We start from the raw sequence: 225,207 nt of genomic DNA, 5'->3' as shown, positions 1-225,207 counted from the left end.
GGAGGACACGTGCTTCGGCGCGGACGCGCTGCCCGGCTCGTTCGTGCACGAGCTCGACGGCGTCGTGGCCGCCCGGCACGAGGAGATGCCGGAGGGGTCCTACACCTCCAGCCTGTTCAGCGGCGGGCTGCGCCGGATCGCCCAGAAGGTCGGCGAGGAGGGCGTCGAGACCGCCCTCGCCGCGGTGGTCCAGGACGACGAGGAGCTGCTGGGGGAGTCCGCCGACCTCGTCTACCACCTGCTCGTGCTCCTGCGCTCGCGCGGCCTGGGCCTGGCAGACCTGGAGGGGGTGCTCAGGCAGCGGCACGCCTGAGAGCGCCGGGGCCCGGTCGCGCGGAGCGGACCAGGTCCTGGTCCGCTGCTGAGGCGGACGTCGAGCGGTCGGGTGGACAGCGGCGTCCCCCGGTGCGACGGTGGGCGGCATGGTGATTCGGGAGCGGGACGACCAGGAGACCGGCTTCTTCGGCCAGCCCCGCGGGCTGGCCAACCTCTTCAGCGTGGAGCTGTGGGAGCGCTTCTCCTTCTACGGCATGCAGGGCATCGTCCTGCTCTACATGTACTTCGAGGTCGCCGACGGCGGCCTGGGCATCGACCAGACCGCGGCGGCCGGGATCGTCGGCGCCTACGGCGGGTCGGTCTACCTCTTCTCGATCCTGGGCGGATGGGTCGCCGACCGGATCTTCGGCTCCGAGCGGACGATGTTCGGCAGCGCGGTGCTCATCATGGTCGGGCACCTCTCCCTGGCCCTCATCCCCGCGGTCGCCGGTCTCGCGACCGGGCTGATCTGCATCGCGCTCGGCTCCGGCGGGCTGAAGGCCACGATCACCAACCTCGTCGGCGCGCTCTACGGGGAAGGGGACAACCGGCGGGACGCCGGCTTCTCGATCTTCTACATGGGCATCAACATCGGCGGCCTCATCGGGCCGCTGCTGACCGGCCTCACCCAGCAGCGGTGGGGCTTCCACCTGGGCTTCGGGCTCGCGGCGGTCGGGATGGCCTTCGGCCTGCTGCAGTACACCCTCGCCCGCCGCACCCTGCCCGAGTCGGTCCACCACGTTCCCGACCCTCTCCCGCGCAGCCAGTACGCGCGCTACGCCCTCATCGCCGTCGGCGTGGTCGTCGTGGTCGTCCTCGCCGTCGTCGCGGGCTGGCTGAACGCCCACAACCTCGCCAACGTCGTCGTCGGCGCCATCGTCGTCGCCGCCCTCGTGCTCTTCACCGTGCTGCTCACCAGCAAGGACGTGCAGGGCGACGAGCGCTCCAGGGTGGTCGCCTTCATCCCGATGTTCGTCGGGTCGGTCGCCTTCTGGGCGCTCTTCCAGCAGCAGTTCACCGTCATCACCATCTACTCCGACAACCGCCTGGACCGCGACTTCACCGGCCTGCCGCTCCTCGGCGACTGGACGATGCCGATCCCGTGGGTGCAGTCCTTCAACCCGTTCTTCATCATCGTCCTGGCGCCGCTCTTCGCCGCCCTGTGGACCAAGATGGGCGACCGGCAGCCGGTGACCCCCGTGAAGTTCGCCGGCGGCATCGCGTTCATGGGGGCCGCCTTCCTGATCTTCCTGCCCATGGCGGGCACCGCGGCCGTGCCCGTGCTGTGGGTGGCGCTCATCATGCTCGTCGCCACGATGGGCGAGCTGATGCTCTCACCGGTAGGGCTGTCGTTGTCGACCAAGCTGGCGCCGAAGGCCTACCCGGTGCTCATGGTGGCGCTGTTCTATCTGTCCCTCGCCCTGGGCACCGCCCTGTCCGGCACGCTGGCCGGCTTCTACAGCGAGGAGAACGAGGTCGTCTACTTCGGCTCGCTCGGCGCCGTGACGATCGGCATCGGCCTGGTGCTCCTCGCGCTCTCGCCGTGGATCACCCGCAGGATGCGGGGTGTGCGGTGACCGTGCGCGCCGACGGCCCCTGGGAGCCGGCGGCGCTGCGCGACCGGCTCACGTCGGCAGCGCGGCGCGCGGCCTCCGCGGGCCTCGACGCGCTCCTGGTCACCCCGGGCGCGGACCTGCGCTACCTGACCGGGTATGCCGCGCTACCCCTCGAGCGGCTCACCTGCCTGGTCCTGCCCTCCTCGGGCGACCCGGTCCTCGTGGTCCCCGCCCTGGAGGAGGCGGCCGCCGCAGCCTCACCGGTCGGCGTGACCGGGATGGAGATCCGCACCTGGCAGGAGACCGACGACCCGTTCGCGCTGGTCGCCTCGACCCTGCCCGGCGCGGGGCGCGTCGCGCTGGACGACCAGATGTGGGCCGAGAAGGTCCTGCGCCTGCGCGCCGCCATGCCAGGTCGCGAGCAGACGCTGGCCGGGGACGTGCTGCGCGAGCTGCGGATGCGCAAGTCGGCGGCGGAGGTGGCGGCGCTGCGCGAGGCGGGCGCGGCGATCGACCGGGTGCACGAGCAGGTGGGTGAGTGGCTCCGTCCCGGGCGGACCGAGCGCGAGGTCGGTGCCGACATCGCCGGGGCGATCCGGGAGGCCGGGCACGAGACCGTCGACTTCGTCATCGTCGGCTCCGGGCCCAACGGCGCAAGCCCGCACCACGAGCTCTCGGACCGGGTGGTGCAGGCCGGCGACCCGGTCGTCGTGGACATCGGCGGCACGACGCCGGCGGGCTACTGCTCGGACTCGACCCGCACCTACGTCGTGGGGGATCCGCCGGCGGACTTCCTCGCCTCCTACGAGGTGCTGCTGCGCGCCCAGGCGGAGGCGGTCGCGCACGTGCGTCCGGGGGTGACGTGCTCGTCCGTGGACGCCACCGCGCGGCGGGTCATCACCGACGCCGGCTACGGCGAGCGGTTCATCCACCGCACGGGTCACGGCATCGGCCTGCAGACGCACGAGGAGCCCTACATCGTCGAGGGCAACGACCTCGTCCTCGAGCCGGGGATGGCCTTCTCCGTCGAGCCGGGCATCTACCTGCCCGCGCGCCACGGTGCCCGCATCGAGGACATCGTGGTCTGCACCGCCGGCGGCGTCGAGGCGCTCAACCGGACGAGCCGCGAGCTGGTGCTGCTCCCTGGCTGACGCGCGAGGCGAGCCCGACCTCCGCCAGCTCGAGGTCGGCGAGCCTGCGCAGGGTCGCCTGGTCACCGGAGCGGAACGCCGCCACCGGGTCGTCGAAGAGCGCCTGCAGCCGCCGCGGGTGCTGGCGCACCAGCGCCCGGAGAGCCAGGAGCTCGACCGACCCCGGGTCGCAGACCTGGCCCCCCAGCCGCGCCGCCCGGCGGGCCCACGAGAGGCGCGCGGCACCCCATACCAGCAGGACCAGCAGGACGGGGGTGCTCACCGACAGCACCGAGACCACCCAGGCGACCGTCCGCACCGAGGCCTCGAGCCGGTCGCCGGCCGCGACGAGGTCGGTGCCGACCCCTGCGGCCCCCGTGAACGGCCCGTCGAGCCGGTCGCCGACGAGCGGGAGGTCGGTGACCCGGCCGGCGAGCTCCTCCATCCGGTCGTGCAGCGAGGTGCCGGCGTCCCGCAGCGGCGCCGCGGGGGCGGCGAGGGTCATGACGAGGCCGAAGACCCAACGTCCGACGAGGATCCACAGGAGGACCCACACCAGCACGACCAGGTCGGCGACGACCTGGCGGGTGCGGCGGGCGGGGTGCGAGGCGTAGAGGCGCATGCGTGCAGTGTCGTCCCCGACGGACCTCGCGCGGAGCGCAACACCCCGGCCTCGGGCGACATACTGCTGGCATGGACGCCACGCCTGCCCCGCTCGCGCCGCTGCGCACGGTCGTCTGGGGGATCCTGGTCGTGGCCCTCGACCTCAACCTGGGCACCTTCGACGTCCGGGTGGACCCGGTCGGGTATGCCTGGTCCTGGCCGTGTGGTTCCTGCTCGTGCTGTGGCGGGCCTCCCGCGAGCCTGTCACCGCCCACGGGCACCGCCGCTGCGATGATCGGCGGGTGAGCCAGGACCCGCCCGCCAGGATTCCGCCGCGCAGCCAGCTGCGACGGGCCCGAGACGGCTGGCTGGACCATCTGCGGGTGGAGCGCGGCCGTTCCGAGCACACCCTGGGGGCCTACCGCCGCGACACCGACCGCTACCTGGACTTCCTGGCAGGCGCCGGCGTCACCGAGCCGGGGAAGGTCCGCGAGCAGCACGTCACCGACTTCCTGGCCCACCTGCGCCGCGGCGACGACGAGCACCGGCCGCTGGCGGCGACGTCCGCGGCGCGGGCGGTCGTGTCCGTGCGCGGGCTGCACCGCTTCCTGACGCTGGAGGGCGAGGTGCGCACCGACCCCTCGCAGGAGGTCGCCCCGCCCACGCCGCCGCGACGGCTGCCCAGGGCGCTGTCGGTGCACGAGGTCGAGCGGCTGCTGCAGGCCGCCTCGGTCGGCGACACGCCGGCGGCGCTGCGCGACCGCGCGCTGCTGGAGGTGCTCTACGGCTGCGGCGCACGCGTCTCGGAGGCGATCGCGCTGGACCTGGACGACCTCGAGCTCGGCCGCCCGGACGCCGTGGACATGGCCGCCGGCGGGGGTGTGGTGCGCCTCTTCGGCAAGGGCAGCAAGGAGCGGATCGTGCCGATGGGGCGCTACGCCCGCGACGCCCTCGACACCTGGATCGTGCGCGGCCGGCCCGGCATGGCGACCCGCGGGCGCGGCACGCCGGCCGTCTTCGTCAACGCCCGGGGCGGCCGGCTGTCGCGCCAGTCGGCGTGGAACGCCATCAAGGCCGCCGCCGGGCGGGCCGGCCTCGGCGGCGACGTCTCGCCGCACACCCTCCGGCACTCCTTCGCCACCCACCTGCTCGACGGAGGCGCGGACGTGCGCGTGGTCCAGGAGCTGCTCGGGCACGCCTCGGTGACCACGACGCAGATCTACACCCACGTCTCGACCCAGCACCTGCGCGAGGTCTACGCCCAGGCCCACCCCCGCGCCCGGGGCTGAGGCGTGGCGGGCATCATGGGGGACATGAGCGAGGACGCTGCCCGGATGCCGGACCTGTTCGCGGGGGAGCAGGTCATCACCTGCCACGACGAGGAGGTCGGGCTCCGTGCGGTGATCGCGGTCGACGACACCACCCTCGGGCCGGGCTTCGGCGGGGTGCGATGGCGCCCCTACCCCTCGCAGGCGGCGGCCGTGGCCGAGGCGCAGCGGCTGGCGCAGGCGATGACGCTCAAGCACGCGCTGGCCGAGCTGCCCTACGGCGGCGCCAAGTCGGTCATCCTCGCCGACGGGCCGCTGCCGGCCGAGGGCTCGCAGGAGCGGGTCGCGCTCCTGACCAGCTACGGCGAGTTCGTCGCCCGCACCGCCGGCACCTACGTCCCCGGCGTCGACATGGGCACCACGCCTGGCGACATGCAGGCGATCCGGGGTGCGGGGGCCAGGGCCTTCTGCGCGGACGTCGACCCCGGCCCCTACACCGCCACCGGCGTCTACGCGGCGATGCGCGCCGGGGTGCGCCACGCGCTCGGGTCCGGCATGGGGGGTGTGCGGGTCCTCGTCCAGGGCGCCGGGCACGTGGGCGCCAACGTGGCGAGGTATGCCGCCCGCGACGGCGCCCAGGTCGTCGTCGCCGACGTGGACGCGTCCCGCGCGCAGACGGTCGCCGACGAGGTCGGTGGCACCGTGGGCGACCCGCTGAGCGCCGCCACCGACGAGTGCGACGTCTTCGCCCCGTGCGCCGTCGCCCGAGTCATCACCGCCGCAAACGCCGGGCAGGTCCGGGCCCGGGTCGTGGCCGGGGCCGCCAACGACACCCTCGACGCCCCCGGGGTGGCCGACCTGCTGCGCCGGCGGGGGATCACCTACGTCCCCGACTTCATCGCCAACGCCGGCGGCGTCCTGCAGGTGCACGGCGGCGAGGTCGGCTGGTCGGAGGAGGAGCTGACCGGACGGCTGGAGCGGATCGGCGACCGGGTGGGCGCCGTGCTGCAGGAGGCCGACGACCAGGGCGTCAGCTCGGTCACTGCCGCCCTGGCACGGGCGGCCCGGCGGCTCGAGGAGGCGCGCCGATGACCGACCTGCTGGCCAGGACGCGGCACTACTACGAGCGCGTCGACGCCGACGACGTCCAGGGGGTCCTGGACTGGTTCGCCGCGGACGCCGTCTACCACCGACCGGGCTACGCCCCGATGCGCGGGCGCGCCGCGCTCGCCGCCTTCTACGGCGGCGAGCGGGTGATCGCCTCGGGCGCGCACACCCTGGACGACGTGCTCGTCGACGGAGACCGCGTCGCGGTCCGCGGCCGGTTCGAGGGGACCCTGCGGGACGGCTCGAGCGCCAGCGTGGGCTTCGCCGACTTCATCACCTACGACCGGGACGGCCGGGCCCTCGAGCGGCGCAGCCTCTTCGAGGTGCCCTCGGTCTGAGTGGTCCGCGCCCGTCCCCTGGCGGGCCTGGACCTAGAGTGCACGGTGTGACGTCCCCGCCCGCAGACCCGACCACCGGCCCGGACCCGCGGCGGTGGCGCATCCTGGGGGTGCTGAGCGCGGCGCTGTTCATGTCGCTGATCAGCGTGAGCATCGTCAACGTCGCGCTGCCCTCGATCCAGGAGGGGCTCGGCGCCACCCAGTCGGACCTGCAGTGGATCCTGACCGGCTACGCCCTGACGTTCGGCGTCGGACTGGTCACCGCCGGTCGCGCCGGAGACCTGTACGGGCGCGGCGGCTTCTTCATCATCGGGGTGGCCATCTTCACCGCGGCCTCGGTGTGGTCGGCGCTCGCCCCGGACCCGCTGTGGCTCAACTTCTCCAGGGCCGTCGCCGGGGTCGGGTCGGGCCTGATCGGCCCGCAGACGGTCGGCATGATCCAGCAGTACTTCCGCGGGGCCGAGCGCGGGCGGGCGTTCGGGATCTTCGGCAGCGTCGTGGGGGTCTCGGTCGCCATCGGCCCGGTGCTGGGCGGCGTCCTCATCCAGGCCGGCGGCCCCGTGGACGGGTGGCGGTGGGTGTTCTTCGTCAACGTGCCGGTCGGGGTCCTCGCGATCCTCCTGGCCCTCGCCTGGATGCCCAGGCCGCTGCTGAGCCGCCCCGGGGCGGCCCCGGCGGTCCAGGGAGCGGACGGCGCGCCCGCCGGGCGCCGCCGCACCGACCTCGACCCGGTCGGGGCCCTGCTGCTGGGGCTCGCGCTGCTCGCCATCCTGCTGCCCTTCCTGCAGCCGGCGCCGCCGCCGCTGCTCTGGCTCGCGCTGCCGGGCGGCCTGGCCCTCGTCGGCCTCTGGTTGTGGTGGGAACGGCGCTACGAGGCGCGCGGTCGCTCGCCGATGGTGGAGCTGGGCATCTTCCGCGTGCCCAGCTTCGCCAACGGCACCCTCCTGATGGGGCTGTACTTCCTCGGCATGACCAGCATCTTCGTGCTCGTCGCGCTGTACTTCCAGCAGGGCGCCGGGCACACCGCCCTGGCGACCGGCCTGGTCGGGCTGCCCAGCGCCGTGCTCTCGACCGTCTCCGCGCTGTGGGCCGGCCGCGCGGTGGCCGTCCACGGGCGCAAGGTGGTGGTCGGCGGCCTGGTCGTGGCCCTGGTCGGGGTGGCGCTGTCCATGCTGGTGGTCTGGCTGCACGCACGCGGCACCGCCAGCGAGTGGTGGCTGCTGCTGTCGCTGTCCTTCGTCGGGATCGCCCAGGGCTCGGTGATCAGCCCGAACCAGGCGCTGACCCTGGCCGAGGTGCCGCTGGAGTATGCCGGCAGCTCGGGCGGCGTGATGCAGACCGTCCAGCGCGTCGGGACCTCGATGGGCATCGCCGTCATCACCGCGATCACCTTCGCGGTGCTCCGCGCCAGCGACTGGTCGACGGCGTTCGTGGTCGGCTTCGCCTCGATCGGGGTGGTCATCGCGATGGCCCTGGTGGTCGGGGTGGTCGACCTGCGTCAGCGCGACGGCCGGGTGGGGCTGTAGCAGCGGTAGGCCCGACCCGGCCCGCCCGCACCTCGACCTCAGGTCGAGGTTCACCCGTCGGGCGTCCGGCCGGTCGGAACCGTTAGTGTCTCTCCATGATCGGCGGGAGGCCGACCACGACGCGAGCGAGGTTGGAGAAACTACGTGAACCGCGAGGCACACGCCACCTACGACCGCCTGCCCGGCACCGAGGACTCGGGCGTGGGCCAGGACGGCCCGACCGGGCGGCCGCTGCCCGACTTCCCGGTGCCGGCCCCGCTGGGCAGCCACGGGCCGGCCCGCATCATCGCGATGTGCAACCAGAAGGGCGGGGTCGGCAAGACGACGTCCACCATCAACCTGGGGGCCGCCCTCGCGGAGTACGGCCGCAAGGTCCTGATGGTCGACTTCGACCCGCAGGGCGCGCTCTCCGTGGGGCTGGGCGTGCCCACCCACGACCTGGACGTCACCGTCTACAACCTGCTCGTCGAGCGCGGCCACGACGTCCACGACGTCCACGACGTCATCCAGCCCACCCGGGTCCCCGGCATCGACATCCTGCCCGCCAACATCGACCTGTCGGCCGCCGAGGTGCAGCTGGTGGGCGAGGTCGCCCGCGAGCAGATCCTCTCCCGCGTCCTGCGTCCGGTGCTCGACGACTACGACGTCGTCCTCATCGACTGCCAGCCCTCGCTCGGCCTGCTCACCGTCAACGCGCTCACCGCCTCGCACGGGGTGGTGATCCCGCTGGAGACCGAGTTCTTCGCGATGCGCGGGGTCGCCCTGCTCATCGAGACCATCGAGAAGATCACCGACCGGCTCAACCCGCGGCTGCAGATCGACGGCATCCTGGCCACCATGTACGACGGCCGCACCCTGCACTCCCGGGAGGTGGTGCGCAGCGTCGTCGACCACTTCCAGGACCAGGTGTTCCACACGGTGATCAGCCGCACGGTCAAGTTCCCCGACGCCACGCTTGCGGCCGAGCCGATCACGTCCTACGCCAGCACCCACGCCGGCGCAGAGGCCTACCGCCAGCTGGCGCGCGAGCTGATCGCGCGCGGCGGCGCGCCCTGAGCGTGGTCAGCGCCCCGCCCGCGGAGGCCCCGCCGGACGCCCCGCCCACCACGACCACCGCGACAGCGACACCGGGTGGCGTCCTCACCCGCACGCACGCCGGCTTCGAGGTCCACCTCGACGTCTTCTCCGGCCCCTTCGAGCTGCTCCTCGGGCTCATCGCCAAGCACCGCCTCGACGTCACCGAGATCGCCCTGGCCCGGGTCACCGACGAGTTCGTCGCCTACCTGCGCGCAGCCCGCGAGGCGCACGAGGACTGGGACCTGTCCCAGGCCAGCGAGTTCGTCCTGATCGCCGCGACGCTGCTGGACCTCAAGGCCGCGCGGCTGCTGCCCAGCGCCCGCGAGGACGAGGAGGAGGACCTGGCCCTCATCGAGGCGCGCGACCTGCTCTTCGCCAGGCTGCTGCAGTACCGCGCCTTCAAGCAGGTCGCCGACGAGCTGCGGCTGCGGATGGAGGGCGCTGGCCGCATCTTCGCCCGCGACGTGGGCGTCGAGGACCGGTTCGCCGCGCTGCTGCCCGAGGTGGTGCTGGGCATCACGCCCGAGCAGCTCGCGATGATCGCCGGCCGGGCGATGATCCCCAAGCCGCCGCCCACCGTGGGCGTCTCCCACCTGCATGCCCCGCAGGTCTCGGTGCGCGAGCAGGCATCCCTGCTCGCGGCCCGCCTGCGCGGGCGCGGGTCCGCCTCGTTCCGCGACCTGGTCGCCGACGCCGACAGCACCCTGGTCATCGTCGCGCGCTTCCTCGCGCTGCTCGAGCTCTTCCGCGACACGGTCGTGGCACTGGACCAGCGCGAGCCCCTCGGCGAGCTGACGGTGCGCTGGACCGGTCCGGACTCCGGGCGGATCGACGTCGGCCACGAGTTCGACGAGGACGAGCCGGTGCCCGTGCCCGCGACGGGGGCCGACGGCGGACCCGCGTCGACCGGTGCGCACCAGGAGGCCGACCGTGACTGACCGGGCGGCGCCGGACCACGTGCGCGGGCAGGAGCAGACGGAGGGGACGACCGAGGAGCACCAGGTCGCCTTCGACATCAACGACTTCCCCGGCGGTGCGCGGTCGGCCGTGGAGGCCGTGCTCATGGTGGTCGACGAACCGGTCACCGAGGAGGACCTCGCCGCCGCGCTCGAGCTGCCGCTGGAGGACGTGGGCCGGGTGCTCGACGACCTCGCCCAGGACTACGCCGGCGGCGAGCGCGGCTTCATGCTGCGGCGCCTCGGCGGCGGCTGGAGGATCTACACCCGGCCCGAGTACGCCCCGGTGGTCGAGAAGTTTCTCCTCGGCGGACGCCAGGCGCGGCTGACCCAGGCCGCGCTGGAGACCCTCGCGGTCATCGCCTACCGGCAACCGATCAGCCGGGCCCGCATCGGCGCGATCCGCGGGGTCAACGTCGACGGCGTGGTCCGCACGCTCCTGGCCCGCGGGATGGTGACCGAGGTGGGCCAGGACCCGACGGCCGGTGCGGTGCTCTACGGCACCACCGACCTCTTCCTCCAGCGCCTCGGGCTGGACTCACTCGACGACCTGCCGGCGCTCGCGCCCTACCTGCCCTCGGCCGAGGTGCTGGAGGAGCTCGCCGCGGAAGGACTGGCATGAACGACAGACAGCGCAGCGGCTCCGGCGGAACCGGACGGGGCGGCTCCGGCGGCGGATCCGGACGCGGCAGGGGCGGCGGCAAGGGCTCGCCGCCCGGCGGCGGCCGCGGGCGGCCCCGACGGTCCCCGCAGGACGGCGGAGGCGCCGGTCCCCGGCGGGCCGGCAAGGGCTCGCCGCCCCGTCGGCGTCCCCGGACCCCGGCGCCGACCACGCCGGTCGACGTGCACGACCCCGAGGGCGTGCGGCTCCAGAAGCTCCTGGCCGGCGCCGGCTTCGGCAGCCGCCGGGCGTGCGAGAAGCTCATCGAGCAGGGCCGCGTCGAGGTGGACGGCACCGTCGTCACCGAGATGGGCGTGCGGGTCGACCCCGCGCGCCAGGTGGTGCGCGTCGACGGCGACCGGGTCGTGGTCGACACGGACAAGGTCTACCTGGCGTTCAACAAGCCGGCCGGGGTGGTCTCGACGATGCAGGACGACGAGGGACGCCCCTCCCTCGCCGACTACGTCGGGCACCTGTCGACCCGGCTGTTCCACGTGGGCCGGCTCGACTTCGACACCGAGGGGCTGCTGCTGCTGACCAACGACGGGGAGCTGTCCCACCGGCTGCAGCACCCCGCCTACGGCGTCCCCAAGACCTACGTGGCGCAGGTGCACGGTGTCGTCGGCAAGGACGTGGGCAAGCGTCTGCGCGCGGGCGTCGAGCTCGAGGACGGGCTGGCCAAGGTGGACTCGTTCAAGCTCGTGGACTCGCTGCCGGGCCACTCGATCGTCGAGGTGGTGCTGCACGAGGGCCGCAAGCACATCGTGCGACGGATGCTCGACGACGTCGGCTACCCGGTGGAGCTGCTCTCGCGCACCCAGGTCGGGCCGGTGCACCTCGGCGAGCTGCGTCCTGGACGCTACCGGGCGCTGGCCGCCGAGGAGGTCGCCCAGCTCTACCGGGCCGCGGGCCTCTGACGGCGAACCTTCGCCCGCGCCCGGGGGTCGGGCGGTGCTCAGAGAGCCGCGCCGACGCCCTCGGTGTGCGTGTCGTCCTCGTGGACCTTGTCCTTGATGAGGTACCAGGCCACGCCGAGGATGACGAACCACAGGGGCGTGCCCAGCAGTGCCACCAGGGTGTCCTGCTCCCGGGTGAGGACGTAGATGATGAAGACGAAGAAGGCCAGCACGACGTAGCACATGGGCACGCCGCCGGGCATCTTGTAGATGCTCGTCGCGTGCGCCTCGGGGTAGCGGCGCCGGTAGACGATGTAGCTGCACAGGATCATGCCCCAGACGAACATGAACAGCACCGCGGAGATCGTCGTCACGACGGTGAAGGCGCCCATGACCGTGTCGGAGAGGAGCAGGAGCAGGGAGCTGGAGACGATGATGACCGAGATCACCAGGCCCACGGCCGGCACCATCCGGCTGGAGAGCCTGCCCGTCGGGGCGGGGGCCATGTTCTTGTGGGCGAGGCCGTAGAGCATCCGGGAGGTCGAGAAGAGACCGGAGTTGGCGGCGGAGGCTGCCGACGTCAGCACGACGAAGTTCATCAGCGAGGCGGCCGCAGCAACACCGACCAGGGTGAACAGGTTCACGAACGGCGACAGCTCGGGGCTGACCAGGTCCCAGGGCGTGACCGACATGATCACGACCAGGGAGAAGACGTAGAAGAAGAGGACCCTGATCGGGATCTGGTTGATCGCCCTCGGCAGCGTCTTGGTCGGGTTGGCGGTCTCCGCCGCGGTGGCTCCCACCAGCTCGATCCCCACGAACGCGAAGGTCGCGATCTGGAACCCGGCGAAGAAGCCGTCCGCCCCGTGCGGGAAGACCCCGCCCGGCCGGTTCCAGAGGTTGGCCAGGGAGGCCTGGGTCCCGTCCGGGGCGGTGAACCCGCGGATGATCATCCAGGCACCCATGATGATGAGCGCGAGGATCGCCACCACCTTGATGATGGCGAACCAGAACTCCAGCTCGCCGAACAGCCCGACGGTGAGCATGTTCAGCCCCAGCAGCCCCAGCAGCACGACCAGCCCCAGGAGCAGCGCGGTCGCGCGGATCTCGGTGGGATCGTCCGGGTTCAGCCAGTAGTTGAAGTAGCTGGCCACCGCGATGATGTCGGCCATCCCGGTGACGATCCAGCACAGCCAGTAGGTCCAGCCGCAGAAGAAGCCGGCCCAGCCGCCCAGCATGTCGGCTGCGAAGTCCTGGAAGGACTTGTAGTCGAGGTTGAAGAGCAGCAGCTCGCCCATCGCCCTCATGACGAAGAAGAGCATCGTGCCGATGATCAGGTAGACGATGAGCACCGACGGACCGGCAGCCGCGATCGTCTTGCCCGACCCCATGAACAGGCCGGTGCCGATGGCGCCGCCGATGGCGATCAGCTGGATGTGCCTGTTCTGCAGACCCCGGTGCAGCCGTTCCTCCGGGTGAGTGGACGTCTGCGGGTGCACGGGCATACTCATGAGCTCCCTTCGGAGCGGGCCCAGCGGCGGGTCGCGACCTAGGACGTGAGAAGTCTAGGGCCGCGGCACCGCCTGCGTCATGAAACGGAGCGTGGCCCCCGCAGCGCGGCCGTCGGGCCGCACGGGCCGACCGTTAGGCTGGTGGGGTGCCCAACTCCCCGATCACGATCGCCGTCGACGGACCCAGCGGGTCCGGCAAGTCGTCGGTCTCCCGGGCCGTCGCGCGGCGGCTGGGGCTGGCCTACCTCGACACCGGCGCCATGTACCGCGCCCTCACCTGGTGGTGCCTGGAGCGGGGCCTGGACCTCGCCGACCAGACCACGGTGGCCGCGGCCGCCAAGGACCTGGACCTGAGGCTGTCGACCGACCCCGACGCCCCCGAGGTGCGGGTCGCCGGCACCGACGTGAGCCAGGAGATCCGCACGACGCGCATCTCGGGCCAGGTCTCGCAGGTCGCGACCAACCTCGGTGTGCGCGCCGAGCTGCGCCGCCGCCAGCGTGCCCTGGTCGAGGAGCTGCGCGCCGCGCGCGGGGGAGTGGTGGTCGAGGGCCGCGACATCACCACCGTCGTCGCTCCGGACGCCGAGCACCGGATCCTGCTCACCGCCTCCGAGGAGGCGCGCCTGACCCGCCGCACCACCGAGCTGCACGGCACCAGCACCCAGGAGCAGCTGGCCGCCACCCGGGACCAGGTGGTGCGCCGCGACCGGGACGACGCGAGCGTCAGCGCCTTCTTCGAGCCCGCGGACGGGGTCCACGGCCTCGACACCTCCCACCTGTCCTTCGAGGAGTCCGTGCGCGCGGTCCTCGACCTGGTCGCGCACGGCGCGACGCACCCCATAGCCGCATCCACCCCCGACCTGCAGGAGCACCGATGACCCTGTCCCCCGACACCGACGAGAAGCTCGCGACCTACGCCCACCCCGAGCGTCTGGTGACGACGACCTGGCTGTCCGAGCACCTGGGCGAGGAGGGCCTGGTCGTGCTGGAGTCCGACGAGGACGTCCTGCTCTACGACACCGGCCACGTCCCCGGCGCCCTCAAGATCGACTGGCACACCGACCTCAACGACCCCCTGACCCGTGACTACGTCGACGGGGCACGCTTCGCCGAGGTCATGGGTGAGCGCGGCATCACGCGCGGGACGACCGTGGTCATCTACGGCGACAAGTCGAACTGGTGGGCCTCCTACGCGCTGTGGGTGATGACCCTCTTCGGCCACCAGGACGTGCGCCTGCTCGACGGCGGCCGCGCCGCCTGGGTGGCCGAGGGCCGGGAGATGACCACCGAGGTGCCGCAGGTGACCCCAGCGACCTACCCCGTCGTCGAGCGGGACGACAGCAAGGTCCGGGCGTTCCGGGACGACGTGCTGGCCCACCTGGGCAGCCCGATGATCGACGTGCGCAGCCCGGGGGAGTTCTCCGGCGAGCTGCTGCACATGCCCGACTACCCGCAGGAGGGCGCGATGCGCGGCGGGCACGTCCCTGGCGCGCGCAACGTGCCCTGGGCGCGGGCGGCCAACGAGGACGGGACCTTCAAGTCGCGCCAGGAGCTGGAGAGCATCTACCTGGAGGAGCAGGGGCTGACCCCCTCCGACGACGTCGTCGCCTACTGCCGCATCGGCGAGCGGTCGAGCCACACCTGGTTCGTGCTGACCCACCTGCTGGGCTTCGACAAGGTCCGCAACTACGACGGCAGCTGGACCGAGTGGGGCAACTCGGTCGGCGTGCCGGTGGAGCGCTGATGACCGCCGACCTGCGCGCCGGCCTGCCGGAGCAGATGGCCGAGCTGGCCGCCGACTTCCACGCCGTCGGCGAGAAGGACCGGCTCCAGCTGCTGCTCGAGCTGAGCCAGGAGCTGCCGGCGCTGCCCGAGCGCTACGCCGGAAAGATGGACCAGATGGAGCGCGTGGACGAGTGCCAGTCCCCGCTCTTCCTCGCCGTCGAGGTGGAGGACGACGCGGACCGCACGGTGCACCTCTTCTTCGACGCCCCTCCGGAGGCGCCCACGACGCGCGGCTTCGCCGGCATCCTGCACGAGAGCCTCGACGGGCTGCCCGCCGAGGACGTGCTCGCGGTGCCCGACGACGCGCCCTACCGCTTCGCCCTGGCCGAGGCGGTCTCGCCGCTGCGGATGCGCGGGATGGTCGCGATGCTCAGCCGGATCAAGCGGCAGGTGCGGCTGCGCCGCCAGGCGGCGGACACGGCGGCCGGCTCGTGAGCGAGACGGACGGGGAGCAGCTCGAGGACCTGGACGGGCCCGACGAGGTCGTGGAGGTCGAGTGGACCGGCGGCGCCGACCCCGACCTGGACGACGAGCTTGCCGACGGCGACGACGGTCACCTGGCGCGGGCGCTGCGGGCGGGCCTGGACGAGTTCGAGCTGTCCGAGGAGGACCGTGAACTTGTCGAGAGCGGCCAGCTGCCGCACGGCGAGGACGACGAGGCCGAGCACCGCCCGGTCGTGGCGGTCGTGGGCCGGCCCAACGTCGGCAAGTCCAGCCTGGTCAACCGGATCCTGGGTCGCCGCGAGGCGGTCGTGCAGGACGTGCCCGGCGTCACCCGCGACCGGGTCGCCTACGACGCCGAGTGGTCCGGCCGGCGGTTCACCGTCGTCGACACCGGCGGTTGGGACGTGGACGCGACCGGGATCCACCTGCGGGTCGCCGAGCAGGCCGAGGTCGCCGTCGAGCTGGCCGACGCCGTCATCTTCGTCGTCGACGCCGTCGTCGGCGCCACCGACACCGACGAGCAGGTCGTCCGGCTGCTGCGCCGCTCGGGCAAGCCGGTCGTGCTCGCGGCCAACAAGGTCGACGACCAGCGGATGGAGGCCGAGTCCGCCGTGCTCTGGTCGCTGGGGCTGGGCCAGCCCTGGCCCGTCTCCGCCCTGCACGGCCGGGGCTCCGGCGACATCCTCGACGCGCTGCTCGAGGTGCTACCCGAGCGGACCACGGTGCCCGGCGCCTACCCGCGCGGCGGACCGCGACGGGTCGCCCTCGTCGGTCGCCCCAACGTCGGCAAGTCCTCCCTGCTCAACCGGCTGGCCGGCGCGGAGCGGGTCGTCGTGGACGACGTCGCCGGCACCACCCGGGACCCCGTCGACGAACTCGTGGAGCTGGGGGGCAGGGTATGGCGCTTCGTCGACACCGCGGGCATCCGCCGACGGGTGCACCAGACCCGGGGCGCCGACTTCTACGCCTCGCTGCGCACCCAGACGGCGCTGGAGAAGGCCGAGGTCGCGGTCGTGCTCGTCGACGTCTCCGAGCCGCTCACCGAGCAGGACGTCCGCGTGGTCCAGCAGGTGGTCGACGCCGGCCGCGCGCTGGTCCTGGCGTTCAACAAGTGGGACACCCTCGACGAGGAGCGCCAGCACTTCCTGGAACGCGAGATCGAGCGCGACCTGGCGCAGGTGGCCTGGGCCCCGCGGGTCAACATCTCCGCGACCACCGGCCGGCACGTCGCCAAGCTGGTCCCCGCCCTGGAGACCTCCCTGGCCTCCTGGGACCGCCGGGTGCCCACCTCGCGCCTGAACGCCTTCCTCGGCGAGGTGGCCGCCGCACACCCGCACCCGGTGCGCGGGGGCAAGCAGCCCCGCATCCTCTTCGCCACCCAGGCCGACACCCGCCCGCCGAAGTTCGTCATCTTCGCCTCCGGCTTCATCGAGGCCGGCTACCGCCGGTTCCTCGAGCGCCGGCTGCGCGAGGAGTTCGGCTTCGAGGGCTCCCCGGTGGAGATCTCGGTGCGGGTGCGGGAGCGTCGTTCCCGCCGCTGATCCGCGGTCGCGGAGGGCCGCCGCGGGCATCGGCCCGGGCGATTCGGTACCGCGGGTCACCGTGCGTTAAGGTGATCCTCGCCCTTACGGGCCTCGGGCTGTGGCGCAGCTTGGTAGCGCACTTGACTGGGGGTCAAGGGGTCGCAGGTTCAAATCCTGTCAGCCCGACCGAGGAAGGCCCCGGACCGCACACGCGGACCGGGGCCTTCGTCATACCCCGTCCGCGCGGTGGGAACCCGTCGCTGCGGGCGCCTCCTACACTTGGCGGTATGTCGATGGGCACGGGGGAGGCTCCGCAGGCCAGCCGGGACCGCACGGTCCGGCCGGTCGGCAGCCGCCTGCTCACCGTCCCCAACGTGCTCAGCGTCGTCCGGCTGCTGGGGCTGCCGGTCTACCTCTGGCTGCTCGTCGACGGCGAGCTGGCGTGGGCGGGCCTGCTCCTCGTCCTCTCCGGGCTCACCGACTGGCTCGACGGCACGATCGCCCGTCGCTTCGGCCAGGTGAGCAGGCTCGGCGAGCTGCTCGACCCGATCGCCGACCGCCTCTACATCGCCACCACCCTGCTCAGCCTGGCCTGGTTCGGCTTCGTGCCGTGGTGGCTGGTCGGGGTCCTCGTCGCCCGTGACGCGTTCATCCTGGCGATGGCGCCGCTGGTGCGCCACCACCGGCTGCCCATCCCGCCGGTGCACTTCGTGGGCAAGGCTGCCACCTTCAACCTGCTCGGGGCCTTCCCGCTGCTGCTCTTCGGACACATCGAAGGCCCGTGGCAGACCCTTGCCCTCGCCACCGGGTGGGCGCTGGCCTGGTGGGGGACGGTCCTGTACTGGATCACCGGGTTCATCTACGCCTGGCAGGTGCGGGCGATGGTGCGTCGGCGCCGGGAGCTGCAGGTATGAGGTTCCTGCGCCTCGGGCAGGCCAGCCGGGACCCCGATCCGGCAGCCTCGATGGCGCTGCTGGGGGAGGTGCTGGACCCGCCCATCGGTCCCGGCTACCACTCGGCCGCCAGGGCCCGGGTCGAGGCGGGGCTGCCCGCCTCCTCCGGCTCCCGCACCTGGCTGCTGTTCGTCACGGCGGTCGTCCTGGGCATGCTCGTGACGGTCGCCGCGGTCACCCTGCGTGCCCCGGACCCGGTCGCCGCCGAGACGCGCAAGCAGCTCATCACCAGGATCGAGGCGGCGCAGGAGGCGGGCGACGCCTCGGGGGCGCGGGTGGAGGAGCTGCGGGCCGAGATCCTGTCCATCGAGCAGGAACGGGCCCGGCTCGAGGAGGGTCCGGCGGCCGAGCGCGCCATCACCTCGGCCGGGGAGCAGGCCGGTGCCCGGGCCGTCTCGGGGCCGGGAGTGGTCATCGTCCTGGAGGACGCCTCGTCCGGGGGCGAGGGCGCACCGGGCCTGGACGGCCCGGGGGAGCGCGTCAACGCCCGGGACGTCCAGCTGGTCGTCAACGGGCTGTGGAGCGCCGGGGCCGAGGCGGTCTCGGTCAACGGCCACCGGCTCACCAGCACGTCCGCGATACGATTCGCGGGCGAGGCGATCATCGTCGACTTCCGCAGCCTGGCACCGCCCTACGAGATCCGCGCGATCGGGGACCCCGAGCGGCTGGCCGCGGAGACGTCCTCGGGCGTCACCGGCGCCTACCTGGACCAGCTGCGCGGCCAGCTGGGGATCGCCTCGCGGGTGAGCGTGCAGGAGGACGTCACGATCGCCTCGGCCGAGCGGCTGACCACCCGCTACGGGCACGTGCTGGACCGGACCGCGCAGGACGACACCACGGAGGAAGACCGACGATGATCCCCGTCCTTGGCCTGGTGCTCGGGGTCGTGATCGGGCTGTTCGTCAGCCCCGAGGTGCCGTTGTGGCTGCAGCCCTACCTGCCGATCGCCGTCATCGCGGCGCTCGACGCGGTCTTCGGCGCCACCCGGGCCGCCCTCGAGGGGATCTTCAACGACCGCGTGTTCGTCATCTCCTTCCTGTCCAACGTCGTGGTGGCCGCGCTCATCGTCTTCCTCGGCAACCAGCTCGGGGTGGGCGCCCAGCTGTCCACCGGCGTGGTCGTGGTCCTCGGGCTGCGGATCTTCTCCAACGTGGCCGCGATCCGGCGCCACCTGCTGGGGGCCTGAATGACGGGCCCAGCCCGCAGGACCTGGCGGCCCTCGCGCGGCGGTGGCCGGCCGCCCGGGCCGCAGCCGACGACCGCGCAGGCGCGCCGGCGCCTGCGCGCCCTCCTGGTCCGGCTGCGGCCCGCGCGCGGGCAGGTCGTGGCCGCCGTGCTGCTGGCCCTCCTGGGCGTGGCGCTCGTCGCACAGGTGCGCAGCGCCGACGAGGTGGGGCTGGCCCAGCTGCGCCAGTCCGAGCTGGTCGCGCTCCTCGACGACGTCTCCGAGCGGGTGGACGCGCTGCAGGGCGAGGTGCGCCAGCTCGAGGACGACAAGGAGCAGCTGCAGGGGCAGGAGGGGGACGAGGCCGCCGCCCGCGCCGCCCAGGAGCGCCTCAACTCCTACTCGATCCTGGCCGGCACGGTGCCGGTCGAGGGTCCGGGCATCTCGGTCTACGTCAGCGACCCGGCCCGCGTCATGACCCAGACGATGCTGCTGGACGCGATCCAGGAGCTGCGCGACGCCGGGGCCGAGGCCATCCAGATCGGCGCGCAGAGGGTCGTCGCCTCCAGCTACGTCGGCGTGGACGCAGAGGGGCACGTCACCCTCGACGGGACCACGCTCACCCCGCCCTACCGCATCATCGCCATCGGCGGCTCCCACACGCTCGCCGGGGCGATGGCCATCCCGGGCGGGTTCTCCGACAGTCTGCGCGGCGCCGGAGGCGCGGTCCAGGTGGTGGAGTCGGAGTCGCTGGTGGTCGATGCGTTGCACGAGGCCACCGAGCCTCGTTACGCTCGACCCGTCCCCCCGACGACGGAACCGTGAGGAGCCGACTAGGGTAAGGCGGACCCGACCATGGCCGGTCGCCCTCCAGGGCACCGGCCCTTCCTTCCCCGGAGAGCAGGAGAGCGATGAGCAGCCTCGAGTACCCCGACGACCTGCGCTACACCTCGGACCACGAATGGGTGCGCGACCAGGGCGCCTCCGTGCTCCGCGTCGGCATCACGTCATACGCCCAGGACGCGCTGGGCGACGTCGTCTACGTCTCGCTTCCCACCGTCGGCGACACCGTCGCCGTGGGTGACCCCGTCGGCGAGGTGGAGTCCACCAAGTCGGTCAGCGACATCTACGCGCCCGTCGCCGGCGAGATCACGGCCGTCAACGACAACCTGGACGCCACCCCCGAGCTCATCAACACCGACAACTACGTCGAGGGCTGGATGTACGAGATCCGGGTCGAGGACACCGGTGTGCTCGACGACCTCCTGGACGCGGAGGCCTACCAGGCCCAGCTCGACTGAGACGGACGCTCCACTAGAGTGGGGGACCGGCGGCCGCGGCACGCGGCCCCGGTCCCTTCCGTCCCACCGGACGCCCTGCACCACCCCGAGGAAGGTCACCCCGTGAGCGACCGCGACCGCGAGCACCACGACTTCGGCACCGATCCGACCACCGCCCGGATCCCGCACGGCACGGACCTGCCCGCCGCCGAGTACACCTTCGACGAAGAGGTGCCGCGGCTCTCCCCGGAGGACCAGCGCACCGTCGACGCGCTGCGCCCCGGCACCGCGCTGCTCATCGTGCTCCGCGGCCCCAACAGCGGTGCCCGCTTCCTGCTCGACGCCGACGAGGTCAGCTCCGGGCGGCACCCCAGCAGCGACATCTTCCTCGACGACGTGACCGTCTCGCGCCGGCACGCCGTCTTCGCCCGGGCGGGCGAGGGCTACCTGGTCCGCGACGTGGGCTCGCTGAACGGCACCTACGTCAACCGCGAACGGATCGAGGAGACCCAGCTGCACCAGGGCGACGAGGTGCAGATCGGCAAGTTCCGGCTCGTCTACTACCTCGGCCGCCCGTGACGTCGGCAGCACGCGCCGAGCCGGGGGGCGTCGACGGCATCTCGATCGGTGCCGTGCTCCGCCAGCTGCAGCCCGACTTCCCCGACCTGACCATCTCCAAGATCCGCTACCTGGAGACGGAGGGGCTCATCACGCCCGAGCGCAGGTCCTCGGGCTACCGGCGCTTCGCCGAGTCCGACATCGCCCGCCTGCGCTTCGTCCTGACCGCCCAGCGGGACCGCTTCTGGCCGCTGAAGGTCATCAAGGAAGCGCTCGACCGGCTCGACCGGGGCCTGGACGTCCCCGGTCTGGAGACGACCGGACCGGACCCGTCCGGCGCGGACGAGACCACCGGCGCGGCCGGTGCCGTCGTCACCGACCTCAGCGCGGCGGCGCTGCGTCGGCGCCGCGCGATCCGGCTCGCGCCCGCCGAGCTGCGCGAGCGCACCGGTCTGGACCGGGCCGCCTACAGCCAGCTCAAGGCCTTCGGCCTGCTGCGCACGGACGCCTCGGGGCGCCACCACGCCGACGACCTCGACGTGGCGACCGCGGCGGCCTCGCTGGCCCGGCACGGCCTGGAGGCGCGGCACCTGCGCTCCTTCCGGATCGGCGCCGACCGCGAGCTGGGCCTGGCGCAGCAGATCCTGGAGCCGCTGCGCCGGCGCAGCGTGCGGGGGGCGGGCGGGGCCGAGCCGGACGAGGTCGAGTCCGAGCTGCTGTCCACCATGCTGGCCCTGCACGTCGCCCTCGTGCGTTCGGGCCTCTCCCGCGCCCGCTGAGCCGGCTGCCACGGCCTGCACCCGACGGGCCGTCGGCGGGCGAGGTACCGTGGAGGAGTGAGAGAGCTCGACGTCCTCGGCGTCCGGGTCGAGATGCCCACCAACAGCCCGATCGTGCTCCTGCGGGAGCGCGAGGGGCAGCGCTACGTCCCGATCTGGATCGGGGCGCCCGAGGCCACGGCCATCGCCTACGCCCAGCAAGGGGTGGAGGCACCCCGCCCGCTCACCCACGACCTCATGGTCACCCTGGTCCGCGAGCTCGGCCACCGGCTGACGGCGGTCCACCTCACCGAGCTGCGCGACAACACCTTCTACGCCGAGCTGCACATCGACGAGGGGACCGTCATCTCGGCCAGGCCCAGCGACGCCATCGCGCTGGCGCTGCGCGCCGCGACCCCGATCTTCGCCACCGAGGCGCTCCTGGACGAGGTGGGCATCACGATGGCGGTGGAGGAGGAGGACGAGGTGGAGCGGTTCCGCGAGTTCCTCGACACGGTCTCCGCCGAGGACTTCGAGGGCCCGGGCGAGGCGCCCGGACCGGGTGCAGGAGGATGAGGGTGGGTGCCCCCGGCGCGTCGGTCGTTGACCCCGGTGAGCCTGCGGCATACCGTCAGAGCGTGCACACGGTGCACATCAGTCACACCAGCCACGTCCGTGAGGAGGACCGGTGAGCGCAGGCGTTGACACACCCGGCACGCAGGCAGGACCCGAGCGGGACGCCCGCCCGTCGCAGGGGGTGCTCTTCACGCAGGACACGCCGGCGATGGACGAGACCATCGGCTACCGCGGCCCGACCGCGTGCGGCGCGGCCGGGGTCACCTACCGGCAGCTCGACTACTGGGCCCGCACCGGGCTGCTGGAGCCCTCGGTGCGCAACCCGAGCGGGTCGGGCACCCAGCGCCTCTACTCCTTCCGCGACATCCTCGTGCTCAAGATCATCAAGCGGCTGCTGGACACCGGCGTCTCGCTGCAGCAGATCCGGGTCGCCGTCGGCGCGCTGCGCGAGCGCGGGGTCCAGGACCTCGCCGACATCACGCTCATGAGCGACGGAGCCAGCGTCTACGAGTGCACCAGCGACGACGAGGTCATCGACCTCGTGCGTGGCGGGCAGGGCGTCTTCGGGATCGCCGTCGGCAGCGTGTGGCGCGAGGTGGAGGGAACCCTCGCCCAGCTCCCCAGCGAGCGCGCGGACGACGTGGCGCCCGACCACCCCGGCGACGAGCTCTCCGCCCGTCGACGCGCCCGACGCACCTCCTGAGCAGCTGCGGCCGCCGGCTCTGCCTTCGGGGCGGGTGCCCCACCTCACGGTGCCGGACCTGATAGATTGGGGTCGCCGACGAGGCCGTGTGGGAGAGACCTCACCGGACCTGGTGAGGCGCCGAAGGGGCAAACTCCCCGACAAGCTCTCAGGCGCCAGGGACCGCGCGGATCAGGCAACTCTGGAAGGGCGCCCAGACACGGCCCGGCAGAGGGGGAGGGCACAACGCCCCCGCCCCCCAAGGAGCCAGATGAGCACCTCTCCCGCCTCCCACCCCTCCCAGTCGGACTTCACCGCGCGCCACATCGGTCCGCGCGAGTCCGACGTCGACCGCATGCTCGAGACGGTCGGCTACGACAGCCTCGAGGCCCTGCTCGACGCCGCGGTCCCGGCCGACATCCGCACCGACCGGCCGCTGGACATCGAGGCCGCGCCGAGCGAGCAGGCGGTCATCGCCGAGCTGCGCGAGCTCGCCTCCCGCAACCAGGTCCTGACCTCGATGATCGGTCTAGGCTACTACGGCACCCAGGTGCCGCCGGTCGTCAAGCGCAACATCCTGGAGAACCCGGCCTGGTACACCGCCTACACCCCGTACCAGCCGGAGATCTCCCAGGGCCGCCTCGAGGCGCTCCTCAACTTCCAGACGATGGTCGCCGACCTCACCGGCCTGGACATCGCCAACGCCTCGCTGCTGGACGAGAGCACCGCGGCCGCGGAGGCGATGGCCCTCATGCGCCGCAACAGCAAGGTGTCCCAGGACGCCGTCATCGTCGTCGACGAGCACCTGCTCCCCCAGACCCTCGGGGTGGTCACCACCCGCGCGACCCCGCTGGACATCGAGGTCGTCTCCGCCGACCTGGAGCAGGTCACCGACGCCGCCGGCCTGCGCGCGGTGGCCGGCGACCGCGAGGTCTTCGGCGTGCTGGTCCAGTACCCCGGCGCCGACGGACAGATCCGGGACTGGAAGGCCCTGGCCGACGCCGCCCACGAGGCGGGCGCGCTGCTGACCGTGGCGGCCGACCTCCTCGCCCTGACGCTCATCGCGCCCCCCGGCGCGTGGGGCGCGGACGTCGCGGTGGGCACCACCCAGCGCTTCGGCGTGCCGACGGGCTTCGGTGGCCCGCACGCCGGCTACATCAGCATCCGCAAGGGCCTGGAGCGCACCCTGCCCGGCCGTCTGGTCGGCGTCAGCAAGGACGAGGACGGCGCACCGGCCTACCGGCTGGCGCTGCAGACCCGTGAGCAGCACATCCGTCGCGAGAAGGCGACCTCCAACATCACCACCGCCCAGGTGCTCCTCGCCGTCATGGCCGGCATGTATGCCGTGTGGCACGGGCCCGAAGGTCTGCGCCGCATCGCGCTGGAGGTCCACGCCAAGGCGCGCGCCCTCGCCGACGCCCTCACCGGCGGCGGTCTCGAGCTCGCCGGCGAGCACTGGTTCGACACGCTGCAGGTCAAGACCCCCGGGCGGGCCGCCGAGGTCGTCGCGGCCGCGCTGGAGCGGGGCATCAACCTGTGGCAGGCCGACGCGGACACCGTGCTGCTGTCCACCGACGAGCTGACAACCCTGGCCGACCTGCAGGCCGTCGCCGAGGCGTTCGGCGTGCCGGCCCCCTCGGAGGTCCCGACGGTGGAGTCGCCGGACTTCGGCGGCCTGGGCCGCACCGAGGACCAGCCCTACCTGACCCACCCGGTGTTCAACACCTACCGCAGCGAGACCGCGATGCTGCGCTACATCCGCACCCTGTCCGACAAGGACTTCGCGCTGGACCGGGGCATGATCCCGCTGGGCTCCTGCACCATGAAGCTCAACTCCACCACGGAGATGGAGTCCATCACCTGGCCGGAGTTCTCCACCCTGCACCCGTTCGCGCCCCGGGACCAGACGGAGGGGTCGCGGGCGCTCATCGAGCAGCTGGCCGGGTGGCTGTGCGAGATCACCGGCTACGACGAGGTCTCCCTGCAGCCCAACTCCGGCGCGAACGGCGAGTTCGCCGGCCTTCTGGCGATCCGTCGTTACCACGAGGCCAACGGTCACGGTGAGCGCAACATCTGCCTCATCCCGGCCAGCGCCCACGGCACCAACGCCGCCAGCGCCGTCATGGCCGGGCTGAAGGTGGTCGTCGTCAGGAGCACCTCCAACGGTGAGATCGACCTGGACGACCTGGCCGCCAAGGTCGAGCAGCACGGCGAGAACCTCGCCGCGATCATGGTGACCTACCCCTCGACCCACGGTGTCTACGAGGCGCAGATCACCCGTCTGTGCGAGATGGTGCACGACGCCGGCGGTCAGGTCTACCTGGACGGCGCCAACCTCAACGCGCTGATGGGCATCGCCAAGCCCGGCAAGTTCGGCAGCGACGTGTCGCACCTGAACCTGCACAAGACCTTCACCATCCCGCACGGTGGCGGGGGTCCGGGCGTCGGCCCGATCGGCGTGCGCTCGCACCTGGCGCCGTACCTGCCCGGCCACCCGGTCGTCACCGACGCCGGCCCGGAGACCAGCCCCGGCCCGGTGGCCGGCGCGCCGTTCGGCTCGGCGAGCATCCTGCCGATCCCGTGGGCCTACATCCGGCTGGTGGGCGGGGAGGGTCTGACCCGCTCCTCGCAGGTCGCCGTGCTCAGCGCCAACTACATCGCCAGGCGGCTGGACGAGCACTTCCCGGTGCTCTACACCGGTGCCAACAACCTGGTCGCGCACGAGTGCATCCTGGACCTGCGCGGCCTGACCAAGGACACCGGCGTGACCGTCGACGACGTCGCCAAGCGGCTCGTCGACTACGGCTTCCACGCCCCGACGATGTCCTTCCCGGTGGCGGGCACCCTGATGGTGGAGCCCACCGAGAGCGAGGACCTCGGCGAGCTGGACCGCTTCATCGACGCGATGATCGCGATCCGCGCGGAGATGGACGAGGCCTCCGGCGCCGTCGACGGAAGCGTGCTGCGCAACGCGCCGCACACGGCCCTGTCGATCGCGGGGGAGTGGAACCACCCCTACGACCGGATGCAGGCCGTCTACCCGCCCGGCGTCGACCCGGCCCGCAAGTACTGGGCACCGGTGCGCCGCATCGACGGCGTCTACGGTGACCGCAACCTGGTCACCACCTGCCCGCCGGTGGAGCCCGCCGAGGGCTGATCCGCCCGCCCTCGCCGCGGCCCCCGCGGACCGGTCCAGGAGGCTCTGGACGGTCCGTCGGGGGCCTTCGGCGCCCCACCTCTCGCCACAACCGCCCCGGGTGTGTTTGGATCGGTCCATGGGCCAAGAGGTCAGCCACAGTGAATTCACCAGGGAGCACCGTCTCGCGTTCCGGCAGAAGGTGCTCGAGGACCTCGACGTGTTCGAACGCATGCTCGAAGGGAGCCGCTTCGACTTCACCCGACCACAGATGGGTCTGGAGATCGAGCTGAACCTCGTCGACCTGCAGACCCTCGGTCCGGCGATGGTCAACGGCGAGGTGCTCGCCGCGATCGAGGAGGACGACTTCCAGAACGAGGTCGGGCAGTACAACATCGAGCTCAACGTCCCGCCCCGCCCGATGGCCGGCGACCAGGCCGTGCGCGTGGAGCGGTGGCTCTCCTCCTCCTTGCGCCGGGCCGGCGACGCAGCGCGCGCGCACGGCGCACGGGTCGCCTCGATCGGCATCATGCCGACGCTGCAGCCGGAGCTGTTCGAGAAGCCCTGGTTGTCCGACGGCGTGCGCTACCAGGCGTTGGAGGACGCCCTCCTGCGCGAGCGCGGCGAGGGTTTCGAGCTCGACATCGAAGGACCCACGGGGGAGCGGGTGAACAGCTACCACGACGGCATCGGCCCGCTGTCCGGATGCACCTCGGTCCAGCTCCACCAGCAGGTCACCCCGCAGGACTTCCCGGTCTACTGGAACGCCGCTTCGATCATCTCCAGCCTCCAGGTGGCGATGGGGGCCAACTCGCCCTACCTCTTCGGCCGGCGGCTGTGGGCCGAGACCCGCATCCCGTTGTTCGCGCAGATGGTGGACACCCGCTCGGTCGAGCTGAAGCACCAGGGGGTGCGTCCGCGCGCCTACTTCGGCCGGCACTGGATCACCTCGATCTTCGACCTGTTCGAGGAGAACGTCCGCTCCTTCCCGGCCCTGCTGCCGGAGGTGTCGGAGGAGGACGCCGTCGCGCTGCTCGACTCCGGGGCCGTCCCACGCCTGTCCAACCTGAAGCTGCACAACGGCACGGTGTGGCGGTGGAACCGGCCGATCTACGACACCAGCCAGGGCGTGCCGCACCTGCGCGTGGAGAACCGCGTGCTGCCGGCGGGGCCGACCGTGGTCGACATGGTCGCCAACGCCTGCTTCTACTACGGGTTGCTGGAGGCGGCCGCCTCCAGCGGGCGACCGATCTGGACCAAGATGCCGTTCAGCACCGCCGAGGAGAACTTCGACGACGCGGCCCGGCACGGCATCGCCAGCGTGCACAGCTGGCCGGGCCTGGGCCGGATCCCGGTGGTCGACCTCGTCGCCGACCACCTGCTCGACGTGGCCGACGACGGCCTCGCGGCCCTCGGGCTGCGCCGAGAGGTGCGCACGCACTTCCTGTCGGTCATCGAGGGCCGGTGCCGCACCCGTACCAACGGCGCCAGCTGGCAGGTGGCCGCGACCGAAGCCTTCGAGGGGGCGGGCCACTCCCGTCCGGACGCCCTGCGCGAGATGTTCCGGCTCTACCTGGACCACTCCGAGGACAACCAGCCGGTCCACACCTGGGAGGTGCCGCAGGTGGCCCCGCTCGAGGGCGGGGACGACGAGGAGGCCGGCCGGCGGACCGACGCGCAGGTGGACGCCTGAGGACAGGCGCCCGACCGGGGAGATGTGGTCGCACGGGACCGGAAGGTCAGCGCCGTCGGTTCCATGCCTCGACCACCGGGTCCTCGTGGTGGTGGCCGAGCACCCCCACCGACCCGACCGCGAAGGTGAGGTGCCGTGCGAAGCGGGGCGCCTGGCGCAGGTAGACCGCCGTCAGGATGCGGAGTGCGTGCCCGTGGCCCACGAGGCACACGTTGCCCTCGAAGAGGAGCGGCCTCACGCGCTGCAGCACCCGACTGCCTCGTGCGGCAACCTCCTCCACCGTCTCGCCGGGCGTCGCGCCGGGAATCACCCCATGCTCGAAGACCGTCCAGTGGTATCCCAGCTCGGCCCGGATGTTGGCCGTCGACCTGCCCTCGTAGCCGCCGTAGTCCCACTCGACCAGGTCCGGGTCCAGCTCATCGACGTGCAGCCCCGCCAGCTCCGCGGTCCGCCGGGCGCGCTCCAGGGGAGAGCAGCGCACGTGGACGAACTCCATACCCTCCAGGGCACGGACGATGTCACCGGCGGCCGACTCTCCCTCGGGCAGCAGCGGCAGGTCGGTCAGCCCGGTGTGCCGACCGGTGCGGGACCACTCGGTCTCGCCGTGGCGTACCAGCACCAGGCGCCCCTCCGGGACGGCCGGTCCGGACAGCGGCGGACGGCGCGCGGCCTCGGCAGCATCGGTGTCGGTCATGACTGGCACACTACGGCCATGGCTAAGGACGAGACCAGATCGGTGAGCATCGAGCGCACCGGGCAGACCCGGTACGTGGCGACCAACGCCCGCGGCGGCACGCTGCCCTTCGGCTCCGGGCAGTCGCAGGAGTTCACCCCGGTGGAGCTGCTGCTGGCGGCCGTGGCCGGGTGCTCGGCGATCGACGTCGACGTGCTCACCTCCCGGCTGGCCGAGCCGGAGCGCTTCACGATGACGGCCGCCGCCGAGAAGGTGCGGGACGAGCAGGGCAACCACCTGGGTCCGGTCACGGTGACCGTTTCCGTGACCTTCCCGGAGGGGCAGGACGGCGACGCCGCGCGCGAGCGGCTGCCCGGTGCGGTGGCGATGTCCAGGGACCGGCTGTGCACCGTCTCGCGCACCGTGGCGCTGCCCACGCCCGTCTCCTACGAGGTGCCCTGAGCCTCGCCGCTGTCAGGGGCCTCCGGCGTCGGCACCCGGCCGCTGCCGCCGCTGGGACCGCCGTGCTCGTCCGCGCTCAGCGGGGCGGTGCGCAGCTCGCCGGCCTCCCTCAGCTGTTCCAGGACGGTGTGGGCGCCCCGGACCCCGGTCAGCGCGCTGGGATGGATCGGCTGACCGGTGCGCAGCACCGAGATCCTGCCCCTGGGCTCCAGCACCGCGAGAGCGACCTGGGAGGGGTGGCTCACGCCCGCCTGGCGCAGCGCGCTCCACAGCACCGGCATGGTGAGGCCGTAGGTGCGCATGGTGTCGGCCCGGACCTTTCCGCCGACCGCGAGCACGACACCGCGCGCCGAGGGGGTCTGCGGCCGCCGCAGCTTGGGGATGGGCAGGCGTCGCAGGAACCGGAAGAACAGTTCCAGGGCGGCCAGGGTCCCCAGCGCGATCAGCCCTCCGGCCAGCGTCGGTATGTGGCCGATGGTGGAACGCCCGACGATGGCCCCCAGCACGGTGGCGACCGCGAGGTCCACGCTGCGCGGGCTGGAGTAGAGCCGCTGGCCCCACAGCCGCAGCAGCCCGCCGAAGGCGAAGTAGAGGACGACGGTGCTGATCACAACGGCGACCGCGCCTCCCCGCGTGATGCCGAGGTAGTAGCTGAGGTCCAGGTCCATGGCGCACCATGATGGCACCGTCCCCGGGACGCGCCAGCGATAACCGGTGGCGGGCAGGCTGCGACCGGCAGCAGACTTGGGTCATGACGCAGCAGACGACGGACGAGACCTCCGCGACGCCCCGGGGCACGGTCTACAGGTGGACCCCCCTGACCGAGGCGGACGTGCCCGCCTGGGCGAACCTGGTCAACCACCTCGCGGAGGTGGACGGGACCGAGGAGTTCTACCGGGAGGACGACCTGCGCGAGGAACTCACCTTCGCCGGCTTCGACCCGGCGCGCGACTCGCTGACCGCCAGGGACGAGGGGCAGATCGTCGGCTTCGCGCAGGTGACCGTGCCGACCACCCCGGACAACGAGGGGAACGGGCGCGGCTACGTCTCCGGAGGGGTGCGCGCGGACCATCGAGGGCGGGGCATCGGCCGCGAGCTGATGGACCGGATGGAGCCGCGCGCCGAGCAGCTGGTGCGCGAGCGGCACCCCGGCAGGGACGCCTACCTGCGGGCCGGGGGCGGGCTGGAAGGGTCGTCCGCCTCGCGGATGCTCCGCGCCCGCGGCTACCGGGTGGTGCGCTACTACGACGAGCTGGCCCGCCCGCTCCGCGGCGGCATCCAGGTGCCCGAGCCGCCGGGGGTGGAGCTCCTCTCGCCCACGGCCCAGCACGAGCAGGCAGCGCGGACGGCGCACAACGACGCCTTCCGGGACCACTGGGGCTCCGGTCCCCAGTCGGCAGAGACGTGGCACGACCACTGGACGGCCCGATCCGGGCGCCCGGAGGTCTCGACCCTGGCGGTGACACCGCAGGGCGAGGTGCTCTCCTACGTGCTGTGCACGGAGTGGGTCGACCGTCAGCTCTACGTCGACCTCGTGGGCACGGTGCGCGCAGCCCGCGGCCGGGGCCTGGCCCGTGCCGCGCTGCTGCGCACCGTCGACCTGGCCGGCCGCTCGGGCGCCTACGACGTCATCGAGCTGGGCGTGGACTCCGAGAACCCGTCCGGGGCGACGCGTCTGTACGAGGGGGTCGGCTTCGTGCCCAAGCTGCGGACCACCGCGATGCAGCGGGACCTGAGGTCCTCGAAGGACGCGGGGGACGGGGCCCTCTAGGCTCGGGGCGTGACACCTGACGTCAGCCGCCCGGACCGGACCCTGCACAGCACGCTGGTCGGCGACCACGGACCTGTCGTGGTCTTCCTGCACGGGCTGTTCGGCCGCGGCCGCAACTTCGGCGCCACCGTGCGGGCCATGCAGCCGCACCTGCGCGCCCTGCTCGTCGACCTGCCCAACCACGGAGCCTCGCCGTGGACGGACCCCGTGGACTACGGCCAGATGGCGCACGCCGTCGCCGAGCACCTGCGTGCGGGCGTCGCCGCAGAGGGACCCGTCCACCTCGTCGGGCACTCGATGGGCGGCAAGACGGCCATGGCGCTCGCCCTGGCGGAGCCCGACCTGGTCGACCACCTCGTCGTGGTGGACGTCAGCCCGGCCGGCTCTGGCGGGGGAGAGGAGTTCGAGCACCTGCTGGGCGCGCTCTCGCGGATCGACCTGGCCACCCTCGCCAGCCTCGGGGACGCCGACCGGCAGCTCTCGCGCGAGGTGCCCCAGCCCTCGCTGCGCGGCTTCCTCCTGCAGAACCTGCGGCGGGACGGCTCCGGCCGGCTGGCGTGGCAGGCCAACCTCGACGTGCTGCGCCGGGACCTGGCGGTCGTCACCGGCGACGTCCCGCACGCCGACGGCGCACGCTTCGACGGGCCGGTCCTGTGGGTGGCCGGCAGCGAGTCCGACTACATCACCGACGAGGACGAGCCGCTGATGCGCAGGCTCTTCCCCAGGACCCGGCGGGTCACGGTCAAGGACGCCAACCACTGGGTCCACTCCCGGCAGCCGCAGGTCTTCGCCGACGTGGTGCTGCGGTTCCTCGACGCCCCCTGAGATCGCGGGCGCACCGCGGGGCCCGCGGCATACAGTGTCGTCCATGGCGCGCTTCGTGGACATCCACCCGCACGACCCGCAGCCGCGGCTGGTCGACCAGGTCGTCCGGTCGCTGCGCGAGGGCGGGGTGGTCGCCTTCCCCACGGACGCCTGCTACACGCTGGGGGCGCAGCTGGGGGACCCGCACGCCAAGCAGCGCATCCACGACATCCGGCACCTGGACGAGCGCCACCACTTCACGCTGATGTGCGCTGACTTCGCCCAGCTCGGCCAGCTGGTGCAGATGGACAACCGCGTCTTCCGCGCCGTGCGCGCCGCGACGCCGGGGCGCTACACCTTCATCCTCCCCGCGACCAAGGAGGTGCCGCGCCGCGTGCTCCACCCCCGCAAGCGCACGATCGGGGTGCGGATCCCGGACCACCGGGTGGCCCACGCGATCGTCGAGGCGATGGGGGAGCCGCTGCTGACCAGCACCCTGCTGCTGCCTGGGCACGACGAGCCGCTCGCGCTGGGGTGGGAGGTCAAGGAGGCTCTCGACCACCTCGTGGACATCGTGGTGGAGGGCGACCAGAGCGGGCAGGAGCCCACGACGGTCGTGGACCTGTCCGAGGGCTACGCCGAAGTGCTCCGCGTCGGCTCGGGCGACCCCGAGCCGTTCAGCTGAGCGGGCGGGTCAGCCGCCGGCCTGCCAGTCGAGCCGGCCGGCCTCCTCGCCCAGCTCCCCGGCCGTCAGCTCGCCGACCTTGCCCTGGATGTAGTCGCGGCGCTCGACGGTCGGCGCGGTCACCACGAGGCGCAGACCCTCGCCGCCCTGCTCGTCCCCGCCCTCGACGACACGGATGCGCACCGAGCCGCCCTCGCGGAAGGGGATGGTGTAGCCGTCCTGCTCGCGCAGCGAGCCGCGGTGCAGGTTGGCCTGCTCCATCAGCCGCTCGAGCACGCCCTGCGGGTCGGGGACCTCCAACGACGCGTTGCTGAGCTCCTGCGCACCCTCGGGGACGCTGGGAAAGATGTTGCCCATCGATCAACTTCCTTGTCGTGGTGGTCGGGACCGGCTCCATCATGTCAGAGCGGCCCGGCCCTGTCGGCCTCGGCCCACGCCGGCTCAGCGGCGGACGAGCTCGACCAGCACCTCGTGGTGGTGGGTCTGGGGGAACATGTCGAAGAGCCGGGCCCGTCGCACCCGCAGGGACGGCATCGCGGCCAGGTCCGTGGCGAGGGTGCGCGCGTTGCACGAGGAGTAGAGGACGCGTCGCACCCCTGAGCTCTCCAGCCGGCCGGCGAGCGGTCCGACGCCCCGGCGGGGCGGGTTGACCACGACCAGGTCCGGGGTCGGACCCTCCTGCAGGTATGCCGTCGCGTCCCCGACCTCGAAGCGCACCACCGCGGGGTCCAGAGCCAGCTCCTGGGCGCTGGTCCGCGCGCTGCTCACCGCCTCCGGCGCGCTCTCGACCCCGAGCACGTCGCGGTCCGGCCCGGCCAGGTGCAGGGCGAAGCCGCCGACGCCGCAGTAGAGGTCGAGGACCGACCCCGGGCCGCCCCCGGCACGCTCGTCCTGGGCGGCCCAGTCGCGAGCCTGAGCGTAGAGACCGGCCGCGACGTGGGTGTTGGTCTGGAAGAAGCTCTGCGGTCGCAGGTGCAGCCGGATGTCGTTGACGCGCATCGGCAGGCTGTCCGCCTGCGTCAGGACGGTCTCCTCGGGGCCCTCGAGCACCGCCTTGTGCTCGGGCTGGAGGTTGACCGAGACGACACGCGTCGTGGGCAGAGCGGCCCGCACCTGCGGCAGCAGCTCGCGGACCCGGCGCAGCTGACCCGGGGAACGCAGGACGAACCGGACCATGAGCTCACCGTCGGGGGAGAGGGTGAGCAGGAGATGCTTGAGCTCACCCTGTCGGGCGGGCACGTCGTAGGGGGTGAGGCCGGACGTCGCGAGCAGGTCGGCCAGGGAGAGCACCGCGGCGTGCAGACCGGGCTCGTAGAGCCCGCACCGGCGCAGGTCCACGCCGCGGCCCCCCGCGTCGAGGATCCCGACGGTGGGCGACCCCTTGGAGCCACCGACGACGAGCTTGGCCTTGTTGCGGAAGGCCACCTCGGGACCGTGGTACGGCTCGGACCACGCCGTCGCCGGGACCCGCGCGCCGAGCAGACCGGCGACGGTCGCCTGCTTGCCGGCCAGCTGCTGCTCGGGCGGGACGCCCATGAGCGCGCAGGAACGGCATACCCCCGCGTCGAAGTAGTCGCACCGCACCGCTGGGACCTCCCTGCGTTCAGGGCCGACCGGCGGTGCGCATCGCGTCGAGGGACCAACGGCCCGCGCCGGTGAAGACGAGCGGCAGGCTCAGCCCGACGTGGAGCAGGAGCGCCTCGCCGGTGAGGGCGCCCTGGGGCGTCAACGGCGAGTAGCCCAGGCTCAGCGGCACCGTGAGCAGCCACAGAACGGCCGTCATCGCGGCGGTGAAGAAGGCGGCCGGGCGGGTGAACAGGCCGACGGCGAGCAGGACCGGCAGGGCGACCTGGGCGAGCATGAGGATCCAGGCGAAGAACTCGGGGCTCTGCGCGCCGAGCGGATGGTCGCCGACCCGCCGGATCAGCCCGGGCATGTCCGCAGCCCCGTGCAGGCCGTGCGCGACCAGCGGGAGCGACCCCAGGCGCAGGAGCAGCAGGCCGAAGTCCAGACCGTGGCTGTGCGCCTCCAGCTCGCCCGGGTCAGGGTCGCCCCACTCGTCGTAGACGTCCCGGTGGTAGTCCGTGCGCGGCTCGTCCTCGCGCCCGTCCACCTCGCTCATCCGGACGCGAGCGCCGCGCGGAGCAGCTCGGCGTCGGCGGCGAGGTCCTCGGGGGAGCGGTCGGTGGTCCTCGTCATGTCGAAGTCCTCGGGACCGCTGACGGGGAAGACGTGCACGTGGGCGTGCGGGACCTCGAACCCCTGGATGATCAGCCCGGCCCGGACGCCGGCGAAGACCTCCACCTGGGCGCGGCCGATCACGGCGGCCACGTTCATCAGGTGCGCCAGGGTCGAGGGGTCCAGGTCGGTCCACAGGTCGACCTCGGCACGCGTCACCACCAGCGCGTGGCCGCGGGTCAGCGGCGCGATGTCGAGGAAGGCCGCGCAGACCTCGTCGGACCACACCACCTCGCCGGGGATCTCGCCCTCGATGATCTTGGTGAACAGCGTCGCCATGGGGGCAGCCTACGGCGGCGACCGGCTCCGCGCGGGCAGGTCCGCCCGCGAGCCGGTCGGGTCGGACCGGCACACTGGTGGCAGGCAGGACCCGAGGGAGAGGAGCGCGGCGTGCGTGGAGAGTACAAGGTGCGCGGAGGCAAGCTGGTCTCCGTCGACGTCGAGACCGACGGCGAGGTCATCACCTCCGCCCGTGTGTTCGGGGACTTCTTCCTCGAGCCCGACGACGCCCTGGAGGACATCGACGCCGCCCTCGTGGGGCAGGCGGTGGGCACCAGCGCCGCCGACCTGGCCGCGGCGGTCACCCGGCGGCTGGAGGGACGGACGGTCCCGGTGCGCCTCATCGGCTTCGACGCCCGGGCGGTCGCCGTCGCCGTGCGCCGCGCCCTGGGTCGGGCGACCAGCTGGGACGACCTGACCTTCGACGTCATACCGCCGGTCGTGCTGCCGCCCGTGATGCACGTGGCGCTGGACGAGGTGCTCCCGCACGAGGTGGCCTCCGGCGCCCGGCGCCCCCTGCTGCGGATCTGGGACTGGGACTCCCCGCTGGTGGTCATCGGCTCCTTCCAGTCGGTGCGCAACGAGATCGACCCCGAGGGCGCCGCCCGGCACGGCATCGGCGTGGTGCGCCGGATCACCGGCGGCGGAGCGATGTTCATGGAGGCCGGCAACTGCATCACCTACTCGTTGGTGGTGCCCAGCTCGCTGGTCGAGGGGCTCTCCTTCGAGGACGCCTACGCCTACCTCGACGACTGGGTGATGGGCGCGCTGGCCGAGATCGGGGTGCGCGCACGCTACGTGCCGCTCAACGACATCGCCTCCGAGGAGGGCAAGATCGGCGGGGCCGCCCAGCGCCGCTTCGCCGACGGCGTGGTGCTGCACCACGTCACGATGGCCTACGACATCGACGCGGAGAAGATGGGGGAGGTGCTGCGCATCGGCAAGGAGAAGCTCTCCGACAAGGGCACCCGCAGCGCCGCCAAGCGCGTGGACCCGATGCGCTCGCAGACCGGGATGAGCCGCGGGGCGATCATCGAGGTCTTCCTCGACCACTTCCGCGGGCGCTACGCCACGGTGGACTCGACCTACACCGACGCCGAGCTCGCCGCGGCCCGGGAGCTCGTGGCGACGAAGTTCGGCACGCCGGAGTGGACCGGGCGCGTGCCCTGAGCAGGCGCCCGGTCCACCGGGGGGCTCAGCCGCAGTCGACGCTCGAGGCAGCCTGGATGTAGGTGCCCACCATCTGGAACGGGAGCTCGGAGCCGGCGCCGAAGTACTCCAGACCCTTGCCGTTGGCACCGTTCGGGTTCATCCGACCGGTGCCCTTGGGGTCCCCGATCGTCATCTTCTCGAAGATCTTGAGGCCGACCGGCAGGCCCTCCGCCCGCAGCGCCGCGTAGCCGGCCTCGCGCGCGGCGTCGCATCCGGTGACGTACCCGGCCTCCAGCGTGGCACCGTCCTCGGCCGAGACGACGAACCAGTTGGGTGAAGCGGGTGCGTTGAGGTTGTACATCGGGATGAAGCAGTGGTGGGCGAGCGCGGGGCCGGCGCCCATCGCGAGGGCGGCGAGCGCTGCGGTGCCGGCCAGCGCCGCGCGGCGCACCAAGGTGGGTCGGGTCATGACGTCCTCCTGCTGATGGTCCCCGAGCGGGTCCGGGACCGGACCTCTGGGTGCCAGCCAACCGGGTCATCGGCGTCCCTGTCGTCCGCCCTGCGGGTGAGGCAGGTCATCCTCGAGACGGATCCGGGTGGTGACGACCCTCTGCTGAGTGGGCCGAAGCACTGCCGGTACGGTGCCCGGAGGCGAGGGTCACGGTGATCAGGAGGCGCGGTGGAGCAGGAAGCGGCGCACGTCATACCTGCCCCGATCCCGTATGACGCGCACCTGCGGGAGCGGGTGCGGACGCACCTGGCACGGCACGAGCGCCGGGTGGTGGCTCCCGGGGACGACCGGCGGGCGGCGGTGGCCCTCGTCCTGGTCGACTCCACGCAGGAGGATGCCGAGCTGGTGGCCACCTACCCGGACGGGACGGAGGTCGAGCGGCCCTTCGGGCTCAACGAGGGGCTGCGGACGGCGGCGGGGGGAGCGGCGGTGCTCGTGTGCCGAAGACCGCTGCACCTGCCGCGGCACGCCGGGCAGTACTCGCTGCCCGGGGGCCGGCTGGAGCCCGGTGAGGACGTGGTGGCCGCGGCGCTCCGGGAGACCCGCGAGGAGGTCGGGATCGACCTGGGGCAGGACCGGGTCCTGGGGCTGCTGGACGACTACGTGACGAGGTCGGGCTTCGTCATGACGCCGGTCGTGGTGTGGGGCGGGCCGGTCACCCTGCGCCCGGATCCCGGTGAGGTGATGATCGTCTACCGGGTGGGGCTGCACCAGCTGGACCGGCCGGGGTCGCCGTGGTTCACCACCATCCCCGAGAGCGACCGTCCGGTGGTCGCGCTGCCGCTGGGCAGCACGGTCGTGCACGCCCCGACGGCGGCGGTGCTCGTGCAGCTGGGTTGGCTGGGCCTGCACGGCCGCGACGACCCGGTGGCGCACTTCGAGCAGCCGGTCTTCGCCTGGCGCTAGCCGGGCGTGCCGCGGCTCTCGAAGACGGTGCCGGGGTTGAGCAGGCCGTGCGGGTCGAGGGCCGCCTTGATGCGGTGGTTGAGCTCCATCGCCTCCGGGCCCAGCTGGGAGGCCAGCCAGGGCTTCTTGAGGCGCCCCACGCCGTGCTCGCCGGTGATCGTGCCCCCGAGGCTGATCGCCAGCTCCATCACCTGGCCGTATGCCGTACGGGCCCGGGCGGTCTGGTCCGCGTCCGCGGGGTCGAAGACCAGCAGCGGGTGGGTGTTGCCGTCGCCGGCGTGCGCGACGACGGCGATCAGGACGCCGTTGTCCTCGGCGATGCCGGCGACGCCCTCCACGAGGGCGCCCAGCTGGGGGACGGGCACGCCGACGTCCTCGAGGAGCAGGGAGCCCTTGCGCTCGACGGCCGGGATCGCCAGGCGTCGGGCCGCGACGAAGGCCTCGCCCTCGTCCGGGTCGTCGGTGTGCATGATCTCTGTGGCACCGTGGCGCTCGCAGACCGCGGCGACCGCCTCGAGCTCCTCGCGGGCGTGGGAGGAGGGCTCGTCGGACTGGACGACCAGCAGGGCGCCGGCGTCGCGGTCCAGACCCATCCGGGTCATGTCCTCCACGGCGTTGATCGTGGCGCCGTCCATGAGCTCCAGCATGGAGGGCCGCATCGTGCGCGTGATCTCCACCACGGACGCGGTCGCGCCCACCACCGTGGGGAAGGTGGCCACCAGGGTCGTGGCCGGCCGCGGCTGGGGGAGCAGGCGCAGCACGATCTCGGTGACGATCCCCAGGGTGCCCTCGCTGCCCACGAAGAGCTTGGTCAGGGACAGGCCCGCGACGTCCTTGACCCTCGGGCCGCCGAGCGTGACCGCGGTGCCGTCGACCAGGACGACGGTCATCCCGAGGACGTAGTCCATGGTGACCCCGTACTTCACGCAGCACAGCCCGCCGGCGTTGGTGGCGACGTTGCCGCCGATCGAGCAGATCTCGAAGGAGGAGGGGTCGGGCGGGTACCAGAGGCCCTCGGCCGCCGCGGCCGCCTTGACCTCGGAGTTGAGCAGGCCCGGCTGCACGGTGCAGGTCCGCGTGGCCGGGTCGACCTCGATGCGCCGCATCCGCTCGGTCGAGACCACCAGGCAGCCGTCCAGCGCGGAGGATCCGCCGGACAGACCGGTGCCGGCGCCGCGGGTGATGATCGGGACGCGGTGCTCGGCGGCCCACCGGACCGCGGTCTGCACGTGCTGGGTGCTCTCGGCCCGCACGACCGCAAGCGGGACGCCGGCGTCCGGGTCCTGCGACCGGTCGAAGCGGTAGCCGCCCATCCGGTCCGGGTCGGTCACCACGACGTCGGCCGGCAGGTCGGCGACGAGCCGGTCCAGGGCTGGGGGAGTGGGCATGGGGCCATGATCGCACCCGCGTCGGCGCGACCGCTCCGGGGGAGCCGCTGGCTAGGGTTGCTCCGGTGGAGAGTCGACGGGCAGGAGCGCGCCTGCGGTTCCGGCGGGCCGACGGCGCTGACACCGCGGCCGCGCAGGCCGCCTACCGCACGATCCTCGAGCACCTGGCGGCGACGGTCGACTATCCGCACTGGCACAGCGAGAACCACCCGACCCCGGCCGAGGTGCAGGCCTGGGTGCAGGGCGGGCAGCTGTACCTCGCGGTGGACGACGCCGACGCCGGCGCCGTCGCCGGGGTCGTGGTGCTGAACCACGACGCCCCGGACGCCTACCTGGAGGCCCCCTGGACCATCGACGCACGGCCCCTGGAGGCGCTCATGGTCCACGCGCTGGGGGTCACCCCGGGCTTCCTGCGCCAAGGTGTCGCGAGGTTCCTGGTCGACGCGTCGCTGGACGTCGCCAGGCAGGCGGGGTGCCGGGCCGTCCGGCTGGACACCTACGTGGGGAACACGCCGGCCCGCCAGCTCTACACCGGTTACGGCTTCACCGACCTGGGCGTCCACACCCTGCACTACGAGGGCACGGAGCTGGACCGGTTCCACCTCTTCGAGTACGTGCTCTGAGGCGGGCGGGGAGGCGGACGCGCCCTGCTGACCAACCGCGCTTTACATAATGTGACTTATCGGCGTTAGTCCGGGACGGGGCGTCACAGCGCCCACCACACGTGCGCCGAGGTCACCCCAGGAGCGCCAGGACGGCGTCCAGGTCCTCGACGTGCGCGTTGTGCCCCAGGCCCCTGAGGGTCACGGGCACGTCCACCAGGGCCGCCAGCTCCTCGTGCGAGACGAGCCGGTCGTGCTCACCTCGCGCGAGGACCACCCGACAGGCCGCCGCCCCCAGCAGCTGCGGCATGTCGAACGCCCCCACGCCGAACGTCCGAGGGTCCTGCGCCAGCGTCCAGCTCCCGTCGCCGCGGGACGCGGTCCCCGCATCGACCACCGGGTCGTCGGCCGCCACCAGCCCTGTGAGCCCGGCGACCTTGAGGAACCGCTCGGCCGCCTCGTCCCGGGTGGCGAACGTCCGCGGCGGCTTCTGGGCCAGGGCTGCCACGTGGGCCAGCTCCTCCGGCGACCACCTGACCTTGATCCCGAGACCGACGACGCTGCGCACGCGTCCGGGAGCCAGCGCGGCCAGGACCAGGGCGACGACCCCGCCCATCGAGTGGCCCACGACGTCGACCGGCCCGTCCGGCAGGTCCTCCAGGACCGCCCGGGCATGACCCTCGTAGCTGTAGGACGGTTCCCACGCCGCCCGACCGTGGCCCGGGAGGTCCGGCGCCGACGCGACCCCGCGCCATACCCCTCCCACCGCTCCGAGGCCGTGCAGGAGCACCATGGCCATGACGACGTCCTTCCGGTCGAGTGGCATCCGTCCCACCACCGAACCTACCGTCCTGGCGACTCCCCCACCGGCCGGCCCGGGAAGGCTCTCTCGTGATGACGCTAGACACAACCCGACACCGGCCGCCATATAGGGCGTTTGCCCGATGCGCGCACCCGCAGAGGTCCACTAGCGTCGGAAGGTCCGCGCCACGGACGCGTCTCCCGACACCCGGCCGAGAGGCGCACCTTCACCGAAGGAGCGTCATGCCATCCTCGTCCTTCTCGCCACCCGGATCGCGCCGGACACCCCGCCCTCGCAGGGCCGGGGCGGCGGTCGCGGTCCTGGGCAGCCTGGCCCTCGCCCTCGCCCCCAGCGTCGTCAGCGCCGCGCCCCAGCAGCACCCCACCGGCCCGGCCCCGACGGCGAGCCCGGGCGGCGTCGACCTGCCGCTCGACGGCGCGCCCACGTCACCCTCGCAGCTGCGTGACGAGCCCCGGCAGGTGTTCGTGCAGCTCGCCGGCGAGGGAGCCGCCGACGCCGCCCAGCACGCGCGCGGTCGCTCCGCCAAGGTCCGCGCGGCCCAGGCCGCCAGGCACGCGGCCAGGAACAAGGGTCAGCAGGTGCTCTCCCGGGCCAAGGGGCTGGACGCGCAGGCGCAGGAGCTGTGGTCGGTCGGCAACGCGGTGCCCGGCATCGCGATCAGCGCCGACAGCGACGCGCTGCGTGCCGTCGCGCAGATGGACCAGGTGGTCAAGGTCAGTGCCCTCATCCCCAAGCGCCCCGTCAACTCCAACGGCGCCGAGCTGACCAACGTCCTGAAGACCTGGCAGGACACCGGGACCTACGGCGACGGCGTCACGATCGGGATCATCGACACCGGCACCGACTACACCCACGCCGACCTTGGCGGCCAGGGCACCACGCAGGCGTGGCACGACGCCCGGGCCGCAGCAGCCAGCGCCGACTGGCGCGACAGCCTCACCGCACTGGCCGCGGCCAAGGTGGTCGGCGGCTACGACCTCTCCGGCGACGACTACAACGCCGACCCCCAGGCCCCCGACTACCAGCCGACTCCCCACCCCGACGAGAACCCGATCGACTGCTACGGGCACGGCTCGCACGTCGCCGGGATCGCCGCCGGCTACGGCGAGGACGCCGACGGCTCCACCTTCACCGGCACCTACGGGGACCTGACGTCCAGCGACCTGGGATCGATGCGGATGAGCCCCGGGATGGCCCCGGCGGCGCAGATCTACTCGCTGAAGGTCTTCGGCTGCACCGGTTCGACCGACCTGGTCATCCCGGCCCTGGACCGGGCGCTCGACCCGGACGGCGACGGGGACCTCGGCGACCACCTCGACATCGTCAACCTCTCGCTCGGGTCCGACTACGCCACCGTCGACGACCCCGAGAACGACGTCGTCGACAGCCTCGCCGAGCACGGGGTGCTGCCCGTCATCGCGATGGGCAACGCCGGTGACCTCACCGACGTCGGGGGCTCCCCGGGCAACGCCGTGCGCTCGCTGGCCGTGGCCAGCAGCGTCGACGACTTCCAGATGCTCGACGGGCTCCGCGTGGACGCGCCCGCCGACGTCGCGGGCATCGTCCCGGGGCAGAACTCCGTGGCCTACGACTGGGCGACCGAACCTCCGGTCACCGGGGACGTCGTGGCGCTGAGCGGGGCGAACAGCGACGGGTGCGGCCCGCTCGGCCCCGCCGACGCCGCCGCCGTGGCCGGCAAGGTGGCCTGGCTGACCTGGGACTCCGACGACGGCACCCGCCGGTGCGGCTCGGCGGGCCGGTCGGCCAACGTGAAGGCCGCCGGGGCGATCGGCGCCGTGTTCACCGGGGACGTGTCCCCGTTCACCGCAGGGATCACCGGAGACGCCGACATCCCGGTCTTCCAGCTGACCAAGGCCTCCACCGAGACGCTCCAGCCCGCGGTGGAGGCCGGCACCCTGGTGGTCACCTTCGACGGCGCTCTGGCGCTGACCGTGAGCGACGTCGACCCCTCGATCACCGACCTCGTCAGCTCGTTCAGCTCCCGGGGCACCCACGGCTCCATCGGCGTGGTCAAGCCGGACGTGGCTGCACCGGGTGACTCGATCGTCTCGATCGGTGTCGGTTCCGGCGACGGCGCCCTGAGCGAGTCCGGCACCTCGATGGCGACCCCGCACGCCGCCGGCATCGCGGCGCTGGTCAAGGAGACCCACCCCGGGTGGACCGTCGAGCAGCTCAAGGCGGACCTGATGAACACCGCCGCCCACGACGTCTGGAGCGAGCCGAACCAGAGCGGTCACGCCTACGGTCCCGCCCGCGTGGGCGCCGGCCGGGTGGACGCGGCGGCCGCCGTCGGCAACACCGTGGTCGCCTACTCCACCGACGTCCCGGGCGGCGTCAGCGCCTCCTTCGGCGTGGTCGCCGTGCCCATCACCCAGGCCACCGCGACCAGGACCCGCACCGTGACGGTGGCGAACACCGGCGGCTCCCCCGCCACGGTCACGCCGTCCTACGACGCCGCGGTCGAGCAGCCTGGCGTGAGCTACTCGGTCAGCCCGGGCACCCTCACCGTCGGCGCCGGCCAGACCGGCAGGGTGGTCGTCACGATGAGCATCACCACCGCCGAGCTGCGCCACTCGATCGACCCGACCATGGCGCCCGAGCAGAGCAGTGTCCCGCGTCAGTACGTCTCGGACGCCTCCGGTCGCCTGGTGCTGACCACTGCAGCGGGTCAGCACCTGCGCGTCCCGGTCTACGGGGCGGTCAAGCCCACCTCACAGACCTCCGCGTCGGTCGTCACCACCGGCCACGGCAAGAAGGCCACGAGCCGCATCGACTACTCGGGCCACGGCTTCACGCTGGGCTCGGGCAGCGAGTCCTTCACGTCGTTGACCTCGGTGTCCACCCTCGGCGCGACGAGCCCGCAGCTCCCGGCGTGCGGCGGGTCGACGACCACCGGCTGCACGGTCAACCAGACGGCGGTCGCCGGCGACCTGCAGTACGTGGGCGCCGGGTCCTCCCCCACCCCGACCGGGTATGCCGACGGCTGGCTGTGGTTCTCCATCGCCACCTACGGCGACTGGGCCACCGTCGGCAACAGCACGATCCCCTACGTCGACCTCGACACGACCGGGGACGGCCAGGCCGACTACGAGGTCTATGTGCAGAACCTCACGGGGACCGACGTGCTGGCCGCCTGGCTGGTCGATCTCGCGTCCGGCCAGACGATCGACGCGGAGCCGGTGAACTTCACGTTCGAGGAGTCCAACGTCTTCGACACGAACGTCCTCACCATCCCGGTGTGGCCGGCGATGGTCGGGGTCACCGACACGGCCAGGTCCTACCCGATCACCTACCAGGTCGGCACGTTCAGCTACTACACCAACAACCCCACGGGCGACATCGACACCGCCGGCCCGGTGTCCTACGACGTCGTCAGGCCGAACATCGCGCCGCCCGAGCCCCTGTACTACGACCAGGCCGGCACCTCGGTCGAGCTCGGGCACGTCGGTCTGAACAAGTCGGGCGCCCCGCACTGCAAGGGCCACTGCCCCGACAAGCGGTTCAAGACGCTGGTGCTGCACCTCCACGGCGCCACCGGCGAGCGGGCGGAGGTGCTGTACCTGCCCTGACCCCGCCTTGTCCACTCCCAGGCGTCCTGCCGGTCCTCGTCCACAGGTCCGGCAGGACGGCTGGCGCGCGCCCGGACCTCCCGCCCACGATCGTAGGCATGAGCACCACACGAGGGAGGCAGAGCGGGGAGCCGTTCGAGGAGCCGGTGAACGAGGTCCACCTGGTCGGCCGGGTCAGCGGTGAGCCGACGGTCCGGGAGCTGCCCAGCGGGGACGAGCTGGTCCAGTTCCGGCTGGTCGTGCCGCGGGACCCCCGGCGTGGCCGCGCCGGGACCGCCGGGTCGAGGCAAGCCGTGGACACGATCGACGTCGCCTGCTGGGGCAGCCGGGTGCGCCGCTCCGCCGCCCGCCTGCCGGACGGACAGGCCGTGGAGGTGCGCGGGAGCCTGCACCGGCGGTTCTTCGCCGCGGCGGCCGGACGGGCCTCCCGTTACGAGGTGGAGGCGCGCACGCTGCGCAGGGTCGAGCTGGCGTGAGCCCACCGTCAGAGGACCGCGCGGACCACCGGCACGCGGCGCAGGCCGAGCACGAGCAGCGTGGTGACGACGGCGACCACGGCTGCACGCAACAGCAGCACCGGCCACGGGGCGACCGGCTCCCCCAGCACGCCGGTGTCGATCCCGACGAGCAGGACCAGGTAGTGCAGCCCGAAGATCCCGAGGGTGGCGCTGCCCACCGGCCCCGCGACCCGCATCACCGCCGGCCCGGCCACGTGTGCGAGCGCTCCCCCGTCGCGCACCGTGGTCTGGGCGAGCAGCAGCACGAGGACCGACAGCACTGCGACCGAGGGGCTGTAGTAATGAGCGCCGGACCACTCCTCCAGCCAGGCCGGCGCAGCCGGGTTGCGCCACTGCCAGCTCAGCAGCCCGCACAGCCCGACCACGGCCAGCGCGGACACCGGCACCCAGCGCCGGGGCAGCAGGACCCCGCGCAGGGCACGTCCCATCAGGTACGGACCCACGTAGGGCAGCCACCAGGTCCAGGCGACGTGGCTCAGAGCGACCCGCCCGTCGTCGGTGCCCAGCGGCCAGGTCGACAGCACCGGGACCGCGTAGGCGACAAGGGCAGCCACGAACAGCTCCCGGCGCGAGGCCCGCGCGACCCACGGCACCAGCACCGGGGTGAGGACCGAAAGACCCAGGACGATCCAGAAGAAGTAGAGGTGCGGTGCCACCCGGCCCTGCAGCACCAGGGCGAGCGCCGCCCGCGGTCCCTGCCACCAGCCGTCCCTGGTCAGCGCCATGTAGACCACGAAGACGACGTTCCACACCACCACCGCCGGCACGAGCCGCCAGGCGCGCTTGCGCAGGTAGGGCCCGCTCCCCCGGAACCGCGAGGGGTCCAGGGACAGCGCGCCGGACAGCATGACGAAGACCGGCACGGCCCAGAGGAAGGACAGGTCCAGCACGCGCGCGACCCACCCGTCTACGGTCGTGGTCGATCCCGGTCCCGCCGCGGTCGACCCCACGGTGTGGATGAGGACGACGCCGAGGATCGCCACGACGCGCAGCCACGTCACCCAGGCGAGCTGGTCCGCGACCCGAGGCTCCGGCATGGCCGCCACTGTGCCACGCGCCGCCTACGCTGGGCGCATGAGCATCCTGACGCCGCGCACGCACGCGGCCGGACGGTCCCGGCTGGTGGCCTTCGACCACGGTGCCCACCTGGCCGCCTGGTCGGTCGACGGCATCTCCCGCGTCTGGCTGTCCGAGCACGCCGTCCTCGACGGCTCGGCGGCGATCCGGGGAGGCGTGCCGATCTGCTTCCCCTGGTTCGGCGGCGGCCCGCAGGGCGGGCTGCAGCCCTCGCACGGGCTGGCGCGCACCGCCACCTGGCGCCCCACGGACGTGGTCGACAGCGAGGTCTGGGCCTGGGCGCTGTCCTCCGACGACGTCGCCGGTGACCCCGGGACGGAGCACCTGCCCGGCCCGTTCCTGCTCCGCTACGCCGTATCCCTCGACGTGCCGGCCGAGGTGCTGACGCTGGCCCTGCGGGTGACGAACACCGGTGAGCAGGACTATTGGGCAGAGGTGGCGCTGCACACCTATCTCGGTGTGGACGACGTGCGCGACGTGCAGATCCTGGGGCTGGAGGGCGCGGAGTACCTGGACAAGACCACCGGGCGCCGGGAGCAGCAGGACGGACCGCTGGTGCTGGTCGGCGAGACCGACCGCGTCTACGACCGTAGCGGGCCGATGCTGGTCGAGGACCGCGCCGCGCTGCTGCACCACGACGTGCGCCCCTCGGGCGCGACACAGACGGTGGTGTGGAACCCGTGGGCGGAGAAGACTGCGGGCATGAGGGACCTCGGCGACGACGAGTGGTTGCGCTTCGTCTGCGTGGAGACCGCGGCCACCGGCGACGGCGCGCTCCAGGTCCCGGCCGGTGGCACCGTGGAGGTCTCCTGCGGACTCAGCCAGCACCCCTCCCCCACGTCGTGACAGGCTTGGCCTCGTGACCGACACCATGTCCGGCGGGACGGACCCCGCCGACCTCGACGGCGACGACCGCCCCCCAGGCCGTCCTGAGCCGCGGCCCGACCCCGACGCGCCGGAGGGGGTGGTGGACCGCGGACCGCTCATCCTTCAGGGGCTTCGAGGCGCGGCCTCCTGGGCCTGGCGCTTCCTGCTCATCGCGGCGGCGCTGGCCGTGCTCTTCTACGTCGTCGGCAAGCTGTGGGTGGGGGTGCTGCCCCTGATCCTCGCCCTCATCGTCTCCACGGTGCTCTGGCCTCCCGTCCGGTGGCTGCGCCGCCACCGGTGGCCGGCGGGTGTGGGTGCGGCCACCGTGCTCCTCCTGGCGCTCGGTATCTTCGTCGGCAGCCTCGCCGCCATCGCTCCGAGCGTGGTCAACCAGGGGCAGCTCATCGTGCGTCAGGCCAGCCAGGGTCTTCAGATCGTGCACGACTGGCTCTCCGGTCCGCCCCTCAACCTGGAGAGCGCGCAGGTCAACGAGTACGTCGACCGCGCCACGCAGTGGTTGCAGGAGCAGTCCAGCAACATCGCCTCCGGCGTGCTCAGCGGCGTCTCGACCGCAGGCTCGGTCCTCGTGACGCTGGCGCTGGTGCTCGTGCTGACCTTCTTCTTCCTCAAGGACGGGGACCGGTTCCTGCCCTGGCTGCGTCGGTCCGTCGGTGCCTCGGCCGGCATCCACCTGACCGAGGCGCTGGCCCGGATGTGGACGACTCTCGGCGGCTTCATCCGGGCCCAGGCCCTGGTGTCGCTCGTCGACGCGGTGTTCATCGGGCTGGGCCTGCTGCTCCTGGGTGTGCCCATGGCGTTCGCGCTGGCGCTCATCACCTTCTTCGCCGGCTTCATCCCGATCGTGGGTGCGGTGACCGCCGGTGCGCTGGCAGTGCTCGTCGCGCTGGTCTCCTCCGGCTTCATGACCGCCGTGTGGGTGCTCGTCATCGTGCTGGCCGTCCAGCAGCTGGAGGGCAACGTCCTGACCCCGCTGCTGCAGAGCCGCAGCATGGACCTGCACCCGGGGATCATCCTGCTCGCGGTCGCCGCGGGCGGCACCCGGTGGGGCATCGTCGGCGCCTTCCTCGCCGTGCCCGTCACCGCGACCGCTGTGAGCCTGCTGCGTTACGCCAGCGAGCAGCTGGACCTGCGCACCGGCAGACGGCGCGCCGACGAGGTGCATCCCCTCACCGACCAGGGCCGCCGCGCGGCGCTCCTCGCCGAGGAGCAGGCACCCGTCGTCCAGATGCGCGCGCGGGAGGCCCACGACCGGGTCGAGCAGGAGCGGGGCGCGGCGCACGCGGCGGAGGGTACGGATCACCACGCGGCCCGCCGGACGGCGTCCCTGCGCGGGCGCGTGGTCGGGCCGATGGGTCTGATGGTCCAGCGCCGCCGGCACCGGGACACGGAGGACGGTCAGCCCCAGGACGGGCAGCCGCAGGACGCGGACACGACCAGGACCTGACCGGCCCGGACGAGCAGGACCGGCCGACGGGATGCACCCACCGACCGGCCCTCCTCGTTGTCGCGAGCCCGCGGCTCAGCCGTCGGTCGCGTCCTTCCAGGCGTCCTTGGCCTTCTCGCCGGCCTGCTTGACGTTGGCCTCGGCCTGGTCGCCGAGGCCCTCCGCCTGCAGGCGCTCGTTGTCCGTCGCGTCGCCGACGCCCTCCTTGACCTTGCCCTTGGCCTCTTCTGCGGCGTTCTGGATCTTGTCGCCCATTCCCATGGCTGGCTCCTTCTCGTCGGGGGTGCTGACCTGTCTACTCTTGACCAGGCTCGGCCGGGTCGCAACCGCTGGCGACCCCGCCCATGTGTCACGCTTCGGCCATGACCACGACGAGCGGCCAGCTCCGGGCCGATCCCGCCCTCGAGCGCACGAAGGGCCACCAACGGGCATGGGGCTGGTACGACTGGGCCAACTCCGCCTACGTGACCACCACGGGCACGGTCCTGATCAGCCCTTACCTGACCTCGCTGGCGCGCAACGACGCGTGCCCCGACCTGGCTTCCGGCGAGGTCTGCGACGCCACGCTGCGGGTGCTGGGCGTCCCGGTGGCGGTGGGGTCGGTGGCGCCCTACACGATCACCGTGGCCACGGTGCTCTCCGCGCTGGTCCTGCTCTTCGTCGGGGCCATCGCCGACCGGCACCCGCGCCCCACCTGGCTGCTGGGCGGGCTGGCCTGGGCCGGGGCGACCGCGGCGTCCCTGATGTTCTTCCTCCAGGGCACCAACTGGCAGCTCGGCGTGCTGCTGATCGTGATCGCCACGATGTGCCTGGGCGCCTCGCAGGTCGTCTACGACGCGCTGCTCAACCGCATCGCCCACCCCGACGACCGGGACAAGGTCTCCTCCAGGGCCTGGGCGCTGGGCTACCTGGGCGGCGGCCTGCTCCTCGTCCTCAACCTCGTCGTGCTGCAGACCTACGAGGGTCTCGGCCTGACCTACGGCATGGCGATCCGGCTCTCGCTGCTCTCGGCCGGTCTGTGGTGGGCCGTCTTCACGATCATCCCGGTCGTGGGCCTGCGCAGGATCCGGGGCACCACCGCGACCCCGGTGGAGCGCTCCGAGGGTGTGGTCGGCGGCACGTTCGCCCAGCTGCGGTCGACCTTCGGCGAGCTGCGCAACTACCCGCAGACCCTGACCTTCCTGCTCGCCTACCTGTTCTTCAACGACGGCATCCAGACGGTCATCGCCTCGGCCAGCCTCTACGGCACGGAGGCGCTCGGCTTCGACACCGCGCAGATGACCATCACGATCCTCGTGGTGCAGTTCGTCGCCTTCTTCGGAGCGCTCGGGTTCGGGATCGTCGCCGGGAGGCTCGGGGCGAAACGAACGGTGCTCGGCGGCATCGTCATGTGGACGCTGGTCGTGGCCTTCGCCTACTTCGTGCCCAGCGGCGCCTTCGGCGTCTGGATGATCTGCGCGGTCCTCATCGGCACCGTGATGGGCGGGACCCAGGCGCTGTCCCGCTCGCTGTACTCCCAGCTCGTGCCACGGGGCCGCGAGTCGGAGTTCTTCAGCTTCTACCAGGCCATGGAGCGCGGGACCAGCTGGTTCGGCACGCTGGCGTTCGGCCTGATCTACCAGCTCAGCGGTTCCTACCGGCCGGCGATCCTGGTCACGATCGTCTTCTTCGTCGTCGGCGGCCTGATCCTGACCCGGGTCCGGATGCGCGAGGGGATCGAGGCGGCCGGCAACGAGCAGCCGAAGGTCGTCTAGCTGCTCGGCCAGCGCAGGACGGCCCCGGACCGTGGTGGTCCGGGGCCGTCAGGCGAGGTGTGCGGTGCTCAGGCGGTGCGCTTGCGGCTCGACTTCTGCCCGCGCTGGATGCGCAGCAGGTCGAGGCGCTCCTCGAGCAGCTCCTCCAGCTCGGGGATGGAGCGGCGCTCGAGCAGCATGTCCCAGTGGGTCCGCTGGTGCTTGGTCGGCTTGAGCTCGGGCTCGGGCCCGTCGACGAGCTTGGCGTCCAGGCCGCAGCGGCACTCCCACAGTGGCGGGATCTCGGCCTCGACCGAGAAGGGCAGCTCGCTGATGTGCCCGTCGGGGCAGATGTAGCGGGTGATGCGACGCTCGCTGAACGTCACGCCCTCGTCGCTCTCGAAAGACAGCCAGCTCAGGTTCGTTCCGCGGAGGGACCTCTCAGCCATGTGCACTCCAATCGTGTCGGTGACACGGAGAATTTCGTCGGTCGGTCATGTGCATCGTGTGACTCACGTTTCAACGCGGCCGGGAGCCACGGTGTTCCCTCCCGGCACGCAGGCGTCACGGCGTCCCGTCGGAGGACGGCGCAGCACGGGGAAGTCTTTCAATGGTAGCGACAACGGCCCGACAGGGCCAGTCGGACAGGTCTGCGCAGCTCAGGGTCCCAGGCGGGTGGGTCCCTGCCAGGTCCCCGGCGCGGGCTCCTCGGAGACGACCTCGCCCTCGATCACGTCGCCGCGTCCGGGCGCGGAGGCTCGGCGAGGACCGGTGGGCATCCCGGCCACGACGCGCAGGCGCAGGGCCTGCTGGGCGACCACCAGCTGGAGCAGCCGGCGAGCCAGCGGGCGGGTGAACGGCAGGATGAGCACGAGCCCGACGACGTCGCTGAGGAAGCCGGGCAGGATGAGCAGGAAGGCGCCCAGGCCGACCAGCATCGCGTCGGTGGCCTCGTCGGTGGGCATCCTGCCGGAGTCCACGGCTCGCCGCAGCGCCCCGAAGGTGCGCCCGGTCTCCCTGCGGGCCAGCCAGGTGCCCACGACCGCCATCCCGATGAGCAGCAGGATGGTCCAGCCGAGCCCGATCGAGCGGCCGACCGCGATGAGGACGACGATCTCGAGCAGGGGCAGCAGGACGAGCGCCACGAGCAGCCAGCGCACCCAGCTGCGGCGGCGCGGTCGGGCTCCGGGACCGGCGGTCATGCTCATCGAGCTCCTCCTACAGGTGGTGCCAGGTGGAACGTCGCACGCGGCCCAGACGTTCCCGCAGCTGGCGCGCGCGCCGCTGCACGCCCCATACCCCGACCCGCACGGCGGCCTCGCGCACGATGGAGTCGTCCATCTTGGAGGTGCCCACCTCCCGCTCGACGAAGGCGACCGGGACCTCCACGACGGTCAGTCCCCGGTCCACCGCCCGCAGGGTGAGGTCGACCTGGAAGCAGTAGCCCTGTGAGGCCACGTCGTGGGTGTCCATGGCGCGCAGCGCGGAGAGGCGGTAGACCCGGAAGCCCGCGGTGGCGTCGCGCACGTCGATCCCGAGGGCCAGGCGAGCGTAGGTGTTGGCGCCGACGGACAGTGCCCGGCGGTGCAGCGGCCAGTTGTGCACCGAGCCGCCGGGCACCCACCGCGAGCCGACGACGACGTCCGCGTCGGCGGCCGCGGCCAGCAGCGAGGGCAGCTGCTCGGGCTGGTGGGACCCGTCGGCGTCGATCTCGACCACGGCGTCGTAGCCGCGCTCGTCCGCCCACCGGAAGCCGGCCAGGTAGGCCGGCCCGAGCCCCTGCTTGCCGGGGCGGTGCAGGACGTGGACCTGCGGGTCCGCGGCGGCCAGCCGGTCGGCCAGCTCGCCGGTCCCGTCCGGGCTGTTGTCGTCGAGCACCAGGACGTCGGCGCGCGGGACCGCGGTGCGGATCCGGCGGACGATCATCTCCAGGTTGTCGACCTCGTCGTAGGTCGGCACGCACACACAGAGCCGCTCGATCGGCGCGCGGGGGGTCTGGGTCACCGGGGCAGCCTACGGGCTCGCAGCAGCCCGGCCAGCACCACCACGAGGGCGGCCGGGGCGACCCACGGCCCAGTGGTCAGGGCCAGGGTGCGGGCACTGCGCAGCGGCAGCTCACCCACCAGGACGGCCTCGGTGAACAGCCCGGTGCGCTCGTGGACGACGCCGTCGGGGGTGATGAGCCCGGAGACGCCGACGTTGCTGATGTGGACCACCGAGCGGCCGTACTCGACCGCGCGGACCCGGGAGGCGGCGATGTGCTGCACCGACTGGTCACCCTCGCCGAACCAGGCGTTGCTGGTCGGCACGACGAGCAGGTCGGCGCCGCCGAGGACGACGTCGCGCACGGCGGGGTCGACGACGACCTCGAAGCAGATGGCCAGCCCGAGGTCGACCTGCCCCCCGTCGCGCAACGGGACCGGCATCACGCCGGGACGGTCCCCGGCGGCGAAGTCGGCGATCCGGTCCACCCACGGGCTCAGGTGCCGCATCAGCGGTCGCAGCGGCATGAACTCCCCGAACGGCGCCAGGTAGACCTTGCTGTAGGTCCGGTCCAGGCCCTCCCCCGGCAGGTAGCTGAAGACCATGTTCCAGGGAGGGCCGTCCGGATCCCCCCGGCGCGAGGTGCCGCCGAGGACGACGGGGGCGTCGACGTCCTCGACCGCCGCCATGATCCGCTCGGTGGCGAGCGCCCCGGTGCGCGCCCCGAGCGGGTCGAGGTCGGTCGCTCCCTCGGGCCACAGCACGAGGTCGGGGTATGGGGTGGTGCCGGCGCGCACGGAGGCCGCCAGGTCGTGGGTCCGGTCGGTGTAGCGCTGCAGCATGGTGCCGGGGTCGGCGGTCAGGGTGCGGGTGAAGCCGGGCGGGATGTCGCCCTGGACGGCGGCGACGGTGATCTGCTGGCCGGCGGTGGGGCGCGGGACGAGGAGGGGGGCCAGCACGAGGACGAGAGCTGCACCGAGGGCCGCGAGGGCCCGGACCCGGTCGGGTCGGCGGCGGTCCAGGAGCCGCTGCGCCGCCACGGCGAGGAGGCCGCCGACCAGTGCCACGAGGAGACCCAGTCCCGGCACCGCGACGAGGCTGACCGCGCCCAGCAGCGGGGAGTCCGCCTGGCTGAAGCTCAGTCGCGCCCAGGGGAAGCCGCCGAAGGGGGTGACCGAGCGGGCGTGCTCCATCAGCACCCAGGCCGCGGCTCCGACGAGGGGACGCACCGCTCCCCCGCGCTGGAGCAGCGCCAGGAGGGCCCCCAGCGCGCCCGGGTAGAGGGCGGAGGCGGCGCTCATCGCCAGCCACGGCATCGGACCGGCGTAGGTGCTGGCCCAGGCGAACATCGGCGTGAACCAGGTCAGGCCGAGCAGGACTCCGCACAGCGCGCCGGTGGTCCAGCGGGCACCGGCCGTCGCCAGCGCCAGGGCGCCGCAGCCGACCGGGGCGAGCCACCACACGTCGTACCCGGGGAAGGCCAGCAGGATCGCGACCCCGCCCAGGACCGCGAGCAGGAGTCGGTGGGGCAGCACGCGGGCCAGCCTAATGGGAGTGCAGCCACCTACTCCGAGGCAGTCTCGGGTGGGAGGCTGGGGCCGAGCCGTCGGCCGGTGAACACCGCTCTCAGCCTGAGGTCGCATGTGAACCTCTATACGTAGATCGTGTCCCGGCCCGCGGGTAGGTCGCCCGTTGAGTGCTACTGGGATGTCGTGCCCCTCTCGGTTCGTGGGTGAGCACTGATCCATTAGGTCGCTACCGGGGCGGTCTCGGCTCACCAGAGAAGGACATACCGACGAGTGCAGGAGGTGGTGGCAGTGATCTTCGTCGGCAACGACTGGGCAGAGGATCACCACGACGTCTACGTGATGGACGAGGCGGGCAAGAAGCTCGCGGCCAAGAGGTTCGGGGAGGGCATCGAGGGCGTCACGGCCCTGCACGCCCTCCTCGGTGCGCACGCCGAGGACCCCGCGCAGGTGCGCGTCGGGATCGAGACCGATCGGGGACTGTGGGTCAACGCGCTGGTCGCAGCGGGGTACCAGGTCCACGCGATCAACCCCAGGGCCGCCGCGCGGTACCGGGACCGGCACCATGTCAGCGGTGCCAAGTCCGACGCCGGCGACGCCAAGATGCTGGCCGACCTGGTCCGCACCGATGCGCACAACCACCGGCTCGTCGCCGGGGACAGTGCGCAGGTGGAGGGCGTCAAGGTCATCGCCCGGGCGCACCAGAACCTCGTCTGGTCCCGTTCCCGGGAGACCAACCGGCTGCGCAGCGCGCTGCGCGAGTACTATCCCGCCGCCCTCGTCGCGTTCGAGGACCTGGACCACCGCGACGCCCTGGCCGTCCTCGGCCGAGCACCCGACCCGCTCACCGGGGCGAAGTTGACCCTGTCCCAGATCAAGGCCGCGCTGCGCGCCGGCGGGCGTCGCCGCTACCTGGACGCCACCGCCGAACGGATCCAGGAAGGGCTACGAACCGAGCAGCTGGCCGCTCCGGCCCCGGTCGTCGAGGCCTACGCCGCGAGCACCAAGGCCCTCGTCGGGCTGCTGGTCGCGTTCAACACCCAGATCGCCGACCTCGAGACCCAGCTGGAACAGTCTTTTGAGCAGCACCCGGACGCCGACATCTACCTCTCGCTGCCAGGCCTGAGTGACGTCCTCGGCGCCCGGGTGCTCGGCGAGCTCGGGGACGACCCCGAACGCTTCGCTGACGCCAAGTCTCGCAGGAACTACGCCGGCACCTCACCCATCACCAAGGCCTCGGGCAAGAAGAAGATCGTGCTGGCCCGGTACGTGCGCAACAAGCGCCTCTACGACGCGGTCGACCAGTGGGCCTTCTGCTCCCTGACCGGCAGCCCCGGCGCCCGCGCCTACTACGACGAACGCCGCGCCGCCGACTACGAGCACCACGAAGCCCTACGCGCCCTGGGCAACCGATGGATCGGGATCCTGCACGGCTGCCTCAAACACGGCACGCCCTACGACGAGCACACCGCCTGGGCACACCGTCACCACGCCGCCGCTTGACAAGTTAGACCCCTGGGATATCTACGTGCCGCTGCCCCGAGGTACGGCCGGGCCCCGGCCACCTTTGGGGCCGAGACCGTGGCGGCTGGCGACCGGCACGGCCCCGTTGTCTACTCGGTGGGCGGGGCCCTGGCTCCCCCTGACGTCGTTGACGTTTGTCACGGGGACCCCACGAAACTATGCGGCCGGCGCGCGGGTGTCAACAGCAGGCTGACCTGCGACGATGCGGATCCCTGCAGGTCAGTGGGTGTGCTGCCGGCGACGTGCTGCGGCCCCCAGGAGACGTTCAGCGGCGTGTCTCCCGCGACACGCCGGACCCGTTGCGACGTAGGTGCGGGCTCAGCCGGCGGGCGGCACGACGACCGTGCCGCGGGCCCGGGTGGCGACCACCGCGGGCTCGAGCACGTCGGCGGCCGAGGCACCGCGACCGGTCGCGCCGCGCGCGGTGACGCGCACCTCGAAGTCCATCTCCCGGCTGCGCGAGCCGACCCGCACGAGCGTGGCGCTGACCTCCAGGCAGTCCCCGGCGCGGACCGGGGCGAGGAACTGCACCTCGCTGTAGGAGGCGAACAGCCCCTCGTCCCCGTCGGTGCGGATGCACAGCTCGGTGGCGACGTCGCCGAACAGGGCCAGGCTGTAGGCCCCGTCGACGAGGTTGCCGGCGTAGTGGGCGTGCGAGTAGGGCACGTAGCGGGCGTGCGTGACGCCCATGCCGACGGCGGCGGGCCTGGACGCGGGCTCGTGGGTGCTCATGCTGAGGTCCTCTCGGTGGTCTTCGGTGTCAGGGCGGCGTGGACGAGGTAGGAGGCGACCTCCGCGGGCGTGGTGCCCTTGCCGAAGATCCGGTCCACGCCGAGCCGCTGAGCCGAACCCTCCTCGAAGCGGGGGCCGCCGACCACCAGGAGCGGGACCCGACCGGCCGGGTAGGCCTCGCGGAAGGCCGCCGACATCTGGGTGGTGTTGTGGATGTGCGCGTCGCGCTGGGTGACGACCTGGGAGACGAGCACGGCGTCGGCCTGCTCCTCGCGGGCCCGCTCGACGAGCTCGGGGACCAGCACCTGGGCGCCGAGGTTGACCACCTGGATCTCGGAGTAGTACTCCAGCCCCTTCTCGCCTGCGAAGCCCTTGATGTTGAGGATCGCGTCGATGCCGACGGTGTGGGCGTCGGTGCCGATGCAGGCACCCACGACGACCAGGGGGCGGCGCAGCTCCTTCTTGATCACCGCGTTGACGTCCTTGGGGCTCAGCAGCGGGAAGTCGCGCTCGACCACGTGCACCGCGGAGAGGTCCACCAGGTGGCTGACGCTGCCGTAGACGACGAAGAAGGTGTGCGCCGGGCCGACCGCCTTGGCGTGGACGAGCAGGGCCGGTGACAGACCCATCTTGGCGGCCAGCTGCAGGGCGGCGCCCTCGGCCCGCTTGTCGTGCGGGACCGGCAGCGTGAACGACGTCTGCACCATGCCGTCGCCGGTGGTGTCGCCGTAGGGACGGATCACGGTGGGCTGCTCGGCCTTCTCGGTCATCGGGTGCCCTCCTCGAGCAGGGTGATGGCGGGGTTGTCGTAGTCGTCGGCGCGGCGGGCGACGCCGTCCAGGCCCTTGCCGCCGTCCTTGGGCCGCTTCATCAGGCCGAAGGTGCCGTCGCCGATCGCCTCGAGCAGCGGCGCCGAACCCTTCGGAGCCTTCTCGGAAGTGATCCGGTCCAGCAGGTCGACCGCCTCGGCGAGGACCTGGCGGGCGCGCGTCTGGACGAACCCGTCGCGGGGCGGGTGGAAGTCCTCGGTGAGGCCGCCGGCGGCGCGCTGCACGTAGCGCACGTTCTGCAGGGCCAGGTCGCGGTCGGACAGCCAGGGCGTGACGACAGCCTCGGTCATCATCCCCACCAGCAGGATCGACTGGCCGGTCATCGCGCCCGCCAGGTTGAAGAAGCCGTCGAGCAGGTAGCCCATGAAGACGTCGCCGGTCATGTGCTTGGTCGGCGGCATCCACTTCAGCGGCGCGTCCGGGAAGAGCTGGCGGGCCAGCAGCGCGTGCGCCAGCTCGAGCCGGAAGGACTCGTCCACCTCGGGGTTGATCTCGAAGGCGTGGCCCAGGCCCAGCTGCCAGTCCTCCAGGCCTGCCTCCTTGCCGAAGTACTCGTTCATCAGCTGGGAGACGGTGACCGTGTGCGCGGCCTCGACGGCGTCGGCGGTGGTCAGGTAGTTGTCCTCGCCGGTGTTGATGATGATGCCGGCGCGGGCGTGCACCTGCCGGGAGAAGCGCTGGTCGACGAAGGTGCGCACCGGGTTGATGTCCCGGAACAGGATGCCGTACATCGAGTCGTTGAGCATCATGTCCAGCCGCTCCATGCCGGCCAGGGCGGCGATCTCGGGCATGCACAGCCCGGAGGCGTAGTTGGTCAGCCGCACGTAGCGGCCCAGCTCCCTGCTCACCTCGTCCAGCGCGGCGCGCATGAGCCGGAAGTTCTCCTGGGTGGCGTAGGTGCCGGCGAAGCCCTCCCGGGTGGCGCCCTCGGGCACGTAGTCGAGCAGCGACTGCCCCGTGGAGCGGATCACCGCGATGACGTCGGCGCCGGCGCGTGCGGCGGCCTGGGCCTGCGGGATGTCCTCGTAGATGTCGCCGGTGGCCACGATGAGGTAGACCCAGGGTCGGTGCGGCGGGTCGCCGAGCCGGCCGACGAGCCGGTCGCGGGCGCGGCGCTGCTGGTCGATCCGGCGGATCCCGGGCCGGACGGCGCCGCGGGCGGCGCGCCGGGCGGCGGTCAGCTCGCCCTTCCTCTCCGGTGTGCGGAAGCTCACCGACCCCGTGGAGGCCTTTTGGGCGAGGGTGAGCAGGTCGGGCGCCTCCTCACGGCGCAGCGCGTCCCACACCGGGGTGGTCACGCCGTGCTCGAGGCCGACCTGGTCGCGGACGGCGTCGACGAGGTGGTTGACCCACGGCACCCGCTCGTGGTCGGCGCCCGCCAGGCCCGCCAGGCGCAGCGTCGCGCGCTCGACCGAGACGGTCGTGTGGCTGCGGGCGATGTCGACGACCGGCCGGCCCAGCCGTCCGGCCAGGGCGCGGGCCTTGCGGACGACCTTGGGGTCGAGCTCGAGCCGCGGGGGCGGGGCGACGGTGGTGGGGCTCACTCAGGCTCCTTCTCGCTGGTATGCGGTCACTCCGGCGACGACGGTGCGCCGCGCGACGGGGAGGGCACGGTCTGGCCCGTCGAGGACGGGCAGGCCGGTGGTCGGGTCGGTCTCCACCGCCCCCCCGGCACCGTCGTCCCAGACCACGTACGTGGCGGGGCCGCCGACGCGCAGCCGGCCCCCCTCGCGGCCGGCCAGCTCGTAGCCGCCGCGGGTGTGGGCGGCGAACGCCTCGGCCACCGTGAGCCGTTGCGCCGGGTTGTGGTGCCGGACGGCGGCGCGCACGGCCGCCCACGGGCCGAGCGGCGTGATCGGGCTGTCCGAGCCGAGCGCGATCCGCACACCGGCGTCGAGCATGTCGCGCAGCGGCACGGCCGCGAGGGCACGGTCCACGCCGAGGCGGGCGGCGTACATGCCGTCGGCCCCGCCCCAGAGTCCGTCGAACATGGGCTGGACGCTCGCCCAGATGCCGAGGTCGGCCATCGCGGCCAGCACGTCGGCGTCGGGCAGCTCGACGTGCTCCCACCGGTGACGGGCGGCACGTACGGCGTCGGGTCCCACGACCTGCGCGGCGAGCCGGACGCCCTCGGCCATGGTGCGCAGCGCGGCGTCGCCGATGACGTGACCGCCGGCCTGGACACCGGCCCGGGTGCAGGCGACGACGTGGTCACGGACCTCCTCGACCGTGAGGTAGGCCCAGCCGTGCTCCTCCGTGCCGGTGTACGGCTCGCTCAGGTGGGCGGTGAACGACCCGAAGGAGCCGTCGGCGCACAGGTCCCCGGCCAGCCCCAGGACGCCGAGATAGCCGGTCAGCTCGGCGACCGCCGCGGCGTCGTCGCCGATCTCGCCCCAGTAGGTGACGACGTCGGGCACGTCGGGCGCCTGCCCGGCCTCCAGGACCGAGCGGAGGTCGTCGTGGCTCGTCAGGTGCGGGGCGCCGGTCTCGTGCAGCAGGGTGATCCCGTGGCGTGCGGCGCTGGCCAGGGCGAGGCCGACGTGGCGTTCGCGGTCGGTCTGCGTGAGCGAGGAGGTGAAGGCGTTGGTGACCGCGGCGAAGGCCTCCCGGGTGGCGACGCCGGTCCCGTCCCAGCCGTCGAGGTCGGTGACGCGCGCGATCGTCGCCATCGCGGTCGAGACGCACGCGGAGTGGGCGTCCACCCGCGGCATGTAGACCACGCCGCCGTAGGAGGCGCGGTCCAGCTCCGCGGAGGTGACGGGCCGCTGCTCGCCCCAGCGGGTCTCGTCCCAGGAGTGGGCGTAGATCGGCCGGCCCCGCACGGAGCGGGCGGCCTGCTCCACCAGCGCCAGAGCCTGGGTCACCGACGTGGTGCCGGACAGGTCGACGCCGTCGAGGCCCTGACCGGTCATGGTCAGGTGCACGTGGGCGTCGCAGAAGCCGGGCAGGACGAGCGCGCCGCCGAGGTCGAGGACCTCGTCGGCGTCGGGGGCGTCGGCGGCGTCGCCGATCCAGGCGACGGTCGACCCGTCGACGAGCAGGGCGCTCGCCGGCGGCGCGCCGTCCGGCAGGTGGACGGGACCGCCGCGAAGAAAAAGGGTGCTCACGCCTGCCCAGTGTGCCCGGCGGTGCTCTCGGCGGCGAGGCGGGACTCGAAGAGTGCGCGCACGGCGCGGTTCCCCCGCAGCAGGGACAGGGCGTAGTCGGCGTGGCCCGGCGTGTAGCCGTTGCCCACCAGCATCGTCACGTCGGCGGCCAGGCCCTCGGCCCCGAGCGCGGCGGCGGAGAAGCTGGTCGCCATCGAGAAGTAGACGACCGTGCCTCCCTGGGCGGTGATCATGATCGCCGGCTGCTCGGCCCCCGGCACGTCGACGCAGACGACGGTGACGTCGACCGGTCCGCCTGCTCCGCGCACGGCCTCCTCGAGCGCCAGCGGGGCGCGCGCGTCGGCGAGGACGACCTCGTCGGCCAGGCCGGTGCCGCGCAGCATCGCGGCCTCGGCCTCGAAGGGCACGACCGCCACCACGCGACCGGCGCCCGCGTCGCGGGCGGCGGCCAGCGACAGCGAGCCGGACTTGCCGGCACCACCCAGGACGGCGACGGACGGGGCACGGCCGGAGACCGCATACCCCTGGACCACCCGGCGCACGAGGGCGGGCGCGCCGCAGACGTCCATCACCATGAGCGACAGCTCGGGGTCGATGTCCTCGGGCAGGACCGCGGCGATCGAGCGGCCGAAGAGGATCGCGTGCCCGGAGGCGGGCACCCGCTCCCCCGTCCCGTCCCAGCGCTCCAGGCCGTCGCTGATCGCCAGCGGGGTGAGCGAGAGCGAGACCAGGGTGGCGACGCGGTCGCCGACCCGCAGCCCGAGCGGGCTCTGCGGCCCCACCTCGGCGACGGTGCCGATGAGCATGCCGCCGGACCCGGTGACCGGGTTCTGCATCTTGCCGCGCTCGGCGACGATGCTCAGCACCTCGGCGCGTACCGCCTCGCCGTCGACGGTGCCGTCGGGGGCGGAGTTCTTCTCGCGCAGCTGGCGGTAGGAGGCGGCGTCCAGGTTGAGGACCTCCACGTCGATGCGCACCTCGTCCGGCGCCAGCCGGGGCGAGGCGTCGAGGCGACGGGCGGTCTGCGGCAGCGTCACGGCGGCCAGGTCTGCAGCGGGGTCGAGCACGCGGTGCACCCCGAACGGCGAGGAGAGCGGCATACCAGTCATCGTCCTTCCGCGACACGCTGAGACAGCAGATCGTCCTGCGTGTTGTCGCTTTCGCAGGACGTTGTCCTTATCATGGCACGCATGAGCGTCGAGATCGAGCAGCCCTACGTCTACCAGCACCGTGAGCTCGTGGAGCCGGACTGGACCCGCTTCCCGGGGTGGCGGGAGATCACCGCCGAGCAGTGGGAGGACGTCCAGTGGCAGCGGGTGAGCTGCGTGAAGAACCTGCGCCAGCTGCGCACCCTCATGGGCGACCTGCTCACCGAGGAGTTCTACGAGGACCTGGAGAAGGACCAGCAGCTGCGCGCGACGATGTCGATGCTCGTGCCGCCGCAGATGATGAACACGATGGTCAGCGAGATGACCTGGCCGGACGGACGGATGCCGGCCCCCGGCGAGGAGTTCACCAGGGCGTTCTACGCCGACCCGGTCCGCCGCTACATGCTGCCGGTCCTCTCCGACCGCCGCACCGACTGGTCCTCCCACCCCTACGCCACGCGCGACTCGCTGCACGAGCACGACATGTGGGTCGCCGAGGGGCTCACGCACCGCTACCCGACCAAGGTGCTGGCCGAGATGCTGCCGACCTGCCCGCAGTACTGCGGGCACTGCACCCGCATGGACCTCGTCGGCAACTCCACGCCGCAGGTCACCAAGCTCAAGCTGGCCGGCAAACCGGTCGACCGGCACACCGCGATCCTCGACTACCTGCGCGCGACCCCGGGCGTGCGCGACGTGGTCGTCTCCGGCGGCGACGTGGCCAACATGCCGTGGAAGAACCTCGAGGCGTGGCTGGACCAGCTGCTGGAGATCGAGTCGATCCGCGACGTGCGGCTGGCCACCAAGGCGCTGATGGGTATGCCGCAGCACTGGCTGGCGCCGGAGACCGTCGAGGGCGTGGAGCGGGTGGCGAGGAAGGCCCGTGCGCGCGGCGTCGGCCTGGCGATCCACACCCACGTCAACTCCGCGCAGTCGGTCACGCCGCTGGTGGCCAGGGCCTCCCGCACGATGCTCGAGGCCGGTCTGCGCGACGTGCGCAACCAGGGGGTGCTCATGCGGGGCGTCAACGACAGCTCCCAGCAGCTGCTCGACCTGTGCTTCGCGCTGGCCGACGACGCGATGATCACGCCCTACTACTTCTACATGTGCGACATGATCCCGTTCAGCGAGCACTGGCGCGTCTCGCTGGCGCAGGCCCAGCACCTGCAGCACTCGCTGCTCGGCTACCTGCCCGGCTTCTCCACGCCGCGGATCGTCTGCGACGTGCCGTTCGTCGGCAAGCGCTGGGTGCACCAGGTGGACACCTACGACACCGAGCGTGGCATCTCCTACTGGAGCAAGAACTACCGCACCTCGATCGAGGGCGAGGACGTCGACGTGACCAGCGCGGAGTACGTCTACTACGACCCGATCGACACCCTCCCCGCCTCCGGCCAGGAGTGGTGGCGCCAGCACACCGTGGGGACGGCCGAGGCCGACGAGGCCGCGGCGACCACGCAGGCGGCCGCCTCGCGCCAGGCGTCGGTGGACCAGCTGGCCTGAACCCGCACGCGTCCGCCGCACGGGGCGTGTAGATTCACGCCCCGTGACGAGCTCCAGGCACCCCGCAGACGGCCACGATCTCATCCGCGTGCAGGGCGCGCGGGAGAACAACCTGCGCGACGTCAGCGTCGAGCTGCCCAAGCGGCGGCTGAGCGTGTTCACCGGCGTCTCCGGCTCCGGCAAGAGCTCGCTGGTGTTCGCCACGATCGCCGCCGAGTCGCAGCGGATGATCAACGAGACCTACTCGACCTTCGTCCAGGGCTTCATGCCCACGCTCGGGCGGCCGGACGTCGACCTGCTCGAGGGGTTGACCACGGCGATCATCGTCGACCAGGAGCGGATGGGCGCCAACGTGCGCTCGACCGTGGGCACCGCCACCGACGTCAACGCGATGCTGCGGATCCTCTTCAGCCGGCTGGGCGAGCCGCACATCGGCACCGCCAAGGCGTTCTCGTTCAACGTCGCCTCGATCTCCGGGGCGGGGGCGGTGACGATCGAGAAGGCCGGCGAGAAGGTCAAGGAACGACGCGAGTTCAGCATCGCCGGCGGCATGTGCCCGCGGTGCGAGGGCACGGGCAGGGTCACCGACTTCGACCGCAGCGCCCTGTACGACGAGGAGAAGTCCCTCAACGAGGGCGCGCTGACGATCCCCGGCTACAGCATGGAGGGGTGGTACGGGCGGATCTACCGAGCCAGCGGCTTCTTCGACCCGGACAAGCCGATCAAGATGTTCACCAAGCGCGAGCTGACCACCCTGCTGTTCAAGGAGCCCACCCGGATCAAGGTGGAGGGCATCAACGTCACGTTCGAGGGCCTCATACCCAAGATCAGCAAGAGCTTCCTGGCCAAGGACCGGGAGGCGATGCAGCCGCACATCCGCGCGTTCGTGGACCGGGCGGTGACCTTCGCGACCTGCCCTGAGTGCAACGGCACCCGGCTCAACGAGGCCGCGCGGTCCTCGAGGGTGAGGGGCATCTCGATCGCCGACGCGTGCGCGATGCAGATCAGCGACCTGGCCGCATGGGTGCACGAGCTGGACGAGCCGTCGGTGGCACCGCTGCTGCAGGGGCTGCGCGAGACGCTGGACTCCTTCGTGGGGATCGGGCTGGGCTACCTCTCGCTGGACCGGCCCGCGGGCACGCTGTCCGGCGGCGAGGCGCAGCGGACCAAGATGATCCGGCACCTCGGGTCGTCGCTGACCGACGTGACCTACGTCTTCGACGAACCGTCGATCGGGCTGCACCCGCACGACATCCAGCGGATGAACGCCCTGCTGGAGCAGCTGCGGGACAAGGGCAACACGGTGCTGGTCGTGGAGCACAAGCCCGAGATGATCGTGATCGCCGACCACGTCGTGGACCTGGGTCCGGGCGCCGGGACCGGTGGCGGCCAGGTCGTCTACCAGGGCAGTGTGGAGGGCCTGCGGGCCAGCGGGACGCTCACCGGCCAGCACCTGGACGACCGGGCGCGGCTCAAGGACGAGGTGCGCGCCCGGACCGGCGTGCTCGAGATCCGCGGCGCCGACCGGAACAACCTGCAGGACGTCGACGTGGACGTGCCGACCGGCGTGCTGACCGTGGTGACCGGCGTGGCCGGCAGCGGCAAGAGCTCGCTCATCCACGGCTCGCTGGCCAAGGAGGACGGGGTCGTCGTCATCGACCAGGCCGCGATCAAGGGCTCACGCCGGTCCAACCCGGCGACGTACACCGGGCTGCTGGAGCCGATCCGCAAGGCCTTCGCCAAGGCCAACGGCGTCAAGCCGGCGCTCTTCAGCCCCAACTCCGACGGCGCCTGCCCGACCTGCAAGGGCGCGGGCGTGGTCTACACCGACCTGGCGATGATGGCCGGGGTCGCCACGACCTGCGACGAGTGCGAGGGCCGGCGCTTCCAGGCGGCGGTGCTGGAGTTCACCCTCGGCGGCAAGGACATCAGCCAGGTGCTCGCGATGCCGGTCGCCGAGGCGGAGGCCTTCTTCGGCGGGGGCGAGGCGCGGCTCCCGGCGGCGCACAAGATCCTCTCGCGGCTGGAGGACGTGGGCCTGGGCTACGTCACGCTGGGCCAGCCGCTGACGACCCTGTCGGGCGGGGAGCGGCAGCGTCTCAAGCTCGCGGCGCAGATGGGCGAGAAGGGCGAGGTCTACATCCTCGACGAGCCGACGACCGGGCTGCACCTGGCCGACGTGGAGAACCTGCTCGCGCTGCTCGACCGGCTCGTCGACGCCGGCCGCACGGTCATCGTCATCGAGCACCACCAGGCCGTGATGGCCCACGCCGACTGGGTCATCGACCTCGGCCCCGGCGCCGGCCACGAGGGAGGCCGGGTCGTCTTCGAGGGGACGCCGGCCGAGCTGGTCGCCGGCCGCACGACGCTCACCGGGCGGCACCTGGCGGAGTACGTGGGGGCGCAGGCCCCCTAGCTGCTCCGCGCGATCGGGGCGCTGCTCCCCCGCACCACCGTCAGCAGGTCCGAGGGCGCGAGCTCGAGGTCGAGCCCGCGCCTGCCGCCGCTGACCAGGATCGTGGCGTGCTGCCCGGCGGAGGCGTCGAGCACGGTCGGCAGCGCCTTCTTCTGCCCCACCGGGCTGATGCCGCCGACGACGTAGCCGGTGACCCGCTCGGCGACGGCGGGGTCGGCCATCGTGGCCTTCTTGGCGCCGAGCGCGGCCGCCACCGCCTTCAGGTCGAGCAGGTGGTCGACGGGGACGATGCCCACGCCCAGCCCCTTGTCGGTGTCCACCAGCAACGTCTTGAACACGCGGGCGGGCTCGACGCCGAGCGCCTCTGCCGCCTCCAGCCCGAAGCTCACCGAGGCGGGGTCGTGCACGTAGGAACGCACGTCATACCTGATCCCCGCGCGCTCCAGCGCAACCGTCGCAGGGGTGCCGCCCGCCACCTTCTTCTTCGCCACGACCCGCCCCGCGTCAGACCGTGTAGTCCTCGGCGGGCAGGGCCCCGAGCCGGTCCTCCCAGGGGGTGGACAGGACGATGGTGGTCACGGTCGAGCACTCCCCCCGCTGGCGGATCCGCGCCAGCAGCTCCTCGAGGTCCTGCGGGCGGCCGACCCGGATGAGAAGGACGTAGTACTCGTCACCGGCGACCGACCAGCAGGCGACGATCTCCTCGATGTCGGAGAGACGCTCGGGGATGTCGTCCTCGGCGGAGGGGTCGAACGGGGTGACGGACATGAGGGCGGTCATCGGCAGCCCGACGGACGGGTAGTCCACGACCGCGCGGTAGCCCTTGATGATGCCCTTCTCCTCCAGCCGCTTGACCCGCTGGTGGACGGCCGAGGTGGACAGGCCGACCTGGCGTCCGAGGTCGGCGAACGAGGCGCGTCCGTCGTGCGCCAGGACCTGGACGATGTGGCGGTCGAGTGCCTCCATGCAGGACAGCGTAGTTCGCCGCGCCGCCGGCGCTGCGACGACCGGCCGTCGAGGGGCGCGAGGCGCGTGGTAGAAATAGCCTAAATGCGACCGGGCGGACCGGTCGCACGCATCCGCTGGAGGCATCGATGAGCGCCGAGGACGAGCTGCGGGCGACCGTGGCCGCGACGACCGGCATCCTGGTCAAGACGCTGCGTGCCCTCGGCCAGAACGGTCAGCCGCAGGCGGCCAACCGGCTCGCCGCCAAGGCGTACTGGGCGCTGCGGACGACCTCTCCGGACGAGGCCGAGCGGATCAACGGCGCCATGCACTACCTGGCGCGGCTGGAGAGCACCACCCCACCCACCCACGAGGAGGAAGCATGACCGACGGAAGCACTACGGAGGACCAGATCCTTGACGTCCGCGAGGAGATCCCGCGGCGCCGCCACGAGCTGATCGAGCAGACGTATCACGACCTCGCGCCCGGCACCGGTTTCGTGCTGGTCAACGACCACGACCCCAAGCCGCTGCGCTACCAGTTCGAGGCGGAGTGGCCCGGCCAGTTCACCTGGGACTACCTGGAGAGCGGCCCGGAGGTCTGGCGCGTGCGCATCGGTCGTCCCGAGAAGCAGGCGTAGGCGAGGGGCGGCGTCACGCGTCCTCGTCCCCGAGCAGGTCGTCGATGGTGGGCTGGTCGGGGCGGGGGCCGGGGCGGGTCTGCCCGGTGTCGGGGTCGGTGTGCTCCGTCGTGAGCCCGTCGCCGCGGCGCCTGCCCTGGATCCCGGCCCGGTCGGCCAGGGCGGCCTGCAGGAGCTGACCGGCCAGGTCCCGGCGATCCTCCAGGTCATCGGGATGGACCTGCCTGAGGTAGGTGCGGTAGTCGTGCACCCGGGTCCTGACCACCTGGCCCAGCAGGGTCGTGAACGTCAGGTCCCGCCGGGCGCCGATCTCCACCTGCCAGGTCCCCTCGGTCTTGTACCGGTGGGGCCGCTTGGCCAGCAGCGCCAGGTTGACCTCGCTCGTCGGACCACCGGCCCAGCCGTAGGGGGTGACGTGGTCCAGCTCCCCGGTCCGGGCCCTGGCCCCCGGGGCCCGGGAGTAGACGTCCGCGGCGACCACCTGCCGGCGCATGTCGGCGTCGGGCCGGTAGCCCTTGATCGTCCGCTCCACGAGCCGACCATCACGCGGGTCCACCACCAGCCGGTGCAGGGTGGTGCCCGGCATCAGCGCCAGCTCCCGGGCGTGGCCCTCGGAGACGAAGAACGGGTTCGGACCCAGCACCTCACCCACCCGGCCACGCCCGGACCGCCCCGGCGGCCCGCGACGGGCAGAGTCCTGCCCCGCCCCGGGTGGCCGGTTGTGGACAGCCTCCTGCTGGCCGGTGTCCCGGGGTTCTGGTGCGTCCAGGGGGCCGCTGCAGCGCCCGCAGATCGGGAACCCGCCGGCCATCGTCGAATACGGCAGGACCACCTGCAGGGCGACCGGCGGCAGCCCGTTGACCACCCGGGCCAGCAGCTCCATGTCCTGCGGGGCGATGACCTCGTCGAACAGGACGCCGCCAGCGGACTCCCCGCCGGACACGGCGTCGTCGGACACGGCGTCGTCGGACACGGGGTGCCCGGACACGGCGTCGGTGGCCGCGGGGTCGGGCTGCTTGTCCGGGCACCCGTGCAGGGCGACGGTGGCGTAGGTCAGCAGTCCCAGACCCACGTCGACACCCAGCTGGCCCAGGGTGCGGGGGTCACCGGCGGCCCTCACGCCCCTGGCACCACGCTCCAGCCGCTGGCCCGCAGCCAGCACCGAGGCCACCGGTCCCCGGATCGAGAGCGTCGCCATCCCGTCCTCGTGCACCCTGGTCCACGTCCGGCGCGCCGCGTAGGCCCGCGCCCGGGCCGCCCGCTCGGCCGCCACGTCGCTGCCCCGGCACGCCGTGACCTCAGCATCCAGCGCGGCCCGGAACGAGGGCACCGACCACGCCCGACCGTGCAGGTCACCGTCCGGGCCCAGCCGGTCCCCCGCCGCCAGGCCAGGATCGTCGCCGAACAGGGCCGCGGCGACCAGCAGCCGCCGGTCATCCTCCAAGGAGGCCGTCTTCTCGTAGAACCAGCGCACCTGCACCCACGTCGTCTCCCCCGCACGCAGCGCCGCGTCCACCATCCCCGCCAGCGGCTCCGCGGCCGTGGCCGCCCGCACCAGCAGACCCGCCTCCCACGCCGAGAACCCCAGCGCCACCTCGATCTCACCGATCGCGGCCAGCCGCACCCCCCGCGACAGCGCCCGCGACCCGCCGGTCAGCGGCCCGCCACGCCCGGCACGCCGCTCCCGCTCGCGTTCCTGCACCCGCTCCACCACGCCCCGCACCGCCACGACCAGGTCCGCCTCAGCACGCGAGCGCCGCACACCCGCACCACGCAGGTCCACCACCACCGGGTCGACGGCACGCCCACCCGGATCCTCCGCGCCCACGACCGGGATCCCTCCCACTCCCCACACCTCCCCTGCACCCTCCAGCAGCCACCGATCTCGACCACGACCAACACCCTAGCAACCGACTCAGACACCTGTTCGAATATCCACAACGTGCCGCATGCCTGCCCACCGAGGCGCAGGGGGTGTGGACAGCCCCGGCTCAGCCCCAGCCGCGCTGCCCAGCCGCGCTGCTCAGGCGACGAAGCTCGACCCACGACCCGACGAGTCGCCCGCCCGCCACAGCGACACCGCATACCCCGCGGCGGTCAGCACCAGCCCGGGCAGGAACCACGCAGGCAGCGGCGCGGGAGCCGTGAGCACGGCGTACCCCATGACCAGGAGCGGGACAGCACCGGCGACCCTCCACCGGCCCGTGCACAGCGCCACCGCGAAGGCGGCCAGCACCACGACCGTCGGCAGCGCCAGCCGCAGCACCGCACCGATGTCGATGCCGGGGGCACGCTCGAGCGGGTTCTCCCCGACCGCGGTCGTCCACAGCGGCCCGAAGAGCAGCACGACCGCCGCGGCCAGCGTCACGAGGGCACCGAGCCAGGTCAGGCGGTCCAGGACCCGGTCGCGCAGCACGGCGTCACGCTAGCAGGGCCTACCCTTGGGCCTCATGAGCCACCCCGCGGACACCGGTGCCCAACGGCTTCTCCTCCTCGACAGCGCGAGCCTCTACTTCCGCGCGTTCTTCGGGGTCAAGGACCTGCGCGAGGCCCCGGACGGCACGCCCACCAACGCGGTCCGCGGCCTGCTGGACATGGTCGGCACGCTCGTCACCCGCTTCTCCCCCACGCACCTCGTGGCGTGCTGGGACAACGACTGGCGGCCCGAGTTCCGGGTGCGCGCGATCCCGTCCTACAAGGCGCACCGGCTCGTGCCGGGGACGCAGGACAAGGAGGAGGCGCCGCCGGGGCTCGAGGCGCAGGTGCCGATCATCCGCCGCGCCCTTGAGTCCTTCGGCATCCCCGTGCTCGGCTCGGACGGCTACGAGGCCGACGACGTCATCGGCACCCTGACCCACCGGCACCGCGGGCGCGGCCCGGTCGCGGTCGTGACCGGCGACCGCGACCTCTTCCAGCTCGTGGACGACGCGGCGGACGTCACCGTGGTCTACACCGCGCGGGCCGGCGTCCGGGACGCCGAGGAGATCCGTCAGGCCGACCTCCAGGCCCGGTACGGGGTCTCCACTGGCCTCCAGTACGCCGACATGGCCACGCTCCGGGGCGACACCAGCGACGGACTGCCCGGGGTCAAGGGCATCGGTGACAAGACTGCGGCGCAGCTCATCACCACCTACGGCTCGCTCGCCGGCCTGCGTGCAGCCGTCGCCGCCGGTGACCCGGCCATCAAGGGCGCCCGCCGGACCAACCTGGAGGCGGCCTCGGACTACCTCGACGTCGCCCCCGAGGTCGTCCTCGTCGCCAAGGACGCTCCGCTGCCAGACGTGCCGCTGACGGTCCCGCGCGAGCTCGCCGACCCCGAGACCCTCCAGCAGCTCGTCGAGGCCTACGACCTCGGCAGCCCCGTGGGACGCCTGATGAAGGCCCTCGACCTGCGGCCCGAGTGAGCCACCCTCAGCGTCGCTGCGGCTCGGTCGGCGGCCACTCCCCGTCGTCGGAGCCGTCGTCGTAGCGGTAGAGCAGGCCCTGCAGGTCGACCAGCACCCGCTCGACGCGGGGGACGTCGTGCAGGACCATGCCGGCCTTCTCGGTCGCGTCGGAGACCACCAGCGTGCCGCAGCCCAGCATCCGGTCCAGCACGCCCTTCTCCAGCGCGATGTCGTTGACGCGGTGCAGCGGGATGTCGCGCCCGGTGCGGGTCAGGATCCCGGCCCGGTGCGCGATCCGGCGCGTCGTGACGACGTAGGCCTCGCTGCGCCACCTCAGCACCGGCACCACCACCCACAGCACCGCCGCAGCGGCGGCCAGCACGCCGACGACCACCCCGGCGAGGGTCGACCACGACTCGCCGCGCACGAACACCCAGACCAGGAGCACCGCCGCGACCAGCAGCACGAGCACGGTCCCCGGGCGGACCAGCGCCTTCCAGTGGGTGCGCAGCGTCATGACGACCTCCTCGCCGTCGGTCAGCTGGTCGGCGCGCAGACCCATCTCAGACCACTCTCTCGAAGACGGCCGCCAGCCCCTGCCCGCCGCCGATGCACATCGTCTCCAGGGCGTAGCGTCCCTCGCGCCGCCTCAGCTCGTGGGCGAGGGTGGCCAGGATCCGCCCGCCGGTCGCCCCGACCGGGTGCCCCAGCGAGATGCCCGACCCGTTGGGGTTGAGCCGCTCCCAGGTCGACGGGTCGCGCATCCCCCACTCGGTGAGCACGGCCAGCGCCTGGGCGGCGAAGGCCTCGTTGAGCTCGATCAGGTCCAGGTCCTTCATGGTCAGCCCGGCGCGCTCCAGCGCCTTGGCCGAGGCCGGCACCGGACCGATCCCCATCGTCTCCGGCGGCACCGCCGCGACGGCCCACGAGCGCAGCGCGACCAGCGGCTCCAACCCGCGGGCCTCCGCCGTCTCCCGGGTCGTCACCACGCACAGCGCCGCCGCGTCGTTCTGCCCGCTGGCGTTGCCCGCGGTCACCGTCGCCTCCGGGTCCTGCCGCCCCAGGATCGGGCGCAGCCCCGCCAGGACCTCCGTGGTCGTCCCGGGCCGGACGTGCTCGTCGGTGTCCACGACCACGTCTCCCCTGCGCGAGGTGACGGTCACCGGGACCAGCTCCTCGGCATACCGGCCTTCAGCCTGGGCGGCGGCGGCCCTCTGGTGGGACCGGACGGCGAGGGCGTCCTGCTCCTCGCGCGAGACGGAGTAGTCACGGCGCAGGTTCTCGGCCGTCTCGATCATCCCCCCGGGTATGGGGTGCCGCTCACCGCCCGCGGTCGCCCGCGCCCGGCCCAGCCGGTCGGCGAGGTGGACGTCGGCGCGCACGCCCTGGCGCAGCAGCGCGTAGTGCTCCACCTGGCTCATCGACTCCGCACCCCCGGCGACGACGAGCCCGGCGCCGCCGCTGGCGATCTGCGAGGCGGCGGCCAGCACCGCCTGGAGCCCGGACCCGCACCGGCGGTCCAGCTGCATGCCCGGCGCCTGGTCCAGGCCGGTGTTGAGCGCGAGGATCCGGCCGAGCGCGGGGATCTCGCCGCTGGGGTTGGCGTTGCCGACGATCACGTCGTCGACGTCGCCGTCCTGCAGCCCGGTGCGCTCGAGCAGCACCGCCAGCAGCTGGGTGCCCAGGTCCGCCGCGGTCAGCGTCTGCAGGCTCCCGAGGAAGCCTCCGACCGGCGTGCGGAGGGGCGAGCAGATGACGATGTCAGACATGTCGGCAGCCTAGTCCTGGCCGCCGACGGCTCAGTCCAGGCGGTCGGCCGCCACCACGCCGCGCAGGATCGCCTCGGTAGCACGCCGGGCCGCCCGCGCGACCGGCGGGTCGGCCGCCTGTGCGACCTGGCCGAGCAGGTCGACCACCTGCTTGCACCGGCGCACGAAGTCACCGGCGGACATGCCGCCCTCGCGCAGCACCTCGGTCAGGCCGCGGCCGGAGGCCCACCGGTGCACCATCCAGGCGATCCCCGCGTCCAGCTCGCGGTCACCCTCGAGGTCGTGCGCGCTCTTGCGGGTGGTCACCTCGCGCCAGATCGCACCCATCTCGCCGAGCGCCTCCTCGACCTCGACGGTCGGGATCCGCGGGTCGGACAGGTCGTCCCCGCGCGCCTCGTGCACCAGCGCGGAGACCACGGCGGCCAGGTCGGCCGGGGCCAGCCTGGTCCAGGTGCCGCGCCGCAGCGCCTCGGCGACGACCAGGTCGAGCTCGGTGTAGATCCGCCGCAGCCGCTGCCCCTCGGCGGTCACCTCCTGCCCGTCCGGCGTCAGGTAGCCCAGCTCCACGAGGAGGTCGCAGATCCGCTCGAAGGTCTTGGCCACCGTGTTGGTCCGCTCCGAGACCCGCCGCTGCAGGTCGTCGGTCTCCTTGCGCAGCGCCCACCAACGCTCCGACCAGCGCGCGTGCTCCTCCCGGTCGGGGCAGGCGTGGCACGGGTGGGCCCGCAGCTGGGCGCGCAGCTCGTCGACGCGCCCCTCCCCCTCCTGCGGGTATGCCGTGCGCTGCGCCGACCTGCCGCGTCCCGGCGCCGGCGGGTGCACCTTGGTCCGCATGGTCGCGGCGAGGTCCTTGCGCGCCCTGGGGCTGCGCGGGTTGAAGTTGCCCGGCACCCGCAGCGTCCCGAGCACGGCCGGCACGTCCTTGAAGCCGGCGACGGTGAGCTGCTGCAGGCTGCCGTTGGAGGTCAGGACGGTGCGCTCGGAGGCGTCCCGGCTGCCGCGCGTGGGCAGCACGACGCCCATCGTGCCCTTGCGGCCGGCGTCCAGCCGGACGACGTCGCCCACCGACAGGTCCTCCAGCGCCTGACCGATGTCGGCCCGCCGCTGGGACTGCCGTCGCCTGGCCTGCTTCTTCTCCAGGGTGACCAGCTCGTGGCGCAGCCGGCCGTACTCCCGGAAGTCGCCCCGGTCGCAGGTCATCGCCTCGGCGTAGCCGTCGAGGGCGACCTTGTTCTCCCGGACGCGGGTGGTCATCCCGACGACCGAGCGGTCGGCCTGGAACTGGGCGAAGCTGCTCTGCAGGAGCTCGTGGGCGCGGTCCCGGCCGTACTGGGCCACCAGGTTGACGGCCATGTTGGAGCTGGGCCGGAAGGAGCTGCGCAGCGGGTAGGTGCGGGTCGAGGCCAGCCCGGCCACCTCGAGCGGGTCCACGCCGCGGCGCCACAGCACCACCGCGTGCCCCTCGACGTCGATGCCGCGCCGACCGGCGCGGCCGGTGAGCTGGGTGTACTCCGCCGGGGTGATCGGGGCATGGGTCTCCCCGTTGAATTTCACCAGCCGCTCCAGGACGACGGTGCGCGCCGGCATGTTGATGCCGAGCGCCAGCGTCTCGGTGGCGAAGACCGCCTTGACCCGCCCGGCGGTGAAGAGCTCCTCGACGATCTCGCGGAAGAGCGGCAGCATGCCGGCGTGGTGGGCGGCGAACCCCCGGGAGAGGCCTTCGACGAAGTCGTGGTAGCCCAGCACGCCGAGGTCGGCCGCGTCCACGTCGGCCGCGCGCACCTGGACCAGGTCGCGGATCCGGCGGCTCTCGTCCTCGGGCACCAGCCGGGTGCCGCGCGAGAGCAGCTGCTGGACCGCCGCCTCGCAGCCGGCCCTGCTGAAGATGAAGGTGATGGCCGGCAGCAGACCCTGCTGGTCCAGCCGGTCGATGACCTGGGAGCGGCTCGCCCCGCCACCGGGCAGGGCCCCGCGCTGGGCCAGCGGCACCGCGTCCTCGGTCCGGGGCGAGCGGCCCTGGTACTTCCCCCTGGGCTGCCCGCGGCGTCCCCGCGGCGCCCCTGCGTCCTCCCGCGACCAGCCGGTGCTGGACCGCTCGGCCTGGGCGATGCGCTGCAGCAGCTCGGGGTTGACCTTGGTGGTGCCCTCGCGCCCGAAGTCGGTGACGAACAGGTCGAACAGGCCCGCACCGACCATCATGTGCTGCCACAGCGGCACCGGCCGGTGCTCGGCGACGATGACCTCGGTCCCCTCGCCGCCCCGGACGGAGCGCAGCCAGTCGCCGAACTCCTCGGCGTTGCTCACCGTCGCCGACAAGGAGATGACCTGCACGGACTGCGGCAGGTGGATGATGACCTCCTCCCACACCGCCCCGCGGAACCGGTCGGCCAGGTAGTGCACCTCGTCCATCACCACGAAGCCGAGCCCGCGCAGGGTGGGCGAGGCGGCATACATCATGTTGCGCAGCACCTCGGTGGTCATCACCACCACCGGGGCCTCGCCGTTGATGGAGGAGTCGCCGGTGAGCAGCCCGACCTTCGAGGCGCCGTGCCGGGTGACGAGGTCGTGGTACTTCTGGTTGGACAGCGCCTTGATCGGGGTGGTGTAGAACGCCTTGCGCCCGGTCTCCAGGGCCAGCGCCACCGCGAACTCGCCCACGACGGTCTTGCCGGCGCCGGTGGGCGCGGCGACGAGCACCCCGGCTCCGTCCTGGACGGCCTGGATCGCCTCGAGCTGGAAGCCGTCGAGCTCGAAGTCCAGCGAGGCGGTGAACCGGCCGGCGGGGCTGGCCTCCCGGGCGGACCGCTCTCGGGACAGGGCGTAGCGCTCGGCGGGGGTGGACATGCCCTCAGGCTATGTCAGCGCGGGACGACCACCTGCACGGACGCCGGGCGCACCTCGACGGTGAGAGGCAGCGGGCCGAGGGCCTCCCCGTCGCCGTGGGCGACGACGTCCGCGGGTCCCTCGATGCGGACCCGGGTCGCGCGGCGCACCTCCACCTCCGGCATCGAGGTATGCCGTCCCGCCCGGACCGCGTGCAGCAGCGCGAGGGCGCGCGAGGGGGAGAGCGGCCTGACCACGACCAGGTCGAGCAGCCCGTCGGCCGGGTCGCTGCCGGGCGACAGGTGCAGGCCTCCGCCCAGATAGGGCAGGTTGGCGGGGACGACCACGAGCGCGTCCAGCTCCTGGGTGTCCTCGCCGTGCGGCCCGGTGAGGGTGAGGCGGTAGTGCAGCGGCGGGGTCCACCGCAGTCGGGCGATCTCGACCAGGGCCGCGACCGTGTAGCTGGCGGCCCCCAGCGGGCGCGGCAGCAGCGTGGCCCGGTGCGCGATCCGCGCGTCCAGGGCGGCGTTGACCGAGCCGAGCACGTGCCGGTCGAGCTCGGCGACGTGGAGGGTGTCGAGGATGCGCAGGTCTCCCTCCACGAGGGTCGCCAGCGCACCCTCGGGGTCGCGCGGGATGCCCAGCGAGCGGGCGTTGTCGTTACCGGTGCCGGCCGGGAGTATCCCGACGGCCGTGTCCGTCCCGGCGCACAGCTGGGTGGCCAGGCTCACCAGGCCGTCGCCGCCGGCCACCGTCAGAACGTCCACCCCGTCCGCCACCGCCGCCCCGCAGCGGGCCCGGGCCTCCTCGTAGGAGCCGGCCTCGATCTCGGTGACCCGGTGACCGGCCGCGCGCAGCCGGGCGACCGCCTCGGCGCCCAGGGCGGCGGCGCCGCCGCGCCCGGACCGCCGTCCGTGCGCGACGGCATACCTCATGGCAGCGGGGTCGCCTCGTCCGGTGCGAGGTCGTCGTGGCGGTCCGCGCGCCGGCGCTTGCGCCGCTCGAGGGCGAAGGACAGCGCGACCGCGCACCAGTAGAGGACGAAGATCGGCATCGCCATCACGATCATCGCGAAGCCGGAGGGGTCGGGCGTCATGAACGCCGAGAAGACCAGGCAGAGGAAGAGGGTGATCCGCCAGCCCTTGAGCATCGTGCGCGCCGGCAGGATCCCGATCTGGTTGAGCGCGACGAGGAGGACCGGGAGCAGGAAGGCCAGGCCGAAGGCGAGGACAAAGAACATCGCCGTGGACAGGTAGTCGTTGGCGTTCTGGATGTTGGTGAAGTTGTCCGGCGCGAACTCGAGCAGGATCCGGTAGAGGCGGGGGAAGCTGAAGCCCGCCAGTGCGGCGCCCAGCAGGAAGAGGGGGATCGCGGCGAAGAAGTAGGACAGCGCGACCCGCTTCTCCTTGGGCGTCAGGCCCGGCAGGAGGAATCCCCACCCCTGCCAGATCCACACCGGGCTGGCCAGCAGGATGCCGGCGAAGACCGAGACCTTCATCTGCATCGCGAAGGCCCCGGTGAGCGTGTCGAAGTTGAGGGTGACGATGCGCCCGCCCTCGGCGTTGCGCACGGCCGTCACGGGTGCGGAGATGAAGTCGACGATCGGGTCGTAGAAGTACCAGCCGACGACGGCGCCGGCGGCCACGACGAGGGAGGAGATCAGCAGCCGGTTGCGCAGCTCACGGAAGTGCTCCCCCAGGGACATCCGTCCCTCGGGGTTCTTCGTCCGCGCGGCGTGCGCCATCGGCCTGGGTCCTCCCGGTCAGGGGTATGCGGCGGGCGGGGTCAGGCGCGCGGGGTGGTCTCGTCGCCGCGCCCCTCGTCGAGGCGGCGGTACTCCTCCTGGGCGGTGTCCTCGGGCTCGCCCTTGTCCTTGTCCTTGCGGGCGGCGCTGTCGTCCTTCATCTGGTCGACCTCGGACTTGAAGACGCGCATCGACTCACCCAGGCTCCGGGCGGCGCTGGGCAGGTTCTTCCACCCGAAGAGCACCACGAAGGCGATGATCAGGACGATGATGTGCCACAGCTTGATACCTCCCATGCGGAGGTCACCTCTCTTCTGTCGGGCGCACCCCGTCGGGAGGGCGCACTCTGCGCGCGTCAGTCTAGCTGCGCCGGCTGGGTGCTCAGCCCTCTTCCATCCCGTAGCCCTCCAGCGCGGCCCGCGCCCGGGCCGCGACCTCCTCCACCAGGGGGCCAGGTGCGAGCACGCGCACTCCCCCGCCCTGGCGGCGCACGAGCCGGTGCAGCCAGCGCGGGTCGCCGACCCGCATCGTCACCTCCAGCCGCCCGTCGCCGAGCTCGGTGACCGATTCCACGGGGAAGCTCTCGGCCACCCAGGCCGACCCAGGCTCCAGGTGGAGCGTCACCACGAGGTCCTCCGGCGAGCCGCGGAACGCGCCACCGGACAGGTCGCGCTCGGGCAGGCCGGCCGGCGGCGTCGCCGGCTGGTCGAGGACCTGGGCGTCCTCGACCCGGTCCAGGCGGAAGAGCCGCACGCCCTGGGCGCGGTGGCACCAGCCCTCCAGGTACCACCGGCCGTCGACCGAGACGACCCGCAACGGGTCGACGTCGCGCTCGGTGGTCTCGTCCCGGCTGGCGACCCGGTAGCGCAGGTGCATGCGGCGCGACTCCGTCAGCGCGGTGCGCACGGCCCCGACCATGTCGGCGGGCAGCTCGGGCTCGAGGTCGACGCTCACCTTGCCCGCGGCCTGTGCGACGTCGCCGGCGGCCTGCTCCAGCTTGGCCAGCGCCCGGTCGACGGCGTCGCTGTGCGCGAGCCCCGGCGTGTCCGCCAGTGCGCGCAGGGCGACGATCAGGGCGAGGGCCTCGTCCCGCCCGAGCCGCAGGGGTCGGGCGATCGAGTCGGCGTTGGAGACGTAGACGCGCCCGTCCTCCCACTGTGCGTCGATGAGGTCGTCCGGGTAGTGCCCGGGCGTGCCGCAGACGAAGAGGACCTGGAGGTCGTCGACGACCTGGGACTCGCTCACGCCGAGCTCGGCGGCGGCGCTGGCCAGGTCGATGCCCTGCCGGTTGAGCAGCCAGGGCACCATCGCCAGCAGCCGGCCCAGGCGCGAGGTGGCGCTCTCGTAGGTGCTCATGCTGCGCCTGCCCCGTGCGCGTCCAGGACGGCCTGCAGGATCGAGCGGACCTGCTCGGCGAGCTCGGGCGGCTCTGCGACGCGCACGTCGGCGCCGGCGGCCGCCACCTCCTCGGCCAGGGCGCGCAGGTCGCCGACAGCCAGCTCCAGCGTGTCCCACCCCTCGGGCGCGGACCGGTCGGTCACGACCGTGCCGCGCCGCCGCAGCGAGGACGCCGCCCGGTCGCGCACGCGCAGCCGCGCCACCACGCTCGTGCCGGGCGCGTCGCCCGAGGAGGCACGGATCATCGTGAGCGGGTCGTGGTCGGCGGGCACGTCATACCCTCCCGGGCGGCCGGCGCGGGCGGGCCGCCCGCTGATCCGGTCCAGCCGGAAGACGCGCGGTGCGTCGCGGTCGAGGTCGTGGCCGGTGACGTACCAGCGGCCGTGCCAGCTGGTCAGCGACCACGGCTGCACGTGCCGCTGGGCGAGGTCGCCGCTGCCGCCGCGGTAGTCGAAGGTCAGCGGTGTGCGGGTCAGCACGGCGTCGCGCACCGGCTCGAAGGCCGGCTCGCTGGTGCGCAGCAGCGGCTCGATGCCGGCTACCGAGGCCTCGTCCCGCACGACCCCGGCGGCCTCGAGCTTGCGCATGGCCTGCGCGGCCGGGCCGGCCAGGCTCGCGTGGCTCCAGGCGCGGCTGGCCAGCCCGATGACCGCCAGCTCGTCGGGCTCGAAGGACAGCTCGGGCAGGGCGTACTCGCGCTGGTCGATGCGGTAGCCGGGCTCGTCGTCGAAGAACGGGTCGATCGGCTCGGTCCGCAGCGGGATCCCGAGCGCGCGCAGCTCGTCCTTGTCGCGCTCGAACATCCGCTCGAACGCCTCGTCGTTGTCGCTGTAGTCCGGCACCGCCTCGCGGATGCGTGCCTTGGACAGCGGCTGGCGCGTCGAGAGCAGCGCGATGACGAGGTTGAGCAGCCGCTCGGTCTTGGCCGCCGCGGGCGACGGACCCTTCGTGGCCTTGGGCATGAGGAGCAGGCTACTAGTCTCCTGGTGTGATCCAGTGGCGAGAGGGCATCGTGACCGGCGAGCGGCCAGGGTGGGAAGGCGTGGTCGTCCTCGACGTGGCCGTCGAGGCCCGGGGGACCGTCCGCGCGCTGGCCTACCGCGACGTCGTCGGCACTCCGGTGGCCGGCGACCGGGTGCTGCTCAACACCACCGCCCTGGAGCGCGACCTGGGCACGGGTGGGTATGCCGTGGTCGTCGCCGTCCCCGACCGGCCGGGAGCCTGGCCCTCCCCCGACCCCGACGCGCCGGGGCACCTGGTCAAGGCGCGCTACACCCCGCTGCAGACGATGGTGCTGGGCGCCGACGATCCGGAGGGCGAGCACCACGTCCTGCTCGAGGACGCCGACGACCTCGACGGGATGCCGGTCGTGGCGGCCGACCTGCACTCCGCGCTCCCCGCGGTGCTGGCCGGCGTCCGGACGGTCCGGCCCGAGGCACGGGTCGCCTACGTCATGACCGACGGCGGCGCGCTGCCCGCGGCGTTCTCGCGCACCTGCGCCGACCTGCGCGCGGCCGGCTGGCTCGCGGCGACGGTCACCGCCGGGCAGGCCTACGGCGGCGACCTCGAGGCGGTCACCGTGCACAGCGCGCTGCTGGCCGCCCACCACCTCCTCGGTGCCGACCTGGTCGTCGTCGTCCAGGGCCCGGGCAACCTCGGGACCGGCACCCGGTGGGGCTTCTCCGGCGTGCATGCCGGCGAGGCGCTCAACGCCGCGGCCGTGCTCGGCGGGCGGGCCGTCGCCTCGCTCCGCGTCTCGCAGTCCGACCCCAGACCGAGGCACCGCGGCCTGTCGCACCACAGCGCGACGGCATACGCACGCGTGCTGGCGCACCCGGCCGAGATCGTGGTGCCGGTCGGCACCACCGGCCTGCCGGACACCGACCGTTGCCTGACCCAGGTCCGGGCGCAGGTGGACGACCTTGTCGGCGGCGCCCCCCACCTGTCGATGGTCGAGGTCGTGGTGGACGGCCTCCTCGACGCGCTGCGCGAGGTGCCCGTGCGCCTGTCCACCATGGGACGCGGTCTCGAGCAGGACACCGCCTCGTTCCTGGCGGCAGCCGCTGCGGGCGCGCACGCCGCCCGACGCGCCGGCGCCTAGGGTGACGCCATGCCCACCCAGGACGTCACCGCATACCTGAGCGAGCTCCTCGAGAGCGTCCGCGACCTGGACCGCGGCGCCCCGCACGACCTGCCGGTGCACGCCGAGGCCGACCCCGACCTGCTCGCCGTCGCGATCGTCGACGTCGACGGGCAGGTGTGGAGCGCCGGCGACACCGAACAGCTGTTCCCGATCCAGTCGATGAGCAAGCCGGCGGTCTACGGGCAGGCGATCGAGGACGTGGGGCTGGCCGAGGTGCTGCGGCACGTCGACGTCGAGCCGTCGGGCGACGCGTTCAACCGGATCAGCCTCGACGAGGAGTCCAACCGGCCGGACAACCCGATGATCAACGCCGGCGCCCTGGTGGCCCACTCCCTGGTGCGCGGGCCCCACGCGGACGACCGCTTCGAGCGGATCCGCCAGCTGCACTCGCGGATGGCCGGCCGGGACCTGGCGATGGACCAGGACTGCTACGCCCAGGAGATGGAGCGCGGCGACCGCAACCTCGGCATCGCCCACATGGTCAGGGCCCTGTCGGTGCTGCCCGACGACCCCCACGACGTGGTGGACGGCTACTCTCGGCAGTGCGCGCTGGAGGTGAGCACGGTCGAGCTGGCGCGGATCGGCGCCACCCTCGCCACCGGTGGACTCGTCCCGGGCAGCGACGAGCGCGCCCTCCACCTCAAGGCGACCCAGCAGGTGCTGTCGGTGATGCTCACCTGCGGCATGTACGACTCCGCGGGCGACTGGGTCTCCACCGTCGGCATCCCGGCCAAGAGCGGCATCAGCGGCGGCATCTTCGGCGCCGTGCCGGGTCGGTGCGGCATCGCGACCTACTCCCCCAGGCTCGACGGCCACGGCACCTCGGTGCGCGGCGAGCTCGCCTTCCGGCAGCTCTCGGCCGACCTGGGGCTGCACGTGCTGCGCCCCCGCCAGCCGCAGGGCTGACGGGGGCGCGCGGGCGCACCGGGGTCAGCGCACGTCGACCAGGTCGACGACGAAGATCAGCGTCTCGCCGCCCTTGATGGCGGCGCCCGCACCGCGGTCGCCGTAGCCCAGGTGCGGCGGGATGGTGATCTTGCGGCGGCCGCCGACCTTCATGCCGAGCAGGCCCTGGTCCCAGCCCGCGATGACCTGGCCCACCCCGACGGTGAAGTCGAGCGGCTGGCCGCGGTTCCAGGAGGCGTCGAACTCCTCGGCGGTGGACCAGGCGACGCCGACGTAGTGCGCCGAGATCTGCTTTCCGGCGGTCGCCTCCTCGCCCTTGCCGACCTCGATGTCCTCGATCTCCAGCTCGGTGGGCGGGGTGTCGCCGGGGAAGTCGATCTCGGGCTTGGCCTTCCTGACCTCGCCGAACGGTGACTGGCTCATGTGCTGTTCCTTTAGATTCGCCGTATGCCAGGCGGGCACGGCTTGAGGCTCGGTCAGTAGCAGAGATAACTACGACGATACTGGCGTGGCACATGGGCCGAGGATCCGCGATTGGTCCGGCAAAGGCAGTGCGGACGCCATGAGAAGGGCTGGTTCGGGTTCACTTGCGGAATGAAACGCGACCGGATTTCTCAAAGCCTTGGCCAATCTCATTAGGAGCTTTTTGAGTGATACCAAGAGACTCTATTCGAAGACGTGGCCGACACGCTGGCACCGCCCACTTCTGGGTACGCCAACACGTTGCCCCAATGAATTCGATAACTTCCAGGATTGTAGGTACCCCCGTATTGCCACGCCGCATACGGCCCAGGGTAAAGATACCCCTTCACCTTCATGCTCACATTTGGCCCCAAGACCCCGTAGCTCCAACGATAAGTGATGTAATACCCATCGTGACCCCAAAGTGCGCAATTTGACCGGCTATAAACGTAATTCCCGGCCCAGCCGGCATTGAAGCCATTGCCGCACGTACTGGCCGCGACTTGGGCCTCTTCTCCATTCTGCCCGGGCACCAAATCGCCGTTAGCGTCGACGATTACCGTATCCTCAGTGATATCTGGCGATATGTATACATCGGGATCATCTCTTATCATATCGGGTAGGCTTTCCATCACCTGCGCCGAAATGTGTGGATTATTTGCGACGGCAGCATATTCCGGACGCGATTCGTCTGCTGAATCGGTCGCCGCTGCGGCCGTTGTCCCTCCGATCAGCGCCAAGCCCAGCACGCCGCTGCATACATAGTGAAGACTGCGGACGTTCATGCTCTATCCCTCTTCCTTGAGTTCCTGAACCGAGCGTGCTCGAATATACCAGTCAACCGGCCGGGCCGCGAGTTCGACTTGAACCAGCCCGGCGGGGGGGGTGCGAAGACCACCTCGTCGAAGCGGTTGGGCATGGGTCCCGGTCCTCGGCCGACGTCGCCGGCGGTCGACGACGTTGTGTGCGCCGGTGGGAGTCCGTACCCATCATCACAGTGGCTGCGGATCTAAAGCCTCCGCCCCGATCCCCACGTCCCGTACCCCGAGCATCCGCCAACGGTGACTCCATGCGGTCTCGTGCACTGCCTTCTCAATAGGCACCAAGGATGTCAACGACGAAGACGAGTGTCTCCTCCTTCAATTCATGGTCCGGCTGGTCGGCGTAGGCGTCCTTGGGCGGCACCACGAGGAGGACCCGCGAGCCGACGGTCTGTCCGACAAGGCCCTCGTCCCAGCCCTTGATGACCTTGCCGAGGCCGATCGGGAACTCGGCCGGCTCGCCCCGCTGGTAGGAGTCGTCGAAGCCCTCGCCGTCGGACCACTTCACGCCGGTGTAGTTGACCTTGATGGTCTGGCCCGCCTTGACCTCCGGGCCCTCGCCCTTGATCAGGACCTGGCTGACGAGCTTGGTCGGGGCGTCGACGCCCTCGGGGATGGTGATCGTGGCGGCGCTCTCGCCGTCGGCCTCGACCTTGGGCAGGTCCTTGTCCTTGGGGGTGACGGCCTTGCCCTCGGCCTTGGTCAGCGGCGCGTGCGCGTCGACGACCTCCACGTAGAACACCAGGGTGTCCTGGGGGCCCACCCCGAGCTGCTCGTTGCCGTTGGTGCCGAACGCGTCGGCCGCCGGGATCCCCATGAGGAGGCTCTCGCCGACCTTGCCGCCGGGCAGCTCGTCGAGGAACGCCGGGAAGAGCAGCTCGTTGGACAGGTCGAGGGTGACCGTCTCGTCCGCGTCGAAGGTCGACAGGAGCTGCTCGCCGGTCGTGCCGTTGACGGCCAGGTAGCGCACCTCGACCTCGTCGCCGGCGGCGATCTCCTCGCCGTCGCCCTTCTTGACCGTCTCGGTCTCAGTGGAGGCCACCGAGAACGGCAGGTCGCCGTCGGCCATCGGCTTGCCGTCCCACAGGATCGTGGGAGTCTTGCCGGAGTCGTCGACGGAGAGCTCGGAGACGCTGCCGTTGGGCGCGATCGAGGTCGCCGCGGCGTCGTCGGCACCCGTGCTCTGGGAGGCGTTGTCCGTCCCCGCGCCGTCCCCGCTGCACGCGGAGAGGAGCAGGAGCGGGGCGGCCGCCAGGGCGGCCAGCCGCAGTCGGTGAGAGCGCACGCGCGATCCTTACTTCTCGTCAGTTCGTGGTCTGCTGCCGGGACGGCGTCACCGGCAACCGTCCCAGCCTAACGACCCGAACCTGGGGAACCGGTGGGAGCCCCGGCGCTCACCGGCCGGCGCGGATGTGTGCCAGGAGCTCCTCGACCCGCTGGTCGACGCTGGCGAACGGGTCCTTGCACACCACGGTGCGCTGGGCCTCGTCGTTGAGCTTGAGGTGGACCCAGTCGACGGAGAAGTCGCGCCGGTGCTCCTGGGCGGCCCGCACGAAGTCGCCCCGCAGCTTGGCCCGGGTCGCCGGCGGCTCCTCCATCGCCCGCCGCACCCGCTGCTCGTCGACGAGCGTGCGGGCTGCGCCGGAGCGCTGCAGGATCGGCATCAGGCCGCGGGTCGGGTGCACGTCGTGCCAGGCCAGGTCGAGCTGCTGCAGGCGCTCGTCGTGGGGTGCCAGGCCGTGCTTGGCGGCGTAGCCGTCGAGCAGCTTCTTCTTCATCACCCACTCGATCTCGGTGTCGACCAGGGACAGGTCGCCCGTCTCCACCGCCTGCAGGGTGCGTTCCCACAGCTCCAGCACCTCGCGGTGCGGCGAGACGTCCGCGAGCCCGGCCCCCTGCGCGTGGCGGGCCGCGAGGTCGAGGAGCGTGTGCTGCATACCGAGCGCGGTGATGGTGCGCCCCGAGGCGAGCGGGATGGACAGACGCCCCGTCTGGTCGCGGCTGACGTCCCGGATGGCCTGCACCGGGTTGGCCAGGGCGAGGTCTGGCACGCGGGTGCCGGCCTCGAGCACGCGCAGCACGAGGTCGGTGGTGCCCATCCGCATGAGCGTGGTGGTCTGGCTCATCGTGGAGTCGCCGACGATGACGTGCAGGCGCCGGTAGCGCCCGGGGTCGGCGTGCGGCTCGTCGCGGGTGTTGATGATCGGGCGCGAGCGGGTGGTCGCCGAGGACAGGCCCTCCCACATGTGGTCGGCGCGCTGGGAGACGAGGTATGTCGCCCGCTCCCCCACGACGTGCAGCCGGCCGGCGCCGGTCATCAGCTGGCGGGTGACGAGGAAGGGCACGAGGGTGTCGGTGACCCGCTCCAGCCGCGGGGTGCGGGCGATGAGGTAGTTCTCGTGGGAGCCGTAGGAGTTGCCGCGGGAGTCCACGTTGTTCTTCAGCACGTAGATCGTCGCGTCGAAGCCCTCCTCGGCCAGGCGCGCCTCGGCATCGTCGGCGAGGTCCTGGACGATGAGCTCGCCGGCCTTGTCGTGGGCGACCAGGTCGAGCAGGTCGGTGCACTCGGCGGTGGCGTACTCCGGGTGGGAGCCGACGTCGAGGTAGAGCCGCGAGCCGTTGACCAGGAAGACGTTGCTGGAGCGGCCCCAGGCCACGACCTTGCGGAACAGATGGCGCGCGACCTCCTCCGGGGAGAGCCGCGAGGTGCCGCGGAAGGTGGCGTTGACGCCGAACTCGGTCTCGATCCCGAAGATGCGCGCGGTGATCATCGGCGGCTCACTGCCCGCCCTTCTGTACGAAGCCGTGCACGAACTCGGTGGCGTTGGACTCCAGCACGCCGTCGATCTCGTCGAGCAGCGAGTCGAGCGCCTCGTCCCGCTCCGCGCTCTGCGCCTGCGGCGCCGCGGGCGGGGGCGTCGGGGCCTGCGGCTCCGGCGCCCCGTCGTCCCGGCGGCGGATGTGCTCCTGCGATGAACCTGCCATGACCCGATCCTCTCAGACGTCCTCGCTGGCCAGCTCGGTCAGGAGGGAGGCGGTGGTGGTATGCCGTGCGAGCAGCTCCCCGACCCGCTCCCGCGAGGCGGCGGTCGGCTCGGGCACCTGGACCCGGCGCGGCCTGCCGCGCTCGTCGACGAGGGTGACCGAGTCCCACGAGGCCGCCCTGACGTCGGCGCCGTACCTGCGGACGCACTCGCCGCGGAACCAGGCGCGGGTGTCCTGCGGAGGCTCCGTCACGGCCCTCTCGACGGCGTCGTCGGGCACGAGCCGCTCGAGACGGCCGGCGACGCGCAGCTTCTGCGCGAGGCCACGGGCGGGGTCGAGGTCGTGCCACTGGATGTCCATCGCGACCAGGCGGGCGTCGTCCCAGGCGGCGCCGTTGCGGTCGCGGTAGCGCTGGAGGAGCTGGTGCTTGGCGACCCACTCGACCTGCTGCGCGCACTCCGCCGGGTCCCGGCGCAGGGCGTCGAGGACCTGGCGCCACCGGGTGAGCACCTCGTCGGTGTCCTCGTCCGGCTCCCACGCCTCGTGCCCGGAGGCCGCGGCGCGCTCAACGGCCTCGAGGTAGGCCTCGAGGAGGTCGGGGCCGGTGAGCCGGCGGCCGTCGGCGGTGAGGACCGTGGCGCGCAGCGTCGGGTCGTGCGAGACGACCTTGACCGCCTCGACGGGGTCCGCGAGGTCGAGGGCAGGGACGGCGTCGGGGTGCGTCTCGATGAGGCGCAGCACCGCGCTCAGCGACCCGACCGCCAGGAGCGTGGTGAAGTCGGCCATCGTCGCGTCGCCGACGATGACGTGCAGGCGCCGGTGGAGGTGCGGCGTGGCGTGCGGCTCGTCGCGGGTGTTGACGATGGGGCGGCGCAGCGTGGTCTCCAGACCGATCTCCGCCTCGAGGTAGTCGGCGCGCTGGCTCAGCTGGAAGCCGGGACGCTCGCTGGCCTGCCCCAGGCCGACGCGGCCGGCGCCGGCGACGACCGGACGGGCGACGAGGAAAGGGATGAGCTGGCGGGCGAGCCGGTCGAAGGGGACGGTGCGTGGGACGAGGTAGTTCTCGTGGGTGCCGTAGGAGGCGCCCTTGCCGTCGACGTTGTTCTTGTAGAGGCGAACCTCCCGGCCCTCCTTCGCCAAGTGCTCGACGGCGCGGCGGGCGACCAGCTCCCCCGCCCGGTCGTAGCGCACCGCCTCGCGCGGGGAGGTCACCTCGGGCGAGGAGTACTCCGGGTGGGCGTGGTCGACGTAGAGCCGGGCCCCGTTGGACAGGACCGTGTTGGCGATCGTCGGGTCCTCGACGTCGGTGAGCTGGGTGACGTGCGCCAGCTCCCGCGCGATCTCGTAGCCGCGGGCGTCCCGCAGCGGGGTCTCGTCGGCGTAGTCCCAGCCGGACCCGACCGGCAGCGAGGCTCCCTCGCCGGCCGCCGTGGCGTAGGCGCGCACCACCTGCCCGGAGAGCCACTGCGGCGCCAGCGGCCGGCCCTGCGTGTCGACCTGGGTGCTGGTGATCCCCAGCTCGGTCTCGATCCCCATCACGCGCCGCACGCTCATGTCGGCAGCCTACGTGCGGGGTCCGCGAGCTCTCCTACGGCTCGCGCATCTCCGCCGGCATCTGCTGCGGGCACTGCTCGTCCACGGACCTGAAGTCGTCGCCGCGGGCACGGGCCTGCTCCCCCACCTGCGCATTGGGGATCCACGACGCCCCCTGCGAGGCGAGGAAGCTCTCCAACGACGGCGGCTCGGAGATGTCGTAGCCCAGCGCCTCGACGCACGGCACGTACGTCTCCAGGAGGTAGGCGTACCAGCGGGCCAGATGCTCCTCCGGCGACAGGCTGCGGTACCTCTCCGCCACCGGGTAGGACGCGTTGCAGACGTACTGGTCGCGCGCCAGGTCCTGCTGCTGCTCCTCCCGCACGCCGTCGATGAGCAGCCCGTCGCCGTCGATCCTCGCCGGCCACCCCTTGCCCGCCAGGCACTCGGCCACCAGCCGCAGCCCGTCGTCGTCCTGCGCAATCTCCTGGACGATCTCGACGGGCGGCGGGTCCTCGATCCCGTGGATCTCGGCCAGCTCGGTGAGGTACTCCTCACGCGTCGCCGGCCCGTCCCACTCCCCGGGCGTCACGGCCGGGTCGCTCGGCGCGGCCGGCGGTTCTGTCCCGCTGCACCCGGTCACCAGCAGCGCCACCACGACCGTCAGGTATGCCGTGCGCCTCGCCACGTCCCGTGCGCCTGCGCCCCTCATGGGGTCCTGAGCACCCTGACGGGGTCGCGGGTGGCGGCGTAGAGGGCGGGCAGGACGGCGGCGACGACCGCGGCGAGCAGGGCCAGGACGGCGGTGCCGGTGGTGAAGTCCCAGGGCGGGACGGCGCCGAGGCGGCCGGTGATCGCCATACCCGCGGCGACACCGACCGCCGCACCGAGCAGGGCGGGGATGAGGGTGCGCAGGACGACGAGGGCGACGATGGTGGCACGGGTGGCGCCCAGCGCGCGGCGCCGGCCGAGGTCGGCGCGGCGCACGAGGACGTCGGCCAGGGTCACGATCGCCACCAGCAGCGCCCCGGCACCGAGCACGCCGAGCAGCAGGGTGCGCCCGAAACTGGCCAGGTCACCAGTCACCTGCTCCTGCAGCTGCGCCAGCGACACCGGCGAGGTGATCGTCACCGAGTCCGGGGCCGGGGGGTCGATGAGCCGCAGCACCTGCGCCTGAGCGACCTGGGCGACGTCGGCCTGCGTGAGCACGACGTGCACCGCATCGAGGGCGCGGCCCTCCGGCGCGACGTAGAGCACCCCGGAGGCGTAGTCGCCGAACGGGTCCCTCGGCTCGAAGCTCCCGACGACCGACCAGTCGTCGACCACCGTGGTGGAGGCCTGCGCGACCCACCCGACCGGGTCGTCCAGCCCCAGCCGGGCCATCGCCTCGGTCGTGACGATCGCCTCCCCCGGACCCGGCCAACGCCCCGCGGTCAGCGTCGCGACCGCGGACAGGTCGCCGTGCACGCCCCACGCCGGCACCCGGGTCGCGCCCTGCCCGACGACCCCGTTGACCACGTCCACCGGGATCAGCGTGCCGACCGCACGCTCGGAGGTCGACAGGCCCGCGACCTGGTCCACGACCGTCGCCGAGATCAGGTCGTCCCCGCGCGCGTCGGCCACCACCAGCACCCGGGACCCGGCGGAGTCCAGCCGCTCCAGCAGCTGCGCCTCGGCCGCCGCCGTGCGCCCCACCGTCGCGATCGTCGCCGCGCACATCGTCGCCACCAGCAGAAGCACCAGGCTCGAGGGCACCTTCGCCGCCCAGGCCGTGGCCACCGCCTCGCGCAGCAACAACCACGGCCTCACAGCGCCAGCACCTCATCGGCGTGCTCGAGCACGAACGGGTCGTGCGTGGCCACCACCACCGTGCGCGGCATCCCGTCGCCCTCCCCGTGGGTGCCGTGGCCGCCCGCCGCCGCGGACAGCGCCCGAAGCACCCCCTGGGCGTTGTCGCGGTCCAGGTTGCCCGTCGGTTCGTCGGCCAGCACCACGACCGGGTCGGTCACCAGCGCCCGGCACACCGCGACCCGCTGCGCCTGCCCGCCGGACACCTCGCCGGGCCGGTGGTCCGCCCGGGCACCGACGCCCATCTGCTCCAGCAGCACCCGGCCCCGCTCCCGCGCCCGGCCCAGCCGCCACCCGGCATAAAGGGCCGGCTCGACCACCGAGTCGAGCACGGTGCGGGTCGGGTCCAGCGCCGCGTCCTGGAAGACGAACCCGATCCGGTGCGCCCGCACCCGCGAACGCACCGCGTCAGCCGCCGAGGACACCTCCTGCCCCGAGAGCAGCACCTGCCCCCGGGTCGGGGTGAGCATCAGACCCAGCACGTACAGCAGCGTCGACTTGCCCCGCCCCGACGGACCCGTCACCGCCGTCACCGCACCCGGGACGAACTCGTGGGACAGCCCGCCGAACAGCTCCTCCCCGCCCCGGGAGTAGGCGAAGCTCAGGTCCGCCACCGCCAGCACCACTCACCCCTCCTGCGTCGAGGCGGAGTCGTCACCCTGCCCGGGCTCCGGCTCCGGCTGAGCCGGGGCGGGCTGCACCCCCTGGGTGCCACCGAGGACCTGCACCCTCGTGCCCGGCTCGACCCCGTCGACCACGGCCACGCCCTGCCCGGACCCGCGCACGCCCACCGCGACCTCCCCGTCCTCGGTCACCAGGTATGCGGTGCCGTCGGGCCTCGTGCGCACCGCCGCCGCGGGCACCGTCGTGCCCTCCACCTTCGGCACGATCACCACGTCCGAGCGCAACGTCACCTGCGCGTCGTTGGGCAGCACCCCGCACTCCTCCCCGCACACCTCGCCGCCGCCGGGGGCGGTGAGGGTGAACGTGGTCGACCCGAACTCGTCCAGCTCCGACCCCGCGATCACCGCGGTCCACCTGTGGTCCTCGAAGGTGATCTCCACCGTCGTCTCGGCCGGGATCAGCCGCGCCTGCTCCTGGGTCACCACCAGCACGAACTCGCGCTCACCCGTCGGGGCCAGGACCGAGTCCTCACCGCCGCCCAGGCTCTTGCCCACCACGATGCCCTCGCCCAGCTGCACCACCGCCGGCAGGTCAGCGACCGCGACCAGCTCACCCAGGGCCACGACCCCCGACTGCGGCAGGTCTTGGTCCTTCTGCCACGCCCTGAGCGCCTGCTGCGTGTTCCACCCGAAGTCACCGTCCGGCTCCCCGCCCAGGTACCCCTCCTCGACCAGCAGCCGCTGCAGCGGCTCCACGTCCTCACCCTTCACTCCACGGGCCAGGTCCCGCCAGAACGGCGCGTCCGCCTCCACCACCCGCACCGGTGTCTCCCCCACGACATACACCACGTCCCCCTCCCCCACCTCACCGGGCGAGACGCTCGTCACCACCCCGGCCAGCGCGTTCTGCGCCACCGGCAGCGCCGGCTGACGCAACGTCGTCGACAACGGCAACGACCGCCCCACCGACCCGCTGCTCGCCTCCGCCCACACCACCTCCGGCGCGGTAGCCGCTTCGGCGCCCTTGGGCACCTGCGAGGTCAACGTCGCCCTCGAGGCCCACCACCCCGCACCCGCAGCAGCAGCCACCAGCAGCAGCACCAGCACGACCCCCAACGCCGTGCGCGCCGCCGAGCCCTTCACGGCATCCGCCATGCCCCACACCTCTCGTCATCGAACGGTGCTCGCACCCTAACAACGCTCACGCCGACTAGGTTGACCCGCTCAGCCCTGATAACGCTCGACGAGGTCGACCTGAGGACATGCCCGTTCCGCCTCTCCGCTGATGTCTGCCGGGTAGGGGTGCCACGGCGCCGGCCCGCCGGAAAGACTGGCCCGGTAGGTCTCCACGAACACCTCCTCGCTAGGCGCCTCGACGACCGCGAAGCCGTGGTCACGCAGGCAGGCGGCAACCTGGACGTTCTCCGCATACAGCCATCGCAGCTCCTCGTCCGTCGGCGGCGGAGGTGGATCGGGGAACTGTCCGACCTGCTGCTCGCAAGTGGTCCTGGCGAACGCGTAGGACTCCCGGTCGGAGTCGCTGTCACCGGTGTCCACGAAGATCCCGTCCCCGGTCTCCAGCAACTGGCTGGGAAGCCCCTGCCCCGTCAGACACTCCGCGAACTCCTGGTAATAAGCCCGCACAGCCGTGACATGAGCGAGCCGTTCCTCCGCAAGTCGTTCACCGGAGGCGTCCCCTCCGCCGGCGCAGCCAGCGAGATTCAGCGCACCAAGAAACACTAAACTCAATATCCCTGAGGTCGCTGAAGGCGCCATCCTGATCACAGGCTGCGGCACGTCCCATAGGTTCTGGAAGTCTCAAGAACGGCCGTCTGCGAGTTAGCTCCAACAAACCACTTCCCGCCTGGCCCGTAATAGCCTCGCTGCTTCCAGTTCGCGTTGTAGTAGAGATAGTCCCCACCGCCAGGGGCGCGAGTCATCATTTCACCCAGAGAATATGATGTAGCATAGGGTTGAGTAAGCGACGTGCAACTACTGGCCTTTACAGTTCCCTCTTCATACATGGAGTAACCTGCGTGTGCAGGTGCAGCCAGAAACGCGAGAGCGGCCACTGCCCACGCACAGATGTGGCCGCGGATACTGAGGAATCGAGTCACGGGAGCAGGTTACTTGGCTCGGAAACACACGTCAAGGGGCCGACAAGACTCACCTAGAGTGCGCGAACGCGGTCGGGTGCCCCAACTAGAGCCATCGCAGCTCCTCGATGAACGCATTCCGTCGCTCTGTCCCTCCCCACGGCGGTCCTCTCTCGATGATCAAATGGCGCGGTGCGCAACCGTGGTATGTTCCCCTCATCGCGACGGGGCGGTACGACTCAAGGAGGAGACATGAGGACAATCCTGAGGAGCGCTGGGGCTAGTCTCGCGGGGATGGCCATGGTTGGAGCCTTGGCCCTTCCAGCGGCAGCACTCACCGAATCCGGGACGATCACCTGCACCAGCGGTGCAACGGTGGGTGTTCGTGGGGAGCAACAGCGATTCGCAGACCGGTTGACGTTGTACGCCGCAGGGCAGAAGGTCTACCAGTCCTACAACGTCTACGTCGCAGGAGGCGACTCGGGCATCGGAGGCACCCGTTCCTGGAGCGGTTCCTCGGTCTCCCTCCTGCTGTCTGGAAGCTACGGACGTTGCATCCCTCCGAATGTGTGATGCGGTCTCGACCCGACAGGCCTGACGGCTCATTAGCCGCCACAAGCGTCTGGCTCTCCGCTGTGCAGAGGACAAGGCCTGGGACGGTCCTGTGGGTGACGGTTGCCTTCCTCGCTGCATCAAGCTGCACGTCGAGCACTGTCGATCCGGGGACAGTTGCGACGTCGGCGACTACACCGTCCGCATCTGCCGATGCCCACTCGGCATCTTCAGACAGCGACTCCCAGCGCGACTGGGACCCATCGGCGTGGGTTCCGACCGTGCAGGTCACACCGAAGCACTTCTCGGACGCCGACCTGGAGGCCTACTACACCGAGCTGCTGTCCAGCCGGGCGGCCGACGCCGGGCTGGCCGCGCCTCCGCAGGTGAGTCGGGTCGGGTGGGCCACGAGCCTGTCGGAGTACGGCGACCAGATGGCCCGGTGCCTGCAGGACGCCGGGTTCCCGGCGGTGAGCGACGGGGCGGGCGGCACCGCTTTCAAGCCCGGGGTGCCACCGTCGCAGGAGGCTGCCCTGGACGAGGCCACCTACGTCTGCGACGCGCGCTACCCCCTGCACCCCGCGATCGCCGAGGGCTGGAGCGAGGAGCAGGTGGGCCTGGTCTACGACTACTGGGACCAGTACTACATACCGTGCATGGAGGCCCACGGGCATCCGGTCTCGCGGGCCGACCAGCCCAGCCGGGAGGCCTACGTGGGTGCCTTCGACAGTTCCCAGCGCATCTCCTGGTGGCCCAACTCCGCCTCGATCGACCTGCCCGTCGACGAGCGCAGGGCGCTGTCCACCGTCTGTCCGGAGTACCCGCCGGCCGACGTCATGTACGGTTTCTGAAGGGCCTTACCGACGAGGCAGCCGGTCGATGAGCCGCTGGACCAGCGCGCCGTACTCGGCCACGACCCGGTCCGCGTCACTGGTCGCCGGGTCGAGCAGCCGGAAGGAGCGCACGCCCGCGGCCAGCCCCGGCATCAGGCAGGCGATCTCGTCGGCGAGCCTGCGCCCCTCCCCCTCGTCGGGGAAGCGGTCGAGGAAGCGCTCGCGGAAGTCCCGCCGGGCGGCGTCGAGGTCGGGCGCGTCGTGCAGGAGGTACACCGCCCGGCCGAGCCGGCGCCGCTGCTGCCGGACACGCCGCTGGAGGGGGGCGTCGCCAGCGCCCAGAGCTGCTCCTTGCTGCCGGCGACCTTCATCACCAGCGCGGGCGAGACGCCGGCCTGGGCGGCCACCTCGCGGATGGTCACCGCGGCCTACCCGCGCTCCCCGAACAGGCGCCGGGCGACCTGGAGGATCTGGGTGCGCGACTCCATACCCCTCGAGGACATCACGCGGGGTCCGCGGTGGTGACGGTCGTCCGCTCGGGCGGACGGGGGATGCCGGTCTCGAGGTCGACGTCGAGGGTGGTCGAGGTGGACAGGACGGTGAGCGCGCGGGAGCGGGTCCGGCCGGTGGGGTGGTCCACGGCGGTGAGGACGTAGCGGCCGGGCGGCGGCAGCCCGATCTCGTAGTGGCCCTCGGCGTCGGCGTGGGTGGTGCCGACGTACTCGCCCGAGTGCTTGATGAGGGAGACGAGGACCTCGCCCGCGGGTCGGCCGTCGTCGGTGACCAGCCCGGAGAGCAGGAGGCGGCGGGTCATCGTCACGACCCGGGTCTCCTCGGCGTCCAGCTCGACGAGGCCGGACTGCGGCGCCCACCCGTCGGCCGAGACGACCACGAGGTAGCGCCCGGCCTCGGGCAGCGCGAGGGCGAGGCGACCCTCGTTGTCGGTGCGGCCCCAGTCGACGTGCCGTCCGTCGGGGTGGAGCACGGTGGCGACCGCCTGGCGCAGGGGACGGCCGTCGGGCGCGCGGACGACCCCGCGGACGAGGAGCTCGGGCAGCTCGCCCTCCGCCTTGACGTGGGTGCGCTCCCCCGTCGGTGCCGGTGCGGCGGCGGGGTCGGCCACGACCTCGCGCACCAGCGCGGGTCGGCGGATGAAGGTGGCGATCAGGGCCCCGCCCAGGGCTGCCGCAGCTCCTGCCCAGAAGACGGTCTGGTATGCCGTGAGGGTGGGCGCCCCCGCCGCGGCACCGGTGGTGATCACCGAGGCGGCGAAGACCGCAGCGACCACGGCCGAGGCGGACGAGGTGCCGATCGAGCGCAGCAGCGTGTTGAGCCCGTTGGCCGAGGCGGTCTCGGTGATCGGCACGGCGCGCATGATCAGCGTCGGCATCGCGGCGAACGCCATGGCGGTGCCGACCGAGGCGATCCCCGAGGTGGCCATGACCTGGAGCACCGAGCCGTGCAGGAGCGAACGGCTGATGAAGCCCACCGCCATCAGGACCGCGCCGCCGATGAGCACCGAGCGGGGGCCCGTGCGCCGGATCAGCGCCGCCGACACGGGCGACATGAGGACCATCGCGATGCCGCTGGGCAGCATCCACAGGCCGGTGGCGACCACGGACAGGCCGAAGCCGTAGCCGGTCGCGACCGGCATCTGCACCTGCTGGACGGCGGTGAGGAAGTTGGCGAACATCGCGAAGCCGACGAGCACCGACGCGGCGTTGGTCAGCAGCACGGTCCGGCGCATCGAGGTGCGGATGTCGACGAGCGGCTGACCGGTGCGCAGCTCCCACGGCACCCAGGCGGCGAGCACGAGGGCCGCGACCGCGAGCAGGGCGAGGGTCAGCGGCGCCGTCCAGCCCCACGAGCCGGCCTTGCTCACCGCGAGCAGGAAGCAGGTCAGCGCGACCGAGAGAAGGCCGGCGCCGACGTAGTCGAAGCGGCCGCGCGTCTTGACCGTCGACTCCGGGACGACGCGCAGGACGGCCAGGAGCATGACCACCGCGAAGCCGCCGGAGACGTAGAACAGCGAGTGCCAGTCCCAGGCCTGGTAGATGACACCGGCCAGCGGGATGCCAACCGCTCCTCCGATGCCGAGGGTCGCCGACATCAGCGCCACGCCCGAGCCGACCCGCTCGGCCGGCAGGTGGTCGCGCATGATGCTGATGCCGACGGGGACGAGGCAGGCTCCCAGGCCGGCCAGGCCGCGGCCGAGGATGACCACGCCCAGGGTCGAGCTGAGGGCCGAGATGAGCGAGCCGAGGATGACCGCCCACATGCAGACGACGAGCATCAGGCGCTTGCCCCACATGTCCGCGAGCCGGGAGATGATCGGGGTGCCGACCGCGGCGGCGAGCAGGGTGACCGTCACCAACCAGGAGGCGTTGTCGCTGGTCGTGCCCAGGATCTGAGGGAAGTCCGGCAGCAGCGGCAGCACCAGTGTCTGCTGGAGGGAGACCAGGGTGCCGCACAGCGCGAGGACCGCGATGACCAGGCCGGTCGAAGCGGCTGGGCGGGCCGCGACCGGCTCGGGTGGAGGCATGGTCATCATGCTAGGGCGTGGCAGGATGCGCCCATGACCAGACGCACCTACGTGCTCGACCTGCTCGTCGTGCTGCTCTTCGCCCTCGCCGGGCGGGCCAGCCACGACCGCGGCGTCGACCCGCTCGGCGTCCTGGAGACCGGGTGGCCCTTCCTCGTCGGCACGGCGGTGGGCTGGATCGCCGCGGCGTTCGTCCCGCGGCCGATGCGGAGCTGGTGGCTCGAGGGGATCGTCGTGGCTGTCAGCGCGCTCGTCGTCGGGATGCTGCTGCGGTGGAGCATGGGCGAGGGCACGGCCCTGCCGTTCGTGCTGGTGGCGACCGGTGTCCTGGTGGTGGGCCTCGTCGGGTGGCGCGCGGTCGAGGCGGCCCTGGCCCGGCGGGCCTAACCCACTCACGTGAGTGGGTCGTGCACGCCATACCCCCAGATCGCGTGCACGACCCACTCACGTGAGTGGCTCGTGCACGCCATACCCCCGGATCGCGTGCACAAGTCACTCACCTGAGTGGCCCTGGCCGCCGACCTGTGGACAGCTCCGGCAGCAGCCGACCGGTCCGGGGCAGGGTGGGCGGGTGGGGAAGATCAACCTCGACGAGCCGTTCCGGGTGCGCGAGGCCGTCGCAGCCGGCCACTCGCGAAGGTTCCTGGGCTCCGACGCGTTCGTGCGGCTGCTGCCGGGCGTCGCCGTCCGCGCGAGCGCACCCCAGGACGCGCGCACGACCGCGCAGGCCGTGCTCCTGGTCGCGGGCAGGGACGCGTTCGTCTCCCACCACCAGGCGGCCAGGCTGTGGGGAGCCGTCGTCCCGGACTGTGACGTCCTGCACGCGAGCGTCCCCGGCAACCGGCACCGGTCCCGCCGGCCGGAGGTGCGCGTCCACAGGTCCTCCCGGACGCCCGTGCGTTTCCGGGGGATCCCGCTGACGAGAGCGGAGGACACCTTCGTGGACCTGGCCGGTCACCTCTCGCTGGTCGACCTCGTCGTGCTGGGCGACTCGCTGGTGAGGCGCCGGCGCACCAGGCCCGAGCAGCTGGTCACCGCGGCCGGCACGGCTCCGCCACGCCTGCGCCGACGGTCCGTGCGCGCGGCAGGGTTCGTGCGCACGGACGTCGACTCCCCCATGGAGAGCCGGTCCAGGATGCTGATGGTCCTGGCGGGCCTGCCCGAGCCGGCGGTGGACATCCGCTTCCACGACGGCGACGGCACGCTGCTGCGCCGGCTCGACATGGGCTACAGGGAGCACCGCCTGGCCATCGAGTACGACGGGCGCCAGCACGCGGAGTCGCAGGAGCAGTGGGAGTCGGACGTGGGTCGGCGCGAGGAGTTCGACGAGGCCGACTGGCGGATCGTCACCCTCCTCGCCACGGACGTCTACCGGACGCCGGGCGCCACGCTGGACCGTGTCGTGCGGGCGATGCGCAGCCGGGGCATGCAGGTGGCCGTCACCAGCGACGAGTGGCGCCGGCACTTCCCGGGGCACGCGTCACTCATCTGAGTGACTTCTGTCCGCGATCCCAGGGTATGGCGTGCGCAACCCACTCACGTGAGTGGCGCAGGCTCGGCACACCGGCTGGGAGCGTGCACGACCCACTCACGTGAGTGGCTCGGTCCCTGGACGCGACCGGCCCTCACAAGTAGTGCCCGGGCGTCCCCTGCTCCACCGCACGGCCGGGCTGGGTGCCGGTGGCGTCGCCGACGAGGGTGCGGATGTAGACGATCCGCTCCCCCTTCTTGCCCGAGATCCGGGCCCAGTCGTCGGGGTTGGTGGTGTTGGGCAGGTCCTCGTTCTCCTTGAACTCGTCCAGGTAGGCCTGCTCCAGGTGCGCCATCCGCAGCCCCTCCTCGCCGCGCGTGAGCAGGTCCTTGATCGCCAGCTTCTTGGCGCGGTCGACGATGTTGGCCACCATCGCCCCGGAGGCGAAGTCCTTGAAGTAGAGGACCTCGTGGTCCCCGCCGGCGTAGGTCACCTCGAGGAAGGCGTTCTCGGGCACCACGGCATACATCCGGGCGACGACCGCGTCGATGAGCGCGTCGACGGTCGCCTGCCGGTCACCGCCGTGCGCGGCGACCTCCTCGCGGTGGAGCGGCACCTCGGTGGTGAGGTACTTGGTGAAGATGTCCCGCGCACCACCGGCGTCCGGGCGCTCGATCTTGATCTTCACGTCCAGCCGGCCCGGCCGCAGGATCGCCGGGTCGATCATGTCCTCTCGGTTGGAGGCGCCGATGACGATGACGTTGTCGAGCCGCTCCACTCCGTCGATCTCGGCCAGCAGCTGCGGCACGATCGTCGTCTCGACGTCGGAGGAGACGCCCGACCCGCGGGTGCGGAAGAGCGACTCCATCTCGTCGAAGAAGACCACGACCGGCCTGCCGTCGGCCGACTTCTCCCGGGCCCGCTGGAAGATGGAGCGGATGTGGCGCTCGGTCTCGCCGACGTACTTGTTGAGCAGCTCCGGGCCCTTGACGTTGAGGAAGTAGCTCTTGCCGGTCTCCTCCCCGTCCGCCGGCGCAGTCTGCCGGGCGAGCGAGGCGGCGACCGCCTTGGCGATGAGCGTCTTGCCGCACCCGGGCGGACCGTAGAGCAGCACGCCCTTGGGCGCGCGCAGCTGGTGGCTGGCGTAGAGGTCGGCGTGCAGGAAGGGCAGCTCGACCGCGTCGCGGATCGTCTCGATCTGGCCGGCGAGCCCCCCGATGTCGTCGTAGGAGATGTCCGGCACCTCCTCGAGCACCAGCTCGGCCACCTCCGGCCGTGGGATCCGTTCGGTGACGAACCCGCTGCGGGCGTCCATGAGGAGCCCGTCCCCCAGGCGCACCTCCTCGCCGCGCAGCGAGCCGGCGAGCCGGCACACCCGCTCGTCCTCGCCGCGCACGACGACGACCACCCGGTCGTTGCCGAGCACCTCCTTGCAGGTCACGACCTCCCCCGACCGCTCGTAGCCGGCGAGCCCGACGACGGCCTGGGCCTCGTTGAGCAGCACCTCGCGGCCCGGGCGCAGCTCGTCGGTGTCGACCTCGGAGGAGATGTGCGTGCGCACGCGCCGGCCGGAGACCGACAGGTCCACGGTGCCGTCGCCGACGAGCCGCAGCACCTGCCCGAAGGTCAGCGGCGGGCTGGCCATGGCGTCCAGGTCCTCGCGCAGACCCACGATCTGGGTGCGCGCGGTGCGCAGGGTGTCGGCGAGCTGGTCGTTCTGGGCCTTCATCTCGCCCAGCCGGCTGCTCAGCGTGGAGACCTGTTGCTGCAGGTGCCGCTCGCGGGTGGGCTGCTCGGTCATGCGCCGCTCACTCCTTCTCGTCGGGGGTCGTTCTCGGGTATGGCGTCGCGCGCCTCCGCCGCCGCCCGCGCGTCGCGCACGGTGCGCCGCAGGCGCTTCTCGGTGCGGGTGCGCTCGCCGAGGTCCTCGGCGCTCCACTCCTCCTCGACGACCGGGGTGTAGTCCTCGCCGTAGGCGCCGGGGGCCGGGCGCTTCGTGCGCCGGTGCTCCTCGACGCCGGGCGCCAGGCGGCGCAGGGTCAGCAGGAAGCCGGTGTGGCCGTGCATCCGGTGCTCCGGGCGGACCGCCAGACCCTCCAGGTGCCAGCCGCGGACCAGGGACTCCCAGGCCACCGGCTCGGTCCAGCCGCCGGCTCGCCGGGCGGTCTCGGCCACCCGGGACAGCTGGGTGGTGGTGGCGACGTAGCAGATCAGGACGCCACCGGGCACGAGCGCCTCACCGACGACGTCCAGGCAGTCCCAGGGAGCCAGCATGTCCAGGACGACCCGGTCGACGGTGCCCGGCCCGACGGCGCGTGGCAGCGCCTCGACGAGGTCGCCGACGGTGACCGACCAGGCGGGGTGCTCCCGGCCGAAGAACGTGCGGGCGTTGGCCCTGGCGATCTCGGCGAAGTCCTCGCGCCGCTCGAAGCTGAGGAGCCGGCCGGTGTCCCCCACCGCGCGCAGCAGCGACAGCGAGAGCGCGCCGGAGCCCACGCCCGCCTCGACCACGGTCGCGCCGGGAAAGATGTCGGCGTAGGTGACGATCTGGCCGGCGTCCTTGGGATAGACCACCTGCGCGCCGCGCGGCATCGAGAGCACGAAGTCCGAGAGCAGCGGACGCAGCGCCAGGTAGTCGGTCCCGGCGGTGTGCTCCACGACCGTCCCGTCCGGGGCGCCGATGAGGTCGTCGTGGCGGACGTGCCCGCGGTGGGTGTGGAAGGTCTTGCCCGGCTCCAGGGTGATCGTGTGCAGCCGCCCCTTGGGGTCGGTCAGCTGGACACGGTCCCCCGGGCGGAACGGGCCCCGGCGCAGGTCGGCACCGGTCGCGGGATCAGTCACCCGGTCAGTCTACGAGCGGGCCGCCGGCCGGCCGCCACGGCTCAGGTCGTCGACGAGGACGGCTCCCCAGGGCCGGTCCTGCTCGTCGAGCAGGCACACCACGCCGGCACCGGTGGCCCGCATGACGTCCAGCGCCTTGTCCGAGGTCTGCCCGCGCTCCATCCGCACCGCCCATCCCTCGGGCATCCGCACCGCCACCGCCGAGACCGGCGCCACGGCCCGCTCCTGCTCCGGGACGGTGCCCAGGGATCCGGCGTGGACCAGCCCGACCGGCGGGGCGCCCGGTGCCTGGACCACCCACAGCGGCGCCTGCGACCACGGCGTGTCCGCGACCAGCGCGGTGGGCTCCACCACCCCCACGGAGCGCGCGACGTCGCCCACGAGGACCCGAGCCGCCGTCCGCCCGCGAAGGCCGGCGGCGATGGCCTGGGTCGCGCCCTGCCACAGGAACCACGCGATCACCAGCACCCACAGCATGCGGGTCAGGCTCGGCGTCCCGCCCTGCGCGACCGGCAGCAGGCCCCACAGGACGACGAGCAGCGCCACCACCCGCCCGGCCCAGCCGGCCACCCAGGTGCCGGTGCTGCGCTCGCCGGCCAGACGCCATACCAGCGCCTCGAGGAGGAAACCGCCGTCCAGGGGCAGCCCGGGGACCATGTTGAAGAGCGCGACGAAGCCGTTGGCCCAGGTGAAGGCGAGCACGAGCAGCCGGGCCACGTCGCCGTCGAGTACCCCCAGGAGCAGCCAGCCCAGCAGGGCGAGCACCCCGTTGGCCAGCGGCCCGACCACCGCGACCGCCGCGCTGCGCCCCGGGGTCGCCCCGCCCGCGTCGTGCGCGGTGTGGCCGCCCCAGAAGTCAGCCACGACCCGGGAGACCCGGAAGCCGACGCGCTGGGCCACGAGCGCGTGCGCGGCCTCGTGCGCGAGCACCGAGACCAGGAGCAGCAGGGCGAAGACGAGGGCGACGACGTAGGAGAGCGCCCCGAGCCCGAGGATCGCCTGCACCGTCGGGCCGAAGAGCGCCATGATCACGACGGCGACGAGGACCCAGCTGCGGCCGAGGTAGACCGGCACGCCGGAGAGGGTGCCGATGCGCCAGCCGGGTGTCTTCATGGGGCCCCAGCGTAGGCGGTGGCCGCCGGACCACGCTGTCGGACCGCGTCCGTAGAGTGGCCGGCATGGAGCCAGCCCTGTCCCCCTCGCGGGCCGCCGACTTCATGCAGTGCCCGATGCTCTACCGGTTCAGGGTGGTCGACCGGCTGCCGGAGCCGCCCAGCGCGGCCGCGGCGCGCGGCACCCTGGTGCACGCCGTGCTGGAGCGCCTCTTCGACCTGCCGGCCATCGAGCGGACCACCTCGGCGGCGACCGCGCTCCTGCCGCTGGAGTGGGAGCGGATGGTGGCCCAGGAGCCCGAGCTGGCCACGCTCCTCGCGCACGAGGACGGCGGCAGCGTGGCCGTGGAGGACTGGTTCGACCAGGCGACGGCGTTCGTGGAGCGCTGGTTCACGCTCGAGGACCCGACCCTGCTGGAGCCCGCGGAGCGCGAGCTCTACGTCGAGGCCCGGCTCGGGGAGCTGACCGTGCGCGGCTACGTCGACCGGCTCGACGAGGCACCTGACGGCCGGCTGCGGGTCGTCGACTACAAGACCGGCCGGGCGCCGTCGGAGTCCTTCGAGGCGCGGGCGCTGTTCCAGCTGAAGTTTTACGGCCTGGTGCTGTGGCGCAGTCGCGGCGTGCTTCCTTCGCGGCTCCAGCTGGTCTACCTGCGCGACGGTCAGGTGCTGTGGATCGACCCGACTGAGTCCGACCTGCTCGCCACGGAGCGCAAGATCCGCGCGCTGTGGGCGGCGGTCGACCTGGCTGCGCGCACCGGCGACTGGCGACCGCGGCCGGGACGGCACTGCTCCTGGTGCGTCCACCAGGCCGTCTGCCCGGCTTTCGGCGGCACCCCGCCGCCGCTGCCCGCCGACGCCTACCAGCGTTCGGTGGACCCCCGCTCCACCGGCCGCACCGACAGGCGCAGCGCGGACGCCGAGGTGGTCTGAGCGCCGCGGCCCTCCCGCACCCGTGACACGCCGGTACGCAGGCGAACCACCGTGACACGGATGCAGCCCAGACCCGCCGGTCCCGGACCTCTTCGGGTGCTCAGCCCGGCAGCCGCCTCAGCCGCGGGCGCCGCCGTCGTCCCGGCGGCGCAGGTAGCGCTCGAACTCGCGGGCGATGGCGTCCCCGGAGGCCTCCGGCAGCTCGGCGGTGTCCTGGGCCTCCTCGAGCTGACGAACGTAGTCGGCGACCTCCTCGTCGGTGGCGGCCAGCTCGTCGACCCCGCGTTCCCAGGCGCGGGCCTCCTCGGTCAGCGCGGTGTCGTCGATGACGCAGTCGAGCAGCTCCTCGACCCGGCCGAGAAGGGCCAGCGAGGCCTTCGGCGAGGGCGCTCCCCCGGCGTAGTGCGGCACCGCCGCCCAGCAGGAGAGGACGGGCACGTCCAGCTCCTGGGCCTCGTCCGCGAGCACGCCGACGATCCCGGTCGGCCCCTCGTAGGTGCTGGCCTCCAGGTCCTCCATGCTGGCCAGCAGGTCGGGGTCCTCCGTGGTCATGCTCACCGGGATGGGCCGGGTGTGCGGCACGTCGGCCAGCAGCGCCCCCAGCAGCACCATCATCTGGGCACCCTGGTGCACGGCGTAGGCCAGCACGTCGGTGGTGAACGACCGCCACCGCACGGACGGCTCGATGCCGTGGATGAGGATCACGTCCCGGCCGATCGGAGCGTCGCGCGCCAGCATGATGCGGGTCGTGGGCCAGCGGATCGTGCGCCCGCCGTCGATGCGGAGGGTCTGGGGCCGGTTGACCTGGAAGTCGTAGTAGTCCTCCGGGTCCACCGCAGCCACGACCTGGGCGTCCCACACCATGGCCAGGTGCTCGATCACGGCCGAGGCGCTCTCCCCCGCGTCGTTCCAGCCCTCGAAGGCGGCGATCACGACGGGGTCGCGCAGCTCGCCGGTCTCCCGCAGCTCGATCATCCATCACCTCTCGTTGCTCTGCCCAGGGGGCTGGGCAGGACTCGTGCCCAACCCTACGTCCCACCGGGCTACGGTGGGGCCGTGCGAGCACCAGCCGACCCCCGCGCCCTCCCCGCAGCCGTGCTGTGGGACATGGACGGCACGCTCGTGGACAGCGAGCCCTACTGGATCGCCGAGGAGGAGGCGCTCGTCTCCCGGGCCGGCGGCGTCTGGCGGACCGAGGACGCGCTGGAGCTGGTCGGCAACGACCTCATGGTCTCGGCCACGATCATCCTGGAGCGCACGCCGGTCACCGGCACCCCCGAGTCGGTCGTCCAGCGCCTGCTCGACGGCGTGGTCGCGCGGATGACGGCCTCCATGCCCTGGCGACCCGGCGCGCTGGAGCTGCTCTCCGCGTTCGTCGGGCAGGGCGTCCCGTGCGCCCTGGTGACGATGTCGTGGGCCCCGCTGGCCGACGTGCTGCTCGATCGCCTGCCGCCGAGCACCTTCGCCGCCGTCGTCACCGGCGACCAGGTCGCGCGGGGCAAGCCCCACCCCGAGCCCTACCTCGAGGCGGTCCGCCGCCTCAGCGTGGCGCCTGCGGACTGCGTGGCGGTGGAGGACTCCCCCACCGGCGCCGCCTCCTCGACGGCCGCAGGTGTGCCGACCGTGGTCGTGCCGCACGTCGTGGACGTCCCGGAGATGCCCGGCGCGGTCCAGCTGGCCACCCTGACCGGCCTGGACCCACGGGGCCTGACGGCGGCCGCGCGGTCGGTCCGGGCCTGACTCAGAGCTTGACGCCGAGCAGCGCGTCGACGGCGTCGGGCACCAGCGGGGAGGCCGGCTCGCCCTCCAGCACCGCCTGCGCCCACGCGTCCACCTCCGCGAGGGCGCGCGGGCTGGCGAGGTCGTCGGACAGCGCGGCCCGCATCCGGCCCACCGTCTGCGCACCCAGCTCGGTGGGGTAGCCCGCCGAGCAAGCCTCGGCGGCGGCACGCCATACCCTCAGCCGCTCCTGGGCGGTCTGGAGGAGCGCGGGCGTCCAGTCCCACTCCGTGCGGTAGTGCTGGGCGAGCAGGACCAGGCGCACCGCCATCGGGTCCACGCCCTCCTCGAGAAGCCGCGAGACGAGGACCAGGTTGCCCTTGGACTTGCTCATCTTCTCGCCGTCGAGGCCGACCATCGCCTGGTGCACGTAGGCCTGCGCGAAGGGCACTCCCCCGCCCTGCAGGGCGCTGGCCTGGACGGCGCTCATCTCGTGGTGGGGGAAGATCAGGTCGGTGCCGCCGCCCTGCACGTCGAAGCCCATACCGAGGTAGCGCTGGGCGATGGTCGAGCACTCGATGTGCCAGCCGGGTCGGCCGCGCCCGAGCGAGGCGCCCTCCCAGTGCGGCTCGCCCTGGCGGCCGGCGCGCCACAGCAGCGGGTCCAGCTCGTCGCGCTTGCCGGCGCGGCCCGGGTCGCCTCCGCGCTCGGCGAAGACCTCCGACATCTGCGCGCGCGTCCACCCCGAGACCGAGCCGAAACTGGGCTGCTGAGCCAGGTCCAGGTAGTGGTCGGCCCGCCCCGCCCCCTCGACCGTCGCCTCGTCCTGCGGCACCGGGACGGGGTATGCCGTGCCGTCGGCCAGCAGCTGCTCGACCGCCACCACGTCGTCGGGGATGCCGTCGACGGCGCTGACGTAGTGGTCCGGGGGGATGACGCGCAGCGCCTCCATGTCGGCGAAGAAAAGGGCGATCTGGTCGGCGGCGAGCTCCTGCCAGCCGACGCCGTCCCGCTCGGCACGCTCCAGCAGCGGCTCGTCCACGTCGGTGACGTTCTGCACGTAGAGCACGTCCAGGCCGCTGTCCCGCCATACCCGCTGGAGCAGGTCGAAGGTGACGTAGGTCGCCGCGTGCCCGATGTGGGTGGCGTCGTAGGGGGTGATCCCGCAGACGTAGAGCCGGGCGGTGCCCTCGAACGGGCGGGTGCGCACCCGCGAGCCGGTGGCGGTGTCGTGCACGGTGAGCGGCCCCCCGCGCTGCGCGAGGGACAGGGTGGGCACGTCGACCGGGGACCAGGACTTCACGAGGCCCAAGCCTACGTGCCGCCGGTCACCACAACGGCCAGGGCAGGGGGTAGCGGCCCCCCGGCGGCAGCGGCATGGCCCCCGCAGCCAGGAGCTGCCCGGTCCGGGAGGCGAGCGCGTCGAGCTCCTCCGCCGAGAGCAGCCCCGCCAGCACGGCGTGCGTCGGCGGGCGGCCGAGCGCCTCCTGGAGGGAGCGCAGAGCCGCGCGGTCCGGGTCGCGCAGGGGCGCCCCCGCCCACCCCCACAGGACGGTGCGCAGCTTGTCCTGCGCGTGCAGGCACAACCCGTGGTCGAAGCCGCGCAGCCGGCCGGTGACGTCCCGGGTCAGGTGGGACGCCTTGCGGTCGGCGTTGGTCAGGACGGCGTCGAGCACCGCCATCGAGCGCAGGTCGGGGTCGTCGGCGTGCGCGACGACCACGTCCTCACCATCGGCTCCCGTCCCGGAGACGACGGCCAGCCAGCCCGGTCCGAGCTGGTCGGGGGTGAGCACCTCGACCAGACCCTCGGACGGGTCTGCCAGCCGCTCCTCCGTCTGCCGGACCCACCACTGCACCGAGCCGGGTCCCATCGGGCCGTCGCGCAGCACGGTGGGCGGCACCAGGTCCCAGCCGGCCGCCGCGGAGACCAGGTATGCGGCCACCTCCCTGGCAGCGAGGGTGCCGGCCGGGAAGTCGGCCAGGGGACGCTCCCCGCGGACCGGCTTGTAGACCGCCCGGTGACCCGTGGGCCTGCCGTCGCCGTCGACGAGGTCGACGAGCAGGGTGAGGTTGGAGGCCTCGGTGAGCACCCCGACCGGGGCGAGGTCGTGGCGGCCGAGCAGCTCGAGCGCCGCCTCGTCGGTCAGCAACGGACCGTCGCTCACCGCCGGTAGCCGTTGGACCGCGGGCACACGTGGCCCGCAGGGTCCAGCGGCTGCCCGCAGAACGGGCAGGAGGGCCGCCCGCCCCCGAGCGAGGCGGTGCAGCGCTGCGCGAAGGCCCTGGCCCGGGCCGGCTCCAGGACCACGGTGAGCGTCTGCGGCGGCAGTCCGCTCCAGGGATGGTCGGCGTCCGGGTCGAGCTCGAGCAGGTCCTCCTCGTCGGGCCGGTCGTGCGCCTCGAGGACCACGCGCTGCCGGTCGGGCAGCCAGGCCACCGAGAGCCGCTGCACGCGGAAGTCGTCGTCGAAGGGGCTGTCCAGAGCGCCGGTGTCGACGAACGCGGCGGCCGCCTCCTCCGAGCCCTCGACCGGGGCGACCTGGTCCAGCAGCTCCACCAGCGAGGTCCCCAGCAGGCGCACCTGCTCCTTCTCCAGCGACACGGTGGTGCGCCGGTCGCCGTCGGTGGCCTGGAGGAAGAAGGTGCGCTGCCCCGGGGGGCCGACGCTCCCGGCGACGCAGCGCTCCGGGGGGTCGTAGAGCGAGAGCGGCATGGGTCCTACCCTACGGCTGTCCCGCGACCGTGCCGGCGCCACCGGCCCCGCCGCCGACGTCGGCGTCACCGCTGCCGCCGTCCTCCGAGACGAGCCTGGCGACGAGGGCGGACAGGTCCACGGGCTCGCTGCCGGTGTCGTTGGTGCGCAGCACGAAGGGCCGTCGCTCGGTCCGGTGCACGATGCTGACCGAGGCGGGGTCGACCACGATGCGCTGGAACTCGTCCAGAGGGGTCGCCAGCGCGTCGGCGAGCACCGCCTTGATGACGTCGCCGTGGCTGACCGCCACCCATACCGCGCCCGGCCCGTGCCGTTCCTCGACGCGACGGTCCCAGTCGCGGACCGCGGCGACCGCGCGGGCCTGCATCTGCGCCATACCCTCGTGCTCGTGGTCGGGGTGGGCCGGGAAGACGACGGCCGAGGGCGCGTCCTGGACCTGGCGCCACAGCGGCTCCTTCGCCAGCTCCTTCAGCGGGCGGCCGGTCCATGCCCCGTAACGGGCCTCGCCGAGGTCCTGCTCGACCTCCTGCGCGGGTGGGGCGCCGTCGGTGCCGGCGAGGGCGGCGAGGACCTCGGCGGCGGTCTGCAGGCAGCGCTGCAGCGGGCTGGAGACCACGGCGACGACGCCGGTGCTCCGCAGCCGGGAGCCGACGCGCCGCGCCTGCTCGATACCCGTCTCGTCCAGGGCAGTGCCGGGGGTCCACCCGGCGAGCACACCGTCAGCGTTGGCGCTGGTCCGGCCGTGCCTGAGGAGCAGGCAGATCGCCATCAGGCTCCGTCCGTGAGGCGCCGGTGCGCCTCCACCGCCATCTCGAGGGCCTCCATCCGGGAGGCCTCGTCCTTGCCCCAGGGCGCGACGTTCAGGGTGGTGATCCCGGCGTCGGCGTAGCGGCGCATCCGCTCGGTGACCCGGTCCAGGTCGCCGAGCAGGGAGGTGTCGTCGACGAACTGCGGCGGGAGCGCTGCCGCTGCCTCGGCGTACCTGCGGTCCAGGTAGAGCTCCTGGACGCGCGCGGCCTCCTTCTCGTAGCCCATCCGGCAGGCGAGCTGGTTGTAGAAGTTCTGCTCGCGGCTGCCCATGCCGCCGACGTAGAGCGCCGGGTAGGGGCTGACCACGCGGGCGCAGGCCTCCAGGTCGTCCCCGACGGCGGTGGCGACGGTGGCGCTGGTGTCGAACACTGCCGGGGCGGTGCCCTCCGGGCGACGCGCCAGGCCGGCCTCGATGCGCTCGCGCTGCTCGCCGAAGTAGTCCGGGGCGACGAACACGCCGAGCCAGCCCTCCGCGACCTCGCCGGCCAGCTCGAGGTTCTTCGGGCCGACCGCCGCGAGGTAGATGGGGATGTGCCGCCGGTGGGAGCTGGTCAGCCGCAGCGCCTTGCCCGGACCGTCGGGCAGCGGCAGGGTGAAGTGCTCGCCCTCGTAGACGACCGGCTGGTGCGCCAGCGCCGTGCGCACGATGTCGACGTACTCGCGGGTGCGGCCCAGCGGCCTGGCGAAGCGCACCCCGTGCCAGCCCTCGGACACCTGGGGACCGCTGACGCCCAGCCCGAGGCGGAACCGACCGCCGGAGAGGCTGTCCAGGCCGGCCGCGGCCATGGCGGTCGCCGCGGGCGTGCGGGCCGGGATCTGCATGACCCCCGCCCCCAGGCCGATCCGCTGGGTCCGCGCGCCGATCCAGGAAAGGACGCTGATGCAGTCGGGGCCGTAGGCCTCGGCGGCCCAGACCACGTCCACCCCCAGCTCGTCCGCCCGCAGGGCGAGGGCGAGGTTCTCCTCGTCCCGGCCCTGCCCCCAGAAGCCGCAGTAGAGCCCGAGCCTCACCGCTCAGCCCCGGGGACGGTCGTCGAGGTCGAACTGCTCGTCGTCCAGGCCGAGGTACCGCGAGCCGGAGTCGTCGTCGTCCTCGTCGAGGTCCCCACCCCCGTCGTCGTCGTCCTCGTCGCCATCGTCGTCGTCGTCGTCGTCGTCGTCGTCCTCGTCGTCGTCGTCATCGTCGTCGTCATCGTCGTAGTCGTACTCGTCGTCGTCCACGAGGTCCTCGTCGTAGACCTCCAGCGGAGTGACCTCGCCGTAGGCGTCCATGAGGGCGTCGTCGTAGGCGGTGAAGGCCTCGGCCACGCGTTCGTAGGCCTCGATCACCGAGGGGTCGTCCTCTCCACGGCTGACCGCTGCGGTCTCCAGGTGGGTCTCGAGTGCGGCGACGAGGGCGGACAGGGCGGCGCGCGGATCAGCGGTCATGGTGCTGACGGTAGCGCGAATCGACGACCCGCGGTGCACGTCGTGCACAGGCGCTTCCGGTCTCTGCCTATGCTGTCGGTCACGATGGTCGAGTACGAGTTCCGCGAGATGCGCTTCCCCCGAGACACCAGCAGGTCGGCGGTGCGGCAGGCGCTCACCGAGGCCGCCGAGTACGAGCACTGGGAGCTGGTCAGGGTCACGCTGTTCTGGGGCGGTCTGCGCCGGGTCACGCTGCGGCGCAAGATCATCCGGGTCCGCCGCACCGCCTGACCTCAGCCGACGACGCGCACCACGAGGCGGCGCCAGAAACCGGTCGTCCGGTCCAGCTTCTCCCGCCGCTGACGCGCGGCCTGCGCCTCGCCGCTGAAGGCCCCGGCGTAGTTGCGGGTCCCCAGCCCGGTGACCACGGCGTCCCTCACCCCGCCGCCGGAGGACAGCGACACTCCGGCTCCGGTCAGCGCGGCCAGGTCGCGGTAGCAGCCCCGGCACAGGCGCCGGCCGGACACGGTCGAGCCGCCCCGACGGTGCAGACGTCCGCACTGCGCGCAACGAGTCATGCGAGCACCCTAGCGTGGTCCAGCCCCGGTGGGGCCGGTCCGGTCTCCCGGTCGACGGGTTGCGCCGGTGGCCATGGGCCCGGCCTAGCAGTCGGCGACAAGCTGGCCCAGGACGCGGGTGCCGAACCGGACCGCCTCGACGGGCACGCGCTCGTCGACGCCGTGGAACATGCCGGTGAAGTCGAGGTCGTCGGGCAGCTGCAGCGGAGCGAAGCCGTAACCGGTGATACCCAGGCGCGAGAGGTGCTTGTTGTCGGTGCCGCCGGACAGGCAGTAGGGCAGGACGTGGGCGCCGGGGTCCTCCTTGAGCAGGGCCCGCTTCATCGACTCCACCAGCTCGCCGGAGGAGGGCGCCTCCAGGGCGATGTCCCGGTGGACCACCTCGACCTCCACGTGCTCGCCGGCCAGCTCGCGGATCGTGGACATCAGCTCCTCCTCGTGGCCGGGAAGGAATCGGCAGTCCAGGGAGGCCGTCGCCGACTGGGGGACGACGTTGTGCTTGTAGCCGGAGTCCAGCATGGAGAAGTTGGAGGTGTCCTGCAGGGTGCCTTCCACGAAGCGCCGTGCCCCGCCGAGCCGGCCGAGCATGTCCTCGATGCGCTCCTCGGACCAGCTTCCGCCCACGATCCGTGCGACGCCGTCGAAGAGCTCGCGCACCGAGGCGATGTAGGTGCGCGGCCACGTGTGCGCATCGATCCTGGCGATCGCCTCCGCCAGGCGGACGATCGCGTTCTGGTCGTTGGGCACCGACCCGTGGCCGGCGCGGCCACGGGCGCGCAGACGCAGCCAGGCGATGCCCTTCTCCGCGGTCTGGAGAAGGTAGGCCCGGGTGGGGGCGCCGGTCGCGGCGTCAGGCAGGGTGATGGAGAAGCCTCCGACCTCGCTGATCGCCTCCGTGCAGCCCTCGAACCACTCCGGGTGCTCGGCGACGACGTGGCCCGCCCCCTTGGTGCCGCCGGCCTCCTCGTCGGCGAAGAAGGCCCAGACGATGTCGCGCGGGGGCTTCTCCCCCGAGCGGGCGAGCTGGCGCAGGTTGGCCAGGAGCATGGCGTCCATGTCCTTCATGTCCACCGCGCCGCGGCCCCAGATCAGTCCGTCCCTCTCCTCGGCGGCGAACGGGTCCACCGACCAGTCGGAGGCCTCCGCAGGAACGACGTCGAGGTGTCCGTGCAGGACCAGCCCGCCGCGCGAGCTGTCCCGGCCCTCGGTGCGCACGACCACGCTGGCCCGGCCGGGGTCGGACTCGGTCAGCTGCGGGTCGAGGCCGACCTCCTGCAGCAGGCCCATGACGTAGTCGGCCGCCTCCCGCTCCCCCGGCCCGCTCCCGTCACCGTAGTTGGAGGTGTCGATCCGGATCAGCTCCTTGCAGATCCGGACGGCCTCGTCCTCGACTGTCGTGGTCATGCGGTCCGGGTCCTGGGAGGTCGTCATGTCGCCACTCTAGGACGTCGGGGCGAGGCGCGGACCGGGCCTCTGGCGGGGCGTCGGTCCGGGCGCCGTCTCACTCGTTGGGCTCGGCGAAGAGCTCCAGGTGGTTGCACTCCCGGCAGCGGAACGCGCGCACGAGCAGGCGCTGGTTGCCCATGGTGGAGAACCCGCCGAAGGCGCTGGTGTCCCGCGCGCCCCGGACCCAGCGCACGTAGCCCCTGGCGCCCTGGCCGGTGTCCTCCAGGTAGCCCTCGTCGAGCAGGCCCTCCGCGCCGCAGGTCGTGCAGCGCGAACGGGCCCGCTGCCAGCCCGCGCCGGCTCCGCCGAGGCTCACCTCAGGCTCCGCCACCGACGCCGAGCTTGGACTCCACGCACTCGACGAACTTGCCGAGCAGCCTGTCCGAGACGGTCTGCATGACGCCGCGGCCGAACTGTGCCGGCTTGCCGGTGATGGACAGCTCGGTACCGACGTCGACGCGCGTGCCGGTGCCGTCGGGCGCCAGCTGCATGGTGACGGTGGCCCCGGCGTTGCCCAGGCCGCGCAGGCCCTTGCCCGTACCCTCGATCACCGCCCGGTGGGCCGCGTCGTCGCGCTCGAGGAACTTGCCGGTGCCCTGGTAGGTCACCGCGATGGGTCCCAGCTTGACCTTGACGTTGCCGGCGAAGGTCTCCTCGTCGGCCTCGGTCACCGTGGCCCCGGGGAAGCATCCGCCGACGGTCTCCAGGTCGGTGAGCAGGGCCCAGGTGCGGTCCGGCGGCGCAGGGACGGTGAAGCTGTGCTCCAGCTGCATCGCCATCCGTCAGCCTCCCGCCGCCGCGAGCACGGCCCGTCGGGTCAGGACCCCGGCCAGGTGGCGCCGGTAGTCGGCCTGCCCGTTGAGGTCGGAGGGCGGGTCGGTGCCCTCGCCGGCCCGGGAGCAGACCTCGGCGAGGGCCTCCTGCGTGGCGGCCAGCCCGACGAGCGCCTGCTCCACGGCGGTCGCGCGCAGCGGCACCGAACCCATGTTGGTCAGGCCGACCTTGGCCTCGGCGATCGTGCCGCCCTCGGCGCGCACGCAGGCGGCGACGCCGATGATGGCCCACTGGTGGGAGACCCGGACGAACTTCTCGTAGTGGCTGCCCCAGCCGGTGTGCTTGGGGATCGTGACCGCGGTCAGCAGCTCGCCGTCGCCGATCGCGGTCTCGAAGAGGTCGACGAAGAAGTCGGCGGCGGGCACCTGGCGCGGCCCGACCACGCCGCGGCTCTGCACCTCCATGGTGGCGTCCAGCGCCAGCACCGGGGCACCGACGTCGCCGGCGGGGTCGCTGTGCGCGAGCGCCCCGCAGACCGTGCCGCGGTGGCGGATCTGGGGGTCGGCGACCTCGGCGACGGCCTTGTGCAGCAGGCCCAGGTGCTCCTGGACCAGCGGGGAGGCGAGGATGTCGGCGTAGGTGGCGCCCGCGCCGATGCGGATCGCCTCGCCCTGATCCGTGATCTCCTTGAGCTCCTCGATGCCGGAGATGTCCACCACGATGCCCGGCGCGTTCAGCCGCATCCGCAGGACGGGGAGCAGCGACTGGCCCCCGGCCAGGACCTTGGCCTCGTCCCCGTGCTCGGAGAGCAGGGCCAGAGCCTCCTGGACGGTGGCGGGCGCGGCGTAGTCGAACTGTGCGGGGATCATGCCTGGCCGCCTTCGGTCTCGGGGGTGTCCTGGTTGGGCTCGTCGGCCTCGAAGTGGGGCTGCGCCCCCTCCGCCGGTGGCGCGGTGCCGCCCGCGCCACCCTCCTGGATCGCCCGCCACACCCGCTCGGGCGTCATCGGCATCCGGATGTCGCTCACGCCGTACTGGCGCAGCGCGTCCAGGACCGCGTTGACCACGGCCGGGGTCGAGGCGATCGTGCCGGCCTCCCCGACACCCTTGGCACCGAGGTCGTTGGTGGTCGACGGGGTGACGGTGCGGTCGGTCACGAAGCTGATCGTGTCGGCCGACGTGGGCAGGGTGTAGTCGACGAACGAGCCGGTCACCAGGGTGCCCTGGTCGTCGTGGACCGCGCCCTCCCACAGCGCCTGCGCGATGCCCTGGACCAGGCCGCCGTGGACCTGGCCGTCGACCAGCAGCGGGTTGACGACGTTGCCGACGTCGTCGACGCAGACGTAGGACCGCATCGTCGACTCGCCGGTCTCGGTGTCGATCTCCATCGCGCACAGGTGGGTGCCGTGCGGGTAGGAGAAGTTGACCGGGTCGTAGGTCGCGTCGGCGTCCAGGCTGGGCTCCATGCCGTCGGGCAGGTCGTGCGCCGCGAAGACCCTCAGCGCGAGGTCGGTCAGAGCCACGCCCTCCTGGCCCTCGCCCGCACCGCGGACGGTGAACCGGCCCTCGCCGTACTCGAGGTCGTCGACGTTGGCCTCCAGCACGTGCGCCGCGAGCGGCCTCGCCTTCTCGACCACCTTGCGCGCCGCCTTGACCACGGCCTGGCCGCCGACCACCAGGGAGCGGGAGCCGTAGGTGTCCAGGCCCTTGTGGCTGATCTGGGTGTCGCCGTGCAGCACCTCCACGTCCTCGAAGGGAACGCCCAGCTCGTCGGCGACGATCTGGCTCCAGGACGTGACGTGACCCTGGCCGTGCGGGGACACCCCGGTGATGACCTCGACCTTGCCCGAGGGCAGCATCCGCACCGCGGCGTGCTCCCAGCCGCCGGCGCCGTAGGACAGCGAGCCCAGCACCCGGCTGGGCGCCAGCCCGCACATCTCGGTGAAGGTGGACACGCCGATCCCCAGCTGGACCCGGTCCCCGCTCTCGCGGCGACGCGCCTGCTCGGCCCGCAGCTCCTCATACCCGAACAGCTCGACCGCCCGCGCGGTGGCGGCCTCGTAGTTGCCGGTGTCGTACTCCAGGCCGGCGACCGTGGTGAACGGGAACTCCTCGTGCTTGATCCAGTTCTGCTCGCGGATCTCCAGAGGGTCGCGCCCGAGCTCGGTGGCCAGCTCGTCCATCATCCGTTCGATCGCGAACGTCGCCTCCGGCCGGCCGGCGCCGCGGTAGGCGTCGGTCCAGGTGAGGTTGGTGAAGACGTTCTGGCACTCGAACCGGTAGGCCGGGAACTTGTAGATCGCGTTGTACATGAACGCGCCCAGGATCGGCACGCCGGAGGTGACCAGGCCCAGGTAGGCGCCCATGTTGGCGGTCAGGTGCACCTTCAGGCCGGTGACCGTGCCGTCCTTCCTGGCGGCGAGCGTGAGCTTCTGCCACTGGTCGCGGCCGTGGTGGCTCGAGAGCAGGGACTCGCTGCGGGTCTCGGTCCACTTGCACGGCTTGCCGGTGGCGCGGGCCGCGAGGAAGGTGATGACCTCCTCGGGGGTGACCTGCAGCTTGCCGCCGAAGCCGCCGCCCACGTCCGGGGCGATGACCCGGATCTTGGACTCGGGCATATCGAGGGTCAGGGCCAGCATCAGCCGCAGGATGTGCGGGATCTGGGTGGCCGACCACATGGTGAACTGCTCGCCGGTGGGGTCGACGACGACGCTGCGCGGCTCCATGTAGGCGGGGATGAGGCGCTGCTGGCGGAACTCGCGCTCGACGAGCACCTCGGCGTCGCGGATCGCGTCCTCGACGTCGCTGCCGGTGCCGGCCTCGGCGGAGTCGAAGATCCACAGCGCGGACTGGTTCGTCCCCAGGTCGGGGTGCGCGAGCCGCTCGTCGGCGGCGGCCGCCTTGAGGTCGACGACGGGCTCGAGCTCCTCGTAGTCCACGTCGACCAGCTCGGCGGCGTCCCTGGCCGCCGCGGGCGTGCGGGCCACGACGACGGCGACGACCTCGCCGGAGAAGGCCACCCGGTCCACCGCGATCGCGGGGTGCGGCGGGGCCTTCTGCTCGGGGGTGACGGGCCAGGCGTTGGGCAGCGAGCCCTGCTGGTCCTTGACGTCCTCGCCGGTGAGGACCAGGACCACGCCCGCGGACTCCCGGGCCGCGCTGGTGTCGATCCCGGTGATGCGGGCGTGGGCGTAGGGGCTGCGCACCGTCGCCACGTGCAGCATGCCCGGCAGGACGATGTTGTCGGTGAACCTGCTGCGTCCGGTCACCAGGTGCCGGTCCTCCTTGCGCCTGCGGTCCCGGCCGACCTCGCGGCCGTGCTGCTGCTCGGCGACCACCTCGGTGCTGGTGCTCATGCCTGCTCACCCACCGAGCTGGTCCCGGCGGCCTGCAGGACCGCGCGGACGATGTTGTGGTAGCCGGTGCACCGGCACAGGTTGCCCTCCATGCCGACGCGCACCTCATCCTCGGTCGGGTCGGGGTTCTCCCGGAGCAGGTCGGTGGCCTGCATGATCATGCCCGGCGTGCAGAAGCCGCACTGGAGCGCGTGGCACTGCCCGAAGGCCTCCTGCACCGGTGAGAGCGCCCCGCCCGCGGGGTTCGACAGGCCTTCGATGGTCGTCACCTCGTGGCCGTCGGCCTGGACCGCCAGGACGTTGCAGGACTTCACGCTGCGGCCGTCCAGGTGGACGGTGCAGGCACCGCAGTTGCTGGTGTCGCAGCCCACGAGCGTGCCCGTCTTGCCCAGCTGTTCTCGCAGGTAGTGCACGAGCAGCGTGCGGGGCTCGACCTCGTCGTCGTACGTCACGCCGTCGACCTTCACGGAGATGCGCGTCATCGTCTTCCTCCACGGGAAAAGGGGACATCCTTGTCCCTCGGCATCTTTGCCTGTCCTGGGCGCGACCGCAAGGGCCCTTCGCGGGGGCCCTCGTGCTCAGTCGGTCCGACCGGTGTCCGGGTCGACGGACCGGTTGTGCCGGTAGAGCTTCACCCCGCCCCACAGCGCAAGGACCACGCCCAGGCTGCCGACGAGGACACCGATGAACAGACCGAGGTAGATGGGGCTGAGCGCCTGCTCGTCCTGGCCGGGCCCGAGGGCCCCGCCCCAGAGGAAGCCGAGCAGGGGTGCGAGCGCGGCCAGCGCCACGCCGAGCAGCAGCGGCCAGAAGCCCGGCGGGGTGGGGACCAGCACCACCGGTCGTCCCGGCTCCAGGGGCGAGTCCGCCTCGGGAGGCGGGGCAGCTGGGCCGGCGGGGTCGGCGGCGGGCCGGTCGACGTCAGAGTTCGGGGTCATCGTGGACCACCCTTCGTGAGGAGGATGAGCGGTGTCCGTCGTGGGAGGCCGCCACCGTGTCCAGGAACGGCCGGACGATGTCCATCGGCAGCGGGAAGACGACCGTGGAGTTCTGGTCCGCACCCAGCTCCAGCAGCGTCTGCAGGTAGCGCAGCTGGAGCGAGGCCGGGCTCTCGCTGAGCGTGATGGCGGCGTCCCTCAGCTCGGCTGAGGCCTGCAGCTCGCCGCGCGCGCTGATGACCTTGGCCCGGCGCTCCCGCTCGGCCTCGGCCTCCCTGGCCATGGCCCGCTGCATCATCTCGGGGATCTCCACGTCCTTGAGCTCGACGACCTCGACCTGCACGCCCCACGGCTCGGTCTGCCGTGCGATCGAGGCGGCCAGGTCCTCGTTGAGGTCGTCCCGGTGGGCGAGCAGGGTGTCCAGGTCGGCGCGGCCGACCACGGAGCGCAGGGTGGTCTGCGCGATCTGCGAGGTCGCCACCGCGTGGTTCTCCACGCTCATCACCGAGCGCACGGGGTCCAGCACCCTGAACAGCACGACGGCGTTGACCCTCGCGGTGACGTTGTCGCGGGTGATCACCTCCTGGGGAGGGATCGTCAGGGTGACCACGCGCAGGTCGACCCGCACCAGCTTGTCCACCCACGGGAGGATCACGACGATCCCGGGGCCGAGCGGCCCGCGCAGCCGGCCGAGCCGGAAGGCCACGCCACGCTCGTACTCCTTGAGGATCCGCAGCGAGGTGCCGACGAGGAGCACCAGGAGGACGAGGACGAAGGCGAGCACCACCCAGGTCTTGGGGCTCATCGGCCGGCCTCCCGTCCGCGGTCGGGCACCCGGCGGTCGGAGGCGTATGTGGTGCGCCGTCGCGTGTGGGTCTGTGCCGCCTGGCTGCGCTCCAGGACGTTCTCGTCCAGGGTGCGCACCGGGACGAAGGCGCCGGCGGGGTCGGCGGGGCTGCGCCGCAGGTGCGACCACAGCGGCAGCGAGCCCGCGGCGACGAGCAGGGCCACCCCGAGCAGCAGCGCGGTCTCGACCCAGTCCGCCCGGGTGAGCGCGGTCGCGACCGGCCAGCTCACCGCCAGCACCGTGACCGCGCAGGCGATCCCGCGGTGGAAGCGCGCGGTCTCCGAGGCCGGCCAGCTGTCCACCTGGCGGCGCACCTCCCGCCCGTCGCTGGAGCTGGTGCAGGTGTCCTTCACCGGGCAGGAGTTGCAGATGCTCGGGCTGCCCCGGTAGCGCATCACCCGGTTCTCCGGGTCGAAGGACTGCGGCCAGAGCCACTGGTCCTCCGGGCACAGCCAGGCGTCGTGGTCCTCGTGGTAGACGAAGCCGCCGGCCGCGGTCTCCTCGACCTTGCGCGAGGCGCGCCTGGCCATGACGTCGATGCCGTAGGCCACCAGCAGCAGGACCAGCGAGTAGCCGGCCGCGAGCCACGCCATCACCCCGACGGTGCCGGTCACGGCCGCCCGCCCCCCGGTCCGTCCTGCGGCCCGGGCTGCGCACTGCGGCGGTCGGAGGCGTAGCGGCTGGGGACGACGACCTCGCCGGGGTCGACGCCCAGGCCGGTGCGGTCGTGCCGGGCCTCCTCGGTCTCGATGACGAAGAGCGTCTCGGGCTCCATCGTGTGGGTCGTGGCCGGCAGGGCGTACCGCACCCCGATCCACGCGATCCACAAAAAGGCCAGCGCCCCGAGGATGAGGACGACGTCGCCGGGCATCCGCATCCACTCCAGCACCGCGTTGCCCGGCTGGGAGATGTAGCCCAGCGTGCGGGCCTCGTAGTAGCCGTCGTTGACCGAGGACCACAGCTGCACGACGCCGAGCGGCAGCAGGGTGGCGAAGACCATCCAGGCGAGCCCGATGTTGAGTGCCCAGAAGGAGAACCTGGCCCACCTCTCCGGCCAGCGGCCGGGCGGGATGATGTAGCGCAGCGCGAACAGCGCCAGGCCGACGGCGAGCATGCCGTATACGCCCATCATCGAGCCGTGCGCGTGGTTGGCCGTCAGCGCCGTGCCGATCTGGAAGTAGGAGACGATCGGCAGGTTGATGAGGAAGCCGAAGATGCCCGCGCCCACGAAGTTCCAGAACCCGACGGCCACCAGGAACATGACGGCCCACCGGTGCGGGAACGGGGCGCTGCTGCGCGACTCCTGACGGGCCCCCAGCTGCAGGAAGGTCCAGGCCTCGACGGTGAGGAAGGTCAGCGGGATGACCTCGAGCGCGGAGAAGAACGCACCGAGGGCCATGTGCTCCACCGGCGTGCCGGAGAAGTACAGGTGGTGCATCGTGCCCAGCACGCCGCCGACGGAGTAGAGGATCACGTCGAGGAAGATGATCTGGATCGCGATCTTGCGCCGGACCACGCCGAGCATGACGAAGATGTAGGCGACCTGGACGGTGGTGAACAGCTCCAGGAAGTCCTCGACCCACAGGTGGACGACCCAGAACCGCCAGAACTCGGCGACCGTCAGGTGCGTCTCGGTGCCGGCCAGCAGGCCCACTGCGTAGAAGGCGGGGATCGCCAGGCCGGCGTAGAAGAACAGCCACGGCATGTTGAGCTTGCTCTCGGTCCGCAGCCGGGACCGGATCGCCCGGAAGATGATGACGAACCACAGGACCAGTCCGATGACGAGCAGGATCTGCCAGAAGCGGGGCAGGTCGAGGTACTCCCACTGCTGGTCGGCGAAGATCGAGCCCTTGGCCCACGAGACGCCGAAGGTGCTCAGCGCGGTGCCCACCATGGTGCCGCCGACCACGATCGCCAGGGCCACCAGCAGCGCGACGGCGAGCCAGGACTGCCTCCTGGGCTCGCGCCCGGAGATGATCGGCGCCAGGAAGATGCCGGCGGCCAGCAGCGACCCGACGGTCCAGAGCAGGGAGAGCTGGACGTGCCAGGTGCGGGCCAGGTTGAAGGGCAGGATCCGCGCCAGGTCGAACCCGAAGAAGCTGGCCAGGTCGGCGCGGTAGTGCTCGACGGCGCCCCCGAGCATGGCCTGGACGACGAAGAGCACGGCGACGACGAGGAAGAACCAGGCGGTCACCCGCTGGGAGGGGGTGATCTCCACGTCGCCCGGCTGCCGGAAGGCCAGCGACGGCATCTCCGACCCGTGCCAGCCGATCTTGCGGCTCCACCGCCCGTAGAGGGCGAAGAGCGCGCCCAGGCCGGCGAGGAGGGCGACCAGCGACATCGCCGACCAGACGAGGATGTCCGCGGTCGGGGCGTTGGCGACACGGGTCTCGGGGGGCCAGTTGTTCGTGTAGGAGTAGTCGTGCCCGGGGCGCTCGGCCGCCGCCGCCCACGCCGTCCACCCGAAGAAGGCGGTGATGTCGTGGATCTCCTGCGGGTCGGTGATCATCCGCGGGATGAACCCGTACTTGGTGGAGTCCTCCCCGAGGTAGGCCGCGTAGTGCGCCGTGATGTCCTCGAAGGCGACGACCTGCTCCGGCGTCAGCACCAGCGTGCCGGTCGCGGCGTCGTAGCGGTTGGTCCGCATCATCTCCACGGTGGCGGCCGTCGGGTCCTGGACGCCGGCATCGGTCAGCTGCTGGGCGACGTTGTCGCTGGACAGGCGCAGGTACTCGGCCGTGAAGTCCGGCCCGAGGTAGCCGCCGTGCCCCATCACCGAGCCGTACTGCTGCAGGCCCCGCCGCAGGAAGATCTGCTGGCCCGAGGTGATGTCCTCGGAGGTGTAGACGGTCTCCCCCGAGGAGCTGACCACGGTCTGCGGCTGCGGCATCGAGTCGGTGTAGGTGCGGGCGGCGAGGATGCCCATCACCGTGAACCCGAACACGAAGACCAGGGCGATGCCCTGGACCCATCCCTTGGAGATCGGGAGCTCTGCTCGGCCGCCCTCCTGGACCTCCTGACGCTCGTCGACGACCGCCATGCTCGTCCCCGTTCTCGTGTGCGGGCCGGACCCGCCTGGATGAAGGCTGGAAGCACCATAGCGCAGCCGGAAGACCCTCGCTACCCGATGTTCGTACTCCTTTTAAAGCAGGTCAGGGACCCTTCAAATGCTCGGCGCGGCCTCCACCCAGCCGTGCCGGTGGATCGGGCCCCGGGTCGTGGTCAGCGGTTCGCCGCCGCCGCCCCAGCGGTCCTGGATGATCTCCGCCGCGATGCTCACGGCCGTCTCCTCCGGGGTGCGCGCGCCGAGGTCGAGCCCGATGGGGCTGCGCAGCCGGGCCAGGTGGTCCTCGCTCAGTCCCGCCTCGCGCAGCCGGGCCAGCCGGTCCTCGTGGGTGCGCCGGGATCCCATCGCACCGATGTAGGCCAGGTCCGGCGCGTCCTCGCCGAGCAGGATCTCCAGCAGGGGCACGTCGAACTTCGGGTCGTGGGTCAGGACGCAGGCGACGGTGCGGGAGTCGAGCCGCCCTGCCGCCAGCTCCTCGGCGACGTAGCGGTGCGGCCACGTGACCACGACCTCGTCGGCCTGCGGGAAGCGGGTGCGGGTCGCGAAGACGGGTCGTGCGTCGCACACGGTGACGTGGTAGCCCAGGAAGCTGCCGACCCGAGCCACGGCCGCCGCGAAGTCGATGGCGCCGAAGACGAGCATCCGTGGCTTGGGCGCGTAGGAGGCGACGAAGACGCGCATCCCCTCGCCGCGCCTCTCGCCCTCGGGGCCGTACTCGATCGTCCCGGTCCGCCCCTGCGCGAGCATCCCCCGCGCGTCGTCGACGACCGAGTGGTCGATCCGCTCGCTGCCCAGCGTCCCGGCCGGCTCCTCCCCCTCCGGACGGATCACCAGGTGCCGCCCGAGGTATGCGGCGTCGGGGTGCGCCACGACCGTCGCCACCGCGACCGGCCGGCCCGCGTCGATGTCCTCGGCGATCTCGCCCAGCTCGGGGAAGTCCTGCGGGGAGACGCGCTCCACGAAGACGTCCAGGATCCCGCCGCAGGTCAGGCCCACGCCCATCGCCTCGTCGTCGGAGACGCCGTAGCGCTGCAGCACCGGCGCGCCCGAGCCGATGACCTGCTCGCCCAGCTCGTAGACCGCGCCCTCCACGCACCCTCCGGAGACCGAGCCCACCGCCTCTCCCCCGACGCCCACGACCATGGCGGCGCCCGGCTGCCGCGGCGCCGAGGACCAGGTGCCGACCACGGTCCCCAGCGCCACCTGCTCCCCGGCCCGCCACCAGGCGAGGAGCTCATCAAGAACGTCACGCATGCCTCAGCATCCCACGGCGGGTCAAGGCCCTCCAGGACGTTGAGCCCCGGCGACGACGTCCAGGACCTCCTCGAAGGCGGCCAGGGAATGACCGGCGACGAACGCGTCGACGTGCGGCAGGCAGGCCACGATCCCGGCCTGCACCGGCAGGTAGCCGGTCTTGCCCCGGTGGGGGTTCACCCAGACCACCCTGTGGGCCAGGGTCCGCAGCCGCCGCACCTGCTCGCCGAGGAGCTCGGGTCGCTCCCGCTCCCAGCCGTCGCTGAAGATCACCACGACCGCGCCGCGCGCCATGCCGCGCCGGCCGAAGCGGCGCAGGAAGACCCCGACGGACTCCCCCAGCCGGGTGCCGCCCGACCAGTCGGGCACGGCCTCGCCGGCGGCCAGCAGCGCCCGGTCCGGGTCCCGCTCGCGCAGGGCCCTCGTGACGTGCGTCAGCCGGGTGCCGACGGTGAAGACCTCCGTGGTGCGCGGCGCGGCCTGGACCATGACGTGCGCCAGCCGCAGCAGCGCGTCGGCGTAGGCGCTCATCGACCCGCTGACGTCCACGAGCAGCACCACCTTCCGCGCGCGCCGTCCCCGGCGGCGGTAGCGGATCCGCGCCGGCTCCCCCAGGTGGCGCAGGTGCAGGCGGGCGGTGGCGCGACCGTCCACGGTGCCGTGGTGGGCGGGCACGTGGCGGCGCGCCGGGCGGGTCGGCGGGCGCGGGCGCAGCGTGGCGAACTGCCGGCGCAGCGCGGCCCGGTCGGCGGGGGACAGGCCGGCGACGTCCCGGTGGCGCAGGACCTCCTCGGTGGAGGCGGCGGCACGCACCACGTCCTCGGAGCCGCCGTCCTTCCCGTCACCCGGGGCCGACTCCTCCAGCGCGGCCTGCACGGTGGTGGAGCGGGCCACCTCGTGCTGGCTGACGGCGTGCATCGGCCGGCCCCCGAACCACCCGGTGAACACCCGGTCGTAGGGCTCCACGTCGGCCGGCGAGGCGGTGAGGGTGGCCCGTCCGGCCCAGTAGACGTCGTCGCGCCGGGCCAGGCCCAGCGCCGCGCAGGCGGACAGGAAGGTGCGCTCGCGGTCCGCGGTCACCGGCATCCCCGCCGCCCGGCAGGCTCGCGCGAAGCCGCCCAGGGTCTGGGCGGCGTCCCAGCCGTCGACCTGGTGCGGCTGCTGCACGGGCGAGCTCACGGCATACCGGTCAGGGGGTGAGCATCCGGTCGAGCGCGACGCGGACGCGCTCGGCGTCCTCGCGGTACTTCACGGCCGCGCCCAGGGTGCTGGCCGCCACCTCGGGGTCGAGCCGGCTGACGCCGAGCGCCTGCAGCGCCCGCGCCCAGTCGAGGGTCTCGGCGACGCCGGGCGTCTTGACGAGGTCCTCCTCGGCGCGCAGCCGCTGGACCACCTCGACGACCTGGGCCGCCAGCGCCTGGTCGACCCCGGGCAGCCGCGAGCGCACGATCGCCAGCTCGCGCTCCAGCCCCGGGTGGTCGATCCAGTGGTAGAGGCAGCGGCGCTTGAGCGCGTCGTGCAGCTCGCGGGTCCGGTTGGAGGTGAGCACGGTGAAGGGCGGCTCGGCCGCCGCGACCGTGCCGAGCTCGGGGATGGTCACCGACCAGGTGGAGAGCACCTCGAGCAGGAATGCCTCGAACTCGTCGTCGGCACGGTCGACCTCGTCGATGAGCAGCACGCACGGCTCCCGGAGGGCGCGCAGGATGGGACGCGGCAGCAGGAAGCGGTCGGTGAACAGCTCGGCCTCCACGTCGCGTCCGTCACCCGCGCCAGCCGCCTCGACCGCGCGCAGGTGCAGGATCTGGCGGGGAAAGTCCCAGTCGTAGAGGGCCTGGCTGGCCTCGATCCCCTCGTAGCACTGCAGCCGCACCACCGGCACGTCCAGCAGCTCGGCGACCCCTTCGGCCAGCGCGGTCTTGCCGGTGCCCGGCTCCCCCTCGAGCAGGATCGGGCGGCCCAGCCTGCGGCCGAGCCAGGCCACGGTGGCCAGGCCGTCGTCGGCCAGGTAGCCGGTGCCCCCGAGGGCGTCGGCGAGCGACCGGGGGCTGGCGAAGACGTCGGCGGCCTGCATGGGGCGAGTATGGCGCACGCTCGCCGCGTTCTCCGGCCGGCGGTCACTCCCTGGTGTCGACGTCCCGTCCGGTGGACAGGTCGCCGCACTCGACGAGGTATGGCGTGGCCCGCCTCAGGTAGGTGCGCGCGCCCGCGTCCCCGCTGGCGTCAGCCAGGGCGCGCTGCCAGTGGTCCCGGCCCAGCAGGACCGGGTGCCCGGGGCGCCCGTCGTAGGCCGCGCGGGCCAGGTCGTCGGTGCCGCCTCCCCGGGACGCGAGGACGCGGGCGACGACGTCGGCGCCGACGTCCGGCAGGTCCACCAGGTGGACGAGGACACGGAGCGGCACCGCGCGGCCCCGGGTGGCCAGGGCGGTGAGGCCGGCGCGCAGCGACTCGCCCATGCCTTCCTCCCAGGTGCCGCACCGGGTGGTGGCGACCCTGCTGCCCTCGTGGGTGGCGAGCAGCTCCTCGACCTGGTCGGCGTCCGCCCCGGTGACCACGAGGACGTCGGCGCAGCCGCCGTCGAGCAGGGCACGGGCGGTGCGCACCACCCACGGCTCGCCGTCCTCGACCACGAGCGCCTTGGGCCCGCCGTAGCGGCGGCCGGCCCCTGCGGCGAGGAGCAGACCGGTGGTGCGCGGGTCGGGGGTGGCAGGCATGTCCCCCAGTGTGCCGGGCATGATGGGGCCATGAGCATCCCGGTGGACCTGACGGCGCTCGGCGAGGCGCTCGGACGCCACGACACCGCATACCTGCTGACGGCCGGCGAGCCACGCCCTCACGTGGCCGAGGTCTTCCCCGAGCTCGTGGAGGGCGTCGTCGTCCTCGAAGAGCCCGGGAGGACCGCGCGGCGGACGGTGGGCGACCGGCCCGCGGTGACGGTGCTGATGCCGCCGCGGGAGCGCGGCGGCTACACCCTCATCGTGGACGGCGAGGGCGTGCTGGACGAGGCCGGCGCGCTGCGGATCACGCCGAGCACCGCGGTGCTCCACCGCGCATCGTCGTGGTCGGGCCACGAGGACCACGACAGCGAGTGCGGCAACGACTGCCGCCCCATCGGCTGACCGGGGCCCCATGACGATGATCGAGCTGCCCATGGCCGCGCAGGACGACCTGTGCGTGGCCCGCGTGCCGCTCTTCCAGGGTCTGACCCACGAGGAGCAGGTCGAGGTGGCCCAGGTGGCGAGGCCGACGCGGGTCGACAAGGACGACCAGGTCTACGCCCCCGGCTCGGACGTCTCCCAGCTGATGGTGGTGCACACCGGTCGGGTCAAGATCTCCCGGGTGAGCCCGGACGGCCACGAGCAGATCGTGCGGGTGCTGGGTCCCGGGGACTTCGCCGGCGAGTCGGCGTTCATCAGCGGGGCGCGCCCCGACCACTTCGCCACGGCGATGGAGACCGGCAGCATGTGCGTCTTCCGGCACGCCGACCTCGACCGGCTGCTCCGCGAGCACCCCAGCGTCGGGCTGCGGCTGCTGCAGGGCGTGAGCCGGCGGCTGGATGAGACCGAGGCCCGGCTGGCGTCCGTCATCAGCGGCGACGTCTCCTCGCGGCTGGCCGCCTACCTCGTCTCGCTGCCCGCACGGCACACCGGCGACGGCCCCACGGTGACCCTTCCCCTGGCCAAGAAGGACATCGCCTCGCTGCTCGACACCACGCCGGAGTCGCTCAGCCGGCAGCTGCGCCGGCTGACCGACACCGGCGTCATCGCCCAGCGCCCGGGTGGACGCGTCACGATCACCGACCTGGACGCGTTGCTGGAGCTCGCCGGGGAGGACTGAGCGGGCATGCGCAACGACAGCACGTAGTAATATGGCCCCATGCGTGCACCTCTGACGATCTCCGCGCTCGGCCTCGCCCTCGCGCTCGCCCTGACCGGCTGCTCCCAGCCCGCGACCGAGGCGGACGGTGCCGCAGGTGCAGCCCCCCTGGCCAGCGCCAGCTCGGCGGACGTGGAGGCGCTGCTCGCGCCGTTCGGCCTGGCGGGTGCCGACGGGCGTGAGGTCGTGGACCGGCTGGAGTCCGACCCCGGCACCAGGCCGCTGACGGTGCAGGCCTCGGTCCGTGAGGACCACCTCGTGGTGGGCGACGGGAGCACCGAGACCGCGCTGCCCCTCCCCGACGACCTCTTCTACGTCTCGGTGGCGCCCTACGTGCGCACCACCCACGACTGCTTCTACCACGCGCTCGGGGGCTGCCAGGGCGAGCTGCCCGGCGAGGACGTCGAGGTGCGCATCACCGACGGCACCGGTGAGGTGCTCGTGGAGCAGACCGTGACCACGGGCGCCAACGGCTTCGCCGGGTTCTGGCTGCCCCGGGGCGTCCAGGGCGGCACGGTCGAGATGTCCGCCGGCGGGGGCACCGGCAGCGTGCCGCTGAGCACCACGCCGGGCAGCCCCACCTGCCTGACGACGCTGCAGCTGGCGCCGGCGCGCTGAGGGTCGCGGGCTGAGGGCTCAGGCCGCCCGCTCGAGGGCGTCCGCGCGCTCCAGCACGCTCACCGTCCACACCCCGCTGCGGGTGCGCACCACCGGGCGCAGGCCGGCCTGCTCCAGCACCTCGTGCATCATGCCGGGCGGGTGCGCGAAGGCCCGGTAGTCCCGGCCCTTGAACCGCTGCCACCCGTTGACCACCGCCAGCCCGACGCGGACGACGGCGTTGCGGGGCGGGTAGGAGAAGGCGAGCGTCCGCCCGGCGCGCGAGCCTGCGGCGGCGAGCAGAGAGACGACGTCCGGGTAGCAGCAGACCACCCGGTTGAGCACCACGACGTCCGCCTCCCCGGCGAGTCCGGGGTCCTGGACCAGGTCGCCGACGGCCCTCGTCACGCGGCCCTCCAGCTGGTGGTCACGCAGCAGGCGCCGGGCCTCGGCCCCCCAGGACGAGGTGAGCTCGACGCTGCTGGCCCGCGCGGCCCCGCGCCGCAGGAGCTCGACGTGCAGCTCACCGACTCCCCCGCCGATCTCGAGCACGGTGGCCCCGTCCAGACCGCGGGCCGCGACGAGGTCGACCATGGTGCGGCCGGGTTCGCCGAGCCCGCGCTTCTCGTAGCGTCGCCGCAGCCAGCGGGCCTGCCGCTCGGTGAAGACCTCGTCGTAGCCGCTGCCACAGCAGTCCATGCCCCGAGACTAGACCGGCGGACGCGACGACCTCAGGTGCGGTCGGACCAGGTGGGCTGGCGCTTCTCCAGGAACGCACACATGCCCTCCTGGGCGTCGGGCGCGAGCGCGTTCATGGTCATCACCGTCTTGGTGTACTCATAGGCCGACCGCTGGTCGCGGGAGATCTGGGCGTAGAAGGCCTCCTTGCCGATCCCGGTCACGACCGAGCTGGCGGCGGCGATCTGCAGGGCCAGCTCGCGGGTTCGCCCCTCGAGCCGGTCGGCGGGGACGACCTCGTTGACCAGGCCCCAGTCTGCGGCGGTCGCGGCGTCGATCGGGACGCCGGTGAGGAGCAGCTGCATCGCACGCTTCTGGCCGACGACCCGGCTGACCGCGACCATCGGGGTGGAGCAGAACAGGCCGATCTTCACCCCGGGCGTCCCGAAGCGGGCCGCCTCCTCGGCGACCACCAGGTCGCAGGTGGCGGCGAGCTGGCAACCCGCAGCGGTGGCGATGCCCTGGACCCGGGCGATGACGGGCTGCGGGATCGACTGCACCGTCTCCATCAGCTCGCAGCACCGGTCGAAGATCTCGCGGTACTCCTCCATGCTGCGGCCGGTCATCTCGCCGAGGTCGTGGCCGGCGCTGAACGCCGGGCCGGCGCCGGCGAGGATCACCACGGAGACGTCCTTGCGCGCCCCGATCTCGCGCAGCACCTCCACGACCTCGGTCATCAGCGCGAGGGAGAGCGCGTTGCGCTTCTCCGGGCGGTTGAGGGTGACCGTCGCGACGCGCTCCTCCACATCGATCTCGGTCAGGACGGTGGGGTGGGTGACGACGGTGGTCATCGGAGCGGTCCTCTCGACGGGCCTGGCGGTGACCGCCAGCCTACGCATCGTCCAGACTCGGCGTCAGGCGCCCGATCTCCTTCGCCGCCCCCGGTCTTGGGTGCTAGTGCGGGAGCACCCGGCCGGCGACGTCCTGCACGGTGTCGACCGCCCTGGCGAGCAGCGGCTGCCCGGTGCCGCCGGCAGCCCAGGACGGGTCCTGGGGCATGGGGCCCATCGGGTCCGCCGTGCGGGAGTCTGCAGGAGTCTGCGTACCGCGGTCCGCCAACGACCGGCGGATCGACTCCTCCAGACCCATCAGCGGGTAGTCGTCGGGCAGCAGGTCACGGACGAAGTCCTCCTCGGCACACCCGCCATGACGGCATACCTATCGAGCAGGTCCCCGTAGGGCAGCCTGTCGGGCCCGCCGATGTCGTAGCTTCGGCTTCCTACTTCCGCGGTCAGGGCACCCACGAGCGCGGTGACCGCGTCGACGACGGCGATCGGCTGGACGTCGGAATTCATCCAGGTCGGCACGGTCTGGACGGGCATGCGCTCGCTCACCTGGCGGATGATCTCGAATGAGGTGGAGCCGCTGCCCATCAGCACCGCGGCGCGCAGCGTGAGCACCGTCGCCGGCGTCGTGCTGAGGATCTTCTCGACCTCGAGGCGGGACGTGATGTGCTCGCTGGGCTCCCCGTGCTCCACGGGGGGGACGATGCCCGAGAGGTAGACGGCCCGACCGGTGCCGTGCGCGACGAGGGCGTCGGCCACGTTCTGCGCGGCCATCCGGTCCTTCTCGGCGAAGCCGCTCCCCCGGCGCATGCCGTGGACGAGGTAGTGGACCGCATCTGTGCCCTCGACGGGGATTGGAAGGCTGACCGAGAACTGTTCGATGACACCGTTCGCCCATCCCCGCCGTCCTGGCCATCAGCGCTGCCACCCTGGCCGAGCTGCACTTCGGGGTCCTGGTTGCCAGGTCCGCTGAGGTACGCGCCGAACGCCTGCGGCGACTGAGCATTCGTCAACGGCGATTCGATGCTCTCCCCTGGACGAGGTAGTGCGTGTCAGGCGCTCTCTTGGTCAAGCCGCTCGAGGATCCAGGAACGCACCAGGGTCGACGCAGGTAGGTGCGTGGCCCCGGCCACGCTCTGGACCCTGGCCTGCTCATCTGCGCTCAGCCGTACCCGAGTACACCTGGGACCGGTTCGGGCGCTTGCCCTGGGTTCCCGCAGGGTAGCGGTCGTCCCAGGTGCGCTCGGACTCCTTGCGCAACCCGGAGATCACCTGCACACACGGCTGCAGGTTGTCACTGGACGACGATGTAGTACAGGGTCCCGAGCATGGCGCCCGCCGGCTCGGCGCGACGGTAGCCGAATCAGGTGGTCTGCTCGTACTTCGTGAGCGCCATCACGTAGGTGTCCCGGTCGAACTGCAGCTCCAGCCAGTCGTACTCGATGTCAGGTCCCCGCCCAAAGTGCGACCACGTCACGGTTTCGGGCTCAACGTCTATAAGAACCAGAAGTGGGCCGCAGTTGATGTCCGAGCACGTACATCCCAGAAGCGCTGCGCGCCCGGACGCGTCCACAGGACCTCGGCCAAGCAGAAGCTCCGTCATGTTGGTCCCGAAACGATGACCGAGGTACTCGGGCGGGTCAAGCCCGGGTGGTGCGTACGGGCGAAGCCACTCCACCAAGTTCTTACCGTCCAGGATGAGGTCGACCGTGTCGTAAGAAACCGACTCATCCCAAGGAAGGGTGCCCTCCCTGATCCTGAGCTCCAGATTCCGTACCGTGATGAACGGCCTCGCCATGCGTCCACAATATGGGACTCGGGCCGCGCGGAAGCCGATGCCGAGCGCAACCGACCTGGCAAACTGGCGTGACATGACGTCCGAACCGCAGACCGTCGAGCAGCAACCAGACCACTACGACGCGTTCGCTGATGCGTACGCGCGAGCCAACGAGAACGGCCTGTTCAACCGGTGGTACGCCCGGCCAGCGGTATTGGAGCTGCTCGGTGATGTCGCGGGGCGCAGGATCTTGGACGCGGGCTGCGGCTCCGGACCGCTCCTGGCCGACCTGAAGGAGCGGGGCGCGGCCGTGACTGCGTTCGACGCCAGCCCCGCAATGATCCGGCTCGCCCGGCAGCGGCTCGGAGACGAGGCTGACCTGGAGGTGGCTGACCTGACCCAGCCACTTCCGTACGAGACCGAAGCCTTCGACGACGCGCTGGTGGTGCTCGTTCTTCACTACGTCGAGGACTGGTCGCTGCCGCTGGCCGAGCTGCACCGGGTGCTGAAGCCTGGCGGTCGACTCGTCGTGGTGGTCAACCACCCACTCATCCCACCGCTGATGTACCCAGAGGTCAACTACTTCGCGACCGTGCCGAACCAAGAGGAGTACGACTTCGACGGCGTCTCCGCGACACTGACGATTTGGTACCGCTCGCTGAGCGCGATGGCGGAGTCGTTCACCGCCGCGGGCTTCAGAATCACGGCAATAAGCGAGCCGCCCGTCTCGCCCGAAACGCCGCCCCATCTGCTACCGCCAAGCAAGTCAGACCCCACCCGTTTCATCGGATTCATCTTTTTTGCCCTCGAGGCCGCCTTCTCGTGACTCTCACCCACTGAGGGCATGGGCCCGGAGCCACGGCAACGTGCTCCTCATCGGCACACGCCTAAATTCCCGCTGGTCGACAGGCGGTGGAAGGACGCACGTCGAGGCCCGCGACAGACGGCAATAGCGTGCGACCACGCTCCTGGTGCCAATACAGGATTGGCAGCTCAGGATGCGTCGCCGAGTTTGCGGACGACGTACTGGTTGAGGCTGAGGTGTTCTTCGGCTGCCTTGATGGCGAGCTCGCGGTGGAGTCGTTCGCCGACGCGCAGGTTGAACTTGCCCGAATAGGCCCGTGAGGACAATGGCTCGGGGATGGGCTCGTTGCTGCGGTGTAGGTCTTCAACGACGTGGTGCACCAGGTCGCGGAGGCCGTGCAAGGCCTCGTCCTGGGTGGGGGCAAGCCAGGACAGGGAGGGCAGCTCAAGGCAGGTGGCGACGAACTCCTCGTCCTCGGGAGACCAACTGACGCGGTAGGTGTAGTGCGAGACGTCGGGCATCGTGGTGCTCACTGGGCTGCCTCCTTCTTCTCGATCGCCGCCAGGACCTGTCGGACCTGGTACGGCTTGGCCTTGCCATGGTCGTTCTGGACACTCGCGGGTCGCCCGGCCACGGTGTCTTGAACACGGCGTGCGAGCCGCCGCTGGTCCTGGGTGGGCCGAAATTGTGCTCGCACACCTTGGCGAGATCCTCGTACCTGATGTTGCGCGGGTTGGCTCGCATCTGAGCCAGGATCTTGGCAACGGACGGCACGCCTCAACGGTACTACCCGCAGTACCACGACGCAACGGTCTCCGGTTCATCACCCCAATCCTCGTTGCGGCAGCTCCCCTCGCGTCCCTCAGGTGCCGGAGGCCATGTAGGCGGCCAGGATGTAGTTGGGGTGACGGTCGAGGTTCTTGCGTGCTCGGTCGTAGCGCATCTTAGTGCGAGGGTCGGCATGGCGGGTCGCAGCGTGACGGTCCATCCGCACTCCGGGCGGGTGGAGGGCATGCGCGAACTCGTGACAGAGCACAGGGAAGTGAAGCGCCAGCGCTCCACTCCTCCGAATCGCCCGTGTAGGCAGCGAATGCGTGGGGGTCATGACGGTCGGACTCCCGCTGACCGCGTTTCCGCAGGTCAGCCCGCCTGGTGTCCGGAGGGGGACTTGAACCCCCACGCCCGTTAAGGGCACTAGCACCTCAAGCTAGCGCGTCTGCCATTCCGCCACCCGGACAGGTGGTGCCGCCTCGCTCGTGGGGAGCGGGGCAACGACGGACAAGACTAGCACGCTCAGACAGGGGTCCCCCGCCAGTCCGGAGGGTCCGCCTCGAGCAGCGCGGGGTCGTCCGCCCGGAAGGAACGCACCGGCCCCGGGCCGGTGAGCGGCCCCTCGAAACGGACGGTGACAAGGCCCCGCCCGCTGCCCCACACCCAGCCGGCACCGTGCTCGTCGTGGAGCACGTCCTGGCCCGTGCTCCACCCCCCCGTCGACCGGGCCAGCAGCCCGCCACGCTCCCGGGTGGGCTCCGCTCCCTCCTCGGGCTCGGCCTCGGCCAGCACGTCCGGCAGCTCGGCCGGGACCGCGACCGGGTAGGCCGCCTCCAGCGCCAGCTCCTCCTGGGCGTGCCCGGTCAGGCCGGCGACCCCGAGCCCGAGCAGCCGGAGCCCGGTGCTGACGTCAAGCGTGCCGAGCAGCCTTCGCCCCTCGCGCAGGATGACCGTCTCGTCGCCGGTCGCGAAGGGCAGCGTGCCGGAGCGCGTGTGCGTGGTGAAGTCGTGCTCCCGCGCCTTGACCGTCGTGGTCCGGGCGAAGACCTGGGCCGCGGACAGCCGCGCCGCCAGCCGCTGAGCCATCTGGGCCAGCTCCGCCTCCAGCACCGTCCGGTCGGTGATGTCGGTGGCGAAGGTCTCCTCGACCGAGATCGACTTGGCCTCCCGCTCGGCGACGACGGGCCGCTCGTCGTCGGCGACGGCCAGGCGGTGCAGCGCGGCCCCCTGGGCCGTCCCGAAGATCGCCATCAGGTCGGCCTCGGACACCCGCGCGAGGTCGGCGACCGTCTCCACCCCGAAACCGCGCAGCCGGGCCCCCGTCGCCGGTCCGATGCCGGGGATCGCACGCACGCTGAGCGGGTGGAGTGCCGCGAGCTCCTCCCCCGGCCGGATGACGGTGACGCCCGCCGGCTTGTCCATCTCGCTGGCCAGCTTGGCCATCATCTTCGAGGTGGCGACCCCGATCGAGGCGGTCAGTCCGCCGGTGCTCCCGCGGATCTCCTCCAGCAGGCCGGCGCACCACGCCTCGGGCGCCCCCTCGCCCCAGCCGGGCGGGTCCAGCGCGGCCGACAGGTCGACGTAGGCCTCGTCCACCGAGACCTGCTCGACGAGCGGGGAGCGGCTGCGGAGGATCTCCATGACCACCCTCGAGCTGGCCCGGTAGGCGTCGAAGCGTCCGGACAGGAAGGCGGTTCCCGACGGGCAGCGGCGGCGTGCCTCGATCATCGGCATCGCCGACCGCGCGCCGAAGACGCGCGCCTCGTAGGACGCGGTCGACACCACTCCCCGTCCCCCGAGCCCGCCCACGACGACGGGCCGCCCGCGCAGCGAGGGCTTGTCGCGCTGCTCGACCGCGGCGAAGAAGGCGTCCAGGTCCAGGTGCATGACGCAGCGCCTCGGGTCGGACGACATGGCTCTACTCTGACATGGGTGTGCGGTCGTCCCGGACGCTCACTATGGTCGGAGCATGGACCTGAAGCGCACCCCTCCCCCGCACCCCCTCGACCACCTGCCCGCCGCACCAACCGAGCTCACCGTCACCAGCGAGGACTTCGCCGACGGCCAACCGCTGCCGCAGTCGGCCGGATTCGGCTTCGGCAACACCTCGCCGCAGCTGTCGTGGAGCGGCGCGCCGGAGGGCACGCAGTCCTACCTGCTGCTCTGCCACGACCCCGACGCCCCTGTCGTCGGCGGCTTCAACCACTGGGCCGTCGCCGGCATCCCGGCCGACGTGACCTCCCTGGCGCCGGGGGCGGGGGACTTCGGCCAGCCGATCGGCGAGGGCAGGGCGGTGACCCTCGCCAACGACTACGGCACCCGCGACTTCGGCGGCGCCGCCCCGCCCGAGGGCGACGGGCCGCACCGCTACGTCTTCACCGTGTGGGCGCTCGACAGCGACACCAGCGGGCTGGACGCCGCCACCTCCGTCGCCAAGGCGCAGTTCAGCACCCTGGGCAACGTCCTGGCCCGCGGATCGGTCACCGGCACCTACCAGCTGTGAGGCTTGACTGGGTCCCCGCGCCGGACCGTCCCGACCTGCTCGCGCCCCCGGTGCTCGCCGCACTGCAGGGTATGCAGCAGCTCGTCGGCTCCGACGCCCCCGGCGTCGAGGTGGTCGAGATCGACCCGGACCTGGCGGACACGGTCGTGCTCGTCGAGGCCAGCGGCATGGACATGGCGGACATGGCGAACTGCATCGTCGTCGCCGGCCGGCGCGCGGGCGAGGAGCGGGTGTGCGCCGCGCTCGTGCTCGGCACCACGCGGGCCGACGTCAACACCACCGTGCGCAAGCGTCTCGACGTGCGCAAGTGCTCCTTCATGCCGATGGACGACGCGGTGGAGCGCACCGGCATGGAGTACGGCGGGATCACCCCCGTCGGGCTGCCCGCAGGCTGGCCGGTCCTGGTCGACAGCCGGGTCGTGGCACGGGACGCGATCGTGATCGGGTCGGGAGTGCGCCGATCCAAGCTGCGCCTCCCCGGCGCGCTGGCAGCCCTCCTGCCCGGTGCAGAGGTCGTGGACGGGCTAGCGGTGCCGCTCTGAGCTAGCGCGGACGGAGCGCCCAGAAGGCCACCGCCGAGGCGGCGGCCACGTTGAGCGAGTCCACGCCGCCGCCCATCGGGATGCGCACGACGAGGTCGGCGGAGCCTACGGTCCGCGCGGACAGGCCGTCGCCCTCGGTCCCGAGCACCAGGGCCAGCCGCTCCGGCGGGTGCTGCTCGAGCTGGTCGAGGCAGACGGCGTCCTCGGACAGCGCGAGAGCCGCCACGGTCAGTCCCAGTCCCCTGAGCACCTCGACACCGTCGGGCCACGGATCGATGCGCGTCCACGGCACCTGGAAGACGGTGCCCATCGACACCCGCACGCTGCGCCGGTAGAGCGGGTCGGCGCACCGAGGCGTGACGAGCACGGCGTCGACGCCCAGCGCCGCCGCCGAGCGGAAGACCGCGCCGACGTTGGTGTGGTCGACGACGTCCTCGAGCACCACGACCCGGCGCGCGCCCTCGAGCACCCGCTCCAGCCGCGGCAGCACCGGCCGGTGCATCGCGGCGATCACCCCGCGGTGCAGGTGGAAGCCGGTCAGCGCCTCGGCGACCCCCGGCGCGGCGACGAAGACGGGTGCGCCCTGCTCCTGGGCGGTGCGCAGCAGGTCGGGCCACTCCTGCACCCAGCGCGGCGTCATCAGCAGCGACCGGAGCCGGTGCCCGGCGCCCAGGGCACGGCGCAGCACCTTCTCCGACTCGGCCATGTAGAGCCCGCGCTCGGGCTCCAGGAGGCGCCGCAGCGCGACGTCGGTGAGGGAGAAGTAGTCGCGCACCCGCTCGTCGCGAGGGTCCTCCACCCAGGTGCACCCGTCCGGGAGGTCGGGCGGCACGGCATACCCCGGGTTCACGTGACCAGCAGGTAGACGATCGCGACGACGCCGATGACCACGATCACGGTGCGCAGCAGCCACGGGGCCAGGGCGCGCCCCACGCGGGCGCCGACCACGCCGCCGAACAGGGAGCCCACGGCGATGATGAGCACGACCCACCAGTCGATCCTCGCGGGGTCCACGACGAGGAAGACCGCGGCGGCGACGAAGTTGACCACGAGTCCCAGCACGTTCTTGATGCCGTTGATGGACTGCACGTTGAGCGGCAGCAGGACGCTCATCAGGCCGACGAGGATGACGCCCTGGGCGGCGCCGAAGTAGCCGCCGTACATGCCGGCGACGAAGATGCCGAGGAGCAGCGCGAGCCAGCGCCCGGGCGTGATCAGGTGGGTGTCCTGCCCCCGGGCCCAGGCGTTGATCCGGGGGCCCAGGACCACGAGCACCACGCCGAGCAGGATCAGCGCCGGGACGATCGCCTCGAAGGCTGCGGGAGGCAGCACCAGGAGCAGCAGCGCACCGACCACCGAGCCCAGGAGGGAGGCCGGCACCAGCTTGGCCACGGTGCTGCCCAGCCCCCGCAGCTCGTGCCGGTAGCCCCAGGCCCCCGAGACGCCGCCGGCGACCAGGCCGAGGCTGTTGGAGATGTTCGCCGAGACCGCGGGGTGGCCGAAGAAGAGCAGCGTCGGGAAGGTCACCAGCGTTCCCGACCCCACGATGGTGTTGATCATGCCGGCCCAGAAGCCGGCCAGCGCGATCGCGCCAACCTCCCAGAGGCTCACGCGGGGGAGTAGATGTCGGAACCGCCGACGGCAGCGTCCGCCGCGGGCTCCGGCTGCGCGGCGCGGGCGGACCAGCGCGGCCCGTGCCGGTCGACGACGAGAGGTATGCCGAAGGTCGAGCTGAGGTTGTCGGCGGTGAGGGTGACCTCGATGGGCCCGGCCGCCACGACCTCGCCGTCACGCAGCATGAGGATGTCGGTGAAGCCCGGCGGGATCTCCTCGACGTGGTGGGTCACCAGCACCATCGCCGGGGCGTCGAGGTCCTCGGCCAGCAGGCTGAGCCGGCCGACGAGGTCCTCCCGGCCGCGCAGGTCCAGGCCGGCGGCCGGCTCGTCCAGGAGCATCAGCTCGGGGTCGGTCATCAGGGCCCGGGCGATCTGGACGCGCTTGCGCTCCCCCTCGGACAGCGTGCCGAAGCGGCGCTGCGCGAGGTGGGAGACCCCCAGGGCCTCCAGCAGCTCGGTCGCGCGCTGCTCGTCGGAGGCGTCGTACTCCTCCCGCCACCGGCCCAGCACCCCGTAGGCCGCCGTGACCACGACGTCGCTGACGCGCTCCTCGTCGGGGATCCGGTCGGCGACCGCCGAGCTGGCGACCCCGATCCGGGGCCGCAGGTCGAAGACGTCCACGGCACCGAGGACCTCCCCGAGCACCCCTGCCACGCCGGTCGTCGGGTGCATGCGCGCGGCGGCCAGCTGCAGCAGGGTGGTCTTGCCCGCGCCGTTGGGTCCGATCACGACCCAGCGCTCCCCCTCCTCCACCGACCAGGTGATGTCGCGCAGGAGCTCGGCGGTGCCGCGGCGCACGCCGACGCCGGCGAATTCGAGGACATCGCTCATGATGGGTCACTCTAACCATCGGCCGCCTAGGATCTGCGACATGCCCGACCACGAGCTGCCGGCGTCGGTGCGGGCCGCGCTCTGGGGCACCGAGGTGCTGCGCGGCCGGCTGCCCGCCCGCGACCTGCCGCGCCGTGCCCTGCCGGACGTGGACGCCACCTTCGGCCTCGTCGAGCAGGTCCGGCTATGGCGCGACCTCGGCGAGCGCACCCTCCTGGTCGCGCTGCCCCGCCCCGGCGACCTCGCGGGTATGCCGCAGGGCTCGCCCGACCTGCTCGCCGCCGCCACCCGCGCCGAGGAGTGCCTCTTCGTGCCCGCCCTGGGCGGCGCCCTGGTGCCCGAGCTGGAGACCTTCGGACCGGCGGGCGACCGGGGCTGGCGGGCGACGTGGACCGCGCACCCGGCCGCGCCGGTGCCCACCCACCGGGTCGAGGCCCTGGACCTCGGGCAGACCGAGCTGAGGCTGCGCCAGGACCTGGCCGCGCTCACCGAGGAGCTGGTGTCGGCCGGCGCTCCGCCGTTCGGGGCTGTCGCGGACCGCAGTGGCGCCAGGGCCCGCGAGGCCGGGCGCGGGACGGCGGTCTGGGGGCTGCCCGACAGGGTCCCTCCGCGTACACTGCGCGTCGTCCAGCTGGCGGGGACCGTGCTGGCGATGGCCGACGCCGGGCTGGAGTCGGCGCCGCACTCGGTCGACACGGTCTCGGTGGTGCGCCGCGACGAGGTGCTGCGGCGGCTGCGCTCCCTGGCGTCCCGGGCGCTGGCCGAGGCGACCAACGCCGCCGCGCTGCACCTGGGCTACCGGGCCTGAGGCAGGGCGGGCCGGGTGCTGCGGAGTCGGTGCCGGGCCGCCGCCCTCAGCCGGAACCATCGTGCACTTCTGCCGTGACACGCCGGTGCGCAGGCGTACCACCGTGACACACCTGCGAGGCGCGGCGGCCCGTGGGGCAGGAGCGCGGCCGGCGAGGGAGCGGCGCCACCTGCCGCCACCGCGCTCAGGCCTTGTCGTAGGCGGTGACGTGCTGCGGCTGGTAGAGCAGCATGTCGTCGGCGCCCGGCACGTGCATCTCGACCCCGGTGCCGAAGCCCATGTCCCGGGGCTCGTCGACGAAGGTGGCGCCCCGCCCCGCGAGCTCGGCCACGGTGGCGGCCACGTCCTCGACCATCAGCGCGATCTGGTGGTGGGTCGGCGACCCGCCGGGCCTGCCGCCCTCCTCCCAGGAGGTCGGGTGCACGCCGAGCTCGCTGGGCCCGGTGCCGAAGATCAGCCAGTCGGCCGGGTCGGTGCCCCCGGTGTCCACGACGACACCCTCGCCGCCGCGCGCCCCCTCGGAGACGAACGGCCAGCGCAGCACGTCCTTGAAGAAGGCCCGCGTCGCTGGCGGGTCGTCGGAGTAGACCAGGGTGTGGACGGCGATGATCATCTCGTCACGCTACTGCCGGGGCAGCTCCTTGACCACCGCTTCCACGGCGTCCTTGGCGTCGCCGAAGAGCATCCGGGTGTTGGGCCGGAAGAACAGCGGGTTGGCCACGCCCGCGTAGCCGCTGGCCATCGACCTCTTGAGGACCACCACCTGCCGTGCCCTCCAGACCTCGAGCACCGGCATGCCCGCGATCGGCGAGCCGGGCTCGTCGACGGCGGCCGGGTTGACGGTGTCGTTGGCGCCGATGACCAGGACGACGTCGGTGTCCGCCAGCAGCTCGTTGGTCTCCTCGAGGTCCAGGACGATGTCGTAGGGCACCCTGGCCTCGGCGAGCAGCACGTTCATGTGTCCCGGGAGCCGTCCGGCCACGGGGTGTATGCCGAAGCGCACGTCGGTGCCCGCGGCGCGCAGCCGGGCGCTGAGCTCGGCGACCGCGTGCTGCGCCCTGGCCACCGCCATGCCGTAGCCCGGTGTGACCACCACGGTCCTGGCCTCCCGCAGGAGCCCGGCGACCTCGGCCGCCGTGGTCTCCCGGTGCTCGCCCTGCTCGACGTCGCTGCGCACGACGACGCCCTCGGTCCCGAAGCCCCCGGCGATGACCGAGATGAAGGAGCGGTTCATCCCCTTGCACATCAGATAGCTCAGGATCGCGCCGGAGGCGCCCACCAGCGCGCCGGTGATGATGAGCAGGTCGTTGCCGAGCATGAACCCGGCGGCCGCCGCGGCCCACCCGGAGTAGCTGTTGAGCATCGAGACGACGATGGGCATGTCGCCGCCGCCGATCGAGGCGACCAGGTGCCACCCCAGCAGGAGGGCCATCACGGTCATGACGACCAGGGGCACCAGGCCGCCGCCGGTCAGGAACCAGACCATCAGGGCCGCCGACACCAGGAGCATGAGCAGGTTGAGCAGGTGGCGGTGCGGCAGCACGAGCGGGTTGGTCGACATCCGGGCGCTGAGCTTGAGGGCGGCCACCACCGAGCCGGTGAAGGTCACCGCGCCGATGAGCACGCCGAGGAAGACCTCCACGAGGTGGACGGTCCGCTCGGCGCCGGTCAGGGCCCCCGCGGTGAGGTAGGCGTTGTAGCCGATGAGCACGGCCGCGACGCCGACCAGGCTGTGGAAGGTGGCGATGAGCTGCGGCATACCCGTCATCTCCACGACGCGGGCGCGCCACAGCCCTACGGTGCCGCCGACCGCCATCGCTGCCACCACGAGGACCAGCGTGGTGACCGGGTGTGCCGCGTCCTCGACCGCGAGCCAGAGGGTGGCCGCCAGCGCGACCACCATGCCGACGATCCCCAGGGTGTTGCCGCGCCGTGCGCTCTCGTGGCGGGAGAGACCGCCGAGGGCGAGCACGAAGAGCACCGCGGAGACCAGGTAGGTGCCCTGCACGACGTGGCTCACGAGGCGCCCTCCCGGCGGAACATCCGCAGCATGCGGCCGGTGACGGCGAAGCCGCCGACCACGTTGATGCTCGCCACGGCCACCGCGGCGACCGCCACGGCGCGGACCACCGGGTCCTGCGAGCCCACCTGCAGGATCGCGCCGACGAGGATGATCGCGCTGATCGCGTTGGTCTCGGCCAGCAGCGGGGTGTGCAGGGCATGGCTGACGTCGGTGATGACGTAGAACCCGACGATGACGGCCAGCACGAAGACGGTGAGGTGGCCGAGCAGCGCCGGCGGGGAGACGCTGGCCAGCAGCACGAGCAGCACCGCGCCGAGCGCGATCCCGAACACGCCCCGGCGGCCGGCGAGCGCGGGCTGCGGGGCCGCCTTCCTGACCGCGGGGGCGGCCGGCTCCGGGGCGGGGGACGGCGGGGGCGCCGCGGACACGCTCACCGGCGGGGGCGGCCACAGCACCTCCCCGTCGTGGGTCACGGTCATCGCCCGCTGGACCTCGTCCTCGAGGTCGAGCACCAGTTCGCCGTCCTTGCCGGGCGTGAGCAGGGCGACGAGGTTGGCCACGTTGGTGCCGTAGAGCTGGGAGGCCTGGATCGGCAGCCGCGCTGGCAGGTCGGTGTAGCCGACGACCTTGACGCCGCCGGGTGTGGTCACCACCTGGCCCGGCTCGGTGAGCTCGCAGTTGCCGCCGTTGCGTGCGGCCATGTCGACCACGACGCTGCCGGGCCGCATCGCGCTCACCGTCTGCGCGGTGACCAGCCGCGGCGCGGGCCGCCCGGGGATGAGCGCGGTGGTGATGACGATGTCGGCCTCGGCGCACTCGCGCGCGTAGACCTCCATGGCCCGGGCCTGCAGGTCGGCGTCCATCTCGCGCGCGTAGCCGTCCGCGCCGCCCGCGCCCTCGGGCAGCGCGATCCGGACGAACTGGCCGCCCATCGACTCCACCTGCTCGGCCGTCTCGGGCCGGACGTCGAAGGCTCTGACCACCGCGCCGAGGCTGGCGGCCGTCCCGATCGCGGCCAGCCCGGCCACGCCCGCCCCGATGACGAACACCCTCGCAGGAGGCACGCTGCCGGCCGCGGTGACCTGCCCGGTGAAGACCGAGCCGTACTCGTGGGCCGCCTCCACCACCGCCCGGTAGCCGCCGAGGTTGGTCATCGAGGAGAGCACGTCGAGGGACTGCGCCCGGGAGATCCTCGGGACCGCGTCCATGGCCAGGGCGGTGACGCCGCGCTCGGCCAGGTCGGCCAGCAGGTGCGGCCGCTGGGCCGGGCTGAGCTGGGTCGCCAGGACGGCTCCTCTGCGCAGCAGCGGCACCTCCTCGACCAGCGGGGCCTCGACCTTGACCACGAGGTCGGCGGCCCAGGCGTCCTGCGCCGGACCGACCCGGGCCCCGGCGTCGACGTAGTGCTCGTCGGGGAAGCTGGCCCGCTGCCCCGCACCCGTCTCGACGAGGACCTCGTGCCCGAGCGCGACCAGCCGCGCCACGCTCCGCGGGGTCGCCGCCACCCGCGTCTCGCCGGGGACGGTCTCCGCAGGGACTCCGATCAGCATCGTGGCTCCTTCGCCATGACCTGGTGGGCGCTGGTCCTCACAGTGCGGGTGCGCGTCCCTCCAGCACGGCCCGGTAGACCTCGAGCGTGCGCTCGGCGATCGAGGACCAGGAGAAGGACTCCACCGCCCGTCTGCGGCCCGCCTCGCCGCGGCGGCGCGCCTCCGCGGGGTCGGCGAGCGCCTCGACCAGCGCGGCGCCCAGGTCGTCGACGAACTTCTCCTCGTCGACCGGTGTGCCGGTGCCGTCGGTCACCTGCTCGATCGGGACCAGCCACCCGGTCTGGCCGTCGACGACCACCTCGGGGATGCCGCCGGTCGCGGTCGCGACCACCGGCAGCCCGCAGGCCATCGCCTCGAGGTTGACGATCCCGAGCGGTTCGTAGACCGAGGGGCACATGAAGATCGTCGAGTGCGACAGGACCGCGATCACCTGGTCGCGGGGAAGCATCTCCCCGATCCACACCACCGGCGCGGCTCCCCCGCCCCGCTCGGCGCGCAGCCCGTCGACCAGACCGACGACCTCCTGCTCGATCTCCGGGGTGTCGGGCGCACCGGCCAGCAGCACGACCTGCACCTCCGGGCCCAGCCGCCGCAGTGCGCGCAGCAGGTAGGGCAGCCCCTTCTGCCGGGTGATCCGCCCCAGGAACACCACCGTCGGCGCGTCCGGGTCCAGCCCCCGGGCGCGCACGACCTCGCGCGCCGCATCGGAGGTGTCCGGCTCCCACCGCGCCGAGTCGATGCCGTTGTGCACCACGTGCACCCTGGCCGGGTCCACCGAGGGGTATGCGGCCAGGATGTCCTTGCGCATCCCCGCAGACACCGCGACGACCCCCGCGGCGCCCTCGTAGGAGACCTTCTCGGCCATCGAGGAGATGCCGTAGCCGCCGCCGAGCTGCTCGGCCTTCCACGGCCGCATCGGCTCCAGGGAGTGCGCGCTGATCACGTGCGGCACGCCGGCCAGCAGCCCTCCCAGGTGGCCGCCGAGGTTGGCGTACCAGGTGTGCGAGTGGACCAGGTCAGCTCCGCCCTCGGCGACGTCGCGCGCCATGAGCAGGTCCACCCCGAGGGTGCGCAGCGCCCCGTTGGCCTTCTCGAGGCCGGGCGGCACGGCATACCCGTCCGTCCCGTCCTCCTCGACGGGGTCGTCGAAGGCCCGGACGTGCACCTGCACGCCGTCGAGCGCGCGCAGGGCGCGGGTGAGCTCGGCGACGTGCACACCCGCACCTCCGTAGACGTTCGGTGGGTACTCGCGGGTCAGGATGTCGATGCGCACGTTCCCGACCCTAGCCCGCGGGCGGGCGTCCGTGGGGAAGTGCGGCGCGGACGGTGGGAAAGTCCGCCACCCCCTCGCGGACCAGCGCGTTTGGCCCTAGGTTGGGGTCATGTCCCCGCGTAGTTCTCGTCTCAAGGTCCTGGCCATCGTCCTCGCCGGCGGCGAGGGCAAGCGGCTCATGCCGCTCACCGCCGACCGCGCGAAGCCGGCCGTCCCGTTCGGCGGGATCTACCGCCTGATCGACTTCGCGCTGTCCAACATCGTCAACTCCGGCTATCTCAAGGTCGTGGTGCTGACCCAGTACAAGTCGCACTCGCTGGACGCGCACATCACCAAGACCTGGCGGATGTCGACCCTCCTGGGCAACTACGTCGCCTCGGTGCCGGCGCAGCAGCGGGTCGGCAAGGAGTGGTTCGCCGGGTCCGCCGACGCGATCTTCCAGAGCCTCAACCTCGTGCACGACGAGCGCCCCGACGTGGTCGTCGTGGTGGGTGCCGACCACGTCTACCGGATGGACTTCGCCCAGATGGTGGATCAGCACGTCGAGACGGGTGCCGGGTGCACGGTGGCGGCGATCCGCCAGCCGATCGGCCTGGCCGACCAGTTCGGCGTCATCGACGTGAACCCGCAGGACCCGCGCCGGATCCGGGAGTTCCTCGAGAAGCCGAAGGACCCGCAGGGCCTGCCGGACAGCCCCGAGGAGGTGCTGGCCTCGATGGGCAACTACGTCTTCAGCGCCGAGGCGCTGGAGGATGCGGTGCGCGCCGACTCCGACCGCGAGGGCTCCAAGCACGACATGGGCGGCGACATCGTGCCCGCTTTCGTGCGGGACGGCGACGGCTGGGTCTACGACTTCAAGGACAACGACATCCCCGGTTCGACCGACCGGGACCGCGGCTACTGGCGGGACGTCGGGACGATCGACTCCTACTACGACGCACACCAGGACCTCATCTCGGTGCACCCGATCTTCAACCTCTACAACGAGGCCTGGCCGATCTACACCAACTACGGGCCGCACCCGCCGGCCAAGTTCGTCCACGGCTCCGGCGACCGGGTCGGCCACGCCCTCAACTCGGCCGTCTCCCCCGGCTGCGTGATCTCCGGCGCGACGGTGAGCGACTCGGTGCTCTCCCCCCGGGTGAAGGTGCACAGCTTCAGCCACGTCACCAAGTCGGTCCTGATGGACCGGGTGGAGGTCGGCCGCTCCTGCCAGATCCACCGGACGATCATCGACAAGGGCGTGTTCGTGCCTGCGGGCGTGCACATCGGCGTCGACCACGAGATGGACCGCGCCCGCGGCTTCACCGTCACCGACTCCGGCCTCACCGTCGTCGGCAAGGGGACGATCATCGAGGGGTGATCAGAACCCCATCGCGTGGTAGCCGCCGTCGACGTGGACGATCTCGCCCGTCGTCGCGGGGAACCAGTCGGACATCAGCGCGACGCAGGCCTGCGCGGCCGGCACCGGGTCCTTGACGTCCCAGCCCAGCGGGGCGTGCTCGCCCCAGGTGGAGAACTTCTCGAACCCGGGGATGGACTTGGCCGCGGTCGTGGCGATCGGGCCTGCCGAGACCAGGTTGGCCCGGATGCCCTTGGGCCCCAGGTCGCGGGCCAGGTAGCGGCTGGTCGACTCGAAGGCGGCCTTGGCCACGCCCATCCAATCGTACATCGGCCAGGCGTAGGACGCGTCCAGGGTCAGGCCGACGACGCTACCGCCCTCGCTCATCCGGGGCAGCGCGGCGGCGGCGAGCGCCTTGAGAGAGAAGGCGCTCACCTGCAGCGCCGTCGCGACGTCCTCCCACGGTGCGTTCATGAAGTCGAAGGCGCCCTTGGGGGCGAAGCCGATCGAGTGCAGCACCCCGTCCAGGTGGTCGACGTGCTCGCCGAGCCGGTCGGCCAGGGTGTCCAGGTGCTCGGTGTCCTGGACGTCGAGCTCGATGACCGGCGCCGGCTGCGGCAGCCGCCGGGAGATCGCCTCGGTGATCTTGAAGGTGCGCCCGAAGGAGGTCAGCACCACCTGCGCCCCCTGCTCCTGAGCCAGGCGCGCCACGTGGAAGGCGATGGAAGAGTCCATCAGGACCCCGGTGATCAGCAGCTTCTTGCCGTCCATGAGCATGGGCAGACTCTATTCCTTCGGGGAGGCGGTTTCGTGGAGCCTCGCGGTCCGCCGGTCAGTGTCCCATGCCCAGACCGCCGTCGACCGGGATCACCGCGCCGCTGACGTAGGCCGCCTCCGGCGAGGCGAGCCAGCGCACGACGCCGGCCACCTCCTCGGTCGTGGCGAACCGGCCGGCGGGGATGCTGGCGAGGTACTTGGTGCGCAGGTCCTCGGGCAGCTGGTCGGTCATCTCGGTCTCGATGAAGCCGGGCGCGACGACGTTGGCGGTGATGCCCCGCCCGCCCAGCTCGCGGGTGATCGAGCGGGCCAGGCCGACCAGGCCGGCCTTGGAGGCGGCGTAGTTGGTCTGCCCGGCCCCGCCCAGCAGTCCCACGACCGAGGAGACCAGCACGACGCGGCCGTGCCGCGCCCGGATCATGCCCTTGACCGCGCGCCGGGCGCAGCGGAAGGCACCGGCGAGGTTGGTGTCCACGACGGCGTCGAAGTCCTCGTCGCTCATCCGCATGAGCAGCCCGTCCTTGGTGATGCCCGCGTTGGCGACCAGGACCTGGACGGGACGGCCGAGCAGCTCCTCGGCCTGCGTGAAGGCACGGTCCACGCTCTCGCTGTCGGTCACGTCGCAGACGACGCCGCGCAGCCCCTCCGGCGGCTGGCCGCTGCGGTGGGTGATGACGACGTCGTGCCCGGCGTCGGCGAAGCTGCGGGCGATGGCCAGGCCGATTCCCCGGTTGCCCCCGGTGACCAGGACAGCCTGGGGCTGGTGGTTGCTGCTGGTCGAGTCAGTCACGCTCACACCGTAGTCGTATCGTGGAGCGGTGCCCACCAACCCCTCGCGTCCAGGTCCGGGCCGCCGTCCGGTCCAGGCGGTGACCACGGCCAGGGTGTCGGTGGAGAAGGACCGCGCCAAGCGGATGTGGGAGTACCTCGCCGCCATGGGGTTCCGCCTCGTCGCCTTCCCCGTCTCGGTGTGGATGCTGATGAACGGCATCGTGGTGGCGGGGATCATCCTGGCCGCGGTCGCCGTGATCGTCCCCTCGGTCGCGGTCGTGCTGGCCAACAACGTCGACCGGCGCGGCACCGCCAGCCGCCCGGAGCGCGTCACCCGGCCCGAGCCGCGGCTCGACCCGGGCACGACGGCCGCCCCGCGGGGCCCGACCGGGCACGATGTGGAGGGGACGGTCGTGTCCAGCCACGACACCCCCTACCCCGGCGCCCACCGCCCCGAGGACCCGACCGACGAGGACCCTCGGAGGGAGGCGTCGTGATCCTCGGAGCGACCCCGCGCCGCGAGGCCGACGGGCTGGTGTGCAGCTCGAAGGGCTGCCGGGCGCAGGCCCGGCACGCGGTCGTCTGGAACAACCCCAGGCTGCACGTGCCCGACCGGCGCAAGGTGTGGCTGGCCTGCGAGGAGCACCGCGACCACCTGCGCGACTTCGTCCAGCTGCGCGGGTTCCTGATCGACGTCCTGCCCGTCGAGGAGCTCACCGAGGCGGACGGCTGACGTGCTGGCAGTCCTGCGGCGACCCCGGTGGATCGCCTATCTCGTGCTGGGTGTGCTGTTCGGCGTCCTCACCTTCAACCTGGGGCAGTGGCAGTGGCACCGCTACCAGGACAAGGCGGAGCGCCGCGACCTCATCACGGCCAACTACGACGCGGCTCCGGTCCCGCTGGGCGAGGTGCTCCCCGACGCCTCCGCGCCGCTCCCGCACGACGACCAGTGGCGCCGCGTGACCGCGACCGGCACCTATCTCGACCACGACCAGCACCTCGCGCGCAACCGGCCCCACGGCGGCGTCTTCGGGTATGAGGTGCTCGTCCCGCTCCTCCTCGCCGACGGGAGCGCGGTGACGGTCGACCGCGGGTGGGTGCCCAACGCCAAGACGGCCTCCACCCTGCCCGAGGTGCCCGCTCCACCACCGGGGGAGGTCACCGTGACCGGGTGGTTGCGGCCCTCGGAGCCGGACCTGGGCCACGACCTGCCGGCCGGGCAGCTGAGCTCGATCCACCTGCCCTCGCTCGCCGCGGCGACCGGCCTGGACCTGGTGCAGGCCTACGTCGTGCTGGAGTCGGAGGACCCGCCGGCGGGCCGGCCCGAGGCGCTCGAGCGCCCGGACGTGCGGGTCGGCTCGCACCTGGCCTACTCGCTGCAGTGGTGGCTCACCGTCCCGCTCGGCGTCGTCCTCGTGCTGGTGATGGCCCACCAGACGGCGCGGGACGAGTCCGGCGCCCCGGTCCGGGCGAGGAAGCCGAAGAAGGTCCGGATCTGGGACGAGGAGGACGAGTAGGCCGGGACCCTCGCGCCTGACAGGATGGCCGGATGGACCTCGGACTCGCCGGACGCGCCTACCTGCTCACCGGAGCCTCCCGCGGACTGGGTCTCGCGACCGCCGAGCACCTGGTGCGCGACGGGGCCGACGTGCTCGTCTCCTCCCGCTCCGAGGAGCACGTCCTGGCCGCGGCCCGGCAGCTGAGCGACTCCGGCCCGGGCACCGCCGAGGGCCTGACCGCCGACCTGGCCGACCCCGACGCCGCCGACCGGCTGCTCGACGCGGCCGACGAGCACTTCGGCCGGCTGGACGGCGTCGTGATCAGCGTCGGGGGCCCGCCGGGCGGGAGCACCAACACGGTCACCGACGAGCAGTGGCGCGACGCCTTCGAGTCCGTCTTCCTCGGGGCGGTCCGGCTGGCGCGCACCGCCCTGGAGCAGGCCCGCGCACCGATCGCGGTCACCTTCGTGCTGTCCACGTCGGTCCGGGCACCGATCGCCGGGCTGGCGATCTCCAACGGGCTGCGGCCGGGGCTGGCGATGGTCGCCAAGACGATGGCCGACGAGCACGGACCGCACGGGCACCGGGTCAACGCGGTGCTGCCCGGCCGGTTCGAGACCGACCGCGTCCGCGAGCTCGAGTCCGCCGCCGAGGACCCGGTGGCCCTGCGCGAGCGGATCGTCGCCGGGATCCCGCTGCGCCGCTACGGGCAGCCCGAGGAGTTCGGCGCCGTCGCCGCCTTCGTCACCTCGCCGATGGCCTCCTACCTCACCGGCAGCGTCGTGACCGTGGACGGCGGCTCGACCCGCGCACCATGACCCCCGTCACCGCACCCCGTTGGCCCACAGGTCCCGCAGCAGCGCGACCTCGGCGAGGTGGTGGATCGTCTCGCGGTTGAGGTGCAGGACGAGGACGATCATCGGATCTTCGGCGAACGGCCCCTCGGCCGGTCCCACCGGCAGTGCGAGCTGGTCGGTCGTGAGCGAGCGCACTCCGGCCGACCAGGCTCCGTAGGCCGCGTCGAGCTGGTCGAGCGCCTCCTGTGCCGTCCCCGCGTAGGGGAACTCGTCGTAGTCGGCCGGCGGCCCGTCGAAGTGGGAGTGCGCGCGGGCACCGAGCACGCCGACCACCACGTGCGCGATCCGCCAGGCGATGGAGGTCACCGGTGCGGGCTCGGGCTCAGGGAAGGCGAAGTCGAGCAGCCACTGCGCCGAGCCGGCGCGCGTCGTCACCGTCCCCGGCGGGCCGTCCCCCCGGCGACGCACGTTCCAGGTGCCGGGGGCGGGCTCCCAGAGGTACTCGTCGTCGGTGAGCCCGTCCAGGCGAGGTCGGGCCTGCGCGTGCCAGTGGAAGTCGAGCTGCTCGTGGAGCCGCGCCACCAGGTCGAAGCCAGTCATGGACGCACTGCATCACGTCCTGCGGACCGATGGTGTCCGCGACGACGAGCCGGGCCCCCGTCAGTCGCGGAACTGCGTGTCGTGCAGGGAGCGGTAGAGCCCACCCGCCGCCAGCAGCTCGGCATGCGTCCCGCGCTGCACGATGCGACCCCGCTCCATGACCAGGATGAGGTCGGCGTCGCGCACCGTGGACAGGCGGTGCGCGATGACGACCGAGGTCCGCCCGGACAACGCCTCGTCCAGCGCCCGCTGCACGGCGACCTCGGACTCGCTGTCCAGGTGGGCGGTGGCCTCGTCGAGGACGACGACCGCCGGCGACTTCAGGAGCAGGCGCGCCAGGGCCAGACGCTGCTTCTCCCCGCCGGAGAGCCGGTGCCCGCGGTCGCCGACGACCGTGTCCAGCCCGTCCGGCAGCCGGGCGACCAGGCCGTCGATGCGGGCGGCGCGCAGCGCCGACCAGATCTCGTCGTCGGGGACGCCCGGGCGCGCGTAGCGCAGGTTCGCCCGCACCGTGTCGTTGAACATGTGTGCCTCCTGGGTCACCACGCCCACGGTCCGGCGCAGCGAGTCCATCGACGCCTCGCGCAGGTCCACGCCGCCGATCTGCACGCTGCCCGTCGTCGGGTCGTAGAGCCTGGCGATCAACGAGGTCAGCGTCGTCTTGCCCGCCCCGGAGGGGCCGACGAGGGCGACCATGGCCCCGGCCGGGACGTCCACGTCGATGCCCTGTAGGACCGGGCTGTCGTCCTCGGTCTCGGCCTCCGGACGCTGCTCGAGAGAGGCGAGCGACACCTCGTCGGCCGGCGGGTAGGTGAAGGACACGTCCCGCAGGCGGATCCCGACCGGGCCCTGCGGGATCTCCTGCGGGTGCTCGGCCTCCCGGACCAGCGGGCGCAGGTCGAGCACCTCGAAGATCCGCTCGAAGGCCACCAGCGCGGTCATGATGTCGACGCGCACGTTGGACAGCGCGGTCAGCGGTGCGTAGAGCCGGGACAGCAGCGCGGCCATCGCGACCAGGGTGCCGACGGTGAGCTGGCCGGCCACCGCCATCAGCCCGCCCATCCCGTAGACGAGCGCGGTAGCCAGCGAGGCCACCAGACCCAGACCCGCCATGAACACGACGCGGTTGACCGAGATGGCCACCCCGGCGTCGCGCACGCCGCGGGCGCGGACCTCATACTCCTCGTCCTCCTCGCCCGGGCGGCCGAAGAGGCGCACCAGGAGCGCGCCGGCGACGTTGAAGCGCTCGGTCGTCCGGGTGTACATGTCGGCGTTGAGGGTCATCTGCCGGCGGGTCAGCGCCGAGAGCCGGGCGCCCATCACGCGCGCGGGCACGAGGAAGAGCGGCAGCAGGCACAGCGCGAGCAGGGTGATCTGCCAGCTCATCGAGAACAGGGCCGCCAGGATCAGGACCATCTGGACCACGTTGCTGACCAGGCCGGACAGGATCGAGGTGAAGGCGGTCTGCGCCCCGATGACGTCGCTGTTGAGCCGGCTGACCAGGGCGCCCGTCTGCGCGCGGGTGAAGAACGCGATCGGCTGGCGCAGCACGTGCGCGAACACCTCGGTGCGCAGGTCGAGGATCAGGCCCTCGCCGATCCGCGACCCGAGCCAGCGGGTGACGACGGTCACCACGGACTCCACGACGGCCAGTGCCGCCACGACGATCCCGAGGCGGATCACCACCTCGCGCACCTGCGGGACCACGCCGTCGTCGATGATCCGCTGCAGCAGCAGCGGGACCGCGGTGACCAGCACCCCGGCCAGGATGGTCAGGACCAGGTATGCCGCGATGTCCCGGGCGAACGGGCGTCCGTAGCGGGCGACGCGCCGGGCGGTGCCGGCCTCGAGCCGGTGGTCGCGGACCGAGGGGTCCTTGGCGAAGCTGCGGACGGACGCCCCGCGCATGCCGGTGCCGATCGTCATCCGGTGCTCCTTCCCGGCGTGGCCGGGTCAGGCCAGCGCCACCAGGTCCTCGTAGTCACGGCCCCACAGGTCCTCGACCCCGTCAGGCAGGAGGAGGACCCGCTCGGGCTCCAGTGCGGTCACCGCTCCCTCGTCGTGGCTGACCAGGACGACCGCTCCCTCGTAGGAGCGCAGCGCGGCCAGAACTTCTTCCCGCGAGGCCGGGTCCAGGTTGTTGGTGGGCTCGTCCAGGAGCAGCACGTTGGCCGCGGACACGACCAGGGTCGCCAGCGCCAGGCGGGTCTTCTCGCCGCCGGAGAGCACCCCGGCCGGCTTGTCGACGTCGTCCCCGGTGAAGAGGAAGGAGCCCAGCACCTTGCGGGTCTCGGTCTCGTCCAGGTCGGGCGCCGCGGACTTCATGTTCTCCAGCACCGTGCGCCGCACGTCGAGCGTCTCGTGCTCCTGGGCGTAGTAGCCCAGCCGCAGGCCGTGCCCGGCGACGACCTCGCCGGTGTCCGGGTCGTCGATGCCGGCGAGGAGGCGCAGCAGCGTGGTCTTGCCGGCCCCGTTCAGACCCAGGACCACGACCCGGGAGCCGCGGTCGATCGCCAGGTCGACGTCGGTGAAGATCTCCAGGCTGCCGTAGGACTTGGACAGCCCCTCCGCGGTCAGCGGGGTCCGCCCGCAGGCGGCCGGGGTCGGGAAGCGCAGCCTGGCGACCTTGTCGGTCCGGCGCTCCCCCTCGAGCCCGGCGAGCATCCGTTCGGCGCGGCGCGCCATGTTCTGCGCAGCCACCGCCTTGGTCGCCTTGGCCCGCATCTTGTCCGCCTGGGCGAGCAGGGCGGAGGCCTTCTTCTCGGCGTTGGCGCGCTCGCGGTGCCGGCGGCGCTCGTCGGCCTCGCGCTGGGTGAGGTAGGCGTGCCAGCCCATGTTGTAGATGTCGATGACCTGACGGTTGGCGTCGAGGTAGAAGACCTTGTTGACGACCGTCTCGATGAGGGAGACGTCGTGCGAGATGATCATCAGGCCGCCGGCGTAGCCGCGCAGGTGCTCGCGCAGCCAGACGACCGAGTCGGCGTCCAGGTGGTTCGTCGGCTCGTCCAGGAGCAGCGTCTGCGCCCCGGAGAAGAGGATGCGGGCCAGCTCGATGCGCCGGCGCTGTCCGCCGGAGAGCGTGCGCAGCTGCTGGGAGAGCACCCGCTCGGGCAGGCCGAGCGAGCTGGCGATCGAGGCCGCCTCGGACTCGGCGGCGTAGCCGCCGCGGGAGGTGAACTCGGCCTCCAGGCGGGCGTAGCGGGCCATCGCCCGGTCGCGCTTCTCCCCCTCCTGGGTGGCCATCGTCTCCTCGGCGGCGCGCAGCCCCCGGATCACCTGGTCCAGACCACGGGCGGAGAGTATGCGGTCCCGCCCGAGGATCTCCGGGTCCCCGGTCCGGGGGTCCTGCGGGAGGTAGCCGACCTCGCCGGTGCGGGTGATGGACCCGGCCGCGGGCTGGCCGTCACCGGAGATGATCCGGGTGAGCGTCGTCTTGCCGGCGCCGTTGCGCCCGACCAGCCCGACCCGGTCGCCCGGGCCGACCCGGAAGCTCACGTCGTCCATCAGGAGCCGGGAGCCCACGCGGATCTCGACGCCGGAGGCGGTGATCATGCGGGCGGGCTCCTCGACGGTCGGCGGGCAGCGCGGGACGCGCTGGAGAGGGCGGATGGTCGGCGCGCCGCCTGCCTGGCTGCGGCGGGTGGGCCGGGTGGTTAGTCTACGCGCTAGGTGCCCGGTCGCCCGACCGGCGCAGAGCACGCGAGCAGGTGGAGGCAGCATGACGTTCAGGGAGAACGCCAACATCGGCGGCGGCAGGGCGTCCCGCGGTGGCGGCGGGGGACGCGGTGGCGGCGGCCTCGCGGTCGGCGGCGGCATCGGCACCCTCCTGATCGCCCTGGTCATCATGCTCTTCGGCGGCGACCCGGGCGCGGTCCTCGGGGGCGGCCAGCAGGCGCCCACGACCAGCGCGGAGAACGTCGACCTCGCCGAGTGCCAGACCGGCGCCGACGCCAACGCCGACGTGGACTGCCGGATGAAGGGCGGCATGGCCTCCCTCGAGCAGTACTGGTCGCAGGCCTACCCCAAGGCCCCGGTGCCGCGGGCCATCCTGTTCACCGGTGCGGTCAACACCCAGTGCGGCCAGGCGACCAGCCAGGTCGGCCCGTTCTACTGCCCTCTCGACGAGCAGATCTACCTGGACACGGCCTTCTTCAACCAGCTGGAGGGACAGCTGGGCGCCCAGGGCGGCAACCTCGGCGAGCTCTACGTCCTGGGCCACGAGTACGGCCACCACGTCCAGAACTACACCGGGGCGCTGCAGGCCTCCCAGCAGGACCGGCAGGGCGCGGAGTCCGGCGCCGTGCGCGTCGAGCTGCAGGCAGACTGCTTCGCCGGGGCCTGGATCTCCAACGCCTCGGGCCCGCAGGGCCTGCTCGAGCCGCCCACCAAGGAGGACATCAGCTCCGCCCTGTCGGCCGCCGCGGCGGTCGGCGACGACTCCATCCAGGAGAAGATGACCGGGCAGGTCGACCCGCACTCCTGGACGCACGGCTCGTCCGAGGAGCGGATGGGCTGGTTCATGCGGGGCTACGACTCCGGCGACCCCAACCAGTGCGACACCCTCAACGCCGCGAGCGTGGACGACTACTAGACCGCCCACGGTCCGGCGCGCAGGACGGACCGGGTGACCTACGTCATACCAAACACGGGGAATGGATAGTCATAACCAATAGTTGCGCACCGTAGGGTTTCGCGACGACCGCGGCCCCGGGCCGTCCGCCGCGTCTGTGTGCTGCGTCTGCCGGCCCGTCCTCCCCTGACGCGAAAGGCTGCCTCGTGCGCTCTCGTCTCCCCCGGGTGTCCTTCGGCACCCAGGTGCTCATCGGCCTGGTGCTGGGCGTGGTGCTCGGCCTCGTCGCCCGCTCCATGGGCGCCACCGCCGACGACCCGAACTGGCTCTCCGAGACCCTGGGCATCATCGGGTCCTCGTTCGTCACCCTCCTCAAGGCGGTCGTCCCGCCGCTGGTCTTCCTGGCCATCGTCTCCTCGATCGCCAACCTGCGCGAGGTCACCGGCGCAGCCCGCCTGGCCTGGAACACCCTGCTGTGGTTCGCCATCACCGCCATGGCCTCGGTGGCCATCGGCATGACGGTCGGCCTGCTGATCGACCCGGCCCGCGGCGCGGGCGTCACCGCGGCCGACGCCGCCGCTCCCGGCCGCACCGGCGGCTGGCTGGACTTCCTCACCGGGATCATCCCGGCCAACGTGCTGGGCCTGAGCGCCCGGGCCGACGACGACGGCGTCTCGCTGTCCTTCAACGTCCTGCAGATCCTGGTGCTCTCGATCGCGGTCGGCATCGCCGTGCTCAAGACGGGCAAGGCCGCCGAGCCCTTCCTCGACTTCACCCGCTCGGCCCTGGCGGTCGTGCAGAAGGTGCTGTGGTGGATCATCCTGCTGGCGCCGCTGGCGACGGTCGGTCTGCTCGGCAACGCGGTCGTCTCCTACGGCTGGGACACGATCGGCTCGCTGGGCCGCTTCACCGTCGCGATCTACGTGGGCCTGGCCCTGGTGATGGGCGTGCTCTACCCGGTGCTGCTGCGCCTGCACGGCCTGTCCGTCCGGCAGTTCTTCTCCGGGGCGTGGCCGGCGATCCAGCTCGGTTTCGTCTCGCGCTCCTCGATCGGCACCATGCCGGTCACCCAGGCCGTGACCGAGCGCAACCTGGGCGTGCCGCGCGCCTACTCCTCCTTCGCCGTGCCGCTGGGCGCCACCACCAAGATGGACGGCTGCGCCGCGGTCTACCCGGCCATCGCCGCGATCTTCGTCGCGCAGTTCTTCGGGATGAGCCTGGGCGTCACCGACTACCTGCTCATCGCCTTCGTGTCGGTGATCGGCTCGGCCGCGACCGCCGGTGTCACCGGTGCGACCGTCATGCTGACGCTGACCCTGTCCACGCTGGGCCTGCCGCTCGAGGGCGTCGGCCTGCTGCTGGCCGTCGACCCGATCCTGGACATGGGCCGCACGGCCACCAACGTGGCCGGCCAGGCCCTGGTCCCCACGATCGTGGCCAAGCGCCAGGGCATCCTGGACCGGGATGCCTACGACGCCTCCCGCCGGGGCGAGCCGTGGCGCGAGAGCGACGCGTCCGAGGACATCGTGCGCGAGGGCGAGCCCGTCCCCGCCACCGCCTGACCCGCACCACGAGCCGTCCGCACCGGACGTGCAGGAGGGCCGCCGGCACCCGTGCCGGCGGCCCTTCATCATGTCGTCAGCGGTGGAGCATCCCCGACGGTCCTGCGCGCGGCCGACCGACCCCGCGCGCTTGCCGACCGAACCGGGGCACTCGCACCCCTCCCGGCGCCCCGCCGCGTGCCCAGCCGACCGAACCGGGGCACTCGCACCCCACCGCCCCAGGGTGGACGACCGGCCCAGGGTGGTGACGACCTGCTCAGGAGTTGAGCACCTCGACCCGCACGGCGCGGCCACGCCGCACGGCGTCGTCGAGCACCGCGCGCCGCGGGTCGGGCAGGTCCCACAGCTCCCGGACGGGCAGGGAGTGCAGCCGCCCGCGTGGTCCCGTCGCCAGGTCCTCGATCGCCCCGGCAGCCAGGGTCCGGTCGCCGCCCAGCACCAGTCCCCCGACCGGTCCGAGGACCGCCTCGCCCTGCCCCAGCACCCGCGCCGCGTGGGCGACGACCGCCCCCACCAGCTCGTCGGCCTGGTTGGAGCGGCGCCGGGCGTAGCGCTGCTGGGACCAGCCCCCGGCGGCCGTGCGCGACTGCACGTAGCGGGTGCCGACCTTGTGTGCGACGAGGTCGCCGGACGGGGAGGCGACGGCCGCGGCATACCCGCCCCGGCGGAGGAGGAGGACCAGCAGGACCGGCGCGACGGCCCACTCCTCCAGCTCGGGGCCCGTTGGGGGTGCCACGACCGCGTCCCGCCAGGTGGTGAGCCTGGCCCAGGAGCCGTCGGCCGCGGTCAGCAGGCACGAGCACGGGGACGTCGCCCGGTCGAGCGACCAGGTGACGTCCCCGTGCGACGCGACGAACCGCTCCACCCACCCGGCGAGTCGCCGGGGGGCGACCTCGACCGGCCGTGCGGCGGTCACGCGCGGCTCGCGCTCAGACGTTGAAGCCGAGGGCGCGCAGCTGCTCGCGGCCCTCGTCGGTGATCTTGTCCGGGCCCCACGGCGGCATCCACACCCAGTTGATGCGGTGGCTGGCCACCAGGCCCTCCAGCGTCTGCGCGATCTGGTCCTCGATGACGTCGGTGAGGGGGCACGCGGCGCTGGTGAGCGTCATGTCGATGACGGTGTGCGCCTGGGCGTCCACCGTCAGGCCGTAGATGAGGCCGAGGTCGACGACGTTGATCCCGAGCTCGGGGTCGACGACGTCGCGCAGGGCCTCCTCGATGTCGGCCACGTTGGGCGGCGTGTGCAGGGTCTCGCTCATGTTTTCCTCCGATGGTGGGGGTCAGGTGGTCGCCCGACCGCCGGTGCTGGCGGCGGAGATGTCCGCCCCGGCCCGGGCCAGGGCGTCGAGGTAGGCGCTCCAGGACAGCAGCGCGCACTTCACGCGCGCCGGGTAGCGCGCCACGCCGGCGAAGGCGACGGCGTCACCGATCTGCTGCGGGTCGCCCGGGTCGGCACCCTTGCTCGTGAGCATGGCGTGCACGTGGGTGTAGGTCTCCAGCGTCTCCACCAGCGGCCGGCCGATGGACTCCTCGGCCAGGACCGAGGCCGAGGCGACCGAGATCGAGCAGCCGAGCGCGTCGTAGGACACGTCGCGCACGACCGGGTCGGTGCCGTCCCCGGGGTCCTCGAGGAGGACGCGCAGGCTGATCTCGTCGCCGCAGGTCGGGTTGACGTGGTTGACCTCGACGTCGAAGGGCTCGCGCAGGCCCGCGTGCTGGGGTCGCCGGGCGTGGTCGAGGATGAGCTCGCCGTACAGGTCCATCAGTGGTCCGTCTCCTTCACGCGCTCGCCCCGAAGATCTGCGGCACCCGGTCCAGCGCCGCGGCGAAGGCGTCGATCTCCTCCGTCGTGGTGTAGACCGAGAAGCTGGCCCGGGTCGAGGCGGGCACGCCGAGCCGGCGGTGCAGCGGCCACGCGCAGTGGTGCCCGGTCCGCACCGCGACGCCGGAGTCGTCGAGGACCTGACCCACGTCGTGCGGGTGCACGCCGTCGACGACGAACGCGACCGCACCGACCCGGTCCGCCGGTGCGCCGGGTCCCAGGACGCGGACCCAGGGTCGCTCGGCCAGGACGTCCAGCGCGTGCCGCACCAGGTCCTGGTCGTGGGCGGCGACCCGGTCCATGCCGAGCGCGGACAGGTAGTCCAGCGCTGCGGCCAGCCCCACCGCCTGGGCAGCCATCGGCACGCCGGCCTCGAACTTCTGCGGCGGCGGTGCCCAGGTGGAGCTCTCCATCCGCACGACCTCGATCATCGATCCGCCGGTGAGGAAGGGCGGCATCGCCTCGAGCAGCTCGCGCCGGGCCCACAGCACGCCGATGCCCGAGGGGCCCAGCGTCTTGTGGCCGGTGAGGACGAGCGCGTCGACGCCGGAACCCGGCGCCGTCAGCGCGGTGATGTCCAGGTGCGGGGCCGACTGGCAGGCGTCGACGACCACGAGCGCGCCGACCCTGCGTGCGGCCTCGACCACCGGCGCCAGGTCGTTGCGCGTCGCGACGACGTTGGAGACGTGCGTGAGCGCCACGACCTTCGTCCGGTCGGTCACCACCTCGCCGGGGTCCTGCAGGTAGCCGTCGTCGGTGACGCCGACCCAGCGCAGCGTGGCGCCGGTGCGGCGGCACACCTCCTGCCACGGCACGAGGTTGGCGTGGTGCTCCATCTCGGTCACCACGACCTCGTCCCCGGGGCGCAGGCGCAGCCGCTCGGCCCAGGCCTCGTCGACCCCGTCGAGCGCGCCGGGCGCCGCCGCGTTGGAGAAGGCGTAGGCCAGCAGGTTCAGGCCCTCGGTCCCGTTGCGGGTGAAGACCACCTGCCCGGCGTCGGTGCCCAGGAAGCGGGCCACGGTCGCCCGGGCGGACTCGAAGGCGTCGGTCGCCTCCTCGGCCAGCTGGTGGGCGCCCCGGTGGACGGCGGCGTAGTGCCGCTCGTAGAACTCACGCTCGGCGTCCAGCACCACGCGCGGCTTCTGCGCGGTGGCCCCGCTGTCCAGGTAGACGAGGGGCCGCCCGCCGCGCACCGTGCGCGAGAGCAGCGGGAAGTCGGCTCGCACCCGGGCGAGCTCCTCACCGCTGAACGCCTCGGCCGGCCGGCCCCACGTCATACCGCTGCGTCCTCTCAGACCGCGGCCTGGAGGAAGCGATCGTAGCCCTCCTCCTCGAGCCGGTCGGCCAGGTCACGCCCTCCGGACTCGGCCACGCGGCCGCCCACGAAGACGTGCACGTAGTCGGGGCTGATGTAGCGCAGGATCCGCGTGTAGTGGGTGATGAGCATGACGCCCAGCCCGGTGTTCTCCTTGACGCGGTTGACGCCCTCGGAGACGACGCGCAGCGCGTCGACGTCCAGCCCGGAGTCGGTCTCGTCCAGGATCGCGATCTTGGGCTGGAGCAGCTCCAGCTGGAGGATCTCGTGGCGCTTCTTCTCGCCGCCGGAGAAGCCCTCGTTGACGTTGCGGTCGGCGAAGGAGGAATCCATCCGCAGGTTCTCCATCGCGACCTTGACGTCCTTGACCCAGTGGCGCAGCTTGGGGGCCTCGCCGTCGATCGCGGTCTTGGCGGTGCGCAGGAAGTTGGACACGCTCACGCCGGGCACCTCGACGGGGTACTGCATGGCCAGGAACAGTCCGGCCTGGGCGCGCTGGTCGACGCCCATCGCCAGCACGTCCTCGCCGTCGAGCAGCACTTGGCCGCCGGTGACCTCGTACTTGGGGTGGCCAGCGACCGCGTAGGCGAGGGTCGACTTGCCCGAGCCGTTGGGGCCCATGATGGCGTGGGTCTCGCCGGAGTTGATGGTCAGGTCGACGCCGCGCAGGATCTCCTTGTGCGTCTCGCCGGTCGCGACGCTGACGCGCAGGTCGCGGATCTCGAGGGTGGTCATGCTGCTCCTTCGTGGGAGGTCTTCGGTATGGGGTGTGAAGTGGGTGGGGTGGTCAGTCGGACAGCGCGACGAAGACGTCGCCGCGCTCCACGATCACCGTGTGCACGGCGACCGGCCTGGTCGCGGGCAGCTGCTTGGGCTCACCGGTGCGCATGTCGAACTGGGAGCCGTGCAGCCAGCACTCGATCCGGTCACCCTCGATCTCGCCCTCGGCGAGCGAGACGTTCTGGTGGGTGCAGGTGTCGTCGAACGCGTGCAGGTCGCCGGCCGAGTCGCGGGCGATGGTGACCCGCCGTCCGTCGACGTCGGCCACCACCGCACCGGCCCCGGTCGGCAGGTCGCCGACCTGGCAGACCAGGACCGGTTCGCGGGTGCGCACGGGCTCGCTCATGCGCCGGCGGGCTCCAGGCTGATCGTCAGCTGCAGCTCCTCGTCGATCGCGGCCATCAGCCGGTCCACGACCTCCGGGACGCCGATCTTGGCGATGATGTCGGCGAAGAAGCCGCGCACGACGAGACGGCGCGCCTCCTCCATGCCGATCCCGCGGGACATCAGGTAGAAGAGCTGCTCGTCGTCGAAGCGACCGGTCGAGCTCGCGTGCCCGGCACCCTTGATCTCGCCGGTCTCGATCTCCAGGTTGGGCACGGAGTCGGCGCGGGCGCCGTCGGTGAGCACCAGGTTGCGGTTGAGCTCGTAGGTGTCGATCCCCTCGGCCTCCTTGCGGATCAGCACGTCGCCGACCCAGACCGTGCGGGCGGTCTCGCCCTGCAGGGCACCCTTGTAGGTGACCAGCGAGGTGCAGTGCGGGGCGTTGTGGTCCACGAACGAGCGGTGCTCCAGGTGCTGGCCGGCGTCGGCGAAGTAGACGCCCAGCAGGGTCGCCTCCCCGCCCGGGCCGCCGTAGCGCACGTTGGAGTTCATCCGCACGATGCCGCCGCCGAGGGAGACCGCGATGTGCTTGTAGCTCGCGTCGCGGCCCACGAGGGCCTCGTGCTGGGCCAGGTGCACCCCGTCGTCGTCCCAGCGCTGCAGGCTGACCACGGTCAGCTGCGCGCCGTCGCCGACGAGCACCTCGAGGTTGCCGGTGTGGTCGGCCGCACCGGTGTGGTCGAGGATCACCAGGCCGGTGCTGTGCGCGCCCGCCTCGAGGACGTAGTGCGCGTTGCTGCGCCGGCCGGCGCCCTGGCCGTGGACCTTGAGGCGTACCGGCTCGCTGAGCTCGGCGTTCGCCGCGATCTGCACGTGCAGGGCCTGCTCGGTGTTCTTGCTGGCCACGACGGCGCCGCGGTCCTCCGGGACCAGCACGGTGCCGCGGGGGGCCTGCCCGGGTGCGAGGGTGCCGGAGGTGACGCCCTGCGGCGCCTCGAGCACGTAGTCGACCGCCTCGACGCCGTCCACGACGTCGGTCGGGGCGTCGGAGAAGACGTTGCCCAGCCGGTCGACCGGGGTGAAGCGCCACTCCTCCTCACGACCGGTGGGGACGGGGACCGTGTCCACGTCGAAGGACCGGTGGCGCGAGGCGCGGGACTCGTCGGGCACGCGGTCCGCGCCGATCAGCCCCGCGGGGTCGGTGTGGTCAACGGGCTTCTCGGCGCGTTCGTCAATCAGAAGCGACATCAGCCGACGGCTCCTTCCATCTGCAGCTCGATGAGGCGGTTGAGCTCGAGGGCGTACTCCATGGGCAGCTCGCGCGCGATGGGCTCGACGAACCCGCGCACGATCATCGCCATGGCCTCGGTCTCGGACATGCCTCGGGACATGAGGTAGAACATCTGCTCCTCGGACACCTTGGAGACGGTCGCCTCGTGGCCCATCTGGACGTCGTCCTCGCGGACGTCGACGTAGGGGTAGGTGTCGGAGCGGGAGATCTGGTCGACCAGCAACGCGTCGCAGACCACCGAGGACCTGCTGTGGTGCGCACCCTCGTTGATCTGGACCAGGCCGCGGTAGGAGGACCGGCCGCCCCCGCGGGCCACCGACTTGCTCACGATGGTCGAGGAGGTGTACGGCGCGGCGTGCACCATCTTGGAGCCGGCGTCCTGGTGCTGGCCCTCCCCGGCGAAGGCGACGGACAGGGTCTCGCCCTTGCTGTGCTCGCCGAGCAGGTAGACGGCCGGGTACTTCATGGTGACCTTGGAGCCGATGTTGCCGTCGATCCACTCCATGGTCGCGCCCTCGTCGCAGGTCGCGCGCTTGGTGACCAGGTTGTAGACGTTGTTGGACCAGTTCTGGATCGTGGTGTAGCGCACCCGGGCGTTCTTCTTGACGATGATCTCCACGACCGCGGAGTGCAGCGAGTCGGTCTTGTAGATCGGCGCGGTGCAGCCCTCGACGTAGTGCACCGAGGAGCCCTCGTCGGCGATGATCAGCGTCCGCTCGAACTGGCCCATGTTCTCGGTGTTGATCCGGAAGTAGGCCTGCAGCGGGATCTCCACGTGCACGCCCTTGGGGACGTAGACGAAGGACCCGCCGGACCAGACGGCGCTGTTCAGCGAGGCGAACTTGTTGTCGCCCACCGGGATCACCGAGCCGAAGTACTCCTTGAAGATCTCCTCGTGCTCGCGCAGGCCGCTGTCGGTGTCGACGAAGATGACGCCCTGCTCCTCCAGGTCCTCGCGGATCTGGTGGTAGACGACCTCGGACTCGTACTGCGCGGCGACGCCGGCGACGAGGCGCTGCTTCTCGGCCTCGGGGATGCCGAGCCGGTCGTAGGTGTTGCGGATGTCCTCGGGCAGGTCCTCCCAGCTGGTGGCCTGCTTCTCGGTGGACCGCACGAAGTACTTGATCGTGTCGAAGTGGATGCCCGTCAGGTCCGCACCCCAGTGCGGCATCGGCTTCTTGTCGAACAGGCGCAGCGCCTTCAGCCGGGTCTTCAGCATCCATTCCGGCTCGTCCTTCAGCGCGGAGATGTTGCGGACGACCTCCTCGCTCAGGCCGCGCCGGGCGGACGCGCCTGCCACGTCGCTGTCGGCCCAGCCGTACTCGTAGCTCCCGAGGTCCTTCAGACCCGGGTTCAGCTCCTCGATATGGGTGCTCACTGCGTTGACCTCTCGTCGTCGGCGGCTTGGTCGGTGGTTCGGGGTATGAGGTAGGGCCGGGCGCGCGCCCGTTCCTCGTCGCTGGGGGGCCCGGATCCCGGTGCCCCGGTGGGGACGAACGTCGTGCAGACGTGCTCGCCGCCCGCGAGGGTGGCCAGCCGCTGCACGTGGACGCCGAGGACTCGCGAGATGACGTCGGTCTCGGCGTCGCAGAAGTGGCGGAACTCGCTGGCCAGCGACCGTACGGGGCAGTGCCCCTGGCACAGCTGGATACCGGCGAGCCCGGTGCCCTGACCTACCGGCCGGGCGCTGGCAGCATACCCCTCGGCGGAGAGCGCGCCGGCCAACGCGTCCGCCCGCGCGTCGAGGTCCCCGGGGTCGGCGCCGGAGGCAGCCATCCGCTCCTCCACGCGGGTGCGAAGCCTGGTCTCCAGCTCGGCGGCCCGCTGGTCGGCGAACGCCTGGACGGCGCCGTCACCGGCCTCCCGGGCCAGGAAGTGCAGGGCCGCGGAGGCGACGTCGTCGTAGGCGCTGCTGAACCGGTCCTGCCCGAGCGTGGTGAGGACGTAGGCACGGGCGGGGCGCCCCCGGCCGCGGCGTCCCACTGACGCTGCCTCGTGCTCCACGATGAGACCCTCGGTCTCCAGGGCGTCGAGGTGGCGGCGGACGGCCGCAGGGGTGAGCCCGAGCTCGCCGGCCAGAGCGCTGGCGCTCACCGGACCCTGCTCGCCCACGGCCAGACGCACGCGGTCCCGGGTACGGGACTCCTGATGCATCTCGGCCAAATTCACCACTCCATTGTGACCTATTTGGTCCTGGGATCCAACGCAGGGTCCCCTGACCAGGTCCGGGCCCGGGCGGCGCGAGGCGCCGAACTAGACTTCTTCATCGTGAACACCCCCTCCGCGGCCGCGCTCGTGATGGACCAGGTGACCCGGCGTTTCGGGGCCGCCGAGGCGCTGCGCGGGCTCTCGTGGGGGGCCGACGCGGGCGAGGTGACCTGCGTCCTCGGGCCCAACGGGGCCGGCAAGACCACCTCGGTGGAGATCGCCACCGGGCTGCAGCGTCCCGACGGCGGCACGGTGCGGGTGCTGGGGACCGACCCCTGGCGCGCCGGGGCCGACCACCGCGCCCGGGTCGGTGTGATGCTCCAGGACGGCGGGCTCCCCCAGTCGGTCCGGCCGGTCGCCCTGCTCCGCCACCTCTCCCGCTTCTGGGACCGGCCTGCGGACGTGGACGGCCTCGTCGCCCGTCTCGGCATCGACGAGTTCGCCGGCACCACGATCCGACGCCTCTCCGGCGGCCAGCGCCAGCGCGTCGCCCTGGCCGCCGCTCTCGTGGGGCGGCCGCAGGTCGCCTTCCTCGACGAGCCCACCGCCGGCCTGGACCCGCACTCCCGCCGGGAGGTGCACGGGATCGTCCGCGAGACCGCCGACTCTGGTGCCGCGACCGTGGTGACCACCCACTCCTTCGAGGAGGCCGAGCGCCTCGCCGACCGGGTCGTCGTCATCGTGCGCGGGCGGGTCGCGGCCGCCGGCACCGTGGCCGAGGTGGCCGGCACCGGCGGCCTGGAGGAGACCTACTTCGCCCTGACCGACCGGCAGGAGGCAGACCGATGAGCACCCTCGGCGCCCCGTCGGGGGCCGGGCCCGCAGGGGCGCCGGCGCCGGCACCCCTTCCCGCACCGGCACCTGCCCGCATCCTGGCGCAGGCCCGCTTCGAGGCCGTCGGCCTGCTCCGGCACGGCGAGCAGCTGCTCGTCTCGATCGTGCTGCCGCTCATGGCGCTGGTCGGGCTGGCGCTGGTCCCCTACCCGGATCTGGCCGTCGGCCCCTGGGCCGCGGCGGCGCGCATCGACGTCCTGGCTCCCGGGGTGCTCGCGCTGGCCGTCATGTCCACCGCCTTCACCGGCCAGGCGATCCTGCTCGGTTTCGAGCGTCGGTGGGGCGTCCTGAGGCTGCTGGGCACCACCCCCCTGGGCCGCGGGGGCCTGCTCGCCGCCAAGGCCCTGTCCGTGGTCGCGGTGCTGGTCGTCCAGCTCCTGGTCGTCGGCGCGGTCGCGGCCGTCCTGGGGTGGCGTCCGGACCCGGTCGGCGTGCTGCCGGCGCTGGTGGCCGTCGTCCTCGGGGTCGGGGCCTTCGCCTCGCTCGCCGCCTGCCTCGGCGGGTCGTTGCGCGCCGAGGCGGTCCTGGCGCTGGCCAACCTGGTCTGGGTGCTGCTCGCCGCCGGCGGCGGGGTCCTGCTCCCCGCCCACGCGCTGCCCGAGCCCGTCTCGACGGTGGTCTCGCTGCTCCCCTCGGCAGCGCTCGGCGACGCCCTGCGCACGGCCCTGGTCAACGGCGCCTTCGCCTGGGGGCCGCTGCTCGTGCTCCTGGTGTGGGCGGCCGTCGCCGGGCTGCTCGCCCGTCGGCTGCTGCGCTGGTCCGACTAGCCGCGCCGGCCCGAACTCGACCACCGCTTGCAGGCCAGCAACTCTGTCCGACATGTCCTGGCGTTCTCCACAGGGCATCGCAGGCACGCGCGGCCGCGGGAGGGATGTGGACGCCCGCTCCCCCGGTGGACGTGTCAGGTCCGGGTCAGGACGTCCGAGCTGGGGCCGGGCGCGAGGGGCTCGTCGCGCCGGGCGGACACGGCATACGTCTTCTCGACGACCATGGTGGCCACCGTCGCCAGGACGGCCGCACCGACCATGTGCAGTGCGACGGCGAGGATCGGCACCCCGTTGAAGTACTGGTAGTAGCCGATCGCGGCCTGCGCCGCGACGACCACGGCGAGGGCCACCAGGATGCGACGCAGCGCCCCCGGCCAGCCGCGCACGAAGGCCGCCACGACACCGACCCCCGTCCCTGCCACGAGCACGTAGACGGGCACCGCGTGGACCCGGGCGACGAGGTAGGCGTCGAAGGTGTGCCTGGCCACCCCGCCCGCGTCGCCCGAGTGCGGACCGGTCCCGGTCACCAGCGTGCCCAGGTAGATCGCCAGCCCCGCGCAGACCCCCAGGACGACGGCGAGGACACGCGCGCCGCGTGCCTCCGGCCCCGTGAGCTGGCCGCCCCGCTCGGCCACCGCGACGTGCCGCAGGGACACCCGCCGGGTCCGGTCGACGAGCACGGCTGCCAGGGCGACGAGCACCGCCGAGATGACGAAGTGGATCCCCACGACCCAGGGGTTGAGCCCGGTGCGCACCGTGACGCCGCCCACCACCGCCTGGACCACGATGCCGACACCGAGCGCCACCGCGATCCGCAGGAAGGACGGGTGCCGGTCCCGCAGCCGCCACACGGCCAGCGCGGTCAGCACGGCCACGAGCGCGAGCAGGAAGGTCAGCGTCCGGTTGCCGAACTCGATGTAGCCGTGGATCCCCATCGCCGGGGTGTTGGTCCAGGAGTCGTCGGTGCAGCGGGGCCAGGTGGGGCAGCCCAGGCCGCTGCCGGTCAGCCGCACGGCGCCGCCGCTGACGATGAGCAGCGCGTTGGTCAGCAGCGAGGCCCACGCCATGGCGCGCACCCAGGAGGTCACCTCCCGCGGCAGGAGCTGGTCGGCCAGGCGGGTGCGGGTTCGGGTGGTGGCGGCGGTCATGGCGCTTTCGCTGGCTTTCGGGGACGGGAGGGTCAGAACGGGAGCGGCAGGTGGAGCAGCGGGTCGACGGCCACGCCGAGGAAGAGCAGCGTCAGGTAGCTGATCGAGTAGTGGAACAGCCGCATCGCCCCCAGCGCCTTGCCGGTGACGCCGCGCCGCGCGCGGGCGAGCAACCGGTGGGACTCCACGACGAAGAGAGCGCCGGAGACCACCGCGACCACGGTGTAGACCCAGCCCATCGGGGCCACCGGCACCAGCACGAGCGAGACGGCGACCGTCGCCCACGCGTAGGCGACCACCTGGCGCCCCACCGTGACGTCCTCGGCCACCACCGGCAGCATCGGCACGCCGGCCGCCGCGTAGTCCTCCTTGAAGCGCATCGACAGCGGCCAGTAGTGCGGCGGTGTCCAGAAGAAGACGACCAGGAAGAGGACGAGCGCCGACCACGACAACGAGTCGGTCACGGCGGACCAGCCGATGAGCACCGGCATGCAGCCGGCCACGCCGCCCCAGACGATGTTCTGGCTGGTGCGCCGCTTGAGCAGCGCGGTGTAGAAGACGACGTAGAGCAGGATCGCGCCCAGACCCAGCCAGGCGGACAGCCAGTTGACCAGCAGACCCAGCCAGAGCACCGACGCGATCCCGAGGACGATGCCGAAGATGAGCGCGGCGCGGGGCGTCACCGTCCCGGTGACCAGCGGCCGGTTCGACGTCCGGTGCATGTGGGCGTCGATGTCCCGGTCCAGGTAGCAGTTGAGGACGTTGGCAGAGGACGCGGCCAGGGTGCCACCCACGAGGGTGGCCACGATGAGCCAGATGGGGGGTATGCCGCGCTCGGCCAGGAACATGACCGGGAAGGTCGTGACCAGGAGCAGCTCGATGATGCGCGGCTTGGTCAGCGCGACGTAGTCGCCGACCACGTCCCGCACCCCCCTGGACGTCCCTGCCGGCGCAGCCTCGGTGTCGGTGCCGCCGTCAGGCGCAGGTCGGGGGTCGAGCGTGGTCACAGTGTCCTTCGGCAGGGGTGGCGGCGTCGTCCCGGCGGACGGGGACGGGGGCTGGCCTCGATGGTACTCCGTCGGCCCCGCCCGGCCCGAACCTGGTGAGGTCCGGCAACAGGCGGCAACGGACGCGACGGAAAGGGTGAGGGGATAAGGTCGTCAGTAGGTCGTCCCTGGCCGTGAGGCCGGGACCAGCACGCCGTCCCCGCACCCAAGGAGCACTTCGTGAGCCAGACCGCCCACCTCTTCACCGCCGACCGTGACGACAGGCTGACCAGGCCGATCGCCGACGCGGTGGGCTGGACCGACGCGGACGTCCGGGCGGTCGACACCGTCCGGGTCCTGGCCGCCGACGCCGTGCAGAAGACGGGGAACGGCCACCCCGGCACGGCGATGAGCCTGGCCCCGCTCGCCTACCTGCTCTACCAGAACGTGATGACGCACGACCCGTCCGACCCGCACTGGCTCGGCCGCGACCGCTTCGTCCTCTCCTGCGGGCACTCCAGCCTCACCCAGTACATCCAGCTCTACCTCTCCGGCTACGGGATGGAGATGGAGGACCTGGAGGCGCTGCGCACGTGGGGAAGCATCACCCCCGGCCACCCCGAGGTCCACCACACCACCGGCGTGGAGATCACGACCGGCCCCCTGGGGTCCGGCCTGGCCTCTGCGGTCGGCATGGCGATGGCGCAGCGCCGCCAGCGCGGGCTGCTCGACCCCGACGCGGCCAGCGGCGAGTCCCCCTTCGACCACCACGTGTGGGTCATCGCCTCCGACGGCGACATCATGGAGGGCGTCGCCTCCGAGGCCTGCTCGCTCGCGGGCCACCAGGAGCTGTCGAACCTCACCGTCGTCTACGACCAGAACTTCATCTCGATCGAGGACGACACCGACATCTCCTTCAGCGAGGACGTGGCCAAGCGCTACGAGGCCTACGGCTGGCACGTGGAGACCGTGGACTGGCGCGGCAGCGCCGGCTCCGCCGGCGGCGCGGTGGAGCACCGCGACGGCGTCCAGGAGGGCAGCGGCCTCTACACCGAGGACGTCGACACCCTGTATGCCGTGCTGCAGGCCTCCCGCGAGCGCACCGACAAGCCCACCCTGGTCATCCTGCGCACGATCATCGCCTGGCCCGCGCCGGAGGCGCAGGACACCGGTGCCTCGCACGGCTCGGCGCTGGGCGCCGACGAGGTGGCGGCCACCAAGAAGATCCTCGGCTTCGACCCGGAGGTCTCCTTCCCGGTCGAGGAGGAGGTGCTCGCCCACGCGCGCGGCGTGGTCGAGCGCGGCCAGCAGGCCCACGCCGCCTGGCAGGAGCGCTACGAGAGCTGGCGCTCGGCCGACCCGGAGCGGGCGGCGCTGCTCGACCGGCTCGAGGCCAGGCAGCTTCCGGAAAGGCTCGGGGAGGCGCTGCCCACCTTCGAGGCCGACCCCGAGGGGATGGCGACCCGCAAGGCCTCCGGCGAGGTGCTGACCGCCCTGGCCGACGTGATGCCCGAGCTGTGGGGCGGCTCGGCCGACCTGGCCGGCTCCAACAACACGACGATGAAGGGCGCGCCCTCGTTCATCCCGGAGTCCAAGGCCACCGAGATGTTCCCCGGCGACCGCTACGGCCGCACGCTGCACTTCGGCATCCGCGAGAACGGCATGGGGATGATCCTCAACGGGATCGCGCTCGAGGGTCTGACCCGGCCCTACGGCGGCACCTTCCTCATCTTCTCCGACTACATGCGCCCCGCGGTCCGGCTGGCTGCGCTCCAGCAGCTGCCGGTGATCTACGTGTGGACGCACGACAGCATCGGCCTGGGCGAGGACGGCCCGACCCACCAGCCCGTCGAGCACCTGGCGGCACTGCGGGCCATCCCCGGCCTCGACGTGGTCCGCCCCGCCGACGCCAACGAGACCGCGGTGGCGTGGCGCACCGTCCTGGAGAGCGTGGACCACCCTGCCGGCCTGGCCCTGACGCGCCAGAACGTGCCCACCTTCGACCGCTCGCTCATGGCCTCGGCCGAGGGCACCGCCCGCGGCGGCTACGTCCTGGTCGAGGCCGAGGGCGGCGAGCCCCAGGTCGTGCTGATCGGCACCGGTTCCGAGGTCCAGCTCGCGGTCGAGGCGCGCGAGGCGCTGCAGGCCGAGGGCGTCCCGACCCGCGTGGTCTCGATGCCCTGCCGCGAGTGGTTCGACGCCCAGGACCGTTCCTACCGCGACGAGGTGCTGCCGCCCCGGGTGCGCGCCCGCGTCTCGGTCGAGGCCGGCGTGGCGCAGGGCTGGCGCGAGCTGGTCGGAGACGCCGGCCGGATCGTCAGCCTGGACCACTTCGGCGCCTCCGCCGACTACAAGACCCTCTACCGCGAGTTCGGCATCACCGCCGAGGCCGTCGCCGCGGCCGCGCGCGAGTCTCTCGCCGCAGCGGCCGGCGACGAGGACGCGGCGCCGGGCAGGTCCGCCCCGGACGGACCCACCGGCGAGGAGAGCACCCTCGGGGACGCCGGCGAGGGCGGCACCCGGTCCACCGACGAGTCACAGCACTGACGCGAAGAACGAGGAAGAGGACACCATGAGCGACAGCAACGCCAACCCCACGACCACCACCCGCACGGCCCTGCACGAGCTGGCCGACCAGGGCGTCTCGGTCTGGCTCGACGACCTCAACCGGCCGATGATCGCCGACGGAGACCTCGCGGCATACATCGACCGCGGGGTGCTCGGGATCACCACCAACCCGACGATCTTCGCCACGGCCCTGTCCGAGGGCGAGGCCTACACCGACCAGATCGAGTCCCTGGGCATGGACACCGTGTCCACCGACGAGGCGGTCTTCGCGCTGACGACCACCGACGTGCGCGACGCCTGCGACGTCTTCGCCCCGGTCTTTCAGCGCACCGGCGGGCTGGACGGCCGTGTCTCCATCGAGGTCGACCCCCGCCTGTCCGCCGACACGGCCGCCACCGTCGAGACGGCCAAGCGGCTGTGGGCCGAGATCGACCGGCCCAACCTGTTCATCAAGATCCCCGCGACCGTCGAGGGCCTGCCCGCGATCACGCAGACCCTGGCCGAGGGCATCAGCGTCAACGTCACGCTGATCTTCAGCCTGGACCGCTACCGCGGGGTCATGAACGCCTACCTCACCGGCCTGGAGCAGGCGCGTGAGCGCGGCAGGGACCTGTCCAGCATCCGTTCGGTGGCCTCCTTCTTCGTCTCCCGGGTGGACAGCGAGGTCGACAAGCGGCTGGACCAGATCGGCACCGACGAGGCCCTGGCGCTGCGGGGCAAGGCGGGCGTGGCCAACGCCCGCCTGGCCTACCAGGCCTTCGAGGAGGTCTTCTCCACGCCGCGCTGGCAGAACCTCGCCGACGACGGTGCGCACGTGCAGCGGCCGCTGTGGGCGTCCACCGGCGTGAAGAACCCCGACTACCCCGACACGCTCTACGTCACCGAGCTGGTCGCACCCGACACCGTCAACACCATGCCGGACAAGACCCTCGAGGCCACGATCGACCACGCCGAGATCACCGGCGACACGGTCACCGGTGCCTACGACGACGCGCAGAAGGTGCTCGACGACCTCGCCGCGGTCGGCGTCTCCTACTCCGACGTCGTCGACCTGCTGGAGGAGGAGGGCGTGGACAAGTTCGAGAAGTCCTGGCAGGAGCTGCTGGACACGGTCGCCGCAGAGATGTCCAAGCACCCGGGGCGCGCATGAACGCCCTGACGGTCGAGGCCCTCGGCGCCGCTGCGGACGCGGTCGAGCGCCACCTCGCGGGCCTGGTCGAGCATCGGTTCGCCTCCCGGCTCTTCGCGCAGGACGCGACGCTGTGGGGCGAGGACGCCGAGTCCGAGGCCTCCGTCCGGCTGTCCTGGGTCGGTCTGCCCCGGTCCTCCCGACCGCTGGTCGGCGAGGTCGAGGCGCTGCGCGAGCAGCTGCGCGACCGCGGTGTCTCCCGGATCGTGCTCTGCGGCATGGGCGGTTCGAGCCTGGCACCCGAGGTCATCTGCGCCACGGCAGGGGTCCCGCTGGTCGTCCTGGACAGCTCCGACCCCGACATGGTCCGCGCCGCGGTGGAGGAGGACCTGGCGGCCACCGGGGTCGTGGTCTCCTCCAAGTCCGGCACGACCCTGGAGACCGACTCCCAGCGCCGGGCCTTCGTGCAGGCGTTCACCGAGGCCGGGATCGACCCCACCGAGCGGATGGTGTTCGTCACCGACCCCGGCAGCGCGATGGACGAGCAGGCCCGCGCCGGGGGCTACCGCGTCGTCAACGCCGACCCCGGCGTCGGCGGTCGCTACTCCGCGCTCACCGCCTTCGGTCTGGTCCCCTCCGGGCTCGCCGGCGTCGACGTCGGGGCGCTGCTGGACGAGGCCGAGGAAGTCGCCGACCTGCTGGCCGACGACGACCTGGGCAACCCCGGGCTGCGCCTGGGCGCAGCCCTGGGCGGCACCGAGCCGCTGCGCGACAAGCTGCTCTTCACCGACCTGGGCTCGGGGATCGACGGGCTGGCCGACTGGGCCGAGCAGCTGATCGCCGAGTCGACCGGCAAGCAGGGCACCGGCGTGCTGCCGGTCGTCACCCCCGCGGGCACCGGACCCGCCGACGGCATCACCGAGCCGGGCGACTGCACGGTGGTGGCGCTCACCGCAGATCCCGACGACGAGGACACCGAGCCGGCGGACGGGGACGGGAAGGCCCGGACCGCGACCGGCTCGCGCGTCAACGTGTCCGGCCCGCTGGGCGCCCAGCTCCTCCTGTGGGAGGTCGCCACCTCCGTGGCCGGGCAGCTGCTCGGGATCAACCCCTTCGACCAGCCCGACGTGGAGAGCGCCAAGGAGGCGGCCCGCGAGATCATGTCGAGCGGAGGCGGGTCCGGGCAGGAGCCGCGCGCCGTGGACGGCGCGGTCGAGCTGCGGGCCGGCGACTGGCTGCCGGCCGGCACCGACACGGTCGAGGCGGCGGTCGGGGCGCTGGTCGACCAGCTGGACCCCGCGCGCGGCTATCTGGCGGTCATGGTCTACCTGGACCGCGTCGAGCACGCCGATCTCGCCGAGGTGCAGGCCGACCTGGTGCGGCGCACCGGGCGGCCGGTCACCTTCGGCTGGGGCCCGCGCTTCCTGCACTCCACCGGGCAGTACCACAAGGGCGGCCCCGCCCAGGGCGTCTACCTGCAGGTCACCGGAGCTCCGTCGAAGGACCTGCCGGTCCCCGGACAGGACTTCACCTTCGGGCAGGTCATCGCCGCCCAGGCCGCAGGGGACGCCGGAGTGCTGGCCGACCACGGCCGGCCGGTGCTGCGCCTGCACCTGACGGACCAGGTCCGCGGCCTGGCCCAGCTGCGGGACGTGCTCTCACGTTGAGCGAGCGCACGCCCGCGGCCGTCACCGCCGAGCACAACCCGCTGCGCGACCCCGACGACAAGCGGCTTCCCCGCATCGCGGGGCCGTGCAGCATGGTGATGTTCGGCGTCACCGGTGACCTCGCCCGCAAGAAGCTCATGCCGGCGATCTACGACCTGGCCAACCGCGGGCTGCTGCCGACGGGCTTCTCCCTCGTCGGCTTCGCCCGTCGGGAGTGGGCCGACCAGGACTTCGCCAAGGTCGTCCACGAGTCGGTGCGCGAGCACGCCCGCACCCCCTTCCGGGAGGAGGTGTGGCGCACGCTCGCCGAGGGTTTCCGCTTCGTCCCCGGGTCCTTCGACGACGCCGACGCCTTCACGCTGCTGGCCCGCACCGTGCGCGCGCTGGACGAGGAGCGCGGCACCGGCGGCAACCACGCCTTCTACCTGTCCGTCCCGCCGGCCTGGTTCGCGCCGGTCTGCGACCAGCTGCAGGCCTCCGGCCTCGCGGACCAGCAGCCGGGGTCCTGGCGACGGGTCGTCATCGAGAAGCCGTTCGGCCACGACCTGGCCAGCGCCCAGGAGCTCAACGCCATCGTCGAGGGCGTCTTCCCCCCGGACTCGATCTTTCGGATCGACCACTACCTGGGCAAGGAGACGGTCCAGAACCTGCTGGCGCTGCGCTTCGCCAACCAGATGTTCGAGCCGGTGTGGAACAGCCACTACGTCGATCACGTCCAGATCACGATGGCCGAGGACATCGGCATCGGCGGACGGGCCGGCTACTACGACGAGGTCGGCGCCGCCCGCGACGTCATCCAGAACCACCTGCTCCAGCTGCTCGCCCTGACCGCGATGGAGCCGCCGATCGCCTTCACCGCCGACGCTGTCCGTGCCGAGAAGGAGAAGGTGCTGGCCTCGGTGCGCCTGCCCGAGGACCTCGACGCGGCGACCGCCCGCGGCCGCTACACGGCGGGCTGGCAGGGCAGCGAACCGGTCCCCGGCTACGTCGAGGAGGAGGGCGTGGACGCCTCCGCGCACACCGAGACGTATGCCGCGATGAAGCTCTGGGTGCACACCCGCCGTTGGGCGGGCGTCCCCTTCTACCTGCGCACCGGCAAGCGGCTGGGCAAGCGGGTGACCGAGATCGCGGTCGTGCTCAAGCGCGCCCCGCACCTGCCCTTCACCGACACCGCCACCGAGGAGCTGGGGCAGAACGCCGTCGTCATCCGCGTGCAGCCCGACGAGGGCGTCACGATGCGCTTCGGCTCCAAGGTGCCCGGCACCCAGATGGAGGTGCGCGACGTCACGATGGACTTCGGCTACGGCGCCTCGTTCACCGAGTCCAGCCCGGAGGCCTACGAGCGCCTCATCCTCGACGTCCTGCTCGGTGAGCCGCCCCTCTTCCCCCGGCACGAGGAGGTCGAGCTGTCGTGGAGGATCCTCGACCCGATCATCGACCACTGGGCGGCCAGCGACACGCCCCCGCAGGACTACCCGGCGGGCACGTGGGGTCCGCCCTGCGCCGACGAGCTGATGCGTCACGACGGCCGTGAGTGGAGGCTGCCATGATCCGCGACCTGCCCAGCACCTCGACCCGCGAGGTCTCCAAGGAGCTCCTCCGGCTGCGCAACAGCGTCGGCGCGATGGCGATGGGCCGGGTGCTCACCCTGCTGGTGTCCGTCGACGACGAGCACGCCGACGACGCGATCCGGGCGGCCAACGACGCCACCCGCCAGCACCCCGCCCGCATCCTGGTCCTCGTCAGCTCCAACAGCCGGGGCAAGGGACGGCTCGACGCCCAGATCCGCGTCGGCGGCGACGCCGGCGCCAGCGAGATCGTCGTGCTGCGCCTCTACGGCGAGCTGACGCGCCAGCAGGCCGCGGTCGTCACTCCCCTGCTCCTGCCCGACTCCCCCATCGTGGCCTGGTGGCCAGCGGCCGAGCCCGCCGACGTGGCGTCCTCTCCCCTGGGCCTGATGGCCCACCGGCGGATCACCGACGCGGCCGGGGTCCCGCGCCCCGCCACCCAGCTGCGGCGGCGCGGCAAGCACTACGTGGCCGGCGACACCGACCTGTCGTGGACCCGGGTGACCCGCTGGCGCGCGCTGCTCGCCTCGTCCCTGGAGTCCGCGCCCTTCGAGCCGGTGACCTCGGCCGCGGTCACCGCCGAGCCCGACAGCGCGGCCGCGGGCCTGCTGGCCGGCTGGCTGGCCGCCGCGCTGGGCTGTCCCGTGACGCGTGTGCACAGCGCCGTGGGAACCGGGCTGGTGAGCGTGCGGCTGGACCGTGACAGCGGCCCGATCGACCTGGTCCGCAGCGAGGACGGCAGCGACACGGCCACGCTCAGCGGCGTGGGCAACAACCGCCCACGGCTGGTGGCTCTGCGCACGCCCACCCTGCCCGAGGTCCTCGCCGAGGAGCTGCGCCGGCTGGATGCCGACGAGGTCTACGCCAAGACCCTGTGCGACGGCCTGCCGCGCGTCACCCAGGGCGGGACCCGCTCGGAGGCGGAGCGTCGGGGACGCGTCCCCGGTCATCCCCCCAAGGTGGACGCCGTGCAGCAGGGGCTGGGCTCGAAGGACCTGACCGGCCGCGAGGCGTCGGACAGCCGCGACGAGGACCGCGTCCGGGCGCTCGTCGACGAGGGCCTCAGCCAGGGGCGGACGGACGCACCCGGGCCGGAGGTGCGGGCGCACACCGACCGGAGCGCCCTCGCCGAGGCGGTGGCGGACGCGCTCGCGGCCCGGGTGGACGCAGCCTTCCGCGACCGCGGGATCGCGCACGTGGTGCTCACCGGAGGCTCGATGGGCAGCGCCGTGATGACGGCGCTCTCGGCGCGGGCCGACGCCGGCCGCCTCGACCGGGCCGCCTGGCGGTCCACCCACCTGTGGTGGGGCGACGAGCGCTACCTCCCGACCGACGACGAGGACCGCAACGACGTCCAGGCGGACGCGGCCGGGCTCGGCGACCTTCCCGTGCTGAAGGAGAACGTCCACCGGGTCCCCGGCGGCGCCGACCCGGCACGGGCCGGCGAGGCCGCCGCCCGCTACGCCGCGTCGCTGGCCGAGCAGTCCCTGGAGGGCCAGTCCGTCCCTGCCTTCGACGTGGTCATGCTCGGCATGGGCCCGGACACGCACGTGGCCTCGCTCTTTCCCGGGCTCCCCCAGGTCAGGGAGCAGGAGAGCACCACGGCGGCGGTCACCGACTCCCCCAAGCCTCCGCCGGCGCGCGTGACGATGACCGTGCCGGCCCTGTCCGCGGCCCATTCCGTGTGGCTGGTCGTCAGCGGGTCGGACAAGGCCGACGCCGTGGCGACCGCCACGGCCACCCACGACGACCCCGACGTGCCCGCCTCCTGCGTCCGGGGCCGGCGCGAGACGGTCTGGTGGCTGGACGAGGACGCTGCGGCCGAGCTGGACTGACCACCCGGCCCCGTCCCGGTCCGGCCCCGGCGTGGCAGGTAGCCACGCCCGCGCGAGCATGCGGAAGGCACGGTCGGGCCAGGTGGGTGCGGCGGGACGACGCGTGCCCCTGCCGGCGCCCTCGGTCGGTCTAGGCCGTGCCGGTGCCTCGCCGCTCCCGCAGCGAGCGCAGCGCCTCGTCGAGCAGCGCGGCGCCGTCACCGTCGGTGCGGCGCTCCTTCACGTAGGCCAGGTGCGTCTTGTAGGGCTCGGTGCGCGGCGCCTCCGGGGGATGCTCCGGGTCGGTGCCGGCCGGCAGCCCGCAGCGCGGACAGTCCCAGGTCTCGGGGATCTCGATCTCGCCGCCCTCGGCGAAGCTGGGTGTCGTCTCGTGCCCGTTGGCGCACCAGTAGCTCACCACGATGCGCGGGGCCGACTGCCCCCTCTCGCTCTCCCCCGTCGGGCCTGAGCCCACCTTGCTGCCGCGGATCGCGTTGGTGCCGACCATCTGCCAGGCCCTCTCCTTCGTGCGCCGTGCCGGCCGCGCCCTTCAGGACGGACGCAGCGACGGGTCAGGAACGCAGCGTAGCCTGTGGCGCCCCTTCCCCGACAGGGGGTATGCCGTGCCGCCCTCCCCCCGGCCCCGCCGGTCCCGGTCAGGCGAACCGGATGAGCAGGCCCAGCCCGACGACGACCGCGGTCCAGACCACGGCCACCGCGACGGTGATCCGGTTGAGGTTGCGCTCGGCGATGGACGAGCCGCCCAGGCTGCTGCTCATCCCCCCGCCGAACATGTCCGACATGCCGCCGCCCTTGCCCTTGTGCATGAGGATGAGCAGCACGAGGAAGATGCTCGTGATCACCAGCAGGGAGTTCAGGAACCAGCGCACGTACTCCACGCGGGACACACCTCGTCATCGAATCAGCAGGATGGATGGCGCCCCGCACCGCAGGGCGAATGACAGCCTAACCCAGGCCCGGTCCCCCACCGAAAAGCTGCGGGGGACCTGGGGCCGGGTCGGACACCGTGGCGCTACGCGCCGGCGCCGTGGTGCTGCTGGTAGCGGCAGATGGCCGCGAAGTCGTCCACCGACAGCGAGGCCCCGCCGACCAGGGCCCCGTCGACATCGTCCTGGGCCATGATCTCGGCGACGTTGCCGGGCTTGACCGAGCCGCCGTAGAGCACGCGCATCCCGTCGGCGACCTCCGCCCCGGCGAGCTCGCGCACGGCCGAGCGGATCGCGGAGCAGACCTCCTGGGCGTCCTGCGGCGTGGCCACCTCCCCGGTGCCGATGGCCCACACCGGCTCGTAGGCGACGACGACCCGCGCGACCTGATCGGCCTCGAGCCCGGACAGCGCACCGCGCAGCTGATCGACGACGTGCTCGACCTGGCGGCCGGCCTGACGCACCTCCAGGTCCTCCCCCACGCACAGCAGCGGCGTCAGGCCGTGACGCAGGGCGGCGCGCACCTTGGCGGACACCACGTCGTCGTCCTCGGCGTGGTACTGACGGCGCTCGCTGTGCCCGACGACCACGTAGGTGCAGCCGAGCTTGGCCAGGAACGCCCCCGAGATCTCCCCGGTGTAGGCGCCGTCGTCGTGCTGGGACAGGTCCTGCCCGCCGAAGCCGAGCCGGAGCTTGTCGCCCTGGACCAGCGTCTGCACCGAGCGCAGGTCGGTGAACGGCGGCAGCACGACCACCTCGACGGCGTCGAAGTCGTGCCGCGCGTCGCGCAGCGTCCAGTCCAGCTTCTGCACCAGGTGGGTGGCCTGGAGATGGTCCAGGTTCATCTTCCAGTTGCCCGCCATCAGCGGGGTACGTGCGGTCTTGGCAGCCATCAGTCCTCCAGGACGGTCAGTCCGGGCAGTTCCTTGCCCTCCAGGTATTCCAGGCTGGCCCCACCGCCGGTGGAGATGTGGCCGAAGTCGTCCTCGTCGTAGCCGAACTCTCGCACCGCGGCGGCGCTGTCGCCGCCTCCGACGACGGTCATCGCACCCTCGTGCGTGCGCTCGACCAGGACCTTGGCCACCGCGCGGGTGCCGCTGGCGAAGGGCTCCATCTCGAACGCGCCCATCGGCCCGTTCCAGAAGACGGTCCGGGCGTCTGCGAGGCGGTCTGCGAACAACTTCTCCGAGTCTGGTCCGATGTCCAGGCCCATCATGCCGGCGGGTATGGAGTCCGCCGCCACCACCTCGTGGCGCGCGTCGGCCGAGAAGGCGTCGGCGACCACGATGTCCGTCGGCAGCACGATCTCCACGCCGCGCTCGGCCGCGGTCCCGAGATAGCCGCGCACCGTGTCGACCTGGTCGGCCTCCAGCAGGCTCGTGCCCACCTCGTGCCCCTGGGCCTTGAGGAAGGTGAAGACCATCCCGCCGCCGATCAGCAGCCGGTCGGCGACCGCGATCAGGGACTCGATGACGCCGAGCTTGTCGCTGACCTTCGCGCCCCCCAGCACCACCGCGTAGGGGCGCCGGGGATCCTCGCGCAGCTGGCGCATGACCTCGACCTCGGAGCGGACCAGGTCGCCGGCCGCGTGCGGGAGCAGGCGGGCGACGTCATACACCGACGCCTGGGCGCGGTGCACGACGCCGAACCCGTCGGAGACGAAGGCGTCGACCATCCCGGCCAGCTGCCGGGCGAAGTCCGCGCGCTCCTCGTCGCTCCTGGCGGTCTCCCCCGGGTTGAACCGGAGGTTCTCCAGGACGAGGACCTCCCCGTCGGACATCGCGGCGACCGCGGCCTGCGCCTGCGGGCCGACCGTCTCCGTGACGAAGCCGACGGGGCGACCGAGCAGCTCGCCGAGGCGCCCGGCGACCGGCCCCAGGGAGTACTTCGCCTCCGGGACGCCCTTGGGGCGGCCCAGGTGCGCCACGACGACCACGCGGGCGCCGGCGTCGGCCAGCAGGCGGACGGTGGGCACCGAGGCGCGCACCCGTCCGTCGTCGGTGATGGTCGACCCGTCCAGCGGGACGTTGAGGTCGCTGCGGACCAGCACGGTCCGGCCGGCGAGTCCGCCGAGCTCCTCGGCGAGCTGCTCGATCGTGCGCATCGGGCTCAGAGCTTGCTGCCGACCAGGGCGACGATGTCGACCAGGCGGTTGGAGTAGCCCCACTCGTTGTCGTACCAGCCCACGACCTTGACCTGGTTGCCGATGACCTTGGTCAGGCCGGAGTCGAAGATGCAGGAGTGCGGGTCGGTCTCGATGTCCTTGGAGACGATCGGGTCCTCGGTGTAGGACAGGATGCCCTTGAGGGGCCCCTCGGCGGCCTTCTTCATGGCCGCGTTGACCTCCTCCACGGTGACCTCGCGGCCGGCCTCGAAGGTGAGGTCGGTGGCCGAGCCGGTCGGCACCGGGACCCGCAGCGCGTAGCCGTCGAAGCGGCCCTTGAGCTCGGGCAGCACGAGCGCCACCGCCTGCGCCGCACCGGTCTTGGTCGGCACGATGTTGAGGGCTGCGGCTCGGGCGCGGCGCAGGTCCTTGTGCGGGCCGTCCTGCAGGTTCTGGTCGGCGGTGTAGGCGTGGATGGTGGTCATCAGGCCCTTGACGATCTCGAACTCCTCGTGCAGGACCTTGGCCATCGGGGCCAGGCAGTTGGTCGTGCAGGAGGCGTTGGAGATGATGTCGTGCGCGGCCGGGTCGTAGTCGTCGGCGTTGACGCCGAGCACCAGGGTGATGTCCTCGTTCTTGGCCGGCGCGGAGATGATGACCTTCTTGGCGCCGGCGTCGATGTGCGCCCGGGCCTTGGTCGCGTCGGTGAAGATGCCGGTGGACTCCACGACGACGTCGGCGCCGAGCTCGCCCCACGGCAGGGCTGCCGGGTCCGTCTCGGCGAACGCCCGGATCGAGCGGCCGTCGACGCTGATGTCGTCCTCGGTCGCGGTCACCTCGGCGTCGAGCCGACCCAGGATCGAGTCGTACTTGAGCAGGTGCGCCAGCGTCTCGTTGTCGGTCAGGTCGTTCACCCCCACGATCTCGATGTCGGCGCCCGAGGCCAGCACGGCCCGGATGAAGTTGCGGCCGATGCGGCCGAAGCCGTTGATGCCTACGCGAACGGTCATGGAACAACCTTCCCTCGTCGGTGGTGGCACGCCGTCTGCGCGCCACGGTGATCGACGTCGTCGTCTGGTCCCAACCTATCGGCACCACGGGGACGCACCAAAAGCAGGGGACCCTTCTGCTGAGCTCAGGGTCGGTCGCCGGGCAGGCCCGTGTCAGTCGTCGAGCATGTCGGGCGTGAGGCTGGCCTCGGTGTCCTCGATCCCCAGCTCCTCGGCGCGCTTGTCCGCCATCGCCAGCAGCCGCCGGATCCGGCCCGCGACCGCGTCCTTGGTCATCGGCGGGTCCGCGATCTGGCCGAGCTCCTCGAGGCTGGCCTGCTTGTGCTTCAGCCGCAGCTCCCCGGCCACACGCAGGTGCTCGGGGATCTCGCCGGCGAGGATCTCCAGGGCGCGCTCCACCCGAGCACCGGCCGCGACCGCGGCCCGGGCCGAACGGCGCAGGTTGGCGTCGTCGAAGTTGGCCAGCCGGTTGGCGGTGGCCCGGACCTCGCGGCGCATCCGGCGCTCCTCCCACGCCAGCACGGCGTCGTGGGCGCCCAGCCGGGTGAGCATCGCGCCGATGGCGTCGCCGTCGCGGATCACCACGCGGTCCACGCCCCGCACCTCCCTGGCCTTGGCCTGGATGCCCAGGCGGCGGGCGGCGCCGACGAGCGCCAGCGCAGCCTCCGGCCCGGGGCAGGTGACCTCGAGGGCGGAGGAGCGTCCCGGCTCGGTGATCGAGCCGTGCGCGAGGAAGGCTCCCCGCCAGGCGGCCTCAGCGTCGCAGACGCTGGCGCCCACGACCCGCGGCGGCAGTCCGCGGACCGGACGCCCGCGGTTGTCGATGAGGCCGGTCTGGCGCGCCAGCGACTCGCCGTCGGAGGTGGCGCGCACGACATACCGCGTCTGCTTGCGCAGCCCTCCCGGCTTGAGCACCATGAGCTCGCTGCTGCTGCCGTAGACCTCGGCCATGAAGGCGCGCAGCCGACGGGCGCTCTGCGCCGCGTCCAGCTCGGCCTCGATGACGATGCGCCCCCCGACGATGTGCAGACCGCCGGCGAAGCGCAGCATCGTGGACACCTCCGCCTTGCGGCAGCAGGTCCTGGTGACCGGCAGCCGGCTGAGCTCGTCCTTGACCCTCGCGGTCATCGCCACTGCCGTCAACCTCCTTCTACGCCCGTGCAGGGTCGGAGCAGACCCCATCTGCTGGCTCCTCGCTGCGGGCAGGGTACCCGTTCCCTGGCCCGACCCGGGACTCACCGCGTCACCGCCATGATGTCCCTGAAGGCCGCTGCGAGCCGCAGGGTGTCGTGCACCCCCGGCGCGCCCATCTTGGCCACGGTCGTCACCACCAGGGCGGCCCCGAGCTGCTCGACGGCCGCCTCCAGGGCGGCCCGCTCGGCGTCGGTGCGCACCACCTGAGGGTCGGCGATGACGTGGTCGAAGGTGAGGCCGGGGGCGTGGTTGACGACGGCGTGGACGTGCTCGGCGACGGTGTACCCGCTGGCCTCGTCGTCGGTCAGGCTCACGTTGAGGGTGAGGATCCGGCTGGCCGGGGTGTCGCGCAGCGCCCGGAGCAGCTCGGGCACCAGCAGGTGCGGCATGACCGAGGTGAACCACGACCCGGGGCCGAGCACCACGAAGTCGGCCAGCTTGATGGACTCCAGCGCCTCGGGGCAGGCCGGCGGTGCCTGCGGCGTCAGCCGCACGGTCTCCACCTTGCCGGAGTGGCGGGCCACCCTCGACTGGCCCCGCACGATGATCTCGGCCCCCTCCCCCATGTCGTCGGGCACCAGCACGGACGCCTCGATGTCCAGGGGCACGAGCGACATGGGCAGCACCCGGCCCCGGGTGTTGAGCAGCCGCCCGACCAGGTCGAGACCGCGCACCTGCTGGTCGGGGATGAGGTCCCACAGCGCGGTGATGAGCAGGTTGCCCAGGGCGTGCCCGCCGAGCTCCCCGTGCCCGCGGAAGCGGTGCTGCAGCACCGCCGACCACTGGTGGCCCCAGCTGGTGTCCTCGCACAGTGCGGCCAGGGCCATCCGCAGGTCGCCCGGGGGCAGGATGTCGAACTGCTCGCGCAGCCGGCCGCTGGAGCCGCCGTCGTCGGCGACCGTCACGACGGCGGTGATGGCCTCGGTGATGTGGCGCAGCGCCTGCAGCGTGGCCGACAGACCGTGGCCGCCGCCCATGGCGACCACCCGGGGAGGCATCACTCCCGTCCCAGGTCGCGGTGGAAGGTGGTCAGCTGCACGCCGGCGTCCTCCAGGTCGCCCAGCCGCAGCGCCAGGTCCTCCGCGATCGCCACCGAGCGGTGCTTGCCGCCGGTGCAGCCCACCGCGACCGTCACGTAGCGGCGTCCCTCGGCCAGGTAGCCGGCGGTGGCGGTGCGCAGCATCGCCTCGACGTGGTCCAGGTAGCTGCCCGCGAGCTCCTGCCCGAGGACGAACTCGCGCACGACCGCGTCCTTGCCGGTGTAGGGCCGCATCTCGGGGTTCCAGTAGGGATTGGGCAGGAAGCGCAGGTCGAGCACCACGTCGGCGTCCAGGGGGATGCCGTACTTGAACCCGAAGGACATCACCGCCAGGCGCAGCCGGACCTCGACCCCGGTCTCGACCAGCGAGTCGATCTTGGCGCTGAGCTGGTGCACGTTGTAGTTGCTGGTGTCCACGACCACGTCGGCGTTGGAGCGCAGGTCGGCGAGCGTCCGCCGCTCGCGCCGGATCCCGTCCAGCAGCAACCCGTCCCCCTGGAGCGGGTGCGGTCGCCGGACCGCGTCGAAGCGGCGGACGAGGGCCTCGTCGGAGGAGTCGACGAAGACCACCCGGGGGCGCCAGCCCAGGACGGTCAGCTCCTTGAGCGCGACCGACAGCTCGGTGGTGAAGTCGCGGCTGCGGACGTCGACGACGGCGGCGACCTTCTGCCGCTGCGGGTCGTCGGCGGTGACCTCCATGAGCTGGACGATCATCGAGGGCGGCAGGTTGTCCACGACGTACCAGCCACGGTCCTCGAGCACGTCCCCGGCGGTGGTCCGTCCGGCCCCGGACATGCCGGTGAGGACGACGACGTCCTGGCGGCGCACGTGCCCGGCGGGGGGCACGGCCGGCTCCGCGGTCGTCGGGGACGGCTCTGCGGTGCGATCCTCGGGGGTCACGGTGGGCTCACCTCGTCGTCGGTCACGGCGCGGCACGACGCTCTCACGGCGCGCCGCCGGGTCGCCGCCCGTTGGGCGGCCGGCTCAGTCGAGGACCTCGCCGGTGCTCAGGTTAACCGCCACCCCCCGCTCGGCGCCCTGCAGCCGGGTGAAGACGGCGGTCGCGACGGCCGGTCCGATGCCGGGGACCTCCTGGAGCTGCTCCACCGTGGCACGACGCAGCGCCTTGACGGAGCCGAAGCGCGCGAGCAGCGACTGCTGACGCGCCTTCCCCAGACCGGGTATGCCGTCCAGCTCGCTGGCGGTCATCGACCGCGAGCGGCGCTGCCGGTGGAAGGTGTTGGCGAACCGGTGGGCCTCGTCCCGCACGCGCTGCAGCAGGTAGAGGCCCTCGCTGGTGCGCGGCAGCACCACGGGGTGGTCCTGCCCGGGGATCCAGACCTCCTCGAGCCGCTTGGCCAGACCCACGACCGTCACGTCGGAGACGCCGACCTCGGTGAGGGCCGCCTGCGCGGCGTTGACCTGCGGCAGCCCGCCGTCGACGACGACGAGGTTGGGCGGGTAGCGGAAGGTGGACGAGCTGTCCCTGCCCTCGTCGGGCCCGTCCGTCTCCTCCAGGCCCGCGGGCCGGTCGGCCTCCCCGGCGACCCGGCCCTCCTCGGCGCGCGCGCGGCCCCTCACGAGGTGCCGGAACCGCCGCGTCAGCACCTCGTGCATCGCGGCGGTGTCGTCGCCGGTGCCCTCGCGCACGACGTAGCGGCGGTACTCCGACCTGCGGGCCAGCCCGTCCTCGAAGACGACCATCGAGCCGACCATGTCGCTGCCCTGCACGTGGCTGATGTCGAAGGACTCGATCCGTAGCGGTGCCTCGCCCAGCTCGAGCGCGTCCTGCAGCTCCTGCAGGGCCTGCGAGCGCAGGGTCAGGTCGCCGGATCGGGCGACCTTGTGCCGGGCCAGTGCCTGCTCGGCGTTGCGGGCGACGGTCTGCATCAGGGTGCGCTTGTCGCCCCGCTGGGGGACGCGCACGCGCACCCGGGCGCCGCGCAGCCCGCCGAGCCACTCCTCGAGCTCCTCGTGCCCGGACGGCAGGACCGGCACCAGGACCTCGCGGGGCACCTCGTCGCCCTCCTCGGCCCCGTAGACCTGCTGCAGCAGGTGCTCGACGACCGAGCCCAGGTCCTCGGCGCCCTTCTCGCTCACCCAGCCGCGCTGGCCGCGGATGCGCCCGCCGCGGACGAGGAAGACCTGGACGGCCACCTCCAGCTCGTCGTCCGCCAGGGCGTAGACGTCGGCGTCGGTGTCGTCGTTGAGCACGACCGCGGACCGCTCCAGGGCACGCTTGAGGGCGGCGACGTCGTCGCGGAGGCGGGCTGCGGTCTCGAAGTCCAGCTCGGCCGAGGCCGCCTGCATGTCCGCCTCGAGCTGCCTGACGAACCGGGCGTGGTCGCCGGCCATGAAGGCGCAGAAGTCCTCGGCCAGCGCCCGGTGGTCCTCGGGACTGATCCAGCCCACGCACGGCGCCGAGCACTTGCCGATGTAGCCGAGCAGGCAGGGGCGGCCGGTCTGCTGGGCGCGCCGGAAGACCCCCTTGGAGCAGGTCCGCACGGGGAACACCCGCAGCAGGGTGTCCAGCGTCTCGCGGATCGCCCAGGCGTGCGTGTAGGGACCGAAGTAGCGGGTGCCGGGACGCTTCGAGCCCCGCATCACCTGGGCACGGGGGAACTCCTCGCCCATCGTGACCGCAAGGTAGGGGTAGGACTTGTCGTCGCGGTACTTGACGTTGAAGCGCGGGTCGAACTGCTTGATCCAGGAGTATTCCAGCTGAAGGGCCTCGACCTCGTTGCGCACGACGGTCCACTCGACGCTGGCGCCGGTCGTGACCATCTGCCGGGTCCGCGGGTGGAGGGCGGCGGGGTCCTGGAAGTAGGAGGAGAGCCGGGAGCGCAGGGACCCGGCCTTGCCGACGTAGATGACCCGCCCGTGCCGGTCGCGGAAGCGGTAGACGCCCGGCTCGGCGGGGATCTCCCCCGGCCGCGGCCGGTAGCTGGCGGGGTCAGCCACGGACCAGCAGGTCCCCGCCGTCGACGGTGACGTCCAGGACCGTCAGACCGGTCGTCGCCGGGCCCTGGACGACGTCGCCGGTGGCGGGGTCGAAGCGGCTGCCGTGGCACGGGCAGACCAGGACCGCGCCCTCCCTCTCGGAGACCGCGCAACCCGCGTGCGGGCAGGTGGAGCCGAAGGCCACGAAGTCCCCCTCCTGCGGCTGGCTGACGATGATCTTGGCGTCACGGTAGTACGTCGAGGAGCCGACCCCGGTGTCCGCCGCGGGCACGACGAGCGCGCCGTCGGCCGCCGTCGAGGCCGCCGAGGGCGAGGACCGGCCCCCGCAGGCGGAGAGCAGCGCCGCGGAGGCTCCCGCGACGGACACGGCACCGGCACCCTGCAGCAGCCGGCGGCGGGAGGTGCCGCAGGCGCAGGGGGCGGCGCTGGTCGGCTGGGTCATGCGTCCTCCTCAGGCGCTCGTGCGCCGGGTCGTGGGTGCCTCCTGGTCCCGGTCGATGCCGAGGGCGGGGGCCAGGAACCGTCCGGTGTGGCTGGTGGGGTGGGTGGCCACCTGCTCCGGGCTGCCCTCCACCACGACGGTACCCCCGCCGCCACCGCCCTCCGGACCGAGGTCGACGACCCAGTCCGAGCTCTTGATGACGTCGAGGTTGTGCTCGATGACGAGCACGGTGTTGCCCTTGTCCACCAGCCCCTGCAGCACGCCGAGCAGCCGTCCGATGTCCTCGAAGTGCAGCCCGGTGGTGGGCTCGTCGAGCACGTAGATCGTCCGGCCGGTGGAGCGCTTCTGCAGCTCGGAGGCGAGCTTGACTCGCTGCGCCTCGCCGCCGGAGAGCGTGGTGGCCGGCTGGCCGAGCCGGACGTAGCCCAGCCCCACCTGGACCAGCGTGGTCAGGTGGCGGCTGATAACCGGCACCGCCGCGAAGAACTCCGCGGCCTCCTCGATCGGCATGTCGAGCACGTCGGCGATCGTCTTGCCCTTGAAGCGCACCTCGAGGGTCTCGCGGTTGTAGCGGGCCCCGTGGCACACCTCGCACGGCACGTAGACGTCGGGCAGGAAGTTCATCTCGATCTTCAGCGTGCCGTCGCCGGAGCACGCCTCGCAGCGGCCGCCCTTGACGTTGAAGGAGAACCGGCCGGGCAGGTAGCCGCGGACCTTCGCCTCCTGCGTGCCGGCGAAGAGCTTGCGGACGTGGTCGAAGACGCCGGTGTAGGTGGCCGGGTTGCTGCGGGGGGTCCGTCCGATCGGGCTCTGGTCCACGTGCACGACCTTGTCCAGCTGGTCCAGGCCCTCGACCCGCCGGTGCCGCCCGGGCACGTGCCGGGCGCCGTTGAGCTGGTTGGCCAGCACGTGGTAGAGGATGTCGTTGACCAGCGTCGACTTGCCCGAGCCCGACACCCCCGTGACCGCGACGAGGTTGCCCAGCGGGAAGGAGACGTCGATGTTGCGCAGGTTGTTCTCGCGGGCGCCCCGGACCGTCACCCACCGCCCGTCCTGGGGGCGCCGCTGGGCGGGCACCGGGATGGAGCGGCGGCCGGAGAGGTACATGCCGGTCAGCGAGGTCGGGTGGTTGACCAGACCCTCCACCGAGCCGCTGTGCACGACGTGCCCGCCGTGCTCCCCCGCGCCCGGGCCGATGTCGACGACCCAGTCGGCGGTGCTGATCGTGTCCTCGTCGTGCTCCACGACGATGAGCGTGTTGCCCAGGTCGCGCAGCCGGGTCAGCGTCTCGATGAGCCGGTGGTTGTCGCGCTGGTGCAGCCCGATGCTGGGCTCGTCCAGGACGTAGAGCACGCCGACCAGGCCCGAGCCGATCTGGGTGGCCAGGCGGATGCGCTGGGCCTCCCCGCCGGAGAGCGTCCCCGCCGGCCGTGCCAGCGTCAGGTAGTCCAGGCCGACGTCGAGCAGGAAGCCCAGCCGGGCGGCGATCTCCCGGTTGACCTGGCCGGCGATCGTCAGCTCGCGCTCGGTGTAGTCGACCCCGGAGAGGAACTGCGCGCACTCGTCGATGGGCAGCTCGCACACCTGCGCGATGCTGCGCCCGCCCACGAGCACCGCAAGGATCTCCGGCTTGAGCCGGGCGCCCTTGCACGCCGGGCAGGGCACCCGGCGCATGAACCCCTCGTAGCGCTCCCGGCTGCTCTCGGACTCCGTCTCGGCGTGCTTGCGCTTGACGTAGGGCACGACGCCCTCGAAGCCGGTGGAGTAGCTGCGCTCGCGGCCGAAGCGGTTGCGGTAGCGCACGTGCACCTTGTGCTTGTAGCCGTGCAGGATCGCGTCGCGGGCCCGGCCGGGCAGCTGGCGCCAGGGCACGTCGAGGCGGAACTTCAGGTCCTCGGCGAGGCCGCCGAGCACGCGCTTGTAGTAGTCGTTGAGCCCGGCGGTGGTGGACCAGGGGATGATCGCGCCCTCGAGGATGGAGGTGTCCTCGCCGCGGATCACCAGCTCGGGGTCGACCTCGAGCTCGGAGCCGATGCCGGTGCACTCCGCGCAGGCCCCGAACGGGCTGTTGAAGGAGAAGCTGCGCGGCTCGAGCTCGTCGAGGCTGAGCGGGTGCTCGTTCGGGCAGGCCATCCGCTCGGAGAAGCGGCGCTCGTGCGGCAGCGGGCGGCCCTCCGCGTCGACCGGCGCCGGCCGATCGGCGCTCCCCCCGCCGGCGGGGGCCGCGTCGACGAACTCCGCCACCACGATGCCGTCGGTCAGCCGCAGCGCGGTCTCCACCGAGTCGGTCAGCCGGCGCAGGTGCGCCGGGTCGGGCACGCCGTCGACGGCGTCCTTGGCCACGAGCCGGTCGACGACCACCTCGATGGTGTGCTTGCGCTGCTTCTCCAGGGTCGGCGGCGCGCTGAGCTGGACCACCTCGCCGTCCACCCGGGCCCGGGCGAAGCCGGAGGCCTGCAGCTCGGCGAAGAGGTCGACGAACTCGCCCTTGCGCCCGCGCACGACCGGCGCGAGCAGCTGGAAGCGGGTGCCGCCGGGCAGCTCCAGCAGCCGGTCGACGATCTGCTGGGTGGTCTGCCGCTCGACCGGCTCCCCGCAGACCGGGCAGTGCGGGCGCCCCACCCGGGCGTAGAGCAGCCGGAGGTAGTCGTAGACCTCGGTGATCGTCCCCACCGTCGAGCGCGGGTTGCGGTTGGTCGACTTCTGGTCGATCGAGACCGCCGGCGACAGGCCCTCGATGAAGTCGACGTCGGGCTTGTCCATCTGTCCCAGGAACATCCGGGCGTAGGCGGACAGCGACTCGACGTAGCGGCGCTGACCCTCGGCGAAGATGGTGTCGAAGGCCAGGCTGGACTTGCCCGAGCCCGACAGCCCGGTGAACACGACGAGGGCGTCGCGGGGGATGTCGACCGAGACGTTCTGCAGGTTGTGCTCGCGGGCACCCCGGACCTGGATCCGGTCGTGACGCGGTCGCAGGCTCGGGGACGGGACGGACGCAGAAGATCGCACCCGACCACTCTAGGTCGCCGGACCGACACACCCGACCGCGAAAGGGGTTCCATGCAGACCTCTGCATATGTATGCTGTCCACCCACCCCTCGCGTCGGGTCACCGCAGCCCCGCACGTGCCGCCCCGCCCGGCACCTCCCCCGGCTGCCCCTCCCAGAACGGCGACCCATGACCGAGTCCGCGCACGCGCTCCGCCCCGTCCCCGGCCGTCCCGCGCAGGGCCTCTACGACGGCACCCACGAGCACGACGCCTGCGGCGTGGCGTTCGTGGCCCGCCTCGACGGCGAGCCGCGGCACTCCGTCGTCACCCAGGCGCTCACCGCCCTGCACAACCTGGACCACCGCGGCGCGGTCGGCGCCGAGGAGAACACCGGCGACGGGGCAGGCATCACCACCCAGGTCCCCGGCGCGTTCCTGCGCGCGGTCCTGCCCTTCGAGCTGCCCGAGCAGGGCGGGTATGCGGTGGGCATCCTCTTCCTGCCCGCCGACGGCACCGCCGACGAGGTCGCGGACCAGGTCGAGCAGATCGTCGCCGGGTCCGGGCTTCGCGTGCTGGGCTGGCGCGACGTCCCTGTCGTCACCGACATGATCGGCCCGACCGCGCGCTCGGCCATGCCGGTCCTGCGCCAGCTGGTCGTGACCGGCGACGGGGACGCCGCGGGCGAGACCGGCCCGGCCCTCGAGCGGCGCGCCTGGCTGTGCCGCAAGCGGATCGAGCGGCGCACCACCGCATACCCCGTCTCGCTGTCCACCCGGACCCTCACCTACAAAGGGATGCTGACCACCGACCAGCTCCCCCGCGTCTTCCCCGACCTGCTCGACGAGCGCTACGCCAGCGCCCTGGCCGTGGTGCACTCCCGCTTCTCGACCAACACCTTCCCGTCGTGGCCGCTGGCGCACCCCTACCGGCTCGTCGCGCACAACGGCGAGATCAACACGGTGCGCGGCAACCGCAACTGGATGAACGCCCGCGAGTCGCAGCTGAGCAGCGACCTCTTCCCCGGCCCGCTGGCCGACGCGCTGCCGGTCTGCACTCCGGGCGCCAGCGACTCGGCCACCTTCGACGAGGTGCTCGAGCTGCTGCACCTGGGCGGACGGTCGCTGCCGCACGCGGTGCTGATGATGGTCCCCGAGGCGTGGGAGAACAACGCCGACCTGGACCCCGACGTGCGCGCCTTCTACGAGTACCACTCGATGCTCATGGAGCCGTGGGACGGCCCGGCCAACCTGGTGTTCACCGACGGCACCCTGGTCGGCTCGGTGCTGGACCGCAACGGGCTGCGGCCCTCCCGCTACTGGGTCACCGACGACGGCCTCGTCGTGCTGGGCTCGGAGTCCGGGCTGCTGCCGCTGCCCGACGAGCGGGTGGTGCGCAAGGGCCGGGTCATGCCCGGCCGGATGTTCCTCGTCGACGTGGGGCGCGGCGAGATCGTCGACGACCAGCAGCTCAAGCGTGACCTGGCGGCCCGGCAGCCCTACCGGGAGTGGCTGGACGCCAACCTGGTCCGGCTGGAGAGCCTGCCCGAGCCGGTCCACGTGCGGCACACGCACGCCTCGGTGACCCGCCGCCAGCAGATCTTCGGCTACACCGAGGAGGAGCTGCGCATCATCCTGGCCCCGATGGCGCAGGCCGGCGCCGAGCCGCTCGGCGCGATGGGCACCGACACCCCGGTCGCGGCGATCTCGGACCGGCCACGGCTGCTCTTCGACTACTTCGTCGAGGCGTTCGCGCAGGTGACCAACCCGCCGCTGGACGCCATCCGCGAGGAGATCGTCACCTCGTTGACCGGCTCGTCCGGGCCCGAGCCCAACCTGCTCGCGGAGACGCCCGCCCACGCGCGGCAGGTCGTCCTCGACTTCCCCGTGATCGACAACGACCAGCTGGCCCAGCTGCGGCGGCTCAACGTCGAGGGGCACCACGACCTCGGTGCGGTGGTGGTGCGCGGTCTCTACCGGGTCGACGGCGGCGCGGCGGCGCTCCAGGAACGGCTGGAGGAGATCTGCCGGGAGGTCGACGAGGCGGTCGCCAGGGGCGCCTTCTTCGTCGTCCTCTCCGACCGGCACGCCGACCGGGAGCACGCGCCGATCCCGTCGCTGCTGCTCACCAGCGCCGTCCACCACCACCTCGTCCGCGACAACACCCGCACCCGGGTCGGCCTGCTCGTCGAGGCCGGTGACGTCCGCGAGGTGCACCACGTGGCCACCCTGGTCGCCTACGGCGCCGCCGCGGTCAACCCCTACCTGGCGATGGAGACGGTCGAGAACCTGTGCTCCTCGGGCAAGCAGCTGGACGGCCTCGACCCGGACGTGGCGATCGCCAACCTGATCACGGCGCTGGGCAAGGGCGTGCTGAAGGTCATGTCCAAGATGGGCATCTCCACCCTCGCCTCCTACCGCGGGGCACAGACCTTCGAGGCCGTCGGCCTCGCCCGGACCCTGGTGGACCGCTGGTTCGCCGGAACGACCACCCAGATCGACGGCGTCGGCCTGGACGTCCTCGCCGAGGAGGTCGCGCAGCGGCACGCCACGGCATACCCCCTCTCGGGGATCAGCCCCGACCACCGCACCCTCGACATCGGCGGGGAGTACCAGTGGCGCCGCGAGGGCCCGCCGCACCTGTTCAGCCCGGAGGCGGTCTTCCGGCTGCAGCACTCCACGCGCGAGCAGCGCTACGACGTCTTCCAGCAGTACGCCCGGCTCGTCGACGACCAGTCCGAGCGGCTGATGACGCTGCGCGGCCTCTTCTCGCTGCGGCCGGACCGCGAGCCGGTCGACGTCGACGAGGTCGAGCCGGTCAGCGAGATCGTCAGGCGGTTCGCCACCGGGGCGATGAGCTACGGCTCGATCTCCCAGGAGGCCCACGAGACCCTCGCGGTCGCGATGAACCGGCTGGGGGGCAGGTCCAACACCGGCGAGGGCGGCGAGGACGTCGACCGCCTCCTCGACCCGGAGCGCCGATCGGCGATCAAGCAGGTGGCCTCGGGACGGTTCGGGGTCACCTCCGCCTACCTCACCCACGCCGACGACATCCAGATCAAGATGGCCCAGGGTGCCAAGCCCGGCGAGGGCGGCCAGCTGCCGCCGGGCAAGGTCTACCCGTGGGTGGCGCGCACCCGGCACTCGACACCCGGGGTCGGCCTCATCTCTCCCCCTCCGCACCACGACATCTACTCGATCGAGGACCTCAAGCAGCTCATCCACGACCTCAAGAACGCCAACCCCCGGGCGCGGATCCACGTCAAGCTGGTCAGCCAGGTCGGGGTGGGGACGGTCGCCGCCGGCGTGGCCAAGGCCAAGTCTGACGTCGTGCTGATCTCCGGGCACGACGGCGGGACCGGCGCCAGCCCGCTGACCTCGCTCAAGCACGCCGGCACCCCCTGGGAGCTCGGGCTGGCCGAGGCGCAGCAGACCCTGCTCGTCAACGGGCTGCGCGAGCGGATCGTGGTCCAGTGCGACGGCCAGCTCAAGACCGGCCGGGACGTGCTCGTCGCGGCGCTGCTGGGCGCCGAGGAGTTCGGCTTCGCCACCGCTCCCCTCGTGGTCTCCGGCTGCATCATGATGCGCGTGTGCCACCTGGACACCTGCCCCGTCGGCGTGGCCACCCAGAACCCCGAGCTGCGCGAGCGCTACACGGGCAGGGCCGAGTTCGTGATCACCTTCTTCGAGTATGTGGCCCAGCAGGTCCGCGAGCTCCTCGCCTCCCTGGGCTACCGCAGCATCGAGGAGGTGGTCGGCCGGGCGGACCTGCTCGACGCCTCCGCGGCGGTCGACCACTGGAAGGCGCAGGGTCTCGACCTCTCCCCGCTGCTGCACGTGCCGGACCTGCCCGAGGGGGCGGCGCGACGGCATACCGTCGACCAGGACCACGGGCTGGCGGCCGCGCTGGACAACGAGTTCCTCGCGGCGGCCGCTCCGGCCCTGGAGGACGGCACCCAGGTGCGTGCGTCCTTCGCGGTGACCAACGTCAACCGCACCCTCGGCACGCTCCTGGGCCACCACGTCACGGTCGCGGCCGGGCCCGAGGGGCTGCCGGACGGGACGGTCGAGCTGACCCTGACGGGGTCCGCCGGCCAGTCTCTGGGGGCCTTCCTCCCGCGCGGGGTGACGCTGGACCTGGTCGGGGACGCCAACGACTTCGTCGGCAAGGGCCTGTCCGGAGGACGGATCGTCGTGCGGCCGCCGGCCGAGGCACCGTTCGTCGCCGCCGAGCAGGCGATCGCCGGCAACGTCGTCTGCTACGGGGCGACGTCGGGCCAGGTCAACCTGCGCGGCGTCGTCGGTGAGCGCTTCTGCGTGCGCAACTCCGGCGCGACCGCCGTCGTGGAGGGCGTCGGGGACCACGCGCTGGAGTACATGACCGGCGGGCGGGCGCTGATCCTCGGTCCGACCGGGCGCAACGTGGGCGCCGGGATGTCCGGCGGCACAGCCTACGTGCTCGACCTCGACCCCGCCCGGATGAACCCGCTGGCCCTCTCCCGCGACGACCTGCTGCTGGCCCCGCTGCGGGAGACCGGGCACGTGGACGAGGTGCGGGCGCTGGTCGCCGAGCACCTCGAGCTCACCGGCAGCGAGGTCGCCCGTGGGCTGCTCGCGGACGACGAGCTGCCCGACCGCGTCACCGTCATCACCCCGCGGCAGTACGCCAGCGTGCTCCGCATCCGCGAGGAGGTCGCGCAGCGCGGCCTGGACCCCGACGGCCCCCACGCCTGGCAGCTGATCCTGGAGGACTCCCATGGCTGACCCACGAGGCTTCCTCACCCACCGCGAGCGCGAGGACCGGCCCAGCCGGCCCGTTCCGGTCCGGATCATGGACTGGAAGGAGGTGCACGAGCAGCAGGACACCTCGGTGCTGCGCCGCCAGGCCTCGCGCTGCATGGACTGCGGGATCCCGTTCTGCCACACCGGCTGCCCCCTGGGCAACCTGATCCCGGAGTGGAACGACCTGACCCGCCGGGCCAACTTCGCCGACGCGATCGAGCGGCTGCACGCGACGAACAACTTCCCGGAGTTCACCGGGCGGCTGTGCCCGGCGCCCTGCGAGACCGCCTGCGTGCTCGGCATCAACCAGCAGCCGGTGACGATCAAGCAGATCGAGGTCTCCATCGTCGACCGTGCCTTCTCCAACGGCCGGGTGACGCCCAGGGAGCCGGAGTGGCTCAGCGGCCGCACCGTGGCCGTCGTCGGGTCCGGGCCGGCCGGCCTGGCCGTCGCCCAGCAGCTCGGCCGCGCCGGGCACACGGTCGTCGTGCACGAGCGGGCCGACGCGGTGGGCGGGCTGCTGCGCTACGGCATACCCGAGTTCAAGATGGAGAAGTCGGTGGTCGACCGTCGGCTGGTGCAGCTGCGGGGGGAGGGCATCCGCTTCGTCACCGGCGTCACCGTCGGCGGGGACGGGCCGGGCGACCCGAGCCTGGCCGACCTGCGCGAGCGATTCGACGCCGTGGTGCTGGCGACCGGGTCGACCGTGCCCCGGCTGCTGCAGGTCCCCGGAGCCGGGCTGGACGGCGTGCACCCGGCGATGGACTACCTCGTCCCGGCCAACCGGGAGGCCCTCGGCGCGGAGCGCGGCATCGACGCGGCCGGCAGGGACGTGGTCATCGTGGGCGGCGGCGACACCGGCGCGGACTGCCTGGGCACCGCCCACCGGCACGGTGCCCGCAGCGTGACCCAGCTGGAGATCCTGCCGACCCCGCCGACCGAGCGCCCCGCGCACCAGCCCTGGCCGACCTACCCGATGCTCTACAAGGTCACCACCGCCCACGAGGAGGGCGGCGAGCGCAGCTACGGCGTCTCGACCGTGGAGGTGCTCGGGGACGAGGACGGGCGGGTGCGCGCGCTGCGGCTGGCCGACGCCCGGCTCGTCGACGGCCGGGTCGAGCTGGTGGAGGGCACCGAGCGGGAGCTGCCGGCGCAGCTGGTCCTGCTGGCGATGGGCTTCGTCGGACCGGACGGGACCGCGGCGCCGGCGCAGGTGCTGCCCCGCACGCCGCAGAACACCTACGAGCGGGACGCGGACTTCGCCACACCGCTCGAGGGAGTCTTCGCCGCAGGCGACTGCGGGCGCGGGCAGTCGCTCATCGTCTGGGCGATCGCCGAGGGGAGGGCGTGCGCGGCGGCCGTCGACCGCTACCTGACCGGGTCGACGACGCTGCCCGCGCCGATCCGGCCGACCGACCGGCCCCTGACGGTGTGAGGGCGGCGGCGGCCGGGTGTGCGGTCCCCGGGCGGCCGGGTGAGCGGTCCCCGGGCGGCCGGGTGAGCGCGCCCGGGCGCGGGCCGGCCGCTGCGTAGACTCTGCGCATGAGCGATCTCGCCGGTCACGTGACCCCCGGCGGCCCCGTCTGGCGGCTGGAGCTGCCGGGCGCGGTGCTGGACAAGCTGTCCGTCTCGGAGATGGACAACAACGTCTACCTGCTGACGTGCACGGCCACCGGCGAGCGGCTGCTCGTGGACGCGGCGGACGACGCCGGGCGCATCATGGAGCTGCTGACCGAGACCGGTGGCGACCAGGAGCTGGCCCAGGTCCTCACCACGCACCGGCACTGGGACCACCACCGGGCGCTGGCCGAGGTGGCGGACCGCACGGGTGCCCGCACGCTCGCCGGCGCGGACGACGCCGACGAGCTGCCCGTCCGGGTCGACCGGCGCCTGCAGGACGGCGACGCCGTGATGGTGGGCAGCCTGCTGCTGGACGTCGTCGCGCTGCGCGGCCACACCCCCGGCTCGGTGGCGGTGTCGCTGACCGCGGCCGGAGACGTGCCGCAGACCGTGATCCTCACCGGGGACAGCCTCTTCCCCGGCGGGCCGGGGAAGACGACGTCGCCGAAGGACTTCGTCTCGCTCGTGGACGACCTGGAGGAGCGGATCTTCGGGGTCTACCCCGACGACGCGCTCGTGCTGCCCGGCCACGGCGACAACACGACCGTGGGCGCCGAACGGCCGCACCTGGACGAGTGGCGGCAGCGCGGCTGGTAGGCGGGGCTCACGCCCGGGCGGGCGGTCCTGCCCAGGCGGCGCGCACGTGGCCGATGTGCCGCCGCACGAGCGCCTCCATCCGCGGACGGTCGCGCTCGAGGGCCAGGCCGACCATCTCCTCGTGCTCGGCCACGTGCTGCATGATCACGCCCGACTCCATCAGCGGGCTCAGCCCGAAGAGCCGCGATCGCGAGCGCAGGTCTCGCACCGTGGAGACGACGTGGTCGTTGCCGTGCAGGGCCAGGAAGCGCAGGTGGAACTCGGTGTCGGCCTCGATGTAGCTGACCAGGTCCTCGCGCCCCGCCGCGGCCTCGATCTCGGCGGCCAGCGGCCGCAGCGCCTCGACCGCCTCGGCGACCGCACCCTCGCAGGCCTCGGCGACCATCCCCATGACCGGCGGCTCCACGAGGGTGCGCAGCTCGGCCATCGCGTCCAGCTCCTCGTCGCCGACCGCGGTCACCCGGAAGCCCTTGTTGCGCACCACCTCGACCAGGCCCTCGCTGACCAGGTCCAGCATCGCCTCGCGGACCGGCGTCGCGGACACCCCGAACTGCGCCGCGAGCCGGGGGGCCGAGTAGAGCTCGCCCGGCGCCATCTGCCCGGTGATCAGCAGGGCGCGCAGCGCCTCGGCGATCTGGGCCCGCAGGCTCGCCTGCTCGCCGTAGCTGGGCAGCTGGAGCGCGCTGAGGTCGGTCTGGTCCACCTTCTCCCCTCCTCGCACCGTTCCGGCCGCGCCGCTCACCGCAGCACGAACCCGGGCACGACCGGGTCGTGCGGGTCCACGGTGAACTCGCAGGTGGCGACACGATACGCGCTGCCGGTCACCGCGGGCACCACGGCCGGCCGGCCGTGCACGACCGTCCGGGCCTGCACGCGGGCCTCGAAGCGCGTCCCGACGATCGAGTCGTGCAGGAGGACCTCCCCCTCTCCGAGCGTGCCGTCGTCGGCGAGCAGCGCCACCCGGGCCGCGGTGCCCGAGCCGCACGGCGACCGGTCCACCTCGCCGTCGGCGAAGACGGTGCAGTTGCGCTGGTGCAGCGGGTGCTCCCCGGGAGCGGTGAAGATCGTCCCGTAGATCCCGGACAGCCGGGGGTCCTCGGGGTGCTCGGCGGCGTGGCGTGCATTGAGGTCGTCGCGGATCTGCCGGCCCAGGGCGATGAGGTCGGCGTAGTCCGACGGAGCGACGTCGAGCCCGACGTCGGAGGCGGGGAGCACGGCATACATCGCCCCGCCGAAGGCGACGTCCACCCGGACCGTCCCGCGGGAGGTGACCACCTCGACGCCCCGGGAGCGCACCCAGGAGGGCACGTTGACGAAGGTGGCCTCCACGACCCGCTCCCCCTCGCTGCGCACCAGGGCACGCACCCGTCCGGAGGGCACGTCGACGACCACCTCGGTCGGACCGTCGGCGGTCCGGGGCACCAGAGCCGTCTCCACGGCCCACGTGGCCAGCGCGATGGTCCCGTGCCCGCAGGCGGTGGAGAAGCCGTCCTTGTGCCAGAAGAGGACACCGAGGTGGGCGCCGTCGTCGTCCGGCGGGACGAGGAAGCCGCCGTACATGTCGGCGTGGCCGCGAGGCTCCTGGCACAGCAGCTGGCGCACGCGCTGGGCGTCCGGGTCGGTGATCGCCCGGGCGCGGCGCTCGGCTACGGTCGCGCCGGGCAGCGGCGGTGCGCCGCCGGTGACGATCCGGAAGGGTTCCCCCGCCGTGTGGTAGTCGACGGTCTGCCAGGTCATCGCTCACTCACCTCAGAGCAGGAAGCCGGCGGGGAACGGGTCGGTGGGGTCGAGCATGTACTGCGCGGTGCCGGTGATCCATGCCCGTCCGGTGACCTGCGGCAGGATGCCGGTGCGGTCGCCGACGGTGGTCGGCCCGGTGATCCGGCCGGTGAAGCGGGAGCCGATGAAGGACTCGTTGACGAGCTCGGCGCCGACCTCGAGCTCGCCCCTGGCGTGCAGCTGGGCCAGCCGCGCGCTGGTGCCGGTGCCGCAGGGGGACCTGTCGAACCAGCCGGGGTGGATCGCCATCGCGTGCCGGGAGTGCTGCGCGGTCGAGCCGGGCGCCTCGAGGTAGACGTGGTGGCAGACGTCGATCTGCGGGTTCTCGGGGTGGGCCACGGGGTTCTGCTCGTTGACGGCCTCCATGATCGCCAGCCCGGCGTCGAGGAGCCGCTGCTTCTCGGCGCGTTCGAAGGGCAGGCCCAGCTCCTCCAGCCTGACGAAGGCGTAGAAGTTGCCGCCGTAGGCGATGTCGTAGCGCACCTGGCCGAACCCGGGCACCTGCACGACCTGGTCCAGCGCGTGGGAATAGGAGGGCACGTTGTCGAGGGTGACCGACACCGCCCGTCCGTCCTCGACCCGCACCCTGGTGGTGACCAGACCGGCGGGGGTGTCCAGCCGGATGACGGTCTCCGGCTCGGTCACCTCCACCATGCCGGTCTCCACGAGCACGGTGGCCACCCCCATCGTGCCGTGGCCGCACATCGGCAGGCAGCCGGAGACCTCGATGTAGAGCACGCCGTAGTCGGCGTCCGGCCGGGTCGGCGGCTGGAGGATGGCGCCGCTCATCGAGGCGTGCCCGCGCGGCTCGTACATGAGCAGCGTGCGCAGGTCGTCGCGCTCGGCGAGGAACCGCTGGCGGCGCTCGAACATGGTGTCGCCGGGCAGCACGCCGACGCCGCCGGTGATCACCCGCGTGGGCATGCCCTCGGTGTGCGAGTCGACGGCGTGGTAGACGACGGAGGAGCGCATGGTCAGACCTTCTCTTCGGGGGCCGGTGGGATCAGGGTATGGGGTCCCGCCCCGTCCCCCGCGCGAGGACGCCGAGGGGGACGGGGGTGGCGACGAGCCGCTCGGGCACCTCGGTGCCCGGGCCGCCAGGACCGGCGAGCGCGGCGACCGCGGGGGCGCACATGCGCCCCTGGCACCAGCCCATGCCGGCGCGGGTCAGCTGCTTGACCTGGCGCACGCCCACCGCGCCGTCGGCGACGGCGCGGCGGACCTGCCCGGCGCAGACCTCCTCGCACCGGCAGACGGTCGTGGAGTCCTCCAGCCAGCCGGTCCACCCCGCCGGGACCGGGTGGGCGTGCGCCATGGCAGCGGCGAACCGACGGTGCCGTGCCACCTCGCGGCGGACCGCGACCACGCCGCGGTCCCCGGTGACGCCGGGCCGGCCGAGGTCGCGCAGGACGCCTTCGGCCGCCAGCTGACCCTCCCGCAGGGCGAGGCGGGCGCCTCCGACGCCGCAGACCTCCCCGGCCGCGGACAGCCCGGGCACCGACGTGCGCTGCCACCGGTCGACGCCCACCACCTGGTCGCCGCCCCAGGAGGGCACGAGGTCGGCCCCGAGGGTCACGGCGAGGTCGAGCTGGGGCACGAAGCCCCATCCGGTACCGACGGCGTCGGCCTCGAGGCGGCGCCCGGAGCCGGCGACGACGGCGCCCGACCTGTCGAGCCGGGAGATCGTGACGGCCTCGACGCGGTCGGTGCCGTGGGCGGCGGTGACCGCCTGCCGCAGCTGGACGGGGACCCGGTGCCGGGCGAGGGTCGCGGCGTAGCCGGCGCCCTCGACGAGCTTGCCCGGAAGACCCAGCGCCGCGCCGGCCCCTCCGGCCCAGCGCCGGGGGTCGTTGGCCTCGCACACGACGACGGAGGCGCCGCGCGCGGCGAGCCCGGCCGCGACCGGGAGCAGGAAGGGGCCGGTCCCGCCCACCACGACGCGGGAGCCCGCCCGCACGCCGGCGCCCTTGAGGAGGGCCTGCAGCCCGCCGGCGGTGTAGACGCCGGGCAGGTCCCAGCCGGGGAACGGCAGCGGCCGGTCGTAGGCGCCCGTGGCCAGGACCACGTGCCGCGCCTCGAGCCGCACGGCGCTCTCCCGTCCGGGGCCGGCGCTGCGGTCCACCAGGTGGAGGACGTGCTGTCCCGGGGCGGGGTGCACGGCCGTCCACACGTGGTGCCCCAGGAGCGACCGGCAGCGTCCCGAGCGGGCGGCGTCGCGCACCGTGGCGGTCAGCTGCCGGTAGCTGCGGAGGTCGTGGTGGAGGTCCTTGCCATCCCCGACCGCAGAGCCGTGCGGCGGGTGGCGCCAGAACTGGCCGCCGAGCTCCTGGCCTGCGTCGACGAGCGCGACGGACAGGCCGCCGAGCACGGCCACCGCGGCGGCGGCGAGGCCGGCCGGCCCGGCCCCGACGACCACCAGGTCGACGACGTCGGGTGCGGCGCCGGAGGCCGTCGCGCGGACGGTACCGGTGGTCACGGATTCTCACCTTCCGGCGTGCTGACGTCCAGCTGCTCGCGGGCGAGCACCTGGCAGGCCCGCTGGTCGGGCACGCCGTCCACGGTGAGCAGGCAGTCGAAGCAGACCCCGATGCCGCAGAAGATGCCCCGTGGCCGGCCCTCGTGCCGGGTCGTACGCCAGGACGTGCGGCCCGACGCCACGAGCGCGGCGCCGACCGTCTGCCCCGGCACGAACGGCACCGGCCGCCCGTCGAGCTGGAAGCTGGGGCTCATCGCAGGACTCCCGTCCCGGCTCCGTCGACGACGCTGCCGGCGGCCTCGGACCCGCCGCCGACCAGCAGCCGGTCGGGCAGGAAGGGCGCGGGGTCGATCCCGAGCGTGGTCATCGGGTCCGCACCGGTCAGGTGGGCGGCGACCAGCTCCCCGGTGGCGGGTGCCAGTCCGACCCCGGCGCCCTCGTGACCGCAGGCGTGCAGGACCCCGTGCACCCTGGGGTCGGGTCCGATGACCGGCAGGTGGTCTGGACAGTAGGGACGGAAGCCGCGGTAGACGCGCATCAGCTGCACCTGCTCCAGGACGGGGAAGAGCCGGACAGCCTGCGCGGCGAGGACCGCCACCGTGGCGGGGTCCACGGAGGGGTCGAAGCCGACCCGCTCGCGGCTGGCGCCGATGAGCACCGTGCCGCCGCGCGTCGACTCCACCACGCACGAGGTCTCCAGCCCCTCGGTGGAGGCGGCCACGTTGGCCACGTAGTCCGCGGAGTAGACCTTGTGGTGCACCAGCGCCGGGACCGGCTGGGTGACCAGGATGAGCCCCTTGCGGGGCAGGACCGGCACGGGCGCGCCGAGCGCGGCTCCGACCTGGCCGCCCCAGGTGCCGGCGGCGTTGACGACGGCATCGGCTTCCACCTCCGCCCCGTCGGCGCACAGGACCGCCCGCAGCGTGGCGTCCACGCGGCGGCGGACGCCGACCACCTCTGCGCCGGCGCGCAGCACGGCGCCCAGGCGGACCGCCTCGGCCAGGATCGCGGCGGCGGCGAGCACCGGCTGCACCTGCGCGTCCTGCGGGTAGTGGAACCCGCCCGGCAGGTCCGGCGCCAGGTGGGGCTCCAGCTCGAGCAGCGCGTCGGTATCGGCGGCGTCCGCGGCCACGCCGGCCACGGCCTGCCCCGCGACCAGCTCCGCGAGCGGGGCGAGCGCGTCGGCCGCGGTCGCGACGACGACCCCGCCCTTGGGCTCGAACTCCAACGGGTCCGGGCCCAGTTCCTCGGCCCACCGGCCCCACGTGGAGCGGCTGACCAGAGCCAGGTCGAGCTCGGGCCCGGGCGCCTTGTCGGAGACGAGCACGTTGCCCTCGCCGCGGCTGGTCGTGCCGGACCCGACCTGGCCGCGCTCGAGCACGACCACCTCGCAGCCGGCCCTGGCCGCGGCGAGCGCGCAGCTCGCCCCGACGATGCCGGCCCCGACGACGACGACGCGCATGCTCACCTCCTCCCGTGCTGACCCGGACCCCGCTCAGGGGGCGGCGACCCAGACGGTCATCAGCTCCCGGTAGCCGTCCAGCGCCTCGGGTCCGTTGTCCCGGCCCCAGAAGCCGGACTGGCGCAGCCCGCCGAAGGGGGTGGCGACGGTGCCCTCGCTGTAGCCGTTGAGGGCCAGGGTGCCGACGCGGACCTGCTCGGTCCACCACTTCACGGTGCCGATGTCCTCGCACCACACGGTGGAGGCCAGCCCGTAGGGCTCGCCGTTGACCAGCTCGGCGGCCTCCTCGCGGGTGTCCACGCGGATGACGTGCGCGACCGGTCCGAAGACCTCCCCGGTCCCCAGCGCGACGCTGTCCGGCACGCCCTGCAGGAGGGTGGGCGCGACCCAGTAGCCCTCGCCCTCGGGAAGGCCGTCCTGGCGCGCGAGCACGGTGGCACCGGCGGCCACCGCCTCCTCGACCCAGGTGGTGATCCGGTCCCTGGCCCCGGCGTTGATGACGGGGCCCATCGCGGCCTCCTGGCCCATCGGGTCACCGACGGGGAAGGCCAGCGCCTGCCGGGCGAGGGCCTGGCTGAACTGCTCGTAGCCGTCCTCGTCGCCGACGAAGACGACGCGGGAGGTGGCGGTGCAGTTCTGCCCTGCGTTGCCGAAGGCGGCGCCGACGATGTCCTCGGCGATGCCGGCCGGGTCCTTGGTGTGCTCGGAGTCGACGATGTAGGCCGCGCGCCCCCCGAGCTCGAGGGAGACCCGCTTGAGGTTCGACCGTGCCGAGTAGCCCAGGAAGAGACGTCCGACCTCCCCGGAGCCGGTGAAGGTGAGCATGTCCACGTCGTCGTGCAGGCCGAGCGCCTGCCCGACGCCGGGGCCGTCACCGACCAGCACGTTGACGACACCGTCGGGCACCCCCGCCTCACGGGCGAGCTCGCCGAAGTACAGGGCGCTGAGCACCGAGTCCTCGGCCGGCTTGATGACAAGGGTGTTGCCGGCCGCCAGCGCCGGGGCGACCTTCCAGCCGAGCATGGCGATCGGGAAGTTCCACGGCAGGACGACGCCGACGACGCCGATCGGGATGCCGCGCACCCAGCCCCAGCCGTCGGGGCCCTGCAGCTGACGCCCCTCGTGGTGGTCGGCCAGGTCGGCGAAGTAGCGCAGGTTGGCCACGACGTCGGCCACGTCCTCCTCGACGCTGAGCCGCTGCACCTTGCCGGCCTCGAGCGCGTCGAGGTAGGCGATCTCCTCGGCGTGCTCGTGGACCAGGTCCGCCAGCCGCCGCAGGGTCTGTGCCCGCCCGGCGTCGTCGTCGGCCCAGCCGGCCGTGGTGAAGGCCGCACGGGCGGCCGCGACGGCCTCGTCGACCTGCGCCGGGGAGGCGCCGGCGAGGGAGCCGATGGGTGCCCCCGTCGAGGGGTTGATCAGCTCGACCCGCTCGCCCTGGCCGGCCTGCAGCTTGCTGGAGACGTGCACGCCCAGCTGGTCCTCGAGGACGTGCTGGACGAAGGCGGTGCCACGCTCGGACATCGGTCAGACCTCCTGCTCGATCGCGGCGACGGCGGCCACGACGGCCGCCACGGACTCCTCGGACGCGGTCGGCAGGGGCGGGCGCACCGGCCCCTGCTCGAGGCCGAGCTGGCCGAGGCCCTGCTTGATCAGGGAGATGAAGGCGGGGCTGCCCTCGATCTGTCCCAGCGGCACCGACAGCCGCTGCCACAGCTGGGCGGCCGCCGTCCAGTCGCCGGACCGGGCGAGCTCCCAGAGGCGCACGCACGGCCCCGGCGTGAGGAAGGCCGAGGCCGCCACCCAGCCGCTGGCGCCCTGCAGGAAGCCCTCCAGGGCGATGCCGTCGGCACCGACGAAGACGTCCACGTCCTCGCCCAGCTCCGCCCGCAGCTCGGCGACCCGGGTCGCGGCGCCGGAGGTCTCCTTGACGCTCCAGAAGGCGTCGCGGCCGGACAGGCGCGCCAGGTGCTCCGGCAGCAGGTCGACCCCGGTCGAGTGCGGGTTGTTGTAGACCATCACCGGCAGCTCGCTGCCGCGCAGCACGATGTCCATCGCCTCGACCGCCGCCTCGGGCGCCAGCCCCCCGTAGAACGGCGGGGTGATCATCGCCGCGGAGGCACCGGCCCGGGCCGCGTCGCGGACCTGGGCGAGCATGTCCTCGGGGCGGTAGGCCATGCAGCCGACGACGACCGGCACCCGGCCGGCCACGGTCTCGACCGTGGCCCGCACCTGGGCGTCGCGCTCCTCGACGTCCAGCGACAGGGCTTCCCCGGTCGCGCCCTGGGTCAGGACGCCGTGGACGCCGGCGGCCAGCGCCCGCTCCAGGCCGCGTCCCAGGACGTCGAGCTGCTGCTGGCCGTCGGGGCCGAACGGGGTGGTGGACACCGCGAAGACGCCCTGCATGGTCGGTGGCATGGGATCAGCCTCTCTGTTGATCTGACGCTCGGTGCAATATTACATACTACCCAAGCGGCGTGCCCGGGGCCAGCCCGGCTGAGACGCCGGCACCGGCGAGGCCTCAGCCCCGGCCCTCGCTCTCCTCGTCCCGCCCGTCCCGGCCCTCCCGGTCCGCGCCACGCTCGCCCCCGGCGCGGTGCTCGTGCCCCTCGCCGAGCAGGCTGACCTCGCCGAGGTCCGGGGCCCCGTCGTCGCCGCCGGCGCGGACGGCGGCGCGCGCGTCCCTGCCGCTCTTGATGAGGCTGGCGACCGCGGTGACGCCCAGGATGACCACGATCGCCCCGAGGGAGAACCAGATCGGGATGTCCCAGACGTGGAACGGCTCGCCGCCGTTGATGAAGGACAGGTTGTTCTCGTGCAGCGCGTGGATGATCAGCTTCACGCCGATGAAGGCCAGCAGGACCGCCAGGCCGATGCCCAGGTAGACCAGCCGCTTGAGCAGGTCACCCAGCAGGAAGTAGAGCTGCCGCAGGCCCATCAGCGCGAAGACGTTGGCCATCAGCACCAGGTACGGTTCCTGGGTCAGGCCGAAGATGGCCGGGATCGAGTCGAGGGCGAAGAGCAGGTCGGTCGTGCCCAGCGCGACGATGACGATGGCCATCGGGGTGAGGACCGTCTTGCCGGCCTCGACGACGCGCAGCTTGGTCCCTCCGTCCCAGGACTGGGTCAGGGGGAAGCGCCGCTCGATGAACTTCAGGAGCGCGTTCTCCTGGAAGTCGTCGTCGTCGGCGTCGTCGTGGCCGATGTTCTCCTTGGCCAGCTTGACCGCGGTGTAGATCAGGAAGACGCCGAAGATGTAGAACACCCACGACCAGCGCTCGATGGCGGCCGCGCCCACCAGGATGAAGATCGCCCGCATGACGAGGGCCATGACGATGCCCACCATCAGCGCGTACTGCTGGTACTTCCTCGGCACACCGAACTTGGCCATGATGATGAGGAAGATGAAAAGGTTGTCGATCGAGAGCGAGTACTCGGTCAGCCAGCCGGCGAAGAACTCCCCTGCCAGCTGCCCACCCTCGAAGAAGAGCACCCCGAGCCCGAAGAGGATCGCCGCGCCGACGTAGCCGGTCAGCGCGAGGGACACCTCCCGCCGGGAGGGCTCGTGCGGCCTGCGACCGAGGACGAGGAGGTCGAAGGCGAAGAACACGGCCACGAGCGCCATGGTCAGGATCCACACCCACGTGGGCACGGTCATGGAAAAACCCTTCCGGTCAGTTCTACGGACCGGAGGTCTCTCCCGCACCGCAGACCCGCGTCGGGGGTCTGCCCGGGTGCCGGCTCCCCGGGTCCGGCCGCTGGCGCGGTCCGGACCGTCCTGACGAGGATGCCGCCGGGGATACTCCCCTCCGATGGACGTCGTCATTGTGGCACAGCGAGGCACCACCGGCAGGCGTGACGGGTGGCACCGGGCGGGGCCCGCTGCTCAGCCGGTGGCCTCCCGCATCTGCCGCAGCTCCTTCTTCAGCTCGGAGATCTCGTCGCGCAGCCGGGCCGCCAGCTCGAAGTGCAGGTCGGTCGCGGCCTGGTGCATCTGGTCGGTCAGCTCGTGGATGAGCTGGGCCAGCTCGGTGGCCGGCAGGTCGTCGGTGGAGCGACGCTCGATGACCGCGGTGCCCACGGCCGCCGCCGCCCCGCGGCCCCGGCCCGTGCCCCGCGACTGGCGCCGGCCGCTGCCCATCAGCGCCTCGGTGTCGGCGTCCTCGCGCTCGAGCATGTCGGTGATGTCGGCGATCTTCTTGCGCAACGGGGTCGGGTCGATCCCGTGGGCCGCGTTGTAGGCCAGCTGCTTGTCCCGGCGCCGGTTGGTCTCCTCGATGGCGTCCCGCATCGACGGGGTGACGGTGTCGGCATACATGTGCACCTGGCCGGAGACGTTGCGGGCGGCGCGGCCGATCGTCTGGATGAGCGAGCGGGTGGAGCGCAGGAAACCCTCCTTGTCGGCGTCGAGGATGCTGACCAGCGACACCTCCGGCAGGTCCAGGCCCTCGCGCAGGAGGTTGATGCCGACGAGGACGTCGTACTCCCCCAGCCGCAGCTCGCGCAGCAGCTCCACCCGGCGCAGGGTGTCCACCTCGGAGTGCAGGTAGCGCACCCGCACGCCCTTGTCGAGGAGGTAGTCGGTGAGGTCCTCGGCCATCTTCTTGGTCAGGGTGGTCACCAGGACCCGCTCGTTCTTGGCCGTCCGTTCCCCGATCTCGTGGAGCAGGTCGTCGATCTGGCCCTTGGTCGGCTTGAGCACGACCTGGGGGTCGACCAGGCCGGTGGGACGGATGATCTGCTCGACCACGCCGTCGGCCCTGGCCATCTCGTAGTCGCCGGGGGTCGCCGAGAGGTAGACGGTCTGGCCGATGCGCTCGAGAAACTCCTCCCACTTCAGCGGGCGGTTGTCCATGGCGCTAGGCAGCCGGAAGCCGTGCTCGACGAGGGTGCGCTTGCGCGACATGTCGCCCTCGTACATCGCACCGATCTGCGGCACGGTCACGTGCGACTCGTCGATGACGAGCAGGAAGTCCTCCGGGAAGTAGTCGAGCAGGCAGTTCGGCGCGGACCCCGACGCGCGGCCGTCGATGTGGCGCGAGTAGTTCTCGATGCCCGAGCACGACCCGACCTGGCGCATCATCTCGATGTCGTAGGTGGTGCGCATCCGCAGCCGCTGGGCCTCGAGCAGCTTGCCCTGCTTCTCGAAGGTCTCCAGCTGGTCGGCCAGCTCGGTCTCGATCCCGCCGATCGCCCGCTCCATCCGCTCCGGCCCGGCCACGTAGTGCGAGGCCGGGAAGACGTACATCTCCTGCTCCTCGCGCACGACCTCGCCGGTCAGCGGGTGCAGGGTGTAGATCTTGTCGATCTCGTCGCCGAAGAACTCGACCCGCAGCGCGAGCTCCTCGTACTGGGGGATGATCTCGACGGTGTCGCCGCGGACCCGGAAGGTGCCGCGGGTGAACGCGGCGTCGTTGCGGGAGTACTGCATGGTGACGAACCGGCGCAGCAGGTCGTCGCGCCCGATCGTCTGGCCGACCTTGAGCCGGACCATCCGGTCGACGTACTCCTGCGGGGTGCCCAGGCCGTAGATGCAGGAGACCGAGGCCACCACGACCGCGTCGCGCCGGGTGAGCAGGCTGTTGGTCGCGGAGTGCCGCAGCCGCTCGACCTCGTCGTTGATGGACGAGTCCTTCTCGATGTAGGTGTCCGTCTGCGGAACGTAGGCTTCCGGCTGGTAGTAGTCGTAGTAGGAGACGAAGTACTCGACGGCGTTCTTGGGGAGCAGCTCGCGGAACTCGTTGGCGAGCTGCGCGGCGAGCGTCTTGTTGGGGGCCATCACCAGGGTGGGCCGCTGGACCTGCTCGATCAGCCAGGCCGTCGTCGCCGACTTGCCGGTGCCGGTCGCGCCCAGGAGCACGACGTTCTGCTCGCCGCGGTTGATCCGGTCGGCGAGGTCCTTGATGGCGGCCGGCTGGTCACCGCTGGGGCTGAAGTCGGAGACGACCCGGAAAGGGTTCACCGTGCGCTGGAGGTCGGTCGTGGGTCGCATACCTCAACGCTAACGCCGAGAGCCGACAGACCCTTCCTCGAGCATCCGGCGGAGCACCTCCTCCTCGGTGGGTTGTGGACAGAGATTCACCGATTCGGGATCGTTGATGTCCATCCAGGGGATCCACGGAAGCGTCCCGCCCTCGTAGCTGGCCAGGTACGTCTCGATGAACGTCTCCCGGGTCGGAGGCTGGGAGATGGAGTAGCCGTGGTCGAGGAGGCACTCGCGTCCTTCGAGCATCAGGTCGTAGAGCGTCGACAGCTCGGCCTCCGACGGAGTGCGCGAGCTGCTCCCCCGGCCCACCTGCTCCGTGCACGTCGTGATCGCCTCATCCAGGCTGGCCTGCTGGTCCGCCACCACCTCGCCGATCTCGAAGCTGCCGTCCTCCCGCATCCGGGTCGGGAACCCGAGGTCGGTCAGGCAGGTCGACATCAGCTCGGCCTGCTCCCGACGATCGCGAGCCACCGCCTCCGGATCCGGCACGGACTCTGACGCGATAGCCTCCCGGGTCGTGGTCGGTCTCGGCCCCGAGTCCGCCGCCGGCGTGACGCATGCCCCCAGGCTCAGCACGCAGCCGACGACAGCAACCGAGACCTGCCAGTTCCTCACGGGTTCCGGCAGTACGCGTACGTTCCCGGATCGCTCAAGGCGCCGTAGTAGACACGAGCGAACCAGTCGCCACCGTTGTAGGACCCCTGCCGATACCGAGCGGTCCAGAACGGCCCGTCGTCCCAGTACTGGGACGTGCTCCCTGGTCCGGCGAGATAGGTCACCTCAGTCGACAATGACCTTGCCCAGGGATCGGACGGCTGGACGCACGAGGACCGGTACAGCGTCCCTCCCTCGCGAGCCACAGCCTGCGCCGGTAGCGCCAGCCCCAGTACCATGAGGACCCCCGCGAGGACTGCGATGATCTTCTGGTTCATGGCACCTTCCTTCCTCACCACAGCAACGGCGATGCCGATGACGCTGTCACCCTCCCAATGGCAACTGCGTGTGTCAAGCGCCGACACGGCGGGGAGCTACCGAGGGCTGTCAGGGCAGTGGTCCGCACTGGGTGTCGGAGCGATGCCGGTCACGTCGTGACGCCGCTGGTCGTGCAGCAGGTCGGCCCAGGTGCGGGCGAGGACGGGCGGCAGGTCCGAACCCGCCACGGCATCGTCCAGCGCCACCAGCTGTGCGTCGGTCCAGCGGAACTGCGGTGCCGCGCGACCCACCACGAGTGCGATCGCCTGTCCGCGCCGGGCCACCTCCGGGGCACGGTCGAGGTATGCGGTGACGAGCGGGTCAACGACGTGCCGCTGCTCCGCGGACCACAGCCCGCGTGCCAGGGCCAGCAGCTCGCGGTTGGAGGTGCCCTCGGCGAGCAGCCGGTCCAGCGTCGCGGCCTTGACCGTCGCCCCGGGGACGGCGGCACCGGCGCTCAGGGCGGCCAGCCGGCCGACGCTGGAGGAGTCGCGGCGCAGCTCCGCCTCGACCACGTCCTCGACCCGCTCACCCAGCTCGGCGAGCCGGACGATCGTGTCCCACCGGTGCGTCGGCGCGAGCGGTCCGCGCGGCCCGCCGTCGCGGAGCCACCCGTGCAGCAGGGCAGCGTCACGGCTCGTCCCGACGGCCGTGGCGACGAGGTTCTGCACCGCGGCGTCGGGCCGGTCGTCGCCCAGCATGGCGACGGCCACGAGGGCCAGGCGGTCAAGCAGCCCCGGCACGTCCGCCGGGACCGCGCTCGAGCGCACCGCCGCGGCCGCGCGTGTCAGCACGTGCTCCACGACGACGGTCGACGGCTCGGGCGGCAGGTGCTGCTCGACGAGCTCGACCAGGGTGCCCACCGGCAGCCGTCCCTGGACGGCCTCGTCGAGCAGCGTCGCCCACAGGATGGTGCGCGGGTGCTCGTCCGGCACGGCCGAGAGCCGCTCGAGGACCAGCTCACGGCCGGCAGGGTCGAGCGCGACGGCGGCGAAGGTGTCCCCCGTGCTGTTCGGCACGACCATGTCCGCCGCCGGCAACGGCACCTCCTCGGCGTCGAGGTCGACCACACGCTCCCAGGCGGCGACCAGGCCGTCCTCGCCCGCACGGTCGTAGCCGCTCGCCCGGAGCCGGTGGGGACGGGAACCCTCCCGCCGGAGAGCCGGCATACCCTTCCCCTCGTCGGTCCGCACCACGCGGAGAGTGTCGTGCCCGGTGGTGCGCAGCCATGCCTCGGCCCAGCCGATGACGTCGCGGTCGGTCACGGACTGCAGGGTGCCGACGAGGTCGTCCAGGGTGGCGGTGCCGAAGCGGTGCTGCGTCAGGTGCCGGTCCACCCCGCGGAAGAAGGTCTCCTCACCCAGCCAGAACGCGAGCTGGCGCAGGCACGAGTTGCCCTTGGCGTAGGAGATCGGGTCGAAGTTGTTGAAGGCCGCGTCCACGTCCGGGACGTCCTCGGGCCGCGGCGCGACGGGGTGCGAGCTCGGGCGGGTGTCGGCCGCGTAGCCGCCGGCCTTGCGCGAGACGTCGAACTCGGCGAACGCGTCCACCCCCGGCAGCGCCAGCCCGCCGACGAGGAAGCCCATGTAGTCGGCGAACGACTCGTTGAGCCAGGTGTCCTCCCACCAGCGGAAGGTCACCAGGTCGCCGAACCACATGTGCGCCATCTCGTGCGCGACCGTCATCGCCCGGCGCCGCGCCAGCCCCGGGTCGGTCACCCCGGCCGGCAGCAGCTCGTCGCGGAAGGTCACGACCCCGGGGGTCTCCATCGCGCCCCAGTTGTGGCCGGGCACGAAGACCTGGTCGTAGGCGCCGAAGGCGTAGGGCTCGGTGAACCGCGCGGCGTAGGCGTCGAAGGCGCGCTCGGTGACGTCCCGCAGCTGTGCCAGGTCGCGGTCCAGGTCGTCGGCCTGCGAGGCGCGGCAGTGCCAGCCGAAGCGGGTGCCGGCGTGCTCCCACGTCCGCGAGGCGAAGGTGCCGGCGCAGACGGCCACGAGGTATGACGACACGGGCGGGGTGGTGGTGAACGTCCAGGTCTGCTCCTGGTCCGGACCGGCGGAGGTGCCGTTGGACAGCACCGTCCACCCCGGCCGCCCGGTCACGCTCATGGTGAAGGGCGCCTTGAGGTCGGGCTGGTCGAAGCAGGCGAACACCCGCCTGGCCACGTCCATCCCGCCGTAGCAGCCGAGGTAGACCTGCCCGTCGGCCGGGTCCACGAACCGGTTCATGCCGTCGCCGTCGGTGACGTAGGGCATCCGCGCCTCGACGACGACCTCGTTGTCGCCGTCCAGGTCCTCCAGGTGGACCCGCTCGTCGCGGTACACGCCGTGGAGCTCGGCACCGTTGAGCGTGACCGAGACGTCGACGGCGTGCTGGAGGTCCAGGAACGTGCTCGCCCCGGCCTCGGCGGAGAAGCGCACCGTGGAGCGGGAGATCACGTGGTCGTCCCCACCGAGGTCCAGGTGGACCGTGCAGGAGACGTCGCGGACGGTACGGGCACGGGCACGGGCGTCGGTGAGGGTCAGCGGCACCCGACGACCATACCGAGCCGGCGCCGGCCCCCGGTGACACGAGAGGGCCCGGCCCCCCGAGGGGGACCGGGCCCGGCACGTCATACCCCCGTCAGGGGCGGGTGCTCAGTTGCCGGTGAGCTTCTCGCGCAGCGCGGCCAGCGCCTCGTCCGAGGCGAGCGTGCCGCCCGCCTCGTCCTCCGACTCCGAGGAGTAGGACGTGGACGCCGGGGCGACCTGGACGCCGGTGTCGGCGTCGGACTCCGTGGCCGCCTCGACCTGCGCCTTGTGCGCCTCCCAGCGGGCGTGGGCGTCGGCGTACTCCTTCTCCCACTTCTCGCGCTGGGTGTCGAAGCCCTCGAGCCACTCGTTGGTCTCCGGGTCGAAGCCCTCGGGGTACTTGTAGTTGCCCTGCTCGTCGTACTCGGCGGCCATCCCGTAGAGGGTCGGGTCGAACTCGGCGGTGACCGCGTCGTTGGCCTGCTTCAGCGACAGCGAGATCCGGCGACGCTCCAGGTCGATGTCGATGACCTTGACGAACACCTCGGCACCGACGGTGACGATCTGCTCGGGCAGCTCCACGTGGCGCTCGGCCAGCTCGGAGATGTGCACGAGGCCCTCGATGCCGTCCTCGACGCGCACGAACGCACCGAAGGGGACGAGCTTGGTGACCTTGCCGGGCACGACCTGGCCGATGGCGTGGGTGCGCGCGAAGACCTGCCACGGGTCCTCGAGGGTCGCCTTCAGGGACAGCGAGACGCGCTCGCGGTCCATGTCGACGTCGAGCACCTCGACGGTGACCTCGTCACCCACCTCGACGACCTCGCCCGGGTGGTCGATGTGCTTCCAGGACAGCTCGGAGACGTGCACGAGGCCGTCGACGCCGCCACCCAGGTCGACGAAGGCGCCGAAGTTGACGATGCTGCTGACGGTGCCGGTGCGGACCTGGCCCTTCTGCAGCTCCTTGAGGAAGGTGGTGCGCACCTCGGACTGGGTCTGCTCAAGCCAGGCGCGGCGGGACAGGACCACGTTGTTGCGGTTCTTGTCCAGCTCGATGATCTTGGCCTCGATCTGCTTGCCCACGTAGGGCTGCAGGTCGCGGACGCGACGCATCTCCACCAGCGAGGCGGGCAGGAAGCCGCGCAGCCCGATGTCGAGGATGAGGCCACCCTTGACGACCTCGATGACGGTGCCGGTGACGACGCCGTCCTCCTCCTTGATCCGCTCGATGGAACCCCACGCACGCTCGTACTGGGCGCGCTTCTTGGACAGGATCAGCCGGCCCTCCTTGTCCTCCTTCTGGAGGACCAGGGCCTCGACCTCGTCGCCGACGCTGACGACCTCGGAGGGGTCGACGTCGTGCTTGATGGCCAGCTCGCGCGAGGGGATGACGCCCTCGGTCTTGTAGCCGATGTCGAGCAGGACCTCGTCCCGGTCGACCTTGACGATGACACCCTCGACGATGTCTCCGTCGTTGAAGTTCTTGATCGTCGCGTCGATCGCTGCGAGCAGCTCCTCCTCAGACCCGATGTCGTTGACAGCGATCTGGGAGATGGCCTTGTCGGCCGTGGTGGCAGTCATGTAGTAGGGGCTCCGATTGTGGACAGGATGAAGGTGGACAGTGCTGGAGTGGTGCTGGTGGATCTGTGCACGGGCACGCGTGAGCGCACGCGACGCGCCCACCAAGACTAACGACCACGGGCCACGGGGTCAAAGTCGCCCCGCCCTGCCAGACTGCTCGGGTGAGCGAGCCTGCGTCCCCCGACCGTGTCAGCCGCCGCCCGGTGGGGCACGACGACGCCGTGCGCGCCGGTCGCCGGTGGTGGGACGCCCAGGCGGAGGACTACTACGCCGAGCACGGAGCCTTCCTCGGCGACGCGGAGCTCGTGTGGGGCCCGGAGGGATGGACCGAGACCCGGCTGGGGCTGCTCGGCGAGGTCGCCGGGCTCGACGTGCTCGAGGTCGGTGCCGGCGCGGCTCAGGGCGGGCGCTGGGCGGCCGGGCAGGGGGCCAGGGTGGTCTCCACGGACCTCTCGGCCGGCATGCTCGGCGTGGCCCGCCGGATCGACGGCGGTATGCCGTCCGCCCCGCACCCCTCCTACGTCCAGTGCGACGGCGCCCGCCTGCCGTTCGCCGCCGCCGCCTTCGACCTGGTCCTCACCGCCCACGGCGTCCTCTCCTTCGTCCCCGACGTGGAGGCCACCCTGAAGGAGTGGGCGAGGGTGCTGCGCCCCGGCGGCCGCTGCGTCTTCTCCCTGTCCCACCCCTTCCGGTGGGTCTTCCCCGACGTGCCCGGCCAGGCGGGGCTGACCGTCACCCACTCCTACTTCGACCGGCGCGCCTACGTGGAGGAGACGACGGCCGGGGAGGCGCTCTACTCCGAGCACCACCGCACCGTGGGGGACCTGGTGCGCGCGGTGGTGGGCGCCGGCCTGCACCTGGCGGACCTTGTCGAGCCGGGATGGCCCGACGACGCCGACCACGAGTGGGGCGGGTGGAGCCGGCTGCGCGGCGAGCTCGTCCCGGGCACCCTCGTCCTGGTGGCGGGCAGGCCCGGCTGACGCGACTCGCCGCGACCGACCGGGAACAGGGCTGGTCACAGTACGGTCACAGTTCTCCACAAGTGAGCATCCGCGGGCTAGTCTGGCGCCCACACCCGCCCGTGAAGCGGGGTCACACACCCGTGCAACGGGCCACCACGTTCGAGAGGACAACGATGTTCAGGAAGATCCACGTGAAGGCGGTGGCCGCGCTGTCGGCCGTCGCGCTCCTCGCGGCCTGCGGGTCGGGGGCGGACGAGCCCGACGCCGCCACCACCGAGACGCAGCCCGCCGACTCCGGCGCCACCGAGAGCGCCACCGACGGCACCACCGAGACGGGAGCGGCCGGCACCGACGCGGCCAAGCCCGCGTCCTTCACCTTCGGCTACATCCTCCCGGAGACCGGCGCGCTGGCCTACCTCGGCCCGCCGCAGATCAAGTCGCTCGAGCTGGCGATCAAGGACATCAACGACGCCGGCGGTGTCCTCGGCGCCGAGATCCCGGCACCGATCGGCGGCGACGAGGGCGACCAGGCCACGATCGCGCAGGCCTCCGCCGACCGGATCCTCGGTCAGGGTGTCAGCGCCATCATCGGCGCGGCGGCCTCCGGCCGCTCGCTCGACATCATCGACCGGATCACCGGCGCGGGCGTCATGCAGTGCTCGGGTTCCAACACCGCGCCGACGTTCACCGACTACGACGACGACGGGCTCTACATCCGCACGGCGCCGTCCGACGCCCTGCAGGGCCCGGTCCTGGCCAACACGATCGTCAACGACGGCTGGTCCAACGTCGCGATCGTCGCCCGCGCCGACGACTACGGCCGCGGCCTGGCCAACGCCACCGCCGACGCGCTGGAGAACGCCGGAGCCACGGTCGCGCTCAACGAGACCTACGACCCGCTGGCGCAGCAGTACGACTCCGTCGTCCAGGCCGTCGTCTCGGCCCAGCCCGACGCCGTGGTCGTCGTCGCCTTCGAGGAGGGCGTGCAGATCATCCAGGGCCTCATCGAGGCCGGGATCACCCCCGCCGACACGGGCTTCTACGCGGCGGACGGGATGCGCAACCCGGACCTGGGATCCCTGGTCAACGAGGCTGACCCCAGCGTGCTGGCCGGCATGAAGGGCACCGCCCCGGCGTCTGCGGCCAACGACGACTTCCTGTCCTCGCTGGCCGAGTTCGCCCCCGAGCTGGGCGACAACACCCAGTTCGCCCCGCAGGTCTACGACTGCGCGGTCGTGGTGGCCCTGGCCGCCGACGCCGCAGGGTCGGCCGACGCGCAGGAGTTCAAGTCCGAGGTCGTCAACGTGACCAAGGACGGCACCGAGTGCACCTCGTACGCGGAGTGCAAGGACCTCATCGACGCCGGTGAGGACATCGACTACCAGGGCGTCAGCGGTCCGCTGGACTTCACCGACGCCGGCGAGCCCGGACGCGCCTCCATCGAGGTCTACGGCTTCGATGACGCCGGCAAGTTCGAGTCGATCGAGACCGTCGAGTCCAACCCCGCCGCCGACTCGCGCTGACGCGCCACGACGGCACGGACGAAGGCCCGCCCCCCTCGAGGGGCGGGCCTTTCGCCTGTCCGGTGCGCGGCGGTCAGTCGTCGATGCGCGCGAGGGTGCCCAGGTAGAGCTCGATGACCTTCGGGTCGCTCGCCAGCTCCTCGCCGGTGCCCGTGTAGGCGTCGCGGCCCTGGTCCAGCACGTAGGCCCGGTCGGAGATGTCCAGGCACTGCCGCGCGTTCTGCTCCACCATGAGGATGGAGACGCCCGAGTCGTTGATCTTGGAGACCGCCTCGAAGACCACGTCCTGCATCAGGGGCGACAGGCCGGCCGAGGGCTCGTCGAGGAAGAGCACCATCGGGTCGGTCATCAGGGCACGGCCCATCGCCACCACCTGGCGCTCGCCGCCGGACAACGAGCCGGCCCGCTGCGCACGCCGGTCGGCGAGCAGCGGGAACAGCTCGGCCACGGCCCGGAACCGGCTCTCGAACTCCTTGGGGCGGACGTACATCCCCATCTCCATGTTCTCGCTGATCGTGAGCGAGGGGAAGACGTTGTTGTTCTGCGGGACATAGCCCAGACCGTCGGCCACGAGCAGGTGGGCCGCGCGGCCGGTGATGTCACGGTCCTCGAGCAGGACCTGGCCGGAACTGACGGGAACCAGCCCGAACATCGTCTTGATAAGCGTGGACTTGCCCGCTCCGTTGGGCCCGATGATCCCCACCAGCTCGCCGCGGTCGACGTGGACGTTGCAACCGTTGAGGATGTTGACCTCAGGCAGGTAGCCCGAGACCAGCTCCACCGAGCTCAGCAGCGGCGTGCCGCCCGTGGTCGCGGAGTCCTCGCTGCGCGCGTCGTCGTTCATGCCTGGTCCTCCTCGGAAGCGTCGTCGGACAGGCTGCGCCTGGTCCCCAGGTAGGCGTCGATGACCGCCCGGTCCCGACGGATGTCGTCCGGACGCCCCTCGGCGATCACCTTGCCCTCGGCGAAGCAGACCACCCAGTCGCTGATGGACATGATCACGTCCATGTCGTGCTCGACCAGGACGATGGAGACACCGTCGTCGCGCAGCGCCTGGATGTGCCCCAGCAACGACTGGGTCAGGGCGGGGTTGACGCCCGCCATCGGCTCGTCGAGCATCAGCAACGAGGGGTCGACCATCATCGCCCTGGCCATCTCCAGCAGCTTGCGCTGCCCCCCCGACATGGTGCCGGCGAACTCGTCGCGCATGTGGGTGAGCCTGAAGCGCTCCAGCAGCACCTCGGCCCGGGCCCGGTTCTCCCGCTCCTGCCCGGCCCAGAGGAAGCGCAGCGGCGCGCGCCACAGGCTCTCCCCCGCCTGGTCGGTGGCCCCCAGCATGACGTTCTCCAGGGTCGTCAGCCGCATCAGGGCCTTGGTCAGCTGGAAGGTCCGCACCATGCCCAGGCGGGCGATGCGGTAGGCGGCCCACCCGCTGACGTCCTTGCCGTCGAAGGACCACGTCCCGCTCGTCGGCGTGTCGAAACCGCTGACCAGGTTGAAGAACGTCGACTTGCCGGCCCCGTTGGGACCGATGAGGGCGGTGATCGTGCCACGCTGCACCTCGAGGTGGTCCACGTCGACGGCGGTGAGGCCACCGAACTGCCGGACCACGCCGTCCGCGACGAGGATCGGGTCCGGCTTGGCCACGCCGGGCACCGCCGCGACGTCGCGCAACGCCTCCGCCGCGCGCAGCGCGCCGGCAGAGGGTCCCTGATGCTTGAGCTCCTGCTCGGCGTCGATGAGCTCCTCTCGCTGGGACATCAGGTCCTCGTGCGCGGGCTCGGACCGGGCGTGGTCAGCGGACATCGAGACGCAACTCCTTCTGGTTGCCCAGCAGCCCGGCCGGGCGGAACAGCATCAGCAGCATCAGGCCGAGGCCGACGGCTGCGAAGCGGATCGCGCCGACATCGCTGCTGTCCAGCACGCTCGTGGGGATGACGCCGCTGCTGATGGCCTGCCGCAGCAGCGAGTCCAGCGAGGTGAGCAGGAACCAGAACACGACGGATCCCAGGATGGGACCCATGATCCGGCTCGCCCCGCCCAGGATGACGATCGTCCACAGGTAGAAGGTGAGGATCGGCATGAAGACGTCGGGGCTGAGCGCCTGCGTGTTGATCGCCAGCAGGGAACCCGCCAGCGCACCCATGACCCCGCCGAGGACCAGGCTCTGCATCTTGTAGACGAAGACGTTCTTGCCCAGGCTGCGGGCGGCCATCTCGTCCTCCCGCACGGACCGCAGCACGCGGCCCCACGGCGAGTGGACGAGGAGCGCCACGAGCAGCGCGGCCAGCAGCGCCGCGCCCCACCCCACGGTCATCACCCACAGGGCGTTCCGGGAGAAGTTCAGCGGGCCGAGGGCGAGCGGTCCGGTGAAGGGGTTGAAGGCGTAGAAGCCGTTGGCGAACTGAGTGATGCCGAAGACACCGCCGGTCAGCGGCTCGGCCCACTCCGAGCGGTAGAGGTAGCGCAGCACCTCGCCCGCCGCGATCGTGGCGATCGCGAGGTAGTCGCCGCGCAACCGCAGCGTCGGGATGCCGAGCAGGAGCGCCAGCACCACGGCGCACGCCATACCGACGAGGATGCCCACCCACAGCGGGCTGCCCCAGGCGATCACCGGCACCGCCGTGCCGTAGGCCCCGACGAGCATGAAGCCCACGTGCCCGAAGTTGAGCAGCCCGGTGTAGCCGAAGTGCAGGTTCAGGCCCACGGCGGCGAGTGCGTAGATCGCCGCCTCCGGGCCGAGCGCGCCCCGCAGGGCGTTGCTGAGGATTGCCATCAGGTCCACTGTCGTCGTCCTCTCATCCCACTCGCTCGCGGCGTCCGAAGAAGCCCTGCGGGCGGACCAGGAGCACCAGGATCATGACGAGAAGCGCCCACATGTTCTGCAGCGAGGCGGGGAACCACAGCGTGGAGAGCTGGGAGACCAGCCCGATGGCGATCGCACCGACCATCGCGCCGTAGGCGCTGCCGAGGCCGCCGAGGATGACGGCGGCGAACATCAGGAGCAGCAGCTGGAAGCCCATGTCGGGGTAGACCGCCTGGGTCAGCCCGAACAGCACGCCGCCGAGGCCCGCGAGGGCGCCGCCCAGGAGCCAGACGATCATGATGATCCGCTCGACGTTGATGCCGGAGGCGGACGCCAGGTCCTGGTTGTCGTTGACGGCTCGCATCGCCTTGCCGACCCGGGTGCGCTCCAGCATGAAGGCGACGAGGCCCATGAGGGCGAACGCGATGAGCGTGACGATCAGGTCTCGGGGCGTGATGCGGAACAGTCCGAGGTCCATCGACTGCTGGAGGTTGTACTCGTCGTACTGACGGCGCCGGGACCCGAACAGCACCAGCAGGATGTGCCGGACCACCAGGGCCAGCCCGATCGCCACGATGAACTGCTGGATCAGGCCGGCGCTCTTGCGCCGCATCGGGCGCCAGACGGTGAGCTCGACCCCGCCCGCCAGGAGCGCGGTGAGGATCATCGCCAGGATCCCGGCCAGCCAGACGGGCAGGTTCAGGGGGGTGACGGAGAGGAAGAACGCCATGATCGCGCCGAAGGTGACGTACTCGCCGTGGGCGAAGTTGATCAGCCGGGTCGTGCCGAACACCAGCGACAGGCCGACCGCGGTGATCGCGATGATCGCACCGAACTTGATGCCCTCCACGGTCAGCTGGATGAACTGTCGCGCGAACGACGTGCCGCCTGCCGCCGGGGGCGCCGCGGCCCCGTCCTCCCCCCCGGCGCCCGCGGCGAGCTGGAAGATCACGCCCTGCTGCGCCCCCGGCCGGACGACCACGCCGTCGATCTGCGCGCCGTCCTCGGTCCGGGGCACCACGCCCTCCGGCAGCTGTGCCGGGTCGATCGAGGCGGAGTAGGTGCCGGGCTCGGGCAACGGGACCTCCCACTGGCCCTTGTCGTCGGTCGTGCCGCTGCCGACCTCGGTGCCGTCCTGGGTCACCGTGATGGTCAGACCACTGATCGGCTGCCGGTCCGGCCCGCGGATGCTTCCGCGTATCGACTGGGCAGCCTCGTCCTGGGGTGGTGCGGTGCTCTTGGCGGCGTCGTCCTGGCTCAGCACCGCGGCGGGCACGGCCGCCGTCGGTGGCGAGGAGCTGTGACTGAGCGCCGCGGCGGCAGCGCCGGGCACCAGCATCACGGTCAGGAGCAGCGCCGCGAACAATGACATGACGCGGGCGCGCACGGGTCCTCCTTCGGATCGCTGCCCGGAAGTAAACCACACCGTCGCAAGCCTGCGGACGTGCCACCGTCCAGCGTGTCCGAATCGTGACCAACGCACGCTCACGGGGCTGCCCGGACTAGTGCGCGGCGTCGTGCCAGCTGCGACCCACGCCGACGCTGACGTCGAGCGGCACGTCCAGGTCGGCTGCGGCACCCATCTGCGCACGGACGATCTCCTCGACCTGCTCGCGCTCCCCCGGCGCGACCTCCAGGACCAGCTCGTCGTGCACCTGCAGCAGCATGCGCGAGCGCACGCCGGCCTCGCGCAGGGCCCGTTCGGTCCCGAGCATCGCCACCTTGATCAGGTCCGCGGCCGAGCCCTGGATCGGAGCGTTGAGGGCCATCCGTTCGGCCATCTCCCGCCGCTGCCGGTTGTCGCTGGTCAGGTCGGGAAGGTGCCGCCGCCGCCCCAGGATCGTCTCGGTGAAGCCGGTGCGGCGCGCCTCGGCGACGACGTCGCGCAGGTAGTCCCGCACGCCGCCGAACCGCTCGAAGTACTCCTCCATCAGGCCCTTGGCCTCGGCGGTCAAGATGCCGAGCTGCTTGGACAGCCCGAACGCGGACAGCCCGTAGGCCAGGCCGTAGCTCATCGCCTTGACCTTGGCCCGCATCTGCAGGGTGACCTCGTCGGGCTCCACGCCGAAGACGCGAGAGCCGACGAAGCGGTGCAGGTCCTCGCCGGTGCGGAAGGCTTCGATGAGCCCGGCGTCCTGGGACAGGTGCGCCATGATCCGCATCTCGATCTGGCTGTAGTCGGCCGACATCAGCGACTCGAAGGAGCCGCCGCCCGGGTCGGTCCCCACCACGAAGATCTCCCGGATCCGGCGCCCCTCCTCGGTCCGGATAGGGATGTTCTGCAGGTTCGGCTCGGTCGAGCTGAGGCGGCCGGTGGCCGCGATCGTCTGCTGGTAGGTGGTGTGGATGCGCTGGTCGTCGGCGACCGACTTGATCAGGCCCTCCGCGGTCACCCGCAGCCGGGTCTTGTCCCGGTGCCGCAGCAGCGCCTCGAGGAACGGGTGCTCGGTCTGGGCGTAGAGCCCGGCCAGGGCGTCGGCGTCCGTCGTGTAGCCGGTCTTGGTCCGCCGCGTCTTGGGCAGCGCGAGCGTGTCGAAGAGGACCGTCTGCAGCTGCTTGGGCGACCCGAGGTTGATCGTGTCGTCGCCGATGGCCTCCCAGGCGTCCTGCTGGGCCTGCGTCATCGCGTCGGCGAACTCCGCCTCGAGGCGCTCCAGACCCGGCAGGTCGACGGCGATGCCGGCCTGCTCCATCCGGCGCAGCACCCCGACCAGGGGGAGCTCGACGTCGCGCAGCAGCTTCTGCTCCTCCTCGTCGGCGAGCTCCTCGTCCAGGGCGAGGGACAGGTCGTGCACGGCTCGGGCGTGCACCATGGCCGAGCGGGCCGCGGCGGCCCCTCCCGCGTCGTCGCCCCCGAAGGACAGCTCGAGCTGGCCCTGGGCCCCCGGGTCCTCGTCCAGCCGCAGCTCGCGGTGCAGGTAGCGCAGCGCCAGATCGGCCAGGTCGTAGGAGCGCTGGTCCGGGCGGACCAGGTAGGCGGCCAGCGCCGTGTCGCTGACGACGCCCTCCAGACCCAGCCCGCGCTGCTCCAGGGAACGGACCTGCCCCTTCGCGTCGTGGAGGACCTTGGTGCACGCCTCGTCGGCCAGGAAGGCGGCCAGCGCGCGCTCGTCCTCCTCGCCGAGGTCCAGCAGGTCGACGTAGCCGGCCTGCTCGGCGCCGGCCAGCGCGACCGCCGTCGCCTCCCCCGGGCCGGCCTCGGTGCGCGCCGCCGCGTGCACGACCACGGCCACGCGCGTCCCCGCTGCGGCGTTCGCCCCGAGCCACGGCTCGAGCTCCCCCGCCCCCAGGACGGTGCCCTCGACCTCGATGCCCTCCTCCGCCTCCGTCTCCGCGGACTCCAGCGTGGCGAAGAGACGCTCGCGCAGCACCCGGAACTCGAGGCCGTCGAAGACCCGGTGCACCTCCTCGCGGTCCCAGCCGCGCACCGCCAGCTCGTCCAGACCCACGGGCAGCTGCACGTCGGCGACCAGCTGGTTGAGCCGGCGGTTGCGCAGGACCTGCTCCAGGTGGTCCCGCAGCGACTGGCCGGCCTTTCCGCTCAGCTGCGGGGCGTTGTCGACGATCCCGGAGAGGTCGCCGTGCAGCCCGAGCCACTTGGCGGCCGTCTTGGGACCCACTCCCGGAACGCCCGGCAGGTTGTCCGACGACTCCCCCACCATGGCCGCCAGGTCGCTGTAGCGCTCCGGCCGCACACCGTACTTGGTCTGCACCGCCTCCGGTGTCATCCGGGACAGCTCGGAGACGCCGCGGACCGGGTAGAGCACCGTGGTGCCCTCGTCGACCAGCTGCAGGGTGTCGCGGTCGCCGGAGCAGATGAGCACCTCCATACCCAGCTCGCGGCCCTGGCCGGTGAGGGTGGCGATCACGTCGTCCGCCTCGTAGCCGTCCAGCTCCACGTGCTGGATGCGCAGGGCGTCGAGGACCTCCTTGATCAGGTCGACCTGACCGCGGAACTCGTCCGGCGTCGCGGCCCGGCCCGCCTTGTACTCGGCGTACTGCTCGGTGCGGAAGGTCTGCCTCGAGACGTCGAAGGCCACCGCCAGGTGCGTGGGCGCCTCGTCGCGCAGCAGGTTGATGAGCATGGAGGTGAAGCCGTACACGGCGTTGGTGCTCTGCCCGGTCGAGGTGGAGAAATTCTCCACCGGCAGCGCGAAGAACGCGCGGTAGGCCAACGAGTGTCCGTCCAGCAGCAGCAGTCGACTCACGCATGGCAGCCTATGTCCCATGACCGACAGCACCCAGCCCCTCCCCCCGCTCCCCCTCGGCATGACACCCGAGCTGCTCGCGGGGACGCTCGTCGGACGGATGGGTATGGAGATCCTCGAGGTCGGCGTCGAGCGCACCGTGGCCAGGATGCCGGTCGAGGGGAACACCCAGCCCTACGGCCTGCTGCACGGCGGCGCCTCGGCGGCGCTGGCCGAGACCCTCGGCTCCATCGCCTCGGCGCTGCACGCCGGAGAGGGTCGCATCGCCGTCGGGCTCGACCTCAGCGCCACCCACCACCGAGCCGTGCGCGAGGGCTGGGTGATCGGGGTGGCCACGCCCCTGTCACTGGGCAGGTCGGTGGCCAGCTACGAGATCGTGGTCAGCGACGACGACGGCCGCCGGGTGTGCACCGCCCGGCTGACCTGCCTGCTGCGGGACCGCCCTCCGGGCGCGTGACCGCCAGGCCCTACGCTCACCGCATGGACGGAGCCTTCCCAGGCCTGGGGACCGTGGTCAACGTCGTCGCCGTTCTCCTCGGCGCCGGCCTCGGCATGCTGGCCGGGCATCGGCTGCCCGAGCGGGTCCGGGGCGTGGTGACCGACTGCCTCGGCCTGGTCACCCTGCTCGTCGCCATCCTCAGCGCCCTCGACGTCACCTCCCCGGCGCTGGTGTCGGCCGTCGGCAGCGGCGCCCCCGTGCTCATCGTCCTGGGCAGCCTGCTGATCGGGGGGATCCTGGGGGCGCTGCTGCGGATCGAGGACCGCCTGGAGTCGCTGGCCGGCGTGGTCCAGCGCCGGGTGCAGCGCGACGACGACGTCGAGGGAGGCGAGCACGGCAAGGACGAGCGGGAGCGCTTCATCGAGGGCTGGCTGACCGCCTCGCTGCTCTTCTGCGTGGGCCCGCTCACCATCCTGGGTTCGCTGTCGGACGGGCTGGGCCGGGGCATCGACCAGCTGGCGCTGAAGTCGGCGCTCGACTTCTTCGCCGCGATCGCCTTCGCCTCCACCTTCGGTGTCGGCGTGCTGCTCTCGGCGGTGTCCGTGGCGGTGGTGCAGGGCTCGCTCACCGTCCTGGGCCTCACCCTCGGGGCGGTGGTGTCCGAGGCGCAGGTGGCGGCGCTGACCGCGGTGGGCGGTCTGCTCCTGGTGGGCATCGCGCTGCGGCTGCTCCACATCCGCCAGATCCCGGTGGGGGACCTGCTGCCGGCGCTGGTGGTGGCGCCGGTGCTGGTCACGCTGGTGGGGCAGCTGCGCTAGGCCGCCCCCCGCCGGCTCACTTCTTGGCGGGCATCCCCGCGATGACGGCGTCGGCGACCTCGCGCATCGACAGACGGCGGTCCATGGCCGCCTTCTGGATCCAGCGGAACGCCTCGGCCTCGCTGAGCTTGAGCTGGGTCATCAGCAGACCTTTGGCACGGTCGACGCGCTTGCGGGTCTCGAACCGCTCGCCCAGGTCGGCCACCTCGGACTCCAGCGCCTTGCGCTCGGCCCAGCGGGCCCGGGCGATGTCGATGGCCGGCAGCACGTCGACGGCGCTGAACGGCTTGACGACGTAGGACATCACGCCCGCGTCCCGGGCACGCTCGACCAGGTTCTTGTCGCTGAAGGCCGTGAGCATGACGACCGGGGCGAGGCCCTCCTTGCCGATCTGCTCGGCGGCGGAGATCCCGTCGATACCGGGCATCTTGATGTCCATGACGACCAGGTCCGGCTCGGTCTCCCTGGCCAGGGCCACCGCCTGCTCGCCGTCGGCGGCCTGCCCCACGATCTCGTGGCCGGCCTCGGTGAGCATCTCGGCCAGGTCCATCCGGATGAGCGCCTCGTCCTCGGCGAGCAGGATCCGCAGACCCTGCCCCGTGGCTGCCGCCGCAGCCTCCTCCTGGGGGCGGCGGCGTCGCGCTCGGGGGCGGCGTCGTCGCCGGGGGCCGTGGGCTGCGTCTTCGCGTCGGTCACGGGTCAAAGCCTATCTGTCTCGTCGGTCCGCCGCCGTGGCGGAGGAGGTGCGTGTGCAACGTGCCGGGAGCGGGACTCGAACCCGCACGCCCTCGCGGGCAGAGCATTTTGAGTGCCCCGTGTCTGCCGTTCCACCACCCCGGCGGGAGGGTCGGTCGCGACCGGTCAACCAGCATACCCGCGGAACCGGGCGGTCCGGTCGACGCCGCCGGTGCACCGTGGGGGCCGGGATCAGGCCAGCGGGTCGTCCTGGTAGGCCCGCGCCCGGCCGAGGACCGCGTCGCCCACGCGGTGCAGCCGCAGCGCGTTGGTGGTGCCCGAGACGCCGGGGGGCGACCCTGCGACGATGACGACCAGGTCGCCGGGCTCGCACCGCCCCTCGCGCAGGAGCGCCTCCTCGACCTGCATCACCATCTGGTCGGTGTGCCACACGAAGGGCACCAGGAAGGTCTCCACCCCCCAGGTCAGGGCCAGCCGGGACCGGGTGGACTGCTCGGTGGTGAAGGCGAGCATCGGCACCGCCGGCCGCATCCGCGCCATCCGGGTCGTGGTGTCGCCGCTCTTGGAGAAGGTGACGAGGAACTTCACCGTCTCCAGGGCGTCGGCGATGCTGATCGCCGCTCGGGTGACCGCACCGCCGGTGGTCCGAGGCGTGGTGAGGATCGGGGCGATCCGGTGCAGCCCGTGGTCCTCGGTGCTGCGGATGATGTCGGACATGGTCTCCACGGCCTTGATCGGCCAGGCACCGACCGAGGTCTCCCCCGAGAGCATGATCGCGTCGGCGCCGTCGAGGACGGCGTTGGCGCAGTCGCTGGCCTCGGCCCGGGTCGGGCGCGGGTTGTCCACCATCGACTCCAGGACCTGGGTGGCGACGATGACCGGCTTGGCCCGCTCCCGGCACAGCTGGATGGCGTCCTTCTGCACCAGCGGCACCTGCTCGAGCGGCAGCTCGACGCCCAGGTCGCCGCGCGCGACCATCACCCCGTCGAAGGCCTCGACGATCTCCTCCAGGTCGGCCACCGCCTGCGGCTTCTCGATCTTGGCGATGACCGGCAGGATGCGGCCCTCCTCCTCCATGATGCGCCGCACGCCGTCGTAGTCGGAGGCGGACCGGACGAAGGAGAGCGCCACGAAGTCGACGCCGGTGCGCACGGCCCAGCGCAGGTCCTCCTCGTCCTTCTCCGACATCGCCGGGACGCTCACCGGCGTGCCGGGCAGGTTGATCCCCTTGTGGTTGGAGACCTCGCCGCCGATGACCACCTCGGTGACGACGTCGGTGGCGGTGACCTCCACCGCGCGCAGCAGCACCTTGCCGTCGTCGATGAGCAGGTCGTCGCCGGGGTGCACGTCGCCGGCCAGCCCGCCGTAGGTCGTGGAGACGCAGTCGCGGTCGCCGGGGACGTCGCGGGTGGTGATCGTGAACCGGTCGCCGGTGGCGAGCGTGACCGGTCCGCCGGCGAACGTGCCGGTGCGGATCTTCGGGCCCTGCAGGTCGGCCAGGATCGCGACGGCGTGCCCCGAGGAGTCGCCCGCCTCACGGACCTTCATGTAGCGCTCGTAGTGCTCCTCGTGGGAGCCGTGCGAGAGGTTGAGCCGCGCCACGTCCATACCGGCCCGGACGAGCGCCCGGATCTGCTCGGCGGAGCTGGTGACAGGACCCAGGGTGCAGACGATCTTGGCGCGACGCATGGTCCCCACCCTAGACGCCGCCACAGCTGCGCAAAGACGCGGAGGTCTGACGTCGGTCATCCCCCGGTCCACCGACCTCGTGGCCAGGTCCGTCCAGGCTCAGGAGTGGGACTCCAGGATGCCGTCGAGCGAGGAGGGGTCCTGCAGCAGGGAGCTCATCTCCTCCTGGCTGAGGGTGCTGCCGTTGACCACCACGGTGGGGGTGGAGGTCACGCCGTCCTTGTTCGCGCGCTCCTGCATCGCCTGGACGTAGTCCTCGTGGGTCAGGTCGCTGACGCACGAGCTGAAGGTGTCCAGCTCGGTGCCCGAGAGCCCGGCCTCCTTCGCCCAGCCGACGAACTGCTCGTCACGGTAGCCCTGCCCCTCGGGCGGCTGGTTGGCGTAGACCGCGGCGTGGAAGGGTACGAAGACGCCGGCGTCGTCGGCGCAGAGGGCGGCGTTGGCGGCGCGCGTGGAGGAACGGTCGCTGGAGGCACCGTCGAGGAAGGACATGATCTGGTAGGTCAGGTTGATGTCCCCGGCGACCGCCTTGTCCGAGAGCGCTTCGCCGACCGAGGCCTCCAGCCTGCCGCACCAGGGGCACTGGAAGTCCTCGTAGACGCGCACCTGCGTGACGTCCGCGTCGACGCCCGGCCCCACGCTCACGCCGCCGCCCTCCGGGAGCGTGCTGCTGCTGCCGACGGCGTCCAGGCCACCGCCCCGGCTCGCTGCCCAGACCAGGACGGCGATGAGGGCCACGACGAGGACGACGACGCCACCGATCAGACCCATGGAAGGACCCTTGGCGGCGACCGGCTTGACCGGAGGGGCGGGAGGACGAGGCATGGTCAACGGCCTTTCAAGAGCAGCTGGTCCAGGGAGAAGGGGGTACGGGGGCGCACGACGAGCCAGCCGGCGAGCGCGAGCAGACCGAGGTCCCGCAGGATCTCGGACAGGTATCGGGTGTCCTCGGGGTCGATGGGTCCGCCGGTGCCGAAGCATCCGCAGTCGATGCTCAGGCCGCGCGCCCAGGCCGAGGCGATGCCGGCGATGAAGACGATCATCAGGGCCGCGCCGACGACCGCGCTGGCGCGCGTGAGCAGACCCGTGATGAGCAGCAGCCCCACGGCGATCTCCACGACCGGCAGCATCGTGCCGACGATCCGGGACACCTCGTAGCTGAACAGCTCGTAGGCCACCACGCTCTGCACCGAGGACGTGACGTCGGTGACCTTGAGCCAGCCGGCCGCGAGCAGCACGCCGCCGAGCACCAGCCGAGCGACCAGGCCGACTGCACCGGTCCACCCGCGCGGGGGCCGCCGTGCCGGTGGGCGTGCGGCACGCACGGGCCCGGTGCGCGGCTGGTCGACGGGCGCGCTCACCGCGCCGTCCCCCCCTCCTGCCGACCGGCCCGCACCCCGTCGGCGAGCTCGCCGACCACGGAGCGCAGCCGCTCGAGCGTGGGGTCCTGGGCCACCGCGGCGACCAGGGCCGAGCCCACGATCACGCCGTCGGCGAACGCGGCCACCTCCGCGGCCTGCTCGCGGGTGCTCACGCCCAGCCCCACGCACAGCGGCAGCTCGGTCAGCGACCGCATGCGTCGGATCAGCTCGGCGGCCCCGGTGCCGACGCTCGTCCGCGTCCCGGTGACCCCCATGGTCGAGGCCACGTAGACGAACCCCCGGCAGGCGGCGGCCGTCATCGCCAGCCGCGCGTCGGTGGAACTGGGCGCCACGAGGAACACGGGGTCGAGCCGGTGCTCCTCGGCGGCGGACCGCCACGCGCCGGCCTCGTCGGGGATCAGGTCCGGCGTGATCAGTCCGGCACCCCCGGCCGCGGCCAGGTCGGCGGCGAACCGCTCGACGCCGTAGCGCAGGACCGGGTTCCAGTAGGACATGACGACCGGCACAGCGCCGGCCTCCTGCACCGCGCGCACCACCTCGAAGATGTGGGCGAGCCGGAACCCGCCGGCCAGCGCCTGGCTGGCGGCGCGCTGGATGACCGGGCCGTCCATGAGGGGGTCTGTGTAGGGAACTCCCACCTCGACGACGTCGGCTCCGGCCTCCGCGGCGGCGCGCACGGCGGCGACCGAGGTCGCCAGGTCCGGGTAGCCGGCCGGCAGGTAGGCGACCAGGGCCGCGCGCTCCTCGTCGCGGCACCGGGCGAACACCTGCTCCAGCGCGCTCATGCTCCGCTCCCCTCACCCTCGGTGACCGGGCGTGCGGCCCTCAGCTCCTCCGCCTCGACCAGGTCCTCGCCGTCCACCAGCCCGAACCACCGGGCGGCGGTGTCCACGTCCTTGTCCCCGCGGCCGGAGAGGTTGACCAGCACGACGGGTGCCTCGCCGTCCTCCCGAGCGGGGTGTGCGCGTCCCACGCGCAGCGCCCCGGCCAGCGCATGTGCGCTCTCGATAGCCGGGATGATCCCCTCGGTGCGGCAGAGCAGCGCGAAGGCGTCCATCGCCTCCTGGTCGGTGACCGGCTCGTAGCTCGCCCGACCGGTGTCGTGCAGGTAGGCGTGCTCGGGGCCGACCGAGGGATAGTCCAGGCCGGCGGAGATCGAGTGCGTCTCACGGGTCTGACCGTCCTCGTCCTGCAGGACGTAGGTCGCGGCGCCGTGGAGGACGCCGGGCTCCCCGCCGGAGAACCTGGCCGCGTGGCGGCCGCTGTCCACCCCTTCGCCACCGGCCTCGAAGCCGTGCAGCCGCACCTGGTCGTCCTCGCGGAAGGCGTGGAAGATCCCCATCGCGTTCGACCCGCCGCCGACGCAGGCGCAGACGGCGTCGGGAAGCCGTCCGACCCGCTCGAGGATCTGCTCGCGGGCCTCGATGCCGATGATGGCGTGGAAGTCGCGGACCATGGTCGGGAAGGGGTGCGGACCGGTGACGGTCCCGAGCAGGTAGTGGGTGTGGTCGACGTTGGTGACCCAGTCGCGCATCGCCTCGTTGATGGCGTCCTTCAGCGTCGCGCTACCGGTGGCCACGGGCACCACCTCGGCGCCGAGCAGGCGCATCCGGGCCACGTTGAGAGCCTGGCGCCGGGTGTCGACCTCGCCCATGTAGACCACGCAGTCCAGGCCCATGAGCGCGGCGGCGGTCGCCGTCGCCACGCCGTGCTGCCCGGCGCCGGTCTCGGCGATGACGCGGCGCTTGCCCATCCGCACGGTCAGCAGGGCCTGGCCCAGGACGTTGTTGATCTTGTGCGACCCGGTGTGGTTGAGGTCCTCGCGCTTGAGGAACACCCGGGCGCCGCCAGCGTGCTCGGCGAACCGGGGCACCTCGGTCAGCGCGCTGGGCCGGCCGGTGTAGTCACGGTGGAGCCTGGCCAGCTCCTCGCCGAAGTCCGGGTCCGACTGTGCCTGCAGCCAGGCCGTCTCGAGCTCGTCCAGGGCCGCCACCAGCGCCTCGGGCACGAACCGGCCGCCGAAGCCACCGAACCGGCCGGGCACCGTGCCGGCGCTCACGGGCGCCCCTCGCGCCGCGCCGTGCCGTCCGTGTGCACCGCGGGGTGGGCGGCCGCGGCGAGCAGCTCACCGACCGCCTCCCGGGGTCGCTTCCCGGTGACGAGCGCCTCTCCGACGAGGACGGCGTGCGCCCCCGCCTCAGCCATGGTCAGCACGTCGAGCGGGCCGCGCACCCCGGACTCCCCCACCAGCACCAGGTCCTCGGGCACGTGCCGGGCGACCCTTGGGAAGGTGGAGCGGTCCACCTCGAGGGTCTTCAGATCACGGTTGTTGACGCCGACGATCCGGGCGCCGGCGTCGACCGCGCGGCGCACCTCCTCCTCGTCGTGCGCCTCCACCAGCGCGTGCATGCCCAGCGACTCGACCCGCTCCAGCAGGCCGACGAGCACCGGCTGCGGCAGCGCGGCCACGATGAGCAGGACCAGG

At 72.5% G+C, this 225,207-nt stretch carries 220 protein-coding genes, 3 tRNA genes and 1 riboswitch (2 of these 224 cut by a window edge); of the genes, 83 read left to right on the top strand and 140 right to left on the bottom strand.

Annotated features, from left to right (window positions below; genetic code table 11):
• From hisIE to DV701_RS03225, 3 genes are all read left to right on the top strand, one after another.
• Window positions 1–313: the 3' portion of a bifunctional phosphoribosyl-AMP cyclohydrolase/phosphoribosyl-ATP diphosphatase HisIE gene (hisIE, locus tag DV701_RS03235; RefSeq protein ID WP_114927046.1), read on the top strand. Its footprint begins 311 nt before the window's first position; the window shows 313 of its 624 coding nt (coding positions 312–624); the start codon falls outside the window, past its left edge; the stop codon is at window positions 311–313.
• A gap of 109 nt (window positions 314–422) precedes the next feature.
• Window positions 423–1,892: a peptide MFS transporter gene (locus DV701_RS03230; protein WP_114930683.1), complete on the top strand. Its 1,470-nt coding sequence runs from the start codon at window positions 423–425 to the stop codon at window positions 1,890–1,892.
• A complete protein-coding gene (locus DV701_RS03225) occupies window positions 1,889–3,022 on the top strand; it encodes a M24 family metallopeptidase (RefSeq protein WP_114927045.1) in 1,134 nt (377 codons plus the stop codon). Before DV701_RS03230 ends, DV701_RS03225 begins: the two co-directional genes overlap by 4 nt.
• Here DV701_RS03225 and DV701_RS03220 read toward each other — a convergent pair.
• Window positions 2,982–3,623 carry a hypothetical protein gene (locus tag DV701_RS03220; RefSeq protein ID WP_114927044.1) on the bottom strand — a complete coding sequence of 214 codons (642 nt, stop codon included), beginning with the start codon at window positions 3,621–3,623 and terminating at the stop codon, window positions 2,982–2,984. The two genes, DV701_RS03225 and DV701_RS03220, sit on opposite strands and share 41 nt — an antisense overlap.
• A 71-nt stretch (window positions 3,624–3,694) precedes the next feature.
• Between DV701_RS03220 and DV701_RS03215 the strand changes: the two genes are divergently transcribed.
• The 9 genes from DV701_RS03215 (at window position 3,695) to DV701_RS03175 (ending at window position 11,454) form a co-directional block, all read left to right on the top strand.
• Window positions 3,695–3,910, top strand: coding sequence for a hypothetical protein (locus DV701_RS03215; protein ID WP_114927043.1), 216 nt, complete (start codon window positions 3,695–3,697; stop codon window positions 3,908–3,910).
• Complete coding sequence (locus DV701_RS03210) at window positions 3,907–4,893, top strand: site-specific tyrosine recombinase XerD (protein WP_228255193.1); 987 nt, start codon at window positions 3,907–3,909, stop codon at window positions 4,891–4,893. The genes DV701_RS03215 and DV701_RS03210 overlap by 4 nt, the downstream gene beginning before the upstream one ends.
• A gap of 24 nt (window positions 4,894–4,917) precedes the next feature.
• Entirely contained in the window at window positions 4,918–5,964 is a 1,047-nt protein-coding gene (locus tag DV701_RS03205) for a Glu/Leu/Phe/Val dehydrogenase dimerization domain-containing protein (RefSeq protein WP_228255192.1), read from the top strand.
• Window positions 5,961–6,317 carry a nuclear transport factor 2 family protein gene (locus tag DV701_RS03200; protein WP_114927041.1) on the top strand — a complete coding sequence of 119 codons (357 nt, stop codon included), beginning with the start codon at window positions 5,961–5,963 and terminating at the stop codon, window positions 6,315–6,317. Before DV701_RS03205 ends, DV701_RS03200 begins: the two co-directional genes overlap by 4 nt.
• 47 nt (window positions 6,318–6,364) lie before the next feature.
• Window positions 6,365–7,843 (top strand): MFS transporter, encoded by a 1,479-nt coding sequence (locus DV701_RS03195; RefSeq protein ID WP_228255191.1) that lies wholly within the window; start codon window positions 6,365–6,367, stop codon window positions 7,841–7,843.
• 144 nt (window positions 7,844–7,987) lie between these two features.
• Window positions 7,988–8,899 carry a ParA family protein gene (locus DV701_RS03190; protein ID WP_114927040.1) on the top strand — a complete coding sequence of 304 codons (912 nt, stop codon included), beginning with the start codon at window positions 7,988–7,990 and terminating at the stop codon, window positions 8,897–8,899.
• 2 nt (window positions 8,900–8,901) lie between these two features.
• Complete coding sequence (locus tag DV701_RS03185; RefSeq protein WP_114927039.1) at window positions 8,902–9,858, top strand: segregation and condensation protein A; 957 nt, start codon at window positions 8,902–8,904, stop codon at window positions 9,856–9,858.
• Window positions 9,851–10,498 (top strand): SMC-Scp complex subunit ScpB, encoded by a 648-nt coding sequence (scpB, locus tag DV701_RS03180; protein WP_407669342.1) that lies wholly within the window; start codon window positions 9,851–9,853, stop codon window positions 10,496–10,498. The genes DV701_RS03185 and scpB overlap by 8 nt, the downstream gene beginning before the upstream one ends.
• Entirely contained in the window at window positions 10,495–11,454 is a 960-nt protein-coding gene (locus DV701_RS03175; protein ID WP_114927038.1) for a pseudouridine synthase, read from the top strand. The genes scpB and DV701_RS03175 overlap by 4 nt, the downstream gene beginning before the upstream one ends.
• A 38-nt stretch (window positions 11,455–11,492) precedes the next feature.
• Here DV701_RS03175 and DV701_RS03170 read toward each other — a convergent pair whose 3' ends face one another.
• The gene (locus DV701_RS03170; protein WP_228255308.1) at window positions 11,493–12,938 is read right to left on the bottom strand and encodes an amino acid permease; all 1,446 of its coding nucleotides are present in this window, start codon (window positions 12,936–12,938) and stop codon (window positions 11,493–11,495) included.
• Between the two features lie 152 nt (window positions 12,939–13,090).
• Here DV701_RS03170 and cmk point away from each other — a divergent pair, with 152 nt between their 5' ends.
• From cmk to DV701_RS03090, 16 genes are all read left to right on the top strand, one after another.
• A complete protein-coding gene (gene cmk / locus DV701_RS03165) occupies window positions 13,091–13,822 on the top strand; it encodes a (d)CMP kinase (RefSeq protein WP_114927036.1) in 732 nt (243 codons plus the stop codon).
• Window positions 13,819–14,688 (top strand): sulfurtransferase, encoded by an 870-nt coding sequence (locus DV701_RS03160; RefSeq protein ID WP_114927035.1) that lies wholly within the window; start codon window positions 13,819–13,821, stop codon window positions 14,686–14,688. The genes cmk and DV701_RS03160 overlap by 4 nt, the downstream gene beginning before the upstream one ends.
• Complete coding sequence (locus DV701_RS03155) at window positions 14,688–15,164, top strand: SufE family protein (RefSeq protein WP_114927034.1); 477 nt, start codon at window positions 14,688–14,690, stop codon at window positions 15,162–15,164. The genes DV701_RS03160 and DV701_RS03155 overlap by 1 nt, the downstream gene beginning before the upstream one ends.
• Before the next feature lie 86 nt (window positions 15,165–15,250).
• On the top strand, window positions 15,251–16,714 hold the full coding sequence (der, locus tag DV701_RS03150) for a ribosome biogenesis GTPase Der (protein WP_228255307.1): 1,464 nt from the start codon (window positions 15,251–15,253) through the stop codon (window positions 16,712–16,714).
• Window positions 16,715–16,808: 94 nt separating this feature from the next.
• Window positions 16,809–16,882 (top strand) — tRNA-Pro (locus DV701_RS03145).
• 101 nt (window positions 16,883–16,983) lie between these two features.
• A complete protein-coding gene (locus DV701_RS03140; RefSeq protein WP_114927033.1) occupies window positions 16,984–17,610 on the top strand; it encodes a CDP-alcohol phosphatidyltransferase family protein in 627 nt (208 codons plus the stop codon).
• Window positions 17,607–18,506 (top strand): DUF881 domain-containing protein, encoded by a 900-nt coding sequence (locus tag DV701_RS03135; protein ID WP_114927032.1) that lies wholly within the window; start codon window positions 17,607–17,609, stop codon window positions 18,504–18,506. Before DV701_RS03140 ends, DV701_RS03135 begins: the two co-directional genes overlap by 4 nt.
• Window positions 18,503–18,835, top strand: a complete 333-nt coding sequence (locus DV701_RS03130) for a small basic family protein (protein ID WP_114927031.1) — start codon at window positions 18,503–18,505, stop codon at window positions 18,833–18,835. The genes DV701_RS03135 and DV701_RS03130 overlap by 4 nt, the downstream gene beginning before the upstream one ends.
• The gene (locus tag DV701_RS03125) at window positions 18,836–19,639 is read left to right on the top strand and encodes a DUF881 domain-containing protein (protein ID WP_114927030.1); all 804 of its coding nucleotides are present in this window, start codon (window positions 18,836–18,838) and stop codon (window positions 19,637–19,639) included.
• Window positions 19,640–19,725: 86 nt separating this feature from the next.
• Window positions 19,726–20,115 (top strand): glycine cleavage system protein GcvH, encoded by a 390-nt coding sequence (gcvH, locus tag DV701_RS03120; RefSeq protein ID WP_114927029.1) that lies wholly within the window; start codon window positions 19,726–19,728, stop codon window positions 20,113–20,115.
• A gap of 102 nt (window positions 20,116–20,217) precedes the next feature.
• Entirely contained in the window at window positions 20,218–20,673 is a 456-nt protein-coding gene (locus tag DV701_RS03115) for an FHA domain-containing protein (protein ID WP_162802764.1), read from the top strand.
• The gene (ftsR, locus tag DV701_RS03110) at window positions 20,670–21,431 is read left to right on the top strand and encodes a transcriptional regulator FtsR (protein WP_114927028.1); all 762 of its coding nucleotides are present in this window, start codon (window positions 20,670–20,672) and stop codon (window positions 21,429–21,431) included. The genes DV701_RS03115 and ftsR overlap by 4 nt, the downstream gene beginning before the upstream one ends.
• A 57-nt stretch (window positions 21,432–21,488) precedes the next feature.
• Window positions 21,489–21,986: a bifunctional nuclease family protein gene (locus DV701_RS03105; protein WP_114927027.1), complete on the top strand. Its 498-nt coding sequence runs from the start codon at window positions 21,489–21,491 to the stop codon at window positions 21,984–21,986.
• Window positions 21,987–22,098: 112 nt separating this feature from the next.
• Window positions 22,099–22,689 carry a MerR family transcriptional regulator gene (locus DV701_RS03100; RefSeq protein ID WP_407669340.1) on the top strand — a complete coding sequence of 197 codons (591 nt, stop codon included), beginning with the start codon at window positions 22,099–22,101 and terminating at the stop codon, window positions 22,687–22,689.
• 79 nt (window positions 22,690–22,768) lie between these two features.
• Window positions 22,769–22,864, top strand: a riboswitch (glycine riboswitch).
• Window positions 22,865–22,939: 75 nt separating this feature from the next.
• Window positions 22,940–25,825, top strand: a complete 2,886-nt coding sequence (gene gcvP / locus DV701_RS03095) for an aminomethyl-transferring glycine dehydrogenase (RefSeq protein ID WP_114927026.1) — start codon at window positions 22,940–22,942, stop codon at window positions 25,823–25,825.
• 118 nt (window positions 25,826–25,943) lie between these two features.
• Window positions 25,944–27,497, top strand: a complete 1,554-nt coding sequence (locus DV701_RS03090) for a glutamate--cysteine ligase family protein (RefSeq protein WP_202863616.1) — start codon at window positions 25,944–25,946, stop codon at window positions 27,495–27,497.
• Window positions 27,498–27,543: 46 nt separating this feature from the next.
• Here the strand turns inward: DV701_RS03090 and DV701_RS03085 are convergent, their stop codons facing one another.
• Complete coding sequence (locus DV701_RS03085; RefSeq protein WP_114927025.1) at window positions 27,544–28,191, bottom strand: histidine phosphatase family protein; 648 nt, start codon at window positions 28,189–28,191, stop codon at window positions 27,544–27,546.
• 18 nt (window positions 28,192–28,209) lie between these two features.
• Here DV701_RS03085 and DV701_RS03080 point away from each other — a divergent pair, with 18 nt between their 5' ends.
• Window positions 28,210–28,632, top strand: coding sequence for an OsmC family protein (locus DV701_RS03080; RefSeq protein ID WP_114927024.1), 423 nt, complete (start codon window positions 28,210–28,212; stop codon window positions 28,630–28,632).
• Here DV701_RS03080 and DV701_RS03075 read toward each other — a convergent pair.
• Entirely contained in the window at window positions 28,617–29,300 is a 684-nt protein-coding gene (locus DV701_RS03075; protein WP_114927023.1) for a DUF421 domain-containing protein, read from the bottom strand. The two genes, DV701_RS03080 and DV701_RS03075, sit on opposite strands and share 16 nt — an antisense overlap.
• Window positions 29,301–29,383: 83 nt before the next feature.
• On the opposite strand from DV701_RS03075, the gene DV701_RS03070 reads away from it, so the two are divergent.
• Genes DV701_RS03070 through DV701_RS03060 form a run of 3 tightly spaced genes read left to right on the top strand, consistent with a single transcriptional unit; the run spans window position 29,384 to window position 31,892 of the window.
• Window positions 29,384–30,403, top strand: coding sequence for a GNAT family N-acetyltransferase (locus tag DV701_RS03070; protein ID WP_162802763.1), 1,020 nt, complete (start codon window positions 29,384–29,386; stop codon window positions 30,401–30,403).
• 9 nt (window positions 30,404–30,412) lie between these two features.
• A complete protein-coding gene (locus DV701_RS03065; protein WP_114927021.1) occupies window positions 30,413–31,228 on the top strand; it encodes an alpha/beta fold hydrolase in 816 nt (271 codons plus the stop codon).
• A gap of 43 nt (window positions 31,229–31,271) precedes the next feature.
• A complete protein-coding gene (locus tag DV701_RS03060; protein ID WP_114927020.1) occupies window positions 31,272–31,892 on the top strand; it encodes an L-threonylcarbamoyladenylate synthase in 621 nt (206 codons plus the stop codon).
• 9 nt (window positions 31,893–31,901) lie between these two features.
• On the opposite strand, the gene DV701_RS03055 is transcribed toward DV701_RS03060, so the two are convergent.
• The 4 genes from DV701_RS03055 to DV701_RS03040 all read right to left on the bottom strand — a co-directional run bounded on the left by DV701_RS03055 (window position 31,902) and on the right by DV701_RS03040 (window position 34,409).
• Window positions 31,902–32,249: a hypothetical protein gene (locus tag DV701_RS03055; protein WP_114927019.1), complete on the bottom strand. Its 348-nt coding sequence runs from the start codon at window positions 32,247–32,249 to the stop codon at window positions 31,902–31,904.
• Window positions 32,250–32,333: 84 nt separating this feature from the next.
• Window positions 32,334–33,476 carry a methyltransferase domain-containing protein gene (locus tag DV701_RS03050; RefSeq protein ID WP_114927018.1) on the bottom strand — a complete coding sequence of 381 codons (1,143 nt, stop codon included), beginning with the start codon at window positions 33,474–33,476 and terminating at the stop codon, window positions 32,334–32,336.
• A 19-nt stretch (window positions 33,477–33,495) separates the two neighbouring features.
• Window positions 33,496–34,014 carry a DoxX family protein gene (locus DV701_RS03045; RefSeq protein ID WP_114927017.1) on the bottom strand — a complete coding sequence of 173 codons (519 nt, stop codon included), beginning with the start codon at window positions 34,012–34,014 and terminating at the stop codon, window positions 33,496–33,498.
• On the bottom strand, window positions 34,011–34,409 hold the full coding sequence (locus tag DV701_RS03040; RefSeq protein ID WP_114927016.1) for an HIT family protein: 399 nt from the start codon (window positions 34,407–34,409) through the stop codon (window positions 34,011–34,013). The genes DV701_RS03045 and DV701_RS03040 overlap by 4 nt, the downstream gene beginning before the upstream one ends.
• A gap of 111 nt (window positions 34,410–34,520) precedes the next feature.
• Here DV701_RS03040 and DV701_RS03035 point away from each other — a divergent pair, with 111 nt between their 5' ends.
• Window positions 34,521–35,579, top strand: a complete 1,059-nt coding sequence (locus DV701_RS03035; protein ID WP_114927015.1) for a lipoate--protein ligase family protein — start codon at window positions 34,521–34,523, stop codon at window positions 35,577–35,579.
• Window positions 35,580–35,604: 25 nt separating this feature from the next.
• Here the strand turns inward: DV701_RS03035 and DV701_RS03030 are convergent, their stop codons facing one another.
• The gene (locus DV701_RS03030; protein ID WP_114927014.1) at window positions 35,605–36,030 is read right to left on the bottom strand and encodes a hypothetical protein; all 426 of its coding nucleotides are present in this window, start codon (window positions 36,028–36,030) and stop codon (window positions 35,605–35,607) included.
• A gap of 210 nt (window positions 36,031–36,240) precedes the next feature.
• Between DV701_RS03030 and DV701_RS03025 the strand changes: the two genes are divergently transcribed.
• Window positions 36,241–36,978, top strand: a complete 738-nt coding sequence (locus tag DV701_RS03025) for an NUDIX hydrolase (RefSeq protein WP_228255190.1) — start codon at window positions 36,241–36,243, stop codon at window positions 36,976–36,978.
• Here DV701_RS03025 and DV701_RS03020 read toward each other — a convergent pair.
• Window positions 36,975–38,366: an FAD-binding oxidoreductase gene (locus tag DV701_RS03020; protein WP_114927013.1), complete on the bottom strand. Its 1,392-nt coding sequence runs from the start codon at window positions 38,364–38,366 to the stop codon at window positions 36,975–36,977. The two genes, DV701_RS03025 and DV701_RS03020, sit on opposite strands and share 4 nt — an antisense overlap.
• Before the next feature lie 65 nt (window positions 38,367–38,431).
• On the opposite strand from DV701_RS03020, the gene DV701_RS03015 reads away from it, so the two are divergent.
• Window positions 38,432–38,989 (top strand): GNAT family N-acetyltransferase, encoded by a 558-nt coding sequence (locus DV701_RS03015; RefSeq protein ID WP_202863615.1) that lies wholly within the window; start codon window positions 38,432–38,434, stop codon window positions 38,987–38,989.
• A gap of 112 nt (window positions 38,990–39,101) precedes the next feature.
• Here the strand turns inward: DV701_RS03015 and DV701_RS03010 are convergent, their stop codons facing one another.
• A complete protein-coding gene (locus tag DV701_RS03010) occupies window positions 39,102–39,794 on the bottom strand; it encodes an alpha/beta fold hydrolase (protein WP_114927012.1) in 693 nt (230 codons plus the stop codon).
• A 218-nt stretch (window positions 39,795–40,012) separates the two neighbouring features.
• Between DV701_RS03010 and DV701_RS03005 the strand changes: the two genes are divergently transcribed.
• Together DV701_RS03005 and DV701_RS03000 are read left to right on the top strand one after the other, a co-directional pair.
• On the top strand, window positions 40,013–43,381 hold the full coding sequence (locus tag DV701_RS03005) for a S8 family peptidase (protein WP_114927011.1): 3,369 nt from the start codon (window positions 40,013–40,015) through the stop codon (window positions 43,379–43,381).
• A 98-nt stretch (window positions 43,382–43,479) separates the two neighbouring features.
• Window positions 43,480–43,857, top strand: coding sequence for a single-stranded DNA-binding protein (locus DV701_RS03000; protein WP_114927010.1), 378 nt, complete (start codon window positions 43,480–43,482; stop codon window positions 43,855–43,857).
• Between the two features lie 8 nt (window positions 43,858–43,865).
• Here DV701_RS03000 and DV701_RS02995 read toward each other — a convergent pair whose 3' ends face one another.
• Complete coding sequence (locus tag DV701_RS02995) at window positions 43,866–44,936, bottom strand: acyltransferase (protein WP_162802762.1); 1,071 nt, start codon at window positions 44,934–44,936, stop codon at window positions 43,866–43,868.
• A 37-nt stretch (window positions 44,937–44,973) separates the two neighbouring features.
• On the opposite strand from DV701_RS02995, the gene DV701_RS02990 reads away from it, so the two are divergent.
• Both DV701_RS02990 and DV701_RS02985 read left to right on the top strand, forming a co-directional pair.
• Entirely contained in the window at window positions 44,974–45,822 is an 849-nt protein-coding gene (locus tag DV701_RS02990) for an aldose epimerase family protein (RefSeq protein ID WP_162802761.1), read from the top strand.
• A gap of 13 nt (window positions 45,823–45,835) precedes the next feature.
• Window positions 45,836–47,308, top strand: a complete 1,473-nt coding sequence (locus DV701_RS02985; protein ID WP_228255189.1) for an AI-2E family transporter — start codon at window positions 45,836–45,838, stop codon at window positions 47,306–47,308.
• A 75-nt stretch (window positions 47,309–47,383) separates the two neighbouring features.
• On the opposite strand, the gene DV701_RS02980 is transcribed toward DV701_RS02985, so the two are convergent.
• On the bottom strand, window positions 47,384–47,569 hold the full coding sequence (locus DV701_RS02980) for a CsbD family protein (RefSeq protein ID WP_114927008.1): 186 nt from the start codon (window positions 47,567–47,569) through the stop codon (window positions 47,384–47,386).
• Between the two features lie 101 nt (window positions 47,570–47,670).
• On the opposite strand from DV701_RS02980, the gene DV701_RS02975 reads away from it, so the two are divergent.
• On the top strand, window positions 47,671–49,062 hold the full coding sequence (locus tag DV701_RS02975) for an MFS transporter (RefSeq protein ID WP_114927007.1): 1,392 nt from the start codon (window positions 47,671–47,673) through the stop codon (window positions 49,060–49,062).
• 68 nt (window positions 49,063–49,130) lie between these two features.
• On the opposite strand, the gene DV701_RS02970 is transcribed toward DV701_RS02975, so the two are convergent.
• The 4 genes from DV701_RS02970 to lnt form a co-directional block, all read right to left on the bottom strand.
• Entirely contained in the window at window positions 49,131–49,490 is a 360-nt protein-coding gene (locus DV701_RS02970; RefSeq protein ID WP_114927006.1) for an RNA polymerase-binding protein RbpA, read from the bottom strand.
• 210 nt (window positions 49,491–49,700) lie between these two features.
• Window positions 49,701–50,249, bottom strand: a complete 549-nt coding sequence (locus DV701_RS02965) for an FxsA family protein (RefSeq protein ID WP_114927005.1) — start codon at window positions 50,247–50,249, stop codon at window positions 49,701–49,703.
• 10 nt (window positions 50,250–50,259) lie between these two features.
• The gene (locus DV701_RS02960) at window positions 50,260–51,045 is read right to left on the bottom strand and encodes a polyprenol monophosphomannose synthase (RefSeq protein ID WP_114927004.1); all 786 of its coding nucleotides are present in this window, start codon (window positions 51,043–51,045) and stop codon (window positions 50,260–50,262) included.
• Complete coding sequence (gene lnt / locus DV701_RS02955) at window positions 51,042–52,559, bottom strand: apolipoprotein N-acyltransferase (protein WP_228255188.1); 1,518 nt, start codon at window positions 52,557–52,559, stop codon at window positions 51,042–51,044. Before lnt ends, DV701_RS02960 begins: the two co-directional genes overlap by 4 nt.
• Before the next feature lie 282 nt (window positions 52,560–52,841).
• Here lnt and DV701_RS02950 point away from each other — a divergent pair, with 282 nt between their 5' ends.
• Window positions 52,842–54,053 carry an IS110 family RNA-guided transposase gene (locus tag DV701_RS02950; protein WP_114930661.1) on the top strand — a complete coding sequence of 404 codons (1,212 nt, stop codon included), beginning with the start codon at window positions 52,842–52,844 and terminating at the stop codon, window positions 54,051–54,053.
• Between the two features lie 339 nt (window positions 54,054–54,392).
• Here DV701_RS02950 and kal read toward each other — a convergent pair whose 3' ends face one another.
• From kal to kdd, 5 genes are read right to left on the bottom strand one after another with little or no spacing between them, the layout of a single operon-like run.
• Window positions 54,393–54,806: a 3-aminobutyryl-CoA ammonia lyase gene (kal, locus tag DV701_RS02945; RefSeq protein ID WP_114927002.1), complete on the bottom strand. Its 414-nt coding sequence runs from the start codon at window positions 54,804–54,806 to the stop codon at window positions 54,393–54,395.
• Complete coding sequence (gene kamE, locus DV701_RS02940) at window positions 54,803–55,576, bottom strand: lysine 5,6-aminomutase subunit beta (protein ID WP_114927001.1); 774 nt, start codon at window positions 55,574–55,576, stop codon at window positions 54,803–54,805. Before kamE ends, kal begins: the two co-directional genes overlap by 4 nt.
• Window positions 55,573–57,180 carry a lysine 5,6-aminomutase subunit alpha gene (kamD, locus tag DV701_RS02935; RefSeq protein ID WP_114927000.1) on the bottom strand — a complete coding sequence of 536 codons (1,608 nt, stop codon included), beginning with the start codon at window positions 57,178–57,180 and terminating at the stop codon, window positions 55,573–55,575. The genes kamE and kamD overlap by 4 nt, the downstream gene beginning before the upstream one ends.
• The gene (locus DV701_RS02930) at window positions 57,181–58,743 is read right to left on the bottom strand and encodes an amidohydrolase (RefSeq protein WP_114926999.1); all 1,563 of its coding nucleotides are present in this window, start codon (window positions 58,741–58,743) and stop codon (window positions 57,181–57,183) included.
• Window positions 58,740–59,843: an L-erythro-3,5-diaminohexanoate dehydrogenase gene (gene kdd / locus DV701_RS02925; RefSeq protein ID WP_114926998.1), complete on the bottom strand. Its 1,104-nt coding sequence runs from the start codon at window positions 59,841–59,843 to the stop codon at window positions 58,740–58,742. The genes DV701_RS02930 and kdd overlap by 4 nt, the downstream gene beginning before the upstream one ends.
• Window positions 59,844–59,933: 90 nt before the next feature.
• Here kdd and DV701_RS02920 point away from each other — a divergent pair, with 90 nt between their 5' ends.
• Window positions 59,934–61,394 carry a KamA family radical SAM protein gene (locus DV701_RS02920; protein WP_114930659.1) on the top strand — a complete coding sequence of 487 codons (1,461 nt, stop codon included), beginning with the start codon at window positions 59,934–59,936 and terminating at the stop codon, window positions 61,392–61,394.
• Window positions 61,395–61,437: 43 nt separating this feature from the next.
• On the top strand, window positions 61,438–63,810 hold the full coding sequence (locus tag DV701_RS02915) for an ATP-binding cassette domain-containing protein (RefSeq protein WP_114926997.1): 2,373 nt from the start codon (window positions 61,438–61,440) through the stop codon (window positions 63,808–63,810).
• Here the strand turns inward: DV701_RS02915 and ybaK are convergent.
• Window positions 63,807–64,301 (bottom strand): Cys-tRNA(Pro) deacylase, encoded by a 495-nt coding sequence (gene ybaK / locus DV701_RS02910; RefSeq protein ID WP_114926996.1) that lies wholly within the window; start codon window positions 64,299–64,301, stop codon window positions 63,807–63,809. The two genes, DV701_RS02915 and ybaK, sit on opposite strands and share 4 nt — an antisense overlap.
• A gap of 13 nt (window positions 64,302–64,314) precedes the next feature.
• On the bottom strand, window positions 64,315–64,776 hold the full coding sequence (locus DV701_RS02905) for an Lrp/AsnC family transcriptional regulator (protein ID WP_114926995.1): 462 nt from the start codon (window positions 64,774–64,776) through the stop codon (window positions 64,315–64,317).
• 128 nt (window positions 64,777–64,904) lie between these two features.
• Here DV701_RS02905 and DV701_RS02900 point away from each other — a divergent pair, with 128 nt between their 5' ends.
• Both DV701_RS02900 and DV701_RS02895 read left to right on the top strand, forming a co-directional pair.
• Complete coding sequence (locus DV701_RS02900) at window positions 64,905–65,141, top strand: hypothetical protein (protein WP_114926994.1); 237 nt, start codon at window positions 64,905–64,907, stop codon at window positions 65,139–65,141.
• The gene (locus tag DV701_RS02895) at window positions 65,138–65,395 is read left to right on the top strand and encodes a DUF2249 domain-containing protein (RefSeq protein ID WP_114926993.1); all 258 of its coding nucleotides are present in this window, start codon (window positions 65,138–65,140) and stop codon (window positions 65,393–65,395) included. Before DV701_RS02900 ends, DV701_RS02895 begins: the two co-directional genes overlap by 4 nt.
• A 13-nt stretch (window positions 65,396–65,408) precedes the next feature.
• Here DV701_RS02895 and DV701_RS02890 read toward each other — a convergent pair whose 3' ends face one another.
• Complete coding sequence (locus DV701_RS02890) at window positions 65,409–67,241, bottom strand: hypothetical protein (RefSeq protein ID WP_114926992.1); 1,833 nt, start codon at window positions 67,239–67,241, stop codon at window positions 65,409–65,411.
• A gap of 177 nt (window positions 67,242–67,418) precedes the next feature.
• Entirely contained in the window at window positions 67,419–67,811 is a 393-nt protein-coding gene (locus tag DV701_RS02885) for a hypothetical protein (RefSeq protein WP_114926991.1), read from the bottom strand.
• 34 nt (window positions 67,812–67,845) lie between these two features.
• On the opposite strand from DV701_RS02885, the gene DV701_RS02880 reads away from it, so the two are divergent.
• A complete protein-coding gene (locus DV701_RS02880) occupies window positions 67,846–68,799 on the top strand; it encodes a 5'-3' exonuclease (RefSeq protein ID WP_114926990.1) in 954 nt (317 codons plus the stop codon).
• 7 nt (window positions 68,800–68,806) lie between these two features.
• On the opposite strand, the gene DV701_RS02875 is transcribed toward DV701_RS02880, so the two are convergent.
• The 8 genes from DV701_RS02875 to DV701_RS02840 all read right to left on the bottom strand — a co-directional run bounded on the left by DV701_RS02875 (window position 68,807) and on the right by DV701_RS02840 (window position 77,477).
• Window positions 68,807–69,343 carry a PH domain-containing protein gene (locus DV701_RS02875; protein WP_114926989.1) on the bottom strand — a complete coding sequence of 179 codons (537 nt, stop codon included), beginning with the start codon at window positions 69,341–69,343 and terminating at the stop codon, window positions 68,807–68,809.
• Between the two features lies 1 nt (window position 69,344).
• Window positions 69,345–70,550 (bottom strand): acetyl-CoA C-acetyltransferase, encoded by a 1,206-nt coding sequence (locus DV701_RS02870; protein ID WP_114926988.1) that lies wholly within the window; start codon window positions 70,548–70,550, stop codon window positions 69,345–69,347.
• Window positions 70,551–70,580: 30 nt separating this feature from the next.
• Window positions 70,581–73,394, bottom strand: coding sequence for a DEAD/DEAH box helicase (locus DV701_RS02865; protein ID WP_114926987.1), 2,814 nt, complete (start codon window positions 73,392–73,394; stop codon window positions 70,581–70,583).
• A gap of 14 nt (window positions 73,395–73,408) precedes the next feature.
• A complete protein-coding gene (locus DV701_RS02860; RefSeq protein ID WP_114926986.1) occupies window positions 73,409–74,308 on the bottom strand; it encodes a diacylglycerol/lipid kinase family protein in 900 nt (299 codons plus the stop codon).
• A complete protein-coding gene (gene tatC, locus DV701_RS02855) occupies window positions 74,305–75,117 on the bottom strand; it encodes a twin-arginine translocase subunit TatC (RefSeq protein WP_228255187.1) in 813 nt (270 codons plus the stop codon). Before tatC ends, DV701_RS02860 begins: the two co-directional genes overlap by 4 nt.
• A 41-nt stretch (window positions 75,118–75,158) precedes the next feature.
• Entirely contained in the window at window positions 75,159–75,413 is a 255-nt protein-coding gene (gene tatA / locus DV701_RS02850; RefSeq protein ID WP_114926985.1) for a Sec-independent protein translocase subunit TatA, read from the bottom strand.
• A gap of 85 nt (window positions 75,414–75,498) precedes the next feature.
• Complete coding sequence (locus DV701_RS02845) at window positions 75,499–76,473, bottom strand: helix-turn-helix transcriptional regulator (RefSeq protein ID WP_114926984.1); 975 nt, start codon at window positions 76,471–76,473, stop codon at window positions 75,499–75,501.
• Entirely contained in the window at window positions 76,470–77,477 is a 1,008-nt protein-coding gene (locus DV701_RS02840) for a helix-turn-helix transcriptional regulator (protein ID WP_114926983.1), read from the bottom strand. Before DV701_RS02840 ends, DV701_RS02845 begins: the two co-directional genes overlap by 4 nt.
• 26 nt (window positions 77,478–77,503) lie before the next feature.
• Between DV701_RS02840 and DV701_RS02835 the strand changes: the two genes are divergently transcribed.
• Together DV701_RS02835 and glsA are read left to right on the top strand one after the other, a co-directional pair.
• Window positions 77,504–78,616, top strand: coding sequence for a DUF3866 family protein (locus DV701_RS02835; RefSeq protein WP_114926982.1), 1,113 nt, complete (start codon window positions 77,504–77,506; stop codon window positions 78,614–78,616).
• Between the two features lie 9 nt (window positions 78,617–78,625).
• Complete coding sequence (gene glsA, locus DV701_RS02830; protein ID WP_114926981.1) at window positions 78,626–79,564, top strand: glutaminase A; 939 nt, start codon at window positions 78,626–78,628, stop codon at window positions 79,562–79,564.
• A gap of 24 nt (window positions 79,565–79,588) precedes the next feature.
• On the opposite strand, the gene DV701_RS02825 is transcribed toward glsA, so the two are convergent.
• The 10 genes from DV701_RS02825 to DV701_RS02780 all read right to left on the bottom strand — a co-directional run bounded on the left by DV701_RS02825 (window position 79,589) and on the right by DV701_RS02780 (window position 89,633).
• The gene (locus DV701_RS02825; RefSeq protein WP_114926980.1) at window positions 79,589–79,987 is read right to left on the bottom strand and encodes an FKBP-type peptidyl-prolyl cis-trans isomerase; all 399 of its coding nucleotides are present in this window, start codon (window positions 79,985–79,987) and stop codon (window positions 79,589–79,591) included.
• A 1,131-nt stretch (window positions 79,988–81,118) separates the two neighbouring features.
• Complete coding sequence (locus tag DV701_RS02820; protein ID WP_114926979.1) at window positions 81,119–82,132, bottom strand: FKBP-type peptidyl-prolyl cis-trans isomerase; 1,014 nt, start codon at window positions 82,130–82,132, stop codon at window positions 81,119–81,121.
• Between the two features lie 109 nt (window positions 82,133–82,241).
• Window positions 82,242–83,618, bottom strand: coding sequence for a Pup--protein ligase (pafA, locus tag DV701_RS02815; protein WP_407669339.1), 1,377 nt, complete (start codon window positions 83,616–83,618; stop codon window positions 82,242–82,244).
• A 7-nt stretch (window positions 83,619–83,625) separates the two neighbouring features.
• Entirely contained in the window at window positions 83,626–83,832 is a 207-nt protein-coding gene (locus tag DV701_RS02810; protein ID WP_114926978.1) for a ubiquitin-like protein Pup, read from the bottom strand.
• A 12-nt stretch (window positions 83,833–83,844) separates the two neighbouring features.
• A complete protein-coding gene (gene dop, locus DV701_RS02805) occupies window positions 83,845–85,386 on the bottom strand; it encodes a depupylase/deamidase Dop (RefSeq protein ID WP_114926977.1) in 1,542 nt (513 codons plus the stop codon).
• A 34-nt stretch (window positions 85,387–85,420) separates the two neighbouring features.
• On the bottom strand, window positions 85,421–86,077 hold the full coding sequence (locus DV701_RS02800) for a hypothetical protein (protein ID WP_162802760.1): 657 nt from the start codon (window positions 86,075–86,077) through the stop codon (window positions 85,421–85,423).
• Window positions 86,074–87,174: an ABC transporter permease gene (locus DV701_RS02795; protein WP_162802759.1), complete on the bottom strand. Its 1,101-nt coding sequence runs from the start codon at window positions 87,172–87,174 to the stop codon at window positions 86,074–86,076. Before DV701_RS02795 ends, DV701_RS02800 begins: the two co-directional genes overlap by 4 nt.
• A complete protein-coding gene (locus DV701_RS02790; protein ID WP_114930653.1) occupies window positions 87,171–87,836 on the bottom strand; it encodes an ABC transporter ATP-binding protein in 666 nt (221 codons plus the stop codon). The genes DV701_RS02795 and DV701_RS02790 overlap by 4 nt, the downstream gene beginning before the upstream one ends.
• Window positions 87,837–87,839: 3 nt before the next feature.
• Complete coding sequence (locus tag DV701_RS02785; RefSeq protein ID WP_114926974.1) at window positions 87,840–88,991, bottom strand: peptidoglycan-binding protein; 1,152 nt, start codon at window positions 88,989–88,991, stop codon at window positions 87,840–87,842.
• A 69-nt stretch (window positions 88,992–89,060) separates the two neighbouring features.
• A complete protein-coding gene (locus DV701_RS02780; RefSeq protein WP_162802758.1) occupies window positions 89,061–89,633 on the bottom strand; it encodes a hypothetical protein in 573 nt (190 codons plus the stop codon).
• Between the two features lie 1,132 nt (window positions 89,634–90,765).
• Here DV701_RS02780 and DV701_RS02775 point away from each other — a divergent pair.
• Window positions 90,766–91,335, top strand: a complete 570-nt coding sequence (locus DV701_RS02775) for a hypothetical protein (protein WP_114926972.1) — start codon at window positions 90,766–90,768, stop codon at window positions 91,333–91,335.
• A gap of 6 nt (window positions 91,336–91,341) precedes the next feature.
• Here the strand turns inward: DV701_RS02775 and DV701_RS18655 are convergent, their stop codons facing one another.
• Window positions 91,342–91,593 carry a hypothetical protein gene (locus DV701_RS18655; RefSeq protein ID WP_228255186.1) on the bottom strand — a complete coding sequence of 84 codons (252 nt, stop codon included), beginning with the start codon at window positions 91,591–91,593 and terminating at the stop codon, window positions 91,342–91,344.
• On the opposite strand from DV701_RS18655, the gene DV701_RS18650 reads away from it, so the two are divergent.
• Window positions 91,579–91,842 (top strand): hypothetical protein, encoded by a 264-nt coding sequence (locus DV701_RS18650; RefSeq protein ID WP_228255185.1) that lies wholly within the window; start codon window positions 91,579–91,581, stop codon window positions 91,840–91,842. The two genes, DV701_RS18655 and DV701_RS18650, sit on opposite strands and share 15 nt — an antisense overlap.
• Here DV701_RS18650 and DV701_RS02765 read toward each other — a convergent pair.
• Window positions 91,820–93,859 carry an MFS transporter gene (locus tag DV701_RS02765; RefSeq protein WP_202863613.1) on the bottom strand — a complete coding sequence of 680 codons (2,040 nt, stop codon included), beginning with the start codon at window positions 93,857–93,859 and terminating at the stop codon, window positions 91,820–91,822. The genes DV701_RS18650 and DV701_RS02765 overlap by 23 nt on opposite strands.
• Before the next feature lie 33 nt (window positions 93,860–93,892).
• On the opposite strand from DV701_RS02765, the gene DV701_RS02760 reads away from it, so the two are divergent.
• A complete protein-coding gene (locus DV701_RS02760) occupies window positions 93,893–94,246 on the top strand; it encodes a DUF3054 domain-containing protein (protein ID WP_114926969.1) in 354 nt (117 codons plus the stop codon).
• 184 nt (window positions 94,247–94,430) lie between these two features.
• Window positions 94,431–95,351: a hypothetical protein gene (locus DV701_RS02755; protein ID WP_228255184.1), complete on the top strand. Its 921-nt coding sequence runs from the start codon at window positions 94,431–94,433 to the stop codon at window positions 95,349–95,351.
• 133 nt (window positions 95,352–95,484) lie between these two features.
• Here the strand turns inward: DV701_RS02755 and arc are convergent, their stop codons facing one another.
• Genes arc through DV701_RS02740 form a run of 3 tightly spaced genes read right to left on the bottom strand, consistent with a single transcriptional unit; the run spans window position 95,485 to window position 99,284 of the window.
• Window positions 95,485–97,131, bottom strand: coding sequence for a proteasome ATPase (arc, locus tag DV701_RS02750; RefSeq protein WP_114926968.1), 1,647 nt, complete (start codon window positions 97,129–97,131; stop codon window positions 95,485–95,487).
• A complete protein-coding gene (locus DV701_RS02745) occupies window positions 97,128–98,171 on the bottom strand; it encodes a tRNA (adenine-N1)-methyltransferase (protein ID WP_228255183.1) in 1,044 nt (347 codons plus the stop codon). The genes arc and DV701_RS02745 overlap by 4 nt, the downstream gene beginning before the upstream one ends.
• 9 nt (window positions 98,172–98,180) lie before the next feature.
• Window positions 98,181–99,284, bottom strand: a complete 1,104-nt coding sequence (locus tag DV701_RS02740; RefSeq protein WP_114926967.1) for a site-2 protease family protein — start codon at window positions 99,282–99,284, stop codon at window positions 98,181–98,183.
• A 65-nt stretch (window positions 99,285–99,349) separates the two neighbouring features.
• Here DV701_RS02740 and DV701_RS02735 point away from each other — a divergent pair, with 65 nt between their 5' ends.
• Window positions 99,350–100,216, top strand: a complete 867-nt coding sequence (locus tag DV701_RS02735; RefSeq protein ID WP_114930646.1) for a RecB family exonuclease — start codon at window positions 99,350–99,352, stop codon at window positions 100,214–100,216.
• Between the two features lie 117 nt (window positions 100,217–100,333).
• Here DV701_RS02735 and DV701_RS02730 read toward each other — a convergent pair whose 3' ends face one another.
• Entirely contained in the window at window positions 100,334–101,191 is an 858-nt protein-coding gene (locus DV701_RS02730; protein WP_114926966.1) for a PAC2 family protein, read from the bottom strand.
• Between the two features lie 81 nt (window positions 101,192–101,272).
• Between DV701_RS02730 and DV701_RS02725 the strand changes: the two genes are divergently transcribed.
• The gene (locus tag DV701_RS02725) at window positions 101,273–101,956 is read left to right on the top strand and encodes an HAD family hydrolase (RefSeq protein WP_228255182.1); all 684 of its coding nucleotides are present in this window, start codon (window positions 101,273–101,275) and stop codon (window positions 101,954–101,956) included.
• A 1-nt stretch (window position 101,957) separates the two neighbouring features.
• Here the strand turns inward: DV701_RS02725 and mshC are convergent, their stop codons facing one another.
• Genes mshC through DV701_RS02690 form a run of 6 tightly spaced genes read right to left on the bottom strand, consistent with a single transcriptional unit; the run spans window position 101,958 to window position 106,886 of the window.
• Window positions 101,958–103,238: a cysteine--1-D-myo-inosityl 2-amino-2-deoxy-alpha-D-glucopyranoside ligase gene (mshC, locus tag DV701_RS02720; RefSeq protein WP_114926965.1), complete on the bottom strand. Its 1,281-nt coding sequence runs from the start codon at window positions 103,236–103,238 to the stop codon at window positions 101,958–101,960.
• Window positions 103,239–103,263: 25 nt separating this feature from the next.
• Window positions 103,264–104,100, bottom strand: a complete 837-nt coding sequence (locus tag DV701_RS02715; protein WP_202863612.1) for an SCO1664 family protein — start codon at window positions 104,098–104,100, stop codon at window positions 103,264–103,266.
• Window positions 104,097–104,648 (bottom strand): DUF3090 family protein, encoded by a 552-nt coding sequence (locus tag DV701_RS02710; protein WP_114926964.1) that lies wholly within the window; start codon window positions 104,646–104,648, stop codon window positions 104,097–104,099. The genes DV701_RS02715 and DV701_RS02710 overlap by 4 nt, the downstream gene beginning before the upstream one ends.
• A 10-nt stretch (window positions 104,649–104,658) precedes the next feature.
• Entirely contained in the window at window positions 104,659–105,417 is a 759-nt protein-coding gene (locus DV701_RS02705) for an MSMEG_4193 family putative phosphomutase (RefSeq protein ID WP_114926963.1), read from the bottom strand.
• A complete protein-coding gene (locus DV701_RS02700; protein WP_114926962.1) occupies window positions 105,417–106,469 on the bottom strand; it encodes an LLM class F420-dependent oxidoreductase in 1,053 nt (350 codons plus the stop codon). The genes DV701_RS02705 and DV701_RS02700 overlap by 1 nt, the downstream gene beginning before the upstream one ends.
• 3 nt (window positions 106,470–106,472) lie before the next feature.
• Entirely contained in the window at window positions 106,473–106,886 is a 414-nt protein-coding gene (locus tag DV701_RS02690) for a hypothetical protein (protein WP_202863611.1), read from the bottom strand.
• An 84-nt stretch (window positions 106,887–106,970) separates the two neighbouring features.
• On the opposite strand from DV701_RS02690, the gene DV701_RS02685 reads away from it, so the two are divergent.
• Complete coding sequence (locus DV701_RS02685) at window positions 106,971–107,156, top strand: DUF5703 family protein (protein ID WP_114930640.1); 186 nt, start codon at window positions 106,971–106,973, stop codon at window positions 107,154–107,156.
• Window positions 107,157–107,158: 2 nt separating this feature from the next.
• Here the strand turns inward: DV701_RS02685 and DV701_RS02680 are convergent, their stop codons facing one another.
• The 15 genes from DV701_RS02680 to DV701_RS02610 all read right to left on the bottom strand — a co-directional run bounded on the left by DV701_RS02680 (window position 107,159) and on the right by DV701_RS02610 (window position 121,835).
• On the bottom strand, window positions 107,159–107,443 hold the full coding sequence (locus tag DV701_RS02680; protein WP_162802757.1) for a hypothetical protein: 285 nt from the start codon (window positions 107,441–107,443) through the stop codon (window positions 107,159–107,161).
• An 84-nt stretch (window positions 107,444–107,527) separates the two neighbouring features.
• Window positions 107,528–108,874 carry a M20/M25/M40 family metallo-hydrolase gene (locus DV701_RS02675; protein WP_114926960.1) on the bottom strand — a complete coding sequence of 449 codons (1,347 nt, stop codon included), beginning with the start codon at window positions 108,872–108,874 and terminating at the stop codon, window positions 107,528–107,530.
• 70 nt (window positions 108,875–108,944) lie between these two features.
• On the bottom strand, window positions 108,945–109,220 hold the full coding sequence (locus DV701_RS02670; RefSeq protein ID WP_228255181.1) for a hypothetical protein: 276 nt from the start codon (window positions 109,218–109,220) through the stop codon (window positions 108,945–108,947).
• Window positions 109,207–109,668, bottom strand: a complete 462-nt coding sequence (locus DV701_RS02665) for an SRPBCC family protein (RefSeq protein ID WP_228255180.1) — start codon at window positions 109,666–109,668, stop codon at window positions 109,207–109,209. Before DV701_RS02665 ends, DV701_RS02670 begins: the two co-directional genes overlap by 14 nt.
• A 3-nt stretch (window positions 109,669–109,671) precedes the next feature.
• Entirely contained in the window at window positions 109,672–110,532 is an 861-nt protein-coding gene (locus tag DV701_RS02660; RefSeq protein WP_114926959.1) for an FAD binding domain-containing protein, read from the bottom strand.
• Window positions 110,529–113,018: a xanthine dehydrogenase family protein molybdopterin-binding subunit gene (locus DV701_RS02655; RefSeq protein ID WP_114926958.1), complete on the bottom strand. Its 2,490-nt coding sequence runs from the start codon at window positions 113,016–113,018 to the stop codon at window positions 110,529–110,531. The genes DV701_RS02660 and DV701_RS02655 overlap by 4 nt, the downstream gene beginning before the upstream one ends.
• Complete coding sequence (locus DV701_RS02650; RefSeq protein WP_114926957.1) at window positions 113,015–113,500, bottom strand: (2Fe-2S)-binding protein; 486 nt, start codon at window positions 113,498–113,500, stop codon at window positions 113,015–113,017. The genes DV701_RS02655 and DV701_RS02650 overlap by 4 nt, the downstream gene beginning before the upstream one ends.
• A 96-nt stretch (window positions 113,501–113,596) precedes the next feature.
• Window positions 113,597–113,956, bottom strand: a complete 360-nt coding sequence (locus DV701_RS02645) for a hypothetical protein (RefSeq protein WP_202863610.1) — start codon at window positions 113,954–113,956, stop codon at window positions 113,597–113,599.
• Complete coding sequence (locus DV701_RS02640; RefSeq protein ID WP_114926955.1) at window positions 113,940–114,761, bottom strand: slipin family protein; 822 nt, start codon at window positions 114,759–114,761, stop codon at window positions 113,940–113,942. The genes DV701_RS02645 and DV701_RS02640 overlap by 17 nt, the downstream gene beginning before the upstream one ends.
• Entirely contained in the window at window positions 114,758–115,417 is a 660-nt protein-coding gene (locus DV701_RS02635) for a hypothetical protein (protein ID WP_114926954.1), read from the bottom strand. The genes DV701_RS02640 and DV701_RS02635 overlap by 4 nt, the downstream gene beginning before the upstream one ends.
• Window positions 115,414–117,843: a nitric-oxide reductase large subunit gene (locus DV701_RS02630; RefSeq protein ID WP_114926953.1), complete on the bottom strand. Its 2,430-nt coding sequence runs from the start codon at window positions 117,841–117,843 to the stop codon at window positions 115,414–115,416. The genes DV701_RS02635 and DV701_RS02630 overlap by 4 nt, the downstream gene beginning before the upstream one ends.
• Before the next feature lie 123 nt (window positions 117,844–117,966).
• Window positions 117,967–119,124, bottom strand: a complete 1,158-nt coding sequence (locus DV701_RS02625) for an XdhC family protein (protein WP_114926952.1) — start codon at window positions 119,122–119,124, stop codon at window positions 117,967–117,969.
• A gap of 21 nt (window positions 119,125–119,145) precedes the next feature.
• On the bottom strand, window positions 119,146–120,303 hold the full coding sequence (locus tag DV701_RS02620) for a vWA domain-containing protein (RefSeq protein WP_228255179.1): 1,158 nt from the start codon (window positions 120,301–120,303) through the stop codon (window positions 119,146–119,148).
• A gap of 10 nt (window positions 120,304–120,313) precedes the next feature.
• Window positions 120,314–121,195, bottom strand: coding sequence for an AAA family ATPase (locus tag DV701_RS02615; protein WP_114926951.1), 882 nt, complete (start codon window positions 121,193–121,195; stop codon window positions 120,314–120,316).
• A 43-nt stretch (window positions 121,196–121,238) separates the two neighbouring features.
• Window positions 121,239–121,835: a nucleotidyltransferase family protein gene (locus DV701_RS02610; protein WP_114926950.1), complete on the bottom strand. Its 597-nt coding sequence runs from the start codon at window positions 121,833–121,835 to the stop codon at window positions 121,239–121,241.
• A gap of 30 nt (window positions 121,836–121,865) precedes the next feature.
• On the opposite strand from DV701_RS02610, the gene DV701_RS02605 reads away from it, so the two are divergent.
• From DV701_RS02605 to DV701_RS02595, 3 genes are read left to right on the top strand one after another with little or no spacing between them, the layout of a single operon-like run.
• Entirely contained in the window at window positions 121,866–122,240 is a 375-nt protein-coding gene (locus tag DV701_RS02605) for a pyridoxamine 5'-phosphate oxidase family protein (RefSeq protein WP_114926949.1), read from the top strand.
• A gap of 10 nt (window positions 122,241–122,250) precedes the next feature.
• Complete coding sequence (locus tag DV701_RS02600; RefSeq protein ID WP_114926948.1) at window positions 122,251–122,958, top strand: Crp/Fnr family transcriptional regulator; 708 nt, start codon at window positions 122,251–122,253, stop codon at window positions 122,956–122,958.
• Window positions 122,959–122,997: 39 nt separating this feature from the next.
• Window positions 122,998–123,615 (top strand): CueP family metal-binding protein, encoded by a 618-nt coding sequence (locus tag DV701_RS02595; protein WP_114926947.1) that lies wholly within the window; start codon window positions 122,998–123,000, stop codon window positions 123,613–123,615.
• Window positions 123,616–123,633: 18 nt separating this feature from the next.
• On the opposite strand, the gene DV701_RS02590 is transcribed toward DV701_RS02595, so the two are convergent.
• From DV701_RS02590 to DV701_RS02565, 4 genes are all read right to left on the bottom strand, one after another.
• Complete coding sequence (locus tag DV701_RS02590) at window positions 123,634–124,293, bottom strand: class I SAM-dependent methyltransferase (protein WP_114926946.1); 660 nt, start codon at window positions 124,291–124,293, stop codon at window positions 123,634–123,636.
• A 32-nt stretch (window positions 124,294–124,325) separates the two neighbouring features.
• Window positions 124,326–125,123 (bottom strand): enoyl-CoA hydratase, encoded by a 798-nt coding sequence (locus DV701_RS02585; RefSeq protein ID WP_114926945.1) that lies wholly within the window; start codon window positions 125,121–125,123, stop codon window positions 124,326–124,328.
• Between the two features lie 297 nt (window positions 125,124–125,420).
• A complete protein-coding gene (locus DV701_RS02575; protein WP_162802756.1) occupies window positions 125,421–125,891 on the bottom strand; it encodes a Rossmann-fold NAD(P)-binding domain-containing protein in 471 nt (156 codons plus the stop codon).
• A 589-nt stretch (window positions 125,892–126,480) separates the two neighbouring features.
• Window positions 126,481–126,915 carry a hypothetical protein gene (locus DV701_RS02565; RefSeq protein ID WP_114926942.1) on the bottom strand — a complete coding sequence of 145 codons (435 nt, stop codon included), beginning with the start codon at window positions 126,913–126,915 and terminating at the stop codon, window positions 126,481–126,483.
• Between DV701_RS02565 and DV701_RS02560 the strand changes: the two genes are divergently transcribed.
• Window positions 126,899–127,720 carry a class I SAM-dependent methyltransferase gene (locus DV701_RS02560; protein ID WP_228255178.1) on the top strand — a complete coding sequence of 274 codons (822 nt, stop codon included), beginning with the start codon at window positions 126,899–126,901 and terminating at the stop codon, window positions 127,718–127,720. The genes DV701_RS02565 and DV701_RS02560 overlap by 17 nt on opposite strands.
• Window positions 127,721–127,887: 167 nt before the next feature.
• On the opposite strand, the gene DV701_RS02555 is transcribed toward DV701_RS02560, so the two are convergent.
• From DV701_RS02555 to DV701_RS02535, 4 genes are all read right to left on the bottom strand, one after another.
• Window positions 127,888–128,232 carry a type II toxin-antitoxin system HicB family antitoxin gene (locus DV701_RS02555; RefSeq protein ID WP_114926940.1) on the bottom strand — a complete coding sequence of 115 codons (345 nt, stop codon included), beginning with the start codon at window positions 128,230–128,232 and terminating at the stop codon, window positions 127,888–127,890.
• A 329-nt stretch (window positions 128,233–128,561) separates the two neighbouring features.
• A complete protein-coding gene (locus DV701_RS19075; protein ID WP_267874130.1) occupies window positions 128,562–128,687 on the bottom strand; it encodes a hypothetical protein in 126 nt (41 codons plus the stop codon).
• A gap of 162 nt (window positions 128,688–128,849) precedes the next feature.
• Window positions 128,850–128,936: transfer RNA gene (locus DV701_RS02540), tRNA-Leu, on the bottom strand.
• A 56-nt stretch (window positions 128,937–128,992) separates the two neighbouring features.
• Window positions 128,993–130,384 carry a DNA polymerase IV gene (locus DV701_RS02535; RefSeq protein WP_114926939.1) on the bottom strand — a complete coding sequence of 464 codons (1,392 nt, stop codon included), beginning with the start codon at window positions 130,382–130,384 and terminating at the stop codon, window positions 128,993–128,995.
• A gap of 55 nt (window positions 130,385–130,439) precedes the next feature.
• Between DV701_RS02535 and DV701_RS02530 the strand changes: the two genes are divergently transcribed.
• On the top strand, window positions 130,440–130,973 hold the full coding sequence (locus tag DV701_RS02530; protein ID WP_114926938.1) for a YbhB/YbcL family Raf kinase inhibitor-like protein: 534 nt from the start codon (window positions 130,440–130,442) through the stop codon (window positions 130,971–130,973).
• On the top strand, window positions 130,970–131,515 hold the full coding sequence (locus DV701_RS02525) for a YbaK/EbsC family protein (RefSeq protein ID WP_228255177.1): 546 nt from the start codon (window positions 130,970–130,972) through the stop codon (window positions 131,513–131,515). Before DV701_RS02530 ends, DV701_RS02525 begins: the two co-directional genes overlap by 4 nt.
• Before the next feature lies 1 nt (window position 131,516).
• Here DV701_RS02525 and DV701_RS02520 read toward each other — a convergent pair whose 3' ends face one another.
• From DV701_RS02520 to DV701_RS02510, 3 genes are read right to left on the bottom strand one after another with little or no spacing between them, the layout of a single operon-like run.
• On the bottom strand, window positions 131,517–132,347 hold the full coding sequence (locus DV701_RS02520) for a TrmH family RNA methyltransferase (RefSeq protein ID WP_114930630.1): 831 nt from the start codon (window positions 132,345–132,347) through the stop codon (window positions 131,517–131,519).
• A 14-nt stretch (window positions 132,348–132,361) separates the two neighbouring features.
• Window positions 132,362–133,126 carry a sulfite exporter TauE/SafE family protein gene (locus DV701_RS02515; protein WP_114926937.1) on the bottom strand — a complete coding sequence of 255 codons (765 nt, stop codon included), beginning with the start codon at window positions 133,124–133,126 and terminating at the stop codon, window positions 132,362–132,364.
• The gene (locus DV701_RS02510) at window positions 133,123–133,962 is read right to left on the bottom strand and encodes an ABC transporter ATP-binding protein (protein ID WP_114926936.1); all 840 of its coding nucleotides are present in this window, start codon (window positions 133,960–133,962) and stop codon (window positions 133,123–133,125) included. Before DV701_RS02510 ends, DV701_RS02515 begins: the two co-directional genes overlap by 4 nt.
• Window positions 133,963–134,002: 40 nt before the next feature.
• On the opposite strand from DV701_RS02510, the gene DV701_RS02505 reads away from it, so the two are divergent.
• Complete coding sequence (locus DV701_RS02505) at window positions 134,003–134,770, top strand: hypothetical protein (protein ID WP_114926935.1); 768 nt, start codon at window positions 134,003–134,005, stop codon at window positions 134,768–134,770.
• A gap of 184 nt (window positions 134,771–134,954) precedes the next feature.
• Here the strand turns inward: DV701_RS02505 and DV701_RS02500 are convergent, their stop codons facing one another.
• The 4 genes from DV701_RS02500 to glgA are packed head-to-tail and all read right to left on the bottom strand — an operon-like array spanning window position 134,955 to window position 139,616.
• Window positions 134,955–135,383 carry a VOC family protein gene (locus tag DV701_RS02500; protein ID WP_114926934.1) on the bottom strand — a complete coding sequence of 143 codons (429 nt, stop codon included), beginning with the start codon at window positions 135,381–135,383 and terminating at the stop codon, window positions 134,955–134,957.
• Window positions 135,384–135,392: 9 nt separating this feature from the next.
• Window positions 135,393–136,790 (bottom strand): Re/Si-specific NAD(P)(+) transhydrogenase subunit beta, encoded by a 1,398-nt coding sequence (gene pntB, locus DV701_RS02495; RefSeq protein WP_114926933.1) that lies wholly within the window; start codon window positions 136,788–136,790, stop codon window positions 135,393–135,395.
• Window positions 136,787–138,343 (bottom strand): Re/Si-specific NAD(P)(+) transhydrogenase subunit alpha, encoded by a 1,557-nt coding sequence (locus DV701_RS02490; RefSeq protein WP_114926932.1) that lies wholly within the window; start codon window positions 138,341–138,343, stop codon window positions 136,787–136,789. The genes pntB and DV701_RS02490 overlap by 4 nt, the downstream gene beginning before the upstream one ends.
• Before the next feature lie 37 nt (window positions 138,344–138,380).
• Window positions 138,381–139,616, bottom strand: coding sequence for a glycogen synthase (glgA, locus tag DV701_RS02485; protein ID WP_114926931.1), 1,236 nt, complete (start codon window positions 139,614–139,616; stop codon window positions 138,381–138,383).
• 109 nt (window positions 139,617–139,725) lie between these two features.
• Here glgA and glgC point away from each other — a divergent pair, with 109 nt between their 5' ends.
• Window positions 139,726–140,979 (top strand): glucose-1-phosphate adenylyltransferase, encoded by a 1,254-nt coding sequence (gene glgC / locus DV701_RS02480; RefSeq protein WP_114926930.1) that lies wholly within the window; start codon window positions 139,726–139,728, stop codon window positions 140,977–140,979.
• On the opposite strand, the gene fabI is transcribed toward glgC, so the two are convergent.
• Together fabI and fabG are read right to left on the bottom strand one after the other, a co-directional pair.
• Window positions 140,980–141,735, bottom strand: coding sequence for an enoyl-ACP reductase FabI (fabI, locus tag DV701_RS02475; protein WP_114926929.1), 756 nt, complete (start codon window positions 141,733–141,735; stop codon window positions 140,980–140,982).
• A gap of 55 nt (window positions 141,736–141,790) precedes the next feature.
• Window positions 141,791–142,525 (bottom strand): 3-oxoacyl-ACP reductase FabG, encoded by a 735-nt coding sequence (gene fabG / locus DV701_RS02470; protein WP_228255176.1) that lies wholly within the window; start codon window positions 142,523–142,525, stop codon window positions 141,791–141,793.
• Between the two features lie 28 nt (window positions 142,526–142,553).
• On the opposite strand from fabG, the gene DV701_RS02465 reads away from it, so the two are divergent.
• From DV701_RS02465 to DV701_RS02450, 4 genes are read left to right on the top strand one after another with little or no spacing between them, the layout of a single operon-like run.
• Entirely contained in the window at window positions 142,554–143,003 is a 450-nt protein-coding gene (locus DV701_RS02465; RefSeq protein WP_228255175.1) for a DUF3099 domain-containing protein, read from the top strand.
• Window positions 143,000–143,239, top strand: coding sequence for a hypothetical protein (locus DV701_RS02460; protein ID WP_114926928.1), 240 nt, complete (start codon window positions 143,000–143,002; stop codon window positions 143,237–143,239). The genes DV701_RS02465 and DV701_RS02460 overlap by 4 nt, the downstream gene beginning before the upstream one ends.
• 1 nt (window position 143,240) lies before the next feature.
• On the top strand, window positions 143,241–144,023 hold the full coding sequence (locus DV701_RS02455) for an SURF1 family cytochrome oxidase biogenesis protein (RefSeq protein ID WP_228255174.1): 783 nt from the start codon (window positions 143,241–143,243) through the stop codon (window positions 144,021–144,023).
• A gap of 32 nt (window positions 144,024–144,055) precedes the next feature.
• The gene (locus tag DV701_RS02450; protein ID WP_114926927.1) at window positions 144,056–144,823 is read left to right on the top strand and encodes an SDR family oxidoreductase; all 768 of its coding nucleotides are present in this window, start codon (window positions 144,056–144,058) and stop codon (window positions 144,821–144,823) included.
• Between the two features lie 6 nt (window positions 144,824–144,829).
• Here DV701_RS02450 and DV701_RS02445 read toward each other — a convergent pair whose 3' ends face one another.
• From DV701_RS02445 to DV701_RS02435, 3 genes are read right to left on the bottom strand one after another with little or no spacing between them, the layout of a single operon-like run.
• Window positions 144,830–145,402 (bottom strand): DinB family protein, encoded by a 573-nt coding sequence (locus DV701_RS02445; RefSeq protein WP_114926926.1) that lies wholly within the window; start codon window positions 145,400–145,402, stop codon window positions 144,830–144,832.
• A gap of 60 nt (window positions 145,403–145,462) precedes the next feature.
• Window positions 145,463–147,328 (bottom strand): ABC transporter ATP-binding protein, encoded by a 1,866-nt coding sequence (locus DV701_RS02440; protein WP_114926925.1) that lies wholly within the window; start codon window positions 147,326–147,328, stop codon window positions 145,463–145,465.
• A gap of 27 nt (window positions 147,329–147,355) precedes the next feature.
• Window positions 147,356–148,954 (bottom strand): ABC-F family ATP-binding cassette domain-containing protein, encoded by a 1,599-nt coding sequence (locus tag DV701_RS02435; protein WP_114926924.1) that lies wholly within the window; start codon window positions 148,952–148,954, stop codon window positions 147,356–147,358.
• 166 nt (window positions 148,955–149,120) lie between these two features.
• Between DV701_RS02435 and ypfJ the strand changes: the two genes are divergently transcribed.
• Complete coding sequence (gene ypfJ / locus DV701_RS02430) at window positions 149,121–149,993, top strand: KPN_02809 family neutral zinc metallopeptidase (protein ID WP_114926923.1); 873 nt, start codon at window positions 149,121–149,123, stop codon at window positions 149,991–149,993.
• Window positions 149,994–150,178: 185 nt separating this feature from the next.
• Window positions 150,179–151,534 carry a dicarboxylate/amino acid:cation symporter gene (locus tag DV701_RS02425; RefSeq protein WP_114926922.1) on the top strand — a complete coding sequence of 452 codons (1,356 nt, stop codon included), beginning with the start codon at window positions 150,179–150,181 and terminating at the stop codon, window positions 151,532–151,534.
• Window positions 151,535–151,790: 256 nt separating this feature from the next.
• Here DV701_RS02425 and DV701_RS02420 read toward each other — a convergent pair whose 3' ends face one another.
• Genes DV701_RS02420 through DV701_RS02380 form a run of 9 tightly spaced genes read right to left on the bottom strand, consistent with a single transcriptional unit; the run spans window position 151,791 to window position 159,220 of the window.
• Window positions 151,791–152,450 carry an acVLRF1 family peptidyl-tRNA hydrolase gene (locus DV701_RS02420; RefSeq protein WP_114926921.1) on the bottom strand — a complete coding sequence of 220 codons (660 nt, stop codon included), beginning with the start codon at window positions 152,448–152,450 and terminating at the stop codon, window positions 151,791–151,793.
• 13 nt (window positions 152,451–152,463) lie between these two features.
• Window positions 152,464–152,793: a metal-sulfur cluster assembly factor gene (locus DV701_RS02415; RefSeq protein ID WP_114926920.1), complete on the bottom strand. Its 330-nt coding sequence runs from the start codon at window positions 152,791–152,793 to the stop codon at window positions 152,464–152,466.
• 21 nt (window positions 152,794–152,814) lie between these two features.
• Window positions 152,815–153,297 (bottom strand): Fe-S cluster assembly sulfur transfer protein SufU, encoded by a 483-nt coding sequence (gene sufU / locus DV701_RS02410; RefSeq protein WP_114926919.1) that lies wholly within the window; start codon window positions 153,295–153,297, stop codon window positions 152,815–152,817.
• A gap of 16 nt (window positions 153,298–153,313) precedes the next feature.
• Window positions 153,314–154,633, bottom strand: coding sequence for an aminotransferase class V-fold PLP-dependent enzyme (locus DV701_RS02405; RefSeq protein ID WP_114926918.1), 1,320 nt, complete (start codon window positions 154,631–154,633; stop codon window positions 153,314–153,316).
• A gap of 14 nt (window positions 154,634–154,647) precedes the next feature.
• Entirely contained in the window at window positions 154,648–155,406 is a 759-nt protein-coding gene (gene sufC / locus DV701_RS02400) for a Fe-S cluster assembly ATPase SufC (protein WP_114926917.1), read from the bottom strand.
• A 52-nt stretch (window positions 155,407–155,458) separates the two neighbouring features.
• Window positions 155,459–155,797, bottom strand: a complete 339-nt coding sequence (locus DV701_RS02395; protein ID WP_114926916.1) for a non-heme iron oxygenase ferredoxin subunit — start codon at window positions 155,795–155,797, stop codon at window positions 155,459–155,461.
• Entirely contained in the window at window positions 155,794–157,023 is a 1,230-nt protein-coding gene (sufD, locus tag DV701_RS02390; protein ID WP_114926915.1) for a Fe-S cluster assembly protein SufD, read from the bottom strand. Before sufD ends, DV701_RS02395 begins: the two co-directional genes overlap by 4 nt.
• Window positions 157,023–158,444: a Fe-S cluster assembly protein SufB gene (gene sufB, locus DV701_RS02385; RefSeq protein ID WP_114926914.1), complete on the bottom strand. Its 1,422-nt coding sequence runs from the start codon at window positions 158,442–158,444 to the stop codon at window positions 157,023–157,025. The genes sufD and sufB overlap by 1 nt, the downstream gene beginning before the upstream one ends.
• Window positions 158,441–159,220 carry a helix-turn-helix transcriptional regulator gene (locus tag DV701_RS02380; RefSeq protein WP_114930622.1) on the bottom strand — a complete coding sequence of 260 codons (780 nt, stop codon included), beginning with the start codon at window positions 159,218–159,220 and terminating at the stop codon, window positions 158,441–158,443. Before DV701_RS02380 ends, sufB begins: the two co-directional genes overlap by 4 nt.
• 144 nt (window positions 159,221–159,364) lie before the next feature.
• Between DV701_RS02380 and DV701_RS02375 the strand changes: the two genes are divergently transcribed.
• Both DV701_RS02375 and DV701_RS02370 read left to right on the top strand, forming a co-directional pair.
• Entirely contained in the window at window positions 159,365–160,063 is a 699-nt protein-coding gene (locus tag DV701_RS02375; RefSeq protein WP_114930620.1) for an ABC transporter ATP-binding protein, read from the top strand.
• Complete coding sequence (locus DV701_RS02370; protein ID WP_114926913.1) at window positions 160,060–160,875, top strand: ABC transporter permease; 816 nt, start codon at window positions 160,060–160,062, stop codon at window positions 160,873–160,875. Before DV701_RS02375 ends, DV701_RS02370 begins: the two co-directional genes overlap by 4 nt.
• 134 nt (window positions 160,876–161,009) lie before the next feature.
• Here the strand turns inward: DV701_RS02370 and DV701_RS02365 are convergent, their stop codons facing one another.
• Complete coding sequence (locus DV701_RS02365) at window positions 161,010–162,023, bottom strand: COX15/CtaA family protein (protein ID WP_114926912.1); 1,014 nt, start codon at window positions 162,021–162,023, stop codon at window positions 161,010–161,012.
• A gap of 32 nt (window positions 162,024–162,055) precedes the next feature.
• Window positions 162,056–163,030 carry a heme o synthase gene (locus DV701_RS02360; protein WP_114926911.1) on the bottom strand — a complete coding sequence of 325 codons (975 nt, stop codon included), beginning with the start codon at window positions 163,028–163,030 and terminating at the stop codon, window positions 162,056–162,058.
• A gap of 219 nt (window positions 163,031–163,249) precedes the next feature.
• On the opposite strand from DV701_RS02360, the gene tkt reads away from it, so the two are divergent.
• From tkt to pgl, 5 genes are read left to right on the top strand one after another with little or no spacing between them, the layout of a single operon-like run.
• Complete coding sequence (gene tkt, locus DV701_RS02355; protein ID WP_114926910.1) at window positions 163,250–165,556, top strand: transketolase; 2,307 nt, start codon at window positions 163,250–163,252, stop codon at window positions 165,554–165,556.
• Between the two features lie 25 nt (window positions 165,557–165,581).
• Window positions 165,582–166,727: a transaldolase gene (gene tal / locus DV701_RS02350; protein WP_114926909.1), complete on the top strand. Its 1,146-nt coding sequence runs from the start codon at window positions 165,582–165,584 to the stop codon at window positions 166,725–166,727.
• On the top strand, window positions 166,724–168,373 hold the full coding sequence (locus DV701_RS02345) for a glucose-6-phosphate isomerase (RefSeq protein WP_114926908.1): 1,650 nt from the start codon (window positions 166,724–166,726) through the stop codon (window positions 168,371–168,373). The genes tal and DV701_RS02345 overlap by 4 nt, the downstream gene beginning before the upstream one ends.
• Window positions 168,370–169,923: a glucose-6-phosphate dehydrogenase gene (gene zwf / locus DV701_RS02340; protein WP_114926907.1), complete on the top strand. Its 1,554-nt coding sequence runs from the start codon at window positions 168,370–168,372 to the stop codon at window positions 169,921–169,923. Before DV701_RS02345 ends, zwf begins: the two co-directional genes overlap by 4 nt.
• Entirely contained in the window at window positions 169,920–171,776 is a 1,857-nt protein-coding gene (gene pgl, locus DV701_RS02335) for a 6-phosphogluconolactonase (protein WP_162802754.1), read from the top strand. Before zwf ends, pgl begins: the two co-directional genes overlap by 4 nt.
• Before the next feature lie 130 nt (window positions 171,777–171,906).
• Here the strand turns inward: pgl and DV701_RS02330 are convergent, their stop codons facing one another.
• From DV701_RS02330 to uvrA, 11 genes are all read right to left on the bottom strand, one after another.
• On the bottom strand, window positions 171,907–172,263 hold the full coding sequence (locus DV701_RS02330) for an RNA polymerase-binding protein RbpA (RefSeq protein ID WP_114926905.1): 357 nt from the start codon (window positions 172,261–172,263) through the stop codon (window positions 171,907–171,909).
• 148 nt (window positions 172,264–172,411) lie between these two features.
• A complete protein-coding gene (gene secG / locus DV701_RS02325; protein WP_114930618.1) occupies window positions 172,412–172,654 on the bottom strand; it encodes a preprotein translocase subunit SecG in 243 nt (80 codons plus the stop codon).
• Between the two features lie 134 nt (window positions 172,655–172,788).
• The gene (tpiA, locus tag DV701_RS02320) at window positions 172,789–173,595 is read right to left on the bottom strand and encodes a triose-phosphate isomerase (protein WP_114926904.1); all 807 of its coding nucleotides are present in this window, start codon (window positions 173,593–173,595) and stop codon (window positions 172,789–172,791) included.
• Entirely contained in the window at window positions 173,595–174,806 is a 1,212-nt protein-coding gene (locus DV701_RS02315) for a phosphoglycerate kinase (RefSeq protein ID WP_114926903.1), read from the bottom strand. Before DV701_RS02315 ends, tpiA begins: the two co-directional genes overlap by 1 nt.
• A 5-nt stretch (window positions 174,807–174,811) precedes the next feature.
• On the bottom strand, window positions 174,812–175,816 hold the full coding sequence (gene gap / locus DV701_RS02310; protein WP_114926902.1) for a type I glyceraldehyde-3-phosphate dehydrogenase: 1,005 nt from the start codon (window positions 175,814–175,816) through the stop codon (window positions 174,812–174,814).
• 153 nt (window positions 175,817–175,969) lie between these two features.
• A complete protein-coding gene (gene whiA / locus DV701_RS02305; protein ID WP_114926901.1) occupies window positions 175,970–176,950 on the bottom strand; it encodes a DNA-binding protein WhiA in 981 nt (326 codons plus the stop codon).
• 101 nt (window positions 176,951–177,051) lie between these two features.
• A complete protein-coding gene (locus tag DV701_RS02300; protein WP_202863609.1) occupies window positions 177,052–178,008 on the bottom strand; it encodes a gluconeogenesis factor YvcK family protein in 957 nt (318 codons plus the stop codon).
• Window positions 178,008–178,949, bottom strand: a complete 942-nt coding sequence (gene rapZ, locus DV701_RS02295) for an RNase adapter RapZ (protein WP_228255173.1) — start codon at window positions 178,947–178,949, stop codon at window positions 178,008–178,010. The genes DV701_RS02300 and rapZ overlap by 1 nt, the downstream gene beginning before the upstream one ends.
• Before the next feature lie 84 nt (window positions 178,950–179,033).
• Window positions 179,034–181,010, bottom strand: a complete 1,977-nt coding sequence (gene uvrC / locus DV701_RS02290) for an excinuclease ABC subunit UvrC (RefSeq protein ID WP_114926900.1) — start codon at window positions 181,008–181,010, stop codon at window positions 179,034–179,036.
• Window positions 181,003–181,452: a Rieske (2Fe-2S) protein gene (locus DV701_RS02285; protein ID WP_114926899.1), complete on the bottom strand. Its 450-nt coding sequence runs from the start codon at window positions 181,450–181,452 to the stop codon at window positions 181,003–181,005. Before DV701_RS02285 ends, uvrC begins: the two co-directional genes overlap by 8 nt.
• Window positions 181,453–181,461: 9 nt before the next feature.
• A complete protein-coding gene (gene uvrA, locus DV701_RS02280; protein ID WP_228255172.1) occupies window positions 181,462–184,461 on the bottom strand; it encodes an excinuclease ABC subunit UvrA in 3,000 nt (999 codons plus the stop codon).
• A 168-nt stretch (window positions 184,462–184,629) separates the two neighbouring features.
• On the opposite strand from uvrA, the gene gltB reads away from it, so the two are divergent.
• From gltB to DV701_RS02265, 3 genes are all read left to right on the top strand, one after another.
• Window positions 184,630–189,201, top strand: a complete 4,572-nt coding sequence (gene gltB / locus DV701_RS02275) for a glutamate synthase large subunit (protein ID WP_114926898.1) — start codon at window positions 184,630–184,632, stop codon at window positions 189,199–189,201.
• Entirely contained in the window at window positions 189,194–190,654 is a 1,461-nt protein-coding gene (locus DV701_RS02270; protein ID WP_114926897.1) for a glutamate synthase subunit beta, read from the top strand. The genes gltB and DV701_RS02270 overlap by 8 nt, the downstream gene beginning before the upstream one ends.
• Before the next feature lie 107 nt (window positions 190,655–190,761).
• A complete protein-coding gene (locus DV701_RS02265) occupies window positions 190,762–191,436 on the top strand; it encodes an MBL fold metallo-hydrolase (RefSeq protein WP_114926896.1) in 675 nt (224 codons plus the stop codon).
• Between the two features lie 7 nt (window positions 191,437–191,443).
• On the opposite strand, the gene DV701_RS02260 is transcribed toward DV701_RS02265, so the two are convergent.
• From DV701_RS02260 to rpsA, 14 genes are all read right to left on the bottom strand, one after another.
• Entirely contained in the window at window positions 191,444–192,139 is a 696-nt protein-coding gene (locus DV701_RS02260; protein WP_114926895.1) for a GntR family transcriptional regulator, read from the bottom strand.
• A gap of 35 nt (window positions 192,140–192,174) precedes the next feature.
• Window positions 192,175–193,173, bottom strand: coding sequence for a proline racemase family protein (locus DV701_RS02255; RefSeq protein WP_114926894.1), 999 nt, complete (start codon window positions 193,171–193,173; stop codon window positions 192,175–192,177).
• A gap of 12 nt (window positions 193,174–193,185) precedes the next feature.
• A complete protein-coding gene (locus tag DV701_RS02250) occupies window positions 193,186–194,187 on the bottom strand; it encodes a proline racemase family protein (RefSeq protein ID WP_114926893.1) in 1,002 nt (333 codons plus the stop codon).
• Window positions 194,188–194,218: 31 nt separating this feature from the next.
• A complete protein-coding gene (locus DV701_RS19195; RefSeq protein ID WP_324616613.1) occupies window positions 194,219–195,691 on the bottom strand; it encodes an FAD/NAD(P)-dependent oxidoreductase in 1,473 nt (490 codons plus the stop codon).
• Window positions 195,688–195,945: a (2Fe-2S)-binding protein gene (locus DV701_RS02240; protein ID WP_114926892.1), complete on the bottom strand. Its 258-nt coding sequence runs from the start codon at window positions 195,943–195,945 to the stop codon at window positions 195,688–195,690. Before DV701_RS02240 ends, DV701_RS19195 begins: the two co-directional genes overlap by 4 nt.
• A complete protein-coding gene (locus DV701_RS02235; protein ID WP_114926891.1) occupies window positions 195,942–197,153 on the bottom strand; it encodes an NAD(P)/FAD-dependent oxidoreductase in 1,212 nt (403 codons plus the stop codon). Before DV701_RS02235 ends, DV701_RS02240 begins: the two co-directional genes overlap by 4 nt.
• A gap of 33 nt (window positions 197,154–197,186) precedes the next feature.
• Window positions 197,187–198,674 carry an aldehyde dehydrogenase family protein gene (locus DV701_RS02230; protein ID WP_114926890.1) on the bottom strand — a complete coding sequence of 496 codons (1,488 nt, stop codon included), beginning with the start codon at window positions 198,672–198,674 and terminating at the stop codon, window positions 197,187–197,189.
• A 3-nt stretch (window positions 198,675–198,677) separates the two neighbouring features.
• Complete coding sequence (locus tag DV701_RS02225; RefSeq protein WP_114926889.1) at window positions 198,678–199,568, bottom strand: dihydrodipicolinate synthase family protein; 891 nt, start codon at window positions 199,566–199,568, stop codon at window positions 198,678–198,680.
• Between the two features lie 103 nt (window positions 199,569–199,671).
• Window positions 199,672–200,808, bottom strand: a complete 1,137-nt coding sequence (locus DV701_RS02220) for a TerC family protein (protein ID WP_114926888.1) — start codon at window positions 200,806–200,808, stop codon at window positions 199,672–199,674.
• A gap of 228 nt (window positions 200,809–201,036) precedes the next feature.
• The gene (uvrB, locus tag DV701_RS02215; RefSeq protein ID WP_114926887.1) at window positions 201,037–203,142 is read right to left on the bottom strand and encodes an excinuclease ABC subunit UvrB; all 2,106 of its coding nucleotides are present in this window, start codon (window positions 203,140–203,142) and stop codon (window positions 201,037–201,039) included.
• A gap of 9 nt (window positions 203,143–203,151) precedes the next feature.
• The gene (locus tag DV701_RS02210; RefSeq protein ID WP_162802753.1) at window positions 203,152–203,607 is read right to left on the bottom strand and encodes a hypothetical protein; all 456 of its coding nucleotides are present in this window, start codon (window positions 203,605–203,607) and stop codon (window positions 203,152–203,154) included.
• Window positions 203,608–203,747: 140 nt separating this feature from the next.
• Window positions 203,748–204,068, bottom strand: a complete 321-nt coding sequence (locus DV701_RS02205) for a hypothetical protein (protein ID WP_114926885.1) — start codon at window positions 204,066–204,068, stop codon at window positions 203,748–203,750.
• A 96-nt stretch (window positions 204,069–204,164) separates the two neighbouring features.
• Window positions 204,165–206,639: an aminopeptidase N gene (gene pepN / locus DV701_RS02200; RefSeq protein WP_114926884.1), complete on the bottom strand. Its 2,475-nt coding sequence runs from the start codon at window positions 206,637–206,639 to the stop codon at window positions 204,165–204,167.
• A gap of 105 nt (window positions 206,640–206,744) precedes the next feature.
• A complete protein-coding gene (gene rpsA, locus DV701_RS02195) occupies window positions 206,745–208,199 on the bottom strand; it encodes a 30S ribosomal protein S1 (protein ID WP_114926883.1) in 1,455 nt (484 codons plus the stop codon).
• Window positions 208,200–208,360: 161 nt separating this feature from the next.
• Here rpsA and DV701_RS02190 point away from each other — a divergent pair, with 161 nt between their 5' ends.
• Entirely contained in the window at window positions 208,361–209,179 is an 819-nt protein-coding gene (locus DV701_RS02190; protein ID WP_114926882.1) for a class I SAM-dependent methyltransferase, read from the top strand.
• 155 nt (window positions 209,180–209,334) lie between these two features.
• The gene (locus DV701_RS02185) at window positions 209,335–210,684 is read left to right on the top strand and encodes an ABC transporter substrate-binding protein (protein ID WP_114926881.1); all 1,350 of its coding nucleotides are present in this window, start codon (window positions 209,335–209,337) and stop codon (window positions 210,682–210,684) included.
• A 73-nt stretch (window positions 210,685–210,757) separates the two neighbouring features.
• Here the strand turns inward: DV701_RS02185 and DV701_RS02180 are convergent, their stop codons facing one another.
• The 5 genes from DV701_RS02180 to polA all read right to left on the bottom strand — a co-directional run bounded on the left by DV701_RS02180 (window position 210,758) and on the right by polA (window position 217,698).
• Window positions 210,758–211,528, bottom strand: coding sequence for an ABC transporter ATP-binding protein (locus DV701_RS02180; protein ID WP_114926880.1), 771 nt, complete (start codon window positions 211,526–211,528; stop codon window positions 210,758–210,760).
• A complete protein-coding gene (locus DV701_RS02175; protein WP_228255171.1) occupies window positions 211,525–212,490 on the bottom strand; it encodes an ABC transporter ATP-binding protein in 966 nt (321 codons plus the stop codon). Before DV701_RS02175 ends, DV701_RS02180 begins: the two co-directional genes overlap by 4 nt.
• Window positions 212,480–213,460 carry a branched-chain amino acid ABC transporter permease gene (locus DV701_RS02170; protein WP_228255170.1) on the bottom strand — a complete coding sequence of 327 codons (981 nt, stop codon included), beginning with the start codon at window positions 213,458–213,460 and terminating at the stop codon, window positions 212,480–212,482. Before DV701_RS02170 ends, DV701_RS02175 begins: the two co-directional genes overlap by 11 nt.
• A gap of 22 nt (window positions 213,461–213,482) precedes the next feature.
• Window positions 213,483–214,877 (bottom strand): branched-chain amino acid ABC transporter permease, encoded by a 1,395-nt coding sequence (locus DV701_RS02165; RefSeq protein ID WP_228255169.1) that lies wholly within the window; start codon window positions 214,875–214,877, stop codon window positions 213,483–213,485.
• Window positions 214,878–214,992: 115 nt separating this feature from the next.
• Window positions 214,993–217,698, bottom strand: a complete 2,706-nt coding sequence (polA, locus tag DV701_RS02160) for a DNA polymerase I (RefSeq protein ID WP_202863608.1) — start codon at window positions 217,696–217,698, stop codon at window positions 214,993–214,995.
• A 19-nt stretch (window positions 217,699–217,717) separates the two neighbouring features.
• Here polA and DV701_RS02155 point away from each other — a divergent pair, with 19 nt between their 5' ends.
• Window positions 217,718–218,155, top strand: coding sequence for a hotdog fold thioesterase (locus tag DV701_RS02155; RefSeq protein ID WP_114930604.1), 438 nt, complete (start codon window positions 217,718–217,720; stop codon window positions 218,153–218,155).
• A gap of 23 nt (window positions 218,156–218,178) precedes the next feature.
• Complete coding sequence (locus tag DV701_RS02150; protein ID WP_114926878.1) at window positions 218,179–218,955, top strand: DUF554 domain-containing protein; 777 nt, start codon at window positions 218,179–218,181, stop codon at window positions 218,953–218,955.
• A gap of 16 nt (window positions 218,956–218,971) precedes the next feature.
• Here the strand turns inward: DV701_RS02150 and DV701_RS02145 are convergent, their stop codons facing one another.
• The 8 genes from DV701_RS02145 to trpC all read right to left on the bottom strand — a co-directional run.
• Window positions 218,972–219,544, bottom strand: a complete 573-nt coding sequence (locus tag DV701_RS02145) for an ANTAR domain-containing response regulator (protein ID WP_114930600.1) — start codon at window positions 219,542–219,544, stop codon at window positions 218,972–218,974.
• Between the two features lie 168 nt (window positions 219,545–219,712).
• A tRNA-Leu gene (locus tag DV701_RS02140) sits at window positions 219,713–219,795 on the bottom strand.
• An 87-nt stretch (window positions 219,796–219,882) separates the two neighbouring features.
• Window positions 219,883–221,340 carry a pyruvate kinase gene (gene pyk / locus DV701_RS02135; RefSeq protein WP_114926877.1) on the bottom strand — a complete coding sequence of 486 codons (1,458 nt, stop codon included), beginning with the start codon at window positions 221,338–221,340 and terminating at the stop codon, window positions 219,883–219,885.
• A 99-nt stretch (window positions 221,341–221,439) separates the two neighbouring features.
• A complete protein-coding gene (locus DV701_RS02130; protein WP_162802752.1) occupies window positions 221,440–222,111 on the bottom strand; it encodes a DsbA family protein in 672 nt (223 codons plus the stop codon).
• Between the two features lie 56 nt (window positions 222,112–222,167).
• On the bottom strand, window positions 222,168–222,701 hold the full coding sequence (locus tag DV701_RS02125; protein WP_228255168.1) for a MauE/DoxX family redox-associated membrane protein: 534 nt from the start codon (window positions 222,699–222,701) through the stop codon (window positions 222,168–222,170).
• The gene (trpA, locus tag DV701_RS02120; RefSeq protein WP_114926875.1) at window positions 222,698–223,507 is read right to left on the bottom strand and encodes a tryptophan synthase subunit alpha; all 810 of its coding nucleotides are present in this window, start codon (window positions 223,505–223,507) and stop codon (window positions 222,698–222,700) included. Before trpA ends, DV701_RS02125 begins: the two co-directional genes overlap by 4 nt.
• Entirely contained in the window at window positions 223,504–224,781 is a 1,278-nt protein-coding gene (gene trpB, locus DV701_RS02115) for a tryptophan synthase subunit beta (protein WP_114926874.1), read from the bottom strand. Before trpB ends, trpA begins: the two co-directional genes overlap by 4 nt.
• A protein-coding gene (gene trpC, locus DV701_RS02110; protein WP_114926873.1) for an indole-3-glycerol phosphate synthase TrpC crosses the window boundary here: on the bottom strand, window positions 224,778–225,207 show its 3' portion. 407 nt of this gene lie beyond the right edge of the window; only the last 430 of its 837 coding nucleotides appear in the window; its start codon lies off the right edge, out of view; the stop codon is at window positions 224,778–224,780. The genes trpB and trpC overlap by 4 nt, the downstream gene beginning before the upstream one ends.

The organism is Ornithinimicrobium avium (genome assembly GCF_003351765.1).
Taxonomy (GTDB): Bacteria; Actinomycetota; Actinomycetes; order Actinomycetales; family Dermatophilaceae; genus Ornithinicoccus; species Ornithinicoccus avius.
This window is presented reverse-complemented; position numbering and strand designations above follow the sequence as displayed.

What these genes read in the sequence shown, in the direction of transcription:
- DV701_RS03230 (WP_114930683.1), top strand. Translation starts at nt 423, where the DNA reads ATGGTGATTCGGGAGCGGGACGACCAGGAGACCGGCTTCTTCGGCCAG.
- DV701_RS03220 (WP_114927044.1), bottom strand. Translation starts at nt 3,623, where the DNA reads ATGCGCCTCTACGCCTCGCACCCCGCCCGCCGCACCCGCCAGGTCGTC.
- DV701_RS03215 (WP_114927043.1), top strand. Translation starts at nt 3,695, where the DNA reads ATGGACGCCACGCCTGCCCCGCTCGCGCCGCTGCGCACGGTCGTCTGG.
- DV701_RS03205 (WP_228255192.1), top strand. Translation starts at nt 4,918, where the DNA reads ATGAGCGAGGACGCTGCCCGGATGCCGGACCTGTTCGCGGGGGAGCAG.
- DV701_RS03200 (WP_114927041.1), top strand. Translation starts at nt 5,961, where the DNA reads ATGACCGACCTGCTGGCCAGGACGCGGCACTACTACGAGCGCGTCGAC.
- DV701_RS03175 (WP_114927038.1), top strand. Translation starts at nt 10,495, where the DNA reads ATGAACGACAGACAGCGCAGCGGCTCCGGCGGAACCGGACGGGGCGGC.
- DV701_RS03170 (WP_228255308.1), bottom strand. Translation starts at nt 12,938, where the DNA reads ATGCCCGTGCACCCGCAGACGTCCACTCACCCGGAGGAACGGCTGCAC.
- DV701_RS03160 (WP_114927035.1), top strand. Translation starts at nt 13,819, where the DNA reads ATGACCCTGTCCCCCGACACCGACGAGAAGCTCGCGACCTACGCCCAC.
- DV701_RS03155 (WP_114927034.1), top strand. Translation starts at nt 14,688, where the DNA reads ATGACCGCCGACCTGCGCGCCGGCCTGCCGGAGCAGATGGCCGAGCTG.
- DV701_RS03140 (WP_114927033.1), top strand. Translation starts at nt 16,984, where the DNA reads ATGTCGATGGGCACGGGGGAGGCTCCGCAGGCCAGCCGGGACCGCACG.
- DV701_RS03135 (WP_114927032.1), top strand. Translation starts at nt 17,607, where the DNA reads ATGAGGTTCCTGCGCCTCGGGCAGGCCAGCCGGGACCCCGATCCGGCA.
- DV701_RS03130 (WP_114927031.1), top strand. Translation starts at nt 18,503, where the DNA reads ATGATCCCCGTCCTTGGCCTGGTGCTCGGGGTCGTGATCGGGCTGTTC.
- DV701_RS03125 (WP_114927030.1), top strand. Translation starts at nt 18,836, where the DNA reads ATGACGGGCCCAGCCCGCAGGACCTGGCGGCCCTCGCGCGGCGGTGGC.
- gcvH (WP_114927029.1), top strand. Translation starts at nt 19,726, where the DNA reads ATGAGCAGCCTCGAGTACCCCGACGACCTGCGCTACACCTCGGACCAC.
- gcvP (WP_114927026.1), top strand. Translation starts at nt 22,940, where the DNA reads ATGAGCACCTCTCCCGCCTCCCACCCCTCCCAGTCGGACTTCACCGCG.
- DV701_RS03090 (WP_202863616.1), top strand. Translation starts at nt 25,944, where the DNA reads ATGGGCCAAGAGGTCAGCCACAGTGAATTCACCAGGGAGCACCGTCTC.
- DV701_RS03085 (WP_114927025.1), bottom strand. Translation starts at nt 28,191, where the DNA reads ATGACCGACACCGATGCTGCCGAGGCCGCGCGCCGTCCGCCGCTGTCC.
- DV701_RS03080 (WP_114927024.1), top strand. Translation starts at nt 28,210, where the DNA reads ATGGCTAAGGACGAGACCAGATCGGTGAGCATCGAGCGCACCGGGCAG.
- DV701_RS03075 (WP_114927023.1), bottom strand. Translation starts at nt 29,300, where the DNA reads ATGGACCTGGACCTCAGCTACTACCTCGGCATCACGCGGGGAGGCGCG.
- DV701_RS03070 (WP_162802763.1), top strand. Translation starts at nt 29,384, where the DNA reads ATGACGCAGCAGACGACGGACGAGACCTCCGCGACGCCCCGGGGCACG.
- DV701_RS03060 (WP_114927020.1), top strand. Translation starts at nt 31,272, where the DNA reads ATGGCGCGCTTCGTGGACATCCACCCGCACGACCCGCAGCCGCGGCTG.
- DV701_RS03055 (WP_114927019.1), bottom strand. Translation starts at nt 32,249, where the DNA reads ATGGGCAACATCTTTCCCAGCGTCCCCGAGGGTGCGCAGGAGCTCAGC.
- DV701_RS03045 (WP_114927017.1), bottom strand. Translation starts at nt 34,014, where the DNA reads ATGAGCGAGGTGGACGGGCGCGAGGACGAGCCGCGCACGGACTACCAC.
- DV701_RS03040 (WP_114927016.1), bottom strand. Translation starts at nt 34,409, where the DNA reads ATGGCGACGCTGTTCACCAAGATCATCGAGGGCGAGATCCCCGGCGAG.
- DV701_RS03030 (WP_114927014.1), bottom strand. Translation starts at nt 36,030, where the DNA reads ATGACCCGACCCACCTTGGTGCGCCGCGCGGCGCTGGCCGGCACCGCA.
- DV701_RS03020 (WP_114927013.1), bottom strand. Translation starts at nt 38,366, where the DNA reads ATGCCCACTCCCCCAGCCCTGGACCGGCTCGTCGCCGACCTGCCGGCC.
- DV701_RS03010 (WP_114927012.1), bottom strand. Translation starts at nt 39,794, where the DNA reads ATGCCACTCGACCGGAAGGACGTCGTCATGGCCATGGTGCTCCTGCAC.
- DV701_RS03005 (WP_114927011.1), top strand. Translation starts at nt 40,013, where the DNA reads ATGCCATCCTCGTCCTTCTCGCCACCCGGATCGCGCCGGACACCCCGC.
- DV701_RS03000 (WP_114927010.1), top strand. Translation starts at nt 43,480, where the DNA reads ATGAGCACCACACGAGGGAGGCAGAGCGGGGAGCCGTTCGAGGAGCCG.
- DV701_RS02995 (WP_162802762.1), bottom strand. Translation starts at nt 44,936, where the DNA reads ATGCCGGAGCCTCGGGTCGCGGACCAGCTCGCCTGGGTGACGTGGCTG.
- DV701_RS02990 (WP_162802761.1), top strand. Translation starts at nt 44,974, where the DNA reads ATGAGCATCCTGACGCCGCGCACGCACGCGGCCGGACGGTCCCGGCTG.
- DV701_RS02980 (WP_114927008.1), bottom strand. Translation starts at nt 47,569, where the DNA reads ATGGGAATGGGCGACAAGATCCAGAACGCCGCAGAAGAGGCCAAGGGC.
- DV701_RS02975 (WP_114927007.1), top strand. Translation starts at nt 47,671, where the DNA reads ATGACCACGACGAGCGGCCAGCTCCGGGCCGATCCCGCCCTCGAGCGC.
- DV701_RS02970 (WP_114927006.1), bottom strand. Translation starts at nt 49,490, where the DNA reads ATGGCTGAGAGGTCCCTCCGCGGAACGAACCTGAGCTGGCTGTCTTTC.
- DV701_RS02965 (WP_114927005.1), bottom strand. Translation starts at nt 50,249, where the DNA reads ATGAGCATGACCGCCGGTCCCGGAGCCCGACCGCGCCGCCGCAGCTGG.
- kal (WP_114927002.1), bottom strand. Translation starts at nt 54,806, where the DNA reads ATGAGCACCCACGAGCCCGCGTCCAGGCCCGCCGCCGTCGGCATGGGC.
- kamE (WP_114927001.1), bottom strand. Translation starts at nt 55,576, where the DNA reads ATGACCGAGAAGGCCGAGCAGCCCACCGTGATCCGTCCCTACGGCGAC.
- kdd (WP_114926998.1), bottom strand. Translation starts at nt 59,843, where the DNA reads ATGCCGCTCTCCTCGCCGTTCGGGGTGCACCGCGTGCTCGACCCCGCT.
- DV701_RS02920 (WP_114930659.1), top strand. Translation starts at nt 59,934, where the DNA reads ATGAGCGTCGAGATCGAGCAGCCCTACGTCTACCAGCACCGTGAGCTC.
- DV701_RS02905 (WP_114926995.1), bottom strand. Translation starts at nt 64,776, where the DNA reads ATGGAGGCACTCGACCGCCACATCGTCCAGGTCCTGGCGCACGACGGA.
- DV701_RS02900 (WP_114926994.1), top strand. Translation starts at nt 64,905, where the DNA reads ATGAGCGCCGAGGACGAGCTGCGGGCGACCGTGGCCGCGACGACCGGC.
- DV701_RS02895 (WP_114926993.1), top strand. Translation starts at nt 65,138, where the DNA reads ATGACCGACGGAAGCACTACGGAGGACCAGATCCTTGACGTCCGCGAG.
- DV701_RS02880 (WP_114926990.1), top strand. Translation starts at nt 67,846, where the DNA reads ATGAGCCACCCCGCGGACACCGGTGCCCAACGGCTTCTCCTCCTCGAC.
- DV701_RS02875 (WP_114926989.1), bottom strand. Translation starts at nt 69,343, where the DNA reads ATGGGTCTGCGCGCCGACCAGCTGACCGACGGCGAGGAGGTCGTCATG.
- DV701_RS02870 (WP_114926988.1), bottom strand. Translation starts at nt 70,550, where the DNA reads ATGTCTGACATCGTCATCTGCTCGCCCCTCCGCACGCCGGTCGGAGGC.
- DV701_RS02865 (WP_114926987.1), bottom strand. Translation starts at nt 73,394, where the DNA reads ATGTCCACCCCCGCCGAGCGCTACGCCCTGTCCCGAGAGCGGTCCGCC.
- DV701_RS02860 (WP_114926986.1), bottom strand. Translation starts at nt 74,308, where the DNA reads ATGAGGTATGCCGTCGCGCACGGACGGCGGTCCGGGCGCGGCGGCGCC.
- tatC (WP_228255187.1), bottom strand. Translation starts at nt 75,117, where the DNA reads ATGGCGCACGCCGCGCGGACGAAGAACCCCGAGGGACGGATGTCCCTG.
- tatA (WP_114926985.1), bottom strand. Translation starts at nt 75,413, where the DNA reads ATGGGAGGTATCAAGCTGTGGCACATCATCGTCCTGATCATCGCCTTC.
- DV701_RS02845 (WP_114926984.1), bottom strand. Translation starts at nt 76,473, where the DNA reads ATGAGCACCTACGAGAGCGCCACCTCGCGCCTGGGCCGGCTGCTGGCG.
- DV701_RS02840 (WP_114926983.1), bottom strand. Translation starts at nt 77,477, where the DNA reads ATGCCCAAGGCCACGAAGGGTCCGTCGCCCGCGGCGGCCAAGACCGAG.
- glsA (WP_114926981.1), top strand. Translation starts at nt 78,626, where the DNA reads ATGCCCACCCAGGACGTCACCGCATACCTGAGCGAGCTCCTCGAGAGC.
- DV701_RS02825 (WP_114926980.1), bottom strand. Translation starts at nt 79,987, where the DNA reads ATGAGCCAGTCACCGTTCGGCGAGGTCAGGAAGGCCAAGCCCGAGATC.
- pafA (WP_407669339.1), bottom strand. Translation starts at nt 83,618, where the DNA reads ATGATCACCGCGCGCATCTTCGGGATCGAGACCGAGTTCGGCGTCAAC.
- DV701_RS02810 (WP_114926978.1), bottom strand. Translation starts at nt 83,832, where the DNA reads ATGGCAGGTTCATCGCAGGAGCACATCCGCCGCCGGGACGACGGGGCG.
- dop (WP_114926977.1), bottom strand. Translation starts at nt 85,386, where the DNA reads ATGAGCGTGCGGCGCGTGATGGGGATCGAGACCGAGCTGGGGATCACC.
- DV701_RS02800 (WP_162802760.1), bottom strand. Translation starts at nt 86,077, where the DNA reads ATGAGGGGCGCAGGCGCACGGGACGTGGCGAGGCGCACGGCATACCTG.
- DV701_RS02785 (WP_114926974.1), bottom strand. Translation starts at nt 88,991, where the DNA reads ATGGCGGATGCCGTGAAGGGCTCGGCGGCGCGCACGGCGTTGGGGGTC.
- DV701_RS02765 (WP_202863613.1), bottom strand. Translation starts at nt 93,859, where the DNA reads ATGCCTCCACCCGAGCCGGTCGCGGCCCGCCCAGCCGCTTCGACCGGC.
- DV701_RS02760 (WP_114926969.1), top strand. Translation starts at nt 93,893, where the DNA reads ATGACCAGACGCACCTACGTGCTCGACCTGCTCGTCGTGCTGCTCTTC.
- arc (WP_114926968.1), bottom strand. Translation starts at nt 97,131, where the DNA reads ATGACCGAGCAGCCCACCCGCGAGCGGCACCTGCAGCAACAGGTCTCC.
- DV701_RS02740 (WP_114926967.1), bottom strand. Translation starts at nt 99,284, where the DNA reads ATGAAGACACCCGGCTGGCGCATCGGCACCCTCTCCGGCGTGCCGGTC.
- DV701_RS02735 (WP_114930646.1), top strand. Translation starts at nt 99,350, where the DNA reads ATGGAGCCAGCCCTGTCCCCCTCGCGGGCCGCCGACTTCATGCAGTGC.
- DV701_RS02730 (WP_114926966.1), bottom strand. Translation starts at nt 101,191, where the DNA reads ATGATCGAGCTGCGGGAGACCGGCGAGCTGCGCGACCCCGTCGTGATC.
- DV701_RS02710 (WP_114926964.1), bottom strand. Translation starts at nt 104,648, where the DNA reads ATGCCGCTCTCGCTCTACGACCCCCCGGAGCGCTGCGTCGCCGGGAGC.
- DV701_RS02705 (WP_114926963.1), bottom strand. Translation starts at nt 105,417, where the DNA reads ATGGCGATCTGCCTGCTCCTCAGGCACGGCCGGACCAGCGCCAACGCT.
- DV701_RS02690 (WP_202863611.1), bottom strand. Translation starts at nt 106,886, where the DNA reads ATGACCGCTGATCCGCGCGCCGCCCTGTCCGCCCTCGTCGCCGCACTC.
- DV701_RS02685 (WP_114930640.1), top strand. Translation starts at nt 106,971, where the DNA reads ATGGTCGAGTACGAGTTCCGCGAGATGCGCTTCCCCCGAGACACCAGC.
- DV701_RS02680 (WP_162802757.1), bottom strand. Translation starts at nt 107,443, where the DNA reads ATGACTCGTTGCGCGCAGTGCGGACGTCTGCACCGTCGGGGCGGCTCG.
- DV701_RS02675 (WP_114926960.1), bottom strand. Translation starts at nt 108,874, where the DNA reads ATGACGACCTCCCAGGACCCGGACCGCATGACCACGACAGTCGAGGAC.
- DV701_RS02665 (WP_228255180.1), bottom strand. Translation starts at nt 109,668, where the DNA reads ATGGCGATGCAGCTGGAGCACAGCTTCACCGTCCCTGCGCCGCCGGAC.
- DV701_RS02660 (WP_114926959.1), bottom strand. Translation starts at nt 110,532, where the DNA reads ATGATCCCCGCACAGTTCGACTACGCCGCGCCCGCCACCGTCCAGGAG.
- DV701_RS02655 (WP_114926958.1), bottom strand. Translation starts at nt 113,018, where the DNA reads ATGAGCACCAGCACCGAGGTGGTCGCCGAGCAGCAGCACGGCCGCGAG.
- DV701_RS02650 (WP_114926957.1), bottom strand. Translation starts at nt 113,500, where the DNA reads ATGACGCGCATCTCCGTGAAGGTCGACGGCGTGACGTACGACGACGAG.
- DV701_RS02645 (WP_202863610.1), bottom strand. Translation starts at nt 113,956, where the DNA reads ATGACCCCGAACTCTGACGTCGACCGGCCCGCCGCCGACCCCGCCGGC.
- DV701_RS02640 (WP_114926955.1), bottom strand. Translation starts at nt 114,761, where the DNA reads ATGAGCCCCAAGACCTGGGTGGTGCTCGCCTTCGTCCTCGTCCTCCTG.
- DV701_RS02630 (WP_114926953.1), bottom strand. Translation starts at nt 117,843, where the DNA reads ATGGCGGTCGTCGACGAGCGTCAGGAGGTCCAGGAGGGCGGCCGAGCA.
- DV701_RS02625 (WP_114926952.1), bottom strand. Translation starts at nt 119,124, where the DNA reads ATGCGTGACGTTCTTGATGAGCTCCTCGCCTGGTGGCGGGCCGGGGAG.
- DV701_RS02615 (WP_114926951.1), bottom strand. Translation starts at nt 121,195, where the DNA reads ATGCAGGCCGCCGACGTCTTCGCCAGCCCCCGGTCGCTCGCCGACGCC.
- DV701_RS02610 (WP_114926950.1), bottom strand. Translation starts at nt 121,835, where the DNA reads ATGCCTGCCACCCCCGACCCGCGCACCACCGGTCTGCTCCTCGCCGCA.
- DV701_RS02605 (WP_114926949.1), top strand. Translation starts at nt 121,866, where the DNA reads ATGAGCATCCCGGTGGACCTGACGGCGCTCGGCGAGGCGCTCGGACGC.
- DV701_RS02600 (WP_114926948.1), top strand. Translation starts at nt 122,251, where the DNA reads ATGACGATGATCGAGCTGCCCATGGCCGCGCAGGACGACCTGTGCGTG.
- DV701_RS02595 (WP_114926947.1), top strand. Translation starts at nt 122,998, where the DNA reads ATGCGTGCACCTCTGACGATCTCCGCGCTCGGCCTCGCCCTCGCGCTC.
- DV701_RS02590 (WP_114926946.1), bottom strand. Translation starts at nt 124,293, where the DNA reads ATGGACTGCTGTGGCAGCGGCTACGACGAGGTCTTCACCGAGCGGCAG.
- DV701_RS02585 (WP_114926945.1), bottom strand. Translation starts at nt 125,123, where the DNA reads ATGACCACCGTCGTCACCCACCCCACCGTCCTGACCGAGATCGATGTG.
- DV701_RS02575 (WP_162802756.1), bottom strand. Translation starts at nt 125,891, where the DNA reads ATGGCCGCGCAGAACGTGGCCGACGCCCTCGTCGCGCACGGCACCGGT.
- DV701_RS02560 (WP_228255178.1), top strand. Translation starts at nt 126,899, where the DNA reads ATGAACGGCCTCGCCATGCGTCCACAATATGGGACTCGGGCCGCGCGG.
- DV701_RS02565 (WP_114926942.1), bottom strand. Translation starts at nt 126,915, where the DNA reads ATGGCGAGGCCGTTCATCACGGTACGGAATCTGGAGCTCAGGATCAGG.
- DV701_RS19075 (WP_267874130.1), bottom strand. Translation starts at nt 128,687, where the DNA reads ATGGACCGTCACGCTGCGACCCGCCATGCCGACCCTCGCACTAAGATG.
- DV701_RS02535 (WP_114926939.1), bottom strand. Translation starts at nt 130,384, where the DNA reads ATGTCGTCCGACCCGAGGCGCTGCGTCATGCACCTGGACCTGGACGCC.
- DV701_RS02530 (WP_114926938.1), top strand. Translation starts at nt 130,440, where the DNA reads ATGGACCTGAAGCGCACCCCTCCCCCGCACCCCCTCGACCACCTGCCC.
- DV701_RS02510 (WP_114926936.1), bottom strand. Translation starts at nt 133,962, where the DNA reads ATGAGCGATGTCCTCGAATTCGCCGGCGTCGGCGTGCGCCGCGGCACC.
- DV701_RS02505 (WP_114926935.1), top strand. Translation starts at nt 134,003, where the DNA reads ATGCCCGACCACGAGCTGCCGGCGTCGGTGCGGGCCGCGCTCTGGGGC.
- DV701_RS02500 (WP_114926934.1), bottom strand. Translation starts at nt 135,383, where the DNA reads ATGATCATCGCCGTCCACACCCTGGTCTACTCCGACGACCCGCCAGCG.
- DV701_RS02490 (WP_114926932.1), bottom strand. Translation starts at nt 138,343, where the DNA reads ATGCTGATCGGAGTCCCTGCGGAGACCGTCCCCGGCGAGACGCGGGTG.
- glgC (WP_114926930.1), top strand. Translation starts at nt 139,726, where the DNA reads ATGTCCCCGCGTAGTTCTCGTCTCAAGGTCCTGGCCATCGTCCTCGCC.
- fabI (WP_114926929.1), bottom strand. Translation starts at nt 141,735, where the DNA reads ATGCTCATGGACGGCAAGAAGCTGCTGATCACCGGGGTCCTGATGGAC.
- DV701_RS02450 (WP_114926927.1), top strand. Translation starts at nt 144,056, where the DNA reads ATGGACCTCGGACTCGCCGGACGCGCCTACCTGCTCACCGGAGCCTCC.
- DV701_RS02445 (WP_114926926.1), bottom strand. Translation starts at nt 145,402, where the DNA reads ATGACTGGCTTCGACCTGGTGGCGCGGCTCCACGAGCAGCTCGACTTC.
- DV701_RS02440 (WP_114926925.1), bottom strand. Translation starts at nt 147,328, where the DNA reads ATGACGATCGGCACCGGCATGCGCGGGGCGTCCGTCCGCAGCTTCGCC.
- DV701_RS02435 (WP_114926924.1), bottom strand. Translation starts at nt 148,954, where the DNA reads ATGATCACCGCCTCCGGCGTCGAGATCCGCGTGGGCTCCCGGCTCCTG.
- ypfJ (WP_114926923.1), top strand. Translation starts at nt 149,121, where the DNA reads ATGACGTTCAGGGAGAACGCCAACATCGGCGGCGGCAGGGCGTCCCGC.
- DV701_RS02415 (WP_114926920.1), bottom strand. Translation starts at nt 152,793, where the DNA reads ATGAGCGAGACCCTGCACACGCCGCCCAACGTGGCCGACATCGAGGAG.
- sufU (WP_114926919.1), bottom strand. Translation starts at nt 153,297, where the DNA reads ATGGACCTGTACGGCGAGCTCATCCTCGACCACGCCCGGCGACCCCAG.
- DV701_RS02405 (WP_114926918.1), bottom strand. Translation starts at nt 154,633, where the DNA reads ATGACGTGGGGCCGGCCGGCCGAGGCGTTCAGCGGTGAGGAGCTCGCC.
- sufC (WP_114926917.1), bottom strand. Translation starts at nt 155,406, where the DNA reads ATGACCACCCTCGAGATCCGCGACCTGCGCGTCAGCGTCGCGACCGGC.
- DV701_RS02395 (WP_114926916.1), bottom strand. Translation starts at nt 155,797, where the DNA reads ATGAGCGAGCCCGTGCGCACCCGCGAACCGGTCCTGGTCTGCCAGGTC.
- sufD (WP_114926915.1), bottom strand. Translation starts at nt 157,023, where the DNA reads ATGTCGCTTCTGATTGACGAACGCGCCGAGAAGCCCGTTGACCACACC.
- DV701_RS02380 (WP_114930622.1), bottom strand. Translation starts at nt 159,220, where the DNA reads ATGCATCAGGAGTCCCGTACCCGGGACCGCGTGCGTCTGGCCGTGGGC.
- DV701_RS02375 (WP_114930620.1), top strand. Translation starts at nt 159,365, where the DNA reads ATGGACCAGGTGACCCGGCGTTTCGGGGCCGCCGAGGCGCTGCGCGGG.
- DV701_RS02370 (WP_114926913.1), top strand. Translation starts at nt 160,060, where the DNA reads ATGAGCACCCTCGGCGCCCCGTCGGGGGCCGGGCCCGCAGGGGCGCCG.
- DV701_RS02365 (WP_114926912.1), bottom strand. Translation starts at nt 162,023, where the DNA reads ATGACCGCCGCCACCACCCGAACCCGCACCCGCCTGGCCGACCAGCTC.
- tal (WP_114926909.1), top strand. Translation starts at nt 165,582, where the DNA reads ATGAGCGACAGCAACGCCAACCCCACGACCACCACCCGCACGGCCCTG.
- DV701_RS02345 (WP_114926908.1), top strand. Translation starts at nt 166,724, where the DNA reads ATGAACGCCCTGACGGTCGAGGCCCTCGGCGCCGCTGCGGACGCGGTC.
- pgl (WP_162802754.1), top strand. Translation starts at nt 169,920, where the DNA reads ATGATCCGCGACCTGCCCAGCACCTCGACCCGCGAGGTCTCCAAGGAG.
- DV701_RS02330 (WP_114926905.1), bottom strand. Translation starts at nt 172,263, where the DNA reads ATGGTCGGCACCAACGCGATCCGCGGCAGCAAGGTGGGCTCAGGCCCG.
- tpiA (WP_114926904.1), bottom strand. Translation starts at nt 173,595, where the DNA reads ATGGCTGCCAAGACCGCACGTACCCCGCTGATGGCGGGCAACTGGAAG.
- DV701_RS02315 (WP_114926903.1), bottom strand. Translation starts at nt 174,806, where the DNA reads ATGCGCACGATCGAGCAGCTCGCCGAGGAGCTCGGCGGACTCGCCGGC.
- gap (WP_114926902.1), bottom strand. Translation starts at nt 175,816, where the DNA reads ATGACCGTTCGCGTAGGCATCAACGGCTTCGGCCGCATCGGCCGCAAC.
- DV701_RS02300 (WP_202863609.1), bottom strand. Translation starts at nt 178,008, where the DNA reads ATGCCTCCCCGGGTGGTCGCCATGGGCGGCGGCCACGGTCTGTCGGCC.
- DV701_RS02285 (WP_114926899.1), bottom strand. Translation starts at nt 181,452, where the DNA reads ATGACCCAGCCGACCAGCGCCGCCCCCTGCGCCTGCGGCACCTCCCGC.
- gltB (WP_114926898.1), top strand. Translation starts at nt 184,630, where the DNA reads ATGACCGAGTCCGCGCACGCGCTCCGCCCCGTCCCCGGCCGTCCCGCG.
- DV701_RS02270 (WP_114926897.1), top strand. Translation starts at nt 189,194, where the DNA reads ATGGCTGACCCACGAGGCTTCCTCACCCACCGCGAGCGCGAGGACCGG.
- DV701_RS02265 (WP_114926896.1), top strand. Translation starts at nt 190,762, where the DNA reads ATGAGCGATCTCGCCGGTCACGTGACCCCCGGCGGCCCCGTCTGGCGG.
- DV701_RS02255 (WP_114926894.1), bottom strand. Translation starts at nt 193,173, where the DNA reads ATGACCTGGCAGACCGTCGACTACCACACGGCGGGGGAACCCTTCCGG.
- DV701_RS02250 (WP_114926893.1), bottom strand. Translation starts at nt 194,187, where the DNA reads ATGCGCTCCTCCGTCGTCTACCACGCCGTCGACTCGCACACCGAGGGC.
- DV701_RS02240 (WP_114926892.1), bottom strand. Translation starts at nt 195,945, where the DNA reads ATGAGCCCCAGCTTCCAGCTCGACGGGCGGCCGGTGCCGTTCGTGCCG.
- DV701_RS02235 (WP_114926891.1), bottom strand. Translation starts at nt 197,153, where the DNA reads ATGCGCGTCGTCGTCGTCGGGGCCGGCATCGTCGGGGCGAGCTGCGCG.
- DV701_RS02230 (WP_114926890.1), bottom strand. Translation starts at nt 198,674, where the DNA reads ATGTCCGAGCGTGGCACCGCCTTCGTCCAGCACGTCCTCGAGGACCAG.
- DV701_RS02225 (WP_114926889.1), bottom strand. Translation starts at nt 199,568, where the DNA reads ATGCCACCGACCATGCAGGGCGTCTTCGCGGTGTCCACCACCCCGTTC.
- DV701_RS02220 (WP_114926888.1), bottom strand. Translation starts at nt 200,808, where the DNA reads ATGACCGTGCCCACGTGGGTGTGGATCCTGACCATGGCGCTCGTGGCC.
- uvrB (WP_114926887.1), bottom strand. Translation starts at nt 203,142, where the DNA reads ATGCGACCCACGACCGACCTCCAGCGCACGGTGAACCCTTTCCGGGTC.
- DV701_RS02205 (WP_114926885.1), bottom strand. Translation starts at nt 204,068, where the DNA reads ATGAACCAGAAGATCATCGCAGTCCTCGCGGGGGTCCTCATGGTACTG.
- rpsA (WP_114926883.1), bottom strand. Translation starts at nt 208,199, where the DNA reads ATGACTGCCACCACGGCCGACAAGGCCATCTCCCAGATCGCTGTCAAC.
- DV701_RS02185 (WP_114926881.1), top strand. Translation starts at nt 209,335, where the DNA reads ATGTTCAGGAAGATCCACGTGAAGGCGGTGGCCGCGCTGTCGGCCGTC.
- DV701_RS02180 (WP_114926880.1), bottom strand. Translation starts at nt 211,528, where the DNA reads ATGAACGACGACGCGCGCAGCGAGGACTCCGCGACCACGGGCGGCACG.
- DV701_RS02175 (WP_228255171.1), bottom strand. Translation starts at nt 212,490, where the DNA reads ATGTCCGCTGACCACGCCCGGTCCGAGCCCGCGCACGAGGACCTGATG.
- DV701_RS02170 (WP_228255170.1), bottom strand. Translation starts at nt 213,460, where the DNA reads ATGGCAATCCTCAGCAACGCCCTGCGGGGCGCGCTCGGCCCGGAGGCG.
- DV701_RS02155 (WP_114930604.1), top strand. Translation starts at nt 217,718, where the DNA reads ATGACCGACAGCACCCAGCCCCTCCCCCCGCTCCCCCTCGGCATGACA.
- DV701_RS02150 (WP_114926878.1), top strand. Translation starts at nt 218,179, where the DNA reads ATGGACGGAGCCTTCCCAGGCCTGGGGACCGTGGTCAACGTCGTCGCC.
- pyk (WP_114926877.1), bottom strand. Translation starts at nt 221,340, where the DNA reads ATGCGTCGCGCCAAGATCGTCTGCACCCTGGGTCCTGTCACCAGCTCC.
- DV701_RS02130 (WP_162802752.1), bottom strand. Translation starts at nt 222,111, where the DNA reads ATGGGTCTGATCGGTGGCGTCGTCGTCCTCGTCGTGGCCCTCATCGCC.
- trpA (WP_114926875.1), bottom strand. Translation starts at nt 223,507, where the DNA reads ATGAGCGCGCTGGAGCAGGTGTTCGCCCGGTGCCGCGACGAGGAGCGC.